Here is a 230,686-nt window from a genome sequence, read left to right on the forward strand (position 1 = left end):
CCGTCTTGGTGCTCCAGCTCGTGCAGTGGGTCGACGGCGCGGACCAGTAGCTCCGGGCCCGTGCGTGATTTCGGTAGCGGCCGCTACCGAAATCACGCACGAGGGGCAGCGGCCAGGAAGGGCTCGACCACCGACAGCACCTCGTGGCTCGCGGCGATCGTGGTGGCGTGGTCGAATCCGCGCAGGACCGCGAGCCGCGCGCCGGGAATCGTCCGCGTCAGCGCCCGCGTGTCCGGCACCCGAAGGAGATCCTCCGATCCGACGAACGCCAGGGTCGGCACCCGCAGCGCCGCCAGTGCCTCGTCGGCGATGCCCGGTTCCTGCTCGGACCTGCGGAAATAGGCGGCCAAGGCCCGGTCGTCGTTCGCGCGGAACGCCGCGCGGGTCGCGGCGTCGACCGGCCACTGCCGGTGCGCGGACCAGGCGTCGAGGAACGCCTCCATGCCGTCGCGTTCGAGAACGTCGACACAGCCGGGGAAGAACAACCGGTCGAACGCCCCGGCCTGCGGGCGGGCACTGCCACCGCCCACGATCAACGACCGCACCCGGTCCTCGGCTGCGACCGCGAGCGACAGCACCGACCGTGCCCCGAACGAATAGCCCATGACGTGAGCCCGCTCGACGCCGGCGTCGTCCAGCACCGCGAGCAGGTCGCCGACGACGAGATTCATTGCGTAACAATCGGGATCGGTGGGCTTGTCGCTGCGGCCGTGTCCGCGCAGATCCGGCAGGAGCAGCCGGTATCGCGGACGCAGCGCCGCCATGTACCCGAAGCCCCGCCAGATCGCCGACGACAGGGCGCTCCCGTGCGCGAGCAGCAGCGCGGGAGCGTCCGCCGGACCCACCGCCGCGTACGCGACGGCGGTGCCGTCGACAGGATTGATCGCTCGACTCATCCTCCGAGTGTGACCGATCGGGTCACGCCGATCTCCGCGAGGAACCGTTCGTCGTGCGACACCACCACGAGCGCACCTTCGAACGCCAGCAGCGCCTGCGTGAGATGTCCGAGACTCGGCAGATCGAGGTTGTTCGTCGGCTCGTCGAGCATCAGCAACCGCGGTGCCGGATCGGCCGCGAGGAGGATCGCCAGCGCCGCCCGCAAACGCTCGCCTCCCGACAACGCCCCGACGGGCCGGTCGGCGTCGGCGCCGCGGAACAGGAAGCGCGCCAGGCGCGCCCGGATGTCCTGCGGGGTGCGATGGGGTGCGCGCAGCGCCGCGTTCTGCGCGACGGACAGGTCGTCGTCGAACACGTCGAGCCGCTGCGGAAGCAACGCGAACGGTACCCGGGGCCCGGCGTCCGCGATGCGATGCAGCAGCGTCGTCTTCCCGGAACCGTTCGGCCCCAGCAGCGCGATGCGTTCGGGCCCGACGATCTCGAGCGGCTCGTCGAGAACCCGCTGGCCCGGGTGTACCACGGTGGCCGGGAGGTCCACCCGGATCTCCCGATCGTCCCGCACCGCCTCCTGGGCGCGGGTGAGCTGCTCCCGGGCCTGCTCGAGATTGCCCTCGTGCTCGCGACGCAGGCGACCCGCGGACTCCTGCGCCGCACGCTTGCGGGCCCCCATGATGATCTTGGGTTCCCGCTTGTTCTCGAACATCTTGCGCCCGTAGCGTTCTCGGCGATCCAGGATGATGTGCGCGGCGGACAGCTCACGGGCCTGCCGGCGCACGTCGTTGCGGGCGTCGCGGACCGCCGCCTGCGCGGCCTCCTGTTCCGCCGCGACGATCCGCTCGTACTCGCTGTAATTGCCGCCGAACAGCCGCAGAGCACCGTCGCGCAACTCGGCGATCGCATCCACCGATTCGAGCAGGTCGCGGTCGTGGGACACCACGACGAGAGTTCCGGTGAACTGCCGCAACGCCTCGTACAACCTGCCCCGCGCGGCGGTGTCGAGGTTGTTGGTCGGCTCGTCGAGCAACAGCACCTGCGGATCGTCGAGCAGTCGCGCCGTGAGCGCGAGCAGAACCGTCTCACCGCCCGACAGGGTTCCGACGGTGCGATCGAAGTCGTTCCGGTCCTGCAGGATCCGGTCGAGACCGAGCCTGTGCACGGTCGCGATCGCGCGTTCCTCGATGTCCCAGCGATCGCCGACGGTATCGAAATCCGCGGCGGTTCCGTCGCCGGATTCGATGCGTCGCAGCGCGGCCCGGACCTCGCCGATCCCCAGGACCGTCTCGACCCGCAGATCCGGGTCCAGGGTGATGTCCTGCGGGAGGTAACCGACGCGCCCGCGTGTCGTGACCGACCCGCGCGTGGCCTTACGGTTTCCCGAAACGATCTGCAGCAGAGTCGTTTTGCCGGACCCGTTCCGTCCGACGAGACCGGTGCGGCCGAGCGGGAACGTCGCGTCGAGCCCGTCGAACACGGGATCGCCGTCGGGATGCTCGTAGTGCAGGTCGGAAAGAGAAATGCCGATTGGAGAGGTCATGGTGACTCCTGGAGGTAGCGACGGATCGCACGAGGAACGTGCGGGGTGCGAAACCTCTACAGGAGCAAGAGCCTTCTCCGATCGGCGACAACGTGACGTGACTACGGTATGCACACGGTTCGGAACGCGCAACCGGTTTTTCGCGACACGCTACGAAGGAGTGCAGTGGGACCGACATCGCAGGTTCGGCCGATCGACGCCACCTATGTTCTCGAAGCCGATCACGGTCATCACCTCGACACCCTCCTCTTCTGGGTTTTCGACTCGGGGACCGGGACGCCCCCGACCGCCGCGGAGATCACCGAACACTTCCGGCGACGTGCGCGGTTCTGGGCGCCGATGAACCGTCGCATCGTGGGCGTTCCCGGATACCTGGACCACGCGTACTGGGTGGCCGACGACCGGCCGGTGGAGGACCGGGTCGTCCACGATCGGCGGACAGGACTCGACTGGCCGGTGCTGATCCGGGTACTCGAACAGCTCGCCGCAACCCCGCTCGACGTCCGCGCCACGGCCTGGCGAATCGACGTGTTCCACGACGTCCGGAACGTCCCTGGCACGACCACGCCCGGGACCGTCGTGGTGTTGCGCGGGAACCATTCACTGATCACGGGGCCGATCTTGAATCCCTTGTCGGAGGCGCTGTTCGGCGACGGGACCGAGTCGGTGCACTTCCCGGGGCTGGGTCCGGTCGTCCCTCGCGTGAACCGTGCGCTCGCCGCGGCGCGTGGGATCGCCCGTGCTCCGCGCGCGACGGTGCACTATCTGCGGACGATGGGTGCCGCGCTGCGCGATGCCCGGACCGCTGCCCAGGGTTCTGCTCCACCGGCGAGCCTCACCCGGACCGTGCTGAACTCCGAACCCGGCGACCGGCGCACGCTGCTCGTGCTGCGTCTCGGTCGCGCCGGGTCGCTCCCGGAGGGGTTCACGGTCACCGCGCTCGCGCTGACGGCGATGTCGGTTGCGCTCGAGCGGTATCTCACCGACGTCGCCGGACAGTGCCCGCCGGACCTGACGGCGTTCGTGACGATCGCGTTCGCCGAGGAGGTGCAGGCAGTCGGTGTCAACAGCATCGACTGGGCGGATGTCGCGTTGCGCCCCGACATCGACTCGATCCGGGAACGCGCCGCGGCGGTGCTGGCGTCGCTGGTCGAACGCAGAGAAGCCGCGTCCGTGCGGCACCTGACCGACACGAACGCGATTCCGTCGTTCCTGCTCCCCGTGGAACTGGCCGCGCACCGGCGTCGCGTCGATGCCCGTCCCGGTCCGTGCATGCACACGATGCTGACCAGCATCCGGATCGGCGGCGACGGTCCGTGGGCGCTGGCCGGCCGGCCGATGCTGTTCGGAACCCTCTGCCCGCCGTTGACCTCGGAAGCCACCGTCACCCACGGGCTGATCGGTCTCGGCGACGACCTGACCCTGACGGTGCTGACGTCCCCGGAGATCATCCGGGATCCACAGCGCTGTGCCGCGCACCTCGAGACCGCCTTCGAGGAGGTGGCTGCCGCACTCCGTCCCGGGGCGTGAGCGGCCGGTCCCGACGGCGGGCGCCGACATCCGCCCCGCGATTCGGAATCCGCCCGTGCTGTTACCTGCGCCGATTCCGATTCGGCGCGTGGTTTCCGTTACGTGCACCCGGTACGCCGTGTGGCGACGGGCACGGACGATCGAACTGGGGCATGATCGGGCGGGTGCGCACTCTTCGACGACGAATGGTCCTGCCGGTGGTGCTGACGGTGGGTGCGCTCGTGGTGGCCGGTTGCTCCACCGGACCCGATCAGCCGGAGACCGTCGCCCAGCAGTTCGCGGAGGCACTCGAGGCGGGAGACGTGCAGGCCGCGGCAGCGCTGACCACCGATCCCGCAGCCGCAGCCGCGACCATCGACGGGTTGTTCGACGGACTCGGCTCCGACTCGCCCGACGTCACGCTCGCTGATACCGGGGACGAGGACACCTTCGAACTCGACGTGGCGTGGCGGTTGGGACCCGACCCGGCCGAAGACGAGGCCGGGGAGACCGACGCCGGGGAGACTTCGGCGACGCCGGCCGCCCCGGAGCCCGCACCGAGCGCGGGCGAGTGGTCCTATCGCACGTCGGGGTCCGCGGTCGACGGCGACGCCGGCTGGCGCATCCGCTGGGATCCCGCCGTGCTCGCGCCCGGGCTGACCGCGGACACGTCCCTGCGGTACCTCCGGGCCGAGGGCACACCCGCGTCGGTGCTGGACCGCAACGGGCAGCCGCTGATGGAACAGCGGGTCGTCACCTTGGTGAACCTCGACCCGACCGCCGACCCCGCTGCGGTCGCGCCGGTGCTGGCGACGGTCGTGCCGACGATCACGGCGGAATCACTGGCGGCGGATCTCGCGGAGGCCGGGGGCGGACCGGTGACGGCGGTGACCTTGCGCGACGAGGACCTGGCCCGGGTCGAAGCACAGCTCGCAGCGTTGCCCGGGGTGTCGCTGGCCCCGCAGACACGGCTGCTGACCGTCGACCGGGCACTGGCGTCGCCGGTGTGGTCGGGTCTGGCCGAGATGTGGCAGGACGGGCAGGACGCGGCCGCGGGCTGGGTCGTGCAGTCGGTGGATGCGGACGGGTCGGCGCAGCGGGTGACCGGGGTCGACGGAACGGACGCGCCGGACATCCGCACGACGATCGATCTCGGCTTGCAGGCGCGCGCGGAGGCTGCGGTCGCCGCGGTGCCGCAGCCGGCCGTCGTCGTGGCTGTGGAACCGTCGACCGGAGCGGTGCGCGCGGTCGCGCAGAACGCCGCTGCGGACGCGGAAGGCCCGGTCGCGCTGACCGGTCTCTACCCACCGGGGTCGACGTTCAAAACGGTGACGACGTCCGCGGCGTTACAGGCGGGGGCGGCGGCGCCGGACACGGTGCTGCCGTGCCCGGGTGTCGCGACGATCGAGGATCGCACGATACCGAACGACGACAGTTTCGATCTCGGGTCGGTGCCCCTGCACACGGCGTTCGCGCGTTCCTGCAACACGACGATGGCCCAGTTGGCGGTGAATCTGCCGCCGGATGCGCTGACCGACGCCGCGGCCCGGTTCGGACTCGGCATCGACTATGTGACACCGGGGTTGGTGACCGTGACCGGAAGCGTCCCGGTCGCGGATTCGACGGCGCAGCGCGTCGAGTCGGCGATCGGCCAGGGCGCGGTGACCGCGTCGCCGTTCGGGATGGCGATGGTTGCGGCGTCGATCGTGCGCGGGTCGACCCCGCTTCCGATGATCGTGCAGGACGAGCCGGCGACCGCGGATCGGACCGTGGACGCCGCGCCTGCACCGGTAACCGCGGCGTTACGAACTATGATGCGCGAGACCGTGACCGACGGGACCGCAACCGTTTTGAACGACATTCCGGAACTGATCGGCAAAACGGGGACCGCAGAGTACGGTGGCACGAACGAGGCGCACGGATGGTTCATCGGAGCGCAGAACGATCTCGCGTTCGCGGTTTTCGTTGCGGGAGCAGGGAGTTCGGCTCCTGCGCTGGACGTGGCCGGGCGCATGCTCAGGAGGTGATTCGGACCTCGTAGTCCAACTGTGACAGCATCGTAGGCAAGCTGTGCTTGAGGCTCAAGTGACTGAAGTGAAGGTTGATCTTTATGGGTTCTCGGGAACGGCGACGAGTGCGAGTGGTCGCCCTCATCTCCGCGATCGTGATCTGTGTGACGGCCGGCATCGTGGCGTTCACGATCGCCGACTCACGCAGCGATGTGGAGCGCCTCGTCGACGATTTCGTAGCCGAATTGAACGAACGTGACGCCGAGGGCGCCGCAGCTCTGACGTCCTACCCGAACGCGGCGTCCGCGACGCTGACCCAGATGTTCGACGGACTGTCCGACGGCACGGTCGAGTACGAGATCACCCAGCTGGTCGAGCTTTCCGGCGAGTCCGGTTACTTCACGCTCGAGGGGAACTGGAACTTCGGACCGGACAAGGACTGGTCCTATCAGGTCGACGGTTCCGTCAAGAAGCTCGCCGTCGGCTGGCGCGTGTCGTGGAGCCCCGACGTCGTCGTACCCGATCTCGGCGGCGGACGCACCGTGCACCACGTACGCACCGACGCGGCACCCCCGAAGATCTTCGATCGCAACGGGCAGTTGCTGATGGCCGAGCAGACGATCAACACGGTCGTGCTCGATCCCGCGAAGATGCCCGATCCGGTGCTGACGACCACGATGCTCGGTGACGTCCTCGAGCCGGTCGCACCGGTCATCACGGCCGAGTCGATGCAACAGCGCCTCGCGGAACAGCCCGGTGAGCGGATCGCCGCCGTCAAGCTGCGCGACCAGGACTACCAGTTCCTCGAGGACGACATCGTTTCCATTCCCGGCGTCGAAGTGGTGAAGACCCCGACGCTCATCAGCGCCGATCGCCGGATCTCGAGCCCGCTGCTCGACTCGTTGCGCAGCGCGTGGCAGCTCGAGCGCGACCGCACCGCCGGCTGGGCCGTGACCCTCGAGGATCCGCAGGCCGGCCCCATCCAGGTCGCCGGATTCCAGGGTCCGCCACCGCCGGATCTCGTCTCGACCCTCGACTCGCACGTGCAGCTCGCCGCGAAGGAGGCCGTCGTCAGCGTCGGAACACCCGCCGCGATCGTCGCGATCCAGCCGTCCACCGGCGGCATCCTCGCAGTCGACGTGAACAACCAGGCGATGGAACTCGGGGCCGTCGCGACCCGCGGGCTGTACCCGGCGGGGTCGGCGATGGACCCGGTCCGTGTCGCGGCGGGTATGGCGCTGGGGAAGGACCCGTCGCAGGTCAGCACCGCCGAACTCGGCGACGTCGCACGCAGCCTCGGTCTCGGTCTCGACTACTCCGTGCCCGGTTTCGAATTCGAGACCGCGCAGTTCGGGCAGAACCGCAGCGGCGTCGTGCAGTTCACGGGTTCCCCGTCCGACAGCGAAGCACTGCTCAGCCCGCTGGGGGCCGCGATGCTCGCGGCGTCGGTCGCGCGCGGCGATGCGGCGATGCCGATGATCGTGCAGGGGCAGCCGGCGACCGTCGCGGACCCGGCCGAGCCGCTGCCGGCCGAGACGATCGACGCCTTGCGCGCGATGATGGTCGACAACGTCCAGAACGGACCGGCGTCGTTCCTCAAGGGACATGCGGGCCTGACGGGCATCGCGGGGGACAACGGCGACGACCGCTGGTTCTACGGGGTGAGCGGCGACATGGCGTTCGCGGTGTTCGTCGCGAACGCCGACGGCGGCGACCGCGCGATCAAGATGGCCGACATGTTCCTGCGCGAACTCGGGAAGCCCACCGAGGCGTTCTGACCGGAAACGGCCCCAGCGTTCGCGGGTGAAAGCGGACCCCGGTACGTTTGTCCGTCGTGACCCTCTTCGACCTGCTGCTGCTCGTCGTTGCGGGCTTCTTCGCCGGGCTCATCGGCTTCGTCACCGGACTCGCCTCGATCGTGTCCTATCCCGCGCTCCTCGCGGTCGGCCTGTCGCCGGTCGCGGCGAACGTCACCAACACGGTCGCGATGGTCGGTGTCGGAGTCGGCGCGTTGTCGAACTCGGCGCGCGAGGTCGTCGACACCGGACCGCGGGTGTGGCGATGGACCGCCTACGCGGCGATCGGCGGCGTGGTCGGTGCGGTCGTGCTGCTCGCGGCGCCGGAAGGGTCGTTCGAGGCGATCGTCCCGTATCTGGTGGCGCTCGCCGCGCTCGCGTTGCTGTTCCAGCCCCGGATCCGCGCGTTCGCCGGGGGCCGCGACCTGCCGCGCACGTTCTCGACGGCGGTGTTCCTCGTCGCCGTGTACGGCGGATACTTCGGTGCCGGCGCCGGCGTGATCTTCCTGGCGCTCATCCTCGTGTGTTCGTCGGAGACGATCTGGCGGGCGAGCATCCTCAAGAGTTACCTGCTCGGCGTCGCGAACCTGGTCGCTGCGATCGGCTTCGCCGCGTTCGGTCCGGTGCACTGGCCCGCGGCCGTCGCGATGGCGATCGGGACCGTCGCGGGCGGCTGGTGCGGCCCGCCGGTCGTCAAGCGCATCCCGCCGGGCGTGCTGCGGGTCGGTGTGGCGATCGCCGGTTTCGGGCTGGCCGCGTGGCTCGCCCTGCGGTAGCCGCGGGGCAGGGCCGCAAGGCGGGGCTGGGTTCAGTGCACGCCCTGCATCATCTTGCGGATCCACGGCGAGATCGCCATCAGCACGATGCCCACACCGATCGACGCCCCGCCGATCCACAGGTAGTAGGGCACCTCGTTGTTCTCGTCGTAGTACTTGGCGAGGGTGCCGGCCATCGCCGTGCCCAGGGCCACCGACAGGAAGAACAACGCCACCATCTGGGTGTGGAAGTTCTGCGGAGCCAGCTTCGTCGACAGCGACAGGCCCACCGGGGACAGGAACAGTTCGGCGAACGTGAACAGCAGCAGGATGCCCGCCAGGCCGAGCAGCGGCGCGCTGTTCGGCCCGCCACCGGACATCGGGATGAAGCACAGGAACGCGATGCCCATGATGATCGTGCCGATCGAGAACTTCATCGGCGACGAGGGCTGCCGCGGTCCGAGCTTCGTCCACGCGGCGGCGAACACACCCGCGAAGATGATGATGAACACCGGGTTGATGGACTGCACCCAGGACGGTGGGAAGTCCCAGCCGAACAGGTTCCGGTCCAGCCGCGTGTCCGAGTACACCGCGACCATCGTGAACTGCTGCTGGAACAGCGACCAGAACGCGGCGCTCGCCAGGAACATCGGGATGAACGAGATGACGCGTTTGCGCTCGACCGGTGTGATCGCCCGGCTCGACAGGATGATCACGAAATAGACGACCGCCGCGACGATCGTCAGTGTCACGACGATGTCCGACATGTTGTCGCTGGTGATCAGGCCGGTCAGCGAGGCCACGGCGATGATCACCACCGCGAGGGCCGCGATGGCCGCGACGCGCATGCGCAGCGTGTCCGGGAGCGGATGCGGAGGCGTCGCGCCGATGCCGGCGAGCCGCTTGCGGCCGATCGAGTACTGGATCAGGCCGATGGCCATGCCGATCGCGGCGAGCCCGAAGCCGTAGTGGAAGCCCATGTTGGTCTGCACCCAGCCGGTGAGCAGCGGACCGACGAGGGCACCGAGGTTGATGCCCATGTAGAAGATCGAGAAGCCCGCGTCGCGGCGTTCGTCGTGTTCGTCGTAGAGGTCGCCGACCAGCGACGTCGCGTTCGCCTTGAGGCCGCCGCTGCCGACCGCGACGAGCACGAGACCCACCCCGACCCCGGCGAGCCCGGGGATGAGCGCCAGCGCGATGTGGCCGCACATGATCATCACGGCGCTGTAGAACAGGGTTCGTTCGGAGCCGAGCAGCCGGTCGGCGATCCAGGCGCCGAGGATCGTCGACAGGTAGACGGTGCCGCCGTAGGCGCCGACGATCGACGTCGCGGCCGCCTTGCTGATCCCCAGCCCGCCCTCTTCGGCCGAGTAGTACAGGTAGTAGATCAGGATTCCCTGCATGCCGTAGAAGGAGAAGCGTTCCCACATCTCGACACCGAACAGGTTGGCCAGCGCGAGCGGCTGGCCGAAGAACCGGTGGTCCGACTGCGAATCCGGACGTGCCGCGGTGTCACTCATGAAAGTCACTTTCCCACCGGGCACACACCCGCGGGGATATTTCGAGGGTCAGCGCGTCGGCGTCACCGGGTCGCGACGTCGCGGCGACGGTCCCACACGCGGGCGATCACACGCCAGCCGACCAGGAACAACCCGAGGAAGATGGTCGCGACCACGATGAACGCGGTCGCCGTGCCCTGCCCGGTCACCGCGCGCAGCAGCATGCCGACGACGAGGGTGCACAGCCACACGAGGATCCCGGTCGGGACGGCGGCGCGGGCGTCGAACTTGTCGCGGTAGAGCCCCGCGGTCGCGAACCAGCCGACGGTCAATCCGGCGAGGAACGGCCACGCGGTGGTCGCGATACCCGGAATGTCGAGGGTTTCGTCGTGGCTCGAGCGCCCGAGAGCGGCGAAGACGACTACGAGGACGATATCGATCACCAGCGCCGGCGCGTACTTTCTCACGGGTTCAAGGGTAGGTCGGCGGTGCGGATGCGCATCCGTCGGCCCCGGACGGGAACGAGCGCCCTCCGGGGACGGAGGGCGCTCGTTCGGGAGAGGTGGGTCAGGCCTGGAGAGCCGCCTCGATCTCGAGGTTGATGGTGATCTTGTCGCCGACGACGGCGCCGCCACCCTCGAGCGGCATGTCGATGCTGATGCCGAAGTCCTTGCGGTTGATGACGGTGGTGGCTTCGAAGCCGGCGACCGGGCCGTTGCCCATGCCCGGGTTGACGCCGTTGAACTCGAGTTCGAGCTCGACGGGCTTGGTGACGCCGCGGAGGGTGAACTCTCCGTCGACGACGTAGCCCTTGCCGGTGCTGCGGATGCCGGTGGAGGTGAATGTCGCGGTGGGGAACTTCTCGGCCTCGAAGAAGTCGGCGGACTTCAGGTGCGCGTCGCGGTCACTGTTCCGGGTGTCGATCGAGTCGACGGCGATCTCGGCGGACACGGCGGCGGTGCCGTCCTCGGCGACGGCCACGGCGCCGGAGAAGTTCGTGAAGTTACCGCGAACCTTGCTGACCACGAGGTGGCGGACGGTGAAGCCGACGGTCGAGTGGACGGGGTCGATGGCCCAGGTGCCGGCGGTCAGGCCCGGGAACGTCGCGGTGGTGGCGGTGGTCATGGCAACTCCTCGTACTGATTAAAGATTCAACTTCCGATGTGTTCCACCATGGCACCGGATGGTTGATTGCGCAACTATTGTGTGATGCGGATCACTATCGAACGCGGTCGGGATCGTGGCCGGGATCGACCTCGGCCGAGGGAGGGGAAGCGCGCCGGCGCGTGAGCAGCGACCGGTCCTGGTGCTCCCGTTCCAGATCCAGCTCGGCGTCGTCGATGCGATGCGACCGATACAGCACCGCGATCACGATCCAGCCCACGACCGCGACGATCACGAAGCTGACCACGCGGTACACGAAGACCGCCGCCAGCGACTGCGACGCACTCATCCCCGCCGCCGTCAGCGTCGCGATCAACGTGCCGTCGACGAAACCGAGCCCGCCCGGCGCCAGCGGCACACTCGCCACCGCCTTGGCCGCGGTGAACGCGATCAGCAACCCCGGCAGCGACGGATCCCCACCGACCGTCCAGCACGCGAGACCCAGGCACGCGACGTCGAACACCCGGTGCACGCCGGACCAGCCCAGCGCCGTCAGGGCATCCCGCCGGCTCAGGTCCACCGACTCGAGCTGGCCCAGGATCCGCTCGAACGACTCGACACCGGTCTCGGCGGGCTTCTTCGTCAGCCGGTTGACGCGGTGGATCACCCACAGACCCAGCGCCTCGATCGACGACGGATTCCTCGCGACGTGACGCAACCCGAAGAAGAGGGCGAACACCCCCGCGACGGCCAGCACCAGCGTGACCGGGCTGACCCGCGACCCGACCGCCAGCGCCCCGGCCACCCCCACCGCGGCGAGGGTCGCCGTCGCGATCACCCCGGACACCGCCAGCTGCCAGGACGCGACGACCGGCGTCGCACCCCAGCGGCGCGTCTCCTTGTACGTGAAGGCCGTGGAGAACACCGGCCCAGCGGGCAAGGTCACCGACATCGCCGTGCTCGCGTAGACCACCGACGCCGACCGGAAGTGCCCGACGGTGACCCCGCCGGCACGAAGCAGGCGTTGCTGGACACCGGCGAAGCCGCTCAGCGCCGCGGCCTGGGCCGCGATACACGCCGCGAACCAGCCCCAGTGCAACTCCGTCAGGGCCCGCCAGGAATCGCTCAGCGACGGCCACAGGTAGACACCTTCGACGGTCAGCAGCACCACGAGTGCGACGCCGAGCAGCCATTTCACCCATGCGAAGGCGCCCCGACGCGGCGCTGCGCCGGGACGGGGTGGTTCATCGCGAGGCGGCGCCACGCGGATCAGCGTAGCCAACGCCCCGATGCGACCGGCCTCACTTCACTCGGGATATTTGATCGGCGAGGCCAGGTGGGTCAGCCGTCGGCGACCCCGCAGCTGCACCTCGTCGCCCAGCTCCCACTGCGCGCGCTCCTCGTCGTCGGCGAAGTACAACGCGCTCGACGACGCCAGCACCCGGCTCGGACGCATCTTCGCGAGCTCGGTCAGGCGCGACGCCTCGTTCACCGGATCACCGATCACCGTGTACTCGAACCGCTCGGCCGCGCCGATGTTGCCGGCCACCGCGAGCCCCGCCGACACCCCGATACCGATGTCGAGGCCGGTGATCTCGTCGAGCGCGAACCGCAGTTCCCGTGCCGCGGCCAGCGCCGCGGTGGGTGCATCCGGGCGGTCCAGCGGTGCCCCGAAGATCGCCAGCGCCGCATCACCCATGAACTTGTTGACGAACCCGTGATGCCGGTCGACGACGTCGACCACGACCCGGAAGAACTCGTTGAGCAGGTCCACGACCTCGTTCGGCGGCCGTTCCGCGGCGGTCGCCGTGGAGCCGACCATGTCGACGAACAGCACCGCCACGTACCGGGTCTCGCCGCCCAGTTCGGTGCCGTACTGCAGCGCGCGGCGCGCGACGTCCTCGCCGACGTGCTGACCGAACAGTTCACGCAGCCGCCGCCGCTCGTCGGACTCGGCCATCATCCGGTTGAAGCCGACCTGCAGGCGACCCATCTCGCTGCCGTCGAACACCTCGACCTGCACACCGGTCGCGCCGCGCTGCACCCGCTCGATCGCCCAGCGCAGCTGTTTGACCGGATCGGAGATCTGCGCCGAGGTGAGCATCGACAGGACCAGCGCCAGCCCGATCGCCATGATCGACAGCGCGAGAATCGCCCACGACAGCGAATCGGACGAGAATTCCATGTCCGACGTGAGCTGCGTGACGCACAACAGCACGATGCCGGCCACCGGCATCAGGGTGCCCAGCCCCCACGTCATCGCCAGCCGGGTGCCGACCCCCGGCGCCATGGTCCGGTCGAACCGGCCCTCGCTGAGTGCCTGGGCCGCCACCGGCCGCAGGATCCGCTCGCCGAGCATGTAGGTGAAGCCGAAGGTGCTCGTCGCGGCCATCGCCACGGTGATCGCCACCGCCGCGGCCAACGACGGCATCTCCTCCGCGGTGAGGAACACGAACAACACGCCGCCGAGAATCCACAGCCCGAGATGCACGATGGCCTGCCGCAGCGGTGCGTGCAGCGCCGCCATCTGTTCCGATCGCGTCGGCGGGCCCCCGCGCAACTGCCACCGGACCACCGACCGCAGCATCACCGCCGCGGCCGTGAGACTGACGACACCGGCGAACGCGAGGTACACGGCGAACACCGCGAAGTTGCGGACCCGGTCCGCGATGATGTTCTCCGATTCCGAGATCGGGATGCCGTAGCGGACGAACGCGAAGACCAGCAGGGCGCCGAACAGGTTGGACGCACCCATCGAGACCATATAGAGGGGCCAGCGACTACGCAGAGTCGTCGCGACAGCCCGATATGACCTCAACACGACTTCAAATCAAACCACTGTAACGACCGTCACAGCACGGCGTGGTCCATAAAACGCGTCACCGAACCCTACGATCTCCCCGATCGACACGAATCGGGGGAACGTCGGCAATGGGAGGAACCGCACGAGGACGGCACGATGCCGATCCGGATGCGCCGCTGTGGCGAGCTTCGCAGGTGTTCCGCCTCGTCACCCTCGCCTACGCGGTCAGCTCCCACATCTCGACCGTCCCGCACTACACCCGGCCCGGCCTGGGCTGGTTCTTCATCGCCCTCCTCGCGGCGTGGTCGGTGCTCTCGGCGGTCCTGCTGTCGCGCGGAACGCAACGGTGGAAGGTCGTCGCACTCGACCAGATCGTCGCGATCGCCCTCATGGGTGCGACCCGGCTGGTCGCCGACCACGACTGGTACAGCAACCACCAGACGATGCCGACCACACTGTGGGTCGCCAACGCGGTGCTGTCCGCCGCGGTGCTCGGCGGCCCGGTCGCCGGGACGTGCTCGGCCCTCGTGATGGCCACCGTCAGCGCCGTCGTGCGCGACCAGATCAACCTCGACCTGTGGCGGGACGCGACCGCCCCCGTGCTCGTCGCCGTCGGCGTCGCGATGGGCTTCGCGACCGTGACCGCGCGCCACGCCCACCGGCAGCTCGCACAGGCGGTGCGGATGGCCGCCGCCACCGAGGAACGCGACCGGCTCGCCCGGCAGGTGCACGACGGGGTGCTGCAGGTGCTGGCCCTCGTCCAGCGGCGCGGGAACGAACTCGGGGGACCGGCAGCCGAGCTGGCCCGTCTGGCCGGCGAGCAGGAAGCCGCGTTGCGGATGCTCATCTCCGAACAGGGCACCCGGGTCGACCGCGGCGAGGAACAGGTGGATCTGCGCGCGCTGCTGCGCGCCCGGGCCGGAACGAACGTGACGGTCGCCGCCCCGGCCGATCCCGTCCTGCTCGAGCGGGGTCGCGCCACCGAACTCGCCGCCGCCGCGGCCACGGCCCTGGACAACACCGCGCTGCACGCCGGTCCCGGTGCCAAGGCCTACGTCCTGCTCGAGGACCTCGGCGACGAGGTGATCCTCAGCATCCGAGACGACGGCAGCGGCATCCCCGACGGGCGGCTCGCCGAGGCGGAGGCGCAGGGCCGGATGGGCGTGTCCAAGTCGATCGTCGGGCGCGCCGAATGGCTGGGCGGTGTCGCGGTCCTCGACAGCGCTCCCGGCGAGGGCACCGAATGGGAGATCCGAGTACCGCGGGAGGCGCCCCGTGCGTGACCACACTTCGGAACCCGTCACGGTGATGGTCGTCGACGACCACCCCATCTGGCGCGACGCCGTCTCCCGCGACCTCGACGCCGCCGGCTTCCGCGTCGTCGCCGCTGCCGACAGCGTCGGGTCGGCGGGACGGCGCGCGGCGGCGGTGCGCCCGGACGTCGTGCTCATGGACATGTCACTGCCCGACGGCAGCGGCACCGACGCGACCGTCGCAGTTCTGCGTGCCTCCCCGGGGACCCGGGTGCTGGTGCTGTCCGCGTCGTCCGAACGCGACGACGTGCTCGGCGCGGTGAAGGCCGGTGCGTCGGGGTATCTCGTCAAGAGCGCGTCGGCGGCCGAACTGGTGGAGGCGGTCGCGGCCACCGCGGCCGGTCAGGCGGTGTTCACGCCCGGCCTGGCCGGCCTCGTGCTCGGCGAATACCGGCGGATGTCGGCGACCGTGGACCGGCGCTCGCCCGCACCGCCGACGCTCACCGATCGGGAGACCGAGGTGCTCCGGTTCGTCGCGAAAGGACTGTCCGCCAAGCAGATCGCCGCGAAGCTCACCCTCAGCCATCGGACGGTGGAGAACCACGTCCAGGCGACCTTACGGAAGCTGCAGCTCGCCAATCGGGTCGAACTGACCCGCTACGCCATCGAGCAGGGTCTGGAATAGGTCACGGCGACCGGTTCCGCAGCCAGGCGCGGACCGCGTCGTCGGTCGCGAGTTCCGCCGCGCGGTCGAACGCCGCGCGGGCGTCGGCGGTCCGGCCCGCGCGCGCGAGCAGGTCGGCGCGCACCGCGTGGAACGGCTGATACGAGGTTGCGGCGGGGTGATCGCGGGCGACCGCGTCGAGTACGTCGAGGCCCGCCTCCGGGCCGTCGACGCGGCCGGCGATCGCGGCGCGTGCGACCCGCGACCCCAGGGTCGGCGCCGTGTGCACCAGCGCCCGCGAAAGTGTATCGAGCGCAGGCCAATCCGTGACCCCCGTGTGTCGGCGGGCGGCATGGACCGCCTGCATCGCGGCTTCGAGCTGGAAACGCCCGATGCGCCCGCCGGCCGAGGCCCGGCGGAGCATGCGCTCGCCCCGTTCCGCGAGTTCCGCGTCCCACGACGCCGGGTCCTGCTCGTCGAGCGGGACGAAGTCGGCGCCGGTCGCGCCGGCCCGGCTCAGCGACAGCGCGATCAGGGACGCCAGCCCCCAGGCTTCCGGTTCGTCGACGGACTCCGCGAGAACAGTTGCCAGATAAAGCGATTCGGACGCCATCGGGGTCACCCCGGGGCCGCGGGCGATCGTGAAACATCCGTAGACCGCTTCGAGGACCGCGGGAAGCCGCTCGGGCATCACGGTGCGGTCCGGGACGACGAACGGGATCCGGGCGTCGCGGATGCGCCGCTTCGCGCGGACGAGCCGCCCCGCCATCGCGGACGACGAGACCGCGAACACCGAAGCAACCTGTGCCGCATCGAAACCCAGCACCGCCTGCAGCATCAGCGGGGTACGCGCGGACTCGGCGATCGCAGGATGCGCGCACACGAACAACAGCGCCAGCCGCCGGTCCGGGATCGCATCCGGGTCGACCTCGTCGAGCGTCGCCACCGAGCCGACATTGTCGGGCACCTGCTCGAGCGGAGCCGCGGTGCGGTGCGCGGCGGACTTCCACACGTCACGCTGCCGGTTCCGGGCGACGGTGAGCAGCCAGCCGTCCGGATTCGCGGGAACACCCCGCTCCGGCCAGATCACCAGCGCCTGCTCGAATGCCGCCGCCACGGCGTCCTCGGCGAGCGCGAGGTCGCCGGAGTTCGACGCGAGCAGCGCAACCAACCGGGCGCGTGAGGCGCGTGCCGCATGCTCGGCCGCGGCCCACGCCCCGGACCGTCTCATCGGTTCGGTGTCCAGACACCCTCGACCGTGTGGGTCGCGCCCGGCCGGACCTCGACCGCACCCCAGTGGATCGGCGGCGCCTGCCGCGCCCACTCGATCGCCGCATCGAGGTCCGGCACGTCGATGACGACGGTTCCGCCCAGCTGCTCCTTCGTATCGGCGAACGGCCCGTCCTGCACGCGAAGTTCGCCGTCGACCATCCTGAGGGTGGTCGTCAGCTCGGAGGGGGCGAGAACCTCCGCGCCGATCAGGACGCCGGCCTGCTCCAACGCGGCTGTGTAGGCGGCGAACGCCTCCCGGCCGGCAGCGATCGTCTCCTCACCGATCGACTCGCCGGTCTCCTCCGAGTAGTGCATCAGAATCGTGTATCGCACGGGAATCGCCTCTTCTCTCATCGCTCCGACTCGATCCTGCCGAGTCGTCCGTCCGCGCACTGCGGCTCGGTGAATTTCGACGGGCGCGGATGTGGCCCGCCACAGTGATGACGATCGAAGCTGCTGCGGATCGACAGGTATCGGCTCCGGCCACGCGACGAGGCGCGATCTTCCACCTACTGTGGTGGCCATGGACTCGCGGGATCTGCGCGTTTCGGACGCGGAACGGGAACACGTCGGTCAATTGCTGCAGCGGGCGGTCGGTCAGGGCATGCTCTCGCTCGGTGAGTTCACCGAACGGATGGACACCGTGCTGGCGGCCAAGACCCGTGCCGACGTCAACCAGGTTCTCATCGACCTGCCGGGCATCCAGCTGCGTCCCGAATACCTTCGGCAGATGCAGGCGCAGTACGCGCCGGCGCAACCCCCGATGACGGCGCAACCCCCGATGACGGCGCCGCCGGTTGCGGGTGCGCCGGTTGCGGGTGCGCCGGTGATCCGCGGCCGCATGTCGAACATCGCACGCAAGGGTCGCTGGGAGGTGCCGCCGACGCTGCAGATCGACACGCGGATGTCGACCGTGGTCCTCGACTTCACCGAAGCGGTGATGCAGACCCAGGTCGTGAACATTCAGGTGAACGACTACCTGGGTTCCATCACGCTCGTCGTCCCGCCGGAAGCGACCGCGGACGTCAACGGCATCGACCCGGTCGCGTCGAGCACGAACTCGAAGGTACGGTCCGGTCCGCCGTTCGGGCCGCTGCACCTCGTGGTCACCGGCCGGCTGCGTTTCAGCGCACTGACGGTCCGGCACCCTCTCGGCACCGCACTGCGCCAGTTCCTGCGCTGATCGCGCGGTTGCCAGTTCCTGCGCTGATCGCGCGGTGCCAGTTCCTGCGCTGATCACGCAGTTCCCGGTCCGAGCTACGTCCGGCGCTGGCGGGCGATCAACTCGCTGACGCTGATTCCACCCGCGTTGTCCTCGTCACCGTGCCGGCCCGTCGTCGGACCGGACCGCTCCGGGTCCGGGTCGCGGTACCGGCCGAGCCGCGGATCCTGCTCCCGCGGTGCCGGAACCTGATCCGGCGCCGGGCGCGGGGGACGCGGTTGTTCGACGCCGGGCGCGGTACGCCGCAACTGGGACAGCCAGTTCTCGATGGCCTGAGGGTCGCGAGCCCGGCCCGCTTCCGGGCGCGGGGCCGGAGCCGGACGGGTGGGCGGCTGCGGCGGGACCTGCGGACGGACGAAGGGATGCGGCAACGGCGGCGGCACGGTCCCGCGCTGACGTCGCGGCAACGGCGGGATCGCGGTCGGGGACTGCGGGTCCTGCGCGGGCCCGGAACCCTGGGCGTCACGACGCGGCAGCGGCGGGGCGAACGTGGCCGTCACCGGCGGCAGCGCCGTGGCAGGCTGCGGCGACGCGGTCGTCGGCGGCAACGGGGGCACCGCGGTCGGCGACTGCGGATCCCCTGCGGGACGCGCATCCGGCGCGGCACGAGGCGGCAGCGGCGGCTGCCGGTCGGCCCCGGTCCGCTGGGGGAGCGGCTCTGCGACAGGCCGCTGCGGAAGCGGCTCGGCGGCAGCCCGCTGCGGCAGCGGTGCTGCCGGACGGGGCTGCGGAGGCATCGGGGGAGTGGGACGCATCGGTCGTTCCGCCGGTGCCTGCGCGCTGCGTTGCACGGGAGCGCTGTCGCGGCGTACCGGCTGCGACACCTGCGGCGGTGCCGCTGGTGCCTGCTGCGGCGGTGCGGCCTGCGGGTTGCGCACGAGGCCGGTGCTGTCGTTCCGAACCGGCGGGGCCGGCCGCGGTGCTGCTTGTGGCTGCTGCGGTGGTGCCGCCTGTCCGCGCTGCGGCGGTGCCGCCTGTCCGCGCTGCGGCGGTGCCGCCTGTCCGCGCTGCAGCGGTGCGGACTGCTGGTTGGGCTGCGGCTGGTTGGGCTGCGGCGGCCTGACGAGTCCGTGCGCGGCCGGGGGTTGGCCGGCGTTGCGCGAGTCCGGGCGCCGCTCGGGAGCGGGCACGGGCACGCGTCCGGCACGGGACGGGGAGGGGCGGCGCGGCGCGGGCGGGAACTCCCGGGCGCGGCGCTGTTCGGCGGACGAGCGGGGCGCCGCGATCTTGGGCAGCGGCTGGGTCATGTCCGACGGGCCGATGCCGGGAACCATCGGCGGGAGGCGATGTGCCCCGGTCGCGGCGACGGTGGCCGGTCCGAACATGCCGACGGTGATGAGCTCGGGCACGTCCTCGGGCATCAGTTCGTCCGCGAGGATGGGTTCGGCGAGACCGATCCTCTCCTGGATGCGCTTCATCCACGCGGGTGCCCACCAGCAGTCGTCGCCGAGGAGCTTCATGGTGGCGGGGACGAGGAACATGCGGATGACGGTCGCGTCGAGGATCAGCGCGGCGATCATGCCGAACGCGATGTACTTCATCATCACCAGTTCGGAGAATCCGAACGCGCCGGTGACGACGATGAGGATCAGCGCGGCGGCGGTGATGATGCGGCCGGTGTGCGCGGTGCCGATGCGGATCGACTCGGTGGTGCTCGCGCCCTGGGATCGGGCCTCGACCATCCGGGAGAGCAGGAACACCTCGTAGTCGGTGGACAGGCCGTAGATGATCGCGATGATCAGCACGAGCACGGGCGACATGATCGGGCCGGGCGTGAAGTTGAGCGGCCCGGAGCCGTTTCCGTCGATGAAGATCCAGGTGAGGATGCCGAGGGTGGCGCCGAGGCCGAGCGCGCTCATCAGCGCGGCCTTGACCGGCAGCACCAGCGAACCGAACGCCAGGAACATCAGCAGGGTGGTCAGCAGGACGACCACCGTCACCATCAGCGGCAGGGTGTCGAGCAGCGCCGCGATCGAGTCCTGCTCGATCGCCGGGGTGCCGCCGACGAGTACCTCGACACCGTCGGGCCACGACGCCGAATGCAGGTAGTCGATCGTGTCGGCCGAGGCGTTGCGGTCGACCAGCCCGGCCTTGATGACGCGGACACCGTCCTTGGCGGGACCTTCGATGGAGAACTTCTCCACCAGGCCGGGTGCGGCGCTCGCGGTCTTGATGATCTCGTTGAGGTCGCCGCCCTCGGCGCCGCGGATGACGATGCGCACCGGCTCGGCACGCTGCCCGGGGAACAGGTCGTCGAACTTCTCCTGCGCGACGCGCGTGGGGTGGTCCGGCGGGAGATAGGTCTCGTTGATGCCACCGAACTTGATGCCGGTCAGCGGCATGATGAGCAGCAGCAGCCCGACGACGGTGGGGATCGTGACCTTGAGCGGATTGCGCATCACCCAGCGGGTGAGGCGGCCGATGAGACTGTTCTCGATCTGCTCGTTCGACTGGATCTGACCGAACCGCTTCATGCCGAACTTGTCGATGCGCTTGCCGAGGATGCTCAGGATCGCCGGAAGCAGGGTGATCGACGTCAGCGCCGCGAGGGAGACCGCGGCGATCGCGCCGTAGGCGACGGACTTGAGGAACGCCTGCGGGAACAGCAGCAGACCGCCGAGGCTGGTGACGACCATGGTCGCGGAGAACACGACGGTGCGGCCTGCCGTGACGACCGTGCGCCGGACCGCCGCGGCGGTCTCGTATCCCTCGGCGAGTTCCTCCCGGAACCGGGACACCATGAACAGCCCGTAGTCGATCGCCAGCCCCAGGCCGATGAGGGACACGACGGGTGCGACGAACGAGTTGACCTCGGCGAAGTTGGTGATGAACCGGACGATGCCGTTCGCGGCGACGATCGTGAGGCCACCGGTGATCAGTGGCAGCGACGCGGCGACGACGCCACCGAAGACGAAGAACAACAGGATGCCGACGGCGGGGATCGCGAGGATCTCCATGCGGTGGATGTCGTTGGCCATCGTGTCGTTGAGGGCACCGGCGATCGGCTGCAGACCGGCCAGTTGCACCTCGACGCCGTCGATCGCGAACTCGTCCTTGATCACCCGGAAGTTGTTCGTCAACGCGGTGTCGTCGTCACCGGCGATCGCGATCGACGCGACCGCGTGCTGTCGTGACTCGTCGGCGAGTGCCGGCAGGGCGGGCGCCCCGTTCGTCGGCCAGTAGGCACCGTTGATCTTGAGGATCTCGTCGGGATGGTTCTCGACCAGGTTGTTGAGATTCTCCTTGACCTTCGTGGCCAGGGTGGGATCGTCGACGGTCTTGCCCTCGGGTGCGGTGTACAGGACCAGGACGTCGCCGGCGGTGTCGCGACCGAAGGTGCCGTCCGCGAGCCGTGCGGCCTGCGACGACTGCGAGCCGGGATCATCCCAGCCGCTCTGGCTGAGATGGTCGTTCAGGCTCAGCCCGTATCCGGCCAGCCCCAGCAAGGCGGCGACCATCACCGCGATCACCGTGAAACGGGCGCGGAAGACGAGCTCTCCCCAGCGGTCGAACACGTGAAGTCTCCTATTCGGCGACGCTCTTGCGTCCGACGAGCAAGGCGGAAAGCGGTCGGAACGGCTGCAGCCAGGCACCCTCGTCGGGGAGCATGTCCAGGCTGACCCGCGGAAGCGGCTCACGGAACACGCCGGGGATGTCCTCGAGATCGACGAAGTCGAGGATCTCGGACGTCACCGCCCAGCTGGCATGTTCGCGGAATCCGAGTACCTGTACCGCGATGCCGGCGTTCGCGAGTTCCTCGAGGGGTTCCCGGAAGGCCTGACCGTCCGCGGAAGCCACCATCACACCGGCGAGGCCCTCGCTGCGCCGCAGCTCGATGTGGTGCAGCATATCGGAGTCGACGTCGCTGTCCTCGTCGATCTTGGGCTTGGCGAACACGGCGAAGCCGACGTTGCGCAGCGCCTCGACCCACGGCCGGACGACGTCGGCGCTGCCCGGCGCGATGTTCGTGAACACCGTCGCCTCGGGTTCGAGGGTCGTGGAGGAGGACCGGGAGAGTTCGGCGGTGCGGGCGAGCAGCCAGCGGCCGAGGGCGTCGAACCGGGGGCGGTAGGCCGCGGTGGGCCGGCCGCCGAGAATCGCCCCGAGCCCCATGTCGAGGTTCGGCGCATCCCACACGAGCAGCACACGCCGGTGTGGGTTGCCGGCCGCACCCGTCACCGAATCGGACGTCGCGGACATATCTTCGTCGAGGCTCATGCTCCGATCTTCCCCCAGATCAGCTCGGTGATGGCGCTGCCCACCTGGTGAGCCTTGTCCTCGAACTTGGTGACGGGCCGTTCGTGGCTGATCGGCGAGTCCCAGTCGAGGGGGGTGAGAAGGGGCTCGGCGTTTCCGGCCTCTTCGATGGCAACGGCGTATTCGGCGTGGTCGGTGGCCACGTGCAGCACCCCGCCGGGCTTCAGGCGGCTCGCGATCAGCGCGAACGTCGGGGCCTGCAGCAGGCGGCGCTTGTGGTGGCGGGCCTTGGGCCACGGGTCCGGGAAGAACACCCGCACGCCGGTGAGCGACTCCGGCGCCACCATGTGCTCGAGCACCTCGACGGCGTCGCCGCGCAGGATGCGGAGGTTGTGCACCGGCCGGTCGGTGTCGTAGGTGCGTTCGATGCGCTGCAGCGTCTGGGCGATGCCCGGCTTGTAGACCTCGATCGCGATCAGGTTGACGTGGGGCTCGTCCTGGGCCATCGCGACCGCGGCGGTCCCGGTACCGGAGCCGATCTCCAGGACGGTGGGTGCGCTGCGGCCGAACCAGCCGTCGATGTCGAGCAGTTCGTCGCCGACGTCACGGCCGAGCTCGGGCCACCGACGGTCCCAGCATTCCTGCTGCGGGTCGGTCAGCGAGCCCCGGCGGGACCGGAAACTCGTCACCCGCGGGTAGAGGCGGTTTCCTCGCGTCGGGCGCTGTTCCGGCGTCTCGGTCGTGTGCTGATCGGCTTCGTTCACGGCACCCATTGTCGCGTATCTCGGGAGTGCGTGACAGGAGGGACTGGTGTGACCACAGGGTTTTCTCAGGACCGCTGCCGCGCGCCGCCTCCTCTGCGACAATCCGTCCACTGTTGCCGGGGGCATTCGGGGGGATGTTTCTGATGGGGAATTCGGACGACGCGTGGCGCGAGCTCGCCCACCGCGTCGAACGGCTCGACGCGGAGGCGGGACGTGCCCTGCATGCGGCTCTGCGCACGCGTGATCGTCCGCCGAGCGTGCAGATCGTCGAGCGCGCCGGCAGCGGCGCCGAGACACTCGCCGTCCCCGAGGCGCCGGAGGAATACACGGTCGAACACCTCGAGACGGACGTGCCCGGCCGAGCCGATCCGATCGTCGACGGCGACGTCGTGATTCTCGTGACAGCCGTCCGCCGCCCGCCGCACGCGATCCACCCGGCGGACCGAGCGCTGATCGACCGGGTCGAGGCCGGGCGCGTGATCGTGGTCCTCACCGGCACCGACCCTGCCGACGACGCGGCGATCGGAGCGGTTGCCGAACGACTGCGCACGCCGGTGCTCCCGTTCTCCGACACCGACGCCCTCGCAGGTGCGATCGCGGCGCGGCTGCACCGGGCGCGTCGTCGCCGCGACGACGTCCTGGCCGCGACGGTCGCGGGGCTCGCCGCGACTCCGCCGGCCCGGGACGCGATCGAGGACGCACTCGATGTGCTCGCCCCGGGGCGAGCGCCGTGACGGAGCCGGCCGTCGACGACGTGCTGCGCCGCTGGAATCCCGAGGGCTGGGCGCGCCTGCACGGCGATCCGCCCGCGCCGCGGGTCCGGGTCGCAGCGGTTCCCGGCTCGGGGGAGGACGAGCTCGTCGCGGAACTCGGTGAGCTCCGTGCGGCGTCCGGGGGAGGAGACGTCGAGTTCGTGCGCGAGGGATCCGCCCCGGTCGTGCTCATGGTGCTCGAGGCGACCGCGTTCGTCGGTCGCACCGAACTGGACGTGCTCGAGGCCGCCGCCCAGGGGGCCACACGCGTGGTGTGCGCACTGACCGGTATCGACCACTGCCCGGGGTGGCGGCGTGTTCTCGACACCGATGTCGCGCTGCTCCGGCGGCACGCCGGCCGGTTCGACGGGACGATCGTGCCGGTCGCCACGACTGCCGCGGCTCGCGCCCGGGAGCTGGGAGGCGACGCCGGGCACGTGCTGCGGCTCGAATCGGGCCTCGTCGACCTGCTCGAGATGCTGCGGGCTGCCGTGGCCGCGCCCACCACGACCGTCGCTCGGTCCGCGGAGATCGCCCGGACCCGCACGATGATCACCGAGACCATCGAAGACCTGCGCGCGGACGACGGCGCAGCGCTGCGCGCCGAACGCACCCGGCTCGTGCAGCAGGCGGCAGCTCCCGCGGATCCGGGCGGTCGCGGCCGCAGTGCCCTGCAGCGGGCCCGGCTCGAACTTCTGCAGGAGGTCGCCGCGGGCGTGCGGGCCACCGCCGCCGCGGTGCGCGAGGCCGTGGACGCCGACCCGACGCGCGCCCCGGAGCTGCTCGACGCGGCGGTGGGAACCCTGAATGCCCGGGTGTCGGCCGTCGTCGTCGCCCGGCTGGGGGAGAGCGACGCCGTGCCGGGCGCATCGGACACCGTGCCGCGGAGGACCGCCGCGCCGATGTCGCCGACCACCGGGACGATCGAGGACCGGCTCACCGTGGTGCTCGGCGCCTCCGCAGGGGCCGGGCTGGGCCGGTTGGCGGCCCTGCCGTTCGACGCCCTGCCTGCCGGGCACCTGGCGGCGGTGCCCGTCACCGTCGCCGGGGGCGTGGGCGCGGCGTGGTGGCTCGTCCGGGCCCGCCGACGACTCGCCGCCCGGGACCGCGCGCGCCGCTGGGTGACCGACGAGCTCACCGAGATCCGCGCCGACCTGGACGCCTGGGTGCTCGCCAGGATCGTCGACGCCGAGGCCCGGGCCGCCGCGACCACCGCGGCGGAGCACGCCGCCCGGGTGTCGGCCCTGCACGACCGGGTCACCGCGATCGACGAGGAGCTGCGCCGGCATCTCGGGGAACGCAATGCCCGCATCGAGGCGTGCCGGCGGGATCTGGCGGTGCTGGACCGTCCGACACCGGCCCGTCCGGGGAACCGCGGGTGATGTCGGCGCGTCCAATCCAGTGAGAACCCGGAAACATGTAGATGCGACCGTTCGAGGAGGCACACAGGTGGAGACCTACCCGATTCCCGATTCGCTGCCCGAGCCCGAGGGTTTCGCCTCGGGCGCGTCGTTCGACCCGGTTTCCGCCGCCGCGCTGGCCGACGCCGCCGACCCGTCCGTGGACCTCGACGGCGACGGCACGTTCGACACGGTCACGTGGTCGTCGCCGTCTGCGCTGGTCGTCGCCACGGACCTCGACGCCGACGGCAGCACCGACCGGCTCACCGCGATCGCCGACGACGGCGAGTTCGGGGTGTGGGAGTTCCATCGCGAGCCCGACGGCACACCGCGCTGGCTGCGTGTGGACGCCGGAAGGCTGGGCGTCGAGTGAGATGAATCGCTCGGCCGGACTACGACGGTTTCGGTAGGATGCGCCCTCTGAATCGTTTCTGTGACATTTCCGACCGGACCCGATTCCCCCCGATCGGAAGTCCGGCGTTAACCTCTATGAATAGGACTTCCGGCGCTCGTTTCCTCCGTTCGGCCACGGTGGTAAGCGGGTGGTACCCCTGCCGAGAGGGGAATCTCGGGTCCGCCACTGGTTTCTGCGTACATTTGTGCAGGTCGGAGGCTGGATCCGGTTCCGGGCACACCCCAGGAGAGTTTGATGACCTCAGCGACCATTCCCGGTCTCAACGGAACCGACGACAAGCCCCCGACCCAGCACGCCGAGTTGCTTGCCTGGGTCCAGGAGATTGCCGAGCTCACCGAGCCGGATCGCGTTGTCTGGGCCGACGGTTCCGACGAGGAATGGGATCGGCTGACCACCCAGCTGGTGGAGGCCGGGACGTTCACGCGCCTGAACGACGAGAAGAAGCCGAACTCGTTCCTCGCCAGCTCCGATCCGTCGGACGTCGCGCGCGTCGAGTCCCGCACCTTCATCTGCTCGAAGAACGAGATCGACGCCGGTCCGACGAACAACTGGGTCGACCCGGACGAGATGCGCGCCACCATGACCGAGCTGTACCGCGGCAGCATGCGCGGTCGCACGCTCTACGTCGTGCCGTTCTGCATGGGTCCCCTCGGCGCCGAGGACCCGAAGCTCGGTGTGGAGCTCACCGACTCCGAGTACGTGGTCGTGTCGATGCGCATCATGACCCGCATGGGTACCGCCGCCCTCGAGAAGCTGGGCACGGACCGCCCGTTCGTGAAGGCTCTGCACTCGGTCGGCGCGCCGCTCGAACCCGGCCAGAAGGATGTGCCGTGGCCGTGCAGCGACACCAAGTACATCACCCACTTCCCCGAGGACCGCGAGATCTGGAGCTTCGGCTCCGGCTACGGCGGCAACGCTCTGCTCGGCAAGAAGTGCTACTCGCTTCGTATCGCGTCGGCGATGGCCCACGACGAGGGCTGGCTCGCCGAGCACATGCTGATCCTCAAGCTGATCTCGCCCGAGGACAAGGCCTACTACATCGCGGCGGCGTTCCCGTCGGCGTGTGGCAAGACCAACCTCGCGATGATCCAGCCGACCATCCCGGGCTGGCGTGCCGAGACCCTCGGCGACGACATCGCGTGGATGCGTTTCGGTGAGGACGGCCGCCTGTACGCCGTGAACCCCGAGTTCGGCTTCTTCGGCGTCGCACCGGGCACCAGCGCGGATTCGAACCCGAACGCGATGGCGACCATCGAGGCCGGCAACACCATCTACACCAACGTCGCGAAGACCGACGACGGCGACATCTGGTGGGAGGGCATCGGCGGCGAGAAGCCGGCGCACCTGACCGACTGGCTGGGCAACGACTGGACCCCCGAGTCCGGCACCAACGCCGCGCACCCGAACTCGCGGTACTGCACCCCGATGTCGCAGTGCCCGATCCTCGCGCCCGAGTGGGACGACCCGCAGGGTGTGCCGATCTCCGCGATCCTGTTCGGTGGCCGCCGCAAGACGACGGTTCCGCTGGTCAGCGAGTCCTTCGACTGGCAGCACGGCACCTTCCTCGGTGCGACGCTGTCGTCCGAGCAGACCGCCGCGGCCGAGGGCAAGGTCGGCAACGTCCGTCGCGACCCGATGGCGATGCTGCCGTTCCTCGGCTACAACGCCGGCGACTACCTCGCCCACTGGATCACGCTCGGCAAGAACGCCGACTCGGCGAAGCTGCCGAAGATCTTCTACGTGAACTGGTTCCGTCGCGGCGAGGACGGCCGCTTCCTGTGGCCGGGCTTCGGCGAGAACTCGCGCGTGCTGAAGTGGATCGTCGACCGCATCGAGCACAAGGCCGACGCGCAGACCACCCCGATCGGGTACGTCCCGACCGCCGCCGACCTCACGCTCGACGGCCTGGACGTCGATCCCGCCGACGTCGACGAGGCCCTGAAGGTCGACGTCGACGAGTGGAAGGCCGAGATCGAGGGCATCGCCGAGTGGTTCGAGTTCCTCGGCGAGAAGGTGCCCTCGGGCATCCGCGACGAGTTCGAGGCACTCAAGCAGCGCCTCGGCTGACATCGCACGTCTACGGAAGGCCGCCCCGATTCGCCGGGGCGGCCTTCCGCGTTTCCGGCACCTACCTGCGGCAGCGGGAATCACGGCGTTCTGACCTGCGTAGACTTTTGCTCACGGTGATTCGAACTCCCCAGGTGAAGCGGACCCGGGACCGGATGGTGCAATAGGTGCATCGCACACGACAGCCGGTCGCTCGACGGCCGGGAGGAGGACCAGCTATGAGCGGGATCTACAACAATGTCACCGAGTTGGTGGGGCGCACCCCCATCGTCAAGCTCAACCGGCTGACCGACGGTCTCGGCGCGACCGTCGCGGCCAAGCTCGAGTTCTACAACCCGGCCAACAGCGTCAAGGACCGGATCGGTGTCGCGATCATCGACGCCGCCGAGAAGTCCGGTGAGCTGAAGCCCGGCGGCACGATCGTCGAGGGCACCAGCGGCAACACCGGCATCGCCCTCGCGATGGTCGGCGCCGCTCGCGGCTACAAGGTCATCCTGACGATGCCGGAGACGATGTCGACCGAGCGTCGCGTCATGCTCCGCGCCTACGGCGCCGAGATCGTCCTCACCCCGGGCGCCGAGGGCATGAAGGGCGCGGTCGCGAAGGCCGAGGAGATCGTGGCGAACACCGAGAACGCGATTCTCGCACGCCAGTTCGGCAACCCGGCCAACCCGGAGATCCACGAGCGCACCACCGGTGAAGAGGTCTGGGAGGACACCGCCGGCGAGATCGACATCTTCGTCGCGGGTATCGGCACCGGCGGCACCCTCACCGGTGTCGGCCGCAACCTCAGGGCCCGCAAGCCCGGCGTGCAGATCATCGGCGTCGAGCCCGCGGACTCCCCGATCCTGACCGGCGGCGAGCCCGGCCCCCACAAGATCCAGGGCCTCGGTGCGAACTTCGTGCCCGAGATCCTCGACCGCGAGATCTACGACGAGATCATCGACGTCAAGTTCGACGACGCGATCGACGTCGCGCGTCGTCTCGGCACCGACGAGGGCATCCTCGGCGGCATCTCCGCCGGTGCGAACGTGTGGGCGGCACTCGAGGTCGCGAAGCGTCCCGAGAACGCCGGCAAGCTGATCGTCGTGGTCGTTCCCGACTTCGGCGAGCGCTACATCTCGACCCCGCTGTTCGAGCACATCCGGGACTGAGTGCACGGTGAACCTGCTGCGAACTCTCCGGGAGGATCTCGGCGCTGCGCGTGGGCACGACCCGGCCGCGCGCAGTGACGTCGAGAACGCGATCGTCTACTCGGGACTGCACGCGATCTGGTCGCATCGGCTCGCGCACCGGATGTGGGGCAAACCCGCGCTGCGCGGTCCGGCCCGGATGCTCGCGCAGTTCACCCGATTCCTCACCGGAATCGAGATCCACCCCGGTGCCACCATCGGCCGTCGGTTCTTCATCGACCACGGCATGGGTGTCGTGATCGGCGAGACCGCCGAGATCGGTGACGACGTGATGCTCTATCACGGCGTCACCCTCGGCGGTCGGTCGATGGCGAAGGAGAAGCGCCACCCCACGATCGGCAATCGCGTCACGATCGGTGCCGGCGCGAAGGTGCTCGGCCCGATCACCATCGGCGACGACAGCGCGGTCGGGGCGAACGCCGTTGTCACCCGGGACGTTCCGCCGGACTCGATCGCGACGGGCATTCCCGCGACGATCCGGTCCCGGACGCAGAAGCAACACGAACCGCTGGTCGATCCGACGAGCTACATCGATCCCGCGATGTACATCTGAGCCGCCTTCGGCCGCTCCCTTCCTCGGGTGACGGGAATCGGTATCCGGTCCGACCGGATGTCGATTCCCATCACCCGATTTTGCGACTCATTCCAGAAAAGTGCGTCATAGTGGTGACGTGCCCTCTACGCCGGAGTACGTAGAGCAACTACGTACCGCAGCGCTACGCGTGACCCGACCCCGGGTCGCGGTGCTCGACGCGGTGCACGAGAACCCCCACGCCGATACCGACACGATCTTCGTGAAGGTGCGCACCGTGCTGCCCGACGTGTCCCGTCAGGCCGTCTACGACGTGCTGCACGCGCTGACCGAGGCGGGTCTGATCCGCCGGATCCAGCCTGCCGGTTCGGTCGCCCGTTACGAATCGCGGGTCGGCGACAACCATCACCATCTCGTGTGCCGCTCGTGTGGCGCCATCACCGACGTCGACTGCGCCGTCGGCGCCGCCCCGTGCCTGACCGCTTCGGACTCGAACGGCTATCTCGTCGACGAGGCCGAGGTCGTCTACTGGGGTCTGTGCCCCGACTGTTCTCCTCCGCCGACTTCACGGCCACGACCGTGAGCAAGGTTCGCGTCACCCACATCTGGAAGGAAGGGCCAAGTGTCCGAAAGCGAAAATCCGGTCATCGAATCGCCGACGCCCAAGGCGCACCGTCCGCTCACCAACCGGGACTGGTGGCCGGATCAGATAGATCTCAGTGTCCTGCAACATAATTCGGAGCGCACCTCGCCTCTGGGTGTCGACTTCGACTACCCGACCGAATTCGCGAAACTCGACCTCGACGCTCTGAAGCGCGACCTCGTCGAGGTGATGACCACCTCCCAGGACTGGTGGCCCGCGGACTTCGGTCACTACGGTCCGCTGTTCATCCGCATGAGCTGGCATGCGGCGGGCACCTACCGCATCGCCGACGGCCGTGGCGGTGGCGGTCAGGGCGCGCAGCGGTTCGCGCCGCTCAACAGCTGGCCGGACAACGCGAGCCTCGACAAGGCCCGCCGGCTCCTGTGGCCGATCAAGAAGAAGTACGGAAACAGCATCTCGTGGGCCGACCTGATCATCTACGCGGGCAACGTCGCCTACGAGTCGATGGGCTTCCCCACGTTCGGTTTCGCGTTCGGCCGCGAGGACATCTTCGAACCCGAGGAGGTCTTCTGGGGGCCGGAGGACACCTGGCTCGGGGACGCACGCTACGCCGGCGAGCGCGAACTGCAAGGCCCGCTGGGTGCCGTGCAGATGGGCCTGATCTATGTGAATCCGGAAGGCCCCAACGGCAATCCGGATCCGATCGAGGCGGCCCGCGACATCCGTGAGACGTTCGGCAGGATGGCGATGAACGACGTCGAGACCGCGGCGCTCATCGTCGGCGGTCACACCGTCGGAAAGACCCACGGTGCCGCTCCGGCCGATCACGTCGGACCGGAACCCGAGGCCGCACCGCTCGAGCAGCAGGGTCTGGGTTGGAAGAACACCCACGGCACCGGGGTCGGCGCCGACGCGATCACCAGTGGTCTCGAAGGCATCTGGACCCCCACACCGACGAAGTGGGACAACAGCTTCCTCGAGACGCTGTACGGCTTCGAGTGGGAGAAGACCAAGAGCCCGGCCGGGGCCTGGCAGTGGGTGCCGAAGGACGGTACCGGCGCCGACCTCGTCCCGGACGCCCACGATCCGTCGAAGCGGCACGCCCCGACGATGCTCACCACCGACCTGTCGCTGCGCTTCGATCCGATCTACGGGCCGATCACCCGCCGGTGGCTCGACCATCCGGAGGAACTCAACGAGGAGTTCGCCAAGGCCTGGTACAAGCTGCTGCACCGTGACATGGGACCGGTCTCGCGGTATCTCGGTCCGTGGGTTCCGGAACCGCAGCTGTGGCAGGACCCGGTCCCGCCCGTCGACCACGAACTGGTCGGTGCGGACGACGTCGCCGCGCTCGAGCAGAAGGTCCTCGAGTCGGGACTGACGATTCCGCAGCTGGTCGCGACCGCGTGGGCGTCGGCGTCGAGCTTCCGCGGCACCGACAAGCGTGGCGGTGCGAACGGGGCACGCATCCGGCTCGCCCCGCAGAAGGACTGGGAGGTCAACGAACCCGCGCAGCTCGCCGAGGTGCTCGCGAAGCTCGAATCGATCCGTCAGGACTTCGAGAGCGGCGGCAAGAAGATCTCGCTCGCCGACCTCATCGTGCTCGCGGGTGGTGCGGCGATCAAGAAGGCCGCGAAGAACGCGGGTCTCGACCTCGAGGTGCCGTTCACTCCGGGCCGGACGGACGCGACGCAGGAGCTGACGGACGTCGACTCGTTCGCGGTCCTCGAGCCGCCCGCCGACGGGTTCCGCAACTACCTGCCCGCCGGGGAGAAGCGCCAGCCGGAGAAGCTGTTCGTCGAGCGTGCCAATCTGCTGTCGCTGACCGCATCGGAGCTGACGGTGCTCGTCGGCGGGCTGCGGGCGCTGAACGCCAATCACGGCGGCACCGCCCACGGCGTGCTCACCGACCGGCCGGAGGCGTTGACCAACGACTTCTTCGTCAACCTGCTCGACATGGGCACGGAATGGAAGACGTCCGAGTCGACGGAGAACGTCTACGAGGGCCGCGACCGCGCGTCGGGTGAGCTGAAGTGGACGGCCACCGCCGTCGATCTGGTCTTCGGCGCCAACTCGGTGCTGCGGGGCCTGGCGGAGGTCTACGGCGCCGACGACGCGCAGACCAAGTTCGCCGAGGACTTCGTCGCCGCGTGGACGAAGGTGATGAACCTCGACCGGTTCGAGATCAAGAAGAAGTAGACCGGCACGAGTGGGCACCCCGGCCAGGGCCGGGGTGCCCCACTCGTTGTGCGTGTCAGCCCTGGTAGCCGGGCGGGTAGAGCACGGACTTGAGCTCGCAGAACGCCTCGATGCCCTCGGGGCCGTTCTCGCGGCCGATGCCGGAGTTCTTGTAGCCGCCGAACGGCGAGCCCGGGTCGAAGGCGTACCAGTTGATGCCGTAGGTGCCGGTGCGGACCTGCGCGGCGACCTCGAGTCCCTTCTCGATGTCGGTGGTGTACACCGAACCGGCCAGGCCGTAGTCCGAGTCGTTGGCGATCTTGATCGCCTCGTCGACCGAGTCGTACGGGAGGATGGACAGCACCGGACCGAAGATCTCCTCGCGGGCGATCGTCATCGAGTTGTCGACGTCCGCGAACACGGTCGGCTCGACGTAGTAGCCGGTCTCGATGCCGGCCGGGCGGCCGCCGCCGAGCACCAGGCGGGCGCCTTCCTTCTTGCCCTGCTCGATGTACCCCTCGACGCGGTCGCGCTGCTTCGCCGAGATCAGCGGGCCCAGCTGCGCGGCCGGATCGTCGGGCAGGCCGACGGGGAAGAATGCGGCGGTCGCGACGACCTTCTCGACGACCTCGTCGTAGCGCGAGCGCGGCGCCAGGATGCGGGTCTGGCCGACGCACGCCTGCCCGGTGTTCATCAGGCCGGACATCACGAGCATCGCGATCGTCGAATCGAGATCGGCGTCCTCGAGCACGATCGCGGCGGACTTGCCGCCGAGTTCGAGCGAACAGCGCTTGAGGTTCTGCGCGGCGATCGCACCGATGTGCTTGCCGACCGCGGTGGACCCGGTGAACGTGACCTTGTCGATGTCGGGGTGCGAGACCAGGTACTCACCGGTCTCGGCGCCGCCCTGCACGATCGACAGCACACCCTCGGGCAGGCCGGCTTCGGCGAAGATCTCGGCGACCATGTTGATCGTCAACGGCGCCTCGGGCGCCGGCTTGAGCACGACCGAGCAGCCCGCGAGCAGCGCCGGACCCAGCTTGTTCGCCGCCAGGAACAGCGGCACGTTCCACGCGACGACCGCGGCGACCACACCGACGGGCTCGCGGGTGACGCGGGTGCGGCCGAACGAACCGGACCGCTCGTCGACCCACGGGAACGTCTCGGCGGCGCTCGCGTAGTAGTTCAGCGTGCCCAGCGCCGAGGTCATCTGCATCATCTGCACCGACGCCGGGGGCTGGCCCATCTCGGCGGTGAGCTTCGCGGTGATCTCCGCGGAGCGCTCCTCGATCAGTTTGGCGGCCTTGGCGATCACCTGCGCGCGTTCGGCGGGCGAGGTGCGGGGCCACGGCCCGTCGTCGAACGCGGTGCGCGCCGCCGCGATCGCGGCGTCGATGTCCTTCGGCCCGGCGACGGGGACCGAGCCGACGCGTTCCTCCGTCGCGGGGGAGAACACCTCGAGCTTCTCGTCCGTCGACGGTGCGACCCACCGGCCGCCGATGAAGAGCTTGTCGTAGTCGGTCATGTTCCTCTTCCTCGTAACTTGTTCTGCGAACTCACGTCAGGGCTTGCCAGTAGGTGCCGTCGAGCATTGCCTCGAGGGTCGCGCGGTGCAGGATCATCGAGTCCGTGTCGTCGGGTTGCTCGGCCTGCCCGAAGTGGACGGCGCGAGTCTGGATGCGCAGCATGATGATCGCGTGCTGCAGCGCGGCGTAGCAGGTGTAGAAGTCCAGGTGCTGCGGGGTGTGCCCGGTGCGGGCGGTGTACGCGGCGGCGAGGTCGTCGCGGCGCAGGAAGCCGGGCAGCCCGGGCAGGTTCGCCGCCGCGGCGATGTCCTCGAAGAACCTGTGCAGGAACGTCATCCACGCCAGGTCCATCTCGCGGGCACCGATGGTGGCGAGTTCCCAGTCGAGGACGGCGACGGGCTCGAAGTCGTCGAACAGGATGTTGCCGATGCGGGCGTCGCCCCAGCACACCACGGCCGGGGACGGATCGTCCGGCACGTGTTCGTCGAGCCACGCGAAGGCACGTTCGATGAGCGGCGAGCGCGGCCCGGTCCGTGTGGTCCACTCGTAGTAGGCGCGCTGCCGGTCGATGTGGGCGCGCACCGCCGCGGTCGCGTCGGGTGGGGTGTCGAGATCGGCGATGCCGGGATCGACTGCGTCGAGCGGTAATTCGTGGATACGGGCGAGAATGCCGACCGCGGCGTCCTGCATCGCGGCTCGCTGCGCGTCGTCGGCTTCGGTGACCCACGAACCGAAGTTGTAGGGCATGACGTCCGGTGGGACGACACCGTCGATGCGGGACATGACGAAGAACGGGGCGCCGAGCGGACCGGCGTCGGGTTCGGACCACAGGACCGCCGGAACCGGCACGTCGGTGTGCTCGGCGACGGCGCGCATGATCCGGAACTGGGAGTCGAGGTCGTAGGTGGGGAACACGGGCACGGCGGTCGCCGCGGGCGCGATGCGCGCCACGAGCCGGTGGGTGCGGCCGTCCCAGGTCGCGTCGAACAGCAGGGTTTCGCTGGACATCCCGGTCGCGTCGGGGGAGTGCACGTTGTCCACCCGGGGATCCGGAACCCGTTCGGCGAGCCACCGCTGCAGGTCGGCGCGGATCTGTTCGGGGTCGCGACGGGAATCGTGGGGGCGGGCGACTTCGGCGTGGTGTGCGGTGTCCTCCGGATCGATGATCACCCGCGACTCCTCCCGTGTTCTCGTGCTGTGACCTCGAACACTAGAACACGTTTCATCTTTACGGAAGGGAGCTCCCGGTATCGGGGATCAGCCCGGATGCTGCTCGAACCACTCGAGCATCATCTGCCAGGCCTCGGCCGCGGCGGCCGGGTCGTACCGCGGCCCGGTGTCGTTGAAGAACGCGTGGTCGGCGCCGGCGAACGTCACCACCTCGTGCGTGAGCCCGGCCCGCTCGAGCGCCGCGGTCGCGGCATCGCGGGTCGCGTCGACCCGCTGGTCCTTCTCCGCGTAGATCGCCAGCACCGCCGCCCGCGACCCGGAGAAGTCCGCTCCCTCGGGCAGCGGCCCGTAGAACGGGACCGCGTTGGCCAGGCGCGGTTCGCCGGAGGCGAGCAGCAGCCAGGTCATGCCCCCGCCGAAACAGAAGCCGACCGCCTCGATCGGCAGGCCGGGGAGCCGTCGGGACAGTTCGTCGACCCCCTCCTTCATGTCCGCGGTGAACCGCTCCGTCGGCACGTTGCTCAGCGCCGCGGTCGCCGCGGCCGGATCGGCGAACGACGCCGTGCCACCCTCCTCGGACAGCAGGTCGATCGCCAGCGCCGAATAGCCGGCACCGGCGAAGCGCCCGGCGACCGAGCGGATGTGATCGTTGAGTCCCTTGTTCTCGTGAATCACCAGGACGCCGCCGCGCGGGTCGGTGGCGCCGGCCCAGGCACCCTGCAGGGTGCGGCCGTCCGGGCCCGGGAAGGTGACCTCCTCGGTCGGGACGGCCTCGGCGGCCCCCGGTGGCGGTGATGCCGGAGTCTCGGGCGCGGGGCTCGCCGGCGTCGGCTCGTCCTCCCGCGCGCACGCGGCGAGCAGCGACGACGCGGCGGCCAGACCGATGCCGAGCAGGCCCAGCCGGCGCAGTGCCTCTCGGCGCGTGAGCAGGCCGTCGGCGTGATCGACGGCGATCTCCTCGGCGATGTAACGCTGGAACGGTGTCATCTCTGCCCCCGCCCGGGTTGCGACCTTCCGAGAAGTATTTCGCATCCGGACGGCGGTCAGGGCTCGATTGCGAGCACTCCGGCACCGGTGAGTGTGCCGAGTGGGCCGAGTTCGGCCGGCACGATCCGCAGATCCCGGAGGAAGGACAATCGGCCGTAGCGCGCGGCCGCCGCCAGCATCGGACGCCACAGCGGCGGTCCGGCCTGCGCGAATCCGCCCCCGACGACCACCAGGCCGACGTCGGTCAGGGCCGCCGCCGACGCGAGGATCTGGCCGAGCGCGGTACCCGCCCGTTCGAGTGCCGTGGCCGCCGTCCGGTTCCCGGCGGCTGCGTCCGCGCACAACGCCATCGCGTCGTCGCCGGCCCAGCCGTGGCTGCGCGCCCAGCGCACGGTCGCCGGGCCGCTCGCGACGGTCTCGATGCAGCCGGTCGCGCCGCACGCGCACTGGTCGACGCCGTATGCCGAGGTCATGTGCCCGATGTGGCCCGCATTGCCGGAACGGCCCGGGGCGATCCGGCCGTTCAGCACGAGGCCGCCGCCGATGCCGGTCGACAGGACCACGCTCAGCAGATCCGCGGTGCCGCGGCCCGCGCCGTGCCGGTGCTCGGCGAGCGCGGCGGCCGCGCCGTCCCCGACGAGCCGGATCCGCGCGGCCGGGAACAGCGTCTGCACCGCGTCGACCAGCGCGAACCCGGTCGCCCATTCGGCGATGTTGACGGGTGCGACCGTGCCTGCGGTGGTGTCGATCGGGCCTGCGCTCGCGATCCCGACAGTCGTGATCGCCCGGTCGCCCGCGGCGTGCCGCAGCAACGTGGCCGCGGCGTCCCACACGCCCGTCGTAGGGGTGGGGACGCTCAGCGGAGCGAGCGGGATGCCGTTGTCGCCGACGGTGGATGCTGCGAGTTTGGTGCCGCCGACGTCGAAAGCGAGTGCGGTCATGGCGCATGACAGTAGCGCGTGGAGCTCGCGCGGGCGGACCGTAGATCTCCGCCTCAGGTGCGGCGCAACACCAGCACGAGGTTGCTGACCAGGAACTCCCGGACCACCGGGACCTTCACGAGCCACCACGCCCAGCGCGGGTGGTAGCGGGGGAACGCGGCGAGCAGCTCGCCGTCGCGGGTGTTGCGGGCCCAGCGCAGTCCGTCCGCGCAGCCCACGTCGAACAGCGAGACGCCGTAGCGGTTCTTCGGGTCGCGGCCGTGTTTGCGGGCGTACCGCCGGGCCGCGTATTCGCCGCCGAAGGCGTGCCACGGCCCGGTCTCGTGGCCGCCGAACGGTCCCCACCACAGCGTGTAGGACAGCACCATCAGGCCGCCGGGCTTGGTCACGCGGAGCATTTCGTCGGCCATCACCCAGGGCCGGGGGACGTGCTCGGCGACGTTCGACGAGAAGCACACGTCCACCGAACCGGTCCGCACCGGCAACGCCAGCCCGGATCCGCGGATCGAGCCGCCCACCTGCAGGCCGGCGGCGTGCATCTCCGCCGGATCCGGCTCGATCGGCACGTACCGGGCGCCGACGCCGTCGAACGCCTCGGCGAAGTAGCCGGGTCCGCCGCCGACGTCGACGACGGTGGTGCCGGTCAGGTCGCGGCCGGTCAGGCCGGTGTAGAGGTCGCCGATCAGGTCGACGGTGTCGCGGGCGACCCCGCCGTAGAACACCTCGGGAGCGGTCTGTTCGTACCGGAAGCTCCCGAGCAGGCCGACGGAGCGGCGCAGCGTCGCGCGGCGGGCGAAACGCCCGGCGACGCGGGGCGGGCGAGTGTCGGACACGAGAGGCCAGCTTAATGGGAGCGCAGACGGCCCCGATCACCCCCTGCGGGCGACGAACTCGTTCGCACCGCGTATAAATACATCTTGTGTCTAAGTTGCATTCAGCGGCGGAGCAGGCCTACCGCGAGGTGAAGGAGCGGATCTTGTCCGGCACCCTGCCCGGCGGCGAACTGATCAGCGAAGGCGAGATCGCCGCCGAGATGGGGACCAGCCGGACCCCGGTCCGCGAGGCGTTCCTGCGTCTCGAGACCGAGGGCTGGATGCGGCTGTATCCGAAACGCGGCGCGCTCGTCGTGCCCGTCGCCGACGGCGAAGCCGAACACGTGGTCGCCGCGCGACTGCTCCTCGAAGCGGACGCCGTCCGCGTGGTGGTCGCCGGCCCCGAAAATGCGCGCGCCGAACTGGTCCGCGCTCTGCGCGCCAACCTCGGGGCCCAGCACGATGCCGCGGACTCCGGCGACGTCGCCGCGTTCAGCGGGCTGGACGCGGATTTCCACGGCCTGATCGTCCGGGCCGGGGGAAATCCGCTGCTCGTCGACTTCTACCTGGGACTGCGCGAACGGCAGCGGCGCATGACCGCGCGCTCGCTGATCCGCGATCCCCTGCAACTGAACTCGATCATCGACGAGCACACACGGCTCGCCGACTTCGTCGACGCGGGCGACGCCGAGGGCTTCGCCACCGCCGACGACATCCACATGCGCCGCGTCCACGGACTGCCGCGCGCCACCGGAGGAGATGCACGATGAGCGTCGAGACGGCCACCGTCACCGAAGTCCCGGCGCCCATCCGGCGACGGATCGCGCCCTGGGCGCTGGTCGCGGCCGCCATGTTCGCGGTCGCGTGGGGCGGCAACGAATTCACGCCGCTGCTGGTGATGTACCGGCTCGACCACGGATACTCGCCCGTCGTCGTCGACGTCTTCCTGTTCGCGTACGTGCTCGGCATCGTGCCCGCGCTGCTGCTCGGTGGACCGCTCTCGGACCGGCTCGGCCGCCGCCCGCTCATGCTGCCCGCACCGTTCGTCGCGGCCGCGGGCTCGATCGTGCTCGCGTTCGGCGCGGACAGCGCGCCGCTGCTCGTCGTCGGCCGCATCCTCAGCGGCATCGCGCTCGGGCTGGGCATGGCCGTCGGCGGCAGCTGGGTCAAGGAACTGTCCCAGCAGCCGTGGGACGCGCGGGCCGGTGCCGGCGCGGGCGCCCGCCGCGCGGCGATGAGCCTGACCGCCGGGTTCGCGCTCGGCGCCGGTGTCGCCGGAGTGCTCGCCCAGTGGGCGCCGTGGCCGAGCGGCCTCGCCTACGCCACGCACCTCGTGATCACGCTCGGCGCCGGTCTCGCGGTCGCGACGGCTCCCGAAACCCGTGCCGCCACCCCGGTCGACGAACGGCGGCCGCTGGTCGAGGACCTGAAGATCCCGGCCGCCGCGCACCGGCGGTTCCGGACGGTGATCGCCCCGGTCGCGCCGTGGGTGTTCGGGGCCGCGAGCTGCGCCTACGCGGTGATGCCGGCGCTGATGACGGAGCATTCCGGCGGAAAACCGGTCGCCTTCTCGGCGTTGCTGTGCGTCGTCGCGCTCGGATGCGGTTTCGGGATCCAGGCGCTGGGCCGGCGCATCGACACCCCGCGCAGCGCCCGCGCGCTCGTCGTCGCGCTGATCGTCCTGGTCGCCGGGATGGTGGCCGGCGCGGTCGCTGCGGACCGGCTGACCGTGCCCTTCGCGCTCGCGGGAGCCGCGGTCCTGGGCTGCGGCTACGGACTGGCACTGGTGTCGGGCCTGCAGGAGATCCAGCGCATCGCCGGTCCCGACGACCTCGCCGGGCTGACCGCGGTGTTCTACTCGCTGACCTACCTCGGTTTCGCGGTGCCCGCGGTCCTCGCGGTCGTCGTGCAGACCGTGCCCGGCGTCGGCTATCCGGTGCTGTTCCTGGCGGGTGCGGCCGTCGCCGCGGCTACCCTGATCCTGGTGCTCGGCAACAGCCGCACGGACCTGCCCGGCAACGGCAGCGAACCCGAGCCGTCGGACTCGGCTGCGACCGCGGCCTGACGGTACCCGGCAGTAACCCCCGCCGGTTCCGGAGCGATCCCACCGTTAGTGTGTTCCCCGATACAGTCGCAGCACGCATGTTCGCCCGGGTCGCGGGCGAACCGGAATCCGAGGGGGGTCGCCACGTGCGGGAGGTTCTGCTGCTCTGCTGGCGTGACAGCGGGCACCCGCAGGGAGGTGGCAGTGAGCGCTACCTCGAACAGGTCGGCGCCCAGCTCGCGGCCCGCGGCGTCGCCGTCACGTTCCGCACCGCCGCCTACCCGGGCGCCCCGAAACGCGAAGTCGTCGACGGCATCACCATCAGCCGCGGCGGCGGCCGCCTCACCGTCTATCCGCGGGCGCTCGCGGCGATCGCCGCCGGTCGCCTCGGCTTCGGTCCGCTGCGGGGCCTGCGCCCCGACGCGGTGATCGACACCCAGAACGGCATCCCCTTCTTCGCCGGGCTCGTCGCCGGCGCACCATCCACGGTGCTGGTGCACCACTGTCACCGCGAACAGTGGCCGGTCGCGGGACGGGTGATGGCCCGCATCGGCTGGTGGATCGAATCGACCCTCTCGCCGCGCGTGCACCGCCGCGACCAGTACCTGACCGTGTCGCTGCCGTCCGCCGACGAACTGCGTGCCCTCGGGGTCGAGCACGACCGCATCGCCGTCGTGCGCAACGGCATCGACCCGATCCCCGACACCGTCGAACCCGGCGACGACCACACCCGCACCGCCCACCCGAGCGTGTGCGTGCTGTCCCGGCTGGTGCCGCACAAGCAGATCGAGGACGCCCTCGCCGCGGTCGCCGCGCTGCGCGGCGATGTGCCCGGCCTGCACCTGGATGTGATCGGCGGCGGCTGGTGGGAACAGAACCTGCGTGACGCCGCCGCCGACCTCGGCATCACCGACGCCGTCACCTTCCACGGGCACGTCTCCGAGGAGCGCAAGCACGAACTGCTCGCCCGTGCCTGGGTGCACGTGATGCCGTCCCGCAAGGAGGGGTGGGGGCTCGCCGTCGTCGAAGCCGCCCAGCACGGCGTGCCGACGATCGGCTACCGCAGTTCGAAGGGCCTGACCGACTCGGTGATCGACGGGGTCACCGGTCTGCTCGTCGATTCCGCGACCGAACTCACCGAGGCGGTCGCCGAACTGCTCGGCGACGCCGACCGTCGCCGCGACCTCGGTCGCAAGGCCCGCGTCCGCGCCGGCGAATTCTCTTGGGCGGCAACCGGCGAGGGGGTGCTCGACGTGCTCACCGCGACCGCGGAAGGTCGCCGGGTCTCAGGACTGTTCCCGCGCAGCGCCGGTCTGCCGACGCATCCGGATCGCGAGCGCGCCGGCAGCGCCGCCGACCGGTAGCAGCGCCCACAGCACGTGCGCGGCGACCGCCGCGCCCCGATCGCCGGGCTGCGCGCTCGCACCGGGCACCCGGTACAGGCTCAGGTCGGGGTCGTCGTGGACGAGTTCCAGCGCGTCCAGGGTGCGCTGCGATGCGCCGAGCTCTCCCGGCGTGCCGTGTTCGACGAGCACCCAGCCGACGCCGAGGGCGGCCAGCTCGTCCGGGTGCGCACCGGCCAGCAGCAATGCTTCGACGTCGGCGGCGCGGCGGCCCTCCCCGGCGACCGTGCCGCCCGCGACGACGAGCTGCCCGGTCTGCAGCACGTCCGCGCGCAGCATCCGCGGCGCCGGATCCAGCACGGCCGCACGGCCACTGAACCCGAACCGCCGGAACATTCCCGCCGGGAGCACCGCGACGTCCCCCTCGTCGGCGGTCACGATCCCGGCGACCTGCTGCCACCCTGCCGGGTACTGCACGGGCTGCACCCGGCCGCCGACACCCCACACCAGATCGGGGGTGGCAACCAGCACGACGAGAACCGCCACGGTCGCCCACACCGTGTCGCGGCCACCGAACCGGTCCCGCAGCCACCCGACACCCGCACCGGCGGCCAACACGTACAGCGGCAACGCCAGCGCCACCCACTTCTGGGTGTCGCGCAGCAGGCCGGCACCGGGCACGTGCAGCATCGACCACTCACCGGCCTGCAGCCCCACCGGAGTCGCCGCGAGCGCCGGGGCCAGCACCGCGACCGCGGCGAGCAGCCCCAGCGTCACCGTGACCGGCTCCCGGCGCCGCCACAGCGCCGGCAGCCCGCACGCGACCACCAGCAACAGTGCCGCGGTCCCGACGAACGCCCACGGGGTCGTCCGGGAACCGGGCACCGCGTCCGCGTTCCAGATCCCGCCCAGACCCGCGAGGGACCCGAGCGTGCCGAGCCACGGTTCGGCGCGCGCCGCGAACGCCGCGACCCCGGCGGGGTCGGCGCCGGACCCGCCACCCGAGACCGCCGTCGCGACCAGCCACGGCGCCGACGCGACGACGCTCAGCGCCGCCCCGCCCGCGATCCGCGGCCCGCGCGCGGGGGTGCCACCCGGCGCCGCGAGCACGGCCAGCGCCGTGATCGCCGCGAGAACCGCCCCGGTCGGGGTCAGACCCGCCGCCGCGAGCCACGCCCCGAGAACCCACCACCCCCAGCGCAGTCCGCCACGCACCGCGACGGTCGCGCACACGACCCAGGGCAGCGCCGCGTACCCCACCAGCAGGCTCCAGTGGCCCTGCAGCAGCCGTTCGGCGACGTACGGGTTCCACACCGCCACCGTCGCCGCCACCAGTTGCGCGGGCAGGCCGGCCGCCCGGTCCGGCAGCACCGTCACCACCAGCCGTGCCGCGCCCCAGCCCGCCGCCCACAGCGCCGCCACGAGCAGTGCCGTCACCGCGATCCCGCCGTCGACGACGACGGTCACGGCCGCGAGCAGCGCGTCCTGCGGCACCGCGCGGGCCGCGGCGTCGGTGATGCCCAGGGCCGAATCCGTCGGGAACGAACGCGGCGTGCTCACCGCGTCGCGCAGCAACAGATAGCCGGGGGAGAACAGCAGCGGGCCGAGCACCGCGACCGCCAGCGCGAGGCTGTAGACGACCGGCACGACGGAACGCAACGACACCGGCCTGACCATGCGCGCAGAATACGGGCCGGTGCAGGTGTAAGGATGGGCGGATGCCGCGACCTCAGACGCCGCGTCCCGCGCCCACCGGATCCGCCGTCGCCGGAATGACGATGGTGACCGCCGGTGCGATGACCGCCAGCCTGGCGTCCTACCTGCTGCACCTGCCCGCGAGCCGCTGGCTGGGCCCGGCCGGCTACGGCGAATTCGCCAGCCTGCTCGCCGCCCAGCTCGTCCTCGCGGTGCCCGCGCTCGCCCTGCAGACGGTGGTCGCGCGGGAAACCGTGCACGGCAGCGGCATCGACGAACTGCGTCACCTCGGCTACCGGTGCGCCGCGCTCGCGGCGGGCCTCGCGGCCGTGCTGGTGCCGGTGGTCGCGTGGGCGCTCGACACGAGTGTGGCAGGGGCGTTCGGGTCCCTCGTGACCGCACCCCTGCTGGTTCTCCTCGCCGCCGAACAGGGCCTGCTGCAGGGACGCGGCCGGTTCGCGGCGCTCAGCGTCGTCCTGGCCGCGGCGGGCATCGCGAAGGTCGCGCCCGCGGTCGCGGTGCTCGCCGCCGGGGGCGGTCCGGGGGCGGCGCTGCTGGCCGGGGCGGTGGGCACCGGGATCGTCGCCGCCGGGGCCGCGGTGATCGTGGGTCGTGGTGGCACCGAGCCGATCCCGGACGCCCCGCGCGCCCCCGGGATCACCTCGGTCCTGCGCGCCTCCCAGGTGCAGCTCGCGCTGATCGCGATGACCTCGCTGGATCTGCTGCTCGCCCGCATGGTGCTCGACGCCGACGCCGCCGGTCTGTACGCGCTGGGCGCGGTCGCGACGAAGGTCGCGTTCTGGCTGCCGCAGGCCGTCGGTGTGGTGCTGTATCCGCAGATGGCCAACCCGACCCGGTCCGGGGAGGCGGTCCGGTCCGCATTGACGGTGATCGTCGGGATCGGGGCGGTGGTCGTCGCGGGCGCCGCGCTGTGTGCCCCGCTCGTGCCGCTGCTCGTCGGCGACGCCTACGCCCCGGTGCAGTCGCTGCTGTGGGTGTTCGCGCTGCAGGGCGCGTGCCTCGCCGTCCTGCAGGCCGGTCTGCTGTCGGCGATCGCGAGCGAACGCACCCGTCTGGCGGGAGTCGCGTGGCTCGGCTTGGTCGTCGAGGCGGTGCTCATGACCACCGTGGCGTCCACGGTGCAGCAGTTCGTCGCCGTGGCGGTCGGGGTCGCGGCGGTCACCGCCGCGGTGGTCGCGGTGCTCGCCGTGCGCGCGGCCGGACCCGCCGTCCGGAGGAAGTCCTGAACACCTCGGCTGCGGCCCAACTGAAGAACTCGCGCGCCGGAACGGCAGCCGCCCACGTGAATTCCGCATGCGCCTGTCCGTTCGCCGCGCGGCCGATTCGACGCTGATACGCGCGAACGCCCGGCCGGGAATCCCGGCCGGGCGTTCGCGTGAGCTCTCGACGGTTACTGCTCCGACGGCGGCTTGCGCAGATCCGTCTTCGGGATCTCCTGCGTCGCGTCGGTGGTCCAGTCCCGCTGCGGCGGGTTCTGTCCCGCGTCGGTGCGCGGGATGACCTGGGTGTCGTCGTTGGTCAGGTCCCGCTGGGTCGGAGCGGCGTGCGCCGGGCCGGACGGGGTGGTCGTGGCCGGGCCGGCCGGAGCCGGGCCGCCGGCAGCGGCGGCCGGGGTGCCGCCCTTGCCGCCGCGCACACCGAGCACGATGCCCGCGATCAGCGAGATGGCACCGAGGATGCCGAGGATGATCGGGACGGTGCGGCCGAACGTCGACAGCTGGTCCTGGCCGTCCTTGGCCTGTCCGACCTGGTACTCGATGGTGTCCTGGTCGAACGGCAGCGTGACCTTCAGGACCGTCACCTCGGGCTTGTCGGCCGCACGGGCGTAGTACTGGTACTGCTGCTCCTGGCCCTTGATGACGACGCCGGTGATCGGATCGACCCACAGGTCACGGACGTTGGTGTACCAGCGGACCATCGTGACCGGCGCATCGCCGCCCTCGACGCCCCACGTGGAGGCCGGCAGGCTCAGCTTGTACGACGGGTTCGACGGATCGGCCTTCGACAGGTCGACCGGATCGATCGTGTGCTGGAAGTGGTAGACCTTGACGCCGCTGATCTCTTCCTCGCCCTTGTACTCGATCTCGTAGTTCTCACGGGCGTTCAGATCGAAATAGGGGTAGTTCTTCTGCTCCACGTCGAACGGGAACTTGTACTGCAGGCCGTCACGGTTGTCGATCTCCGTGGGCGGCGCGGTCGCCGAGGTCTGGATGGTGCTCACACGATCCGGGTACTCCTCCGCCGAGACCGGCATCGAGGTGACACGGTCGACGGTCACCCGGTCCACGGTCGCGGACACCAGGCCGGTGTCTCCCTGCATGTCCAGGCGACGCACCGTCTGGCCGGCCTGCAGCGTCATGATGTCGGCGTTCGAGGGGTCCTCGACCGTGACGAAGCGCTGCGCGACGATCGGGACGTTCGTGTCGACCTGCGCCTTACCGGAGAGCAGCGCCCTGGAATTGAGGATGTCGCCGGTACCCTCGGCCACAGTGGTGACCTCGAGATCGAGCGGCGTCTTCTTCAGCTTGCCCACTGTGTAGGTCGGCACCAGCAGCGCGATCGCCAAGAGGAACGTCCCCAGGCCCACCAACACCAGCGCAAGTTTCCGGCCCGAGCCCGATCGCTCAGCCATGCTGTCTCTCCTCACTCAACGGTTGTCATCGAGTACCCCCACCGGCAGCAGGGCTGCACGGATCGTCTGGTGTACGACAATGCGGACACCACGTGAGCCCAGACACTAACAGCCGACAGTGGTTGTGCGTACGTTCGGATCGCGGAAGAACCCGGACTTCCGGGACAGTACGCATCCCGGGCACACTGGTCGGCGATGACCAATCGACCCGATGCCGGTGCCTCACCTCGTGGCGTGACCGGCTTCCTGCCGGCCCTCGAGGGCATGCGCGGCTTCGCCGCCGTGGGTGTTCTCATCACCCATGTGGCGTTCCAGACCGGTGCCGTGCACGATCCGGTGATCGGCCGGGTGTGGGGCCGGTTCGATCTCGCGGTCGCCCTGTTCTTCGCGTTGTCCGGTTTCCTGCTGTGGCGGCCGCACGCCGCGGCGGCCCGCGGATACGGTGTCGCGCAGCCGACTGGCCGTTATCTCGCCTCCCGGGCCGTGCGCATCCTGCCGGCCTACTGGACCGTCGTGTGCCTGGTACTGCTGTTGCTGCCGGGGGCGGGCGGCGGCTGGCGGGTGTGGGTGGCGAACCTGACGCTGGTGCAGGTGTTCGTGCCGCTGACGCTCACCGAGGGCCTCACCCAGATGTGGAGCCTGTCCGTCGAGGTCGCGTTCTATCTGGTGCTGCCGCTGCTGGCGCTGGCGTTGTGCCGGCTGCGCGGGGACGCCGCGCGGTTCCGCATCCCGGTGATCCTCGCGGCATGCGCGCTGAGCTTGGTGTGGGTGTGGCTGCCGGTGGCCACCCCCGAGCACATCCATCACGACAACTGGCTTCCCGGTTACCTGCCGTGGTTCGGGGCCGGCATGCTGCTTGCCGAACTGGCCACCGTCGGCGGGACGTGGATGCATCGTCTCGCGGCGCGGCGCGCGCTGATGGCGGCGATCGCGATCGGCGCGTTCGCGCTCGCGACCACCCCGCTGGGCGGGCCGGAAGGACTCACGGACCTCGAGCCGTGGCAGTACAACGGAAAGATCCTGCTCGGCGCCGTGATGAGCGCGGCGCTGCTCGCCCCGTTGACCCTCGCGCCGCGCAGCGACCACCGCATCCTGGCGTCGCCCGCCGCGCTGGCCGTCGGCCGCTGGTCGTACGGCATCTTCATCTGGCATCTCGCGGTGCTGTCGATCGTGTTCCCGGTGTTCGGCATCCTGCCGTTCCACGGCCACTTCTGGTTCGTGCTCGCGGTCACCGTCGTCCTGAGCATCGCGGTCGCGTCCGTGAGCTACGCGCTCGTCGAGGAACCCGTCCGCCGCGAATTCCACCGCAGGACGCGGGCGAAGCGCGGCGACAGCGGCACGGTGGCCAGGCCCAGCGCGACCAGCCCGACGGCCGCCGCGAACTGAATCAGGAACGAGTGGCCGACGTAACCGCCCGGCGCCCGCCACGGGCCCGTCGACAGCATCGCCATCGCGATCATCGTCGCCGCACCGGTCGTCCCCACCAGGATCCGTGAGGCGGCGGTTTCGCCCCGGCGCGCGATGATCACGCCGATCGCCACGGCACCGGCCACCGCGACACCCGCCCCGACCGCACCCGCCGCCACCGTCGCGACCGCGACGACCCCGGCGAGTCCGACGAGGGTGCTGCCCCACGGCCTCGGAGCGGGACCGGGCAGTTCCTGCTCGCGGCGCCGCCGCGGCCACCATGCCGCCGCGAACAGCGGGATCAGCAGCAGCAGTCCACCGAAGATCCCGGCGCGGTACCAGCGGTCCGTCGCGAACGCGAGGGTGACGGTGCCGCCGGTTCCGGCCGGCACGATCCAGCCCTGCTGCCAGCCGTCCACCACGACCGGGGTCAGCTCGCTGCCGTCCGGTGCGGCCGCGACCCAGCCGACGTTGGTGCTTTCCGGCACCACCACGATCCGTTCGGTGCCGGCGACCGGGACGTCGAGTTCGCGAAGATCCTCGGTCCACGTGCCGGTGGCGAGTTCGACCGGTGCGGGCACGGGCGGCAGCGCCCCCGGGACGGGCAGGTCCACGCTCGACACGACGAACGCGGCGCCCGGGGTGATGTCGAGGTGCACCCGGCCCGCGGGCAGCGCGACCGTGCCGGTGTCGCACAGGGTCGCGGGGATCTCCTCCCCGGAGGCGAGGGCGGCGACCGTCGTCGTCACCGACGTGCGGTAGGAGCGGCCCGCGACGGTCACGACCGGGCCGCTGTCGCAGCCGACGGTGACGGTCCGGTCGGCGGCTGGGTCCTGCGCCCCCAGCGGGCCGTCCTGCCCGAGGACGGTGATCTCGGCGAGGCCGGGCGGGGTGAGCTTCGCGAACCCGAGGATCGTGCGGTCCAGGACGTCGGGCCAGGCGACGAGACTGACCACGATCCGGTCCGTGACGTGCGGTTCCAGATCCACCCGGGCCGAGCGGACGTCGTCTCCGAGGTCGATGTCGCGCACCTGCGGTCCGTTGCCGAGGTTGACCGCGATCCGGGTCGGTGCCACCGGTAGCGCACCGAGGCTCGCGGCCACGTCGAGTCCGGTCACGAGTTCCGGCGACGGCAGTTGCAGGGTCAGGGTCGGGCGTGGTGCGCCGGGTTCGAGGGCGGATTCCGGCGCGGTCCAGGAGGTGCGCGGATCCCCGTCGGTCGCGGCGAACGCGGAGCCGGACAGGTCTGCGACGTCGGCGGGACCGGTCGCGGTGACCCGATCCGGCTGCGCGGCGAGCGCCTCCACCGCGGGACCGGGACGCGTCCGCACCCGCACCTGCGGCGCGACCTCGGTTTCCGCCGGCACCGACAGCGAACGGGTGAACGTGTTCGGTTCCTCCGGGGCCGTCGCCAGCCCGCGGGCGCACCGCACCCGGTCGGGGGTGTCGACGCAGCTGCCGCGGCCCGGGAACTCCTGGCTCAGCTGCCAGCCGAGCACGTCCGCGCCGTCCGGGACCGGCGGCAGTACGATGCGCCGGCGGATGTCGATGGGCCGTGGGTTCTCGCGGTCGGTGAAGTCGTCCACCGCGACCTCGGTGATGCCGAACTGGCTCCCGGCGGTGCCGTCCTCGGTGTGGGTGGCGGTGATGCGGATCCACGTCGTGGTCCCCAGCGGCAACGCGATCGTCTGTTCGCGGCCGGGTTTCTCGACCCGGACGGCGGTGGTGCCGCGGTCGGTTTCCAGCTCCAGCCACTTGACGGGCGAGCCGAGCACGCCCGGGCTCGTCGTCAGGTGCAGCATGCCGGCCTCGATCGGGGTGTCGAGGTCGAGCTGCAGCCACTGTCCGACCGCGGATTCGAGGCCGTTGCTGTGCCAGCCGGTGGTGGGGTCACCGTCGACGACGGCGGCCGGTCCGCTGCCCGGTGAGGTGCCACCGAGCTGCGTGGCGTCGGACGCGGCGCTGGAGACCCCGATGCGCGCGCCCTCCCATTCGGCGCGGACGAGGTCGGTGTCGGCGACCGGATAGTCCGGCACCAGGTTGTGGGTGCGTCGGGGATCGTCGGCTGCCCGGATCGTCGACGAGTGGTAGTCCACCTGCCCGTAGTCCGTTTCGCGGTCGGTGGGCGTGTCGGTGACGACCACCCCGTCGACGGGCAGCCCGGCGCGCTGCGCGTCCGCGGCCAGCAGCAGCGGGCCGGGCAGCGGCGGTTCGCCGCCGGCGAGTTGCAGCGGCGATTCGGGGCCGCCCTGGACCCGCGGAACCGACGCGGCGTCGACGACATACGGGCCGACGGGCGAAGAGCCCGGCACATCGACGCGGTAGATCTCGATCGCCGGATAGGCGGGCTGCAGATCCGCGTCCGCGACGAAGTCCTCGCCGAGTTCGCGGCGGATGTCCGGGCCGAACTCGGCGACCCGCACCAGGCCGGGGGAGCCGTCGAGGGCGCGGTGGACCAGTGCGCTGCGCGCGGCCGGGGACGTGTCGGGATCCAGATCGTTGCGGACGACCACGTAGCCGATGCCCTGGCCGCGCAGCGTGGCGGCGAGCCCGTCGGAGGGCCGGCCGTCGGCGATGAGCCGCTGCACCGAGTCGAGGGCGCGGATCGCGCCGGGCGGCACCAGCGGCACCGCGTCGCGGGACACCCACGGTGATTCGGCCAGGGCCTGGATCGGTTCGTCGCGGGTCAGACCCCAGATCTGGCTGCCGAACGGGGCGCCCGGCACGATCAGGGCGCGTTCGCCGCGGTCGGAGGTGTTCTCGCCGAGCCACGCCGCGGTCTCGTGCCAGTAGCCGGGGACCTCGTCGTAGGCGCCGCGCGGCGCGAGCTTGCCGGTCCACGCCAGGGAGGTCGCGAGGGTCGCGGCGACCAGGATCAGGGTGGTGAACGCGACCATCGGGTCCCGTTCGGGATGCGCGAAGGCGACGCGGGCGCGTCCCCACGGCACCGACCCGGGCAGCGGCACCCGCCGCAGCAGGTGGGCCAGGCCCAGGACCAGCGGCAGCCGCACCAGCGGTTCGAGTTTGTGGACGTTGCGCAGCGCCGCCCCGCCGGAGTCGAGGAACAGGCGCACCTGCTCGGCGAACGGGGAACCGAGCTCACCGACATAACCCGCGCCGAGCCCGGCCACCCCGACGAACAGAATCAGCGTCAGCCGGCCGCGTGCCGGCATCGAGCGCATCGCCAGACCGGCCATGCCCGCGGCGGCGAGGAGACCGGTCACGAGGACCGCGGCCGGCTGCGTCACGAGCACCGCCCCGGCGATGCGTTCGGGGGAGACGAACGGTGTCCAGCTGTCGGTGCCGCGCAGGATCTCCGCCAGCGACGCCCACTCGGTGGTGACACCGGACGATTCGATGTAGTCGAGGAAGGGCGGACTGACCCTGCCGAGCAGCAGCAGCGGCACCATCCACCACAGCACCGCGAGAATGCAGCACGGGATCCACCGGATCGTGAAGTGCCACCACGCCCGCCCGGGCCGGTGCGCGAGCCACCACAGGCCGGCGACGAGGCAGGCCGCGGCGGTCGCGACCGCGTTGATCGCACCCATCAGCGCCACCGCGACCGCGGACTGCGCGGCCAGTTGCAGGGCCGAACGCCCGGAATCGCCGCGCGCGTACCGGACCACGGGCAGCAGCACCCACGGCGCCAGCATCATCGGCAGGGTTTCCGACGAGATCGACCCGAGGGTCGTCAGGACCCGCGGGGACAGCGCGAACACCACGGCGGCGAGAACCCGGGAACTGCGGCTGCCGATGCCCAGTGCTTCGGCGAGCCGCACGATGCCCCAGAATCCGGCGATCAGCAGCAGTGCCCACCAGATCCGCTGGGTGATCCACGGAGGCACGTGCAGGATCTGCCCGGCCGCGAAGAACGTGCCGTGCGGGAAGAAGTAGCCGTACGCCTGGTTCTGGACCTGCCCGAGCGGGGCGATGCTGCTCCACTGGTGGGATGCGCGGGCCAGGAACCCCAGCGGATTCTGCGTCAGGTCGTACTTGGTGTCGGCCACGATGAGGCCGGGGACCTGCGCGAACGCAAGTACGAACGCCACCGCGGCGGCCGCGTACAACCACCGACGTGACAAGGGTTCGGCGGACGGCCCCGGATCGTGCGGGGCCGTCACGCCGGAGGAAGTGCGTGAACTCGCAGCGTTGCCGGCGCCGTCAGCGGCTGCCGTACTCAACCTGGTTCAGGAGGGAGGAATCGGCGTTGCCGCTGCGGTCGATCTCCGGGCGGGTGTTGTCCTGCACCGCGGCGGTCACACCGAATACCGCTGCAGCACCGAGAACGGCGCCGATCACAGCGCTGCCCAGGCCGGGTCCAAGGAACTTCGCCATGCCCATCTCCCCATCGTCAAAACGTCGGCGCGGGACGTCCCCGCGCCGTTTCGCACCGCGTCAAGGTATCACCCGTGTCACACGGTGTGCCCCCACTGTGTGTCTCTGTCCGTGTGCCACGACGGTGTGCCCGGAATCAGAGGCCGAGCGTGCCGAGCAGTGTCCGCAGCTTCGCGGTCGTCTCGTCGAGTTCGGCGTCGGGGTCGGAATCGGCGACGATCCCGCCGCCCGCCCACGCGAGGGCACGCAGCCCGTCGGAGCTGATCTCCGCGCAGCGGATCGCGACCAGCCAGTCGCCGTCCCCGGCGGCGTCGCACCAGCCGACGGCACCGCCGTAGAAGCGGCGATCGCCCTCGACGGCCCGGATCGTGGCGAGCGCCGCCTCGGTGGGGGTGCCCGCGACCGCGGGTGTCGGATGCAGCACCGTCGCGAGGGTCAGGGCGTCGGTGGCCGGGTCGCGCAGTGTCCCGGTGATCGGGGTCGCCAGATGCCACACGTCGGGGGTGCTCGTCAGCACCGGGGTCTCGCGGATATCCAGCTCGGTGCACAGCGGACCGAGACGGTCGCGGATCCACGCGGTGACGTAGGCGTGCTCGGCGAGGTTCTTCGCGGACGCGAGGAGGTCGCGACCGGCCGCCTCGTCATCGGCGGGGTCGGCGCAGCGCGCGGCGGTCCCGGCGAGCGGCCGGCACGTGACGGTGCTGCCGCGCCGGCTCACCAGAACTTCCGGGGTCGCGCCGACGAGGGTGTGCCCCCAGTAGCGTTCGCCGGCGGCACTGAGGTCCACGGCGTAGGTCGCGGCCGTCGGGTGCCGGGCGACCATGCGCGCGGCGACGGCGAGGGCGTCGAGCGGCTCGTCCGCGTCGAGGGCGACCGACCGTGCGGCGACGACCTTGCCGAACTCGCCGAGTTCGAGCCGTTCGATCAGTGTCCGCACCCGCGCGACGTGGATGCGCGGGGGCGGGTTCTGCGCGGCGACCCGCACCGGCGGCAGTGCGTCGAGGTCGTCGGGTGGGGTCCACGGCCCGTCGGTGACGGTGCTCTCCTCGGGCTGCATCAGCGCCGGCGGGCGCTCCGGGTCGAAGGGCAGGGCCCCGACGATCAGATCGGCCTCGTCGCGTCGCAGCGCCCGTGACGCCTCGGCGGCGGTGTCGTACAGGCGTCTGATTCCGGTGGTGCGGAGGGTGCGCTCCGGGCGCGAGAGAAGGAAGCCGTCCATGATCGCTCGACGATATCGCCCGGCGGCGACGGCGGTGCGCCTAGCGTCCCGGCGGCACGATCAGCACCGGCCGGTGGCTGTGGCGCAGCACGTGGTCGGCGACGGAGGACTGCAGCAGGGACCGCAGCCCGGTGGTGCCGCGGGTTCCGGTGACGATGATGTCGACGTCGAGTTCGTCGGCGGCCTCGATGATCGAGGTCCACACCGCGTTGACGATCTCGACGGTGCGGCCCTCCGCCTGCAGGCCCGCCGCGCGCGCCAGTTCGAGGCCTTCGGAGTTGGTGACCTTGGCGTCGGTGAGCGCCACGTCCTCGCTGTCCTCGTCGGGAACCCATTCGGGTTGCATCACCCCGGAGAGCCCGGACATCCGTGCGGCCTGGCGCACCATGGGTTCCCACGCGGTGACGACGACGGCGCGGCAGGACTCGAGGAAGCGGCCCGCGTATTCGACGGCGCGCTTGGAGTTTTCGGAACCGTCGTAGGCAATGAGGATCAGATCTGCGGGCATCGCACACCCCTTGGGTCGAAACCGGCTGCTCGGGGTGCACATTACCGTTCCCGGCGGGCTGTGGGAGCCGACTGTGCGATGGTCGGCTACCGTCGATGTCCATGCGTATCCGTCACAGTCTCGTCGCCGTGCTCGCCGCCGCGACCGCGGTCGCCGGCTGCGGCGGGAACGACTCGCCGGACGTCTCGTCGACCGCCGCAACCGAGTCCGTGTCCGCGACATCGGCGGCTCCCACGACCACGACCACGACGACCGAGCCCGTGGCGGCACCGGCACCCGCACCGGTGTGCGGCGACGATCTGCTCGCGTCGCTGTCGTTGCGGCAGAAGCTCGCGCAGCTGCTCAACGTCGGGGTGACCGGCACCGACGACGCGCTGGCGATCGTGCAGTCCGAGCAGATCGGCGGCATCTTCATCGGCAGCTGGACCGACGTGTCGATGCTGTCGAACCGGGAGATCCCCGCGGTCGCCGCACAGAGCCCCCTGCCGCTGATGGTGACGATCGACGAGGAGGGCGGCCGCGTCTCGCGGGTCGGTGAGCTGCTCGGGGAGGATCCGTCGGCGCGGGTCACGGCGCAGACGATGAGCGTCGAGGAAACCTACGCGATGGCGCTCGAGCGCGGCCGCGAACTGCGGGAGCTGGGCATCACCGTGGATTTCGCGCCGGATGTCGACGTGACCGACCGGGCCGACGACGACGTGATCGGCGACCGTTCCTACTCCGACGATCCGCAGGTCGTCGTGCAGTACGCCGACGCGTACGCGCGGGGGTTGCGCGATGCGGGAATTCTCCCGGTGCTCAAGCACTTTCCGGGTCACGGCTCGGCGTCGGGTGATTCGCACACGGGCGCGGTGGTCGCCCCGCCGCTCGCTCAGCTGCAGCGGATCGACCTCGTGCCCTATCGCGAACTCGTCACGTCCGGGGTCGCCGTGATGATCGGCCATCTCGACGTGCCGGGGCTGACCGACGGGCGGCCGGCGAGCATCAGCCCCGCGGCGGTGCGGTTGCTGCGCGACGGTGCCGGGTACGGGGCACCGCCGTTCGACGGGGTGATCTTCACCGACGATCTGTCCGGGATGCGCGCGATCACCGACAGTTACGGCATCGCCGAGGCCGTGGAGGCGGCGTTGATCGCCGGTGTCGACCAGGCGTTGTGGCTGACCACCGATCAGGTGCCCGAGGTTCTCGATCGTCTCGAGCAGTCCGTGCGGTCGGGCGCGTTGCCGGCCGCGCAGGTGGACGACGCGGTGCGCACGGTCGCGCGGGCCAAGGGTGCGCTCGACTGCTGATTTTCCGGGATTCCGAAATCCGGAGAACCCACCCGCGCTCCTTACCCTAGGGTAAGGAGCGAGACCCGAGCAGTATGGAGGAGACATGGCCGGCGGTACCAAGCGACTGCCTCGCGCGGTGCGGGAACAGCAGATGCTCGATGCCGCCGTGGAGGTGTTCTCCGAGAAGGGTTTCCACGAGACGTCGATGGACGCGATCGCGGCGCGCGCCTCGATCTCGAAGCCGATGCTGTATCTGTACTACGGCTCGAAGGACGAACTGTTTGCCGCGTGCATCGGCCGGGAGGGGCAGCGATTCGTCGAAGCCCTGGCACCGGCGGGCGATCCCAACCTGCCGCCGCGCGCGCAACTGCGGGTCGCGCTCGAGTCGTTCCTCGGATTCGTCGACGAACATCGGCACTCGTGGATGGTGCTCTACCGTCAGGCCCTCGCCCAGCAGGCCTTCGCGAACCAGGTGCGCAGCAGCCGCGACCGGCTCATCGAACTGACCGCGCACCTGCTCGAATCGAGCACGCGCGACCCGGAACCGGACATGGACTTCACCATCATGGCGGTCGCACTGGTCGGCGCGGGTGAGGCGGTCGCCGACCGCATCGCCGGCGGCGAGATCGACGTCGCCAAGGCCGCCGATCTGCTCGAGAACCTCGCGTGGCGTGGCCTCGCCGGCCGCCGACGCACCGATACGCCCGGCTGACCCCCGAATACGGATCGGGTGGACCGGGACGCCCCCATCGCGCCCCGGACCACCCGAAGTCGTTGTGCCGTCCCGTCTCAGCGCAGCGTGGCGCTCAGATGCGGGTACTGCTTCTCCGGATGCCGCAGGGACAGATCCCAGCCGTCCGCGACCTGCTGCGCGTACAGGTTCACCGTCGCCGGCAGCAGCACCGGCTTCCCGAACCGCACCGAGTACGTGACCTTGTCCGGGACGCGTCCCTCGACGGCCCGCAGCGCCGCTGCGGCACTCCACATGCCGTGCGCGATGGTGCGCGGGAAGCCGAATGCCTTGGCGCCCAAGGTCGAGACGTGGATCGGATTGCGGTCGCCGGAGACGGCCGCGTAGCGGTCGATCGTCTTGCGGTCGACCCGCAGGGTCGACGTCGGCACGGGCGGGATCACCTGGGGTTCCGGTTCCGGCTTCGGGGCGCCGGACAGCGACGTGCGCTGCTGGTGCAGGAACGTCGAGGTCTGCCGCCAGACCGGTTCACGGCCCACGGAGATCTCGGTGACGACGTCCACGAGCATGCCCTTGCGGTGCTCGCGCAGGTCTTCCGCGTGTACCCGGATGTCCAGCGGCTCGGTGACCGAGATCGGCCGGAACTGTTCGATCACGTTCTCCGCGTGCACCGATCCCATGGCGGCGAACGGAAAGCCTTTGGACACCATCAGTTTCATCACGACGGGGAACGCGAGCGTGAACGGGTAGGTCATCGGCAGGGTGTCGCCGAAGCGCAGACCGCACACCTTCGCGTACTCGGCGAGGTTGTCCTGATCGACGCGTACGCCGCGCAGCAGGAGCGTGTCGTCCGGCAGCGACGTGCCGGACGCGCCGATCACCGGCAGCGCCGAGACCACGGCGCGGGAGTAGACGTCGAGGATCGACGGCACCGAGTCGAGTTCGATGACGGCCATCTACGCCCCCAGCATGGACTGGCCGCACACGCGCACGACCTGGCCGGTGACAGCGCTCGACGCCGGGTTCGCGAACCACGCGACGGTCTCGGCGACGTCGACGGTCTCGCCGCCCTGATTCAGCGAGCTGATCAGGCGGCCGCCCTCGCGGGTCGCGAGCGGGATCGCGGCGGTCATCGCGGTCTCGATGAAGCCGGGTGCGACGGCGTTGATGGTGATGTTCTTCTCGGCCAGCACGGGCGCGGTGGCCTGCACGAGGCCGATGACGCCGGCCTTGGATGCGCCGTAGTTGGTCTGGCCGCGGTTGCCGGCGATGCCGGCGATCGACGACACGTCGATCACGCGGCCGCCGTCCTTCAGTGCGCCCTTCGCGACGAGTACGTCGGTGATCTTCTGCGGGGCGATGAGGTTGACCGCCATCACGGAGTTCCAGCGGCCTTCGTCCATGTTGGCGAGCAGCTTGTCGCGGGTGATGCCGGCGTTGTGCACGATGATGTCGGCGCCGCCGTGGCGTTCGAGCAGGTGCGCGGCGAGTTTGTCGCCGGCGTCGGCGGCGGTGACGTCGAGAGCGAGCGACGTGCCGCCGACCTTGTTGGCGGTCTGCGACAGCGCGTCGCCCGCTGCGGGGACGTCCGCGGCGACGACGGTCGCGCCGTCGCGGGCGAGGACCTCGGCGATGGTCGCGCCGATACCGCGGGCCGCGCCGGTCACGACCGCGACTTTCCCGGCGAGCGGCCTGTCCCACGACTCGGGTGCGGTGGCCTCGCCGTCGCCGATGCGCACGACCTGGCCGTCGACGAACGCGGACTTGGCCGAGAGCAGGAACCGCAGGGTGGATTCGACACCGGACAGTCCGGCGGGCGCCTGCGGCGAGACGTACACGAGCTGGACGGTCGCGCCGCGACGCAGTTCCTTGCCGACGCTGCGGGTGAAGCCCTCGAGGGCGCGCTGGGCGATGCGCTCGTCGACCGAGCCGGTTTCCTCCGGCGTGGTGCCGAGGACGACGACGCGGCCGCTCGGGCCCAGGCCCTTGATGGCGGGCTGGAAGAACGTGAACAACTGCTCGAGCCCGGCGGCGTCGGTGATGCCGGTCGCGTCGAACACGAGGGCACCGAAGTTCTTCTCGGAGGGCTCGGCGAAGACGTAGTCGCTCAGCAGGGCGCGGATCGGCTCGACGAGGCGGCCGTTGCCGCCGAGCAGCACCGGACCGGCGAGCGGGGGCTCACCCGGCTGGTAGCGGCGGAGCTTCTCCGGCTGGGGCAATCCGAACTGCTTGGCGAGGAAAGCACCGGGTGCGGAGGTGATGAACTGGGCGTAGAGCTTGGGTGCGCCCTTGGTTTCGGCCACGATTCCACCTTCTCTGGTTCGGAGGTCATGCGGTGTCGACAATAACTTACTCGTGAGTAAGAATAGTATCCAGAGTTCGCATCCATCAGAACACCGGGAGACGACACGTGACCACAAAAGCCCGTTCCAGCTCTTCGCGCTCGTCGCGCCGCGTTGCGATCCTCGGCGGAAACCGCATCCCGTTCGCCCGGTCCGACCGCAAGTACGCCCGCGCCTCGAACCAGGACATGTTCACCGCGACCCTCGACGGTCTGGTCAGCCGCTTCAACCTGCAGGGTGAGCAGCTCGGCGCCGTCGTCGGCGGCGCGGTCCTCAAACACAGCCGTGACTTCAACCTGATCCGCGAATGCGTGCTCGGCAGCCCGCTGAGCCCCTACACACCCGCGTGGGACCTGCAGCAGGCCTGCGGCACCGGCCTGCAGTCGATCATCGCCGTCGGCGACGCCATCGCCGCGGGCCGGATCGAGTCGGGCATCGGCGGCGGCGTCGACACCACCTCCGACGCGCCCATCGGTGTCGACAACGACCTGCGCGAGTTCCTGCTGTCGCTCAACCGCGCGCGTTCGACCGGTGACCGCCTCAAGCTGCTCGGCCACGTGCGCCCGTCGATGCTGGGCATCGAGATCCCCCGCAACGGCGAACCCCGCACCGGCCTGTCGATGGGCGAACACGCCGCGATCACCGCCAAGGGATTCGGCATCGCCCGCGCCGACCAGGACGAACTCGCCGCCGCGAGCCACCGCAACATGGCCGCCGCCTACGACCGCGGGTTCTTCGACGACCTCGTCACCCCGTTCCTCGGCCTGACCCGCGACGACAACCTCCGCCCCGATTCGTCGGTCGAGAAGCTGTCGACGCTGAAGCCGGTGTTCGGCACGAAACTCGGCGACGCCACCATGACGGCCGGCAACTCCACTCCGCTGACCGACGGCGCATCCGCGGCCCTGCTGTCCAGCGAGGAGTGGGCGGCCGCCCGCAGCCTGCCCGTCCTCGCGTATCTCGTGGACTCCGAGACCGCCGCGGTCGACTACGTCCACGGCGGCGACGGTCTGCTGATGGCCCCGACCTACGCGATCCCGCGCCTGCTCAAGCGCAACGGCCTGACCCTGCAGGACTTCGACTTCTACGAGATCCACGAGGCGTTCGCGTCCGTCGTGCTCGCGACGCTGCAGGCCTTCGAGTCGGAGGAGTACTGCAAGGGCCGGCTCGGCCTCGACGCACCGCTCGGCTCGATCGACCGCAGCAAGCTCAACGTCAACGGATCGTCCCTGGCGGCCGGGCATCCGTTCGCCGCGACCGGTGGCCGGATCGTCGCGTCGCTCGCCAAGATACTGCACGAGAAGAAGGCCGAAACCGGCAAGCCCGCACGCGGCCTGATCTCCATCTGCGCGGCCGGGGGACAGGGCGTCACCGCGATCCTCGAGGCCTGAGAAGACCGCACGAAAAAAATTCCGGAAGGTATGTAACGTCCCGGGGAGAGGGTCGATAGACCTATCGACCCCGCATTGCTGCCTGACCCCCGACCTGGTGGCAACGCGGGGTCTTTCTCGTTTCCGGTGCCCTTGCGCCGGGCTCGGATCGGAGTGCGCCGGGACCGGCATTTACGCTTGGTGGAAAGGCGCACCCGGTCGTGGGGTGCCCAGTCGGAAGGACACGGGTGAGTGGTAACAACGGGGCGGACGACCGCGCGAACATGAGCGGTGCCGTTCCCCCCAACGAGGCGGAAGCGCAGAGGAAGCCCGAAACGGCCGCCGCGGCCGCACCGGACCACACGGCAGGAACCGCCGCCGACGCGAAACCCGATGTCGTTGCCGAGCCGACCACCCCGGCACCCACCGAACGGTTCGTCTCGATGGCTCCGCTCCCGACCCCGTCGAAGGTCGCCCCGGCACCCGAACCGTCCGCAGCTCGGAACGGAGCGGACGCCCCCGTCGAAGAGGCCCTTATCGAGGAGGGCGCTGCCGAGGAGGGCGCTGCCGAGGAGGGCGCTGCCGAGGTCGCCGACGCGGCACCCGAGCGGGAAGCCGGGGACCGGGCGCCGGAGACACCGGCGGCCGCGTACGAGCCCGTCGCCCCGGACACGTCCGCCACCGAGAGCGCGCCCGCCGCGCCGGAAACCCCGCCGGCTCCCGAGACCCCGCAGACTCGGCTCAAGCCTTGGGAAATCCCGACCGCCGCCATTCCGGCTGCGCCGAAGAAGCCCGCGCCCTTCGCGTTCACCAAGCCCGTGTTCACCGAGCCTGCGGCCCCGGTCGAGCCTGCGGCACCGACCGCCGCGACCTCCCTGAAGGACGCCGGAATCGATCCGCCGGCCGCGGACCGCACCCCGGACGAACCGCCGACCGCGCCGCAGGCCGGTCTGCAGCCGGAACCGGCCGCAGAAGCACCGGCCGAGCAGGCACTCGCCGCAGCACCCCTCGAGCAGGCAACCGCTGCAGCGCTCGTCGAGCAGGACACCACCGAGGTGCCGGCCGAGCAGACGCCCACCGCGGCACTCGCCGAGCAGGCGCCCACCGAGGCGCCGGCCGAGCAGGTACCCGACACAGCACCTGCCGAGCAGGCACTCGCCGTCGACGACTCGGCGCCGACCGTCGCGATCGACATGTCCGCGATCAGGAACACGCCGCCCGCCCAGCCGGCTGCGTCCGCAGCCGAGCCCCCGACGGAAAGGACGCCGGAAGGCACCGCCTCCGCCGAATCCGACGAGGGCCGTGCGGCGGGAGAATCCGCCGACGACGCGGCGACCGAGGTCGTTCCGGTCGTCGCCGGCGGACCGGTCCCGCCGTCGTCTCCGCCCCCGACACCGCCGGACGGCACCGGCGGATCCCCCTCGCCTGCGGGACCGCCGTGGCGGAAGATCGCGATCGTGGCCGGCGGTGTCGCCGCTGCTCTCGCGGTTCTCTACGGTGTCGATCTCGCAACGTCGTCGGGCAAGGTCCCGCGCGGCGTGACGGTCGCGGGGATCGAGATCGGCGGCGAATCGGTCGACGACGCCGAGGCACTGCTGCGCGACGAACTCGGCCGACGCCTCGAAAACCCCGTGCCCGTCACCGCCGGCGACACCACCGCCGAGGTCGTTCCCGCCCGGGCCGGACTCGAGGTCGACTGGGAGCACACGCTCGATCGCATCGGATCGCAGCCGCTCAATCCGTTCACCCGGCTGGCGTCGCTGTTCGGCACCGACGAGATCGGCGTTGTCTCCGTCCGCGACGACGCGGCACTCACGGACGCTCTCGAAGGAGTGCGTTCGAGCGCCGAACGCGCCCCGCGGGAGGGCACCGTCGTCTTCGAGGGGGCGACCCCGGTCGCGGTGTCTCCGCAACCCGGCCAGAATCTCGATCCCCAGGTCGCGGCGGACGTGTTCGCCGAGAAGTGGGCGTTCGGCGACGTCGCGTTGCCGGTGACCACGCTGGACGTGACCGTCACACCCGAAGCGGTGGACCGGGCACTCACCGAGATCGCGATACCCGCGGTGGCGTCGGACGTGAAGGTCCAGGGTCGCGACAACACGGTCGCGACCTTGCCCCGCGACCGGATCGGCACGATCCTGTCGTTCGTGCCGGACGGCGAGGGCGGCCTGATCCCCGAATACCACTCCGAGGTCGTGGTCGATTTCCTGCGTCCGCAGCTCGCGGAGACCGAGGTCGAACCGAAGGACGCCCGCATCGTCATCGAGGGCGGCGGACCGACGATCGTGCCCGCGGTGAAGGGCGAACTGGTCGACTGGACGAAGACTCTCGAACCGCTGCCCCAGCTGCTGGCCGCGCCGGGCGACCGGACCACCCCGGCCGTGTACGCACCCGTGGATCCCGCGCTCACGACCGAGGCCGCCGAGAAGCTCGGCATCCGCGAGGTCGTCGGCGAATTCACCACCGGTGGCTTCTCCTACGCCTCGGGCGTGAACATCCGCCTTGCCGCTTCCGAGATCGACGGTGCACTCGTCAAGCCGGGAGAAACGTTCTCGCTCAACGGATATACCGGTCCGCGCGGGGCGGCGCAGGGCTACGTCGAGTCCGGCATCATCGAGGCCGGCCGGCCCGGCACGGCCGTCGGCGGCGGCATCAGCCAGCTCGCGACAACCCTCTACAACGCAACGTATTTCGCCGGCATGGAGGACGTCGCCCACACCGAGCACAGCTACTACATCTCGCGGTACCCGGCGGCGCGTGAGGCCACCGTGTTCGAGGGCGCGATCGACCTCCAGTTCCGGAACCCGTTCGACACCGGCGTGCTGATCCAGACCATCGGCACGAGTTCGGACATCACGGTCCGGCTCTGGGGCACGAAGACGGTGGACGTGCAGTCGTTCACCGGGGACCGGACGGCGTTCACGTCACCGAACAAGATCACCCTTCCGGCGGGCGACGCGTGCATTCCGTCGAGCGGCGCGCAGGGCTTCACGGTCAGCGACACCCGCGTGATCACGGATGCGAAGACGGGAGCGCAGCTTTCCCGCACGACGCGCACCGTCAAGTACGACCCGGTTCCGATCGTCGAGTGCATCGAACCGGAGGAAGAGCGCGAGCCCGCTCCGGGACCGGAACGCAACCCCGCCGGCGCGCCCGGGAGCACACCGGAATCCGGTTCGTCGCCGACGACGAGCGGCCGGCCGCAGCCCGGTGCGCAGCCGACGACGAGCAGCGCTCCGGAACCGGAATCCGAGACGGACGAGCCTGCAGTGCCCGACGCATCGGCCGACGAGGAGTAACACGGTCGCGCCGTTCGGGTCCCGATGAGCGGGACATCGGCAGGGCAGGAGTGATGTCGTTCATAGCATCGCCGCTGTGAACACACTGACCGGCACCGAATCCGAACTGCGCGACCTGCTCGAGAGTCAGCGACGGGAGTTCCGTTCGCAGAGAACGAGTTCCGCCGAGGCTCGCCGGGCGCGGATCGAGTCGGTGATCGAGATGGTCGTGGCCCGCCACGACGAGATCGTCGACGCGATCGACGCCGATTTCGGCGGGCGCCACCCGGGATACTCGACCGTCAACGACATCCTCGGATCGCTGACCGCGCTGAAATACGCGCGAGATCACGTGGAGACGTGGATGCAGCCCGAGCAGCGGACGGTGTTCTCCCCGTACGACCAGCTCGGAGCCACCGCCGAGGTGCAGTACCAGCCCAAGGGCTCGGTCGCGATCATCGGCACCTGGAACGCCCCGCTCTTCACGCTCCTGAGTCCGCTCGCCGGCGTGCTGGCAGCGGGCAACCGCGCCGTGCTCAAGCCGTCCGAGATCGTGCCGCGCACCGCGGAGGTGCTGGCGGCGGCGGCCGCGGAGTTCCTCGATCCCCGTGACGTCGCCGTCGTGACCGGTGGACCGGAGATCGCGCAGGCCCTCACCGCCCTGCCGTTCGATCACATCGTGTTCACCGGCAGCGCGGCCGCGGGACGATCGGTGATGGCGAACGCCGCGCTCAACCTCGTGCCGGTCACGCTCGAACTCGGCGGAAAATCCCCGGTGATCGTCGGGCGTTCGGCCGATACGGACACCGCGGCCTTCCGCATCGCGGTGGGCAAGGCGACCAACAGCGGTCAGCTCTGCGTCAACGCCGACACCGTGTACGTCCCGGCGGAACAGCTCGAATCGTTCGTCGTCGCAATCGGCCGGACCTACGGCGAACTGCTGCCCACGATCGCAGGAAACGTCGACGTCACCGCGATCGTCTCCGATCGGCACGCCGCCCGCATCGACGGATACATCAGCGAGGCACAGCAACTCGGAGCACGCGTGGAGGTCGTTCCGTCCGAGCCGATCACCACCGATGAACGTCGGCGCCCGCTGCGTCTGGTGATCGACCCCCCGGCATCGGCGGCGATCTCCCGGGAGGAGATCTTCGGCCCCGCCATGGTGATCCGCACGTACGACGACCTCGCGGATGTTCTCGACGAGATCAATTCCGGTCCGAAACCGCTGGCGCTCTACTACTTCGGGCACGACGAGGACGAGCAGCGCGCGGTCGTCGAGGGCACGACCTCCGGTGGCGTCACGATCAACGAGGTCATGATGCATGCGGGCATGCTCGACGCACCGTTCGGTGGCATCGGGGAGTCGGGGATGGGCCACTACAACGGCCGCGAGGGCTTCCTCGAATTCAGCCACGCCCGAACCGTGTTCGTCGCTCCGGACTACGACCCGCGTCGCGAATGGGGCATGCTGCCGCCCTACGCCGAGGAATATCGCGCCGCAATGTCGGCGCAGGTGAGCAAGTGATCCCGGTGGCTGAACACCACCACATCGGAACCACCACACGAACTTTCGGAGCGATACTGTGAAGACACGTGGCGCGATCATCCGCCGGGCACCCGGTACCTACGAGGTCGCCGATCTCGAACTCGACGAACCGCGGCGCGGTGAACTGACGGTGAAGATGGTCGCTGCGGGCCTGTGCCATTCCGACGACCACATCGCCGTCGGCGACCACGCGGTGGGCAGCTACCCGATCTGCGGCGGACACGAGGGCGCCGGAATCGTCGTTCAGGTCGGCCCCGAGACGCACGGCTGGAGCGAGGGCGACCACGTCGTGTTCTCGTTCCTGGCCGCCTGCGGCCGATGCCGATGGTGCGCAAAGGGACTGCAGAACCTGTGCGACCGCGGCGCCGCCATCATGACCGGGACTCGCCCCGACGACCCCTCGAGCTTCCGCATGAGCCTGGACGGGGTGCCCGTCGCCCAGACGTGCGGATTGTCGACGTTCAGCGAATACACCACCGTCAGCGTCGATTCGGCAGTCAAGGTCGACAAGGACCTGCCGCTCGACAAGCTGTGCCTGCTGGGCTGCGGAGTCGGCACCGGGTGGGGAGCAGCGGTGAACTCCGCCGAGATCTACCCCGGCCAGACGGTCATCGTCCAGGGCATCGGCGGGATCGGCATCAACGCCGTCCAGGGCGCGGCCCACGCCGGCGCGGCCCGGATCATCGCCGTCGATCCCGTGCCGTTCAAGCGGGAGAGCGCGCTGCGGTTCGGAGCCACCCACGCGGTCGCGGACATGGCGGAGGCCACCGAGATCGCGCGTTCGTACACCAACGGACAGGGCGCGGACGCCGCGATCGTGACCGTGGGCGTCACGACCGGTGAGCACATCGCGGCGGCGTTCTCGGCGATCCGCAAGGCAGGAATCTGCGTGGTCACCGGTCTCGGCAAGATGACCGACGTCGGAATCCCGATCAGCCCGATGGAACTGGTGCTCTACCAGAAGCGGCTTCAGGGTTCGCTTTTCGGCGCATCCACACCAACCGCCGACATCCCGTGGATGATCGACCTGTACACGTCCGGGAAGCTGAAGCTCGACGAGCTGATCACCACCACCTACAAGCTCGACGACATCGCCCAGGGCTTCGCCGACATGCACGCGGGCCGAAACCTGCGCGGGGTCGTCGTCTTCTGACACCCCGTGTGCCTTTGTGGCGGTTCCGGGCGCCAGTTGTGCACACCGGCGCGGAGCGCAGCAGTGGCCCCCACCGGGAATCCGGTGGGGGCCACAGCGTGTCAACCCTCCGGGCTCGTCTGCCCGGGCGGCTCGATCAGAACGCCGCTTCGTCGAGCTCCATGATGTCGGTGTCGACGTTGGCGATGATGCTGCGCGCCGCGGTCAGCTCGGGCAGCACGTTCTTGGCGAAGAACGACGCGATCCCGACCTTGCCTTCGTAGAACGGAACGTCCTTCTCGTCGGCGCCGGCATCGAGCGCGGCGAGCGCGATCTCGGCCTGCTTCAGGAGCAGCCAGCCGATGAGCAGGTCGCCGAACGCGAGCAGGTAGCGCACCGAGCCGAGTCCGACCTTGTAGAGCTCGGTCGGCTGCTCCTGGGCGCCCATGAGGAAACCGGTGAGGGTCGCGGTCATGGCCTGCACGTCCTCGAGCGCGGTGGCCAGCAGGGCGCGCTCGGGCTTGAGGCGCTCGTCGGCCGAATCCGAGTCGATGAACTGCTTGATCTGGCCGGCGACGTGCGCCAGGGCGACACCGCGGTCGCGGGCGATCTTGCGGAAGAAGAAGTCCTGCGCCTGGATGGCGGTGGTGCCCTCGTACAGCGAGTCGATCTTCGAGTCGCGGATGTACTGCTCGATCGGGTAGTCCTGCAGGAAGCCCGAGCCACCGAGGGTCTGCAGCGAATCGGTCAGGTACAGGTAGGCGCGCTCCGAACCGCAACCCTTGACGATCGGCAGCAGCAGGTCGTTGATGCGGTGCGCGAGGTCGGCGTCGGCGCCGGAGACCTGCTCGGCGACCACGGCGTCCTGGTGAGCGGCGGTGTACAGGTACACGGCGCGCAGACCCTCGGCGTAGGCCTTCTGCATCGCCAGCGAGCGGCGGACGTCGGGGTGGTGGGTGATCGTCACGCGCGGCGCGGTCTTGTCCGCCATCTGCGTGATGTCGGCGCCCTGCACGCGCTCCTTGGCGTAGTCGAGGGCGTTGAGGTAGCCGGTGGACAGCGTGGCGATGGCCTTGGTGCCGACCATCATGCGGGCGTGTTCGATGACGTCGAACATCTGGGCGATGCCGTCGTGGACCTCGCCGACGAGCCAGCCCTTGGCGGGGACGCCGTGGCCGCCGAAGGTGACCTCACAGGTCGCGGAGGCCTTCAGGCCCATCTTGTGCTCGACGTTGGTGACGAACACGCCGTTGCGCTCGCCGAGCTCGTTCTTCTCGAAGTCGAAGTGGAACTTCGGGACGAAGAACAGCGACAGGCCCTTGGTGCCCGGCTTGCCGCCCTCGGGGCGGGCCAGGACCAGGTGGAAGATGTTCTCGAACAGGTCGTCGGAGTCGGCGGAGGTGATGAACCGCTTGACGCCCTCGATGTGCCAGGAGCCGTCGTCCTGCTTGATCGCCTTGGTGCGGCCGGCGCCGACGTCGGAGCCCGCGTCGGGCTCGGTCAGAACCATGGTGGAACCCCAGCCGCGCTCGACGCACGTGGCCGCCCACTTCTTCTGCTCGTCGGTGCCGTTCTCGAAGAGGACACCGGCGAAGGCGGGGCCCGCGGCGTACATGAAGGCGGCCGGCTGGGCGCCGAGCATCATCTCGTTGGAGGCCCACAGCAGCGCGCGCGGCGCGTCGGTGCCGCCGATCTCCTCGGGGATACCCATGGACCAGTAACCCGCGTCCCACCAGGCCCGGAACGCCTTCTTGAAGCCTTCGGGGAGGGAGACGGAGTGGGTCTCGGGGTCGAACACAGGGGGGTTGCGATCGGTGTCGGCGAAGGCTTCGGCGGCCGGACCCTCGGCGAGGGCCTTGACCTCTGCCAGGATGCCTCGGGCGGTGTCCTCGTCGAGATCGCCGAACTTGCCGGCCTCGAGGAGCGTCTGGATCTTCAGGACCTCGAACAGATTGAACTCGAGGTCGCGGAGGTTGCTCTTGTAATGGCCCATCTGTGTCTCCCAGTGCGGTGCGGTCGAGCTGCGGTGTCAAGTACCGCCCAAGTTATTACTCGTCGGTAACATCCCTATGTTACTCGCCAGGCAACTAACTGCCAAGGGCGGATTTCCGCGCGACGACAAGGGCATCGACAGCAGTTCCGGAATCAGTTTCCCGGGCCCTCCTTTCGGCGACGACAATTTCCAGCCGGCCGTCGATCTCGTCCACTATATCCGTTGGGGTGTAGAGGATTTCGGGGTTCCGAGGGCCTCCGGTTCCGAGTGTGGGATTAGTCGAATCGTGGCCCAGAAATATGAGGATTCCATCAGGTTTCAGGGAATTGATCGCATTGTCGATCAGGCTCGCGCGCTGTGGTGCGGGGAGGTGGAGGAATACCGAGAGAATCAGGTCATATTCACCGTCGAAAGCGTCCTGGGTCACATCCGCCTGGATATAGCGCAGGCGATCACGGCTGCGCTTGGGCGCCTGAGCGGCGATCCGCCGGGCCTTCTCGAGCGCGACACCGGAGAAGTCGACACCGTCGACCTCCCACCCGCGCGTAGCGAGCCACAACGAGTGCCGGCCCTCGCCGCACGCCAGATCCAGCGCTCGTCCTTGTGGCAGCGCCGCGGTGAACTCGACGACGACGGGATTCGGCGGAGCACCCCACACCATGTCCGCCGCCGCGTACCGTTCGTCCCAATCCTGTGCGTCCATGCATTTCTCCTATGCCACGCGGTACCCGGGTGCAAGCCGGTTACGTGCTCGACGGTGTAGATGCAGGTGGTGAACGACGGCAAGTCCGGTTCGCCGCGTTTTCGGGACCGACCGGTTTCCTTCTTTCGGTAAAACAGGTATGCCCGCGGGTATAACGACCGTCGCCTCCCCGCAGCCCGGGCGGCATCGTGTGAGGGGCCTCACCAGCTCGACGAAGGTTCACTCGATGCACTACCCGCACCGCTCGCCGATGCTCCCTGCAGACGGTTCCCACCCGACGATGCACTGGTCCACCGTTCACGTCGACGCCCGTGCGGAGATGTGCGGGGTCCTCGGGCGGGGAACACCGGTGGTCTTCCTCCCCGAATGCGGGTCGACGCCCTGGACGTACCGGCATGCGCTGGCGACGCTCGCCCGCAGCGCTCGCGTGTATGCCCCGGCGATACCGGGGTTCGCGGCAGCGCCCGGCAGCCCCCTCGAGGAGCGGATGCTGGCGGACTGCTCGAGCTGGCTCGGCCGGTTCCTCGAGGCGGCCGGACTCGGTCCCGTGACCCTCGTCGGGTACTCGTTCGGCGGGGCGCTGGCGATCCGGGCCGCCCACGATCATCCGGATCGCGTGACGCGACTCGTCCTGGTGAACCCCGTCGGCGGCACGAGGCTCGATGGCGTGTCCGACGACGGCGATCGCGACGGAGCCGGACGCCTCGACCGGACGGCCCGAGGCCGGGAGCCGACCGCTGAGCTGACCCGGCTCGCGGAGCGACGCCTGCCGGTCTCACTGCTGTGGAGCCGCGGAGACCGTCGGGTGCCGCGGGCGAGCCTCGAATCTCTGCGCCGACTGCTGGGGAGTCCGCCGGTGTTCACCGTCCCGGGCGGACACGAATGGCTGCTCTCGGACCCGGAATACTTCGGCAACGCGATGCGCACCGTCCTGGGCGGGTTCCCTGTCGAGGTCGCGGCATGACCGCCCCTGTCTCCGGTCGCGGGCGCATGACCACGCGAGGCGGGAAACTCGTCATCTGGAAATGCCGGGACTGCGCCGTGCTGCTCCCGCCCCTGACCGTCTCCTGCCACTCGTGTGGCCACGGCGACCTCGAGCCGGTCGACTCGGCCGGCGTGGGAGTGATCGTGTCGTGCCGGACCGCCGACCGCGCACCCGACCCCGTGTGCGACGCGCCGTGCCCGTCGGTGATCGCCATCGTCGAACTCGACGAGGGCCCGTGGGTCTATTCGTGGATCGACGGTGCGCTTCCGGTGTCGCCCGATCGGCCGGTGAGGGTGTATTTCCGGTGCACCCAACCGGGGGAGAGATTCCCGGTCTTCGAACCGTGTCGTTCCGCTTCTGCCCGACCCGGAAACATCGCCGCATAAGGGCCATACGGTGGGTGGCGGTGGTGCGGTCGGCCCACGCCGCCCGATCGCGTGATGACGCGTACCGCAACGGATCCCATGCCTCCGGGACCGAGACGCACAGGGCATCACTTCGTGCTGTCGGTTCCGGACGGGTCGCGGTGTCGACGTCGCCCCCGCACCCGGAGCGCCCTGGAGGGTTGAAAACTCTTCGGCAGCAGCGCCATACGTGACTTCGAGTGGCCCGGACGGAGCGGTGTTCCGCTCCGGCCGGGCCTCGCCGGGACGTGCAATAGGGCGCCGCGGTACGAGCTCCGAGTCCGCCTGCCGATCGGGTGAACATAGACTCGCTCGAGTGGCGCGGGTGCGTGCCGGTGTGACGGCGCGCGTCAATCACTTTCGCTCTGTACGCGTTTGGTTGAGGATGCATAGTATGCTCGGCGTGTTTCCCGCCGTGATGGAAGCGTAGAGCATCCGATCCCCGCGTTACAGAGATGTGACCTACGTCATATACTTATCCTCCAGCGAGGGCTGAGTCGGTCGCGGATAGACCGGTGTTCTATACGGTTTCGTCACCAACCGGTCGGTACGACGACACGCGAAACCCATTCGAAACCTCGAAAATAGGTATATACCCGGGTAATTCTGACGTTGCCCGTTCCCGTCGTTACCGAGACGCTATGTACGTCTCGATTGACGGAAGCTGTCACTGCGCTCCGTAAGCGGCGATGTACATCGCCCCGGTCGAGATCACCACCAATCATCTCGACCGACCGAGGGAACAATCATGGGCAAGCATCGGGTGCAAAGTGTTTCTACCGCAGGACGTTTGATCGCAATTGCTGCAGGAGCGGCTGCTCTCGCAACAATGAGCGGGATTCTTTCTCCGGGTATGGCAAGTGCGCACGCCGCGTCCGAGGCATCCAACGGATGCGCCTGGGAGTGGCCGGTCAATGGACCGGTGTCGCAGGGGTTCCACGGTGGCCACGACGGCACCGACTTCGCCGTCGGGGTCGGTACGGTGCTGCACGCGCCGACCTCGGGGAGGATCTCGGTGGCCGGCCCGAACGATCCCGGTGGATACGGAACCTACATTCAACTGGAAGCCGACACCGGTGAGCAGATCCAGATGGGCCACCTTTCCCAGACGTGGGTCGGCGTGGGGGTTCACGTCGCCGCCGGTCAGGCGATCGGTGCAACGGGTAACACGGGTAGCTCGACAGGACCACATCTGCACCTGCGCATTCATCGTGGTGGGCCGGTCGACCCCGTGAGCTTCCTGCGGTCCGTCGGTGCGTGCGGCGCGGGTTCGAACGACATCCGAGCCTGATCCGTTCCGAGCATCGCGGTGGGCAACGCCCCCGGCATGTCGGAGGCGTTGCCCACCCGCACGTTCCCGACCGCGTTGCTTCCGAATCGTCACGCCCGTAATACATGTGGCCGAGCAGAAAGACAGAAGATGATTCGCACGTCCTCGAGAGCGGTAGGCGCGGCACTCCTGGGTTTGGGTGTCGCCGCAGGTGTTGCCGTCGCAACCCCCGCAGTGTCCTCGGCATCGCCGACAGTGTCCTCGGCATCGCCGACAGTGTCCTCGGCAACGCCCACAGTGCCCCCGGCCGCGGAATCGTGCGTCGGCACATGGGACGTCGTCGTCGGCGGCCTGACCAACAACACCTCGGTGGGGTTCCTCAACGAGGACCAGCGCGTCGGGTACAACTCGTTCGATACCCGGTCCGGTGTGAGAGAACTCGATCGGCTCGTCCGTGCTCATGCTCGGGCATGTCCTGCCGACTTCATCCACGCCGTGGGTTACTCGGGTGGTGCAGCCGTCGTACATCAGTGGGCAACCGAGAACGGGAAGGAGTTCCGCGGCAAAGCCGGCATCGTCCTGATCGGCGACCCCAAGCATCCGGGCGGAACGGGTGGCGTCGGGGGATTTGCGGCCACCGATATGAGGTGGGTGCCGACGCTCGGTGGTGCGAACGACGACTACGGTGGGTTGCCCGCGCTCCGGGTATGCAACGTGCAGCTCAACGGTGGTGACCACATCTGCAACAGCGGTGTCGGCTGGGGCGGATATCTCAGTGGTGTGCACGGCGACTACGACTTCGATGTGAACTCCTACCCCGTCGATGCCGATGGCGTGGTGCTTCGATAGCGGATCCCCGGAAGGTTGCCGGTGGCCTCTCGATCGCTGTCGGATCGGCCGGGCACGCCGAACCCCCGCCACCCGATGCACCGGATGCCGGCACGACCCGTGACTGCCGGCCCGAAAGCGGCAGGCACGAGGACGGGCCGGACACCCGGTGACCCGAACGACCGCTGGAGCGGCACCGTCGAGACCCACACCGAGGACGCGTGACGCCTCAGCGGTGCAGAGTCGTGTGCATCAGCAGCACGTTGTAGTTCTGATGCACGGTGGTCAGGAAGTACAGATCCGGACCCGACGACCACGGATGGATGTACGCGCCGTACGCGCTCGGAAGCTCGCGGGTGTCGACGATGACCTCCGGCGGGCTCCACGGACCCGTCACCGACGAGGCGCGGCGCATCACTACGGAATTGTGCGCGTCGGTGGTGAGCATCAGGAACTGACCGAGATAGTCGTTCCACTGCACGGACAGCTCGGCGACCCCGTCGCCCATGAGCGGCCGCGCCGCGTTCACGTCGCGCACCCACGCGCCGCCGTCCCAGTACTCGTAGGCGCCGAGATCGCGGATCTGCGCCTCGGGGACGCGCGCCAGGTGCACGAGACCGCCGCGACCCGGAGGAGTGCCGTACTGGTAGACGAAGCCGTCGCGCTTCAAGAACGCGCTCATCTGGAAGTTGCGGTTGCCGCCCTCGCTGGGACGTACCGTCTCCGGCGCCGGAGCCCAGTTCTCGCCGTTGTCGTTCGAGAAGATCAGCCCGGAGTAGTTCGTCTCCCAGGTTCCCGCCGGTCCCCAGTTCTTCACCGACATCGCGCTGAGGTACTGGGTGTCACCGACCGCGATACCCGCCGTCGGAATCCGGCTGATCTCGACGAACGGGATCTTCGGGCTCGGAATCAGCTCCTTGGCCTGGCCGAACGCGTCCGTCACGGCACTGCTGAAGTCCATGCCGTTGGACAGGTCGCGGTCGTTGCTGCGGAACAGCACGTTGCTGCGCCACGCCCACAGGCTGCCCGAGAGCAGGTTGGGCAGGCCGAGGCCTGCGGTGTCACCGAACGCCGTGAGGATCTCGCCGCGGCCGTTGTCCCACATGATGCCGAGGTCGGTACCGAGGACGTTGAGGTCCTGCGTCCGGTTCTGGCTGAGGATGCCGGTCTGTTGCGCGACCGCCCGGGCCCGTCCGCCGAGCTGTGGCACGCCGTTCACGCCGTTCAGGCCCGGGATCGGATTGATCGCATTGGGGTTGGCGGACGCGAGCGCCGCCCCCAGTGTCAGTGTCAGCGCGGTGACCGTAGCGGTCGTCACGCAGTATCGAACCAAACTTCGCATTTTTCCCCCGAACAGATGCACAGCGCCGGACGCTAGCAGCTGCCGCGCCGAGAGTGTGAGCCAATCCCGGAACTTGTCGATCTTGTGATCCGGGCCGCAGCCGATCGGGGTCGCACGCCCCTGCGATTCGAGGTGGGAAGCGCCTACCACAAGGACCGTGACCCCGGGCACAATTTCGCTACGCGTTACCGTATTGAGGTTGTCGTGCACTGACACGCAGTGCCCGAAGAAGAGGAGTTCGCCTGATGGGTGCACAGATTGCCGGTCCCGCCCCGCTGCGGAACACCGCATTGCTCGGGCTGGGCGTGCACCGCCCCGAGCGAGTCGTCACCAACGCGGAGATCTGCGAGCTGATCGACTCGAGCGACGAGTGGATCCAGTCGCGTTCCGGCATCAAGTCGCGGCGTTTCGCCAAGGCTCACCCCGAAGAATCGGTCACCGATATGGCGGTGTCCGCCGGCGCCAAGGCCCTCGAGGCCGCGCGCATGGCGGGGGCCCAGATCGACACCGTCATCGTGGCGTGCTCGACCTATCCGCTGCAGACCCCGCAGTGCGCGGCGATCGTCGCGGACCGTCTCGGCACCGGCGGGGCCGGCGCCCTCGACATCGCCGCCGGCTGCGCCGGTTTCTGCTACGCCCTCGGCGTCGCCTCGGACCTGGTCCGGGCCGGTTCCGCCGAGCACGTGCTGGTGATCGGTGTCGAGCGCATGAGCGACGCCACCGAGCCCACCGACCGCACCGTGCGCTTCATCTTCGGTGACGGTGCCGGCGCCGTGGTCGTCGGAGCATCCGACGAGGTCGGCATCGGACCGACCGTGTGGGGTTCGGACGGCAAGCAGGGCAACGCGATCCGCCAGGAGCCGGACTGGGTCGACTTCGCCCAGAACCCGGACCAGAAGCGCCCGTGGATCATCATGGAGGGCACCGCCGTGTTCCGCTGGGCCGCGTTCGAGATGAGCAAGTTCGCGCGGCAGATCGCCGACAAGGCCGGGGTCGCGCTCACCGACCTCGACGCGTTCGTCCCGCACCAGGCGAACCTGCGCATCAACGACGTCATCGTCAAGCAGCTCGAGCTTCCGGACACCGTCGCGGTCGCGGACGACATCATCGAGACCGGCAACACCTCCGCCGCGTCGATCCCGCTCGCGATGGAGAAGATGCTGCGGACCGGTCAGGTCGAGGAAGGTGACACCGCGCTGCTCCTCGCGTTCGGTGCCGGCCTGTCCTACGCGGGCCAGGTCGTGAAGATGCCGCGTCTGGCTCAGTAGGTGTCCCAGGCCGACCGGCCGTCGCTGCGGCGATGGCTGTGGATCGTCGGCCTCGCGGTCCTGATCGTCGTCGCCTTCGTCGCGCTCGCTCCCGGTGGGCGCGACGAATCCGACGCGGTCACGGCCGAGGGGCTCACCTCGGTGCCACGCTCGTGGACCCCGACGCCCACGGGACCGGTCACCTCCACCTGGCGGCCCAGCGGGAGTCCGTCGGCGACGCCGACGTGGCGTCCCTCCGCGACCCCGACCGCCGCGGCCCCGTCTGCGGCAGCTCCGGGACCCGCGGTCTCGCCGGCTCTGGCGACGCTCGCGACCCTGCCGGTCAAGGGGCGTGCCCCGAAGACCGGCTACGACCGGGAGCTGTTCGGAAGCGCGTGGACGGACGACGTGACCGTCCAGTTCGGGCGCAACGGCTGCGACACCCGCAACGACATCCTCAAGCGCGACCTGATCGACCTCTCGCTGGTGCCCGCGACCCGTGACTGCACGGTCCGGACCGGCACGCTGAACGACCCGTACACCGGCCGGACGATCTTCTTCCAGCGCGGTGCCGAGACGTCGGCGGCGGTGCAGATCGATCACATCGTCGCGCTGTCGGATGCGTGGCAGAAGGGCGCCCAGCAGCTCGACGAGCAGACCCGCCGCAATCTCGCGAACGACCCGCGCAACCTGCAGGCCGTCGACGGCCCGACCAACCAGGGCAAGGGGGACTCGGACGCCGCGTCGTGGCTGCCGCCGAACCGGGCGTACCGGTGCACCTACGTGTCCCGTCAGATCGAGGTGAAGGCCGCGTACGGGCTGTGGGTCACCCCGGAGGAACGCGACGCGATGACCAGGGTCCTGTCCGAGTGCTGACGTCGGTGTGCCTTTCCGGCGGTCCCCACCGCCGGAAAGGCACACCGGCGCTACAGCGCACCGGCGATGTCGTCCTCGGACAGCAGCACGGCGCTCGCGGCGGGCCCCAGCGGCACGAAGCTGTCACGGCTGGTGACCCGCCGGACCTCGCCCTCGTATCCGGCGTCGGCCAACGCGGTAACCACCCCCTCGGACACCCCGCCGCTGCGGCGGGTCTCGTCGACGACCAGCACCCGCGAAAACCGTTCGGCATGCTCGACGAGCGCCGCGACGGGCAGCGGGGCGATCCATTGCAGATCCAGAACCGTGACGTCGAGCCCGCGCGCGGCGGCCCGATGCGCGGCGCGCAGGCACATGCGGACCCCGTTCCCGAACGTCACCAGCAGTGCGTCGGTGCCGTCGCCGTAGGTCTGCACCTCGCCGGGCTGCACCGCCGCCGGATCGGGGACCTGCGCCCACAGGCCGTCGCCGTCCTCGTAGAGATCCCGCTGGTGATACAGCGCGATCGGTTCGACGAACACGCACACCCGCCCGGTGCTGCGGGCCAACTCGACGCACGTGCGCAGCAGCGCCCCGGCGTGGGCGGGGCGGCTCGGCACCGCGACCGTCAGCCCCGGGATGTCGCGCAGCACGGTGAGGGAGTTGTCGTTGTGGAAGTGCCCGCCGAAGCCCCGCTGATAGGCCAGGCCGGCGATGCGCACCACCATCGGGTTCTGGTAACTGCCGTCGGAGAAGAACTTCAGCGTCGCCGCTTCCCCGCGCAGTTGGTCCTCGGCGTTGTGCAGATAGGCGAGGTACTGGATCTCCGGGATGGGCAGCAGCCCGGCGACCGCGAATCCGAGGGCGGTGCCGAGAATCGTCTGCTCGTCGAGCAGGGTGTCGAACACGCGCAGCGGGCCGAATCGTTTTGCCAGCCCGCGGGTCACCCCGTAGACACCGCCCTTGACGGCCACGTCCTCCCCGAACACGCACACCTGCGGCATCTGCTCGAGGAGGTCGCCCAGGGTGCGGCCGACGGCCTGCGCCAGAGTGAGCGGCTCCTGAGGTACCGGACCCGGATCGTCCGGGATCCGGGGGTGGCCGTGCGTGTGGAGCGGCCGCACGACCTCTGCGACCGACGTCATCCTCGGTGGCGTTCCGAGGTCGGCGAGCACATCGCCGACGGACCGACGCGACCGCTCGTACCGCTCGAGGATCTGTTCGGGGGAGAGGATCCCGCGGCCGACGAGTTCGCGTGCGGTGCCGAGCAACGGGTCGCGCGCGTAGTCACCGGTGATCTCCGCCGGGCTGCGATAGGCCGACTCGGCATCCGATCCGGCATGCCCGAGATAGCGGACCGCTTTCAGGTGCAGGATCGCCGGCACGCGCGAGGTGCGAACGGACACAAGCATTTCCGACGCTGCGGTGAGCGCGTCGACCGGATCGGCCCCGTCCACCATCCGGTATCCGACACGCGGATACGACGCGAGTGTCCGCTCCACCCACCCGACCGGACTGCGCACGCTGATACCGAATCCGTTGTCCTCGCAGACGAACAGGATCGGCAACGGCAACCCGCGATGAGCCAGGTACGCGGCGGTGTTGAGCGCACCCACCGCCGTGGAGTGATTCACCGACGCATCCCCGAAACTGCACAACACCACCGAATCCGCGGGCCACGGACAGTCGATGCCCAGACGCGGCATCCGCGCCAGCGCCAGGGCGAGCCCGACCGCGCGCGGCAGATGCGAGGCGATCGTCGACGTCTGCGGCAGCACGTTCAGGGCCGCGTTCCCGAACACCTTGTGGCGGCCACCGGAGATGGGATCCAGCGTCGACGCGGCGCAACCGGCCAGCACGTCCCGGATCGGGGTGCTGCCGGGCACCAGTGACGATCGGGCCGCGTAGAACCCGCCCGAGCGGTAGTGCAGCAGCGCCGGATCCGTCACGCGCGCGGCCAGACCCAGTGCCGCGTTCGACTCGTGCCCGGCCGAACCGATCGTGTAGAAACCCTCCCCGCGCCGCTGCAGGTCGCGGGCCGCGAAATCGAGGTGCCGCGACTGGGCCTGGGCGTCGAAGTAGTGCAGCAGCAATTCGTCGCTCACCCGGCGGTCGGGACGATGCTCGACCGCCGGCGCCAGCGACCGCACGGTTTCGGTGAAGTACTCGTCGAGCGGTTCTGCAGGCATGTCTCCGTCGTACGCCCTCGCGTCGCGCGGCGGACCGTTTTCCGATTACCCGGTGCCGTGGCGGCGGCGCGGGGTCAACGTCGGCGCAGATCGATCGGCTGGCCGTCCGACGGGAACGGGAGCGACGTGAAGTTCATGGGTGCGACGTAGTCGGCGGGCACGTGCCAGTGATACCCGAGCAGTAGGTGGTGCAGGACCGTCTTGACCTCCGCGCTCGAGAAGTACATGCCCAGGCAACGGTGTACGCCGCCGCCGAACGGCGACCACGCGTACTTGTGGACGCGATCCTCGCGGCGCTCGGGGGAGAACCGCCCGGGATCGAATCGCTCGGGATCGGGCCACAATTCGGGCATGTGGTGGGTGTAGTGCAGTCCGACGTTGAGCAGCGTTCCGCGGGGAATGTAGTGACCGAGGATCTCGGTGTCCGCGACCGCGCGCCGCACGATCCCGGGCACCGGGGTGACCAGGCGCTGGCATTCCTTGATCACCAGATCCAGGCTCGTGAGCTCCTCGAGCTGGTCCAGGGTGGGGGTGGTGGTGCCGAGTGCTTCGGATTCCTCGCGGCACACCTGCTGCCACTCCGGGAACTGCCCGAGATACTGCATCGCGGTCGACAGGGTGATGGTCGAGGTGTCGTGCGCGGCCATCATCAGGAAGATCATGTGGTTGACCACGTCGTCGTCCGTGAAGCGTTGCCCGTCCTCGGATTCGACATGGCACAGCGCGGTGAACAGGTCGTCGCCGTTGCCGGCCCGGCGCGCGGGCAGATACCGACGGAAGAACTCCTCGAGGCGTCGGCGCCCGACGACGCCACGTCGCCAGCGCGTGCCGGGCAGCGGGTAGCGCACGATCGCGGTCGCGGCTTGTACGCATCCGATGAACGCCTTGTTGACCTCGGCCATCTCCTGGTGCGACGAGCCTTCGGCCCCGCCCATGAAGATGGATGTCGCGAGCCCGAGCGTGAGTTCCTTCAACGCGGGGTAGGCGCGGAAATCGGTTTGCGGAGACCAGTTTTCGAGCGCCGTCTCGACGGCGGGATGCAGGGATCGGGTGTATCCGGCCAGCCGGTCGCGGGTGAACGCCTGCTGCATGATGCGCCGGTGCGCGGTGTGTTCGTCGCCGTCGAGCAGCATCAGGCCGCGGTCGAAGAACGGACCGATGAGCACCCGCCAGCCCGGCCCGTTGGCCAGGGCGCGGTCGCGGTTCTGCAGGGCGGCGCCGCACGCATCGGGGCCGAGCAGCACCACCCACGGGTTCCCTGCGAACCGGAACCACGAGACCGGCCCGTATCGGCGGTAGCGGCGGTCGTTCGTCCCGATCGGGTCGCGCATGTAGTCCAGGCTGTAGCCGACGTACGGCAGGCCGCCGTCCCCGGGGACCGCGGTGAGCCCCGGAGGTGGATCGGCAAGCACCTTCGTCACGTGGATCTCCCTCGCGGAGGCGGATCTGACAGGACTCGATGTCACTTCACTGTAGCGTGATCGGCATGCCCGGAACCGGAGAATCGACGACGAGCCGGCCCGCCCGCAGATATCGCGGCCGAAGCGCCGCCGAACGTGCCGCCGAACGCCGCGAACGACTGCTCGAGGCGGGCCTGACCGTCTTCGGCGGTGAAGTGGACCCCAAGGCGACGATGACCGCCATCTGCCAGGAGGCCGGGCTCACCGAACGGTACTTCTACGAGAGTTTCACCGGCCGCGACGAGCTGCTCGTCTGCGTCGTCGAGCGGATCGCCGACGAAATCCGCGACCGCGCTCTCGCCGCCCTCGCCGAGACCGAGCACAGTCCCGAGGAACGGGCGCGAGCCGCGATCGCGGCGTTCGTCGCCGTGCTCACCGACGATCCGCGCAAGGGGCGCATCGCCGTCGTCGAATCCGCCGCGACAGAACCGCTGCGGACCCGGCGCCGCGAGTTGCTGCTGCAGTTCGCGCATCTCGTCGCGCTGGAGTCGCGGGAACTGTGGGGCGAGAGCGCGTTGCAGCCGCCGTACGACGAAGTCTCCGCGCTGCTGTTCGTCGGGGGCCTCGCCGAGGTGATGACGGCATGGCTGCGCGGCGAGGTCGACGTGACCCCCGAGCAGATCGTCGACGCCGCGACCCGCCACTACCTGGTCACGGCGCACCGATGACCGCTACGTCGACGGCGCCTGGTTGATCTGCAGCCGTGCGCCGAGAGGATCGGCGATCGTGGCCATGCGACCGAACGGCGTGTCCTCGGCCGCGCGTTCGACGGTGCCGCCGAGCCGGGTCACGGCCTCCGATGTCGCGTCGGCGTCCTCGACACCGATGTAGAGCTGCCAGAACGACGGCACACCCTCGGGGAGAAAGCCGGACGCGTCCATGATCCCGGCAATGTCGTCGCCGCCGATCTTGCCGGTCGAGTACCGGAAGTCGCCCGAGTCGCTCATCGGCTGGACGTCCCAGCCGAACACGTCCCGGTAGAAGTCGAGGGACGCGGCATAGTTGCGCGACATCGTTTCGAACCACACCGGCGCGCCGGGTTCGCTGTCGAACCCGAACCCGTGGTGCTGATCGGCCTGCCACACACCGATCACGGCGCCGGCGGCGTCGGCGAGGATCGCCATGGTGCCCTGGTCGCCGACCTTCATCGCGGGCATCAGAACCTGGCCGCCCGACTCGGCGGCCTTCCGTGCGGTGGCGTCGGCGTCGTCGGAATCGAGGTAGACCGTCCACACGTCGCCGTACGGGTTGCCCGGCTGCTGCGGACCGAGACCGGCGATCGGCGCGCCGCGGTGACTGAAGATGGTGTACCCGCCGTACTGCGGGTCCTCGTTGGTGTCGGCCTGCCAGCCGAAGAGTTCGGTGTAGAACGCGATGGCCCGTTTCGTGTCGGAACTGGTGAGATCGATCCAACCGGGTGTGCCTGTGCGGGACTGATGTTCGGCCATGACGGCCTCCTGTCTTCCTGTGGGAGCGGAGTCGTGCGAGTGGATCCGAGCGGTCGCGAACGAGGCTACGCGCGGGGTCCGACAAGTTCCGGTGAAGCGCAGATCGCACCTGGGCATGGAGGTGAGCCCGATCACGTGGCATGCTGTCGCGCATGGTAGACGTCGAACGTCCGAAACTGGAGGGGACCGTCGCGGTGGGGCGGGGGCGGCGGATCGGGTTCGCCGAGTTCGGTTCCGCGCAGGGACGCACGGTGTTCTGGCTGCACGGCACACCCGGCGCGCGCCGGCAGATCCCGGTCGAGGCCAGGGCTTTCGCCGAACACGCCAACGTCCGGCTGATCGGCATCGACCGGCCGGGAATCGGTTCGTCCACGCCGCACCGCTACGAGAACGTCCTCGCATTCACCGAGGACCTGAAGACCGTCGCCGACACCCTCGGGGTGGATCGGATGGCGGTCGTCGGGCTGTCCGGGGGTGGCCCGTACACGCTGGCCGCGGCGTACGCGATGCCCGATCGGGTCGTCGCCGCGGGCGTGCTCGGCGGGGTCGCGCCCGTCGTCGGCCCGGATGCCATCGACGGCGGGCTGATGAAGTTGGGCACGTTCGTGGCACCGCTGCTCGAGGTCGGTGGGGTGCCCGCGGGGGTCGTACTGAGTTCGCTGATCCGGCTGGTCCGCCCGCTCGGATCGCCGATCATCGACCTGTACGGCCGGGTGTCACCGGAAGCGGACCGCCGCCTGCTGGCCCGCCCCGAGTTCAAGGCGATGTTCCTCGACGACCTGCTCAACGGCAGCCGCAAGCAGATGGCCGCGCCGTTCGCGGATGTCGTGGTCTTCGCCCGCGACTGGGGTTTCCGGGTGTCCGACGTCAAGACGCCGGTGCGCTGGTGGCACGGCGACACCGACCACATCATCCCGTTCGAACACGGCCTGCACATGGTCGATCTGCTGCCCGACGCCCAGTTCCACCACCTGCCCGGGGAGAGCCACCTCGGCGGACTCGGGGTTTCGGAGGAGATCCTGCGGTCGCTGCTGGACATCTGGGACGCCGCCGCCCCGGACGACGGGACGCAACAGGACCCGGTCAGCCGGTCGTGAGGGCGCGGTCGAGCAGGTTCAACGCGACCTTCAGGTCGGCGGCGTCGACCTGCCCGGGCGCCGACGCCTTGCCGACCATCCCGAACGTCGCGGCCGAACCGAACACCTGACCGGCCAGCCGGGAGACGACGCCGAGCCCGCCCATCGCCATCGTGACGATGGGCCGGTCGGCGTGTTCCTCGTGCATCGTGCGGGTCGCGTCGAGCAGGGTCACCACGTCGGCGGCGCCGCGCGGCATCACCGCGATCTTGCAGATGTCGGCGCCCAGATCCTGCATCGCGACCAGCCGCGCGACGATCTCGTCCTTCGCGGGGGTGCCGTCGAAATCGTGGTTCGACGCGACCACCGCGACCTTCCGTGCGTGCGCCGCGGCCACGATCCGGTGGACGGCTGCCCGGTCGCGGCGGTATTCGACGTCGACCAGGTCGACGGCCCCGGATTCGGCGAGCGCGACGTTCGCGTCGGCGTACGCGTCGTCGGTCAGGTCGGCCTCGCCGCCTTCGTGCCGGGTGCGGCACGTGGCGAGCAGGGGGATCCCGCTGAGGTGCCCGGCGAGGACGCGGGCCTGCTCGACGACGCTCGCGGTGTCGGTGAGGGTGTCGAAGAAGTCCGTGCGCCATTCGACGATGTCGACGTCGACGCCGGTCAGCGCCTCGACCTGGGTACGCAGTTCGCCGGGGGTGCGACCGGTGATCGGCACGATGATCTTGGGTGTGCCCTCGCCGATCGTGACGTTCTTGACCCGGACCGGCGTGATCGCCCTGCCACCCACTGCTGACTCCCGTCGTCGACTCCGGCACCCATTCGATCAGAAGCCCGCCGGCGCCCGATGCCCGGCGCCCGATGCCCGAGCGAATGTACCGCTCGTCTCCTTCAACCGACCGAACGATACATTCGCTCGGAAAAACGGATCCGTGCCCGCCCGCACGGCAGAAATCACGATCCGCCGCGGAGTCGCTTGCTGTACGCCTCGTACAGTTCGGTCCAGCCGAGGTCGAGAGCGTCGCGCCCGACGATCGGCCCGGGGGAGCGGTGCTCCATCACCTCCTGCAGCACGTCGAGACACATGTGCCAGCCCGCGGCGAGCTCGGCCGAGGTGTCCGGCCCGGTGACGGTGTGCTGCAACGTCAGCGTGCATCCGCCGGGGCGGGGTGTGATCTCCCAGCGCAACCAGTCCTCATCCCACCGGTGTTCGAGCACGTGCGGGGTGCCCGCGGCGACGACGGTGCCGTCGAACTCGGTGGCTTCGTCGCCGTCGACGACGATCAGCGTCGCCGGCCCCACGGTGCCGAGATGCCGTTCCGGCCGGTACGGCGCCCACTGCACGACCTGCGCCGGATCGGTCAGGGCCACCCACACCACGTCCGGGAACTGCGGGAAGTCACGGCTGAACACGAGGGTCCACTGGTCGCCCGCATCGATCACCTCGGCGGACTGGAGGGGGCTCGGCCGGTAGTCGCGAATCGCCATCGGACGGTGCTCCTCGTCGCCGGAAGACGTTGTCGGTGAAGAAAACCGCGTGTCCGATTCTACCCGTCCGGCGAGGTCGGCCGTGTGGACTCGCTGCGCCGATCGATGTATTCGCAATATCCGGAGCCGGCGACCCGCCGGCCCCGCCAGCGGCCGTCGAACCGGATCCCGCCGACGTATCCGGCGCCGAGCCCGTACGCCCAGTCGCCGTCGGCGTGTCCGTCGACGTGCCCGACGCCGGGAATGTCCCAGCGGAACTCGCCCGGCAGCAGCATGCGCCGCCCGTCCGGGGTGCGAACCTCGCGTGCGGTGTCGATGCGCAGCCGGACACCCACCCGCACCGTCTCCACCGTCCCGGTCGCGCTGCGCAGGAACGCGGTCCGCAGCACCGGCACATCCCCCGGGCCGAGCACCGAGGTGAGCAGCAGCTGCGTGTCGTCGTCGACGCTCAGGACCTGGTAGACGAACGTGCGCACCGGCAGCCGCGCGGGGACCGCGACACCGTGCGCGTACTCGAGCGCGGCCAGACCCGTGACCGTCCGGGTGCCGTCGGGGTCGGTGAGGGTGCCCTCGTAACGGCACAGCCGGCTCGAATGCCGGTACAACCCGGGGATCGCGAAGAAGGTCGTGATCACCCCGGTCGGGTGCAGCAGCAGATCCACCGCGACCGCATCGGCCGGCCACGTGCGCTGCACCCGGACATCCGAGGCGGACACGGTCATCGACAGGTGCTCTCCGAACGACGCCGTGCCCGGCCGCAGGTCGCAGTCCCGGCGGATCGACAGCGGCGTGAATCCGGATTCGGTGGTCGCCGCGGTCGTGGACACCAGCGTCACCGAGTCACCGCCTCGATCCGGCGCGGCCGGCTGATCGAACACCACCGGCCCGGGCCGACCGGCGATGCCCATCACGCTCAGGAACCGGTGCGGGGCGGGCAGGTCGCCGATCATCACCCCGTGGTGCGCCCACCGTCCCCGCCCCACGACGGGCAGCGGCCCGCCCTCCGGTGCTCCCACGTGCTGGCCGCTGCGGCTGACCAGTGCCACCGCGCGGGCCACCGCCTCCGACGGGCCGCTCACTCGAACCACGATCGCACCGGCGGCTTCACCCACATGATCTTCTCGTCCGGGTGGGCTCGCGCGGCCGCCGGATGATCCGGATGGTTGCGCGCCCACTCGGTCTTCTCGTCGAGCAGTGCGGCCACGTAGTTCCAGGTCTCCATCGTGCGTGGGGGATGCGCGCCCGCCTCCCGCGCCAGCCGACGGCGGTAGTCGTCGGTCATCGCGAGCAACTCGGCGCCGGTGATGCCACGATCCCACGCGAAACGGGCGAGGATCACCGACTTCTCGCGGCGATTCTTCGCGGCCTGGTCGGTGTGCGCGAAATCGGGAGTGTCCATCCCTTCTCCTTCCGATCGGGGCACCGGTGTCCATCATCGGTCATCGTTGACAACGACGGGGCGACGGCTCACGCTCGAGGGAGCCACCTCCGGTCCGGAAGGACGAGCGATGCCGGCACAGACGCGCGACATTCCGCAGGGAACGCCGAGAGACGTTGCAGCGCAGGCGAAGAAGGAACCCAGGACGCCGGAGTTCGATCCCACGCTCGGAATCGTCGTCGAAGCCGAGGTGCGCGGCACGCCCCCGCACCGCATCGTGGCGCTCGGGGATTCGCTGCTGCAGGGCTTCCAGAGCGGCGCGGTGTTCCACACCGACCTCTCGGTTCCGGCGATCATCGCGTACGAACTCGGAGCGCTGCGCGCGTTCCGCTTCCCGCGCTACGGGGGACCGGGCGGGCTGCCACTGAACATCGAACTGATGTTGCGCCGCCTCGAGGACCGGTTCGGCTCGTCGCTGCAACCGTGGGAGGTGCCGCTCGCGCTGTTCGACGTGCGCTCGTTCATGGACGAGGTAGAGGACTACTGGGAACGAGGCCCCGGCGCGACCGCCCCGGTCGTTGCGGCCTACCAGCACAATCTGTCCTGCTTCGGCTGGGATCTGCGCGACGCGCTGAGCCGCACCGCCCGGATCTGCGCGGACGCGATCGAGACACCCGGCGACGATTTCCTGAACCAGGTGGTGCAGAACAACGGCGACCGCGCGGCGCTGCACGTGTATCCGCACTGGGCGCCGCCGCAATGGGAGATGACCCTGTTCGACGCGGCGGCCGCACTCGGCGACGACCACGACGGCACGACGGAGAGCGGCATCGAAACCCTCGTGGTGTTCCTCGGTTCCAACAACGCGCTCGGCACCGTCACCGACCTGCGGGTGGAGTGGAGCGGACCGGACTTCCGCGACCTCGCGAAGAAGGGGCCGTACACGATCTGGCGTCCCGAACATTTCGACGCGGAGTTCGCCGAGGTGGTGGCGCAGGTCGAACGCATCTCCGCGCGCCACGTCGTCTGGTGCACGATTCCGCACGTCACGATCGCGCCGATCGCGCGGGGCCTGGGCTCGAAGGTCGAGCACGGCTCGCGGTACTTCCCGTACTACACGCGGCCGTGGATCGACGAGCGGCGATTCGACGCCACGCGGGATCCGAACATCACCGGCGCGCAGGCCGCCGTCGTCGACGCGGCGATCGACCTCTACAACACCACCATCACGCGGGTCGTCGCCGAGGCCCGCGCGGGAACGTCCGGCCCGCCGCGGGACTGGTATCTGCTCGACGTGTGCGGCCTGCTCGAGCGGCTCGCGTTGCGCCGCTACATCGACGACGTGCAGGCCCGCCCGGCGTGGTGGACGCCCTATCCCTTGCCCGCGGCCCTGGCCGCGCTCGATCCGGTGCCCGATTCGCGGTTCCTCACCGCGGACGGTCGCGGGGGACGCGCCACCGGCGGGTTCTTCTCCCTCGACGGAGTGCATCCGACGACGGTCGGCTACGGGATCCTCGCGCAGGAGATCATGACGATCATGGCGCAGGCCGGCGTCGAGTTCCGTCACCCCAGCGGGGAGTTGCGAACCGGGCCGATCACCGTCGACTGGGAACGGCTCATCCGCCGCGACACTCTGATCCGGACACCACCGCAGAACATCGATTCGACGTTGTCGATTCTGGGGTGGGCCGACGAGGTCGCCGACCTGGCCGGCCGCGCCCTGGGCATCAGGTTGTGACGCCGGTCCGGCGCGGGATCAGGACCCCGTGCCCGTACCACCGGCAGATCTCGAGGGCTGCGGTGAGCGTGAACGGGTCGATGTCCTCGAGATCGCGTCGGAGTTCCTCGGTGGCCTGCTGAATCCGGTACCGGATCGTGTTGCGGTGCAGGTTCATCCGCGCTGCCGTGGTCGCGGGGCTGCGATTGCAGGACAGGTGCACCCGCAGGGTTTCGCGCAGTTCGGCGGCGCGATCGGTGTCTTCGGCGAGCGGGCCCAGCATGCCGGCGACGAAAGTGCGCATCTCCGTGAGATCCCCGGCGAGCATCGCGACCGGCGCGATCTCCGCGTACCACACCAGCGCCGGTGCCTCCGGCACCGCGGTGCTCGTCAGTGCCTTGACGGCGGCCGCCTGCCGATGCCCGGCACGGAATCCCTCGATACCGCTCCCCGGGAGTCCGACCGCAACGCGCAACGGCACGTCGGCCGCCTCGATCGCGGCCCGCAGACGCTCGATCACGTCGACGACATCACCATGCAGGGCGAGCCACGCGTTCATCGCGAGCGGTTCGGTATGCACCGCGAGCGTGGCCGCGCCCGGAGCGACCTCGGTGAGCAGTTGCTGGACCGCCGTTGCGACATCGGGGAAGGGCGATCGTTTCGATTCCGGAATCCACAGCGCCATCGCCAGGTGCATGCCGTCGAGCGGATACTCGAGTGCGCCGGCCTGTTCGGCGTCGGTCACCGCGCCGGTCAGTATCTGGCTGATCCAGTACTGGGTCAGACCACTGCGGCTGGCGATCCACCGTTCCCGCTCCTCCTCGTAGGCGAGGGTGACGCGCTCGGAGAGGTGGTCGATGAAGGCGGCGGTCTTGCTGACCGCGGCCCGCAACGCGACCCGGTTGTCGGCCGGGGCGGCATCGTCGGCCACGTCCATGCACATGCTGGTGAAGCGCGCCTGACCGATCCGGTAGGCGCGCAGCAGGTGCGCAAGCGACCCGCCCCGGCGGGCCAGTTCCCGTGCCAGCGCGAGTGCCTCGGGGGGAGGGTCGACCGCCGACGGATCGGTGCCCTCGAGCAGGGCTGTCATCAGCACCGTGGTGTTCTCGGCGATGCTGGCCAGCAGCAGAGCGCGGTCTCGCTCGGTGCTCGCTATCTCGGGGATCTCGGCGCCGGTGAGTTCCGCAGTTTCGGCGACGAAGGCATCACGGCGCGCCACGACGGCGTCGGCGATGTACCGGGCCGCCTCCTGCTGTTCCTGGTCGGTCCAGTCGACGAACACCGACGCCATCGGGTGGCCTCCCCAATCTCGAATCGCGTGGCGCACCGCGATCGGCGCGGGTGTCGAATCTACCCGCTGGGTGTGCCGGGCCCGCTCCGAACCGCCGCCCCGGCACGGGTCAGGTCAGATTCACGACGTGCGCGTGCGAAGCGACGGCGTCCTGCAGCTTCTTCCGGGAAAGGGTGCGTGGGCCGCACGCGCATCCGGCGGGGATGGCATCGTCCTCGAACTGTGTCGCCTCCAGGGTGTCGACGAATTCCGAATCGAGCTTGTCGCCGTGGTGGCCGGTGGCTTCCCGATCGCGGGAACCGCGCCCACCCGGGCCACTGGCCGAGACCACCACCGGTCCTTCGGTCGTCTTGTAGACCGCGGCGACGGTGTGGCTGGCCGGACATCGCACCTTCAGCACCGCTTGTTCTGTGCGCGAGGGTCCGAGTTCCTTCACGGCCGCGAGGGCCTTCCGGCGGCGTTCGGGGGGTGGGGTTTCGGCGATGTTCATGTTCCTATTCCACCCCACCGGCCGCCGCGATCCCACCGGTTCGGCATAACCGATCTTGAACCGGCATCAAACGATTCCGTCGGTGAGGTGGTTCGGTGTCCCGAAGCGGTGCGCGGTGATCGAGACCGACTGTTCCCTCAGGAACGGCAGCATTTCGAGCCGGCCGGACTCGGTGACCCGATTGTGGTACACCGCAGTTCCGGGACGCCCGTACAGGTTTTCGGCGAGCGCGCGGGTGTCGCCGCCGATCAGCCGGATGCGGTCCGGGGCAGGCCTGCCGATCCGGTTCAGCCACGCCGCATCCGTCTCGATCGCCAAAGATGTCACGAAAGTCCCTATCACGCGGGTTGTTTGGCGAGACAGCGGCGCCGTGGTGGACACGTCGACGGATGCGCCGCACCGGGCGGCGGCACCGAGCACCCGCAGCAACTCGACCGCGGTCCCGCGCGCGCCGAGCCGGACGTGCACCCGCACCGGGCGGTACCGGAACAGATTCCGTTCGGCGGTCAATGCACTCACGTCGCGGGCGAGGGAGAACTCGGTGCGCCACACGCGGGCGTCGCTCGCGAACGACCGGCGCAGGAACTCGCGCTCGGCTTCCGACAGCCCGGCCGCGTCGAGAAGAAGCGCCGGGACGCCGTCCACGGTCTCGTCGACAGGGCTGTGCGGCGCCGGTTCCCACGACCCGAAACCGACGAGATAGTTCGGGCCCCCGGCCTTGAACCCGGCCCCGACCGACGACCGTTTCCAGCCGCCGAACGGCTGCCGACGCACGATCGCGCCCGTGATGCCGCGGTTGACGTACAGGTTCCCGGCCTCGACCCGGTCCAGCCACAGCGCGATCTCCTCGGAGTCGAGACTGTGCAGCCCCGCCGTCAGCCCGAAGTCCACCCGGTTCTGGAGCGCGATCGCCTCGTCGAGGTCGCGGGCCGTCATGATGCTCAGCACCGGCCCGAAGAACTCGACGAGATGGGCGCGAGAACCCGGCCGCACACCGATTCGGACACCGGGGCTCCACAACTGCCCCGACTCGTCGAGGCGCTGCGGGGCGACGAGCCACGATTCCCCCGGACCCAGGGTGGTGAGCGCGTCGAGCAACTTGCCGCGGGCCGGCTCGACGAGCGGCCCCATCCGGCTGCGCGGATCGTCGGCGCGGCCCACAGGCAGCGACGTCACCGCGTCGACGAGCTGATTGCGGAACCGGCGCGACGACGCGACCGACCCGACGAGGATCACCAACGACGCCGCCGAGCACTTCTGCCCCGCGTGCCCGAACGCCGACTGCACGACATCGCGCACCGCGAGATCCAGATCGGCGCTCGGTGTCACCACGATCGCGTTCTTGCCGCTGGTCTCGGCGAGCAACGGCAGATCGGGCCGGAACGACCGGAACAGCTCCGCCGTCTCGTAGGCGCCGGTGAGCACCACCCGGTCCACGCGCGGATCCGCGATCAACTGCCGCCCCAGATCATGGTCGGCGAGCCGCACGAGATGAAGCACGTCGCGGGGCACCCCCGCCGCCCACATCGCCTCGGCCAGCACCGCGCCGCAGCGGGCGGTCAGCGCCGCCGGTTTGAGCACCACCGCCGATCCCGCGGCCAGCGCCGCCAGCGTCGATCCGGCAGGGATCGCGACCGGGAAGTTCCACGGCGGCGTCACCACGGTCAGGGCGGACGGCACGAACCGGGCGCCGTCGACGGCGTCGAGGTCGCGGGTCCGATCGGCGTACCAGCGGGCGAAGTCGATCGCCTCGGACACCTCCGGGTCGGCCTGGTCGACAGTCTTACCGGCCTCGGACACCATCACCTCGACGAGCTCGCCGCGCCGGCATTCGAGCTCGTACGCGACCCGTTCCAGAACCTCCGCGCGGTCGCTGCCCGCGCGGAGGCCCCACTCGCGGCCGTGCGCGGTGGCGGTCGCCAGCAGGTCGTCGAGCTGGTCGGCCGTGCGGATCGTGTGTGCCGCGACCGCGGCGGCACCCAGCCGGGAGCCGGCCGCACGCCCGAGGATCTGCCGGGCCCACGTGCGGTTCGCGGGCAGCGACGGATCGGTGTCGGGCGTGTTCGCGAACTCCGGGCCGGGCGGCTCGAGCGGACCCACCAGCCGGTTCTGGGTGCGGTTCGGAGGGGGGACGGAACCGTCCACGTCCGCCAGGGACGCCAGGAACCGCTGCTTCTCGCGTTCGAACAACGACTCGTCCTCGTGCAGCGCGAAAACCGCCGACATGAAGTTGTCCTGGCCCGCGCCCTCCTCGAGCCGCCGCACCAGATACGCGATCGCCACGTCGAACTCGTCCGGATGCACCACCGGCGTGTACAGCAGGATCCCGCCGACGTGGCGGCGCACCACCTCGGCCTGGCTGTGCGCCATCCCGAGCAACATCTCGAACTCGACGCCGTCACGGACCCCGCGTTGCCCGGCGAGCAGCCACGCGTGCGCGACGTCGAACAGGTTGTGACCGGCGACGCCGATCCGCACGTTGGCGATGCGGTCGGGCTCGAACGCGTAGTCCAGCAGACGCTTGTAGTGCGTATCCGTCTCCTGCTTCGAACCCCAGGTCGCGAGCGGCCAGCCGTGCAGCGACGCCTCGACACGTTCCATCGGAAGATTCGCGCCCTTGACGACCCGCACCTTGATCGGCGCCCCGCCCCGCGTCCGCCGCGCCGCGGACCAGTCCTGCAACCGGATCATCGCCGCCAGCGAATCCGGCAGATAGGCCTGCAGGACGATGCCCGCCTCCAGGTGCGCGAACTCCGGCCGGTCCAGGATCTTCATGAACACCGCGATCGTCAGGTCCAGGTCGCGGTACTCCTCCATGTCCAGATTGATGAACTTCGGGGAAGGGGAGGTCGCGGCCAGGTGGTACAGCGGCACCAGTCGCTCGACCACGTCGTCGACCGCCTCGTCGAACGCCCACGGTGAATGCGGCGCGACCGCCGCCGACACCTTGATCGACACGTAGTCCACGTCGTCGCGGGCCAGCAGCGCGCGGGTGCCGGCGAGCCGGCGGTCGGCCTCGCGTTCCCCGAGCACCGCCTCCCCGAGCAGATTCAGGTTCAGCCGCACCCCGTCGCGACGCAGCCGCGCGATCGCGCGCCCGAGCCGCGCGTCGCTCGCATCGACCACGAGATGCCCGACCATCGCGCGCAGCGCCCGCCGCGCCGCGGGCACCACCACGTGCGGCAGGGCGGGACCGAGCGTGCCGCCGGCCCGGATCGCGGCGCGCAGGTGCGCGGGCAGGAAGGCCGGAAGGTCCCGGGACAGGTGCGCGAGATTGCGCGCGGCGACCCGCGGATCCTCGGGCCGGATCACCCCGTCGATGAACGCGACCGTGAACTCGAGGCCGTGCGGGTCCTTCAGGACCGCGGCGAGCTGTTCGGCGCCGCGGTCCGGCGGGACCGTCGCGGCCTCGGCGATCCACCGTCGCACCAGGGCGACGGTCTCGTCGGCGAGCGAGCCACTGTGGATTCGGGGCTCGTGCGTGCTGTCGGTCATGGCAAACCTCCCGCGTCCAGCACCATTGTGGCCGCAACCGCGCGAGGCGGGCGGTGTTGCGCTCATGTCCCACACCCTCGTGTCACACAACACCGGGCCGAATCGTCACACCTCCACGAGGACGAATCCGATTCGAGAAGGTGATGGTCATGCGAGTCTTCGTGGCAGGTGGATCCGGGGTGCTCGGGCAACGGCTGGTGCCGCAGCTCGTGGCGCGAGGTCATCAGGTGACGGCGACGACGACCGGCCCCGGCAAACTCGGTCTGCTCGGGCAGCTCGGTGCCGATGCGGTCGTGATGGACGGACTGGACGCGGACTCGGTGGCGGCGGCGGTGGCCTCCGCCCGGCCCGATGCGATCGTCCACCAGATGACCGCGATCTCCGCGGCGCACTCGGGCAAACCCGATATGAAGCACTTCGACCGGTGGTTCGCGACGACCATCCGGTTGCGGACCGAAGGCACCGATCACCTGCTGGCCGCGGCCGAGGCGAACGGCATGCCGCACGTCGTCGCACAGAGCTATGCGAGCTGGAACGGCATCCGCACGGGCGGATGGGTGAAGACGGAAGAGGATCCGCTGGATCCGGAGGAGGGGACGAAGGCGCGCCCGGGCGCCGATGCGATCCGCTACGTCGAGGACCGGGTCCTCGAGGCGGGCGGGGCGGCACTGCGGTACGGCGGGCTCTACGGTCCCGGCGCGAGCGACGATCAGGTCGAACTCGTCCGCAAACGGCAGTTCCCGCTCGTCGGCGGCGGCACCGGATACAGCTCGTGGGTGCACCTCGACGACGCGGCGAGTGCGACCGTGCTGGCGGTCGAACAGCACGCGAAGGGCATCTACAACATCGTCGACGACGAACCCGCCCCGGCGGGGGAGTGGCTGCCGTATCTGGCCGCCTGCGCGGGCGCGAAACCCCCGATGCGGGTACCGCGATGGCTCGCCCGGCTGCTGGCGGGCGATGTGGCGGTGACGATGATGACCGAGGGGCGCGGGTTCTCCAACGCCAAGGCCAAGCGGGAACTCGGCTGGGAGTTGCGGTATCCGTCGTGGCGTCAGGGTTTCCGGGACGGTCTGTTCTGAGCGGAGTCCGTCCTGGAGAAACAGGTATGCCCTGCGGGTATTTCGGCCGTCGCCGCATCGCGCGGAAAACGACATGGTGGGACGTGTCCCCACCCGTTCGATCGAAGGTCCCCATGCCTCTCCGACACGGATCGCCGGTCACCCGTACCGATGGTCACCCCGCAACGATGTCCTGGTCCACTGTTCACGTCGATGCCCGGGCGGAGGTGTGCGGCGTCCTCGGCCGGGGAGCACCGGTGGTCTTCGTGCCCGGATATGGATTGACGCCCTGGATCTACCGGCATGCCCTGGCCGGGCTGGCCCGCACCGTACGGGTCTTTGCCCCGGCGATTCCTGCCTTCGCGGCAGTGCCGGGCAAATCCCTCGATGAGCGGACCGTGGCGGAAGGCGCGGCCTGGCTCGGTCGGTTCCTCGATGCTGCCGGACTCGGTTCGGTGACCCTGGTCGGGCACTCGTTCGGCGGGGCACTTGCGATCCGCGCCGCCGCTGTTCTTCCGGATCGGGTGGCCCGGCTCGTTCTCGTGAACCCGGTGGACGGAGGACCGTGGCCGGACGTCGGTGGAGCGGTGACCCCGCTCGGCGACGGATCACCGCGGGAGCGGGGGACGGCACTGGAGGAGGCGTTGGTGCGACGGATGCTCGCTTCGGTCGATACGCCGCGCCGCACCGTCACCACGGACGGTGATCCGGCACCCGAATTGCGCACCGACTCCATCCCGCGGGGCCTGGACCTCGACGAATCTCTGGATCGGCTGGCGCAACAGCGTCTGCCGACAGCGCTCGTGTGGAGCCACGACGATCAGCTGGTCCCGCGGGCGAGTGTCGAATCGCTCCGCGCGTGCCTGGGCGGAACGTCGGTGTTCACCGTCGCAGGCGGGCACGGGTGGCCGATCGCCGACCCGGAATGTTTCGGTCACACGATGCAAACCGTCCTGGACCGTCTCCCCCTCGAGGTCGTCGTCTCGTGAGCGGCTAATCGGCGATCGGGAGGGGACTGCGCAGCGCCTCCAGCGACGCGATCTGCTCGGGCGACCACGGCCGCGCCGCGGAGCGGCCGTCCCCGACCTGCACGAGCGTCACCGACATATCCGCCGCGAGTGACCCGCCCTGCTCGATTCCTGCCCGCAGCGTCACCGAGGTGGTGCCGATCCGCGTCGCTTCGATGTCCAACTGCGCTTCCTCGGTGAACAGTTCGCGCGAAAAGTTGCTGTTCACGTTGACGACGACGATGTCCGTGACCGGATCGAAGCCGTCGAGCGTGTCGGCCAGCACGCGGTTCCACGCACCCGTCGCTGCTTCGAGCGCGCAGTAGTGCGGCACGTGCCGGCGGATATGCTCGGACGCGTCCGCGGGGGCGTGATTGTGCAGGGTGACGGTGACGCGAGGCATGTTCACGGACACTACCGAGCGTCGTGGAGCCCGGCCCGGGCAGGTCAGGACGGGCGCACGGTCAGTACCTGCGAGGCGGTGCCGATCGGCCCGTGGACGTCGTGGATGACGCTGCTCGTCAGCCCGAGACCGGTCGGCCCGAACGAGACGGTGGTGTCGAACCCGAGCCACTCGCCGCGCGGCTCGGCGAAGAAATGTGCGGTCAGGTCGATGTTGGGGAACGCGATGTCCTTCGGATGGGCGCGCACGGTCATGCCGTTGGCGATGTCGAGGAGGCCTGCCGCCCCGGCGACCGCGCTGATGTCCTCACCGGCGACCAGGGGGAGCGGGGTGCGTACCCAGTACGACGCCCGGCCCGGCTCGACCTGCCGACGGCGCACCTGCGCGGACTCGATGAATCCGCCGGGCCACACCGACGTCGGATCCCACTCCTCCATCTCCTCGGGCGGGGCGATCCGCGCGAGCGACGTTCCTTCGAGTTCGGCGGTCGGGCGGGTCTGCATCAGCCAGGCGCGCAGGCGCACGGCGGCACGGCCTCCGTGTGCGAGGACTGCCTCGACGAGTTCGATGGTGCGTCCGGGACGCAGGACGGCGACCTGCACCTCGACCTCGTCGATGGGGAGCGTGCCCAGGATGTCGTAGGAGAGCCGGCCGATGGCCAGCCCGTCGTCCCGGCGGGCGTCGCGGTCGAGTTCGACGGCGTGCGCCATCAGCCCGAGGGCCGGTGCGATGTGCTGTTCGTTCGTTTCCCACGCGCCGCCGACGTGATGCGTGGCCCGGAAGGTGGTCGGCCCGGTTCGTTCGAAATAGCTCATCGGCAACTCCTCGTGCGTTTGCTCCATGCAATCACGCGCGCCGCGCTGACGCGCCGGTGTGCCTTTCTGGCGGCTCCCACCGCCACTTCTGCACACCGGCGCATCAGCGCCGCGGAGAGCTGAACTCCTTCAGGTAGGGAGGGTTTCGAGGGCGGCGACGACCTCGGCGGTCGAGGACGCCTCGGGCAGGGTCACTTCGAGCCGGGCGGGCCGATACTCGTCGGCGTGCACCGCCAGCAGGTACCGGCCGGGATAGGGCGTGCCGACGGTGAAGCTGCCGTCGGGTCCGGACAGGATCGCGATCTCCGGCATCGGCCCCGGACCCGTCACCACGACGATGCGGGCGAACGGGACCGGGGTGTTTCCGCAGCGGACGATGCCTCGAATCACGCCTTCCACGCCTTCAATCGGTCGAAGACCGGGCCGGTGATACGGACACCGGAGTTCACCGGCACTCCCGGTGAGACGCCGTTGGTATGGATCCGGAAGGCGTGCCGTTGGCCGTTCACGAGGCGATACACGGCGCTGCCGCTCTGACCGCCGAACGTGTCGACCTCGTAGAAGATCCGTTGTGCAGCAACCGAAGACAGCCTCCGCGAGTGATACCACTGCGTGCCGGTCGGCTTGTCGCCCGGATAACCGGTGATGTTGGCGATCGACGACAGGAGGGTGTTGTCGTCGTAGACGCCGAATCCCAGCCAGCCGGTTCGGTCGCCGAGATTCGTGGGAAGGATGAGTGCCCCGATGTCCCAGTTCGAGTCGCCGTTCTGCGTCCAGCCCTGCACCGACCGCAGGCTACTTCCGCTCGCCCGGACGGAACCGAACGGCAGCGACGAGCCGTTGCGGCCGGGCATCACCGTCACCGAACGCACCCAGCCGGAACCGGGCCCGCTGCCCTGCGCGAACACGCAGTGCCCGGCGGTGATGACGGTGTGCGGACCGATGAAGAAACCGGTGCCGCTCGCAAACGAGCCGTTGGACAGCTCGATGAGCAGGTACGAGTGGACACGCCACGGGTAGACGGTCGTGTCACCGATCTGGACGCGATCGTCGGGGAAGATGACGGATTCGAGTGCGGGCTGTCCTGCCGGCGCGGGACCCCACGTGGCTTCGGCCGCGTCCGGCGGATTCATCCGCAGCAGTTCCTGCAGGTCGGTTCCGGGGGCGTCGGGGGTTCCGGAGTAGCCGGCGAGCTGCTCCGCACCCGACCCTGCGAGGTCGGCGAGCGCACCGGCCGGCCCCGCGGACGGCGGGGACTGCACGAGGTCGGATTCGGGGATGGTGAGCGATACGGGTGAGGTTTCCGCCGACGGGTCGGAGGTGGTGACGGCACCATTGTGGGCGGCGGGAAGGGTTGCGGTCATCGTGGTCTTCCTGACTGTCGGTACCGCGACGAACTGCGGTACTGCCGGGTGGGGGACAGTTCGAGGATGGGATCGGACGAGCGCGGGCACACGCGTAGCCGACTACGCGAATTCGCGCCGATCACGGCCACGGTCGCGGGTACTCACACCCCGTCTTTCCGAGCGAACGGTACATTCAGTCGATCGAAGGAGACGAGCGGTACATTCGCTCGGAGGCGATCGTTCGGAGGCGGTAGCGTTCCCTGGTACCCGCACGACTCCGATCGAAAGGGTTCGTCATGCCTCGTATCGCCACCGCCGAAAAGGTCGATCGTGATGCGCTACTGGAATTCCTGCGCCCGCGACACCGGGCGGTCCTGGCCACGGTCCGCTCGGACGGCACTCCGCAGATGTCACCGGTGACCTGCGGGGTCGACGCAGACGGCCACATCGTGGTGTCCACCTACCCGGCGCGGGCCAAGGCCCGCAATGCGCGGCGGAATCCGCACGTGATGCTCTGCGTCCTGTCCGACGACTGGAACGACGCGTACGTGCAGGTGAACGGACGCGCGGAGGTTCTGGACATGCCGGAGGCGCTCGACGGCCTCGTCGAGTACTACCGCTGCATCGCGGGTGAGCATCCCGACTGGGACGAGTACCGCGAAGCCATGGTCAGGCAGAACAAGACCCTGATCCGGGTCCGTATCGAAAGCTGGGGTCCGATCGCGACCGGTGGATTCCCGCCGGGGCTCTGACCTGGCGGAACACTCCGAGGCTTGACGACGTACAACCATTTGGTTGTATATTGGTTCTCGTGAGCGGAGACGACGAGGACCGGGCAGATGCCCTGTTCCACGCGCTGTCCGACCGAACCCGGCGCGACATCCTGCGCCGTGTGCTGGCCGGGGAGCACTCGGTTTCCGCGCTCGCGGCGAACTACGACATGAGCTTCGCCGCTGTCCAGAAGCACGTCGCGGTATTGGAGAAGGCCGGCCTGCTGACGAAGCGCCGCAGCGGCCGGGAGCAGTTGGCCAGTGGCGACGTGGCGGCGGTGCGGTCGGTGGCGTCCATGCTCACCGAACTCGAGCAGGTGTGGCGCGGTCGCATCGCACGTATCGACGAACTCATCGCAACCGACTCGACCGAGGAGAGCTGACGACATGCCTGTCACCGACGTCCGACACGACATCGACAACCGAACACTGACCATCACAGCCGATTTCGCCGCCCCGGTCGCGCGCATCTGGCAGGTCTACGCCGACCCACGCCAGCTGGAGAAGGTGTGGGGTCCGCCGACCTACCCGGCGACCGTGGTCGACCACGATCTCCGGCCGGGCGGCCGTGTCACCTACTTCATGACGGGACCCGAAGGCGACAAGCACGCCGGGTACTGGGAGATCAAGACGGTCGACGAACCGACGAGCTTCAGTTTCGTCGACGGTTTCGCCGATCTCGACTTCAACCCGAATCCGGAACTGCCGGTCTCCGAGAACGTCTACACCTTCGCCGAACACGAAGGTGGCACGCGGGCAACGTATGTGGCCACGTATGCCTCCGCCGAGGCGCTCCAGACGGTGCTCGACATGGGTGTGGTCGAGGGTGCCTCGTCGGCGATCAATCAGATCGACGAGCTGATCGTCTCCTGACCTCGCGCGACGGTCGGCTCGCCCGCATTTCGGGGCGAGCCGACCGTCGCGTGGGCACTCGTAGCCTGCGCAGCGAGTGTGTCGGTCTTCGCCTTCCGAACCGGTAGCATCGTCGCGCTCACGTCGAAATGTCTTGTGTGCCTTCCAGTGTCTTCCGGAACAGTTCGAGGACGAGTTCCATGTTGGGACCCCAGGCGGGTGCGAACCCGGCGGGAAGCACGTCGTGGGTCCAGGTGACTGTGCAGCGCCCGTCGGGGAGCGGGGACACCTGAACCGACGCGTTGTCGTGTTCCGGTGGCGCGGTGCCGCCGACGATCGCGTAGACCAGCCGTCGGCCGGCGTCGTCCACCGTGATCTCGCGTTCCCGCATCACCGTTCCGTCGACGAACGTCACGGTCCTGACTCCGGGTTCGCTCAGGACGCTGTCGCGTACGAAACCGGGCGCCATCCGGATCGGTCCGTCGATGAAGTCGCCGAGAACCTGCCAGGCGCGGTCCGCATCGGCTGCGATCGTGATCTCTCTGGTTACCGAAGCCATGTCGATGGCCTCCTCTCCTGTCACCGGGCCACGGCGCAGGGGTTGTCGGTGTCGATTCCGATGCTTGCCTCGCGTCGGCTAACCGGTATAAGGACTACGCTAGTTACATAACCTGTCAACGTCAATAGATGGTTAGGATGGGGTCATGGTGGAACCTCGCCCGGACAACGATCCCGTCGGAACCGCGCCCGGACGGCTCCGCTGGATCGAAGAGTTCGTCAACACGCGCCGGGCCGATCGGGACGACATCGCCACCCCCGCACAGCTCGTGGACTGGTTCCATGCACACGACCTGGCGCATGACGCCGCGTCCGCCACTGCACGGCAACGGGATCGAGCCGCACACATCCGGGAGGGGTTGCGGGCTCTGATCGCCGGCAACAACGCCGAGCCGGTCGCCAGCCCCCGACCGGACGGTCTGGACCCGGACGCCACGGCGAGGATCGCCGCACTCGCGCCGTCCCTGCCGATGACACTCGACGTCACCGTTGCACCGCCACAGCTGATTCCGGCCTCGCGCGACCCGATCGACGCTGCCCTGACCCGGCTGCTGATCGCGGTCGCCGAGGCGGTCGCGGACGACACCTGGAGCCGCCTCAAGGCCTGCCGGGAACCGAGTTGCCGCTGGGCCTACTACGACCACTCCCGGAACCGGCGCCGCACGTGGTGCTCGATGGAACTGTGCGGCAACCGCGCAAAAGCCCGCACCCACCACCGCCGTTCGACGCTCGAATCCGGTAACGCCGTGCCGAAGTAGATCTTGACGCGGCGTCGGACCGGGCGTTTCACTGAGAAGGCTCGTCTTCGATCACCCGACGGTGTTCTGGGAGGATGACCTATGCGCGGCACAGATTCGGTGGTTCCGAAACCTCGGCGCGGAGCAACCCGTCGTCGCCGAACCGTCTCGCTACTGGCACTGGTCGGAGCGTGCGTTCTCTCCTTGTCTGCGACCGGGACGGCCGTCGGCGACCCGGCGACGGACACCGGGTTCTCCCCACCGTTCTCCGGAGCGCCCGGCTACGAATACCTGGCGCCTCCGCAGATGACCGATCCGTCGCAGCTCAACCAGTCGCTCGGTCAGCAGGCTGCGGAAGAGATCGCCGCCCGCATCGGGTTGGGGCCGGAGGACGCTCTCACCGAACAGCAGTATCAGGACCTCACCACCGGAGGCGGAGTCGGCGGCAGCAGCGACGCCGCCGCGGTGATCAACGCGTGCGCCGAGATCCTCACCAATACGAACGGCCGGCCCCTCTTCTCGGATGTCGACGGCGTTTCCACACCGTCGGTCCTCGGAAGCTACGGGCTCTACGTGAACCCCGCCGGGTTGCTGGAGAGTCCGGCCAACGCGGACGCACCTACGCGGCAGGTGAATTCGCTGATCGCCCCGGGCGGTTTCGTGGGTACGTGGCTGCGGAACAACGGCGCAACGGATACCCTGGTGGCGCTCTACCGGTCGGCGTACACGGTTCAGGCGGTCTACGGCTTTGCGGCACAACAGATATCCGGGACGGCGCAGCTGGTGACCAACACCAAGGAGGGCGTGACCTCGGAGGTGGGCATGTCGATGGCGCCGCCGCTGTGGATCGTGAACTTCGCCCTGCTCTACATCCTGAAGCCGTCGTTGGCGGCGGCGATGCCCGCCTACTGGGCTCCCATCCCCCCGGAGGTCGCCGACGCCGTGAAGGCCAGCCCGACCGGGCAGGTTCCCTTCAAGGACTATGCGTCCTACTTCGAGTGATCGGCTTCCCGGCCAGGCTCGTTGCTGATGCGAGGGTGAGGGAGCGACGCATGTTCGACGAAGAAGAGTTTCAGCGGGCATTGGCGCGACCGCGACTTGCCGGTCCCGTACCGGATTTCCTCGATTCCAATCGAGGCGTGCCGATCCGCGCGATCCCCGAGCCGGAACTGCAGGCCACCACTCGTGAGTGGTTCACGATGTTCGAGAAGAAGCTCGACTACCTGAGCGAGCGCCACGGCACGGATCTGTCGTGGGTGATGACGTGGGCCAAGAAGTACTGGTGGAGCTTCCTGGTCCGCGACATGAGTATCAACGACGAGCTGTATGCCCAGGACCTCCGCTACGTCGACCCCACGACGTTCGGGCGCACGATCGTCGGTATCGACGAGTTCGTGAGGTACAACTTCGCGTTCTTCGACGCCATCCCGGACTGGCGCTACGACCCGTTGCCCGATCAGGTATACGTCGACGTCCAGCCCGACGGCACGGTCCGCACGGTCATCCGGTACATCGGAAGCGGCCACTTCTCGGGTGCGCTCCGCCTGTACCCCTACGACGACTCGGCACCGGTGATCTACGGCGACGGACGGTTCATCCAGGCGCCCGCCGTCGATCGATACCACTTCGGCCCCGACGGGTTGATGAGCGAGGGGGAGACGCTCTTCGACTTCCTGGATGCCGTCCAGCGAGCGGGCATTCTTCCGCGGGACGACAGCTTGCCGTTCCGTGCGCTCATGGCCGCGTCGAAGCTTTCGGTGCTGGCTCGCCGGGTCGGGGAGAAGTTGCGCCGTCGGTGAAGGTCACCGATTCCGGGCTTCCAGCCGGTGGAGAAGTCCGTGAAGGTGGCCGTCGGTTGCCATTCGGCGGTCGAGGACGGGGTTGACCAGTCCGCGTAGCCACGAGTACTGCCGCCAGCCCGCCGGGGCAACGGTCATCGGTGCCCGCCGGCGGATGCCGTCCACGATCGTCCGGGCGGCCCGCTCGGCGGTGATGCGCCGGTTGAGGGGCCACGGAAGGAGGTTGTCGATTTCGCGGCCGAGCTCGTCGGCGTCGAGCATGTCGTGGGTCATCGCGGTGTCCACGACGCCGAAATAGGCGATACCCGCGGAGGCCCCGTGGGCCGCGAGCTCGACGCGGAGAGCGCGGCCGAGTTGCTCCACCGCGGACTTGCTGATCATGTACGGGGAGCCGCCCGCCCCGGGAGCGAAGGCAGCACAGGACGATACGACCACCACGTGACCGGAACGGTCGACGATGTGATCGAGCGCGGGCCGGACGGTGTTGTACACCCCGGTGAGGTTGATGCCGATGACCCGGTCGAACTCGTCGTCCCGCATCGTCCGGAGGGTGGCCGGGACGGGGGTGACGCCGGCGTTCGCGACCACCACGTCGAGTCCGCCGAAGTAGCCGGTGGTGTCCGCGACGACAGCGGACATGGCCCGACGGTCCCGGACGTCGGCGGTCAGTGCGAGTGCCCGGTCTCCGAGGGCCGTCGCGGCGGATTCGATTGCGTCGCGGTCGATGTCGACGAGCGCCACGCGCGCTCCGCAGCGGACGAGGCGCTCGGCGACCGCACGGCCGATTCCCTGTGCCGAACCGGTGACGAGCACGGTCTTTCCGGTGACGTCCATCTCGCGGCCGGGTGCGGGCGGTCATCGGAGGACCTCGATGTCGAAGGGGGCCATGTCGAATTTCCGGACACGGCGGGCGTATTCGAAGCTCCACCCCGGGTACAGGCCGGCGTTCCTGCCGTCCGCGGTGTGGTAGTAACTGGTGTCGCATCCGCCGGTGAGCCACACGGTGCCGTCGCTGCGCCGGTTCATCTCGTCGACGAACGCGCTCTGAGCGCTGTCGCGAACCTCGATCCGGGACACCCGGTTACGTCGCATCGTGGTGAGGGCGTCGACGATGTAGCGCACCTGTGCCTCGATCATGAAGATCGCCGACTGGTTCCCGACCGCACCGAAGGCGCCGAGGGTGTTGAAGAAGTTCGGGAATCCTGCGAGGGACATGCCGAGATAGCTCGCCGGGTTCTTGCGGTACAGGTCGGCGTAGGTGTGCCCGCCATGCCCGCGGATCCGTTCGTATACCGCTGGTGGAACATCGAATCCGGTTGCATAGACGATGGTGTCCACGGGATGCTCGGTGCCGTCGCGGGTGACGACGGAGTGTGGCCGGATCTCCGCGATCCCGGTGGTGACGACGTCGACGTTCGGTCGGGTCAGCGCCGGGAACCAGTCGTCGGAGAAGATGGCGCGTTTGCAACCGATCATGTAGTCCGGGGTGAGCTTCCTGCGCAGCTCGGGATCGCGTACCTGACGGCGCAACTGATATCGGCCCAGGAGTTCGTAGGGATAGCGGAACTTGTTGTTCACGAATCCGACCAGGCCGAAGCCTTCGATCATCGAGTAGTACGCGGCGCGCATCGCCTTGCCGACGACGGGCACCCGCCGGATGAGCCGGCGCTCGAATTCGGTCGTCACGCGGTCCATGCGGGGGATGATCCACGGCGCCGATCGCTGGAGGACCAGCAGTCGCTCGGCCTTGGGCTGCAACTCGGGAACGAACTGGACCGCAGACGCTCCGGTCCCGATGACGGCGATGCGGTCGCCGGTGGGGTCGTAGTCGTGATTCCAGTGCAGGGAGTGGAACGCGCTCCCCGCGAACGTGTCTCGCCCGGGGATGTCCGGGTACCGTGCCTCGCCGTACACGCCGGCGGCGGTGATCAGTACGTGGGTGGTCGCCTCGCCCGCGCTGGTGTGGAGGATCCAGCGGCCGGTGTCTTCGTCCCAGTCGGCTCCGAGCAGCTCGACCTCGTACCGGATGTGCCGCTCGACGTCGTGGTGCGCGGCGACCGTCCGGAGGTAGTCGAGGATCTCCGGCTGCCTGCCGTACATCCGGGACCAGTCGGGGTTCGGGGCGAACGAGTAGCTGTACAGGTGGGAAGGCACGTCGCACGCACAACCCGGGTAGGTGTTGTCGCGCCAGGTGCCTCCCAGATCCGCGGCCCGTTCGAAGATCACGAAATCGTGGACCCCGGCCTCGCGGAGTTTCGCGGCCAGCGCGATGCCGCCGAAACCGGCACCGATGACGACGATCGAATGGTCGGCATCGGTCGAAGAGGTGCTGTTCATTCGCCCGTCCTCGTGTCGGTGTGGCGCGGGTGCCTGCTCGTCGCGGCGCGAGCCGTGGACGGCGCCGTTCCGGCACGCAGGGCGGCCCCCATACCGCGGACGATCATCATCGGATCGGATGCTTCCAGGCTTGTCGGCACGGCGTCAAGAGGGATCGGCGCGACGGACTGGCTGATGAAAATCCTTGCCGCGCACGGACGCACCTGGCTCACGATCGGCGTGGACGGCGGTGGAAACGACCCGGAACTCCGGGCGATCCACGACGAGGTGGACAACCGAGCCGCCGAACGGGTCCCCGAAGCCATCGGATTCACCGGTTCCGGGGACGCGCGCGACACCGCGCCGGCGACCGTTCGTGCCTACGGCGGGATGGTGAAGTCGGCGATCCGGGAGTAGGTGGACCGCAAGGCACTCAGCCAGGACCAGGTGCGTGACCTGCTGTGCGAGACGTTGATCGTGCTCGGCGAACGGATCGTGCGGTAGCACCGGCCGAGTGCCCGGGTGTTCACCACCCGGTGTCGTAGCCGGGTTCGCTGTGCAGGTCGAAGTTGCTGTACCCCCCGTCCACGTCGAGTCCGCTCTGGGTTTCGAAGCCGACTTCACCGCTGACACCGATGCCGGGGATCCCGCCGTCCACCGGGCTTGCGGAGAAGTCGACTCCGAACTCGACACCCGCCTGAACTCCGCCGTATCCGGAAGCGGATGCGTCGACGGATTCGATCTCGGCATCCATGGTGCCGGCCTCGGCGTCGGTGGTGACGTCGATGTCGTCGTAGGTGCCGTACACGTCGAACCGGCCGCCGGCCGCGACCTGGCCACCACCGCCGACGCTGACCTGAGGTACGCCACCCGGTGCGCTGATCGACACCTCGACGCCGCCACCCACCGCGAGGCCGGTGTCCACGTCGACACCGCCGCCGACCACGTCGATGGACAGGTCGACCGATTGGTTCGGGTCGTTGATCATGCCGCTGACGTCGATGCCGAGACCGGACGCGGTGCCTGTCGGGTCCTGGGTCGTCGAGGGGGCGGTCGATTCCGGGGCCAGACCCGCGTCGACGGCGGAGGGTGCACCGCCCGGGTAGGTCGAGGTCGCGGTGTCGGTGGTTGCTGCGGTCGGGTCGGTGCCCGGTGCGGGAGTGGTCATCTCGATTCCTTCTTTACGTTCCGGGTGAGAGCGGCCGAGTGGGTCGCTCCGAAGGTTCGAGACGCGGAGAGGGCGAAATGTTCCCGGAGTCGCCGGACGAATTCGGAGCGGAGGCTCGAGGGTCTCTGTGGGAAGCGAAATATCAACCCGCAGAGAAGTTTCGGAACCCAGGGAACATTGCCGGGGCGACCGCGCTCTCATCCGTGAAGAGCGCAGACCGGTCACCTCTTCGTCAATGAACACACACTGTGAGGAGAACTCGGATGAAGAAACTGATCGCATCGCTGGCCGTCGCGGTGAGCGCCACCGCCATCGTGGCAGGAGCCGCCGGCACCGCTTCGGCGGAAACGCGAATTCCGCTGAAGACCGGACTGAACAGTGAATGGGATTGCCTGGAGTGGATCTTCGATAACGCCAACCCCCACGCCATGTACGAGTGCCAGGACGGCTACGGAGGGTGGGCGGTCATCTGGCTGGCGGAGTAAGCGCCGGGACTGTGACCCGGTAGAGCGGTGGACCCGATAAGGGGTTGACAGTGGACTCCGGCATCCGACGGGTTGCGCGGGGCGCGCGTTCCGGACCCGACCGGGTGCTGGAGTCCACACAGTCTCGGCTGATCGGCCCGGGCAATCGGTACAAACCCTTCCACCACAGGTGCAACGTGTTCTAGATTCGTGGTCGGAGCCCGACGAAACGGACTCGGACGGTTGCAGGAGGGGATTCGGGATGCAGTTCAACCTTGCGGATGTATTCGAGACGGTCGCCGCCGCGGTGCCGGATCGCATCGCGCTCACCTACGAAGACCTGAACCTCACGTATGCGCAACTGGAAGCCGAATCCAACCGCACGGGACAGCTCTTCGCCCGCGCCGGAATTTCCCAGGGCGATCATGTGGCGCTGTTCCTCAAGAACAGCGTCGAACACGTCACGAGCATCCTCGGCCTCATCAAGATCCGAGCCGTGCCGATCAACGTCAACTACCGGTACACCCCCGCGGAACTCGAGTACATCTTCACCAATTCGGATTCGGCGGCGGTCGTCGTCGAGCTTCCGGAACATCAGCGGGTGCTCGCGTCCCTGCTCGACAGTTGTCCGCTGATCCGGTCGGTCTTCGTGGTGGGCGAGACCGAGGACGAGCTGCGGGAGGCTGCCGAGCGCCGGTCCGTCGCCGTGACCTCCTTCGCCGACGCATACGATCTGCCGGCCGAGGCCGAGTTCCCGACGCGCTCGGGAGACGACCTGTACCTGCTCTACACGGGTGGCACGACGGGATACCCGAAGGGTGTCATGTGGCGGCACGACGACTTCTTCCGCAAGCCGCTCTCCGGAGGCAACCCGTACGGCACCGAACCGCGGAAGGATCTCGCCGAGGTGGCGGCGGGAGCGAAGGAGTTCCCCGGCCTCGCGTTCCTCATTGCAGCACCCCTCATGCACGGTGCCGCCCTGTACTCGCTGTTCACGTTCTTCACGCTCGGTGCCCGGGTCGTGCTGAGGCGGGATTTCGACGCGAAGAAGGTCGTCGAGTCCATCGAGAAGGACAAGGTGCAGGTGATTCTCATCGTCGGGGACGGTATGGGATTGCCGTTGGTCGACGAGATGGAACGCAGGAAGGGCGAGGTCGACTACAGTTCGCTGTTCTCGATCACCTCGGGCGGCGCGATCTGGTCGACGAGTGTGCGCGACCGGATGCTCGCCGTGAAGCCGGATTTGTTGTTGCGCGACAACTTCGGTGCCTCGGAATCCGGCAACGACGGCGCGTTCGACGTCGACGAGGCCGGAAATCTGCGGATGCCGCCGTCGCCCAACATGATTCTCGTCGACGAGCGCCTCGAGCAGATTCCGCCGGGTTCGGACGACGTCGGATACATCGCGCGGATCGGCAACGTACCCCTCGGCTACTACAAGGACGAGGAGAAGACCGCCAGGACGTTCCCGACCCGCGCCGACGGTACCCGCCTGTCGGTCCTCGGCGACATGGGTCGCGTGGAGGCCGACGGCACCATCGTCTTCCTCGGGCGTGGCTCGCAGTGCATCAACACCGGTGGCGAGAAGGTCTTCGCCGAGGAGGTCGAGGCCGCACTGCATGCGCACCCGGCCGTCGCGGACGCCCTCGTCGTGCCCGTGCCGGACGAGCGTATGGGGCAGGCCGTCGCCGCGGTCATCGCCACCTACCCGGACACGGGCGAGTTGACGCTGGAAGAGGTGCAGGAGCACTGCCGCAAGTCGTTGGCGGGCTACAAGATCCCGCGTTCGATCGTCGTCGTCGACGAGGTGAAGAGGACGCCGGCCGGCAAGGCGGACTACCGGTGGGCGACCGCTCAGGCAGCCCGGTAGGGACGCCGCCGGGCGTCGTCACCGGTCGTGCGGTTCGTGGTCCCAGTACGTCCAGTACTGCATGGAACCGGGAGCGGTGCCCAGGTCGATGTATGCGCGTCGTCTCCAGACGACGCGCATCCACACACGACCTCCGTCGGTGGTGTCCACCGGTCGCCAGGCGAACCAACGGTGCGCGGGGCCGTAGGTGCGAACGGTCATGCCAGGCCTCGCACGGTTCGTTCCGCGATCTCGTTCGCGTCGGTCACTAATCTGTCGGTCGTGTGCGTCGGGCCCGGCCTGGTATGCAATGTTTCTCCTGAATCGACACTGAGATCTCGGCGCGGACACCCGCAGTGCATGTTTCCGCTGCCACGTGATCGACCGGAATGTCCGGCTCGTTACGCATAAACTTGGAGAAACTGCAGGTCACAGACAACTCGGCTGTGGGCGGGCTTCAGTCGTCGCGTCCGACGCCGCGAGCGGGTGCGCTCATGTCTCCCGTCTCCGGCGTGCCGGGGGCGAGTCCGTAGCGCAGGTACACGGTGCCCTTCCCGCTCGCGACCGGCGGTTCGAGGAGGGTGAGGTTCGTGGGCACCGCGCCCCCGTCGAACACCTTCTTCCCGACGCCGAGCACGATCGGGTGCACCCACAGGTCGAGCCGGTCGAAGAGTTTCTCGCGCAGGAGTGTCTGCACCAGGTTGAGACTCCCGACGACCTTGGTGTGCCCGTGCCGGTCGCGGATCTCGCGCACCGCGGCCGCCAGATCCGGGCCGAGTTGCGTGGACCCGGCCCACGAGAGGTCGGGTTTGCCGCGGGAGGCCACGTACTTGGGGACGCTGTTGAAGAGAGTGGCGATGCCGCCGTCCTCGCCGCCCTCCTGATGTGGCCAGTAGGCGGCGAAGATGTCGTAGGTCCGCCGGCCGAGCAGGAGAGCGTCCGTGTCCTCGTACGCGGCACCGACCTGCGCACCGGTGACCTCGTCGATCAGGGGCGCCTGCCAGCCGCCGAACGGGAACCCCTCCGGGTCCTCGTCGGGGCCGCCGGGTGCCTGCCCGACGAGGTCGAGGGTTGCGAACAGTTCGATGTCGATGAGTCCCATTCCGTACTCCCGTAGGTTGGTTGTCTCGGCAAGAGGGGTAGACCTTCGGGCCTCGGCAGAATCATCGCTGCGCTCGCCGTAGGTCATCGGCTCACGCAGGCACCTCACTGCACGACGATCGTTACTTCCGCCGGCGTTGCTCGGCGACGTCGTCGAGGAACCCGAGGATCTTTTCGGCCGCCGAGTCCAGAGCGCTGTTGGTCTTCTTCTTGGCGGCGCTTTCGATGGCCTTGCCGCCGATGTCACCGACGATGTCGGGCAGGCCCTTCGGTTCGGTCTGGGAGATCTCGAGCCGGTTCACGGCCTCGGCGAAGCGCAGGTAGGTGTCGACGCTGGCGACCACGATGCGGGCGTCGATGGTCACGAGCTCGATGCCGACGAGCGAGACTCGTACGAACGCGTCGATGACGAGGCCCTTGTCCAGAATGGTGTCGATGACCTCCGCCAGGCCGGACGAGTTCGGGCGGGCCATCGTCCCGCCACCTCCATTACCGCCGGGTTGGATCGATGTCATGGCGGTCACTCCTCATGGTGCGGTGCGCGCAGGTGCGTAAAGACGTTGTGGAGCAACGCCTTACATCCCGGCCATTGGTTGGAGGCTTCCGGCGCCCCTGGCTCACCCTTCCATCATGCTCCTTCGAAGACCCGCCTCGATGACAATCCTCGACACGGCCGTCGGAATCATCGCAATGCTTGTCCCGAGGGCATCCCGAACGGCCGGAAGGCCACGGCGCCCCAGTCCCGCCACGGCGGGCACGGTGGGGGAGTGCGGCCGTTCAGGAAGCGGATCGTCGCGTCCTCGAATGCTGCCGATGCGGGCAGGTTCGGGTGGGCGACGCGCGCCGGGCACCCGTTTCGTTCGACATCCAGTCGGTGGTCCGTCATCAAGGGCAGATCGGCGGCCGAAGGCAGGCTCATGGCACGTACATTCTGCGGAAGTCGCTGAGCAAGAATCGATTCCGCTGTTCCCGCCGTACCGAGCAGGTCCCGCGCGGCGGGGGAGTCCGGGTCGAAGTGGAAGTCGATCAGGCCGGCGGACGATGCCGCGACCCGCAGCAGGTCGCCCAGGACGCGGCCGGGTTCGTCCACGTGCGGTGGAGGGTAACCGGTCGGGGTGCTCGAAAAGGCGCCGACCAGCAGCAACGCGTCGACGTCGACCCGGCCGGTGGCGGCGGCTTCCCACACCACCCAGACGGCGTGCGAGTGCGCGGCGACCACAAGTGGGCGAGGCAACGCGGATGCCTGCTCGACGAACAGATCGACCTGCTCCCGGAACGGCCTCTCGGTGTCGGTGGGTCCGTAGGGGGCGCCGGTGCGGATCGGGCAGGTCGCGTCCTCCTGTGGTTGCCCGTTACCCGGTCCGGCATACGAGAAGTAGTACACCTGCTCGCAGCGGTAGCCGAGGCGGTGCACGTCCGTCGCGTGGATCACGCTCCGTCCCGACGCCGAGTTGATTCCGGCCACGATCAACAGCGAACCCGGTTGTGGCGGACCGGGTTCCGGTTCGTCGTACCCGCGGGTTGCGACGAACGCGATCGACACGGCGGTGAGCACCGCGACGAGCGCGGTCAGGGCTGCTCGCGGTCGTCGCAATGCCGGGCGGTCCATCATCGCGATCGTCAGCCCGGTCGCGACGGCCGAGACCGGCACGAGCGGCACGGTCAGGCCCGGGATCCGATCGGCCACGGCACCCAGCGCCAGGACCACCGCACAGTACGGCAGCATCACCTCGACCCGCAGCCCACGCCGCCAGGTCAGTGCGACGGCCTCGCGCAACCGGGGCCGGCCCTGCCACGGCACCGCGCCGAGAGTGAATACCAGCGCCCCGACCAGGGCGACTGCGGGCCAGAACAACCGCGAGTACAGGACCGCGTAGGCGACGGCATCGGCGAACGCCGCCACCAGCACCGGCCCGAACGCAACCGCGTAGAACAGGGCGGCGAATCGCAGGCGGCGGGCGTCGAGGCCGCCCAGCAGCCACGCCATGAGCACCATCCGGACCGCGGTCACGCCGGCGAGCAACGCCAGGAACACCGGCCACGACGACGCCCGCGACAGCAGGAGCCGCAGGTCGGTGAACTGATCCAGCGGCGGCAGCGCCACGAGGTGGATCAGGCCGGGCCAGGTCGGGATCGCGCCCGTCGCGGCGAGCAGCACGACGAACGCCGCCGTCGCCGCGAGCGGCCACCAGCGCGTCCACCGTCCCTTCCGGTGCGAGCCGGATCGCGGACCGGCTCCGGTCAGGGGGTCTTCGTCCGTCTGTCCACTTCCTTCTCGACGGCGACGGCGAGGTCGTGGACGACCCTGGAGTGCCATTGCTTGTGTGCCTCGAGATCTGCGGCGAGTGCGTGACAGTCCGGGCATTCCTGCGCCGGGCTGGTGTGCTGGGTGTGCTCCATGGCGATGCACCTCCTGGAAAGGATCCGCCTCCACCGTGGCACGAATACGGAAGGTAATCCACGGGGGCACGCAGTGCAGCCAGCGGATACCGTGGCGTGGGTGCAGACGGTAGGGGTCGACCTCGCGGCGGAACCGGCGAAGACGGCGGTCGCCACCCTCGCTTGGGAGGACGGCACCGCGACGGTCCGGGAGTTGCGGCTCGGCGCGACCGACCGGGAGGTCATGAACGCGGTGACGGCGGCGGACCGGAGCGGCATCGACGCGCCGTTCGGATGGCCGGACGCGTTCGTCGACTTCGTCGCCGCACACCACCGCCTCGAGTACTCGCGCGAACGCGCCCTGAGCAGCCGCTCCGGACGCCTCCCGTTGGTCCGGCGGTTGACCGACCGCATCGTGCATGCCGAGACGGGGATCGTCCCGCTGAGCGTGTCCGCAGACCTCATCGCGCATGTTGCGCTCCGGTGCGCGGGACTGCTCGCCGAACTCGAGGCGGTCGGGGTCGATGTCGACCGCGTCGACGGAGCCGTGGTCGAGGTGTATCCCGCCGCGGCGTTACGGGGCTGGGACCTGCCGTTCAAGGGTTACAAGAGTACGAAGAACCGCGAGGTGCGGGCCGCGTCCGTGGCTGCACTGGAACAGGCCCTTCCGGAACTGGATCTCGGTGGCTTCCGGGACCTCTGCATCACCTCGGACGACGCGTTCGATGCGGTCGTCGCGGGCCTTGCCGCACGGGCCGCAGCGCTCGGGAGAACCACCCGACCCGATGCGACGCAGCGAGCTGTCGCCGTCCGGGAAGGCTGGATCCATGTGCCGCTGTGCGGAATCCGTGAGTTGCTCTGAGATCAGGTGTAGCGGGGATCAGGTGTAGCGGGCGAGGACGAAGTCGGTCAGCCCCCTACGGATCGCGTCGAGGGCATGTTTCTGGCCGCGCCGAAGAACGAAACCGGGGACGGGCACCTTCGGATCCAGTGACATGGTGACCTGCACGCGGGTGCCGTGTTCGCTCGGTTCCAGTGCGTACATCCCGTCCTGGCTGCGCTGCATCGTGCTGTCGACCAGGGTCCAGGACGTCGATCGTTCGGTCCAGTCGTGTTCGATCGTCTGGGTGTCGGAGAACCCGAACAGCGACAACGTCATCCGTATCCGGCGGGGACGGCCCTCAGGGTCCCGGGTGAGGACCTCGACGTTCTTGTGGGCCGACGACCATTCGGGAATGTGTTCGACATCCTCGAGCGCGCGCATCACCTGTTCTGGCGCGGCGTCGATGTCGAATCGGTCGGAGACGGTGACCGCCATGCTGGGTACTCCTCACCGGTGTCGGATTGTGGAGTCCGCGTACCCCGTCGAGGGGTGGGCCAATCGTCGGTCAGTAGGTACGGCGCAGCCGCATCCGGATCGGCCGCCCGTCCGGGTCGACGATCAACCGGTAGACCAGGGAGGCGGCAACCTGTTGCCACTGCGGCGGCACATCGATGTGGTGGCGGCGCAGCCGACCCGCCGGCCTCGTACCCGCCGACGGTGCCTTGTGCCAACGGTCCAGGGCATCGACGCTGGTTCGGACGACGTCGAAGAACTCGTCCAGATCGACCAGATCGGAGTCGTCACCGTCCTTCCTGGCGAGATGCTCCCGGGCCAGCTCGAGACGCAGATCGCGAGCGAATCGACGGGCGCCGTCACCGAGTCCCGCCGGGTCGACGGGCGCGCGCGTGTCCCGCACGGTGTCCAGCACGGCGGCAGTCAGTTCCGAATCATGGGTCCAGGAACGCCGGTTGAAATTGTCGCTGCCGACCGCCGCCCACGTGTCGTCGACGATGCACACCTTCGAGTGCACGTACACGGGGATGCCCCGGTCGTTCTCGAGGTCGAGGACCAGCACGCGATCGCCACCCGCGTCACGGATGGTCTCGAGCGCCGACGAGTGCCCCAACAGCGCGGACGGGATGGTGATGGGGCTGTCCTCGTCGAGGAACTTGGGGACGACCGCCACCAGGCGCAGTCCCGGTTCGCGGCGCAGTGCCTCGGCGAACACACGCGCCACATCCACCGACCACAGGTACTGATCCTCCACGTACACCAGACTTCGGGCCCGGTGCAGCACCTTCGCGTAGGCCTGGGCCGCGCTCCGCTCCCCGTCCCTTGCGAACGGATACGCAGGCCGGCGACGCGGATAGGTTCGCAACAACTGCACCGAACAGGTTCCGCACGGAGCGGGTGGTGCAGCGGGAGGAGGCAGTTCGGACGGGGAGCGGGTGACGCCTCGCAGAATGTCGGGCAGAGCGTGCCACGGCAATCGGGACAACGCGGCGGGGTCTTCCCAGCGCTCACGGAAGACGTCCTCGACGTCGCGGACGGCGGGGCCGTGGATTTGCAACTGCGCATCGTGCCATGCCGGGGTCTCGCCGTACTCGGGTGGGAACGGTCGGCTCATCGGATCGCCGAAGTGGTCGGCGTCGTCGCGTCGTGCCCGCGCGAGGTCGATACCGCCGACGAACGCGACGTCCGGCGTGTCCGGGTCGGCGTAGCGCACCACGACGAATTTCTGGTGATGACTGCCGAAGACGGGAACTCGCTGGTCGAGGATCACCTCCCCACCGGCCGCCTCGAGAATCTTCGCGAGCTTGCGGTTGCGGCGGCCGGGATAGCCCAGCGTCTCGATGTGGGAGCGCCACATCATGCCCTTGACGATCGCACCGCGACGCGCGGCGGCGGCGAATGCGCCGGCCACCGTCACGCCGTCGACGAGCTGTTGATCGGGGTCGCCGCGCCAATCCGTGAACAGCACCAGGTCATTCGGTCCGGCGCGGTGCAGGGCGTCCGCCAGCGCCGCGAAGTACACCTTGCCGTGGATCAGCGGAGTGACGTCGTTGCCGTCGGTCCATTGTCGAATCCTGGTGTCGCTGTTGCCCCGTTCCTCGCCGCTGAGAAGCCAGGGATGGCCCGGATCGAAGTGCTCGCGGCGTCCCGTCAGTGCGAGGCTGGATCGGTCGAACACCGACGAAACGCGGCGCGCGAGTACGCCGAGTCGATGCAACTCGGTCCCTACCATTGCTCGAATCAGGTTCCGGGGCATCCGAGTATCTTCCCACGACCCCGGCAGACGAGTGTGGTTCGCGCGTCTCGCAGTCGGGTCGACCTCGGCGTTTCCTACCCCGCCACATCACACCGAGGCAAGGACGTACGAGAGGACGAATCCGGCGGCAGTGCTCAATGCGACCGTCGGGCCGCCTTTTTCGTAGGCCTCGGGCATGAGGGTGTCCGCCAGGGACGCGAGCACCGCACCGGCGGCGAAGGCGAGCGGCAACGAGATCGTCTCGGGTGCACTCGAGGCGAGCGGTCCGGCGCCCACGACGACGGCCAGAGTGAGCAGCACGGCGCAGATCACCCACGTGCCGAGGATGAAGGTCTGGGATCGGCCCTGCGCGCGCATGGACGCGCTCCCGACCAGTGCTTCGGGGCGGCTCCGCTGACGGAGGCGGTGGAGGGTGCCTTCTCCGTCGCGGCGTCGAGGTCGAGCTTCTCGCTGCCTTGCGACTGGCGGTGTCTGCCTCGGCCAGCCGGTCCAGTTGCCGGTTGAGGAGGGTGAAGACGATCGCGCCGACCGCGAGTCCGAGCGCGGCGCGCCAGATGCCGCCCTTCTCGTACGACTCTTCGAACAGTTCGAAGGTCAACGCGGTGATCAGTGCGCCTGCGGCGAACGCCAGCATGGCGGCGAGTGCACGCTTGGGGATGGTGAACCGTCCGCCGACCAGCGCGCCGAGGACCAGGGCGCTCGAGGCGATCACTCCGAAGATCAACGACTCGATGATGACGCCACCTCTTCCCTCATACCTCGGTAGCCGAGGAGACCACTCCGACGAGTCCCGAGTACCCCGTTTCGGAGGCACCGCCCACCTGTAGCCGGGAAACGGATCCGCTCGGCCGCCAGTCGTACACTGCGACGATCGAGCAGGAGGATGACTGGTGGCCAAGCGGATACCCGCGAATTCGGACTCGCCTCGTAAGGCAGGATGGTGGCCATGCAGACTGCACCCTTGACCTTCGAGTCCTCCGTCGTCGTTTCCGCAACACCGGACGAGGTGTACGCCCTCGTCTCCGATGTCACCCGCACGGGGGAGTGGTCTCCCGTCTGCGCGGAGTGCTGGTGGGACGAAGGTCAGGGTCCCGAGGTCGGTGCCTTCTTCACCGGGCGGAACGTGACTCCCGAACGTACCTGGGAGACACGGTCGGAGGTGGTCGTCGCATCCCCGGGTCGTGAGTTCGCGTGGTCGGTCGGTCCCGGTTTCGTGCGCTGGAGCTATCTGATGAAGCCCGCGGACGCCGGCACGGAGCTGACGGAGACCTGGGAGTTCACCGAGGCCGGGCTGAAGTTCTTCCACGAGCGGTTCGGCGCCGATGCGCCCCGCGAGATCGCCGGACGGGAACAGGCCGCCCGCAGCGGTATTCCCGCGACATTGGACGCGATCAAGCGCATCATCGAGGGCTGACGCCGGGCGCTTTCGTCTTTCCTGTTTCCACGAGCGGATACCCCGGAAGGGCGGAGTTCGCGGATCAGTGCACCGAGAGCGACGATCGGACCCGGCCCACCATCGAATACGCGGCGATCATCAGCAATCCGACGTAGACGTCGTTCTCGAACCAGCCGAACACGGTCTGCTTTTCCGCGGTGAACGTGGTCGGGTAGTAGAAGACGCTGATCGCCAGCAGCACGACGAGGTAGGCGAGCACGCCGATCCGGGCCCAGGCTTCCTGTCGGCGCGCGAGCCACACCGAGCCGAATCCGACGGCGTAGAACAGCCAGGCGGCAGGTGTCGTCACGGTGAAGGTCGGGTCTTCGATGCCCGCGGCCGCTGCGTACACGGTGTGGACCGCGGACAGTGTGAACGCAGTGGCGAGCACCCACGGGACGGCGTTGGTGGTCGCGGTGGCGGGGGATGTGGTGGTGGCGGTTGCCATGGACGGCTCCTCGTGTCGGGCGGCTCTTGTGGTCGCCGTGTGCATCGACACTCGGTCGAACGGCCGGCGGGTGACAGCCACAGCGGCGAAGTGTGGGGGCAGTGTGGGGGTGACGTGGATGGGAGTCGGACGCTGCGCCGCGCAGGCTGAATGCGTACCGATCACAACCACTTCGGAGGTTCACATGACCGCCATCAGCCCTGCTTCCCCGTCTCTCCCCGATGTCAACGAAATGTTCGTCATCCACCGCGTCTTCCGGCGTGAGTTCACCGCGCTGCCGAAGCTGATCCGGGCCGTTGCCGAGGGCGACACCACACGCGCTCGGCTGGTCGCGGAGCACCTCACACTGCTTCTCGACGGGCTGCACATGCATCACACCGGCGAGGACGCGGTGCTGTGGCCGCTGCTCCAGGTGCGTGCCGCTCCGTCGACGGCACTCGTCGAGACGATGCAGCACCAGCACGGGATCGTCGAGAGTCGCACCGAGGGGGTCCGGGCGCAGAATGCGGCCTGGGCACAGGCGCCGACACCGATCGGCGGCGAGCAGCTCGCGCGGACGGTCGAAGGCCTGGCGGCCGCGCTGTTCGAGCACCTCGAGCTCGAGGAACGGGAGATCCTGCCGCTCGTGTCGTGCCACATCACCGTCGAGGAGTGGCAGAGCCTCGGAGACCACGGTCGTGACGCGATGTCTCCCCGGCAACTCCCGCTGATGTTCGGCGCCATCCTCGAAGAGGCCGACGACGACGAGCGGGCCCGGATGCTGGGACAGTTCCCGATCCCGGTGCGTCTGTTCCTGCGCACCGTCGGTGCCCGCCTGTACCGGCGCTACATCACGCGCGTGCGCGCCGCGTGAGTTCGTCTGCCAGGTCGGCGAGCTCGGGCGCTGTCGCGGTGCGGCCGGCATCCCAGGCTTCCTGGAAGGCGGCCTCGCCGAGGAGGCTGCGCGCGGTGGCCAGGTCCTGCGCCGCGAGCTCACGGGACACCGGGAACCGAGGGTCTATCGCGTCGGTCACCGACAGGGACGCCGACGCAGCGAAGAGCATGGCGGCGGCCCGCGGTTCGCCCAGCTGCACGGCCACTCCGGCCAGGGCGGGCAGCGCATAGCTCAGCGTCCAGCTCATCCGCGAATCCAGCGACCGGGTAGTGGACTCCGCGAGCAGCGCAGCCGTGCCGGCGGTGTCACCTCGGAGAGCGGTGACCGTGGCCCGGCGATTCAGGCTGGTAGCGAGGGTGAAGTCGTTGCCGATGCTTCGCCCGATCTCGAGCGCACGGCCGAGCACCCGGTCTGCCTCGTCGAGATCTCCGCGAACCAGCGCGAGCTGTCCGAACGCGACCAGCGTGTGCGCCTCCTCCCACCGCAACCCGGCTCCCGACGCGCCCACCAGCGCTTCGTCGAGCAGGTCGCGGGCCCGGTCGAGGTCACCGGCGAAGATCGCGGCGTGCCCGGCCAGGATCGCCGCCTCGACTGCCAGGGGGGCGTCGCCGACACGGCGTGCCAGCGGCACCGCAGTCCAGGCCACCTCCCGCATGCCGGCGATGTCGCCGGTGGCGAACAGCAGACCCAGCCGGCCGACCAGAGCTCGGGCGCGGACCGCGTCGGATCCCTGCACCCTCGCCCGGTCCAGCCACTCGAGCCCTTCACGGGCATGGCCCCGCAGGGCGAGGTAGATCCACACGGTGGCCGCCAGCTCTGCGGCATCGTCGCTGTGGCCCAGCTCGAGCAGGCGCAGGAAGGCCGAGCGCAGATTGGCGTGGTCTGCCTCCAGGCGATCGAGCTCGGTGCACAGGCCCGGACCGCGCAGCCGCGGTCCCGCGTCGAGGGCGAAGGACCGATACCACCGGGCATGACGATCAGCGGCAGCCGCCGACCCTCCGGCGGCGACGAGTCGCTGTCCGGCGTACTGGCGGACCGGCTCGAGCAGCCGGAAGCGTGGTTCGTCCTCGGGCGGCGTGCTGAGAGAGATCGGGCTGGGGGCGACCAGCGAGTGGGCGACGAGCACGGTGAGCGGGGCGAGCACGTCGTCGAGGCCGGTCACCGCGGCAGCGGCGTCGAGGGTGAAGCCGCCGGAGAAGACCGCGAGCTGCTCGAACACCGCAGCGTCGGTGTCGTCGACGAGGTCGAGACTCCAGTCGAGCGTGGCCGTCATCGTGCGCTGGCGTTCGGCGAGATCACGGGGACCGGGGGGTACCTCGTGGACTTCGAGGCGAGCGAGCAGCGCCGCCGGTGGCAGCAGGCGGGCGCCCGCCGCGGCGAGCTCGAGTGCCAAGGGCAGCCCGTCGAGGTGACGACAGATGGCAGCCACGACGGGAGCGTTCTGTGTGTCCAGCGTCGGATCGACTCCCGCCGCGGAGGCGCGGTCCAGGAAGAGCCGGACCGCTTCGGAAGCCAGGACATCGTCGTACCGGTCGCTCGCGGGGAGAGGTAGGGGGCCGAGACCGACCTCGTGTTCGGCCCGGACGCGCAACGCCGCACGACTCGTCACCAGCAGCATGAGCCCCGGGCACCGGGTCAGCAGATCGGCCACGTCGGGGCCCGCGTCGAGGAGGTGCTCGAAGTTGTCCAGGAAAACCAGCGCACGACGACCCGCGAACGCGGCGACCAGCCGTTCGGTGACTCCGCCCGCGCCGCGCTCGGGCAGGTCGACCGCGGCGGCGAGTTGCGGCAGGACCTGTGCCGGATCGCGGACCGGTGCCAGGTCCACGGCGACGGTGACGTCGTACGAAGGAGCCAACTGCTCCAGCACCGCGAACGCCACGCGGGTCTTGCCGACGCCGCCCGGCCCGGTGACCGTGACCAGGCGCCTGCCCGACGACACCAGTGCAGCGATGCGTTCGATGTCCCCGTCCCGGCCGATCAGGTCGGTGGCCGGCGCGGCCACCGACCAGGTGCCTGTGCGGCGCGGCGCGGGACGCGCGGAAGCGGGAATCGCAGCGCTGAGACGGTCGCGGTCGGCGTCGTCGAGGTCGAGCGCGGCGGCCAGTGCCCGGACCGTGTGCGGGTAGGGACGCTGCCGCTCCCCACGCTCGAGCGCGCTCACGGCCTTGACCGAGAGACCGGCTCGTTCGGCGAGCTCCTCCTGGGTCAGGCTGCGGGACTTGCGCAGACGCTGCAGGACGGCACCGAAGCTGTTGTCGTTCGCCTGCGTCACAGCAGGGACGGTAGCCGACCGGCGGCACCATCACACGCTTCAGGGAAGAAGTGGGGCGTGGGAGAAATGCATTTCGAAGTCGGTGCTCAGGTGGGGAGAGGTGTTCACCGATGGCGGTTCGTGCTGGGCTGCACGCGGATTGGGTTGGTGACCGGTCGGCGATCACACTCGGGTCGCATCGACCGTTCTCCGACCCGACGCCGTGCGACCCCCCGAGGAAACGCGACGCGGACTCACGTTCGTGCCCAAGGAGATTCGTGACGCACGACCGGTGCTCGACCGTGGAGGCACATGTATGAGCGGATCCGCTTGGCCGTCGGTCACACGCTGTGACGATCGAACCAGCGAATGGTTGGCGATCGAGCGGATACCCGAGAAGGGAGCACTCCGGCGGATGAGGAGTGGATGGAGGGGTGTTCACCTATTCCGTCTTGCCCCGGCCCGAACACGGGTTCGCGAAGCTGACCAGTCGGTAATCACAACGAGCCACACCCGCCGATCACGCGGATCCGAACGCTGTCGTCGCAGTCCGGTCGGTCGAGAGCTCATGAGCCGGCGGACGCGCAGGAACGGCACTCCCAGTAGATCGGTCGCCATCTCCTGGACCTACTCCGGTGGTGTTGCGGGAGACTTGCAGACGCTCGACACCTCGGCGCGCAACTGTGCCCACTATCCTCTGCGGTGTTTGGCGCGAGCAGCAAACTCGTCCAGGACGCGGACCACGTCTTTGGCTTGCCAAATCCGGTTCCGCCGGCCATCGGTGATCTGGGCGAGTATCTCCGCGTCTACCAACCGATCGATCGCGATCTGCGCGTTGGCGCCGGTGACCTCGAGGGTCGAAGCGACAAGCTTGCTGTCCACGACCGGTTGACGAAGAAGGAGGTCGACCAGTCGGTGCGCCGCTGAGTCTCGCCGCGCCTTTACGCGGGTGCGCCAGTCGGCACGAACCGATTCCAGGTCTCGGACGAGGTGACGACCATTGGCGATCGCAGCAGATGACGCGTCCACGATCGAACGCACGATCGGCTCGACGTTACCCGAGCGGTACTCGCCGAGCGCCTCGAAATACTCTGCAGTGTTGTGGAGTAGACCCGCGGAGACCGGAACGGTAACGCTGCGCGTGAGCCGTCCACCGCGAAGCATTGCCTGAATCAGTGCGCGACCGACACGCCCGTTCCCGTCAATGAAGGGGTGGATGGTTTCGAACTGCGCATGCGCGATCGCGATCTGCGCCATTACCGGCAGATCGACCCGATTGGAGAAGACGATCAAGTCGTCGATCAGTCCCGAAATATGGTCATGGTGCGGGGGCACGAACTGTGCGGTGTGTGGCCCGAGACTCCGCCCGCCGATCCACACCTGTTCCCGTCGCCATCGACCGGCGATGTTCGGATCGTCGTGCTCGAGCAGTGCCCGATGCATCCGCAAGACCGCCTGGGTGTCGATGGAATCGGACAACTCCAACGCGGCTTGCGTCGCTCTGACGTTTCCGACTATCAGACGGGCATTGCGGGAAGCATGCTCGCCGAGTTCAGCCAGCGCGATCTGCCGCGCTCCGCTCGTGAGATTTTCGATTTCCGAACTAGACGCACTCTCGGTGCGGAGCAGGATGGATGCGAACGGAGCGGTGATGTGACCGACCTCGACGTCGAAACGGGTGAGTTCCGTCGCTGCTTCCTCTGCAAGCGCCTGCAACTCGTCGTTCAGTGAGATCGATTGGTGCGCAATGAAAGCTGGCACTGCCGCACGGTAGGGGCCCGAGGTGAGGTGGCGCTCGCGTCGGGCCCCGTAGTTGCCCACCGAGCTGACCCACGGACGTTGCTCGTAGGCAACGGGGGGCCACGATGGACCGTCGTCAACCGATGGCACCCGGATACCATACCATTGGTTAGTATATTAACCAATGGTATGAGTTCGGCGGACGCGCGGTTTGCGATGCAACCGTCGGGCGTGCCGGCCTGGGTTCTGGGCCGATACCGACCGTCCGCTCCCGGCTCGGCCCGGTGATGCGTCTCCCGGTCTATGACGCCGGCGGGTTCACGCAAGGGCACCGGAGGACTCTCCCGCGGTGCGGGGCGCCGGGGGAAACGATCCCGAAGCCGCCAGTTGATCGCCGATCGCGCCTACAACAACGTCCGCAACGACACGTTCGCGCTTCCGGTCTGGAAGCTCGGGTACACCACGATCTACGACCTGCACCCGAACCGGTGTGGCATGCATCCCGGACCCGAAGGCACGCACACCTTCTGGATCGACGGGGTCCTGTACGCGGACAGCCTCCCGGAAGGACTGTACGACCTCGACCCGATCGCCATCGACGTGTCGAAAGACGACCGTGAGCGGGTCGAGCGCCGGCACCAGGCGCGGCAGGCGTACGCGTACATTCCGCACGACGCGCGCCACCCCGATGAATCACGCAGCTATCGCGGGCCCGCTGCCCAGCCTGGGCGGCTCCGCTGCCCGAACAACCCGAAGTCGATGAGGGCGCCGCAGAGCGTCCCGACGACCTCGTGCACTCGCGGCGAGGAATGCGGGTGCGGACACACGATCACCTTGTACGACTCGGACTACCCGGATATGCGGATGCAGTTCCAGCACGGCACCCTTGCGTGTGAGATGTCGTATCACCGCAGGGTCGGGATCGAGAGTGTGTTCGCCGATCTGAAGCAGAACCGGCTGCATGTGCATCGCGGGTACTTCCGCGGTTTCGGGATCGGCCGGTACACGGTGCTTGTCGGCTTCACATTTGCTGCGCTGACGTGCTCGAGCTGCACGACTGGTTCTGCAAGCGTGTGCGTCTCGATCCGCGGGGCCGGTTCCTCGGTGAGCCGGAACCGGTGCGCGCAATCGGTAGGCGTCGTCTCGCAACGCGATCGCGCGAAGAGTCCCCGGTGAGGATCCGATCCGGCAGATAGCGACCCCTGCCCCGGTAGCGAAATCCACGGGTTCCGCGGTTCGACTTCGGCCACCTGGTGAAATTGCCATCGCGTCGACGCCGCGAGAGCACGACTCGGCTCAGTCTGTAGGGGAATCGCGTCATGGTGGAGCCGATGACGGGAATCGAACCCGCGTATTCAGCTTGGGAAGCTGATGTTCTACCATTGAACTACATCGGCACGCTGGGCTTTTGCCGATTTTCACCGGCTCGTCCCTAGCTCGTCGCACACTGTATCAGACTCCCCGCGACCTCTGTCACCATGTCTGCGACGTGTGTCGCCGGCCGCTCACATGAGGGCGCGGCCGGTCCGGATCCGCCACCGCATGTCGGCCAGGAGCAGCCGGTAGGGGGCTTCGCGGACGGGAACGGGGAGGCGTTTGTTGACCTTGCCGATCGCGCGCATGACCCGGTCGAAGCGACGCTGGTCGCGCGGGCTCCACGCCAGACGCATCTGGTCGCGGAACAGCGGCGGGAGGAACCCGGCGGTGAAGAACAGATTCATCCGGCCGAACAGCCGCGACGCCGGCCCGGGCACGAATTCGAGCTTCGTGATGGACAGCAGGTGCTCGCGGATCCTGTCGTCGATGTGGACCTTCTTCAGGCCCTCGTTCCAGTACTCCTCGAACGCCTCGCGGTCGACCGGCCACATGTCCGGCTTGACCTGCAGGGTGGTGCCGAACCGGGCGCCGTTTTGGTAGAAGTAGTCGACGTGCTCGTCGGCGATCGGCCCGTACAGCGCCCGGTGGACGTCCTCGAATCCGCGGTAGATGCACGACGCGACCCACAGCTGCAGTTCCGGATCGAATGCGTTGTACTTCACCGGGCTCTCGGCGGTGGAGCGGACCTGCCGATGCGAGCGATTCACGGCGTCGCGGAACAACTTTCGTTCCTCCTCGGTGCCGCGCGCGGCGACCGCGAGGTAGCCGAGGGTGGTGCGGGTGCGCTTGAACGGGTGATCGAAGAGACGTCCCGATTCGACGCGGCTCTCGAACACGCCGTAGCCGACGCCGGGCCACGACAACTGCATGATGATGTTCGCGGCTCCGGCGGCGAGGCCGATGCCGTCCATCGTGTCGTCGAGTCCTGCCGGTTTCTCCGTCGTCGTCACGCTCCACCCTCCATCCGAACAGTATCTGGGTACGAATGTACGCAGATATATGACGCTCGTAAAGCGGCGGGGCTGACAAGATGGCCGCATGGCAACAGGACGGCTCTACGGGGGACGCGGCGGCGAGGAACGGCAGGCGGATCGCCGCGCCCAGCTCATCGAGGCAGGTCTCGACCTGCTCGGCGCACCCGACGGAGAACCCACCCTGTCGGTGCGCGGCGTGTGCAAGCGCTCCGGCCTGGCCTCGCGCTACTTCTACGAGAGCTTCGCCGACCGCGACGCGCTGACCGGTGCCGTGTACGACCACGTCGTGCAGCAGATCGCGCAGAGCACCCTCGCGGCGGTGGCCGCCGCGCCCCGCGACGAACGCGGCATCGTGCACGCGGCCGTCGCGAACATCGTCCGCGAGATCGCTGCGGATCCCCGCCTGGGACGCGTGCTGTTCTCCGTCAGCCAGGCCGACCCGCAGCTCGCGCGGCGCCGCCTCGAATCCGCGCGCATGTTCGCCGGGCTGGTGACGATGCAGGCCGAGGACTTCTACCAGGCGAAACTCAGCCCCACCCTCGACCTCGCCGCGCACTTCGTCGTCGGCGGGCTGGCGCAGGCGCTCACGTCCTGGCTCGACGGCACGGTCCCGCTCGAGGAGGACGAGGTCGTCGAGGCGTGCACCGAACTGCTGCTCACGGCATCGACGATGATGCGGTGATCCGGGCGGCGGCCGCGCACGCCCCGACCGCGACCACCGTCGCGCCCGCGAACATCGCCGCGAACCCCCACGCGGTGGCCGCGGATGCTGCGAACACCACCGTCCCCGCGCACAGCCACACCGATTGCGCCGCAGCATCATTGACCTGCATCGCCGCCGAGTTCGTGCCCGTCTGCTCCGGCGGCGAGTAGTCGAGCAACAGCACCGACGTCGACGCGAACACCATCCCGATCCCGAGGCTCGTTACCGACCAGCCGGCCAGCGCGATCGCGGGCCACACCTCCGACCAGAGCACGCTGGTCGATGCGCCGATCCCGACCGCGAGCGCCGCCGTTCCCCACCGCACACGCACCGCCGCATCCGACAGCGCCGACACGTGCGCCGCGATCCACGACCCGGCGAACCACGCGAGCGCCGACACAGTCAGGAACATCCCGGCATGCGCGGGCGTGAATCCGTGGAACTGCACCAACGCCAGCGGCACATACACCTCGGCACCGAAGAACGCCGCGCCCGTCAGCGAGCGCGCAGACAGCACGGCGGGCAGGCCCGCGGCGAAACGCCACGTCCCGGCGGGCACCAGCCGCGGAACGGACCAGCACACAGCCGCGACCGCCGCGGCCAGCAGCAGCGGCCACCCCGCGACCTCCCGTTGCCCGGCGACCCCGACGGCGAGCACCGCGATCGCCGCGACCGCCGCCCACCGCAGCGACGGCGCGGTACGGGCCGGATCGTCCGACGGTGACGCCCGCCGCAACTCGGGGGCCAGCGCGACCACGGCGACGACGGCGGGCAGCGGCGCGAGCGCGAACACCCACCGCCACCCGACGGCGTCGGCCAGCGCACCGGCCACGGGCGGTCCGATCAGGGCCGGCAGCACCCACGCGCTGGTAAGGACCGTGAACACCCGCGCCCGGAACTCCTCGGGATAGGCGACGGCGACCAGCACGTACAGCGCGACCCCGGCGAGCCCGGACCCGAATCCCTGCACGGCCCGGCCCGCGAGGAACACGGCGATATCGGGGGCTGCGGCCACCTCGATCAGGCCGGCCGAGAACACCGCCACCCCGGTGTAGAGGGCGGGTCCGGGGCCTGACCGGTCGATCCACACCCCGGCGACGCAGATCGCGAACACCGACATCGCGATCGGGGCGGCGAACGCCAGCGCATACGAGGTGAGCGCCCCGAACTCGTGGCCGACGACGGGCATGACCGTCGCGACGGCGAACGATTCGAACGCGAACAGCGCAGACAGGAAGAACAGCCCGACCGTCGTCGTGCGGAACCGGCCCGACCACAGTGGGGGCGCGGAGACGACCGTCATGCCGTCACCTCGTCCACGCCTCGCCCGAGCGAACGGTAAATTCCGTCTGTTGAAGGAGTCGGGTGTACCGCTCGCTCGGGAAGCCGGGGGTGTTCGAAACGCGAACCGAACTCGCGCCGGGCAATCGGGTGCATGGCCGCCTCCGTTCGTCGGGTGTGGTCCCAGCGAACAACCTCCAGCCGACTCGAGGTCAAGAGGCACATTGTTAACCTCTACGCGTGCTGCTCTCCGATCGTGACATCCGCGCCCAGCTCGCCTCCGGGCATCTGGGCATCGACCCCTTCGACCCGGAGATGGTGCAGCCATCGAGTGTGGACGTCCGCCTCGACAGCCTGTTCCGCGTCTTCAACAACACGCGCTACACGCACATCGACCCTGCTCAGCGCCAGGACGAGCTGACCTCTCTCGTGCAGGCCCCGCCCGGCGAACCGTTCGTGCTCCACCCGGGCGAGTTCGTGCTCGGCTCGACGATGGAACGCTGCACGCTGCCCGACGACCTCGCCGGTCGTCTCGAGGGCAAGTCGTCGCTCGGACGCCTCGGACTGCTCACGCACTCGACCGCCGGATTCATCGACCCGGGTTTCGACGGGCACATCACCCTCGAGCTGTCGAACGTCGCGAACCTGCCGATCACGCTGTGGCCGGGCATGAAGATCGGCCAGTTGTGCCTGTTCCGCCTGACCAGCCCCGCCGAGCATCCGTACGGCAGCGCGAAGGTCGGGTCCAAATATCAGGGGCAGCGCGGGCCGACCCCGTCGAAGGCGTACCTGAACTTCGCGCACAACCACCCGGACGCTCGCCCGAGCTGACGCTTCCCACTACCCGTGCCGCGCGGCGCGGCCTGCTCGACGATGAGGACACCCTCCCGTCGCGGAGTGCACGCATGCATGCGCACGACGACGTCCACATACTCAGCACGATCATCCGACCCGATCGTGACGGTTGACGTTCGACGCGATCCGATCGCCCGTCCGGCCGAGCTCACTGCGCCGTGATCCCCGCAGATTCGGGTAGTCCGCTACTCGTGTGCACCGCGGTCCCCGCTCGTACGTTCGGATACGTCACACGATCCGACGACGAGGGGAGCACCCCGATGACAGAGATCGAACAACGCAGTCCACGTTCACCGGACACGGTGCGGGTGTACCTGCCGCACCACGCCGCACACGACCTCGACGCGGTCGCGAAGATCTCCCGGCAGGTGCTCGATCGACTCGGTTGCCCTGGCTGCACATCCGGGTTCGACATCCGGTTCATCGAGTTGCGGGACTTCGCGGTGGACCCCGACAGTCTCGACGTCCGGGAGATCCCCGGTGCACCGAGATACTGACGGCTCCGTCCTCGGCGTCGGCATGGTCTACTGCCCGGCGCTCGGACCGGTCTTCGAGGCCGGCCCGGACGTCGTGGCCGTCGCCGAACTCGAGCCGCAAACACTCTGGCGCACAGTCTGTTCCGAAGGCAAATGGCGTTATCGTGTCGACGGGTGGGCGCTCGACGCCGTGGCAGTGCTGCCGCAACGCAAGCTCGTCCACGGGGTAGGGCAGCCGCTCGCCGGAAGCATCGACGATCCGCTGGACTACCGGACCCCGTTGCGTGGCGTCGTCGATCTGCTCGACCCGCCGTGGGTCAGCGAACACCTCAGCTTCGTGCGTACCGCCGGTGCCTCGGGGATCGAGCACGCCGGATTTCTGTTGCCGCCGGCGCAGACCCCGGAGCAGGTTGCCGTCGCCGCGGAGAACATCGACGACTACCGGCGGGTGGTGGGCAGGCCCGTCGCGTTCGAAACCGGAGTCGACTACCGGGCACCACGCGAGGACGAACTCGACGACGGCGTCTTCTTCCGGGACGTCGCCGCACGCTCCGGCAGCGGGATCGTGCTGGACCTGCACAACCTGTGGTGCAACGAGGTCAACGGTCGCGGTGCGGTGCGCGACGTCCTGTCCCGCATCCCGCTCGACCGGGTGTGGGAGGTGCACGTCGCCGGCGGCGACGACCTGGACGGATACCGGCTCGACGCCCACAGCGGCGCGGTGCCGGGCGAACTGCTCGACCTCACCGCCGACGTCGTGCCGCGCCTGCCGAATCTGCGGGCATTGACGTTCGAGATCATGCCGTCCCACGTGCCCCGGCTCGGACTCGACGGCGTGCATGCCCAGCTGGAACGGTTGTGGCAGATCTGGGATCTGCGACCGGATGCCGCACCGGAACCGTTTCCGACCGCGATCGCGACCCGCGCTTCCGCCGCCGAGCGCGCGACGGTGCACCGGGCGGAACGGAACCTGGTCGCGGCACTGCGCGGTGCGGGACCGGCGGAACCGGGTGTGCGCCTGTACCGCAGGCTCGTCGACGAACAGCGCCGCGCGCATCTCGCCCAGGCGCTGCGCTACACGACGACGGCGCTGCTCACCACGCTCGGCGCGGCGGCCACGGAAGCGGTGATCGCCGAACACCTGTCGGCACATCCGCCCGAGATGACACCCGGGGTCGAGGGATACCGGTTCGCGATGTACCTGGCCTCGCGCCCCGGCCTGATCGACGCGGTGCCGCACCTGCGGCAGGTTCTCGAGTTCGAGACCGCCCTGTTGCGCGCGGCGCTGTTCGGGACGTCCACGGTGGTCGAGTGGGACGTCGACCCGGCCGGGGTCCTCGACGCTCTCGACGAGGGACGCGCCCCGGGCGTTCTCGAACCGCAGTCGTACTCGGTGTCCGTGGAGATCTGACGGCGGCCGGATTCGCGTAGTGCACTACTCGTGACCGCAGCCCCGTACCGGGCGACGCTGAAGACGATCCGAATCCATTTCTCGCCCGAAGGTGATGCCATGACGATCATCTCCAACACCAGGGTCCACGGCTCCGGCGACAACGCCGCGGCCTATCTCACCGAACGCGAACACCAGCGCCGCGCCGCGGCCCGGCGCATCGTCGACCGGTCCGATGTACGGGTCGGCAACGAGCAGGTACTCGGGGAACCCGGCGGGATCGCCCGCGCCGACGACCCCGCGCGCATCGCGAAGCGTCTCGACCGGGTGAGCCGCTACTACCTCGGCGGCGATCCCGCCGATGCGCCGGCGGGTGCCGATCCTGCCGCGTTGGTCGAATCTGCGCTCGAACGCGCCCCCGCGATCCTGGGATCCGGGACCGAGGACGTGGAGTCGATGCTCGAAAAGATCATCAACACATCGGATTTCGTGGGGGTGCGCTATCTCGACGAGGGGGTGGCGGCCGCGCGCGCGATCGGCCGCGTCCACATCCTCGGCGCGGACGGATCACGGCTCGGCTTCGGCACCGGCTTCCTGGTCTCCCCGCACCTGCTGCTCACCAATCATCACGTGCTGCCCGACGCGGTCATCGCGGCGGCGAGCGCCGTCGAGTTCGACTTCCAGGACGGCATCGCCGGCCGCCCCCTGACTCCCCGATCGGTGCCGCTGGATCCGGGCCGGTTCTTCGTCGCCGACCGGGAACGGGATTTCGCGCTCGTCGCGGTCGACGCGCCGCCGGATGTCCTCGCGCAGTACGGCTTCAACCGCCTGACCGAGGCTCAGGGCACGGTGGTCATCGGCGAGTTCGTGACCATCGTGCAGCATCCGCGCGGCGAGAAGAAGCAAATTGCGTTGCGGGAGAACAAGATCGTCGACATCCCCGAGATGTTCGTGCACTACTCCGCGGATACCGAACCCGGATCCTCCGGTTCTCCGGTGTTCAACGACCAGTGGGAGGTCGTCGCGTTGCACCACGCGAGTGTGCGGGCACCGCAGCAGACCCAGTTCGGTGGATTCCTCAACGAGGGCGTGCGGATCAGCCGGATCCTGCAGTTCCTCCGCGACCGTGATCTGCCGCCCGAGCAGCGGGCGCTGGTCGAGGAGCTGACCACCGCCGAACGTCCGGAGCTGCTCACCGATCGGCCGGTCCCGCAGTCACGCCCCGGCGCCGCGGAAACGTCGGACGGCGCTGTGACAGTGCAGATTCCGCGCGACCGGACAGTGGAGATCACTGTGCGGGTCGGCGCGACCGCAGCGGACGCGACGATTCCACCGTCCATAACCGAGGCCATCTCCATCGATCCCGACTACAGCCGGCGCGACGGATACGACCCCGGCTTCCTCGGCACGGCGCTACCGCCTCCGGTCGTGACCGGTGACACGGTCTCGGTGGCATCCGATGAGCTTCGCTACCACCACTTCAGCGTCGTCATGCACCGGCAGCGCCGGTTGGCTCTCTTCACCGCGGTCAACATCGACGGCGGACTCGCGCAGAAACCGCGACGGGACAGCGACCGGTGGATCCGCGATCCGCGTCTTCCCGCCGACGAACAGACGGGTGAGGAGGTCTATCGCGACAATCCGCTCGACCGTGGTCATCTCGTGCGTCGCCTCGATCCGGCGTGGGGTCCGCTTGCGAAGGCCGCGAACGACGACACCTTCCATTTCACCAACTGCACCCCGCAGCATCACGATTTCAACGCGGGCAGCACGCTGTGGCTCGGGCTCGAGGACTACGTGCTCGGCAACGCCGACAATCGGGATTTGAAGGTGAGCGTGGTGACGGGGCCGATCCTCGCGGACGACGATCCGCTGTATCGGGGTGTCGCCCTGCCCCGCCAGTACTGGAAGGTGGTGGCGATGACGAAGTCCGACGGTACGTTGTCCGCCACCGGATATCTGCTCAGCCAGGCCGCGCTGCTCGACGAGTTCCTCGCGGGCCCGGAGGAGTTCTCGTTCGGTGCCTACCGCACCTTCCAGGTTCCGGTGCGGCGTATCGCTTCGATGACCGGTCTGGGCCTGGACGCCTACGTCGCCGGTGACCCTCTCGAGCGCATCGAGGCGGGTGTCTCGGCCCGCGAACTGCTGCGACCCCAGGATCTGATCTTGTGACACCGATCCGGGAGTGCGGTCTGTGACCGACCGGCCGATCATTGCCCCGTCGCTCCGCTGCGTCGGAGCAATGGTTGGCCCGGATCCGGTTATCGGGGACAATATCGGTCATGTGGTGGTGGATCGCCATAGGCGTCGCGGTGTGGGTGATAGTGGCGGTGGCCGCCGCGCTGATCATCGGGCGCATTCTCCGCCGTGCCGACGTGGAGGAGCAGATCGTCGAGATTCAGCGCAGTCAGCGGGACGGCTCACATACGGAATTGAGCTGACACGCCGAAATCGTTTGTACTAGCGAGTAACGATCTTTATCGCTACTGTCCACTGCGGTCGTCCTCCAACCCCCCTGCGTGGGCGGCCGCGCAGGCTGGTCATCCCCCCCATCACCGGTCTGCAGAGACCCCGCCGACCCCCCACCACTGTCGGCGGGGTTTCGCCTTTCCGGCGCGCGTAACGACCGTTCGGGTCGATATCCTCGCGACATGACGACGGGACCGCGGATCACCATCACGTACTGCACGCAGTGTCAATGGCTGCTGCGTGCCGGATGGATGGCTCAGGAACTCCTGAACACCTTCGGTTGCGATCTCGGTGAGGTAGCACTGATTCCCGGCACGGGTGGAATTTTCCAGGTGACCGCGGACACGCAGCTCGTGTGGGATCGCAAACGGGACGGGGGCTTTCCCGACATCGTCACCCTGAAGCAGCGGGTGCGTGACGTCGTCGATCCCGATCGTGATCTCGGGCACGGGGACCGGCCGACGCGCGCCTAGAGCCTCCCGGCTGTTCCGCCCCGAGACCGTTAGCGTGGGTACGCACCATCCATCAGGTGGGCCGTTCAGGGAGACCGCGAATCGCGGTGCGGCCACCGACATGCACAGGGAAGCAAGGGGAGGACATACCCATGACCATGTTCGCGAAGAGTGCTGCCGTGACAGCGCTGGGAGCCGCGACAATTGCGGTGCTCGCACCCGCCACAGCGACCGCAGCGGGCGCACCCGACGTCTCGGTGACCGCGCAGCCCGGCGCGGTGCGGGTCGATTTCGATTTCCGTGGCGTCGACGTCGCGCTCGGCGTCACTTGCATCACCTACGTCGTCGCCCAGCAGGGCACTCTGGACGCGGCGGAGCCGTCGGGACGCCGTGACGCCCAACCGGCAGGCTCGAGTTTCTCGATCCCGAACACCAGCACCTCGGCTGCCACGTACGTCGGTGAGAACGGTCCGGTTTCGGCGGGTCCGCGGGCCATCACGTCCGGGACCTACGACGTCTTCTGGGGTTGCCAGGACGCCGAGGGCAAAAGGTGGGAGAACATCTTCGGCCCGTCGGGACGGCCGTTCGTCTCCCCGATCACCGTGACGGTGCCCGGCGAATCTGCCGCGACCTCGCAGTCGCAGAGCAGTCCGGCCTCGGGAGGCGCAGCACCGGCCGTGCCGCCGGCACCTGCTGCTCCGCAGGCGCCGGCCGGCCCGGTGGCACTGGTGACGGAGGGTCTGCAGGCGCTGTCCACCCTCGTCGGGATCGCCTGATCCCCGGTACCGCGCCGATCCCGGCCACGTAACATTCGGCGAACGTCGCCCGACGTAGCGTTGGCATGGTTTGTCCGGATCGGTGCGGGAGAGGTCCCCAGTGTCAGAAGGAAGCATCCGCGACGCACAGTTGCGTCGTGAACTCGGTGTTCCCCCATCGTTCGACCTGCCGGGGCACCTCCGGGATCTCGCTCGCGTTGCCCTGCCCGCGTTCCTGATCGCAGCGGTCGGCGCCGCGCTCGTCTTCGTCGTGCGCGACAGCGGACCGGGCGTCTACGAGTCCCGGGTCGTGGCGGAGATCCGCAGCACCTCCCCGCTGTACGGCGGCGACGCGAACCTCGGGCAGCTCACCGCGCCCTACGTCGCACTGTCCTCGGACTCCGAGGTGGTCGCGCTCATCGGGGAGGCGATGGGTGAGGGCTGGGATGCGGCGACCGTCGAGGGCCACATCGAGGTTTCGCCCGGTCCGTCGCCCACACTGCTGATCGTGAACGCCACTGCGGACTCCCAGGCCGAGGCCGACGAGCTCACCGGAATCGTCGTGACCTCGCTCGGCCGGGTGCAGTCCGGGCGGAACCGGGCCGCCGTCGACGCGAGCGTGGCCGGGCTCGACACGACCATCGCGGACCGGCGTGCCGAACTCGCGAGCCTCGACCCGGAGTCCCCGGCGTATGCGGCGTTGCAGGGTGAGATCGACGCGCGAATCGACGAGCAGCGTCAGCTCCGCGCCAGCTTCGGAAGTACCCAGCTGCAACTGCTGGCGTCGCCGAACAGCAGCGGCGAGAAGGTGTCACCGAAGCCGGCCGCCGAGGCGATGGTCGCGTTCCTTGCGTTGTTCCTCGCCGCCGCCGAGGCCCTGGTGGCGCTGAGCGGTCGCCGCGGCACCGCCAACAGCCCGGAATGGGCGCGGCGGCTGTCCCGCCGCTACCGGACCGCACTGCAGATCGAACACACCGACGCGCTCGGCCTGCCGCTGGACACCATCGTCATGGTGAATCAGCGTGCCTCCCTGGGTGAGTCGATCCTGATCCTCGCGGGCGCCGGAGTGCAGTCGGACCCGCGGAGCTTCACCGGTGCCGCCGCGGACCGGATCACGCGGGCCGCGTTGACCGACCGCTGGTGGCAGTCGGTCCCGACCGACGAACTGGCGCTCGCGGTGGTCGTGGTCGCAGCCGCCGAGAGCGAGCGCGCAGCCGTCGAGGACGCAGTGCGCGCCCTGGCCGAGATCGAGGTGCCCACCCGACTCGTGCTGCTCGCGGCGGGACCGCGCGGAAGCCTGTTCGGTGCACTGGGTTCACTGCGCGCCCCAGGTTCTCTCCGCTCCTCAGGTGCTCGGCGTGCCACAGACACGTCCGTCGCCCCGACCCCGGTTCCGACGCCGACCCCGACCCCGGTTCCGACGCCGACTCCGACCCCGACCCCGGCGGAACCGGCGGCACGGAACGTCCCGGCTTCCCCCGTGGTGCCGGCCGCACCGGGTTGGGCAGAGAGCCGTCCGCCGAGCACGCCCGCGAGCGTCGAACAGGTCTGGCGCACGTCCCGACCTCCCGAGACCTGGAGGGCCCCTGCGCCCCACGGTCAGCAGGTTCCGATGCCGTACCCGGGTCAGGGCAACGGACACCCTACACAGCAGGACAGGGCCGAACTCGGTGCACAGATCGTGCACGACGATCCGCGCGGACCGGGTACGCCCCCGGACTCGTGGGGCCGCTGACGGTTACGACACGACCGGGGGTGGCGTCGTGGGCTCCGAGTCGAGGATGTCGGAAACCCCGGTGCATGCGGTTGCGGCCGATTGCACCACAGCCAGAGACGGTTTCGCGGTGAAGTTGTACTCGAGCAAACCGAAGTTCTGTTCGCGGTCGGACAGGTTGGTGCCGTGGTTGCGCAGCGTGTACACGAACACCTTGTCGACGTACCCGAGTCGGCGTGCCTCCGCGATGCCGTCGCGGATGATGTCCGCCTGCCGTTGTGCGCTCACCGCGTCGCTCGCCCGGCCCGTCGGTGCGCCGAATTCGGTCGCCCAGATCTCGGTGGCCGAGTCGCCGTACTGCACCATCGTGTCCCGCATGAACCGCATGCGGTAGAAGGTGTTCCAACTCTGGGTGCTCGCGTCGGACGGTAGCGCCGGCCAGCTGTAGGGGTGGACGGACAGTGCGTCGAAATACTGTTGTGCTCCACGCTGATAGAGCTGCTGCACATAGGTGGTGGGCGCGATGTTCGTGCCGTCGTCGACCGCCGGTGCGAGGCCTCCGTTGAGGATCATCGCGCCGGGCTGCACCGAACGGATGGCCTGCGCTGCGGCGGACAGCAACTGCACGTAGGCATCCGGGTTCGGGGCGGGCCGGAAGAAGTTCACCAGATTCGGTTCGTTCCAGATCTCCCACGTGGCGATCCTGCCGTTGTAGCGTTCCGCGGCCTGCTTCGCGAAGGTCGCGAAAGCCGCCGGATCCGCGGGCCGGCCGTGCGAATCGGAGGTGCCGGCCACCCGGGCCCAGGCCGGGGTGTAGGTGACGATGCCGAGCAGATTCAGTCCGCGGGCACGGGCCCGGTCGACAAGCCGATCGATCGCAGACCAGTTATGTTGTCCTCGGGTGGCTTCCACGACGGACCAGTCGATGTCGAATCTCAGCCAGCGGATTCCCGTGTTCCACATGGCGTCGAGTTCCCGGGTGAGGTCGGCATCCGAGAGACCCAGCATGGGTGCGCCACCGGAAATGCCGAGGTCGGAGGTGGTGCAGCCGGTCGGTGGAGGCGGTACGGGCGGAGCGCACGCGACGGTGGCGGCGAGGGATCCGGCGACGAGCACCGGCACTGCGGATCGGAACAGGCGTGAATGTCGCACGGCGATACCTTCTTCCGGTCACGTCCGGTGTCCGGACGTCTGGCGGTACCCGGGCGTGCGCAGGCACGAGCCGCGGCCTGTAACCTACGAGCGTCCCGGACCGATACCCCGGCGAGGGCATCGGTGACAACGGTTACCACCCGTCACAGTGGTAACAGCAGTAACAGAGCCATCGGGAAGAATGTATCGACATGAGGGGCCGTGCGGCCGGTATTTGCCGACGATTTTCGTACGCGGCTGTCGGCAGACGCGAACCGGCGGCAGTGCAGCGACCCTCGTCGGGATGATTCGATGACGTTCGCGATCCACGACGAGTCCACGATCGAGACGATCCTGGACGACTGGCACGACCTGACCACGCGCATCCCGCACCGGGTGGCGACCCGTCCGTCCTACGCATTGACGTGGTTCCGCGCCCTCGGCCGCGGACGCCTCGCGGTGTGCGCTGTCCGCCGCCACGGACGTCTCGTCGCGGTGGCACCGCTGCACAGCCGGAGCCGTCTCGGTGTCCGTGCGTACCGGGTTCTCGGGCACGGTCTCGCGACCATCGGTGGGGTGCTCGCCGAGGACGACGACGCGCTGAACGAATTGGTCGAGGCCCTCGCCACCCGGCGGATTCCGCTGCAACTGACACATCTGGAATCGACGGACCCCCTCATCGTGGCCCTCCGCAGATCGAACTGCTGGCACGTCGACGCATACATCGACGATCACTGCCTGACCATCGATCTCGAACCCGGACAGACTGCGGCTGCGTTGCGCGGAAAGAAAACCCTCAAGGCGCTCCGGCGCATCGAACGATCGCTGGAGAAGGCCGGCACCCCGGCGTCCGTCGAGGTCGTCACGGAACCGGCGGATCTTGCCCGGCGATGGCCGGACATCGCCGGCGTCGCCGCCCGCGCCGACGCCGACAGCGGCCGCGTCGACTTCTGTGCCCCGCCGATCGCAGCGTTCACCCGGCCGTTCCTGGAGGCCGAAGCGCGCGCCGGGTCGCTGCTCGTCGCGGGCCTGATCGTCGGCGACCGCTGGGTCGCGCACGAGATCATGTTCCGCACCGGCAGCACCGCGGAGATGTGGATGGCCCGGTTCGATCCCGGCGTTGCGCACCTCCGACCCGGACACCTGCTGCATCGGTGGCTCGCCGATCATCACGACGATCTGGGCATCACCCGATTCGACTACCTGCTCGGAACCTCGGAATTCAAATCCCGTTGGGCCAACGGGGGATACGACGCGGTCACGGTCACCGCCACCCCGCGGGGCCGGCCGTTGCACCGGTGGACGCTCGACGTCGCCGACCGCGCCGCCGACCGGATCCGCCCGCTTCGATCCGTAATCGAAATACACTGACCGCCAACGGCTTCAGATGCACCCCGGGCTCGATGCGGCGCGCTGCACCACGTCCATCGCGGGTTTCGGATCGAGATCGTGATCGACGATGCCGAAGTTCTGCTCGCGGTCGGCGGCATCGGTCCCGCGATCGACGAGACTGTAGACGAACAGTTTGTCGACGAACGGCAGCCGGCGCTGCTCGTTGATGCCGTCGCCCAGGATCTCGGCCTGCTCGTCGGGGGACACGCTGTCCTCGCCCGAACCGGTCGGCGCCCCGAACTCGGTGGCCCAGATCCGGGTGTCCCCGTCGTCGTGATCCGCCATGACGGCGTGCAGGTTCCGCATGCGGTAGTAGGCGTTCCAGCGCCGCGTTCCCGCGTCGGAGGGCAGTGCCGGATAGCTGTACGGATGCATGCCCACGGCATCGAAGTCGTCTTCGACGCCCAGGCCGTACAGCTTGTCGAGGAACGTTGTGGGGCTGATGTCGGTACCGTCGTCGGTGGCGGGGGACAACCCGCCGGTGACGATCACCGCCTCCGGTGCTGCGGCCCGGATCGTGGCCGCCGCGGCGGAGAGAAGCTTCGCGTATTGTTCGACATCCGGTGCGGGCGTGAAGAACTGCGTCAGGTTCGGCTCGTTCCAGATCTCCCAGTGGCGCACCGTACCCGCGTACCGGGCCGCGGCATCACCGGCGAATCTGCCGAACTCGGCGGGATCGGAGGGACGGCCGTGCGAGTCGTCCCCCGCCTCGTCGACGCGTGCCCACGCGGGGGTGTTGGTGATCAGACCGAGCACCTGCAATCCGCGTTCGGTGGCCGCGGCCACGACCCGATCGACACCGTTCCAATCGCTCCGGCCGCGTTCCGGTTCGATCGTCGACCAGTCCACGTCGAAGCGGATCCAGCGGGCGCCGGACGCCTCGACGAGGTCGAGATACCGCTCGAGACGGTCGGCGGGCATCGCGTCGAGGCCGGACCCGGTGGCGATCCCGAGACTGTCGGCGGTGACCGTCGGGTCGCACGGCAGCGGGTCCGGGGAGCAGGCCGTCGCGGTGAGCACCACCGTGGTCAGCGCGGCGATCGTCCCGGCGACGGCGCGGCGGGGGAACGACTCAGGCACGCAGCAACTCCTCGAGCATCCGGGGGACGGTGGTCGTGCGGTCGTGGTTGTCCTCGACGCGGCGGCGGGCGGTCTCCGTGACCGACCGGCGCAGGCCGTCGTCGGTGAGTATCCGGTGGAGTGCCGCGTTGAGCGCATCCGGATCACCGGGTGGAACCAGAAGTCCCGCACCGCCTCCCAGCAGTACCGACGTGCCACCGTGATCGGTGCCGACCATCGGCACGCCCACGCTCATCGCCTCGAGCGCCACCAGCGGGCCCGCTTCGGGGGAGGTGCTGGCGGACACGGCGACGTCCCAGGTACGCAGCGTCGGAAGGGGTTCGACGCGGCCGAGGAAGGCGACGCGGCCGTCGAGGTCGGGTTCGCTTGCACGCCTGCGAAGTTCCTCGGCGTACGGTTCGTCGCCGGGAAAGGGTTCACCGGCGATCTCGAGTCGGACCCCCGGCATGCGGGACACCGCGTCGAGGAGCACCCGATGTCCCTTCCACGGGGTGAGCGCACCCATCATGCCGATCACCGGGGGCGCCGCGACGTCCGGGGAGACCCTGAAGTCGGGAACCTCGACACCGAGATGCGCGACCGTCACGGGGATTCCCAGCTCTCGGGGCGGCCGGGCCGTCGGCTCCGAAACCGCGACGGCGCGGGCGATTCCGCGGCGCGACAACCGCACGATCCCTCGTTGCTCGGCACTCGACAGGGTGTCGTGCACGAGCCACACCGCGCCGGGTATCCGCGCGAGCGCGACGGCGGGCAACGCGAACATCGAGTTCACGATCACCGTGTCCTCGCGTCCGCGCAGTGCCGCCCGGAGGATCCGGCCGGTACGCAGCCAGTCGGCAGCGATCCGGGCGACCGCCGCGGCCTTGGCGAGCCCGCGTTCGCCCTGCGGTCCGAGCCGGGGGATGGGCAGGATGTCGACCTCGGCCGGCAGTCGCGACCGCAGCGGCCCGTCGGGGCAGGCGACGGCGACCGGGCGAACCTCGTCGAGGGCGCACCGCACCAGTTGCAGCATGACCAGTTCGGCCCCGGACACCTGGGCGGTGTGGGTGACGAAGACGACGCGGCGCCGCGTGGAAGGGGGTCGGTAATTCACGTGTGCTACCTGGACTTCAGGAGATGGACGAGCCGGATTCTTCCGGCAACGGGCAGGAATTGCATGCCCGCGAGGACGAGTGAGGGTGCGACCGCGGCGGTCACGATCCACGGGATGTGGAAGCGGTCGGTCAGCAGCGTCGCCCACACGGTCACCGCGAAGCCGAGGATCGCGACACCGACGACCGCACCGGCCGGGAACAGCCGATGGACCGGGACCGTGCGGGCGACGACGATCCAGATGGCGGTCAGCAGAACCAGATCGGTGACGAGTGTTGCGATCGACGCCCCGAAGTACGACCACCGCGGGATCATGACCAGATTGAGCGCGATGTTCGCGGCCAGGCCGGCGAGCGCGACCCACGGATAGACGCGGTGGCGGGACGTGGAGACGAGCACCATCAATCCGAGTTCGGTGAGCATGGACAGGGCGCTGCCGAGCACGAGGAACCGGCCGGCGTCGGCGGCTTCGGCGAAACGCGAACCGTAGAGCAGATCCATCAATGCCGGTGCGACCGGCCAGAACGCGGCGACGGCGACCGCACCGAGCACGGTCAGGAGGATCGCCGCCTCGCGGGTGCGGCCGCGGAATCGCTCGGTGTCCCCGGGCCACGTCGCGACGAGCAGGGTGGTGACGGGACCGACGACGGTCGAGGCGACGATCCCGAGGAGGTCGGCGAACTTGTAGCCTACGGTGTAGAGCCCCACGGCGTCGAACGAGTCCATGCGGCCGATCATCAGCACGTCGATCTTCGACAGGATCGTGATGAGCGCGAAGCCGATGCTCAACGGCACGGCCTCGGCGAGCATCTCGCGCCATCGCCACAACTGGGCGCGGGCCGCGGGTACAGGACCGGCGATACCGTTTCGCACGCCGCGGATCTTGACGACGATCGCGACGATCTCGTTGATCACCGCCGGCACGACGAGCACCAGCAGCACGGGGGCGAACAGTACGGCGGCGACGGTGCAGACGAGCTGCACGAGCTGGCCGAGTGTCTCGGCGACCGCGACGTACGCCATCCGTAATCGGCTCTGGTACATCACCGTCAGTGCGTGACTGGGTGTCGCGACCACGACGACGAGACCGGCGATCACGGTCGCCCACACCACATCCGACGGATAACCCATCACCAGCACGTAGGCGATCGCCAGCAGGTGACCGAGCATGCCCAGCGCGGCGCGCAGCGCGATGAACGCCGTCGTCACGTAGGACACTTCCCACGGGTTGCACTCGACGAGCTTCGCGAGGACCACGCGGCCGACACCGAGATCGGTGACGACCGACAGCAGGCCGAGCAGACCGAAGACGAACGAGAACTTGCCGAAGTCGTCGGGTGACAGCGCGCGGGCGACGATCATCGATCCGGTCCAGCCCATCGCGGCGACCGCGACGCGGCTGCCCAGCATCGTGATCGTGTTGCGGCGGGCGTCGCGCGCGTCGAGTTCGGGGGTCTGCGGTTCGTGGATCGTGTCCTCGCGAATCTTCGCGGCGATCCGCTGCAGCACGACCGTCTCGGCGGCGACGTCGCCGTGGACACTGCCCTGGCCGGTCCCGTAGCTGGGGCTGCCCAGCGCGGACCACGATGCGGTGTCCCAGAGCCGGGCGTGCCGTCCGGCACTCGACCGGGTGGCGAAGGACGGCGCGACCGCCGACTCTGTCGCGAAGCTCTGCGCGACCGCCGACTCTGTCGCGAAGCTCTGCGCGACCCCGGGCTCGCCGAGGTCGTCCGGTCGTGTGTGCCTGCCCATCGCTACCTCAGATCCGCAGCCCGGCGTGGCGGTAGGCGTCGAGGGTCAGCTCCGCGGTGCGGTCCCAGGTCGAGGCCGCGGCGGTGATGACCGCCCGACTGCGCAGCGCGTGGCGGGTATCGCGATCGAGGAGCACCTCGCGCAGGCCCCGGACCCACGCGTCCTCGGTGTGTTCGGTGACCAGCACCGCGCCGTCGCGTGCAGCCTGCGGCAACCCGCCGACGGCACTCGCGACGACAGCGCCTCCGCACGCCATCGCCTCGAGCGGTGGTAACCCGAACCCCTCGTACGTGGAGGCATAGGTGACGGCGGTCGCCGCCGCGTACAGCGCGGGCAGGTCGGTGGTGGCGACGTAGCCGAGACCGTGAGCGCCGGCGGGCTTGCCGGGCCCGGTCGATCCGGAACCGGCGAGCACGAAGGGCACGTCGAGCCGCCGGCACGCGGCGGCGACCAGCGCGACGTCTTTGCGGGGTTCGACGGTGCCGACCTGCAGCACGAACCGCTCGGGCAGCCCGAACCGCGCGCGGACCTCGGCGACCTCCGCGGCACCGGGCGGGACCGCCCAGGGCGCGGGCGCGAGGGGAGTGACGCGGGCTTCGCGTCCGCAGTGGGCGCGCAGCCGGTCCGCGGTGAACTCGGAGACGGCGACGAGGACGTCGGCGCGACGCATCGCCCGGCGCAGCAGACGCCGCTCCCCGACGGCGCGTCCGCGGCCGAACGCCCACGGCACGTCGAAGACGGACAGGTCGTGGAACGTCGACACGGTCGGGCCGCGCTGGGCGAGCGGAAGATCGACGTCGAGCGCGTGGAACAAATCGACGTCGCGCAGCGGGACCAGACCCCAGGCGACACGCTGCGCCCCGTCGCACACCGGGCGTTCGACGGGCGTGACCTGCCGGGGCAGCTCGGCGCGGGCATCGCTCTGCACCACCGCCCGCAGGCCGGCCGCCCCGAGCTTCGGGGCGAGCGCGTTCAAGAGCTCGCGAGCGTAGGTCTGGACCCCGCTGCCGCCGGGGCGCAGCGCGAGGGCCCCGAATCCGATCCGGGTTCCGTTCGAGGCGAGAGTTGTTGTGTGAGAGCGCATCCGACGATTCCTAGAAGTAGCCAGAAGTAGACGTCCAGCGGGAAGATTTCGAAATAGGTCGACACGGTCGACGCCACCGCGGCAGCGATCACCGACGCGCTGACGCCCAGTGCCAGCGCCGAGTCCTGGCCGCGCAGCAGTCGCGAGGCCCGCAGCGTCGACACGGCCGCGGACGCCAGCAGCAGACCGAAGATCCACAGCCCGATCGGCCCGAGTTCGACCATGAGCTTCATGTAGTAGTTGTCCGGCTGGTACGGGATCCGGCCGAGCGCGATCGCCGCGTCGAGCGACAGCGTCGAATACAGCGGATCGGCGAGTTCGGCGGCCTTGTCCGCGGCGGCCCCGGTGGCACCCAGACCCTGCCCGAAGGGATGCACGAACAAGGACGAGACGGTGTCGGCCCAGCCGTCCCCGCGCTCACCCAGGCTCGACGACGAGAACAACGCGGACGTCACCGAACCCGGCACGAACAGCAGCGCGACCGGAAGCGCGACGGCACCGGCACCGAAGAGCACCAACAACACTCGGTGGCGATGAATCGCCAGCCACAGCAACGCCGCCGCCAACCCGATGTAGGAGGCGCGCACGATCGTCACACCCATGCCGAGCAACATCACCGGCGTCGCCCACAGGAACAGGGAGTTGCGCAGCCGCCGCGGATCCGCGAGCGCGACCGCGCCGCCCACGATGAGGCCGATCATCACGAACAGCCCCAACGCGAACGGTCCGGTGAACGTGCCGAAGCTGCGCAGGATGCCCCCGGTCGTGCGGATGTGCTCGTCGTACGAGTAGCCGAGCGCGACCAGCCGGTCCGCCCCGACGACCTGCTGCGCGAGGCCGACGACCGCGCCGACCGCCGCCGTGCCCATCAGGATCGTGACGAGCCGGTCGCGGTCGCGGGCGTCGAAGGGTGCGCGCCACAGGATGATCGGGATGATCAGGTAGAAGTAGGTGACCTTCAGCGCGGTGACGGCGGCCGGACCGGACACGAGCAGTGCCGACAGTGTTCCGATCGCCACCCACACGACCGCGGCAGGCCACCACGGCATCGACGGCGGCATCGTCCGGTCGCGGTTCGGGGTGACGAACGTGGCGAGCAGCGTCAGGACGAGCACACCCTCCTTCCATCCCGTCAGGGACGGTCCACCGGGCAGGATCGTCAGCAGGCCGTGCAGCGGCGTCAACGCGGCGACGAGCAACAGCCCGTTTTGCGGCCGCCGGTACAGCAGCGCGAACAGCACCGCCGCGGCGGGAATCCCGACGGCGAGCAGACCGATCACCGGAGTGCCTCCGCGGTGCGTCCGGTGTCCGCGGTGCGTTCGGTGTCCACGGGGATCCCGAAGCGGCGCAGCACCGTCTCGGTGGTCACCGTCCGGATCCGCTCGCGCAGGTCGCGGTGGAGCGCGGGATGGTCGCCGAACCCGACGGCGTGGATCTCCGGATCGCCGCCGCGCCGCCGCAGCCGCCGCAGGCCCTCCTCGCCGCGCTGGCCGACGAACCACGCGTGGTCCTCGGCGGACAGGATCACAGTGGTCGGAACCCCCGCCTTGCGCAGCGCCTCGAGCAGCACCTCCGGGACCTGCGTGACGCCGAACCGGCCGAGCAGCCGCCACATCGGGTACGGCAGGTGCCGCTGCAGCAGCGCCTTGATCCGCGCCCGCGCCGACGCGTCGCCACCGGCCCCGTCGCCCGCGGGCATCCCCGGAGCCAGCTGTTCGCGCAGCGACCGCCGCCGATACACCGACCACAGGATCAGGTCGGTGAGGATCACCGCGCGCGGCCGCACCCGCAACGCGACGGCCGCGGAATACCAGGCGCCGGAACACAACCCGGTCATCACCAGATCGCGCGGGTCGGCGACCGCCGCGCCGGCGGCGTCGCGGGCGTCCCGGTCCGAGTCGTCGGAGTACAGGGCCACGGGATGGTCGGGGTCGACGACGCCGGTGTTGCCCGTGCCGCGCCGGTCGTACCGCACCGACGACACCCCGTCCGCGGCGAGCGACCGCGCGATCTCGACCCACAACCTGCCCGGCCCGACGCGATGCTCGTACGCGGTCGCGTGGAACAGGAGGGTGGGATGCGTCGACCCGTCTCCACCGGTAGCGTGCGTGCGGATCGCGAAGAGTCCGTTCGGCCCCAGTTCCTCGAGGGTCTCGACGACAGGGCGGCCGTCGGGGGCCGACGCGACCTGCGCCCGGTCGCGCACCTTCAGCCGGACCTCGGTGTCGGCGGCGGGGGCACCCGCGGCGATCCAATCCGCGATCTCACGGATGTGCCCGGTGGGCAGCGCGACATGGAAGCTGGCCGGGGTGGTGAACGCCTCGTGGTCGACGAGGGTGACCTCGTCACCGTCGAGGGCGCCGGCGAGCGAGCGCACGGCCGGAGTGTCGGCCACGGCGGTACGAACCGCCAGCAGCGTGCGGACGCCGGCGAGGCGCGCCGGGTCGATCTTCAGCGCGCCGAGCGCGGACACGGCGGCCGGGTCGAGAACACCACCGAGGATCGACACTCGCGGATCGGACGGATCGTCCGCGCCGATGCTCAACGTGTACTGGGCACGCTGCTCACGCAGGTAGCTGCGGCCGGACAGGATCGGGTCCCACAGCACCATCGAGTCGATCGCCTCCGTCGCAGTTGCTGCGGCGGCGATCAACGCCCCGGACCGCAACCCGACGAGGCATATCGACGAGGCACCGGTGGCACGGGCCGACCCGACCGCTTCGACGACACTGCGCAGCCACCCCGTGACCGCGTCCGGGTCGTCCTGTGCACCCGCCGAGTCACCGGCTCCGGCGTAGTCGAACCGTACCGCGAGCAGACCGCGGTCGGCGAGGGACTCGGCGAGGGCCTTGATGCCGCGGTAGGTGTCGACGTGTTCCTTCCCGAGCGGTGGGCACAGCACCACCGCGGCACGTGCCCGGCCCGAGTCCGGAACGTGGACGGTCCCCAGCAGAGGCAGATCGTCCGGACCGAACCAGGTCGGATATTGCACGCCCATGGTGATTCTCCAAGTCCTCCGAGGGTGATTCTGGGGGTGAAATCTCCATGCCCGATCGCGGCGTCGGGTCGAATCCTGTTGATCTCACGATGTATTCGATCGGGCCCGGGACCTCCGGCGTTACCGGATCGGGGTTGTCTCGGCCTAAGGTAACCGGCCGTGGCCGTGTCGTCGGCCCCGAAGGGATGTCGTCGGCTCCGAAGGGATTTGCCATGCCTGGAGTTCTGGTACACGAATGGATCGAGCGCGACGGCGGTTCGGAGAAGGTTCTGGACGAGTTCGTTCGCTGCTTCCCCGACGCGGACGTGCTGTGCCTGTGGGACAACGCCGACCGATACCCGGGCCGCACCGTCGTCGAGAGCGCGCTCGCGCGCACCCCGCTGCGGCGGAGCAAGGCCCTGGCGCTGCCGGCCATGCCGTTCGTGTGGCGCGGCCGTCCGGGCGACTACGACTTCGCCCTGGTCAGCTCGCACTGTTTCGCGCACCACGTCTCGTTCCGCACGCCGCCCGCCGAATTCCGCAAGTACGTCTACGTTCACACGCCGGCGCGCTACCTGTGGACCCCGGAACTCGACGAACGTGGCACGTCGCCCGCGGCGCGGCTGGCATCGCCGGTCCTGCGTGGGATCGATCGACGCCGTGCCCGTGAAGGTGCGCGTTTCGCGGCGAACAGCGACTTCGTGCGCCGCCGGATCGAGAAGGCGTGGGACGTGGACGCGCGGGTCGTGTTCCCGCCGGTGGACACGCGGCGGATCACCGCCGTCGCGGATTGGCGTACGGAACTCGACGACGAGGAATCGGCGCTGGTGGCGAGCTTGCCGGACTCGTTCGTCCTCGGAGCGTCCCGGTTCGTTCCGTACAAGCGACTGGATTGGGTGATCCGTGCCGCGGAGCGGGCCGGGCTGCCCGCGGTGATCGCCGGATCGGGGCCGGAGGAAGCACGGCTGCGCGAGCTCGCCGAATCGGCGCGGGTTCCGGTACGGGTGCTGCGCCGTCCGTCGGATGCGTTGCTGTACACCCTGTATCAACGGGCGCTCGTGTACGTCTTCCCGGCGATCGAAGACTTCGGGATCATGCCGGTCGAGGCCCGCGCCGCCGGCGCCCGGGTGATCGTGAACAGCCTCGGGGGTGCGTCGGAGTGGTTGACCGAGGGAGTCGACGGCCTGTGCTTCCGCGAGGACCGCTGGGAGGCGGTTGCCGACTGCATTCTGGAGATCGATCGGGTTCCGCGCCCGTCGGCAGGTTCGACCGCGGACCTCTCGTCGGAACGGTTCCGCGCCGAAATCGTTGCATGGGTCGGAAACTGACGGCGAACACCCGCCGAATCATCGGTGACGTGGGTCACGATTGCCGATGTTTTTGCACCTTGATTGCACACAGTTGGTGGGGTAGCTTCGTCCCATTGGTGATGGGGTGAGTCCGGGGGTGCGGATTTGTGCAGGTTCTCCTCTTCTGGTGGATCGCACGCACGCCGATGGGCCTGGGGGATGGCAGCCGGGGTATCGGGAGCGTCCGGTTCGAGTGTTGATGCTCGCGCTCGGATGATCCCGGTACCCTTGGCGAGCAAGGAATTTCGACACCACCTTTAGTTTTCTACCGGTCGTTCCGCATCTCCGACGCCCGGTACCGAGGGATCTCGATTCTCTATCGCGTCGTAGTTCGACGTCTGCTCCGGCGTGTCCTCGTTCGAATCGGCGGTCGAAAATGCGGGGTGTCAAGGGTGATTCGAGGGTGAATTCACCCGGGGCGCGTGGGGAGCGGATGGGCGTCCTGCGTGGGAATAGGGGGTGAAAACCGGGGTGATCGGCAGCGAGAGCGTGTGATCTCCTGCACTGTAAGGTTTTTCGTGCACCTCAGCATGCAAGCATTCGTGCCGCGGTGGCTCGGAAGAGCTACCGCCCGCCGCACCGAGGGTGCGGCAACTGTTCTGTTCGATCGCGTCGGGGGCCTGAAGGGGAGTGCGTGGGGGAATAACCGAAGATGGACGTTACGAATGACGCCGGTCCCGGTGAACTGACGGATCCGATCGCGATCCGACCGACCGCGGAGGCATCGGACCCCGGCTGGCGAAGCAACCGGCGCCAGTGGAAGGTGGCCTACGCGAGATGGCTGCGACTGTCCGACGTCGGCGTCGTCATCGCGGTGGTCGCACTGGCGCAATGGATTCGATTCGGGAACTCGGATTTTCGGACGTCGTTCACGGCGTCCGAAGTCCTCGACGAGACCATCCTGTCCGTCGCGGTTGCAGCGATCTGGCTTCTCGCCCTGTCGTTCCACCGCACCCGCGACCAGAACGTGACCGGTAGTGGCCTCGAGGAGTACCGCCTCGTCACCTACGCCACGATGCAGTTCTTCGGTGGTCTCGCAATCCTCGCGCTTCTCGTCGAACTCGACCTTGTACGTGCCTATCTCGCGGTCGCCCTGCCTGTGGGCTTGTTCGGACTGCTGGCCTCCCGTTGGTGGTGGCGGCAGCACCTCGAGCGGCTGCGCGAGCGCGGCCGGTTCCAGAGTTCGGTCCTGGTGGTCGGTTGCGAGCGCGCCGCGCAGGCCATGGTGGAGTCCTTCGACCGTGACGCCGACGCCGGCTACCGCGTCGTCGGTGTGTGCACTCCCGGTTACTCCGGAGAGCACGGCCAGACGGTCACCATCGGGGGCCGCGAGATCCCGCTGCTCGGCGACGAAACCGAAGTTCTCCGCGCGGTCAAACTCACCGGCGCGGACACCGTCGCGGTCGCGGCGAGCGGCCAGTGGGGCAGCGCCGATCTCGGCGACCTCGCGTGGGAACTCGAGCCCTACGGCGTCGACCTTGCGGTCGCGCCGGCGGTGATGGACGTCGCCGCGCCGCGTCTGGCGATCAAGCCTGTCGGCGGTCTTCCCCTGATGCACGTCGAGGAACCGCAGTTCCGTGGTTCCAACCGGGCTGCGAAGACGGTGTTCGACCTCGTGTCCGCGACGATCGCGCTCCTCGTGTTCTCACCGGTCATGCTGGCCGTGGCGGTGGCGATCAAACTCGGCGACGGCGGTCCCGTCTTCTACCGTCAGCAGCGGGTGGGCCTGAACGGAGAGATGTTCGGGATGTGGAAGTTCCGTTCGATGGTGGTCGGCGCGGACCGGCTGCAGGACGAGATCCGCGCGGACGTCGGCCAGGACGACGCGACCTTCTTCAAGTCCTCGGCCGATCCCCGGATCACCCGTGTCGGACGCTTCATCCGCCGTACCAGCCTCGACGAGCTGCCGCAGCTGTTCAACGTCCTCCGGCGCGAGATGAGCATGGTCGGTCCCCGCCCACTGACACCCGGCGAGGGCGGTGACGTGCCGGGCTTCGTCGAACGCCGGATGCTCGTCCGCCCCGGCATCACCGGGTTGTGGCAGGTCTCGGGACGATCCGACCTGTCCGAGACCGACCGGATCCGGCTCGATCTGTTCTACGTGTCGAACTGGTCGATGGTGCAGGATCTGCTGATCGTGGGGAAGACCGTCAAGGCGGTCCTCGCGAGCGACGGCGCGTACTGACCGGCGCCGCAGCCCCCTCCCGTGCGCGATTTCGGTAGCGGCCGCTACCAAAATCGCGCACGGGGCGGGAGGGGCGGCGTCCGTCAGAAGCTCAGCCGGGGACGTTCGTCCGGAACGGGGAGCCCGGTCGTCTCCCAGATGCGAGTCGAGTCGTAGTGGTGGTCGTGCCCGGCCAGATCGATGTTGCGTTCGGACAGTCCGAGTTCGGGTGCGCGTGCGACGGCCTCGTCGAAAGTCAGGCTCGCCTCCGGTAGGGGGAACGCACCGCCGGCCGCGAGTTCGGCCGCGATCTCCCGCACCGGCCGCGGCTCGGGATACGCCGCGTGCAGCACGGTGCCGCCGGGCCGGAGCGGCGGTGCCTGCCGCGCGAGTGCCGCGAGCAGTCGGCCGAGGTCGCCGACGCCGATGAGCGAGAGCACCGACCGGCCCTCGTCGACCCACGCACCGAGACGGGCGAGGATGTACGCCAGGCCGGGGGCGAACCAGCGGTCGCCGGGTCCGTACACGAAACCGACCCGGACCACCGTCCCCCCGTAGTCGAGCACGGCCTTCTCGGCAGCGAGCCGGCTGATACTGAGAACGGATACCGGGTTCGGGTCCAGAGTGCCCTCGACGATCCCGCGGTGCGGTCCGGATCCGTACACGCCGACCGTGCTGACGTAGATCAGCGGCACGCGGCGCTCGCGGGCGGCGGCGACCAGGTGCTCGGTGCCGATCCGGTTGACCGCGTCGGCCTGTTCGGGGTCGCCACCGGTATAGGAGACGGCGTGCACGACCACATCCGCGCTGGTCAACGCGCCCGGCAGGCTCGCCGGATCGGTGAGATCCGCCGCGACGACACGCGGAGCCGACTCGGCAACCGCGTCCGGCCGCCGTGCCACTGCGGTAAAGTCTGCCCCCGCACTGGTCAGGGCCTCGAGTACTGCGCTCCCGATGAATCCGGTCGCGCCGAAGAGTACGATTCGCGGCGCAGGCGGTACCGATCCGGGGGGGTCGGATCGGGCTATGGTGTTCTGTGACCGGTCGGAAGCGGGGTTGTCAGCAAATTCCGTCACTATTCATCTCACTTGTCGGTTAGGGGCAGAGCGAACGTGGTCAGGCAGGCTCGGGCGAAGGCAACCAGACAACAGATCCTGATGGGCGCGGCAAAGGCTTTCGAACAGAAAGGCTTCGAAGGATCGACGCTGGGCACAATCGTCGAGATCGCCGGCACCACCAAGGGCGCCCTCTACTTCCACTTCAAGTCGAAAGAAGAGTTGGCGCAGGCCATCATCGGAGAACAGCACCGCATCTCCATCGCCTCCGTCGACGCGATCGCTGCAACCGGTAGTTCCGCCCTCGAGCAGATGGTCATGCTCAGCTACGAATTCGGGCATCAGATGGTGCACGACCCCATCGTGCGAGCCGGTATCCGGCTGACCCTGGAACTGAGTGCGGTCGCCGGACCGGCAGAGCCGTATCTCGGTTGGATCAGAGCGTACGAGGGACTTTCCGACCGAGCCCGCGCCGAAGGTGACCTTCTCGACACCATCGAGCCCGACGTTCTCGCACGTTTCGGAATCGGTGCGTTCACCGGAGTGCAGCTGGTCTCGAACGTCCTGACCGGGCGGGAGGACCTCGAGCAGCGACTGGACGAGATGTGGTCGCTGATGCTGCCGGGCCTCATGCCGGCCGACCGGCACTGGAAGATCGCAACCATCCGCAACGCACGGTGGTCCGCAGCCGCGTCGTGACGACGATCGTGCCGTCACCGGAAACCGTCCGATAGGAGGCGCACCCGGCCGCTGGCGATGTGCTGTCCCCACTGCTCGACCGAAATGCGAACTGTGTAAGGGTCATCCGGATCGGGCTCGGCGGACACCGTGGCGTTCGCGTCGTTCTCGGCGAATCGGTGGTACGTGACCTCGACGGACTCGATGTCCGCGTGCGGCAGGGCGAGCGCCGCGCGAGCCCCCTGCCGGAAAGCTTCGAGAACGAGCATGCCCGGAATGTGGTCGCTCGGGTGGTCGAAGAGGATGGGATGCTCGTCGTCCACGCGCAGTGTCCACCGGTTCGGGCCGTGCTCCGTTCCGAGGACCACGTCCTCCGAACGGAACTGCCCGACCATCTTGCCGGACATCGGCTCGGGACGGACCGGCGTGCCGATTGCTCGGGGACCCGAACCACCCCAACGAAGTTGGGCGTACGCAGCGGGAGTGAATACACTCGCGGTGCCGAAACCGCGCCCGATTTCGTTGTCGCCGATGCGGCAGACGTAGGTGACCGAGAAGCGCGCGAGCATGTTGCCCCGGTAGAAGTGGTCGCCGACCTGCGCCTCGATCGTCACTTCGGCCGGCCGGTCGTCGATCGACAGAGCGTGTGGTGTGGCGTCCACGCGCAGGGTGTGCATCACGAACGGGTGACCGAGGGGCACTCGATACCTGGTGTGCGCCAGGTAGATCGTCGCTTGGCGCAGGGTTTCGACCATCAGCATCGTGTCGTAGCGACCGTTGTGCGACCGATAGAAGCTGTGCGATCGTGGCCATTGCGCACCGAGGGTGAAGTGATCGACCGTGTCCGTGGCTACGCAGTCGGTGAGGAAGACTTCCGCGACCGACCGGCGGTGCACGAAGCGGCGCGGCACAGTCGACTCGAATCCCAGAACGGGACGTGCCTCGCCCGCATGCGTACCCCCGGCCATCGTCTGGGCCTCCCTTGTTGTCCTGTGAACGAATCTTCGAAGCCGCTCGGCGGCGACTATAGAACAGCCCGCCGAACAGGGGCGTTACGGCTCGCCGACACTTGTGGTGTCCGAAAAGCCCGAAAGATGCCGAAAAAATGTCACATGATGGTAAAAAACCGTTTGACCGGTTTTGTGCTACGGTAGTCCCAGTCGGGGACAGGGTGGCGGGATCCCTCGGCCGGATCGATCAACGATCCGGCCGAGTCGGTCTCGCCGCTCCCGGGCTGTGCCGACCGGGCTTGCGAGGGGTAACCCCGGTCGTCACAGACCGGGGTTCGTCGAACGGGCCCCGGCGACAACGAAAGTGAATGCAACGGAGGTCGAAGTGACATCTGGTCGAATGAGAACCGCGGTCGTCTCCGCGGTCGTCCTCGCGGCCATCACCGCGGCAGCGGCTCCCGCTCATGCGGCCGAGGAGTCTCCTCGGGTGCCGTCCACCGGATCGAGTGTCATTGGGCCCCAGGAGATCTTCGACTGGGTGGTTGCATTCGTGCTGAGTGCGCTCGGCGTCGTGTGAGCACGGCGGTGCCGGAAGACGGGAAAGCCCCGCCGGCAAAAGGGGAGGAGCCGGGCGGGGCTGTGCAGTAACTCCATGTTGTCGGGGAGGACATACGGAGACGCACCCGTCACCTTGCGGCGACGTCCGACAGTTTAGCGGACTCCGACCGGAGGTGCCCGTCGGTGTCACGAACAGGTCCGTAGAACGTGCTGCGGGCCTCCTTTCGCGTGCGTGCACGTGGAAGACCCGACCCTCGGGTCCGGATGCACGCCACCGATCGGAAGTCGTGTCGTGCATCCGGACCCGCTCGTCATGCGGTCCGGACCCGGTCGGCGGAATCCTCGAGCCCGAGACGCTCGGCGAGCCACCGGCGAAGCCCCGGACCGTAGTCGGGGTTGCCCAACGCCGAGTCGACGGACGCCCGCAGGTATCCGCCCGGATTGCCGAGGTCGTGCCGTGTCCCGCGATGGACGACGACGTGGACGGGGTGCCCCTCGTCGATGAGCAGGGCGATGGCGTCGGTGAGCTGGAGTTCACCACCCGCGCCGGGTTCGATGCGGCGAAGAGCATCGAAGACGGCGCGGTCCAGCAGATACCGGCCGGCCGCAGCGAGAGTGGACGGAGCGTCGGCAAGCGCGGGCTTCTCCACCATTCCGAGCACCCGCAGAACATCCGGTTCGGCCACGCCCGGAACCTCTTCGACGTGGAAGACTCCGTACGAACCGACCTGACTCTTCGGAACGTCGATCGCGCACAGCACGCTACCTCCGCGTTCCGCCCGCACCCGGGACATCAGATCGAGAATTCCGCAGGGCTGCACCAGATCGTCGGGTAACAGGACGGCAATGGCATCCTCGTCGTCGTCGAGGGCCTGTTCGGCGCAGCCGACGGCGTGTCCGAGCCCGAGGGGTCGTTCCTGGACCACCGGCTCCACATCGATGAGATTCGGTGCACGCCGGACTTTTTCGAGAAGATGTGACTTTCCGCTCTCCTCCAGTCTGCTCTCGAGTGCGAGATCGTCGACGAAGTGGGACACCACACCGTCCTTGCCGGGAGCGGTGACGATGACGAGCCGGCTCGCGCCGGATCCTGCTGCCTCGGACGCGACGAGCTCGATTCCCGGTGTATCCACCACGGGCAGGAGCTCTTTCGGCACCGTCTTGGTGGCGGGCAGGAAACGAGTGCCCATCCCGGCGGCGGGGACGACGGCGGTCCTGAAGGTGTTGTGGACGTGGGTGTAGTTACTCCCCATGGCATTACCTCATAACTGAACTCGCAGGAACGAGCGACGAACGCCCGATGCCCGGCGCGCTGCGCCGAGCACGAAGTGCACGTCCTCGTGCGGTGATTGGAAAACTCCGGCAGAAGCGACGATCGAACCGGCGATCGTAGGGAGGCATGGAGTCGAATCGGAGTATAGAGAGTCCGGGGCGGTCGCGCGACCTCCGCGTGTCGGGGTCGGTCCTCGACGGCTTCTGTCCGACAGTCACATTCATCTCTCGCCAGATCGGACCACCCGATCCCGGTCCGGTGGAGTAGCCGGCCTCCGGTCCCTTCGACGGGGCCTCCTGCCGGCGCTGCCGTCGTCCACGAAGGTCCGGCCCGGCGGGACGATTTTCGGTCGCGCCGCGGAGAGTGCAGTCGAACTGGTCGAATGTCCAAATCAAGAAGTGTCGTTCGAAATCCATTCCTCCCGTGTGATCTATCTCATAAGCGGCATTCTCCGCCGACGAAAACTACTGGTCGGTAAGCGAACTGCGCAACTGTCCGTCGTCGGCTGACCAGGGCCGACGGCCCCACGCCGCCACCGACTCGCAAATTGGAATCTGCTGCGCAACAAAACGTGAAACGCCGGTCGTGTCGCAAGAGGATGCAATCTGCACACAAATAGTTGAGACTCACTACCTGCGTAAGGCAATTGGTGCCGGTCGTCGATTTCGTGCAATTCCTGGGGAGGAACAGTTGCGCGGAGTCCGGCGGTCGCGCGAGTTGCGTGGGCTCGTGCCCAACCGGCGACGGCTTACCGGTACGGGGAGGACACAAATCAATGACAGTGGTAGAACAACCGCCCGAAGGGCGGACCGGACTGGCTCTCGAGCCTGTCCGGTCGGGCCCTCGTGGCGTGGCGCAGCCGCCGACTCACGCCGCCGGCGCGAGCACGCGACGGGCCTGGCAGCGGATCTATGTACGAAGGCTGATCGTCACCGACAGCCTCGTCGTCGTGCTGGCGGTCACGCTGGCGCACGTCGTTCGCTTCGGTCAGAGCGACATGCTCGTGAATGCGACTGCAGCCGAATGGAATTACGTCGTCATTTCGATCTGCCTCGCAGCGCTGTGGCTCGCGTTCCTCGCTGCGTTCCGGACCCGCTCGCGTCGGGTGATCGGTTCCGGATACGACGAATACCAGCGGATTCTCTCGGCCACGTTCCGGATGTTCGGGCTGGTGGCCATCATCGCGCTCGTGTTCCGGCTCGAGCTCGCTCGTGGATATCTGGCGATCGCGTTCCCGACCGGCCTCGCCGGGCTTCTCGTCGGACGTTGGTTGTGGCGGAAGGTGGTCGCCGCCAAGCGCAATCGGGGTGAGTTCCGGACCTCGGTCCTCGTCGTGGGCGGCGCGCGTTCGGTGCGGTTGATGGTCGAGACGTTCGAACGCAACTCGACGGACGGGTACCACGTCGCCGGTGTCTGCGTGCCCCGGTACTCGGGAATCGCCGGCGATCACATGGAGGTCGCGGGCAAGCAAATTCCCGTCTATGGGGACGAGCACTCGATCGTGGACGCGCTCCGAGCGTCCGGTTCCGACACCGTCGCGGTCGCCGCGACCGAGACACTGGGCCCGGACGGCATTCGCGACCTGCTGTGGGAGATGGATCCGCACGACGCCGACCTGGTGGTCGCCACCGGAGTCGTGGATGTCTCGGCGCCTCGGCTGGAGATGCGCCCGGTCGCCGGACTACCGCTCATCCACGTCGAGAAGCCCAGCTACCACGGTGCGAAGCGCAGCGGAAAGCGCGCGTTCGATCTGGTCTTCGCGTCGACCGCGTTGCTCGTGCTGGCCCCGGTGTTCGCGCTCGTCGCGCTGGCCGTGAAGCTGGACAGCAAGGGACCGGTCTTCTATCGCTCGGAGCGGATCGGGCTCGACGGAAAACCGTTCGGAATGATCAAGTTCCGGTCGATGGTGACCGGAGCCGACCGGCAGGTCGCGGCGTTGATGAAGAACAACGAGGGCGCGGGCCTGCTGTTCAAGATGCGTGAGGACCCGCGGGTCACCCGGGTCGGAAAATTCCTCCGGCGCTACAGCATCGACGAGCTGCCGCAGTTCATCAATGTCGTTCGACGCGAGATGAGTGTCGTGGGTCCGCGTCCGCCCTTGCGGCGAGAGGTCGAGAACTACGACGGTCGCGTCCAGCGCCGGCTTCTCGTGCGGCCGGGCGTCACCGGGTTGTGGCAGGTCAGCGGACGCTCCGACCTGTCGTGGGACGAGTCCGTGCGTCTGGATCTGTCCTACGTCGAGAACTGGTCGATGGTGAGCGATGTCCTGATCATCGCGCGGACCGTCAAGGCGGTCGTCGCGAGCGACGGCGCGTACTAGCCCACCGCATCCCTCGAGAACGAAACAGAAAGAGTCGGGTATCTGCCATGACTTGTCGTATCGCCGTGTTCGGAACCGGCTATCTGGGTGCCACTCACGCCGCGTGCATGGCCGAATTGGGCCACCAGGTACTGGGTGTCGACGTCGACGCCGGTAAGCTCGCGAAGCTCGAAGCCGGTCAGGTTCCGTTCTACGAACCCGGCCTCGAGGAGGTCCTCGCGCGCAACATCGCGGCCGGGCGGCTTCGGTTCACCTCGTCGTACGCCGAGGCCGCGGAGTTCGCCGACGTGCACTTCATCGGTGTCGGAACACCCCAGAAGAAGGGGGAATTCGCGGCCGATCTGACCTATGTCGATTCGGTGATCGAACAGCTGGCGCCGTTGCTCACCGAGCCGGCCGTCATCTTCGGGAAGTCCACGGTGCCGGTCGGCACCGCCGAACGACTGCGAGCGCGGGCACGTCAGCTCGCTCCGGCCGGCGACGATGTCGATCTCGCATGGAACCCGGAGTTCCTGCGGGAAGGCTATGCGGTACAGGACACTCTGCATCCGGACCGCGTGGTCCTGGGCGTCGGCGCTGCGCGTCCCGGGAGGGCGCTCGAGGTCGCCAAGGAGGTGTACGCGCAGCTCCTGGACGAGGACGTCCCGTTCATCGTTACCGACCTGGCGACGGCAGAGCTGGTCAAGACTTCGGCGAATGCGTTTCTGGCGACGAAGATCTCGTTCATCAACGCGATGGCGGAGGTGTGCGAGGCGTCCGGTGCCGACGTCACCGTCCTCGCCGACGCGATCGGGCACGATGCCCGGATCGGGCGCCGATTCCTCAATGCGGGAATCGGTTTCGGTGGAGGATGTCTCCCGAAGGACATTCGAGCCTTCATGGCCCGAGCCGGTGAGCTCGGAGCCGACCAGGCCCTCACGTTCCTGCGCGAGGTCGACAACATCAACATGCGACGCCGCGGTCGCATGGTGGAACTCGCCCGGGAAGCGGCGGGAGGCTCGCTGCTCGGCGCACGGATCTCGGTGCTCGGCGCCGCGTTCAAGCCGGATTCCGACGACGTACGGGATTCGCCCGCCCTCAATGTCGCCGGGCAGATCCAGCTGCAGGGCGCTGCCGTCACCGTGTTCGACCCGCAGGCGATGGACAACTCGCGACGCTTGTTCCCGACCCTGAACTACGCGACGAGCACGCTGGAGGCGTGTGCCGGCGCGGACGTGGTGCTGGTTCTCACGGAGTGGAGGGAGTTCCGTGAGCTGAACCCCGACGTGGTCGCGTCCGTGGTGCGCCGAAAGGTCGTTCTGGACGGCCGCAACTGCCTCGACGTCGACAGGTGGCGTCGTGCGGGCTGGCAGTACCGCGGACTCGGCCGGGCCGTCTCGGAAGCCGTCGTCGGCTGACCGTCACCGCGATCCGAAGGAAGGAAGTCCCGTGCGTCTGAGCCGTCGGCAGGCCATCTCCGGTACAGCGCTGACCGCTGCTGTAGCCGCGATCGCGACTGTCCCGACGTGTTCTCGTACATTCCGGGACGGCGACGCCGCCGTCGTGCGCCCGCTGCCGGTCGAACCGGACGACCTCGCCGAACTCGGTATCGCCGGGGACGGAGAGACCGACGACACCGATGCCATCAACGAGGCGCTGCACTCGACGAGTTCGCTGGTCCTTCCCGCGGGGCGGTTCCGGGTGGCGGGGACCGTCGTGGTGCCTGCCGGGCGGCAACTTGCCGGAAGCTGGTCGTTCGCCTACACCGGGGTGCCGCAGGAGGGAACCCGTCTCATCGCCACCGGGGACGGACGCACCGATCCCGTGGTGCGGCTCCGGGAGGGTGCCGGCCTGCTGTCCCTCGCGGTCCGCGGGACCGAACACGAACCCCGGCACGAGGGCGTCGTGCTGGAGGGCAGGAACCTCGTCCGCGACGTCAACATCCTGCACTGCCGTACCGGGATCGACTGCGGCTATTCCGGGGTCAACCGGATCGAGTGCTGCAACGTCCACGACAACGCGGAATACGGGATCGCCAGGTGCGTCGATTCGATCGTCTCGCTCAACTACGTCAACGTGAACGGCACCGGCGGAATCCACCTGCCGCCGGGAGCGAACGACAACATCGTCACGCAGAACAAGGTGGAGTGGAATCTGGGCTACGGCATCCACGCGGAAGGTGCCAAGCACAACATTCTGTCCGGCAACAACATCGATCGGAACGGCCGATCCGGGATCCGGCTGTCCGGTTGCGAGCGGACGGTCGTGACCGCGAACGTTCTGCGGCGCAACGGCGCACGCTCGGAGGGGATCGCCGGCGACGACACGCACATCCACTCCACCGGCGGCACCGCAACATTGGTTCTGGGCAACGTGACACACTCGGGCCCGAACGACGACGGCCAGGGATACGACTCTCCCGCTGCGTGCCTCGTCGCGGATCCGGAATCGACCGGCATCGTCGTCGGCAACGACCTGACCGGTCACACCGGTCCGGGCGGCGACGGCACACAGGCCTCCGGCTCCGGTGTGCAACTGGCGGCGAACCTGGGGAAGTCGACACGTGCCGGATTCGTGAGCGGTGCCGGTTCCGGCCCGCGCAAGGTGACTCTGGCCGCGGGACAGGAAGCGGCGGAGACGTTCACGAACCTCCCGTTGGACAAGTTCGCCATGGGTCGCGTGCACTCGGTGTCCTTGCTGGCGCGAAATCCGCAGGACGGATCCCGGGGTGCCGCAACGGCCGTTGTGCTCGTCGCGCGGGAGAAGGGCGATGCGGTCGTCATCACGGACGGTGTGGAGAACACGGTCGGTGACTGCTTCGGCGACCGTGCCGGCGCCATCGCTGTGGCGTTCCGGACCGACGCCGCCGGTGCCGAGCTGACCGTGGTACTCACGAACACCGGGCCGGACGAGATGCAGCTCCACATCGGCGTCGGTTCGTGAGTGGCGGCGACATGGACCGGATCCGGAACGACAGCGACGAACGGAAGGCAGCCGCAATGACCACGACGATCGGTCGTCGCGACGACCTCCGGCGCGGTGCGGCCCCGCGCTCACGCGAGGCCGCAGCCCCATTCGTGTCGCTCCATCGTGCGCGTGTCGGCGGCGCGGCCGACGCCGGCGTGCCGACGAACCTCGCCTATCTGCTGTTCGTGACGCTGGCGGCCTTCGCCGTCTACGCGGTACCCCTGTCCTTCGTCGGCCAGTTCCGCCCGACGGCATTGATGGGCCTCGCGGTGGGCTGTGTCGTCGTGGCGACCGTGCTGACGATGGCTGTCGGGGCGGAGCTGTTCGTCGTCTTCTGGCTCGCACTCGCGTTCTTCCAGAACTTCGCGGTCGGCATGTTCGTGCCCGGGCACATCGACCTCGTGCCGGTCTACATCAGCGAGAGCAAGACGGTCGCGATCGTCACTGCCATCGCGCTGATGTTCCCCACCGCGATGACGAACCTGAAGACCTACCGGCGGCCTGTGATCTGGTACGGCCTCTTCGCGCTGGTGGTGGTCGCGCACGTGACGTCCCTCGGCGGTGCCACCCTGCCGTATCTGCGGAACTTTCTCATTCCGCTCGCCACGGTGCTGCTGATCGTGGCGATGACCGCGCAGTGGAGCGACGAACGCCGATCCGCTCTGCTCGGTGCCGTCGTTCGGTACAGCACCGCGGTGCTGGCGATCGGAACGCTCGCGGAGACCCTCGTCGGATCGACCGTCTGGCGGTCGATCGTCAATGTGGACAAGAACGGCGCACTCAACTCGCTGTCGTCGGTGACGTCGTTCCTCGGCCTGCAGTTCGACCGCACCGGCGGGTTCGTCGTCGAGCCGACGAATGCCGGATACATCGCGGCCGCGGTCGTCATCATCGCCACGCTCGTCGCGATCCAGGGACCCCGGTCCGTACGAGCCGGCATGTACGTGTGCATCGCCCTGTGCGTGTGGGTCCTGATTTCGAGCGGGGCCAAGAGCGGGTTCCTCATGCTTCTGATCGCATCGATCAGCGGCATCGCGTACGCGCGGTCCAAGCGCGTGTGGGGCGGTCTGCTCGCCGGATGGTCGATCTCCGTGCTCCTCGTCCTGGCCTACGTCGCGGCAGCGAAGGGACCCGGTAAGGCGTTGTCCGTCTTCGCCGACCCGCTCGGCATCATCGGCGGCGACAGCACTACCTACCACCTCGCCGGATTCGTCGCGGGCATGAAGCACGCGCTGACCGAATTCGCCGGCGCGGGTGTCGGTAACGGGGGAAACTTCGCGCGGATCGCCGGCGCACCGGTCTCCAGGTGGATCCTCACCGGTGGCGAAAGCAGTTGGGGCGTACTCGCTTACCAGACCGGGATCCTCGGGATCGCGCTGTTCGCCGCGACAGTGGCGAGTCTGTGCAAGTACTTGGGCAAGCGTTCGGCGGTGCTGCTCTCGGCATGGACGAGCGCGGCGATGTTCGCCGAGGCGCTCTTCGGACCTCAGACCGCGGGGCTCGTCGTCGTCGCCGCCGCGCTGTTCATGACAGCGGACGCCGCCCGTCCCGGCGACGGCGCGGCACCCGCGGATACCCACCACGACCGTCGCACGACCGAAACGGGGACGAACAATGACTGATTCACCGGAAGTTCGTATCGATCTGCTCGGGATCAGGCTGCATCCGATGAACGCCGCCGAGGTCGCGGATCTGATCGGATCGGCGAGCCGGGCGGGTGAGCCGCTGTGGATCGCCAACTACAACCTCCATGCGCTGTATCTGCATCTCAAGGACTCTCGGTTCCGCGAGGCGTATCGGAAGGCCGGCGTCTTCCTGGTGGACGGCTGGCCGATCCTGCAGCTGGCACGGATCGCCTCACGACGGAAACTCGGGGGTGACCGCCGCGTCGGCAGCTCCGACTGGCTCGACGTCCTGCTGGAGTCGGGGGAGCGCCGCACCATCGTGTCGATCGGTGCGTCACCGGAATCCGCCCGGTTCGCCGCCGAACGGGTCGAGGCGAACCACCCGAACGTGGTGTGGATGGGATTCGACGGATACCGGCTCGAGCCGCAGAGCTCGATGGCGACGGGACTGACCTGGCAGGAGGCGGTCCGCAAGGCCGACGTCGTGCTGGTCGGCCGCGGTATGCCCACCCAGGAGTACTGGATCGCCGAGAACATCGGAAACGACGAGTTCGCCGGCAAGGTCGTCGCGAACGTCGGCGGATGCATCGACTACCTTTCCGGGGCACAGGATCTCGCGCCGCGCTGGACGGGACGCTGCGGAGTGGAATGGCTGTACCGGCTCGCGCGATCACCGCGACGCCTCGCGTTCCGCTATCTCGTCGAACCCGTGCTTCTGATGGTCCTCGTCGTGAACGTGCTCGCGACGGGCGAACGGCATCGCGTGGCCGGAGGAGAGAAGGAGAAGTCGTGAACATGCCTGTCTCGGTGGTGATACCGACCATCGGCCGGGAGTCCGTCGTCCGCGCCGTGGAGAGCGCTCTCGCGCAGACCGCGCCCGTCACCGTCACGGTGGTCGTCGACGACCCGTCGGCGTTGGACACCGTCACGGAACGGGTCGGCGCCAGGGGTGTCACGGTGATCGGAACTCCCGGGCGCATCGGCGGATCGGCCGCGCGCAATCTCGGCGCCGATGCCTCTCGGGGCGAGTACATCGCCTACCTGGACGACGATGACTGGTGGGAGCCGGAGAAGATCGAGAAGCAGTTGACGGCAGCACGGAGCCGCGCCGCCGGAGGCCGCGTACTCGTCGCCACCGGTATGTATTTCCACCGTGCCGGTTCGGTCACCGAAATTCCGTCGCGCCCGTACGAGGGGCGAGGTGACGTCGCGTCGTATCTGGTGAGCCGGCCTCGCCTTCGGTTCGGCACCCACGCGCTCCAGACGAGCGGTCTGCTGATCTCCCGGGAACTGCACGAGCGCGTGCGATGGGACGACTCGCTGCCCAAGCATCAGGACTGGGACTACATCGCCCGCGCGATGCAGATACCCGGATGCGAATTCGTCTGGGTACCGGAAGCGCTCGTCCATGTCCAGCAGGACAGTCGCGGGTCGATCTCGAAGAAGGCCGACCACCGTGCCTCGCTCCGCTGGCTCGACGTGCACGGTCCCGGAATGTCCGGTCGTGCCCGGGCCGACTTCGCGTGCACCCACGTACTGCGTGCTGCGCTGGCCGAACGATCACTCCGCGGTGTGGGCCGCAGCCTGTCCGTGATCGCACGATCCGGCGCGCCGCACGGCGCAGCCGTGATCGTGGGTCTGTCCGGTGTGCGCTGAACGGCATCCGACGAGATGAACACTGTCGACGCGGAGGCAGCGAACCCCGCCACGAAGATGCGCAGAATCCGTGATCGCTTGCGGGACGGCGCTGCCTCCAACGGAATCTGGGCCTCGTTGCAGCAGGTGTGCAACCTGCTGTTCGTCGGATTGCTGAGTGTGATCCTGGCCCGGACACTGCCGGTCGAGGACTTCGGCGTCTACAGCTACGCCATGTCCCTGGCCGGTCTCGGCATCGCGATCGGACTCGCGGGCCTGTACGGCCTGGCGATCAAGAGGTACAGCGAAAGCCGGGAGCCCGGAACCGTCACGTGCTCGATCATCATCGTGCGCGAGGCCACGGTGGCGTTCTATTTCGTTGCCCTGCTGGGCTTCATGGGCAGCACCGCAACGAGTGTCGACGAGTTCCTTCTCGTCGCGCTGGCGGCGGTGGCGGTGTTCGGCCGTGTGCTCGATGCGCCCGAACTCTGGTACCAGGCCCGGCTGAACGCACGGAAACCGGCCCTCGCCAAGATCATCGTGGCAGCAGTCTTCTTCGCCGCGAAATGTACTGCGCTGTGGCTCGGATCCGGTGTCACCGTGATCGTGGCACTGTACGTGGCCGAACTGTTCGCCGGCAGCGTCGCCGTTCTGGTCTGCTATCGCCGGGATGTGACCAGCGGGCGAGCGTTCGCAGTGCCCGGTGCCCGCGACGTGGTGGACCTGTGGAAGCGGTCCTCTCCGCTGCTGATCTCCGGTATCGCCCAGCAGGTGAACCTGCGGGCGTCCCTGATCGTCGTCCAGATCCTCGTCGGCGCCACCGGTGTGGCGATGTTCGCGGTGTCGCAGCGTGTGATGGACGTGTGCCTGGCCCTGCCCATGGCCTATATGACCGCGACCTTCCCGGCCCTGCTCGAAGCGCGCCGGAAGGATCGTGACAGTGGTGGCGGTTCCGCATACCGGGACAGGCTGCAGCGCTCGTTCGACGGCGCGCTGTGGGCGGGCATCGCCATCGCCGTGCTCCTGTACATCCTCGCGGACGTCGTCGTCGTGATCGCGTTCGGCGCCGAGTACGAGGATGCGGCGGCATTGCTGAGGATCCAGGCGCTGGCTGTGCCGTTCATGTTCATGTCCTCGGTGCTGAGTAAGTGGATCATCGCGGAGGGGAACCTCTGGATCTCGGTGGGGAGGCACTGGCTCGGGGCGGTGGCGACCGTCGCGTTGTGCCTGCTGCTCGTTCCGAAGTGGGGGGCCGTCGGTGCTGCCTGGGCGAGTACCGCGTCCTACGTGATGTCCGTGTACCTGTTCACCTTCCTGTCCCGATCGACCTGGCCGGTGGCGGTCCAGATGTCCCGCGCCTGGGTGGCACCGGTCAGCCGCGTCCTCGCCCGTGCCGGTTCGCAGAGAGTGGAGTCTTGAAATGTTCGATCGATCGGTGACCGTGTTCCGCTCGCTCCGGCGTACCGTTGCGCAGCGCTTCTTTCTCGCGGTGGCACTGGCGGACTTCTTCGGACGACGCGCCTTCGCGCGCGAGATCGTGGCGGTCTACGCCGGGATGCGCAAGCACCACAGCGCACGTCGCTCCGGTCGCGAGGTCTACTACGTCCGACGGCACATTCACATGCTCGAGAAGGGCATCTCGATGATTCCGCGGCGGGAGACCTTCGCGGCCGGATACATCGAGGATCTCGTCGCCGCGGTGGAAGCGTGCACGGCGGCCGATCTGCTCGACACCGTGACCTGCGCGTGGGTGGCGGACACGCTCGACGCGTACTTCGCCGCGACGGAGGAGAGTCCGTCACCCGAGATCCGCCGCGCACGCGAGACGTACAAGCAACTGAACGTGGTCCCGCGCTCCCGGAACTACGCCGGCCCCGTGCCGGTCCTGGATGCCGAACGCGCCGGTTCCGAGCGGCTGCCGTCCTACGACGAACTGCTCTCGCTCGCACATGCCCGCCAGTCGGTGCGATGGTTCGACTCGGAGACCGTGGATCGTTCCCTCGTCGATCGGGCGATCACCCTGGGCATGCAGGCGCCGTCCGCGTGCAACCGCCTGCCCTACCGATTCGTCGTGGTGGACGACCGCGACACGGTCCGCAGGATCGCGGAGATTCCCGGCGGTACAGCCGGATACGCACAGAATCTCGTCGGGCTGGTGGTCGTGGTCGGTGACCTGTCGGCGTACGCCCACACCCGGGACCGTCACCTGATCTACGTCGACTCCGCGCTGGCGTCCATGGGCTTCCTCATGGCGATGCAGGCGCAGGGTGTCTCGACCTGCTGCATCAACTGGCCGGACTCGGCGGATGCGGACGCGCGCATCGCACGGATCCTGGGCCTGCAGCGCTACGAGCGGACCGTGATGCTGATCGCCTACGGCCGCGCCCTCCCGAACACCGTTGTACCCGGTTCCGGCAAGCGGGACCTGGACTCGATCCGACAGTACGTGGGCAACGTCGAAGGAGATCCGCGATGAACAAGCGACGCAAGAACATCCTGATCACGGGCGGCAATTTCACCAATCAGGGTGCCTACCTGATGCTCTGCGCCGCCGCCGAGCAGATTCGGTCGAGGTGGGGTGCCCAGCCCGTCATCGCGATGCAGACGGGATCCGAACGTGCGAAGCGATGGGTGGGGCTCGATTCACTGCTCGAGTTCCCCAAGCTGCGAATTCGCGTGTGGGGAGGAAACCCCGAACGCCTGAGCGGACTGCGGCACCGGATGCCGTTCGTGGTCGGGTCGGAAATCGACGCGGTGTTCGACGTGTCCGGTTTCGTGTTCAGCGACGAGTGGGCCCACCTCGATCTGCGGCGCCGGGCCGACGATCTGATCCGATGGTCCGACCGAGGTGTCCCGGTCGTACTGCTGCCGCAGGCGTTCGGCCCGCTCGAGCAGGTGACCGAGCCCGTCGCCGACCTGTTGGATTCCTGCGAACTCGTCTACGCGCGGGACCCGGACTCCGCCCGGTTCCTGAAGGGAGCCGCTCGATCCCGGTCTGCCTACGAGAAGATCGCGGTGGCAACGGACTTCACGACCGCGCTCGCACCGGAGGAGCCGCGTGGTCTCTCGCATCTGCGCGGGATGGTGCCGATCGTTCCCAACTGGAACATCGCGAAACGGGCGGCTGCGCGCGGTGGCTCGAAGGACGACTACATGCGCAATCTCCAGGAGATCGTCCGGGTGCTTCGTGCGCACGACTACGAGGTGTACGGGCTGTGCCACGAAGGCGGCGGTGACGCCGACCTGCTGCACACGCTCGCCGGGACGTGCGGAGGGATGCCGGTGATCGAGGGCTTGGACGGCCGGCAGTCGAAATGGCTTCTGGGGCAGGCACCGTTCATCGTCTCCGGACGTTTCCACGCCCTTGTCAGTGCTTTGAGCCAAGGAGTCCCCGGGCTCGTCCACGGGTGGAGCCACAAGTACAAGTGGCTCTCGGAGGAATACGATGTCTCCGGGCTGGTGATGGATCCGTACGAGAACCCGAACTCGGTCGACACCTTCCTGAGCCGGCGGCTCGAGGAGATCCAGCGCATCAGGGAATCTGTGTCGGAGCTCGCAATCGTGAAAAAGGCGGAGACCGAACAGATGTGGGACGATATCGAAAAGCGCATCGAACTCTGAGTGCGGCGGAGGGCAGACCGTCCGCGCTCTGCGACCGGCCGTGGACGCACCCGGCCGGGCGCGCCGAGTGTGCCCCGTCTCTTGCCGAGGCCGGGGCACACTCGGATCGCGCCGGCTCCTACCCGCAGTCCGGTACCGACACGGTCACCGCCGGATCGTCGACGAGGGGCTGCACGGGGACTCTCGCCTCGCCCGCGACGGCCGGTTCGGTCAGCTCGTAGACGACCTCGGACGTCGCGCCCTGCAGGACGGGAACCTGGACGACGAAAACGGGATGTCCCAGTTCGCTTCCGGTGAAAGCGAACGTCGGCCTGCCGTCGACGGTGACCCTGTTCAGCCGGGCACCGTGGGTCGCCAGCAACGACAGATCGGTCAGGTTGGTACCGACAGGTGCGCCGATCGGATTGTCGAACATCCCTGCTACATAGGTGGTGTACTCGCCGGCCGGCAGAGCGTTCGTCAGCCGAACGGTGACCGTCGACGTGCGGGTCTCCCCGTCACAGGTGCCGGCGGTGTAGTAGATCTCCCGTTCCAGGTAGTAGTCGAGCTTGTTGCCACCCAGGTTGTTCACCACGACACCGGCATACGGCGCCGGATCGTCGGGCACGGTGTGGCCGAGTGCGGTAGCCGCCAGCACGTCCTGTTCGGCACCGTGCGAACTCCACACGGCGAGTCTGCCTTCACCGGCTGCGCGACCGAGAGCCTGGAGCAGTGCTCGCGGCCGGGCGATGTCACCGGTGAGCTTCTGGACGACCTTTCCGGCGACGGTCTCGAGGTACTCCTTGCGGGCCTTCTGATCGTCGCCGAATCGCGCGTATGCGGTGGATCCGGTGAGTTCGACGACGTTTTCGGCGGTGATCTTCTCGCCGTCCGGCATCGTGACGGCGCCGACGACCTCGAGGACGTAACTCAAGGCGACGGGGTCGGTCGCGATCACTCCGTCGACGAGCTCTCCCGATTCCTGCTGCCAGATCGACTGCCAGATCCGGGCTGCGTAGGGAAAATGCGAGCTGACGTTGCTGTTTCGGAAGTCCTGCGTCGGCCGGCTCTGCCCGTAGAGCCGCGTGAAGTCCGGGCCGAGGTCGATCGGTGCATAGTCCGGGCGAAGCTCGCGGTTGCTCGCCACGTCGTCGACGCGGACGCGGCCGTCCTCGGTGCGGACGATCGCGAATCCTCCCAGCAGGCCGCCCGACCCGCGCGCTTCGACATTGGTTTGAAAACCCAGGAAATAGCTGCGGGGCCCCTCGGCGCCGAGCATCGCGGGTGCGATCCGCGCCGCGACGGCGGTGTTCTCCAGGAGGCCCCTCAGTTGCGCGGTCTGCTCCTGCAGCTGGGTGCGGGCGCGATCGACGGCCCCCACATAGGTGCCGTCGACGCTCCGGGCCTGCGCATCGAGGTTCGTCATCGCCTCGGATGTCGCCTCCAGGATCGGCGCGGCAGCTCCGAGAGCAGTGAAATCGATTCGGGCGCCGTCCAGAAAGAGACGATCGGGGGAGACGGCGGAGCCCGCGTCGACGACCGGTCGCAGTACCTCGGATGTGAGGCCCGTCACGACCTCCGACATCTGCGCGGTCGCCGAAAGCGGACTTCCGAGCCACGGCACGGCGGCGGCGATCCGCCACGGTGGCGAATGCGTGGCATCCCGGGCGCGCTGTGCGTACCGGTTCGCGTCCTCCGCCGTAAGAATCGCTGTTTCCGAATCACCGGACAGAAGAGCGTCTTTGGACCGGACAGCGAAATCTCGCGCCTGCTCCAGGCTCGATTTGGCCTGCAGTGCCTCGTATCCCAGCCATGCTGCCGTACCGGCGACGAGGCAAACGGCTGCGCCACACGAGATTCGGACCGCGGCGCGCCGTCGGCGGTATCGCGTGATCTCCTCGTCGGTGCGTTTGCGTCTGACCTTGCGCCGCTGTCGCCCGGGTGAATGTGACCCATCGGTAATATCGCTCATGCGAACACAACCCCTTCAGAATTCTCGTCGCAGACCATAACCGAGTTTCGAATCGCCGGTCGTTCAAGTGGTGTCGATGGCCAACGATAAGTACACTTGCGAACCATCGGTCGTCGACGTTGTTGGGAGGCTTCGTCGCGATCTCGGTCGGGGAGGTCTCTTCGTGTTCCACTCGTCCGTGGTTTGTCGTTGTCGGGCGATGTGAGGGGAGGACAGTGCGTCGTACTCTGCTGTCTTCGGTCCAGCGCGGTCTCTGGTACGCCCAGGAACTGCAGCCGGAGGTGCCCTTCACGATCGCCCAATATGTCGAACTGAGAGGCGATCTCGATACACGGCTGATCCGCACGGCGTGTGAGCAGGCCGCGCGGGACGTCGAGTCCGGCTTTCTCTTCCTCGAGAGAATCGGAAACCACACGTATCAGACGGTCCGGCCGGACGTCCCGGATTCGGTCGGCTACGTCGATCTCCGCGAATCCGAGGATCCGGAGAGCGCAGCGCACCGGTGGATGACCCGGACGTACTCCCGTCGTCTGGATCCGTTGCGCGACAGGCTCATCGGAACAACACTGTTGCAGTTGGCCGACGAGAGGTTCTTCCTGTCGAGCTACGCCCACCACATCGCACTCGACGGGCACGGCGCCATGGTGATGCTCGAGCGCAGCGCCGAGCTGTACACGGCCTGGGTCGACGGTGCCGAGGCACCACCTTTCCGCGGCCTCACCGTCGCCCGGTTGCGCGAGATGGATGCCGCGTACGAGGTTTCGGATCGGCGCCTGCGGGACCGGGTGCACTGGATGCAGCGACTCGCCGATCTGCCCGATCCGCTGTCGCTTGCGGACGGGTCGTCTCGGCCGGAAGGATCGGCGCCGCCACGGATGCCGTGCCGGCACACCGGAGCACTGCTCGAGCCCGCCACGGCCCGGGCCGTCGCCGCCCTTGCACACGAGGTGAACTCGACGGATGTGCCCGTCGTCGTTTCCGCCTTCGCCGCCTATCTGGCGAGAACCACCGGAACGTCGGATGTGGTACTGAGCCTTCCGGTCTCGGCGCGGACCACCGCGTCGCTGCGCCGGTCCGGTGGAACGCTGTCCAACGTCGTGCCGCTGCGGCTGCAGGTCGATCCCGGCCTGACACCCACCGAGCTGATCCGGCGGGTGCAGGTGGAGCTGACGGGAGCCCTGCGGCACCAGCGTTACCGGTACGAGGACATGCTCGCGGACCTGCGAGAGCTCGGCCGGGAGCACGGAGATACCCGCAGCGCGTTCGGCCCGGTCGTCAACCTGATGATGTTCCACCCGCAGATCACTTTCGGTGAGATCGTCGGCGACTTCCACGTACAGTCCACCGGGCCGATCGAGGATCTGTCCGTCAATGTGTATCCGGGCGTCGCCGGCCGCACCGTCCGGGTGGATTTCGAAGCCGATCCCGCGCTCTACAGCGAGGAATCACTCGCTCGGCACCACCGGTTGTTCCTCGATCACCTGGCCCGGTTCGTCGCGAATCCCGATCGCGCACTGGGCGACCTACCGTTCGGGGATGCGGCGGACCTGGCCGGGCTGGTTCCCGGGCACGGCCCCGAGGCAGCGGCACCGGAACTGCTGCCGGATCTGCTCACAGCCCATGCCGACAGCGACGCGATCGCGGTGCGCGATGCCACGTCGTCCCTGACCTATCGCGAGCTCGATGCCCGTTCGAACGACCTGGCGCGACGGCTCGTCGCAGCCGGAGCCGGACCCGAAGACAGGGTCGCGGTGATCCTGCACCGCTCGGTGGAGTCGGTGGTGGCACTGTGGGCCGTTGCGAAGACCGGCGCGGCCTATACGCCGATCGACCCGGATCTGCCCGGGGCGCGCCTGAACGAACTGCTGCGTTCCGCCGAGATCGTGGTCGCCGGGCCGGACGTCGTGCTGCCCGCGCACGTCACCCTCGTAGCGCCGTCCACCGGACGCGCCGCTCCCTTCACTCCGGCGGACCGGCTCCGCGACCTGCACCTCGACCATCCCGCCTGGGTCATCCACACGTCCGGGTCCACCGGTGTGCCGAAGGCGGTCGCCGTCACCCACAGGGGAGTGGCCTCGCTCGTCGCGACCCTGCGCGAGAAGTATTGCGCCGATCGCGAATCGCGCGTGCTCCACCTGGCCGCGCCCACGGTCGACGCGTCACTGCAGGAACTGCTGCTCGCCTTCGACGCGGGCGCGACCGTGGTGATCTGCCCGGCCGACGCGGTCGCCGGTCCCGCGCTCGCAGATCTGCTCCGACGGGAGGCGATCACCCACGCGATCACGGCCCCCGCGATCCTGGCCGCCACCCCGGAAGCGGACCTGCCCCACCTCCGGGTCGTCGACTCGGGCGGCGAGGCCCTGTCTGCGGCGGTCGCCGACCGCTGGTCGCCCGGCCGGATCCTGCTCAACGCCTACGGGCCCACGGAGACCACGGTGCTGGCGACGGTCAGTGACCCGCTGCGACCCGGTTCCGGAGTGCCGATCGGGCGTCCGATCGCCGGCACGGCTGCCTACGTGCTCGACACCAGGCTCCACCCCGTCCCTGCCGGTGTGGTGGGCGAACTGTATGTCGCGGGACCGGGGGTCGCCCGAGGTTATCTGGATGCTCCGGCTCGCACCGCCGAGCGGTTCGTCGCGGGACCGCAGGGGGAGCGGGTCTACCGCACCGGCGACCTCGTGCGCTGGACCCGGGACCCCGACACCGGCGAACGACGCCTCGACTTCCTCGGACGCGCCGATCGCCAGGTGCAGATCCGCGGTCGGCGGATCGAACCCGGCGAGATCGAAGCGGTGCTCACCTCGTTCGCCGAGATCACCGCGGCAGTGGTCGTCGTGCACGGTGATCGCCTCGCCGCGTACGTCGTTCCTGCCGAATCGGCGGTCGTCGACGTGGCCGAGGTGACGGCACGGCTCGCCCGGCGGCTGCCTGCCCACCTCAGGCCGGCGACGACGACGGTCCTCGAGGCGTTGCCGCTGACGCCCGGCGGCAAGATCGACCGGCGTGCGCTGCCCGCCCCCACCATCGAACCCGCGATCGGACATCGACCCCCGGCCGGACCGAACGAGACGCTCGTCGCCCGGTTGTTCACCGAGATCACCGGGGTCGAGGGCGTGGGGGCCGACACCGACTTCTTCGTCGTCGGCGGACATTCGCTCACCGCAACACAACTCGCTGCGGACCTGGCTTCCGCGCTGGGGCGCGACGTGCGGTTGCGGGACGTCTTCGACCATCCGACCGTCGCTCGTCTCGCTGCGGCCGCCGCCGAGCGACCGCGCGCGGTCGATCCGGATGTCCGGTCCGAGGAACCGGGGCCGGCGCCGCTCGCACCCGCCCAGTACCGGTTGTGGCTGCAGGCCCGCGCACACGGTGACACCGGCGCGTACCACCTGCCGTTCGTTCTGCATCTCGACGGGGATCTGGACGTCCCGGCCCTGCAGGTCGCGCTGACCGATGTGGTGATCCGCCACCGGGTGCTGCGCACCGTCCTGCCGCTGTCGTCGGCTGGGCCCGTGCAGCGGGTCCTGCCGATCGCCGAGGCGCTTGCCGCCTTCCGCATCGTTCCGGTCCAGGCGGCTCCGGACCACGTGGAGGCGCTGGTCCGGCAGTGGACCGCGGCGCCGTTCGACCTGGCCGGCGACGTGCCGCTGCGCATGCGGTTGCTGCGAACGGGTCCGGACCGGCACGTGCTCGTCGTCGTCGCGCACCACGTCGCGGTGGACGGTGCATCGTTCCTTCCCCTGACGGTGGATCTCGCCACCGCGTATTCCGCGCGGCGCTGCGGTGACGCCCCGCCGTGGGCCCCGTTGCCGCTGCACTACCACGACCACGCGCGCCGGCACCGGGACCGGCTCGGAGACCCCGCCGACCCGGCCGCTCTCGCATATCGCGAACTCGAGTACTGGAAAGACGCTCTGGCCGGGCTCGATTCCGCGCCTTCGGTGCCCACCGACCGTCCCCGTACCGGAACGCCCGGAGCTCCGGCCTCCGTCGAGTTCACCGTGCCCGCCCGCCGGGTCGCCGCGCTCCGGACGCTCGCGGCCCGGTACGACGCGACGACCTTCATGGCCGTGCACGCCGCCGTCGCCGTGTGGTTGTCCGCGTGGACGGGGGAGCGAGAAGTCGTCGTCGGTACCGGTGTCGCCGGCCGCGATCATCCCGACCTCGCCGGTCTGGTCGGGATGTTCGTCGGTACCGTCGCCCTGCGCGTCACCGTCGACCCCGAGGCGCCCTTCACCGCCCTGCTCGCCGATGTCCGTGCCACCGACGTCGAGGCATTCACCCACGCGAACGTGCCGTTCGATCAGGTCGTCGAGAGTGTCGGGTTCGGTCCGCTCGGGGTGATGCTGAGCTACGACAGTCTGCCGCACACCGACCCGGTGCTTCCCGGACTCGACGTGAGAGTGCAGGAATTCCCCTCCGTACGAGCACGTTTCGATATCGAACTCGACGTCCGCGAAACCGGCGACGGTGCGCTCGCCGGGCGTCTCGTGTACGACAGCGCCTTGTTCGAACCGGACACGGTCACGCGATGGGTGCAGCGACTGGGCACCGTGATCGGTGCAGTGGCCGCCGAGCCCACGGAGGCCGTCGGCGACATCGACCTCGGTGCCGTACCGGTCGTGCTCGCACCGGCCGGTCCCGTCGCAACCCTGGCGCAACTGCTCGGCGACAACCCGGCGCGGGTGGCAGCTCCCGGTGGAGTACCGGTCGAAATCCGTTCCGCGGCACGACCGCTGGCATGGGAACTGCTCGGCCGGGGAATCGGGCCGGAGGACCGTGTGGCGGTGCTGCTGCCCCGCTCGATCGAGTCGGTGCTCGCGATCGCCGCGATCGCGCTGACGGGTGCCGCGTTCGTACCCGTAGACCCGGGCCAGCCCGCCCCGCGGATCGCCGAACTCCTCGCCGCTTCCGGCGTCCGGCACGCGATCAGCGACCCGGGCACCCCGGTCCCGGCGGGGATCGAATCGATCCCGTTCGTCACGCACGGATGCATGCGCGAGATCACCGACGCGGACCGGACACGCCCCGTGCATCCCGACCACGCCGCCTACCTGGTGTACACCTCGGGGTCCACGGGTCGGCCGAAAGGCGTCGTGATCACCCACCGCGGACTGGCGCCGCTGGCACGGTCGCTGGTCGAGCGGTTCCGGCCGGCGCCGGACGCACGGGTGCTGCACTTCGCGGCCCCCGCATTCGACGCCTCGGTGCTCGAGTACCTTCTCGCGCTCGCCTCCGGCGGAACCCTCGTGGTCGCACCGGACGACGTGTTCGGTGGTGACGAACTCCTGGAACTGCTTCGGGCAGAGCGGATCACGCACTGGTTCACGACACCGTCCGTGCCGGCCCGCCTCGACCCGGCCGGTCTCGACGACCTGCGGGTCCTCGCCGTCGGCGGCGAAGCGTGGCAGGCGGAGACCGCGGCGCGGTGGGCACCGGGCCGCACCGTGTTGAACGTCTACGGACCGACCGAGACCACTGTGCTGGCCACCGCCAGCACGCCGCTGACGCCCGGTGAACCGCTGAACCTCGGGACCGGGCTCGAAGGCGTCACCCCGATCGTGCTGGACCGGCGTCTGCGGCCCGTCCCGATCGGTGTCACCGGCGAGCTGTACCTGGTCGGGGCGGGCCTGGCCCGCGGCTATCTCGATGCGCCCGCCCTGACGGCGGAACGGTTCACGGCCGATCCCTTCGGCGGCGGACGCATGTATCGCACCGGTGACCTCGTCCGCTGGTCCCCACACGGTGCCCCGGGACCGGTGCTGGAGTTCGTCGGGCGCGCCGACCAGCAGATCAAGATCCGCGGATTCCGCATCGAACCCGGCGAGATCGACGCAGTCCTGGCCGCGCATCCGCAGATCACCACGGCCGTCACGATCGCACACGAGGGACGGCTCGCCGCATTCGTGACGGGGTCCGGCGACGTCGACCCGGAGGCGATCCGGAAGTACGTCGCGGCACGGCTGCCGCGGCACATGGTGCCGACCACGGTCACCGTCCTCGACGCGATGCCGCTGACCTCGACCGGCAAGATCGACCGCGCGGCTCTGCCGGTCGCGGACATCGCGGTCACCTCCGACGGCGACGGATACCGCACGGTCACCGAGCATCTCGTCGCGACGGTCGTCGCGGACGTGCTCGACGTGCCGACCGTCGCACCGGGCGACGACTTCTTCGCGCTCGGCGGGAACTCGCTGATCGCGACCCAGTTGGCGGCGCGGCTCGCCGGCATCGTCGGACGGCGCATCGGAGTACGGGAAATTCTGGAGAACCCGGTCGTCGCGGACCTCGCCGAGGCGATCACGAACACCGCAGCAGAACAGCGCGTCCCGCTGGTCAACGAGATCGACGACGCCCCACAACCACTCGCCCCCGCACAGCAACGCATGTGGCTGGTCAACCGTGTCGACACCGCAGCCGGTGCCGGCGGCGACCACATAGCGTTCGTCGCCGAACTCGACGGCGACGTCGACCTCGGTGCCCTGCAGGCCGCCGTCGCCGATGTCGTCGACCGGCACGCGACCCTGCGGACCGTCCATCCCGACGGACCGGACGGCCCGCGCATGCACGTGCTGCCCGAGATCCCGGTCGACCTCGCTCCCGTGGAGGCGGCAGACCCGGACCACGAGATCGCCGACTTCGCGCGGCGCCCCTTCGACCTGACGGCCGAACCGCCTGTTCGTATCCGCCTGTACCGCACCGGCACCCGGGATCGCCTGGTCGTGGTGCTGCACCACATCGCCGGCGACGGGCTGTCCCTGCGACCGCTGGGACGCGACGCCGTCGCCGCCTACACGGCACGCCGCGCGGGAGTCGCCCCCGGCTGGACACCCCTACCGGTGACCTACGCCGACTACGCGCGCTGGCAGCACCGGACGCTGGGCGCACCGACGGACCCGGACGGCCTCGGCGCACGACAACTCGCCTACTGGGCGCGAACCCTCGGCGGTGTCCCGCCCCTGCTCCCACTGCCCACCGACCGCCCTCGGATCGGTGCCGACACCGGTGCCGGCCACATCGAATTCGACGTCCCCCTCGAATTGCATTCCGCGGTGGCGAAACTCGCTCGCGCCCACGATGTCACGCCCTTCATGATCGTGCACGCGGCCCTGGCACTGCTGCTGGCGTCACTCGCCGCCACCGACGACGTCGTCGTCGGCACCCCTGTCTCCGGCCGCACCGACGCGGCGCTCGACGACGTCGTCGGCATGTTCGTGAACACGGTCCCACTGCGGCTGACCGTCGATCCACGGGAGACGTTCGCCGGGTTGCTGACCGAGGTGCGCCGCGTCGATCTGGAGGCATTCGCCCACGCCGACGTCCCGTTCGATCGCATCGTCGACACGGTCGGCCACTCCGCGACCGGCCACCATCCCCTGATCCAGGTGATCCTCGCCTACGAGTCCTTCGACACCGGCACCCGCACCGTTCCGGGCCTCGCGACCGTGCGCGAGATCCTCCCCGACACCGCACGGGTGGACGTGGAGATCACCCTGCGCGAGACGTCGTCCGAGACCGGGGCTCCCGCGGGGTTGAACGGCACGCTCACCTACGCGTCCGGCCTGTTCGACGCCGGTACCGTCACGGCGTGGGCGGCGTGGTTGGTGTGCATCCTCGAGATCGTGACGGCGGACCCGACGACGGCCGTCGGAGCGGTCGATCCGCGAGGTCCGGTCGCCGAACCGGAGAGCGAACGGGCTCCGCGTCCGGACGGCCGGTCGCTGCCCGAACTCTTCCTCCGCCGTGCCGCCGCGACACCGGAGGCGGTCGCGGTCGTGGACGAGGGCGCCGCACTGACCTACGCCCGACTGCGGGCGCGATCCGGTGCACTGGCTGCGCTGCTCGCCGAGCGCGGCATCGGACCGGAGGACGTGGTCGCGGTCGCCCTGCCCCGAACCGTCGACCTGGTCGTCGCGATCGTCGCGGTCGCCCGGTGCGGGGCGGTGTACCTGCCGATCGACGTCACCCATCCCGACGCCCGGCTGCGCGCACTGCTGGACGATGCCCGTCCCGAATTGGTGGTGTGCGACAGTGATTTCCGCGCGGCCGGAGGCATTCCGACGCTCGACCCGTCCGCCGCCCTCGTGCAGGACGGCGACCACGACGCATCCGCGGATCCGGACCACGGCGCCTACCTGATCTACACCTCCGGGTCCACCGGCGCCCCCAAGGGAGTGCTCGTCACCCACCGCAGCGTGCTGAGCGTGTTCGCTGCGACGATCTCCCGCTTCGGATTCGGCGAGTCGGACGTGTGGACGATGTTCCACTCACCGGCCTTCGACTTCTCCGTGTGGGAGATGTGGGGCGCTTTGATCACCGGCGGACGTCTCGTCGTGGTCGACCACCTCACCGCCCGGGATCCCGCGGTGTTCGCGGCCCTGCTCGAGCGGCACGGGGTCACCGTGCTCAACCAGACACCGACGGCTTTCGTTCAGCTGAGCGCGGCCACCGCGCCTCCGGAATCGCTGCGCGTGGTCGTCTTCGGTGGGGAGCCGCTCGACCCCGAGCTGCCCCGATCCTGGCAACAGCAGCGGCCCGAACTCGTGATGGTGAACATGTACGGCATCACCGAAACCGCCGTCCACGTCACGTGCGGTCCGGCCGTGACGCCGGGTGTCGGTGCACCGCTGCCCGGGGTCGGGATGCACCTGCTCGACGCCGCCCTGCGCCCGGTACTTCCCGGCAGCACCGGCGAGATCTACATCGCCGGTGACCAGCTCGCTCGCGGTTATCGCGGGCGTCCGGGAGCGACCGCAGCCAGGTTCGTCGCCGCCCCCGGCGGCGCGCGCCGCTACCGGACCGGCGACGTGGCCCGCCGGACCGGGGACGTCGTGTACCACCTCGGACGCGCCGACCAGCAGATCACGCTGCGCGGCTACCGCATCGAACCCGGTGAGATCGAAGCGGCCCTGCTGCGCTGCCCGGGCGTCACGGCGGCCGCGGTGATCCTGCGCGACGATCGGCTCGTCGCCTATCTGGTCGGCGGATCCGCTGCCGATGCGCTGCGCGAGGTCCGCCGCACCCTGCCCGAGTACCTGGTTCCGTCCGCCGCGGTCGTGCTGGACGCGCTGCCGCTCACCGGAAACGGGAAGCTGGATCGCGCGGCCCTGCCGGAACCCGGTGTCTCCTCCTCCTGCGGCCGGGCGGTGCGCGGACCGGTCGAGGAACTCGTGGCATGGGTGATCCGGGAACTGCTGCGCGACACCGGATCCGAGGTCGTTCCGGCCGCCGACGACAACTTCTTCCACCTCGGCGGCAACTCCCTGCTCGCGAGCCGTCTCGCCGGGCGCCTCAGCGGCATTGCCGACGCCGACGTCACCGTCCGCGACGTCTTCGACGACCCGACCGTCGCGGGTCTCGCCGAGCGCGTCGCCGAGCGTGCCGGCCGGGGACGCACACGGATCCCCATGACTGCGGGTGGTGACGCTCCGGCGCCTCTCTCACCGGCGCAGCGGAGGCTGTGGTTCGTCAACCGGTTCGATCCTGCTTCGGCGGCGTACAACCTGCCGTTCGTGTTGCACCTCGACGGGCCGCTCGACGTGGACGCGTTGGCCGCCGCGGTGTCCGACGTCCTCGATCGGCACCGCACGCTGCGCACGGTCCATCCCGAGGCCGACCGGCAGATTCTGTCGCCGGTGCCGCGTCCGCCCTTCGAGACGATCGCCGCCCCGGGCGGGGAATCGGAGCGGCTGATACACGAACTCTGCTCTGCCGGATTCGACCTCACCGTCGACCTGCCGGTGCGGATGCGGCTGCTGCGCCTCGCGGCCGAGCGGCACGTGCTCGTCGTCGTCGTCCACCACATCGCCGCCGACGAATGGTCGCTCACGCCGCTGCTGCGCGATCTCGTCACCGCCTACACCGCGCGCGACGACGGTCACCACCCGCGGTTCGAGCCGCTGCCCCTGCAGTACACCGATTTCGCGCGATGGCAGCACGCGATCGCCGACGGCGAGGTCGAGCACTGGCTACGGGTCCTGGCCGATCTGCCCGACGAGGTCACCCTGCCCGGCGACCGTCCGCGCCCCGCCCATGCGAGCGGCCGTGCCGCCGTTCACCGGCTGCTCCTGGACGGGGACCTGAGCGGGCAGCTGGTCCGGCTGGGACGCGACCACGACGCCACCGTGTTCATGGTGGTGCACGCGGCCCTCGCGACGTTGCTGGTCCGGCACGGTGCCGGTCGCGACATCCCGATCGGCACCGTCGTCGCGGGGCGGTCGGATCCGCGGCTCGACGACGTCGTCGGGATGTTCGCGGGCACCCTCGTGCTGCGCACCCGGGTCGAGCCCGGGGTGCGGTTCGCGGATCTGCTTGCCCAGGTCCGTGCCGTCGATGTCGACGCCTACACCCACCCGGACGCGCCGTTCGAGACACTCGTCGAGCGGCTCGATCCGCCGCGCACGGCGGCACGTCACCCGCTGTTCCAGGTGGCGCTGTCGCACCGCCGCCCGGCCGTCGCGGATGTCGTCCTGCCCGGTGTCGCCGTGACGGTCGCGCCGGGTCCGGACGACCACGCGAAGTTCGACGTGCAGCTCACGGTCACGGAGAACGCGAGCGGTATCGAGCTGGAATTCGCCTGCGCAGCAGACTGTTACGACGACGATACGGTCGCGACGTTCGCGGAGCGCTTCGACACGATCCTGCGTGCGGTCGTCGCGGATCCGGAGGCGCGGATCGACGACATCGACCTGCTCTCCGCCGGGGAACGCGCCGCGTCGGCCCCGGCGGTGGGACCGTCTGCGCCGCAGCCGCACTCGCTGTGGCAGTTGTTCGCCGCCGGTGCCGCGCGCGCGGGCGCCGGCGGCGCGGTGCGCGACGGGTCGCGGGAGCTGACCTACCCCCAGCTGCTCGACCGAGCCGAAGATCTCGCGGCCCGGCTCCGGGCAGCCGGAGCCCGAACCGGGGACGTCGTCGTGTGCGCCCTGCCCAGGTCGCTCGAAACGGTCGTCGCGACATGGGGCATCGCCCGCCTCGGTGCCGCGCCGATGTTCGTCGATCCGGCACAACCCACCGGACGGCTCGCCGCGATGCTCGACGGCGTGATGTACGGGGTTGCAGCGCAGAAGGACTCGTTGCCGTCATCGGTGCAGTGGCTCGGCGTCCACGAGACCGGCGCGGTCGCCGCCGAACCCGCCGAGGTTCCGGAGCCGCACCCGGACGCGCCCGCCTACCTCGTGTTCACCTCGGGTACCACCGGAAATCCGAAGGGGGTCACGATCGGCCACCGCGCGGTCGCGGCACTCGTCGCGGACCTCACCGAGCGTTTCGCGGCGGGACCGGGCGATCGCGTGTTGCAGGTCGCCGCACCGAGTTTCGATGCCGCAGTGCTCGAACTGCTCGTTGCGGGCACGGCCGGTGCGACGCTGGTGGTGGCCGGCCCGGACAGCTACGGCGGCGCGGGTCTCGGCGATCTGCTCGCCCGCGAACGCATCACGCATGCGTGCCTCACGCCGTCCGTGCTCGCGAGCCTGCCCGCCCGTGACCTCCCGGATCTTCGGGTGCTCATGCTCGGCGGCGAGACGGTCCCCGCCGAAGCGGTCGCCCGGTGGGGTACCGGCCGTGCGCTCTACAACGGCTACGGTCCCGCCGAGGCCACGGTCTTCGCGACCTGTTCGGCGCCGCTGACGCCCGGGGACACACCGGTGATCGGTCACCCCGTGCGCGGAGTCGCGGCCGTGGTGCTGGACGACCGGCTGCGGCCGGTGCCCGTCGGAGTGGTGGGTGAGCTGTATCTGTCGGGGGAGCGGCTCGCCCAGGGCTATCGCGGGGCACCGGGGCGGACCGCGGAGCGTTTCGTCGCGACCGACCACGGTCGGATGTACCGCACGGGCGACCGGGCACGGTGGCGCCGCGACGGCACCCTCGAGTACCGCGGTCGCAGCGACGGCCAGGTCAAGCTGCGGGGTGTCCGCATCGAACCCGGCGAGGTGGATGCCGCGCTGCGTCGCCTCGCGGGGGTCGAACAGGCCGCGACCGTGGTGCGCGACGGGGCGCTCGTGTCGTACGTCGTACCGGCGGACGTCGACGCCGGGCAGGCCAGGTCCCGGTTGTCTCGGACGTTGCCCGGTCACCTGATTCCGTCCGTCGTCGTCACCCTCGACGCGCTGCCGCTCACATCGCACGGCAAACTCGACGTGGCCGCGCTGCCGGCATCGGCCCGCCGCGGTGGCTCCGCGCCGCGGACCGGAACCGAATCCCTCGTGGCCCGTGTCTGCGCCGACGTCCTCGGGGGCAGCGCGCCGGTGGGACGTGACGACGACTTCTTTGCCGTCGGCGGGAACTCGCTGCTGGCCACGGTCCTGGTGGGACGGCTGCGTGAGGAGACCGGCATCGCCGTGCCGCTGCGCACCGTGTTCGACCATCCCACCGTCGAGGCGCTCGCCGCGGCGATCGATGCGGGAGGGTTCGACGTCGCCGCCGGACCGGTCGCGGTGGCGCCCCGGCCGTCGCTCATCCCGTTGAGCCGCGCCCAAGGACGCCTGTGGGGACTCGGCCGCCTCGACCCGGGGGCGTACCGGCTACGGGCCGAGATCCGGCTCGGCGGCCCGCTCGACCCGGTCGCTCTCGACGCCGCGATCGGCGACGTGCTGGACCGGCACGAGATCCTCCGGACCCGATACCTCGTGGCCGGCACGGACGTGCATCAGGAGGTACACGAACGTCCCTCGGTGGTCGTGCGATCCCGCGATTCCGGCCGCGCGCCGACGACCGCGGGCCGATCCGACACCCCGATCCGGGTGGAGCTCGAACGGCTCGGCGACGACCTGCACGTCCTGCATCTCGACGTCGACCATTCCCTGGCGGACGGAGCGTCGCTGCGACCGCTGCTCGGGGATCTGGCAGAGGCCTATCTCGCCCGCACCGCCGGGCACGCGCCCCGGTGGCTACCGCTGCCGTTGCAGTACGCCGACTACGCGCTCTGGGAGCACGCGCGCGGAATTCCCGCCGCGGACGTCGACCACTGGCAGCGGGCCCTCGACGGACTGACCGTTACCGAACTCCCCACCGACCACACCGGCGGCGAGCCGGTCGCGGGGACGATCGAATTCGCCGTTCCGGCCCCCGTCCGCGACGCGGTCGCGTCGCTCGCCCGCACGACGGGCGCCACCGAGTTCATGGTCGTGCACGCCGCGCTGTCGGTGCTGCTGGCCCGCGTCGGTGCCCAGCACGACGTCGCGGTCGCCGCCGTCGTGTCGACCCGCCGCTGGGCGCAACTCGACGACCTCGTCGGACCGTTCGTCGAGACCCTGATCCTGCGCACCGCAGTGGCTCCCGACCGGTCGTTCACCGAACTCGTCGAAGCGGTCCGTGCCTTCGACGTCGCGGCCCTCGATCACGCGACGGTGCCCTACGAGCAACTCGCCGGAATGCTCACGGGACCGCCGCCGCAGGTGGCGCTGGCGATGCAGGACTTCGATCCCGGCCACGCGCAGCTCGGGGATCTCACCATCGCAGCGCGCGAAATCGTGGACGACACACCGAAATTCGACCTCCAGTTCACCTTCGCCCCGAGCGGTGACGGATACCTCGCGGCGCTGCGGTTCGATCGATCCCGGTTCGCCGCCGCCACGGCCCGGACGCTGGCCCGGCGGTTCACCGCCGTGCTCGCCGGGCTCGTGGACGATCCGCACGCATCTGTCGGCGACGTACCGTTCGACGTCGCCGCCCCGTCACTGACCGGTGGCGCGCCGGTTGCGCCGCGACTCCTCGCCGACCTCCTGCGCGCGGCGGCCGCGGCCCACCCCGCACGAGAGGCCGTGCGCGGAGACGGAATCGCGCTCACGTACCGGGAATTGGACGCCGCGTCCGATGCGCTCGCCGCCGAATGGTGTGCCGCGGGAATCGGTCCCGGCAGCGTCGTCACGCTCGGCGAGACACGCAGTGCCGACCGTATCCGCGCCCTGTGGGCGGCGACCAAGACCGGCGCGGCCTTCACGGGATCCGCGGCCGCCACCACCTGCCCGCCGAACGTCGCGTACATCGTGGCGACGTCGGGTTCGACGGGCGCCCCCAAACTGGTCGCCGTCACCCACGTGGGACTCGCACCGCTGGCGGCCGAGGTCGCGGCTCGCTACCGCGTCGGCCCCGGCGACCGGGTGCTGCAGGGATACCACCCGGCGTTCGACGCGGCGCTGCTCGAGGTGCTGCTCGCGCACACCACCGGCGCCACCCTCGTCGTGGCACCGTCGGACGTGTACGCCGGGCAGGACCTGCACCGGCTGTTGCGCGAGGAAAGCATCACCCATTACCTGTCGACGCCGACGGTGCTGGGCACCCTCGATCCGGCCGGTTTGTCCGACCTGCGGGTCGTTGCATCCGGCGGTGAAGCCCTTCCCGCCCGGCTCGCCGAACGCTGGGCCGCGGGCCGGCTGATGCTCGACGCGTACGGGCCGACCGAGTCGACGATCGTCGCGACCCTCACGGAAATCGACGGTCACGGGGCGGCCGGGATCGGCGAGCCGATTCCCGGCACGACCGCACACGTCCTGGACGCGCGCCTGCGCCCGGTGCCCGATGGCGCGGTCGGTGAGCTCTATCTCGCGGGCGCCGGGCTGGCGCTCGGCTACCTCGACGCCCCGGCTCTCACCGCGGAACGGTTCGTCGCGGCGGCCGGCGGGCAACGGATGTACCGCACCGGGGACCGCGTGCACCGCCGCGCCGACGGAACCCTCGCGTATCTCGGCCGGACCGACCGGCAGCTGAAGATCCGTGGGGTCCGTATCGAACCCGGCGAGCTCGAGTCTGCGCTGCTCGGCGTGGACGGCGTCCGGCAGGCTGCCGTCGTCGCGGTCGACGATGCGCTCGTCGCGTTCGCCGCCACCGGCGTCACCGCCGACGAGGTCACCGCCGCGATCGCGGAAATCGTTCCGCCGCACCGTATGCCGTCACGAGTGCGGGTGGTGCCGCAGCTGCCCGTCACCCCCAACGGCAAACTCGATCTCGACGCGTTGGCCGGGCTCGACACGGCAGCAGTCGAGGTCACGGAACCCGAATCGACCGCCGCCGAGAAGTTGGTCGTCACGATCACCGAGGACGTGCTCGGCATCCGTCCGGCCGCGCACCGCGGATTCATCGCCGCCGGAGGCGATTCCCTCGGCGCGGTCGTTCTCGCCGCCCGCCTGTCGGACGCGTTCGGGACCGAGGTGCCGACGCGGGCGGTCCTCGAGGCGCCGTCCCTCGCCGCGCTCGCCGCCCACGTCACCACCGGACCGGTGCCGCCGCCGCTGCGGCGCGCCGACACGACCGGCCCGCTGCCGATCGCCCCCGCCCAGCGACGCCTGTGGCTGCTGTCGCGTACCGAACCCGACGCGCGCTACATCGTCCCGGTGGTCCTGCGCGTGACCGGCGACCTCGACGTCGATGCCCTCGCTACGGCCGTGCGCGATCTGTGCGACCGTCACGAGATCCTGCGCACCGCCTACCCCGACGGCAATTTCGCACTCGTGGACTATCCTGTCCTCGAACATGTTTCGACATCGGACCCGGATCGGGCCGTCACCGACACGCTCACCGCGCCGTTCGACCTCGATACCGAACCGCCGCTGCGCATCCGCCTGCTCGACGTCGCCCGGGACCATCGCATCCTTGTCGCTGCGGTCCATCACATCGCATTCGACGGTGCCTCCGTCGGGCCCCTGCTCGCCGACCTGCAGACCGCCTACCGGGCTCGCGTGGGCGGAACGCCGCCGACCTGGCAACCGCTGCCGGTGACCTACCGCGACTATGCACGTTGGCAGCACGAGTTCCTCGGAGACCACACCGAACCCGGCTCGGCGGCGCACCGTCAGCTCGACTACTGGGCGACGACCCTGGCAGGGGTACCGGACACGCCGCTCCCGCTGCCCACCGACCGTCCCCGCCCGGCCAGGCCGACGTTCGAGGGGGATGCGACCGCAGTACACCTCGATGCGGAGTTCCACACCCGGTTGCGCACCGTCGCCCGCGCCCACGACGTGACCACCTTCATGCTGCTCCACGCGGTCCTCGCGGCGCTGCTCGCCCGCCGCAGCGGTCGATCGGACATCGTCGTCGGCACGACGGTCGCGGGACGCAGCGATCCGCGGCTGTCCGCACTCGTCGGCATGTTCGTCGGCACCGTCGCGCTGCGCACCCCCGTCGACCCGGCCGCCACCGTCACCGACCTGCTGCGCAGGGTGCGTGCCGCCGACCTCGGTGCGCTCGCCCACGCCGAGGTCCCGTTCGAGCAGGTCGTCGAGCGGCTGGCCCCGCACCGCGACAGCGCACACCATCCGCTGTTCCAGGTGATGCTCACCCATCGCCCCGGTGGAGCCGAGAACCCCGTGCCCCAGCTGCCCGGCATGCACATTCGCGACACCGAGCTGGGAACCCCACCGGCACTGTTCGACCTGTCCTGGGAGATCGTCGAGGACCACACCGGCGACGAGGCGCACGGACTCGACCTGCGCGTCGTCTACGCCACCGACCTCTTCGACGCCACGACCGTCGAGACCCTCCTCGCGGAGTACGTGGCGCTGCTGGACGCGGCGCTGGCCACCCCCGGCCGACCCGTCGGCGACCTCGCCGTCCCCGACGTCGAGCCGATCGGCGCGGCCGAGGTGACCCCGAGAACCCTGCGGGAGATCCTGGCCGGTACGGCCGTCGCCCATCCTCGAGCGATCGCCGTGCAGGCCGGATCGGTCGCATGGACCTACGCCGAACTCGACGCGCGCGCCGGGAGGATCGCATCCGAACTGGTGGCGCGCGGGGTCGGCCGCGGCGACCTCGTCGCCGTCGCGGTGCCGCGCGGTGCGTACTGGCCGCTCGCCGTCTGGGCCGTCACGCGGGCCGGGGCGGCCTGGGTGTCGGTCGACGTCCACCAGCCGCCCGCGCGGAGCGAGGCGATCCTCGCCGATTCGGGTGCGACCGTCGGCCTGACCGTGCCGCACGCCGCCCCGGCCGGCCGGTTGGGCCGCGAGGCGGTGGAATGGATCGACATGACCGGCTCGTACGCCGGGTCCCCGCCGCCGGAACCGCAGCAGACGGTCGACGACCTCGCGTACGTCATCTACACCTCGGGCACCACCGGCACTCCGAAGGGTGTGACGGTGCCGCATCGCGGAATCACCGCGCTCGTCGACGTCCACCGCCGACGGCTCGGGATCTTCCCCGGCGACCGCGTATTGCAGGCGGCGTCGACCACATTCGATGCCGCTGTTCTGGAACTGCTCGGCGCGCACGCGCACGGCGGCACGCTGGTGATCGCCGACGACGAATCGTTCGCCGGTCCCGCACTGCAGCGCCTCCTGATCGAATCGCGCGTCGATCACTTCTGCCTCACGCCGACCGTGCTCGCCACCCTCGACCCGGACACGCTGCCACCCGCCACGGTGATGGCGGGCGGCGAGACCCTGCATCCGGCGCTCGCCCGGCGCTGGTCGCGGCACCGCCTCTTCAACGGGTACGGGCCGACCGAGCTGACCGTCATGGTCTCGTGTGCCGGGCCGCTGACCGATACCCCGGCGAAACCGGCTGTCGGCCTTCCCGTTCCGGGGACGACCGGTTACGTTCTCGACGCGCGGCTGCACCCGGTTTCGCGCGGAACGGTGGGGGAGCTGTACGTCACCGGCGCCGGGCTCGCCCGCGGATACCACCGTCGGACCGGCCTCACCGCAACGCGATTCGTCGCCGATCCCTTCGGTAAACCCGGCGGCCGGATGTACCGCACCGGAGACTTGGTGCGGGTCGGCGCCACCGGCGAGTTCGAACACGTCGGACGGGTCGACGACCAGGTGCAGATCCACGGTATCCGGACCGAACCCGCCGAGGTCGACGCGGTGCTGCTCGCCGCCGAGGACGTCGACGCCGCGGTCACCGTCGCGGTGCCCGCGGCGGACGGAAACATCTGTCTCGCCTCGTATGTCCAGGGCCGTCCCGATCCGGACCGTCTGCGCCGCCGGCTCGCCACGCACCTGCCGCGTCATCTGCGACCGGCCACCGTCACCGTCGTCGACGCACTGCCCCTGCAGCCGTCCGGCAAGGTCGACCGCGCGGCACTACCGGCACCGGACCCCTCGTGGTCCGCCGCGAACCACGTTCCACCGAGCGGACCGACCGCGCGCACCGTCGCCGCCGTCTACGCGCAGCACCTCGGCATCCCGGTCGGTGCGGTATCGGCCGACCGCGGATTCTTCGATCTCGGTGGCAGTTCGCTCGGCACCGTCGCGGTCGCGGGGGAGTTGTCCGAGGCGCTCGGGCGCACCGTTCCGGTCGGCTGGTTGTTCGACGCCCGGTCTGTCGACGAGCTCGCCCGCCGGATCGATTGCGACGCCACCGCGACCGCGAATCCGGACCCCCTTGCGGTGCTGGTGCCTCTCGGGGCGGGTGACCCGGACGTGCGGCCCCTGTTCTGCGTGCATCCGATCAGCGGATTGGCCTGGTGCTACGCCGGTTTGGCTGCGCATCTGGACGGTGTACCCGTGTACGGGCTGCAGGCGGTCGGACTCGATCCGATCCCCGGCTCGATCTCGGAGTTGGCCGCGCACTACGTCGACCGGATCCGCGCCGTGCAACCCGACGGTCCCTATCATCTCCTCGGATGGTCCGCCGGCGGCACGATCACGCACGAGATCGCGGTGCAGCTGCGCGCGGCGGGACACCGCGTCGCACTGCTCGCGCTGCTCGACACGTTCCCGGCGGAGTTGGTGCCGGACGTGCCCGAGCCTGCCTACGGTGAATCCGAGATCGACACCACCGGATTGCCGGACGCTCTCGTCGCCCGGGTTCGCGAGCGTGCGGACACCGCCGCGGTGACCGTCGAAACCGCCCTGCGCCAGCATGTTCCGGGCGTCCACGACGGCGAGATCCATCTCTTCACGGCCGAATCCGAGCACCGCGGGCCGGCCGCGCTCGCCGCGGCGTGGAACCGCCACGCAACCGATGGTGTGGTGGAACATCCACTGCCGTTCGCACATTCGGATCTGACGACGCCGGACGCGCTTCGCCGGATCGCGCCCGCGCTGATGCAGCACGGGCAGTTTCACAGTAATTGCCACCAATTCACGCCCGCCGGGCGTAGTAGCAGTGTCATCGGAACGAGGGAGACACCCTGATGGAAGTACACGACTACCTGCGAATTCTGCAGGCACGATGGAAGATCATCGCCGTGACGACGGTCGTGGTGTTGCTCGGCGCACTCGGCGCCTCGCTCCTCGCGACACCGCAGTACCAGGCATCGACGCGGCTGTTCGTGTCGACCTCGTCCGGCGCGTCGGTCAGCGAGATCTACCAGGGCAACCGGTTTTCGCAGGAACGCGTCGCCTCGTACACCAAGCTGCTCACCGGCACGACCGTGGCGGGACGGACGCTCGACGCTCTCGGGATCACCGATCTGACTCCGGCCGGGCTCGCGGCCAAGGTCAAGGCGTCGTCGGCGCCGGACACCGTGCTCATCGACACCACGCTCACGGACACGTCCCCGGAGCGCGCCCGCGATCTGGCGAACGCCCTGTCCGACGAATTCGTCATGATGGCACGTGAACTGGAGACCCCGGAGAACGGGGGCGCGCCCGCGGCACGCGTCGTCGTCGAGCAGTACGCGACCACCCCGGCCGCTGCGGTGTCCCCGAACACGAAACGCAATCTGGTGCTCGGGCTTCTGGTCGGTCTTCTGCTCGGCATCGGTGCCGCCGTCCTGCGTGACCGTCTCGACAACACGGTCAAGGATCGCAAGACGGCCGAGGACATCGCCGGTGCCGGCCTGGTCGGGACGATCCCGCTCGACAAGGAGCGTCAGAACGAGGCGGCGATCGTCTTCCGGGACGCGAATTCCGGTAGCGCCGAGGCATATCGCGAGCTGCGCACCAATCTTCAGTTCCTCGACGTGGACAACCCGCCCCGTGTTCTCGTCGTCACCAGCGCCCTCCCGGCCGAAGGCAAGACCACCACGGCCATCAACACCGCCCTGGTGCTCGCCGAGGCGGGGCATTCGGTGGTGCTGGTGGAGGGCGATCTGCGCCGGCCGCGGGTCTCGAAGTACCTCGGTGTGCTCGGCGATGCCGGGTTCAGCACCGTATTGTCCGGCCGGGCCGGGCTCGACGATGTGCTGCAGCCGACTCGGTTCGAGAATCTGACGGTGCTCGCCGCGGGGACGCTGCCTCCCAACCCGAGCGAACTCCTCGGATCCGCAACCGCGAAGCATGTCATCGCGGAACTCCGCGCACGATTCGACTACGTGATCATCGACGCGTCGCCGCTATTGCCGGTGACCGACGCGGTCGTGCTCAGTGCCGCCGCGGACGGCGCACTCGTCATCGCACGACACGGCAAGACCACGCGCGAACAGATGGTCCGCGCCGTCGGCAACCTCGATAGTGCCGGTGTGCGGGTGCTCGGCACCATCATCACGATGACCCCGTCGAAGGGGCCCGGCGCCTACGAATACCGGTACTTCTACGAGTCCGACGATTCCGGCAAGGCGACGACCCCAGCCACGGTCGTGGCGGCCCCGCGCGTCGAGTCGGAGGCGGCACCGGTCCCCAACCCGGTCCCCGCCTACACGGTGGCGCCGAGTTATCCGGAGGTGGTGCTTCCCCGGGCAGGGGAGCGGCCGGTGGTGCAGGCGCGGATGCGGCCGCTCAACGGAAGCTCAGTCGCGGATCCGGGTCAGCAGGGGCAGTAGAAGATCTGCGATCTCGCTTCCGACCGTGGCGAAGGTCTCTTCGTCGCAGCCGATCGGATCGGTGATGTCGTCGAGCCCGGGTGCCGTCGCGTGCACCCGGGCCGCCGACAGTTCTGCGACGGTCGAGGCGCCACTGGCCTGCTGCAGCCGGGCTGCCTCGCGAAGGGTGAACGTGACGCGCATCATCCGCGGGGCCGCGGTGATCACCGCCGAGCGATGGGCTTCGGACATGGTCAGGACGAGGTCGGCGTCCTCCGCGATGGCCGGGGTCAACCGGCGGGCGGTGAATCCGTGCGGGTCGCCGCCGAGTTGCTGCAGCACCAGCGCGGCCGTCGATTCCATACCGTGACCGACCAGGGCGCGGGTGCCGGCGCTGTGCGCGGTGAGATCCGGTCGCCCGGCCTCGGCGGCGAACGCCGTGGTCAGAAGCTCGGCCGTGGGCGATCGGCAGATGTTTCCCGTGCATACGAAGAGGACCCGCATCGCCTGATCCTATGCACCGCCCGGCCCGCCGCGCGGAGCCGTACCACAGCGGTGGAATCGAGTCCCCTCAATTGCCCGTATGCCGTATCGAGACCGTTGGGTAACATCGGGGCGTCTTGGGGCGCCGGGGGTGAGCACTGGAGCGGCGCCGGAATTGCAGAAGGCGGCTGATGAGTTCGGTACTCGGGGTGACCGTTGGGGAGAGCGCCGTCCGGATCGTGCGTCCGATCGACCGGACCACGCCCTCGGCGGGATTTCAGTTCCAGGTGGTGGACACAGGTCGCGACGACCCCGCCCGTCTCGCCGCACAGACCTTGGGCGTGTTGTTCCAGACGGGGGTGGCGGGGGAGCCGATCGACGCTCTCGGTGTGGTGTACCGCGACGCGGCGCAGGCGGACCGGATCCGCAAGGCCATGGCGGAACAGGGTCTCGACAGGTTCGACCTGGTCTCCGAGTCCGAGGCGGCGCTGGCGTATCTGCGTGCCAGCGGTGAGCTCTGCACCGACACGGCGGTGTTCTACGACCTGGGTGATTCGGGCCTCACCGTGACCGTCGTCGACCTTCCGTCCGGCGAGGTCCTCGCGGGACGCACCGACACCGTCGGGGGACGGGTGTTCGACGCTGCGATCCGCGAACACCAGCTCGGCACGAACGGGGTGTGGCTGCCCGACGATCCGGCGACCGTCACCGAGTTCGACGCGCAGTGCCGCGAGGCGAAGGAACAGCTGTCCGCGAGCGACGCGGTCGCGGTGCCGGGCGCTGCCGGGCTCATTCTCATGTCGCGGGACACGTTCGACCCGCTGATCGCGCAGTGTGTCGAGTCGTCCGCGCGGTTCGTCCGCGACATCGTCGAGCGTGCCGGCCGGGATCCGGAGGCGATCGTGCTGCTCGGTGGCGGCGCGCACATCCCCCTCGTCCAGGAGGTCCTGCGGTCCTGGCTGCGGCTGCCGCTGGTGGTGCCGCACGAGCCGGAGCTGGTCCTCGCGAAGGGCGGCGCTCTCCTTGCCGGTCGGCCGAAGGACTCGATACCGGGCATGACCACGCGCATCGTCCCGCCGCCGGCGGCGACCGAGCGCATCGCGCGCCCGGCCGGGGCACCGGCCGGTGTCAGCGGATTCGCAGCCACGGACCAGCGCACCGATCAGCGCACCGATCGGATCGCCCGTCCCAAGGAGAAGCCCGCGAACGCCGCGGACGCGGACGAATCGCGGTCCTGGCTGGGGATGCTCACAGCCCGCGGACCCCGGGTCAGCGGCAAGCAGATCAGCGGCGCGGGCCTCGCGGGAACCGCTCTGATGGTGGTGGCCCTGATCGGTGTCGCGCTCGGAGCCGGTAACAGCGTCTTCGGTTCGGATCCGGTCGACGAGTCCGCTCCCGCGGAGACGGTGGTGACGACGCCGCCGTCGTCGAAGCCGTCACCGAGGCCCGCCGTGGCGCCGGCACCGGTCACCACGACCACCGAAGAGCCGGAACCCGAACCGACCACGCAGCGGCAGGTGCCGGTAGCCCCCGAGACGCCGCCGCCCCCGCCGATGATCCCGGGGCTGAACATCCCGGTCCCCGTCCTGCCGACGGTGGAGCTGCCGCGGCTCGAGCTGCCCAGGCTCGAGCTGCCCGCACGGTGATGTCCGGGCAGTGATCAGCGGGCGTGCCGCCCGCGGGTCGGTTCCCGACGGGGTCGTTCGACGACGGGCGCAGCCCCGCCACCCGATCCGACGGGCCGGGCGAGCAGCGCCGCGATCGCGGTGGTCAGCGGCACCGACAGGGTCAGGGCGATGCCGCCCACGCAGGCCCGCACGATTTCGATGGCGACCGCGTCGCCGGTGAGGACGTCGGAGATCGATCGTCCGGCGATGCTGAAGAACAGCAGCAGCGGCAGCGCACCGCCGGCGTACGCGAGCACCAGCGTGTAGACGGTGCTCGCGATGTGGTCGCGACCGACCCGCATCGCGGAGGTGAACACCTCGCGGCGGCTCGCGGACGGGTCGATCGCCGCGAGTTCGAACGCCGACGACGCCTGCGTGATCGTGACGTCGTTGAGGACACCGAGCGATCCGATGATGAATCCGGCGAGCAGCAGACCCGTGATGCTCACGTGCTCGAGGTACAACTGCACGTCGGTGTTCTGTTCCTCCGACAGGCCCGTCAGATTGGTCAGCCGGATCGCCAGATAGGACAGCAGCGCCGCGAGGCCCATCGACGCCAGGGTGCCCAGCAGCGCCGAACTCGTACGCAGGTTCACTCCGTGCGCGAGGTACAACACGGCGTAGAGGATGAGCGACCCGCCGACGAGCGCGACCGGCACGGCCGGTTTTCCGTCGAGTAGTGCCGGCAGCATGAAACCGACGAGTACGCCGAACGCGACGAGCAGGCCGAGCAGGGCCCTCAGCCCCCGCCACCGTGCGACCACGACGATCACGACGGCGAACGCGACGATGATCAGGGTGATGGGCAGTCCGCGGGCGTAGTCGTAGAAGGAGTACTGGGTTGCGCCCGACGGATCGGTCTGCCGGACCAGCCGGATCTTCTCCCCGGCGTGCAACTCCGGTTGTCCCGGGCCCGGGGCGATCTCGAGCAGGGTCCGGGTGCCCTCGTTGGGACCCGATTCGATGGCGATCACGCTGCGGACACATTGGTAGGCGTCGGTCGCGGGCGGCACCGGGTTGCCGGTGAACACGCGGCCGGAGGAGGTGCTCCCGCACGAGCCGGTGTCCTGGGTGACGACAGTGCCCGCCTCGGTGACCACGGCGCCGCCGCCCGATGTCTGGAAGGGCGCGGGAATGTCGATGGACCTGCTGCTGGGCCACAGGGCGGCCGTGCCCAGCAGAACGACGATGCCGATGGCTGTCAGCAGTCCGACGACCACCCGGGCCGCAGTAGGGCCGAGCGGGACCGGACCGTCGTGCCCGTGCCCGTGCCCGTGCCCGTGTCCGTGACTCACCGGGACAGGCTAGCCACCCTCTGCGGGATGTCCGGACGGGGGCACGGCCGTCCAGGCTCCATTGAGGATTCATTTGTGCTCTGCGCACAAGTTGATGCGTCAAGATCGTGCCACAGGCACGAAAAAATAGGCCCGGAACGAGCCTTCTGTGTGGCTTACCCAGAAAATCTGTGGTTCAATCGTGACCGCGAGTGAGTTTCCCGCCGAGATTCACGGGCCGTGGCGACTGAGCGTTCGATGTGCTCGGGGCCGGAGGAGAAAGAGTTGGGCTGGTGGTGGCGGGGAGCAGGGGGGGTGTCCCCGCCACCTTCACCTGACCTCGCACAGGGGGGATGGCGTCGGTCAGGGAGCCCGGCACGGTCGCGCCGTGCCATGGACAAACTTACTTCCTATGTCCGTGTTCGGGAAAGTCTTCTGAGGTGTGTCTCGCCTCACCGCTTGGTCCGATTGTCCGATTCGGGACCTGTTAGGGACCTTCTACCTGCGGAAATGCGTCCGCAGGGCTCGAAAAATACATTCCACAACGATCGGCGTGTCGTGCGTCTCGGGCGTGTCACGGCGGGCTTCGGTGTCCGGAAATTCGGAGCGAACCCCACCGCGGATGCCGGGTGCGGCCCGGCCCGACGCGCGGACCGAGCCGGTGACCTGCGTGAACGCTACTGCTTGTAGCTCGACAGGAAGTTGCCGAACCGTTCGATGGCGACGGCGAGGTCGCGGGCCCATGGCAGCGTGACGATCCGAAGGTGATCGTGGTTCGGCCAGTTGAAGCCGGTGCCCTGGACCATGAGGATCTTCTCCTGCAGCAGCAGATCCTGCACGAGCTTCTCGTCGTCGTGGATCTCGTACACCTCCGGATCCAGCCGCGGGAAGGCGTACAGGGCGCCGCGCGGCTTCACGCAGCTGACGCCCGGAATCGCGTTGAGCCGTTCCCACGCGACATCGCGCTGTTCGAGCAGCCTGCCGCCGGGCAGGATCAGGTCCTCGATGCTCTGGTAACCGCCGAGCGCGACCTGGATCGCATGCTGCGCCGGGACGTTCGGGCACAGGCGCGTCGAGGCGAGGAGATCGACGCCCTCGAGGAAGCCGGCAGCGTGTTCCTTCGGGCCCGTGATGGTCATCCAACCGGAGCGGTAGCCGGCGACCCGGTACGCCTTCGACAGGCCGTTGTAGGTCAGGCAGAGCAGGTCGGGTGCCAGCGTCGCGAGCGAGATGTGCTTCGCGTCGTCGTAGAGGATCTTGTCGTAGATCTCGTCGGCGAGCAGCAGCAGCTGATGCTTGCGGGCCAGCTCGACCAGCTGCGTCAGGACCTCGAGGGAGTACACCGCGCCCGTGGGATTGTTCGGGTTGATGACCAGCAGGGCCTTGGTGCGATCGGTGATCTTCGACTCGATATCGGAGATGTCCGGATTCCAGTCGTTGGACTCATCGCACAGATAGTGCACGGGAGTGCCACCGGCGAGAGAGGTCATCGCAGTCCACAGCGGATAGTCCGGTGCGGGGATGAGGACCTCGTCGCCGTCGTCCAGCAGCGCCTGCATCGTGATGGTGATGAGCTCGGAGACGCCGTTGCCCAGGTAGACGTCGTTGATGTCGAGCTTGGGGAAGCCCGGCACCAGTTCGTAGCGTGTGACGATCGCGCGGCGCGCCGACGCGATGCCCTTGGACTCCGAGTAGCCCTGGGCGTGCGGGAGAGCAGCGATCATGTCCTGCACGATCGTCTCGGGCGCCTCGAATCCGAACGGGGCGGGATTGCCGATGTTCAGCTTCAGGATGCGGTGACCTTCCGCCTCCAGTCGCGCGGCGTGGGCGTGCACCGGCCCGCGGATCTCGTACAGCACGTTCTGCAGCTTCGAGGACTGCTCGAGCGGGCGGGTGATGCGGTGGTGAAGGTGGCCTTGCTCTCCGATAGTCACGGCGTCCATGGTGCCACCGGCGCGCAACTCCATTTCAACCGGATTTTCCGAAACCTCCGACGCGTCTGCCGCGACGATCGTCACAATCAGTGCGATGATGGCCACTTGACCGCGGCGTCGGGGTGACGTCCGGGTGTGGATGTAGAGGGAGTCAGCGGAAATGGCGCAGGGAACTGTGAAGTGGTTCAACGCGGAGAAGGGGTTCGGGTTCATCGAACAGGACGGTGGGGGGCCGGACGTCTTCGTCCACTACTCCGAGATCCAGGGCACCGGGTTCAAGACTCTCGATGAGGGTGCCCGCGTCGAGTTCGAGATCGGTCAGGGTCAGAAGGGTCCGCAGGCGCAGGGCGTCCGCGCCATCTGAATTCGCGTTCCCCGTTCACAACGGTGGTGCCCAGGTATTGTGACCCGGCACCACCGTTGTGCTGTTTGTGGCCTCTGTCACGGACCACCGAGGGCCCAACCTCCGTGCATTACTCTTCGAGGCGATGGGGGCTGTGTTCGGGGGCGAGGACAGCCGGCGCGTAGCAATGCGGCTGGAAGTATGTGGTGGAATTGGGTGTGTCCGGGGGGTCGGCAATGCCGATGGACGACGAGATCGGTTCGCGATGGAGGGACCCGAAACGCCATCTCTGGCTGTTCGGACTGGCCGTTCCGCTGAGCCCGTTCATGGCATGGGTTCTCGTGCGCTACCTGCACCTCGGTGTCTTCTGGGCGGCCGGGGCGATCGTCATCGCCGTGATCGCGCCGCTCGTCGATCGGTTCGTCGACCAGGACCGGACCAATCCGCCCGAGGCGGTCATGAAGTCCCTCGAGCGCGACAAGTACTACCGCCGGTGCACGTACCTGTACCTGCCGCTGCAGTACGCGGGACTGGTCTTCGGCTGCTGGACCTGGGTGAACTGCCCGATGGGGCCGTTCGAGAAGTTCGCGATGGCCGCGACGCTCGGCGTCGTCGGCGGGGTGGGTATCAACGCAGCCCACGAACTCGGACACAAACGGACGACGCTCGAACGACGCCTCGCGAAAGTCGCGCTCGCCCAGTCCTTCTACGGGCACTTCTACGTCGAGCACAACCACGGTCACCATCTGCGGGTGGCGACGCCCGACGACCCTGCGACCGCTCGTTTCGGAGAGAGCTACTGGCGCTTCCTGCCGCGGACCGTGAGCGGCAGCCTGCGCTCGGCCTGGAGCTACGAGAGCGCGCGGCTGCGTCGCCGCGGACGGTCGCCGTGGAATCCGGTTCGCAACAACATCCTCAACGCGTGGGCGATGAGTGTCGTGCTGTACGTGGCCCTCGTCGCGGCCTTCGGCTGGCAGATCGCACCGTGGCTCGTCGTGCAGGCCGTGATGGCCGTGATGTTCCTCGAGGCCGTGAACTATCTCGAGCACTACGGTCTGCTGCGGGAGAAGCGGCCCGACGGCCGTTACGTGCGGGTCGCCGCGCCTCACAGCTGGAACAGCGACCACGTGTGCAGCAACCTGTTCCTCTACAACCTGCAGCGACACAGCGACCATCATGCGAACCCGATGCGCCGCTATCAGACGTTGCGCAGCATGCCGGAGGCGCCGCAGCTGCCCGCCGGGTACGCGGTGCTCGTCCTCGTCTCGCTCGTGCCGCCCCTGTGGCGCCGCGTCATGGATCGTCGCGTGCTCGAGCACTACGGCTACGACCTGACGCGAATCAACATCGAGCCGCGCAAAGAAGCCGAAATCCTTGCGCGTTACCCCTCCGTTACGTAATCCTGATCACACGGATGCGGTGCGTCCGTCCGTGTCGGGGCGGGTTGCGGGGGTTGTCGGACGTGAAGACTCTTCGGAAGGGCGGTGCCGGTAGCGCGGCGCTTCGTCGGGCGTGGCTTTCCGGAGTGGTGCTCGCCGGTGTCGTGCTCGCGACGCTCGTCCATGTTCCCGCCGGGGCTGCGCCGGGATCCGTGGTGGAACCGGGTGGCGGCCTCGCGGTCGTCGAGCGGATCGAGAAGGTCGGGGACCGGCGCTGGGATGTGTTCGTGCACTCCCCGGCGATGGACCGCACCATCACCCTGAATGTGATCCGTCCCGCCGATCCGAGCGTGCCGCGGCCGACGCTGTACCTGTTCAACGGGGCCGGCGGCGGCGAGGACGCGATGACCTGGCTCAATCAGACCGACATCCTCGACTTCACCGCGGACAAGAACGTCAACGTCGTCATCCCTGCCGAGGGCATGATCAGCTACTACACCGACTGGTTGCGCGACGATCCCGCATCCGGCACGAACAAGTGGGGCACGTTCCTCACCCGGGAGTTGCCTCCTGTGCTGGACCGCACGCTCGGAGCCTCGGGCGTCAACGCGATCGCGGGCCTGTCCATGGCCGCAACCTCCGTGCTCGATCTGGCGATACAGGCACCAGGCTTGTATCGGGCGGTCGCGTCGTACAGCGGGTGCGCACAGACCAGCGACCCCCTCGGTCAGGCATACGTCCGGTCCGTCGTCGAGGTGGCCGGCGCGAAGGACGCCACGGACATGTGGGGGCCCTACGACGGCCCGGGGTGGGAGGCACACGACCCCTACCTCAACGCCGAGAAGCTGCGAGGTCTGTCTCTGTACATTTCCAACGGCAGCGGGCTCCCCGGCCCCCACGACAGTCTGTTCCTGCCCCGGTCCCCGCAGGCACCGTGGCTGATCGAGCAGATCGTGTGGGGTGGTCTCCTCGAGGCGGCCACCAACGTCTGCACGCACCGGCTCGCCGACCGCCTGCGGGAACTGGACATCCCCGCGACCGTCCGGTTCCGTGATGTCGGGACGCACTCGTGGGGTTACTGGCAGGACGAGTTGCACGAGTCGTGGCCGCAGCTGGCGGCGGCAATGGGTGCCGACGGATAGCAAGATCGAAAATCTGCATTCGCTCGCATACTCCTCGACGAGATGGGGCAGTGCATTTGTTCCCGGCGCGGGCCCTGTCGGTTCCCCGGACGTCGGTTCCGTTATGCACCACGGAATTACATCACTTCGAATTGCTTACGCGCTGCCGGCGGAATGAAATTCGACCGTTCGAACGACGCGGTAGGTGCTCGTTACGTGGAATAACGGAAAACGCTGTGCTGCGTCCTGCGCACGGTGGAATCCCGATGCAATGTGTGTAACGGGACACACTTTGCCGTGTTAAGTAACGGATTTCAACTTGATAACGATCCGGATTCTGTACGCTCCGTGAGTTCAAGAATTCGAGTGCCAGGAGGGTTCGTGGCACTGCCCACGCACGCATCCGCGGAAGATGCGATCGCCGTATCCCACCGGGGTGCCGTCGCGCGTCGACTGTGGGTGGCGACGTACGTGAAGCGGTTGGTCATCACCGACACGTTGATCGTGGCGGTGGCGGTCCTGGCGGCGCAGTGGGTCCGATTCGGGACTTTCGATGTGCAGGTCCAGTCCAAGGCCGTCAGTTTCGTCGGTTACGGCCTCGTGACCGTTGTTCTGATTGCCCTGTGGTTGTCCGTCCTGGCGATCTTCCGCACCCGATCCCCGCGCGTGGTGGGAAGCGGCGACGAGGAGTACCGCCGGATCATCTCGTCGACGTTCTGGATGTTCGGCGTCATCGCCATCGTGGCGCTGCTCGCGGGGCTCGATCTGGCCCGCCTCTATCTCGCAATCGCTCTCCCGACGGGATTGGGGGGCCTGCTTCTCGGCCGCTGGCTCTGGCGCAGGCGCGTGACGCGTTGGCGCGAACGCGGTCAGTTGCAGACCGCGGTGCTGGTCGTCGGTGGCGAGCGGTCCATCCGTGACCTGATCGAATCCTTCTCGAGGGGGACCGCGGACGGATACCACGTGGTGGGGGCCTGCATCCCCGGTTCCGACGGCCGTAGAGGCGGAACGATCCGCTCGGCCGGCACCGAGGTCCCCGTGCTCGGCAGCGAAATCGACGTGGTCGCCGCGCTGGAGCAGACCGGTGCCGACACCGTCGTGATCACCGACACCGAGAGGGTGGGCCATCGCGGTATTCGGGATCTGCTGTGGGAATTGGAGGATTCCGAGATCGACCTCGTGGTCGCTCCGGGAATCATCGATGTTTCCGGGCCCCGCCTCGAAATGCGCCCGGTCGCCGGTCTCCCGCTCATCCATGTGGAGAAACCCCAATATCACGGTGCCAAGAGCTTCGCGAAGACCGCATTCGATGTGGTGTTTTCCGCTCTCGTGCTGCTCGTCGCGAGTCCGCTGATGATTGCGGTGGCGATCGCGATCAAACTCACCAGCAAAGGCCCGGTCTTCTACAAATCCGTACGCATCGGTCTCGACGGACAACCGTTCATGATGTTGAAATTCCGGTCCATGGTGGACGGTGCCGACCGAAATGTAGCGGCGCTGATGGACAGGAACGAAGGCGCCGGGGTCCTGTTCAAGCTGCGAGAAGATCCACGCGTCACGCCCGTGGGCCGAATGTTGCGCCGGTACAGCATCGACGAACTGCCGCAGTTCATCAATGTGCTGCGCAGGGAGATGAGCGTGGTCGGCCCACGTCCGCCCTTACGGCGCGAGGTGGCGGAATACGACGGAACGGTGCGTCGTCGATTGCTCGTCAAGCCCGGGATGACCGGGCTGTGGCAGGTGAGCGGACGGTCGGACCTGTCGTGGGAGGAGTCGGTGCGGCTCGACCTGTCGTATGTGGAGAACTGGTCGATGGTTGGGGACCTGCTCATCGTCGTCAAGACCGTCCGGGCCGTTGTCGCCGGGGCAGGCGCGTACTGATCTCCGATGCACACTTCCCTGATCGACGCTGTCGTCTTCGCCTGCTACGAACCCCCGACCGAACTCCTGGATCGAGTCGCCACGGTGGCGCGTCTCGTGGGCCGGGTCTACGTCGTGGACGACGGGAGCCGCACCCTCGATCCGTCCTTCTACCGGTGCCTGGATGCGTGCCCGAACGTCACGGTGATGATGAAGCAGGAGAATCGTGGAATCGCGCACAGCCTGAACCTGGGATTCTCTGCGGCTCTGGCGGCGGGCGCGCGGTTCGTGATGACGCTGGATCAGGACACCGTGGTCGACGAGGCCCTGTTCGATGCCATGAACTCTGCGGTCGACGAGCTGGAGAGGACACGACCGCATGCCTGGGGTGCCGTCGGTCCCGGGGTGGTCAGTGGCATGCGGTACCACCGTGACTCCCCCGAGAGACTGCGGCCGACACCCGAGGTCATCCAGTCCGCCGCGGTCTTCAACTCGGAGGGGTTGCGTTCGGTCGGATTGACGGACGAATCGCTCGTGATCGATTCGGTCGACACGGATCTGTGCCTGCGGCTGCGTGCCCACGGGTATCAGGTGTTCGCGGACGATCGAGTGCAGATCGCGCATCCGATCGGCAGCGGAGGATCCGTCCGCATCCTCGGTCGCCGGGTCTCGGTGACCCACCACAGCCCCCTGCGGCGGTACTACATCACCAGGAATCGCCTCGTGATGTTCCGCCGGTACGGCCGGCGGGAAGGGCGATGGTTCCTCGTCACGCTGCGTCGGCTCGTGATCGCGACCATCCTGGCGTTGACGATCGAAGATGCGCGCGGGGCGAAGTTCCGTGCGGTGGGCGCCGGCATACGGGACTTCCTTCTCGGCCACAGCGGTCCGGCTCCGAGCCCTCTCCGCTCGTCGATCGATGCCGAGGTCGTCGACGGCATCGCAGTGGTGCTGGTGACCCACAACGGGATGCAGTTCCTCGAGCAGCAGCTCGCCTCGATTGCGGGTCAGTCGACGACACCGGATGCGATCTACCTCGTGGACGATCGCTCGTCCGACGGATCGAGCGACTTCGTCGTCGACTACTTCGCTACCCACGGACCGATCCCGGTGGTGGTCGTCCGCGCTCCCGAGATCCGCACGAGCGATCTGTACACACGGATCGCCGCGAACTTCGAAGCAGGCTTGCGGGCCGCGTCGAAATACCGGTACATCGCGCTGTCCGATCAGGACGACGTCTGGGAAGCCGATCGATTGGCGATGCAGCGCGACCGTCTGGCGTCGGGCCGTGTTCTCCTCACGGTCGGTGACGGGATGCTGATCGATCAGGGCGGCGTGCTCACCGGAGCGAAGCTGCGTGATCGCTTTCCGGTGCCGGCCGCGTGGCGCGAGGCGACATCTGCCGAGCGGATGCGACTGCTGCTGCGTCACCCGATGGCCACCGGGGCCGCGATGATGATCGACTCGCGCCTCGTGCAGTGTGCGACGCCCGTGCCGGCCGGATGGCTGCACGATCGGTGGCTCTCTCTCGTCGGCGCAGCGATCGATTCGATCGACGTCGACGACCGTGTGGTTGTGCGATACCGGATTTCGCCCTCGCAGGTCGTGGGGACGCGGGGACAGGTCGACAAGTCCGGTTGGGAGTACCTGACCGACGGCGGGTCGCGGCCCTCGCTCGCGGTCCGCAAGATCGGCCACTTGTCGGGGCGGTTGCGCGCTCTCGCCGACAGTGAACAGATCCGCGCCGAACTGTCGGTCCAGCGGGTGCTGCGCAGCTATCTGGGGAACCGCGGACGGGAGGCCGCATGACCACCACGTCATTCGGGGGAGCAGCCGCTCCGATAGAGTCGGACGACGCGCAGGGTGGTGGGGGCCATGCCCAGTGGGACGTTCAAGTCCTGGTCGCGGCAGAAAACACCGATGCAGGAGGCGCTTGCCGTTGTCGATAGTCAGTGAATTGGTCGACTCACGCGAGTTGGTGCTCAACCTCGTTCGCCGCGAGGTGAAGGGCAAGTACAAGGCGACGGCGCTCGGTCAGCTGTGGTCGTTGGCGAATCCGCTCACGGCGATGGTCATCTATACGGTGGTGTTCGCCTTCATCATCCGCATCCAGCCGGAACCCGGTGATCCGAGTGGCGTCGACGTCTTCGCTGTGTGGCTGCTGTGCGCGCTGCTTCCGTGGACGTTCTTCACCAACGTCGCCAACGGCGGGATGATCGCGTTCGTCGGCAACGAGAACCTGGTCAAGAAGGTCTACTTCCCCCGCATCGCACTCGTGGTATCGAACTCGATCGCATGGCTCTATACGTGGGCGATCGAAATGCTGGTACTGCTGGTCGTTCTGCTCATCATCGGCGCGAATCCGTTGCCATGGATCCCTGTTGTTCTGGTCGCCATGGTGTTCATGTGGTTGTTCACCACCGGAATTTCGATGATGCTCTCGATCGCGAACGTCTACTTCCGCGACACGCACCACATCATGACGGTCGTACTGCAGTTGATGTTCTATCTGACGCCGATCGTCTACCCCGTTTCGCTCGTCGCCGAACAGTCCGACCGGATCGGTCCGCTCTTCGGGTCGGTCACCGTACTGGACCTGTATCAGCTCAATCCGATCGGGCACTTCGTCGAGGTGTTCCGCAACCTGCTCTACGACAACCGGTGGCCCGACCTCTCGACCAGCATGGCGTGTGTGGCCTGGGGGGTAGGCACTTTCGCGGTGGGGTATTGGATCTTCAAGCGGCACGAAAAGGGATTGGCGGAGGCGCTATGAGCACGCCGGCGGTAGTGGTCGACGACGTTTCCAAGAAGTTCAGGATCTATCACGAGCGCAACCAGTCACTCAAGAGTGCGGTGATGCGGCGGCGACTGTCCGTGCACGAAGACTTCTGGGCGTTGAAGAACGTATCCCTCGAGGTCCCGGCGTCCTCCACATTTGCATTGGTGGGGGACAACGGCTCCGGCAAGTCGACGCTGCTCAAGTGTCTCGCGAAGATCCTGTATCCGAACTCCGGCAAGATCACTGCGCACGGCCGGATGGCGGCTCTGCTGGAGGTGGGATCGGGGTTCCATCCGGAGCTTTCCGGACGAGAGAACATCTATCTCAACGCCTCGATCCTCGGTATGACCCGGAAGGAAGTCGAGCGCAAGTTCGACGAGATCGTCGCGTTCTCGGGCGTCGAGGAGTTCATCGACCAGCCTGTCAAGAACTACTCGTCCGGTATGTATGTGCGCCTCGGCTTTTCCGTCGCCATCAACGTCGACCCGGAGGTGCTCCTCGTCGACGAGGTGCTCGCCGTCGGTGACGCCGCGTTCCAGGAGAAGTGCGCGGAGAAGTTCGCGCAGTTCCGTCGCGAGGGTCGGACCGTTGTCGTCGTGTCCCATTCACTCGGTCAGCTGCGGAACATGTCGGATCACGCTGCGTGGCTCGAACACGGGCAGCTCAAGGAGGTCGGGCCGGCCGACGTAGTGATCGAGAAGTATCACGATTCCACCCGCGGTGATCTGCATGTCGATGCGGATGGCAACGTCCATTGGGGTTCGGGCGAGGCCAGAGTGGAAGCGGTGGAAGTGTTGGATCCCTCGGGCGACCCACTCTCGGGACCGATTTCGACCGGATCGGAAGTGACGATCCGGATGCACTACAGAGCATCGGAGCCGATCGCGGATCCGATGTTCAGTTTGTCGCTGGAAACCAAGGACGGCATCGTCCTCTGGGAGAAGAGCACCAGGGGGCAGAAGCATGTTGTCGACAAGATCGATGGCCCCGGAACTGCGGACTTCACCGTGCCGGCACTCCCACTTGCGGCTGGAGAGTTCGTCCTGAATGCCTCTATTGGGGATACGGCAACGCAGCACGTTTTCGATCATGCACGGGCTGTCGCTGCAATCCAGGTGGCAAGGAGAGAAGAAGCTTCCGGAGTCGAAGGAGGATGCCTCGATTTCGGAGGACGATGGACAATCCCTGGCAGGGTGCGTACATCGCCAGAACTCGTCACGGACCGGCGATCCAATTCTTAGACGACATCAGTCGCGCCAAGGCGCGACATTCGTAGATCGGTGCGACAGGATGTCGCGGTCCAGACCATGGAATTAGAGAACCAGCGTGCCGGGCGCAAGCACTTCACCGGTGAAGGGAATCTAGAGCTAATGGAACAGGTAGCGGTGCCAGCAGAAAACGTCACAGTCGTTGTTCCTGTGTACGGAGACTGGGCGTCCCTCGACAAGTGCATCGCGTCCCTGCAGCGACATCTCGATCCCCGACACGATGTCCTGCTCGTCAACGACTGTGGCCCCGAAGTCGATTCGATCGAATCCAACATCAAGCAGTCGATTGCAGGTTGGTCCAACTTCAGCTATCACCGTAACGCGACGAACCTGGGGTTCGTGCGCACCTGCAACCGGGCGGTGTTCGAACTTGACCTCACCGACAACGACATCCTCCTTCTCAATAGCGACACAGAGGTAACTGAGGGTTTTGTCGAGGAGATGCTTTCGGTGCTCTACATGTCGGAAAAGCACGGAATAGTGTGTCCCCGCAGTAACAATGCCACCATCGCTTCGGTGCCCGTCAAGTTCATGGATCAGGGGCAGGTGGATCGCGAGATCGAGTACTCGCTGGAAACCTACTCGCGGATTCGATCTCATCTTCCGCGATACTCGGTGGTTCCAGTTACGCCCGGCTTCTGCATCCTGATCAAACGCAATCTGATCAGAAACTTTGGACTCTTCGACGAGGTATACGGACTGGGGTACAGCGAGGAAAACGACTTCTGTCTTCGGATCAACAAGTTCGGCTACTCATCTGTGATGGCAAATCACGCAATCGTGTGGCATTTGGAGAGTCGTAGCTTCACTTCCCGCAAGAAGGCCGAACTGCAGAAGAGGAACGAGGGGATAATGCTCAAGCGTTACCCCTACTACTTGGGCCACGTCGAGAAATACCTGAAATCGTATATCGATCCGGTGGACTGGTTTGCTGATGTTATTGGGCGGAGTGGCAAGATCAAAGTGCTGATCAATCTCCACCACTTGCCGACGTTGTTCAATGGAACGTCGAAGAATGCATTGAACTTCCTCACCTACCTGGACTCTGCGCGTAGCAGGTTCGAAAATGTGGAATTCAAGGTAGTCGCAAACGACGACGCGATAGATTTTCATGACCTGCGTTCATTTGGATTCCCAGTGATGCGACTCGATCAAATTGACGAACTCTTTCACATCGGCTACTGCCCCAGTCAGATATTCCACCGCGAATCGCTGCTGGCGATGAACCGCTATTGTTTGAAAATTGCCTTCTCGCACCTCGACATCATCGCGCTGCGAAGCAACGCGCTACTCGCTCACGACTACCGCGTCCGAGATGTGGTCGAGGATTCTCTGATTGCAGCGGACAAGATCATCTGCATCAGCCAATTTACGATGGACGACACTCTCGCCTACTTCGGGGATTCGTACGACGAGACTGCGAAGAAGATGGTCGTTGTCCATCAAGGCTTCCAAGTATCCCCCATATTCGACGGAAGCGAGATCTCTGCGCTGGACGATGAAATCGAACAAATCGTGTGTCGAGGTGGGTATATTCTCGCATTCGGAAACGACTTCGATCATAAATTGATGCACGAAGTAATCCCCGAGCTCGCAAAGTGCAACGAAGAGGTTCTCGTACTGGGGCCCCGTGAACTCACGGGCGCCGAGGATCATCCGAATTTGCATCTGGTACCGGGCGGTGGCTTGTCCGACCGGGCGGTCGATGGATTGATCGAAAACAGCGCGCTGATCTTCTTTCCGTCGGCGTACGAGGGATTTGGTCTTCCCATTGCCGAGGCAGCGAAACACCGACGGCCGCTGGTGTTGGGCGACACAGAGGTCGCGAGAGAGATCGGTCGACTCTACGATTCCGCCATTTCGATCAGCTACTTCAAGCTGCTCAATGAAATCCCGTCAGTCGTGAAGTCGGCTCTTTCGACAGATCAAACGGAACTGGATTCCAGCGGTCGCACGATGGACGACTACAGTCGGGAAGTTGCCGACCTTCTGGTTGCGGTGACCAAAGAAGAGGTCGACTGTGCCCACCTTCGCGCGCGCTGGCGGCGCTTCACTAGACTTCCCGATCCCGTGTATTACGGTGGGTCCATCAGGGTGCAACTGACGACGTACCTCAGGCGCCGAAATCCATCGATGTACCTTGCCTTGCGGACCGCGTATCGACGTCTTCGACCCAAGAGTTGAGCCTACATATTGGGCCCCCGCCCCGTCTCCCAAAGTCGATGGCGGGTAGGACGGGGATAGTAGGCAACGGGATAACGAAGGTTGGATTTTGCTTGTCCGGCCGGCGGCACTAATTTTCGGCGGTTGCAGATGTTGAAGGTGCAGGATTTTGGAAAACGTAACGTTGTCGATATTTCCGCTGAGTCGATCGATTCATTCGATGGAACGCTGATATTCACGGGTGATGACAATATCGTCCGAATCGGACCTAAATGTCTCAGCAACGAGAACTTGAGGTTCGAGTTGGGTTCATGCAGTGTGATCGAAACTGAGGGGCAAACCGCGCTGAACGACATGTTCGTTTACGGTCTCAGGCGAGCCCATCTGACGATAGGCTCCGGTAGCGGCTTCAACGGCGCAACCAGGATGCTGATGCATGAACCGGGGAGAATTCAGATCGGGAGGGGAGCTCTCTTCGCCGGGCAGATCGACGTTTCCATTAGTGATATGCATTCAATAATCGACATTGAGACCAAAGAGCGAATCAACCCGCCTGCGAATATTGTCCTCGGTGATCGAGTTTGGGTGGGTCAACGCAGTATGATTCTCAAGGGGGCGCAGGTCGGCGAGGGCTCGATAATTGGTGCTATGTCGGCCGTTTCCGGTCAAATCCCGGCGAATTCTGTCAGCGCCGGGGTGCCTGCACGGCCGCTCCGTTCAGGGGTGACTTGGCGTTTCGATCTCGTTCCGTGGCCTGGTCATACAGAATCGGATCAGGTGGATCCGTCAACGGGTGCTCCATATTTTCAGCAGGCTCGGGGCCTCGGTCGTATTGCTCGTAAGACCCGTTCGGCTCTGGGACGCTTGGAGAGGGCCGGCCGCGTCCTCAGACATGGTTAATCTCTTCTTGGATCGCGCTTGTCGATGAGATCCTTGAGGAGGGCTTCGTACTCGCGCGCGTAGTTCGATCCATCGAAGGACAAGGCAGCGTACCGATTGCGCTGTGACATCGCGAAGAGGTCGGTTTCCGAGGACGTGGCGGCGCGCGCGATGGCGGCTGAAACCGCCGCTCCATTTCGGGCTTCGAACAACCAGCCGTTGGTGCCGTCCTCCACGACCTCGGAGACCCCGAACACATCCGCGGCAAGTACGGGGAGACCGAAGGCCATCGCCTCGAGGATGGATCGAGGTAGCGATTCGGTGTCCGACGCGCTCACAAGGATGTCGGAAATCATGAACCATTTGTAGGTGTCAGGGTCCACATCGACCAACCGTACTGCGTGTCCAAGGTTCAAGTCGTCGATTGCCTTCCGCACGGCGAGACCGTAAGGCGTTGGCTGGAAGCCAACGATGATCAGCTTGGAGTGTGGGCTCTTGTCGAGGATCGATGCGAAGGCGTGCAACAGTGCAAACTGGGACTTTCGCTCCTGAACGATTCCCATGCACAGCAGGATTCGATCGGAATCAGTGAAACCCAGTTCGCTGCGGAGCTCCTCGCGGTCGTGCGTGTCTTGATACGTCGCGATTGCCTCGAGGTCGATGCCGTACCGGACCGTTCTGGTTCGGGCGGTTGGTTCCGCTTCCTCGAACATCTTGCGCGTCGCATCCGCGACGAAGACGTTGAGATCCGCCCCCCTGAGCGCGCTGCGTGCTCGATCACCGATCTCCGTGGGGAGCTGGCGACCCCAATAGGCTTCGTTGAAGACGTCGATGTCGAACGACTCGTGGATTGCCCAAACGACAGGTATTCGGCACGATAGTGCGGCGTCGACTCCTATGAATGTCGCCAGCGTGTTCGCCAGCACGGCGTCACACCGCCATGTCGCCAGTATACTGCAGAGTTCGGTGACCCGATCGACGTACAATTTCGGCTCGAGCGGCATCGGTGATCCGAGATGGACTGGGATACCGGCTGATTCGAGCTCGGCGCGAAGCACCCCGTCTCGGGGTGATATTACGAGGAACTCCATGGTGGCGTTGGTGGCCAGCCGGAGGAGTAGTTCCTGGATGTACAGTTCACCCCCTCCGAGATCCAGAGAGTGCACAAACACAGCGATTCGGGGGCGCGAGTCGATGGGGGAACGCGGTGGAACTCGACGCGCCAGGGTAGGTTCGGGAAGGCTCTGCAGAGGAGCCGATTCTTCGATTCCTACTGTTATCGGCCCGGACATCCAGACGTTGCCACTCGAGCCGGTTGCGCGAATCCGAAGGGGCAGTGCGGGGGGCAACGCTCGTCCTCGGATCGGTACGACTCCGGAGTAGCCGGCGCCGATGTCGAATGTCAGGCCAGTCTGTTCGGCGGCAAGAATATCGGGTCGCGGTTCTCCCCGGCGCAACCGGCTCGGTGGTTCGTCGTCCAGAATCAATTCGACGGTGTCTGCGGCCTCGCCGTCCACGATGGCCCACCCGGTGACGTGAAGGACATTGCCCGTGACGGTATCGCCGTGTCGAGGATGGTCGAGCCCTCCCATGGTCGTGCCGTGCTTGGTCGATCCGGTTCGGGTCACTCGAAGAGTTCGCTGTCCCAACGATTTCTTGTGCTCGTCGTCGAATGCTACGACTTCGAGGATCTTGCCTGACCATGACGGTTCGACGGTGAGTGCGATGGACCATCCGCTATGTAGGAATTCTTGGAAGACTGCGAAGACATCCGGCCGGTCGAGCGTCGGAGTAGCCTGACCGATGGGTCGTCCGTCGAGCTGGACCTCGACAACAACATCGCCGGTGCCCCGCACGGTGGCGGCCCACCCGTGAACAGTGAATCTCCCAGGTCGGAGGGATATTTCGGGCCCCGCAATATCCCAGGATCCCAGGACGGGACTAAGAAGACCAAACCTGCGGAAAGGTCGGCTCAGCCGGGCGCTCGCGGTGATGACGTGACGACGGGCATCACCTGACAGCCTATGTACAGAAGACCGGCTCATGCGGGTACGGTAGCCCACCCGTATGAAGCGACGGATTCGTGGCTAACCCGATCTCTGCCCAGGTGTGCCCGGACATCTGCTAGAGGCCGAGCGATCGCGCCAACACAGGCCACGAATCGTGGAAGTCGTCGTTCCAGTAACCCCACGAATGGGTTCCGCTGTTGCGGAAGCTGTAGGTCGCCGGGATATCCAGTTCGGTCAGACGATCTGCGAGACGGTGCGTGCAGTAGTTGGTGACCGCCTCGATCGAACCACCCGCGTAGACCTGACGGAACAACGTCGCTGCGCTGCCGTCGATGTGGGGACCGTCGAGGGTTTCGTACCTGCCGGGGAGCCCGTTGCCCGTGGAGATGAACAGCTCTGTGCCGCGGAGTTTTTCGGCGTGCATATACGGATCGTTTGCCGCCCATTCCGGATCGTTTGCGGGACCGTACATATTGGCGGGATCGCCCTGGCCGTACTCGTCCATCGACAGGGTCACGATCGCGTAGCCGAGCGGGTCGCTGATGTTGGCGCAGCCGCTGTAGAGGGCGACACCCTTGTAGAGTCCCGGCTTCGCGATCGCGAGCTGCAGCGCGGCCGTGCCCACACGCGACATGCCGGCGATCGCGTTGATCCCGTTGGTGCCCAAGGCAGCATCGACGATCGGGGGAAGCTCCTCCGTCATGAACGTGCGCCACTTGTTCACCCCGAGATTGGGGTCGGGATTCTTCCAGTCCGTCCAGTAGGCGTTCTCGCCGCCGATGGGGGAGACGATGTTGACGTTCTCGTCGGCGAGGAACTCCTCGACGTCGGTCTTCTCGCTGCGGGTGGCGCCGTCCAGGAAGTAAAGGGTGGGACGGGCGACGCTGGTGTCCGCGGGCCGCTGCACGTGCACCGGGACCACGCGCTGCATCGACGCCGAATAGACCTCGAGGACGAGGTGCCGGTCGTCGATGTCGGTGACCGATTCGAGTGTCGAATCATCAGCGGAGGTCGAGGAGGCCACGTCGGTTCCGGTCTCGCCGACGGGATCCGCGACCGCCGCGGTGTGGCCGGCGAGTGCGACGCCGACGGTGAGCAGCGAGGACAGTGCGGCCGCGCGGACCTTGGGTGACAGGGTTCGTCGATTCATTCTTCGTCCATCGTTCTCAGAGGTGGGCATTTCGGCCGGTTGCTGCTCGAGCGTCGATCTGCGAGATCATCGCCTTCTCGTACGCCGCGCACACACCGTCCCAGGTGTAGTGGCTCGCCTGACGTTCGCGACTGCGCCGACCGAGGTCCGACTGGAGCTCGGGATCCGACATGACCGCTGCGAGTTCCGTTGCGATGGCGTCGCCGTCCGGTCGAACGAATCGGGCGGAGTCGGCGAGTACCTCCCGGTTGAACGCCGTGTCGCGCGCCACGATCGGCGCGCCGCACGCCATTGCCTGCACCAGGGCGGGATTGGTGCCGCCCACGCTGTGTCCGTGGAAGTAGACGCCGGCGTGTTGCCACAGGGCGAACAGCTTGTCGTCGTCGCTGACGTGCCCGAGCCAGTGGATGCGGTCCGAGGAACGGGACAGCCGATCCGCCTCGGCGTCGAGTTCGTCGCCGTACCCTGACGATCCGACGATCACGACATCCCAGTCGCGACTGAGTTTCTCTGCCGCAGCGAAGAATTCGCGCACCGAATTTTCGGGCACGAAGCGGGCCACCATGAGGGCGTACGACCGCGACGGCAGTCCGTCCACGGGTGCCAGTTGCGGGGGAACGGCGCCGCCGTAGGGGATGAAGATTCCGTCCCGCTTCCATTCACGCTGCCAGCGGCGGGCGATCTCGTGGGAGTCGTAGATCAGACAGTCGGCGAACCGAGCGGTGAGATGAGCACCGCCCTTGAACACCGTCTTGGCCGAGGTGCTCCACTTGTCGCGTTCCCATTCGATGCCGTCGACGTTGAGGACGGTGGGAATCCCGCGAGCCTTGAGCAGCGGCAGCCAATAACCGTTGGCCACGTTCATGATCAGTGCGACGTCCGGTCGTCGCCGCGTGGCATGAGCGGCCGAGGTCAACCCGTAGGACAGGGTGCTCAGTGCCTTGGACTCGACGCCGGCGGTCGTGACCGTCTTGACGCGCCGATCGCGCCCCGGATCGTCGACCACGGTGGTGCCGGTGCGTCCGTACACGGTCACGTCCCATCCGCGATCCACGAGATAGGGGGAGAGCTTGCGCACGAGGGTCTCGAAACCGCCGTAGTAGCTGGGATAGCCGCGCGTGCCGAGGATTGCGACCGAACGTCCTTCTTCGGTCATCAAGTGGTCACGCATTGCACACCGGGACGTCGACGGTCACGGTCGGGGTGTCGACCAGAGGCTGTATCGGCGTCTGCGCGACGCCGGGTGCGCTCGGCTCGGTCATTTCGAACACGACCTCCACGGTCTCGCCCCGAGGGACGGCTGTGCGGATATGGAAAACCGGATGCCCCACTTCGGTTCCGCGGAGCGGGAACGCCGAATTGCCGTCGACGGTGACCTTGTCGAGCCGGGCACCTTGTGTGGCGACCAGGCTGACCATCGGGAGGTTGGATCCCATGGGGACCTTCTCGGTTCGGGTCTCCATGATCCCGGCGACGTAGCGCGGATAGCCGACCACTTCTTCGGGCGCGTCGTTGTGCAGACGGACCGTGACGGTCGACTTGCGGGTGTCACCCGTGCAGGTCTCCGCCCGGTACTCGATCTCGCGGCGCAGGTAGTAGTCCATCTTGTTGCCGGCGTGGTTGTTGATCACGACTTCGGCGTAGGGCGCCGGGGTGTCCGCAACCGTGTGGCCGATGGCGCTGTCGGCGAGAACCTCCTGCTCCTCGGGGCGGTCGCTCCAAACCGCGATGCGGTTCTCGCTCACCGCCCGCGACAGCGCGTCCATCAGCGCTTTGGGCGACTCGATGGAACCGGTCATCTTCGCGACGACCGCGGCGGCGATGTCCTGGAGGTACTGCTTGCGGGCGTTGTTGTCGTCGGCGAAGCGCAGGTAGTTGGAAGAGAGCGTGACGTCGACGATGTTGCCGGCATCGATCACGTCCCCGTTGGGCAGCGTGACGGGCCCGATCGCTTCGAGGACGTAGCTCAAGGCGATCGGATCGGTGGCGATGGCACCGTCGACGCGCTGACCGGACTGCTGTTCCCACAGGGATTGCCAGATCCGGCCGGTGTACGGGAAGTGGGAGCTGAAGTTGCTGTTGCGGATGTCGGTGGTGACGGAGTCGGAGAACGCGTACGTGGCCGCGAAATCGGGACCGAGATCCAGGGGTTCGAAGCTCTCCCAGTAGGGGACGTCGTTGTTCGATGCGAGGGTGTCGATCCCGACCACGCCGTTCTCGGCCTTGACGACGCCGAAGCCGCCGACCAGGCCGCCGGTACCGCGTGCTTCGGCGGGCGTCTGGAAGGCCATGAAGTAGTTGCGGGGTCCGTCGGCTCCGAGCATCGCAGGCAGAACCTGGGCGACGTCGGCACCTTCGTCGAGCGCATCGGCGAGTCGGGCGGTCAGATCCCGAACCTGGACCCGGGCGTTGTCGACCGGAGACAAGCCGGCCTCGGGGATCCGTGCCGCCTGCTCGGCGAGCGGGCGCGTCGCGATCGCCGCGTCGGCGAGGATCGGCTCCGCGTCGCGCAGCAGGGCGACGTCGATCCGACCGCCGGGGGCGACCAGCGTGTCGAGGGAGAATGCGCTGCCGGCCTCGACGGTCGGTTTTGCGACATTTGCGGTGAGCCCCTGGGTCACCTTCGCGATCTGGTGCACGGTCTCGAACGGCGCGCCGACGCGAGGGATGAGGCGGAGGACTCGCCAGGGAACCGATTCGGAGGAGTCGACTGCGCTCGCTGCCGACGACTCTGCGGCGTCCACGGCGTCGCCGGCGGCACCCATGTCTCCGCCGAGTGCGGCGTCGACGGCGGATTCGGCGCTGGCCTTCGCGTCCTGCAGGCCGTCGTACACCCTCCAGGTGGAGAAGCCGAACCACAGGATCACTGCAGCCCCGACAACCCCGCCGGCCACGAGCAGTGGGCGTCGCAGGTTCCTTCCCTCCCGGAGGGCGCCTGCGCCGGTCGGCTCAGTGCTGGGCCGATCATCCATGAAATGCAACTCCTAGGCTTCCGTCTCCGCCGATCGGTAACCGGATGTCGAACACATGCGACCGCTCCCCGAGTGCAGTCATGTATACGAAAGGTAACGATTCTTTCCCCGCTAGGATAAGTCTTTGTACGTACGCAGTGGCGTACGGGGATCACCGAGTGTCGAAAAGGGGTCGGGCGTGCCGAAGTCGGGCGACGGCGAATCAACATCATTGTCGCCGTTTCCGCTGGCACCCTCGCAGCGGGGACTCTTCGTCGCTCAGCAGATTTCTCCCGATGTTCCGTACACAATTGCCCAGTACGTGGACGTTCGCGGCCCTCTGAAATTCGATGTGCTCGTCGCTGCGGCGGACCGGGCGTCCCGTGAGTTGCTGTCGCCCGGGTTGCTGATCCTCGACCGGGACGGCGAGCCCTACCAGGTCGTGGATCCGACCATCGAGGACGCGCTTCGGTATCGGGACTTCCGGGAAGACAACGATCCGGTAAAGGCGGCCCGGGACTACATGGTCGAGCGGTATAGCCGACCGATCGATCTGTACCGGGATCGGCTGATCGCCACCGAGCTGCTCCACATCGCCGAAGACCGCTACTTCTGGCTGAGCGTGGCCCACCACCTCGTGCTCGACGGCCACGGCGCGATGACGCTGATGAATCGAGTGGCCGAGCTGTACACGCACGCGATTCAGGGCACCGAGGCGCCGCCGTCGAAAGCCGTCGACCTGCGGAAACTGTACGCAATGGAGGACGCGTACCGGACCACTGCCCGATTCGAGGACGATCGGGCCTATTGGGCGGAGCGAGTCGCGGACCTGCCCCGGCCGGCGCGCCTGACCGACCGATCCGGACCCCCGCGCATGCCGTCCCGCCTCGTGCGGCACGAAATGAGTCCGGACCTGTTGGGGTACGTGGACGCGGCAGCGGCGGACTGGGGCACCACCGCCGTGCCCATCGTGCTCGCCGCGTTCGCGGCGTTCCTTGCCCGCATGACCGGACAGAGCGACATCGTGCTGGGCCTGCCTGTCGCGGTTCGCACCACGGCCGCCGCGAAGCGGTCCGGTGGAACTCTCGCCAACGTGGTGCCGCTACGAATGCGGGTCGAACCCACTGCCACCCCGCAGGACCTCGTCCGGACGATCCAGGCCGAGATCACCGGGGCGCTGCGGCACCAGCGGTACCGATACGAAGACATGTACCGCGAAATGTCCGGACTCACCGCCGGCAGCGCCGGTTTCGGACCCCTCGTCAATATCATGCTCTTCCACCGGGAAATTGTGCTCGGCGAAGTGACCGGCGAATACAACGTCCTCAGCACCGGACCGGTCGAAGATTTGTCCGTTTCGATCTACCCCGGAATTCATCCGAACAGACTACGAATCGACTTCGAAGCAAATCCCGCGCGTTACGAACCGGACGAACTGGATCGCCACCACGAACGTTTCCTGCGATATTTGGAGACATTCGTCACTGCAGGGCCGACCGTCGCGATCGGCGACTACCAAATTCTCACCGCAGCCGAGCACGCCGTCGTCTCCCGGATCGCCACACCGGCAGCGGGCGTCGAGCAAACCCTGATCGACGTGCTGGACGACTACGACACCGACGACCGCACGAACCGACCGCGCACCGCCGACGGGTACGACCTCGAGGAACGTTCCCGGCAGATCGCCGCGAACCTCGTCGAGCGCGGGTTCGGTGCTGAAGATCGGGTTGCGGTGGTCCTGCGGCCCTCGAACGAGCGGATCGCGGCGACGTGGGGTGTGATCCGCAGCGGCGCCACCCTCGTCCCGATCGACCCGGAACTTCCCGAACCGGTTCGTGCCCTCTTCTTCGCGGACGCCGGCGTGGTCGCCGCGATCGCCTCCGATCCGCTCCTCGTCCCGGCCGGAGTGCTCCGGATCGACGTGGACGAAACCCGCGATGCCGACACGCCGCCGGACCCGGAGCGTCGGCACGCGGTCCGTTTCGACCATGCGGCCTGTGTCGGCTACGTATCCACGCCGTTCGGGGCCCCCGCAAGTCTGGTGCTCACTCAGCTCGGCGCCTCCAACCTGATCCGGAGCATCGAGGTCGCGAACAGTCCCGACGACGGCGCGCGGCAGCACGTGCGCCGCGATCCGGCTCTGATCGACGAGGTTCTCAGTCGCCTCGATCCGTCCGATGCTGTGGAGTGGTCCGGTCTGCCGGACAGTCCCGTCTCGGCGATCCTGCTGGACACGCGGCTCAGGCCGGTACCGCTCGACTCGATGGGTGAGATCTATCTGGTGGCGTCGGCGTGGACCCGGGGCTTCGAAGGACGGGCCGGCTGGACGGCAGCGACATTCGTTGCGAACCCCGCGGGTCCTCCCGGCAGCCGGATGTACCGCCAGGGCAGGTTCGGCTACTGGGATCACGAACATCGGCTCCGCCCGGTCGAGCCCGAGGACGCGGCATCAACGGCCTCGGCCGAACGCCGACGCGCGCTCGACGGTGTCGAAACCCCTGCGCCGCTGCAGGTCGAGCGCACATCCGCGTCCGGCTCGACCCGGACATTCGGCACGACCACAGCCCACGTACCGGCGGAGATTCATCGTGCGCTCCTCGTACTCGCTCGGCAGGAGCGCGCCTCGACGTTCGTTCTCGTGCACGCAGCGCTCGCGGTGCTGTTGTCGCGACTCGGGCAGGATGACGACGTCGTCATCGGAGCACCGATCGAATCCGGAACCGGCAGCAACGTGATCCCACTTCGGACCGTGGTCGAATCGGCGCATCGGTTCGGTGAGTTGGTGCGGGCGGCAAAGGATTTCGACTCCCAGGCATTTCGAGCCCCGGACGTTCCCTACGACGAGCTCGCGGATCTCCTGGGTGGACGGCATCTCCAGGTCGGGCTGATATCGGGCATCGGTGACGAGTCCCCGTCGGCGGACCTCGACCTGATCGTCGCGTTCCGTGAAATGTCGTCGGGTGCCGAGGCTGCGGGGATCGACATCGAAATCCGCTTCGTTCGAGAGCTTTTCGGTGAATCCCTCGCAGCGTCGATCGCGCGGCAGCTCGGGGGCATTCTCGAATCCGTCGCTGTGAATCCGACGATCGAGGTCCGGGACATCCCGCTGGAATCCGGTGCGCCCCTCGAAGGGGACGCTCCGGACGCCCCCAGAACGTTGGCTCGGATCCTCGCCGAGACGGCGGCGCGTCATCCCGAACGGCCGGCGGTGGCCGATACCCACGCGACCTTGACCTACCGGGAGCTGGACGAGCGATCGAACCGGCTGGCGCAGGAGCTCGTTGCGGCCGGTGTCACCCGCGGGGATGTGGTCGCGCTGATGATGCCACGCTCGGTCGGCCTCGTGACGGCCATCTGGGCTGTCGCGAAGACCGGTGCCGCCTACCTGCCGCTGGATCCGAACCAGCCGCACCACCGCGTCGACGACGAAATTCGCGGAGCGGGTGCCGGTGTCGCGATCTGCGAGAACTCGCCTCCCGCGGGCGTGGGCTCGTGGGTCCACTGGGTCACGGCGGACTCGCTCAGCGGTTCCGCGGAGCCGGTGAATGCGCAGATTTCGGTCGACGACGCGGCCTATGTCATCTACACGTCGGGTTCCACCGGGAAACCCAAGGGCGTCGTCGTCACCCACCGGGGCCTCGGGCCCCTCGCGACCTGGGCTGTGAATGCCTATCGAGTGACTCCGAATTCCCGTGTGCTGCAAAGCTACAACCCGGCATTCGACGCGGCGCAGCTGGAGATGCTGCTTGCTTTCGCTTCCGGTGCCTGCCTCGTCATCGCGCCGCACGACACGTTCGCCGGTGAGGACCTGCAGCGGTTCCTCATCAACCAGCGGGTGTCGCATTTCCTGTCCACCCCCGCGGTTCTCGCGTCCCTCGATCCCGCGCGATCCGACGGCCTGCGTGTCGTCGCCGTGGGCGGTGAGGCTCTGCCGTCCGAGCTCGCAGCGCAGTGGTCGTCGCACCCTGAGGTGCCCGACCGTTCGATGATCAACGCCTACGGACCGACGGAGTCGACCATCGTGGCGACGGCCGAGGAAGTCGGTGAGCAGGTCGCGATCGGCGGGCCGATCCCCGGCACGACCGCTCTCGTTCTCGACAACCGCCTGCGGTCCGTTCCGCTCGGCGGGATCGGTGAGCTGTACCTCGCGGGCGAGGGTCTTGCCCGCGGCTACCTGGGGGCGCAGCGTCTCACCGCGGAACGGTTCGTCGCGAACCCGGTGGCGCCCGGACGCATGTATCGGACGGGCGACCTGGTGTACCGCCGACCGGACGGACGCCTGGACTTCATCGCGCGAATCGACCATCAGGTGAAGCTGCGGGGATTGCGCATCGAGCTCGGTGAGATCGAGGCGGTACTGCACAGCCTCGACGACGTGGCCGCGGCTGCGGTTGCGGTGCGTTCCGGTCAGCTCGTCGGCTATGTCGTCCCGAACGGCGACGTGTCGTCCTCGACGTTGCGGGCCGAGATGAGCGATGTGCTGCCGGGCTATATGGTGCCGACGCAGTTCGTCGTGATGGAGGCGCTGCCGCTCAATGCGTCCGGCAAGCTGGATCGGAAGGCGTTGCCGGAGCCGGTGTTCGAGGCGCAGGCGTTCCGCGCGCCGGTGACGTCGGTGCAGCGGGCGGTGGCGTCGGTTTTCTCCGAGGTGCTGGGCGTGGAGCGGGTCGGTCTGGACGACGACTTCTTTGCTCTGGGTGGTAATTCGTTGTCGGCGACGCAGGTGGTCGCGCGGCTGGGCGCGGCGTTGGATGCATCGGTTCCGGTGCGGGTGTTGTTCGAGGCGTCGTCGGTGGAGGGATTGGCGGCACGGGCATCGGAGCATGTCGGCTCCGGCGGTCGGGTGGCGTTGGTGGCGCGGGAGCGTCCGGAGCATGTTCCGTTGTCGTATGCGCAGCAGCGGATGTGGTTCCTGAACCGTTTGGATCCGGGGTCGGCGGTGAACAACATTCCGTTGGCGCTGCGGTTGACGGGTGCGTTGGATGTGGCGGCGTTGGCCGCGGCGGTCGGGGATGTGTTGGCGCGGCACGAGTCGTTGCGGACGGTGTATCCGGAGCTCGACGGTGTCGGGTGGCAGCAGGTTCTCCGGGTGGAGGACGTGCCGGTGGATCTGGTGCCGGTCGATGTCGCGTCGGCGGATGTGGTGCCGGCGGTGTCGGAGGTGATCTCGGCGGGGTTCGATGTGGCGGTCGAGGTGCCGGTGCGGGCGCGGTTGTTCCGGATCTCGGATGCGGTGGACGAGTTCGTGTTGGCGTTCGTGGTGCACCACATCGCCGGTGACGGTGTGTCGATGGGGCCCTTGGCGCGGGATGTGATGGTGGCGTACGAGTCTCGGTGCCGGGGTGAGGCGCCGGGGTGGGTGCCGCTCGAGGTCCAGTATGCGGATTTCGCGTTGTGGCAGCGGGAGGTTCTGGGGTCGGAGGATGATCCGGAGTCGGTGATCTCCCGTCAGCTCGGGTACTGGACGCGGCAGCTCGCCGGGCTTCCGGAGCAGCTCGATCTCCCGGCCGATCGGGTCCGTCCGCAGGTGGCGTCCCATCGCGGGGCGAACCTGACGGTGGAGGTTCCTGCGGACCTGCACGAGGCGTTGGCCGTTCTGTCCGGCGAGCACGATGCCACGGTGTTCATGGTGATGCATGCAGCGCTCGCGGTGTTGCTGGCGCGGTTGTCCGGCACCGGCGACATCGCGGTGGGGACACCGGTTGCCGGTCGTGGTGAGCGCGCGCTCGACGACATCGTCGGGATGTTCGTCAACACACTGGTGCTGCGGACGCAGGTCGATCCGGGGCAGTCCTTCGCGGAGTTGCTCGGGCAGACGCGTTCGGTGGACGTCGCGGCGTTCGGTCACGCCGATGTGCCGTTCGAGCGGCTGGTCGAGGTGCTCAATCCGGTTCGGTCGCAGGCGCGGCATCCGCTGTTCCAGGTGGCATTGTTCTTCCAGAACTTCGCCCCGACCGCGTTCGAGTTGCCCGGCCTGACCATCGGCGCGGTCGAGCCGAACTTCTCGGTGGCGAAGTTCGATCTGCAGCTCACGGTCGCGGAACGTCCTGGTAGCGATACCGAGTTCGGTGGAATGACAGTGGATTTCGCCTATGCCACCGATCTGTTCGACGACAGCACGATCGCCGGGTTCGCGCAACGGTATCTGCGGGTGCTGCGGGCATTCGTCGCGGATACGACGATGTCGATCGGTGATGTGGTCTTGCTCGACGACGCCGAACGGGATCGGCTCGTCGTCGAGGTCAACGACACCGATCATCGGGTCGAGGACGAGTTGCTGTTGCAGCGCTATCGGCAGCAGGTGGCGCTCACGCCGGATGCGGTCGCGGTGAGTTTCGAGGGTGACCGGCTCACCTATGCCGAGTTCGATTCTCGGGTGTCGGCATTGGCGCGGCATCTGATCTCGATCGGTGTGGGTCCGGAATCTCGTGTGGCGCTGGCGATCCGGCGGAGTCTGGATCTGGTGGTCGCGATCTATGCGGTGCTCGAGGCGGGTGGCGCCTACGTTCCGGTGGATCCGGACCATCCACTCGAGCGCACCGGATACGTGCTGGATTCGGCTCGGCCCGTTGCGGTTCTGTCGACTTCGCGAGACGGCTTCGCCGGCGGGGGAGCGGCCCCCGTGGTGTTCGTCGACAAGGTGGATCTGTCGTCCTGCTCCGATCGGCCGGTTACCGATGCCGATCGGGTGTCGCCGCTGCGGCCGGAGAACACGGCGTACGTGATCTACACGTCCGGGTCCACCGGTCGGCCCAAGGGTGTCGCGGTTCCGCATCGTGCGATCGCGAATCAGATGGCGTGGATGCGGGATCGCTACGCACCCACCGCATCGGATGTCTATCTGCAGAAGACCGCGACGACCTTCGACGTGTCGTTGTGGGGCTTCTTCATGCCGTTGCAGGTCGGTGCGCATCTGGTGGTCGCCACGCCGGACGGTCACCGGGACCCCGGGTATGTGGCCCGGACGGTGGCGCGGGAGCGAGTGACGCTCACCGATTTCGTGCCGTCGATGTTGACGGTGTTCGCCGAGCAGGCTGCATCCGAGGATCTGATCACGCTGCGTGATGTGTTCGTCATCGGTGAGGCATTGCCACCGGAGACGGTGCGTGCGTGGACGCGCCTGTCGTCGGCGCCGCTGCACAATCTGTACGGGCCGACCGAGGCGGCGGTGAGCATCACCTATCGCCGGGTCGTCGCGGGTGATGCGATGGGGCGGACGGTCCCGATCGGTCTTCCGCAGTGGAATTCGCGAGTGGTCGTCCTCGATGCCCGGCTTCGTCCGGTGCCGGTGGGTGTCGCGGGGGAGTTGTATCTGGCCGGTGTCCAGTTGGCGCGTGGCTATCACGGCCGGGTGGACCTGACGGCGGAGCGGTTCGTGGCCGATCCGTTCGGTTCGGGTGGCCGGATGTACCGCACGGGTGACCTCGTGCGGTGGAGCGCGTCCGGTGAGCTGGAATACCTGGGGCGCACCGATTTCCAGGTGAAGTTCCGTGGTCAGCGGATCGAGCTGGGCGAGATCGAGTCGGCTCTGCTCGGCGTCGCCGGTGTCACGCAGGCGGTGGCGGTGGTACGCGGCGGTGATCTGGGTGAGCATCTCGTCGGGTACGTCGTTCCTGCTGCGGGTATGGATCTCGATGCGGTGGGCGTGCGTGACGCCGTTCGCGGGGTCTTGCCGTCGTACATGGTGCCCTCGCAGGTGGTGCTGCTCGAGGCGCTGCCGCTCAATGCGTCGGGGAAGCTGGATCGGAAGGCATTGCCGGAGCCGGTGTTCGAGGCGCGCGAGTTCCGGGCTCCGGTCAGCCCGGTCGAGCAAGTGGTGGCGGCGGTGTTCGCCGAGGTCCTCGGTGCCGAGCGGGTGGGTCTGGACGACGACTTCTTCACGCTCGGTGGCACGTCTCTCGTCGCCACCAAGGTCGTGTCGAGGCTTCGCGCCGAGTTCGATGCGCCGGTACCGCTGCAGTGGCTTTTCCAGGAGTCGACGGTCGAAGGGCTCGCTCGCCTGGTGGACCAGGGTGCTGTAGCCGGGACCGGGAATGCCCTCGATCCGGTGATAACGCTGCGCAGCCAGGGCCCGGGGACCCCGTTGTTCTGTGTGCACCCCATCGTCGGATTGTCTTGGTGCTACTCGGGTCTGGCTCAGCATCTGGACACGGAGATCCACGGTCTCCAGTCACCGGGCATCGCCGAACCGGACTTCGCGCCCGCTTCGCTCGACGATCTGGCCGAGCGTTACGTCGACGAACTCCGGAGGGTGCAACCGCACGGCCCGTATCGTCTGCTCGGCTGGTCGCTCGGTGGCGTGATCGCCCATGCAATGGCGGTTCGACTCCAGGCCGCGGGCGAGTCGGTCGAACTGCTCGCGATGCTCGACAGTTTCGCCGGTGGTGGTTCGTCCGAACGTGCCGAGGTGTCCCTGAGTGATGTGCTCGCCGGCTTCGGTTTTGCCGACGGCGCACCGCAGGACATCCCGGGTCTGGTCACGACGGTCGCCGAACTGACGGGGAGTCCTGTCGAACGCGCCGAACAGTTGGTGCGCCGACTGCTTGCCTCGGCCGAACACAACCTGACGCTGCAGAAACATCACCGCCCCGGAGTGTTCGACGGCGACATTCTGTATTTCACCGCGGGGGCCGACGGTCGGCAGGGAGTTACAGGCTGGACCGACACCACCACGGGCGAAGTCCACGATCACGTATTGCCCGTGACCCATTGGGAGATGACCTCGCCCGAGGCGCTCGCGACGGTGGGACCGGTCGTACGCCGAGCGCTGGATGCGCTGTCCGAGAGGGTCTGCACAAGTTCCGGCCTGTGATCGGCGGTGCGATCGGCGCACTCTGCCGACGCTCGAAAGGTTCTCCGGCTGCCGGACGCTGAGGATCCCTGAATGTCGAATGGCCCCCTCCTGAATCGGAGGGGGCCATTCGATGTCGAGAGATTACCTGCGGCCAGGCGGCTTGATGCCACCCTTGATCTGCAGGCCGCCCGGCTTCGCCTTCGGCGGCGGCGGGACGTCCGCGGCCGGCTTGGCGGGAGCTGGGGTCTCCTCGGCGGCGGGAGCCTCGGCGACCTCGGGCTCGGCGGCCTGGGGCGCTTCCGCCGCAGGTGCCGGAGCAGCCGCAGCGGCAGGTGCCGCTGCCTTCTTGGCGCCCGGAGCCTTGAACCCACTCTTCATCTGAAGTCCGCCCGGCTTCGCCTTCGGCGGTTCCGTCACGGTGGGGGCCGCTGCGGCCGGAGCCTCAGCAGCGGGAGCCTCAGCAGCGGGAGCCCCAGCAGCGGGAGCCCCAGCAGCGGGAGCTTCGGCAGCCGGTGCCGGAGCACTCGGAGCGGCAGGTGCCGCAGCCTTCCTGGCGCCCGGAGCCTTGAACCCGCTCTTCATCTGAAGTCCGCCCGGCTTCGCCTTCGGCGGTTCCACCGCGGCGGGAGCCTCGGCAACCGGAACCTCGGCGGCAGGTGCCGCTGCGGCCGGAGCGGCCGGTGCAGCCGGAGCCGCGGCGTTCTTGGCGCCGGGAGCCTTCAGGCCGCCCTTCATCGCCAGTCCGCCGGGCTTGGCCTTCGGTGCGGCCGGGGTCGCCGGAGCCTCGGCGGCCGGTGCTTCCGCCGCCGGTGCGGCAGCGGCCGGAGCCGCGGCCTTCTTGGCGCCGGGAGCCTTCAGGCCACCCTTCATCGCCAGCCCGCCCGGCTTGGCAGCAGGCGCTGCCGGAGCCGCAGGTGCCTCGGCTGTCGGAGCAGCAGGGGCCTCGGCCTTCGCGCCGGGAGCCTTGAGGCCGCCCTTCATCTGCAGACCACCGGGCTTGCCACCCGGAGCCTTCAGACCGCCCTTCATCTGCAGGCCGCCACCCTTCGGGGCTGCGGCGGCTGCCGGAGCAGCCGCGACGGCGGCTGCCTCGACCTCGGCGACACGTTCGGCCTCGAGTTCCTCGGCCTCGACCTCGGCGGTGACCGGGGTCTCCGGCTTCTCGGCCTGCACGACCTCGAGGTTCGCGCTGAGCCGGCTGGGCTCGAGCCGCGAGATCGACGACAGCATCAGCTGCGCGACGTCGACAACCTCGACACCTTCACCCTGGCCCTGTTCCTGGCGAGCGGTGACACCGTCGGTGAGCATCACTCGGCAGAACGGGCAGCCCGTCGCGATCTTCGACGGCGCGGTCGTCAGTGCCTCGTCGACGCGGTCGATGTTGATGCGCTTACCGATGCGCTCTTCCATCCACATGCGGGCACCACCGGCACCACAGCACATGGAGCGTTCGCCGTGACGCGGCATCTCGCGCAGCGTGGCACCGGAGGCTTCCATCAGCTCACGCGGCGCGTTGTACACCTTGTTGTGGCGACCGAGGAAGCACGGGTCGTGGTAGGTGACGTCCTCGCCCAGACGCGCGACCGGCACCAGCTTCTTCTGCCGCACCAGGCGGTTGAGCAGCTGGGTGTGGTGAACGACCTCGTAGTGGCCGCCGACCTCCGGGTACTCGTTGTTCAGCGCGTTGAAGCAGTGCGCACAGGTCACGACGATCTTGCGCTTGGACTTCTCGGTGCCCTCGAACACCGAGTCGATGACCGCGATGTTCTGCTGCGCCAGCTGCTGGAACAAGAACTCGTTGCCGGCGCGGCGAGCCGAGTCACCGGTGCAGGTCTCCTCGGCGCCGAGCACCATGAACTTGGTGCCGGCGGTGGCGAGGAGTTCGGCGACGGCCTTGGTGGTCTTCTTCGCCCGGTCCTCGTAGGCACCGGCGCAACCGACCCAGAACAGGTACTCGTAGCCGTCGAAGCTGTCCGCGTCCTGACCGAAGACCGGGATGTCGAAGTCCATCTCAGAGATCCAGTTCAGGCGGTCCTTGGAGTTCTGGCCCCACGGATTGCCCTTGTTCTCGAGGTTCTTGAACAGACCCGCGAGCTCGGACGGGAAGTCCGATTCGATCAGCACCTGGTAGCGGCGCATGTCGATGATGTGGTCGACGTGTTCGATATCGACCGGGCACTGCTCGACGCACGCACCGCAGTTCGTGCACGACCACAGCGTTTCGGTGTCGATGACCGGCGCGAGCTCGCCCGCTTCGACGAGTTCGGCGGTTTCACCGACGAGCTTGCGGTCGGCTTCGGCGCGGGCGGCCGCTGGGATTGCGGCGATCTTCTCCTCCAGCACGTTGCCTTCGCCGTCGACCAGGCCGACCTCGTCGCCGCCGAGGTCCTTGCGGCCACCGGCCAGCAGGTAGGGGGCCTTGGCGTAGCCGTGGTCGCGCAGCGACATCACCAGCAGCTTCGGAGACAGCGGCTTACCGGTGTTCCAGGCGGGGCACTGGGACTGGCAGCGACCGCACTCGGTGCAGGTCGAGAAGTCCAGCCAGCCCTTCCAGGAGAAGTCCTCGATGCGGCCGGCGCCGAAGGTGTCCTTGTCCGGGTCGGCGTCTTCCATGTCCACGGGCTTGCCGCCGGACATCATCGGCTTGAGGGCGCCGAGCGCGACGCCGCCGTCGTCCTCACGCTTGAAGTAGATGTTGAAGAACGCGGCGAACCGGTGCCAGGCCACACCCCAGTTGATGTTGCGGCCCACGACGTACAGCCAGATCATGCCGGACATCAGCTTGACGAACGCGAAGATCGACACCATCACGGCGCTCGCCGGAAGCAGCTTCGCGAGGTTCATCGTGAAGAAGTCGGTCCACGGATTCGCGTGGCCGTAGGTGGCGATCTTGCCGGCCTTCACGAAGATCATGCCGAGGCCCTCGATGAGGACGACGGTCTCGACGAAGTAGGCGGCCTTGAAGTCGGAGCCGCCGAAACGCGACAACCGGCCAGGCTGACGCGGGTGGTTCAGCTGACGGATGATGATCAGCGTGACGATGCCGATCACCGTGCCGAGACCGAGGATCTCGTCGATGAAGTGGTAGACGGCGGTGCCACCGATGAGCGGCCAGTGGAACTCGGGGTTGAAGGTCTGTCCGTATGCCTCGAACCAGACGATGGCGCCGAGCAGGAAGCCCACCATCACCAGCCAGTGGGCCCAGCCGACCGTGCGGAACTTGTTCATTCGCGTGTGCGCGAGGAACTCGACGATCATCTGCTTGAAGCGCGGGAAGAACGGACGCCACCGATCCGGGGCCGGTTGGCCGATCCGGACGGTGTTGACCATCTTCAGTGCGCCGCCGATGAACGAGTACCAACACACGAGGCTCAGCAGCACGCCGATCGTGCCCAACGTGATCGTCAGGGCATTCATACGTGGCCTTTCGTGTCGGGGGCGGCTCCGGGCCGCCTGGTATCAGCCCCAGCATCGTAGCGCGTCACAAGTTACCCGCCGGTAACTTCTCTGATTCTGGTTACTCGTCGGTAACTTGTGACGGAACTGCCGAGGTTCTCTGCCACAAGGTAGAGGTCGCACCGTCCGTCCCAACTGCTCAGGATGACCTAAGTCCCTCTCGGGTCTCGAATCGGCGACCGTCACACGGCTTTTCGCGCACATTTGTGGCACCACCCGGTAACGAAGTCGGGTGTGATTTCGGATATGATCAGCAACAGCCTGCACGCTGGGGTTTCTCGCTATGGGGAGTGAAACTTTGCGGTGCAAAGCTGATCCATCCAGGGGGGCGTCCGTCGGGGGCGTGCGCCACATGTCACAGAACGGGAACAAATGAAGCTCAGGAAGCTTGCAGCGGTGGCCACCATGACCATCGCGGCGATGGGGATCACGGCGGGTACCTCGTACGCGGCGCCCGCCGAAGCTGCGCAGGACGAAATCAACTACGAGGCGAAGGTCGAGGGCGATTCCGTCGTCACCGTCATCGATGCGGGTGCCTTCAAGGTCTCGGGTGACGGCGAGAGCGTCGAGCTCCAGGACGCCGACGGCAACGCCGTGCTGAGCCTGCCGCTCGCCATCCAGCTCGGCGACCTCCAGCTCCCGCTGGAGCGGGAGATCAGCGAGGACGGCAAGACCCTCACGCTGACCCCGGTCACCGATCCGTCCAAGGCCACCCCGGTTGCGCCGGAGGACAAGGTCGCTCCCAGCCTGACGCCGGTCAGCCTCAAGCTGCAGGACGTCGCGTCGCCGGACGAGAACATGAAGGCCCAGAACAACTTCTCCTCCCAGCTGGGTATCGCGACGGCCGTCGGCGGCTTGCTCGGCACCATCGTCGGCGCTGTCGTCGGTACGTTCGTGATGCCCGCCGTGGGTACTGTCGCGGGCGCGGGTATCGGTGGCGTCATCGGCACGATCGTGGTCGGCGGTCCGACTCTGGCCATTGCAGGCATCGGTCTGATCCAGACCCTGCTGGCACCGCCGGGAACCACGCCTTACGCGTGAGACCAGCAATAACGGGTTCGGCCCGGCACCTCTCGGTGCCGGGCCGAACCCGTTTCGCATGGATTCCGTCAGCCGAGTGAGCCGGCGTACGAGACGATCTTGGCCGCGTAGATGACGATATCGATGATTACGCCCAGCACTGGTGGTACCTCAGTTTCGTTGGTGACAGGAAGTACGGATCGTAACGATTTCCGGCGGCGCGAAGGTGGCCGACGTCTCGCTCGGCGTGTATCGCCCGCCCGGTCGGGACAGGCGGACCCCGGTATCCTGATCCCCGGTTCGCAAGGGGGAATCGCCCACACAGGGCTGTCGGATTCGAACCGAAGAAAGCAAAGGAACAAGAACTTGAAGTTTGGGAAGACGACTGTCGCCACCGCGGCACTTGCCGCTGCACTCACGATGACGGCCTGCGGCTCGGACGAGAGCGACGACAAGGGGGCGGCCACCTCGACGACCACCACCACCGCCGCTGCCACCACCGAGGCTGCCGCGTATCCGCCGGTCCCGACGGCCGCCGAGCTCAACGCGTCCCTGGCGATGGCCTTCGACGAGACGGTGCCGCTCGAGCAGAAGATTCCGCTCGTTCAGGGCGCCGAGCAGGACCCGGAGCTCATCAACCAGGTGGCGGCCGCAGCGAAGGCGAACGACGCGGTCATCACCGTCGTCGACGTGGTCGACGGCGGCGACGGCACCGCAACCGCCGGTATCGACATGATCATCGGCGGCAACCCGAACCCGGGCACCGTCGTCTTCGTCGCCGAGGACGGCGTGTGGAAGCTGTCGAAGGACAATGCCTGCGGTTTCGTCTCCCTCGCGCAGCTGACCTCGCCGGTCTGCTCCTGAGCGCTCCCGCTCGGTACCCGAGAACCGAAAAGGCCGCCTCCCGTCCGGGAGGCGGCCTTTTCGATGTGTGGACCTGTTACCAGGTGCGGACCTTCAGGCCCGGGTTCTCGGCGAGAATCGCGGAGATCGGGGTCGCGTACAGCTCGGGGCTCTCGCCCAGGATGCCGCTGACGACGCCGGCGATCTCGCACATCTGGTACTGGCCGACGTTCGACGCGCTGGAGATGCCCAGGGCGAGGGTGCCGGTCACCAGGGTGCCGCCGCTGTCGCCCTGCAGGGCGCACAGGTTGGTGGAGAAGCCGCCGTCGAGCACCCGGTGGCCGATCTCGACGGTCTGGTTCGAGGCCGTCACGACACCGCAGCTGTACCCGGTGCGGACACCGGACTTGCACACGGGCGCGCCGACGACGGGCTCGGCGGTGCCGGTGACGGCGAGCGGTGCCGCGAGCGGAACGCGCACGCCGTTGTTCTCGAACCGGCCGCGAGCCTCGGCGGTCGGGCGGATCAGTGCGTAGTCGCGGTGGTCGAGGCTGGTCTTCTCGAACGTGCCGATCTTCTGGCCGAGTCCGTCACCGATGGCCTGGAAGACCTCGGACGCGTACTGCCCGCCCGCCTGGGCGCGGTTCGGGTCGCAGTGACCTGCGGTGATGTTCACCGGGCTGCCGGAGCCGTCGACACCGTTGAATCCGAGCGAGCAGCGCAGGCCGGTGCCGGCACCGAACGCGGCGTAGGCGTCGCCGCCGAACAGCGCATCGGCCGAGGCCAGCCCGGCGATCGGCTCGAGCTTCAGCAGTTCCGGTTCCAGGGTGGCCGGGGCGAGCAGCACACGCGTGCCCTGGAGGGCGTCGGGGAGCTGCAGGCCGGCGACATCGGAGGCGCGCACCACGACGTCGTTGTGCACGAGGTCGATGGCGATGCCGCGCACCAGATCGGCGACCGCGGGCGGCTGGGTGTCGAGCCAGTCGTTCAGTTGCTTCGACAGGCTTTCCAGCTCGTTTTCGCTGCGCTCGACCGGCTGAACGGTGAATCCCTCGTCCTCGGCGGCGTCGCGCGCGGCGTCGTGCTCGTCGCCGTCGGCCAGGCCGACCGTCGGGGTGCCCTGCTCGTCGAGCCAGACACCGGCGAACACGTCCGCGAACTTCTCACGGGCGGTCGCCGCGAACTGCGCGAGCTCCTGACTGCGGTCGGCATCGGCGATGAACCGCTCGGGGCTGATGCCGAGGTCGCGCGCAAGCGCGTCGACCAGCTCGATGGGCAGGTCGGCGGGCTTGTCGGCCGGTTCGGCCTGCGCCGAGGCAATGGTGGGGCCGAGCAGCAACAGTGCTGCCGAACCGATCACCGCTGCCCGACGTGCGAAGGAGCGTCGCATGAATGCCTTCCTCATAGGTCCTGCTCGTGTGCAGGTTCGGCGACTACAGGGATCTTGCTGTCTACACGGTCTGGTCTGGCTCTATGCAAAGCCGCCGTCCCGAACGCGGGGCGGCGGTCGATGCGTCAGATCATATGGGGTGAAGCGGGCTGGAGGGCGGCGGGTCAGGCAGGTTCGCTCGCGGTTCGAACCCGCGTGCCCGTCGCGTTCTCGATGTCGCGAATCGGAATGCCCAGGCTGGACGTGCCGCCGTTCGGGGCGAGCACCAGGTTCGCCTCCACGCAGTCGGGGGCCCCGGCGCTGTTCGAACCGCTGATGACGCCGAGCGCGAGGGTGCCGGTGACGATCGCACCGCCGCTGTCACCGGAGAGGGTGCACACCGTTGTCGCGAAGCCGCGGATCGTGGTGCTGTCCCCGTCGGGGTAGACCAGCTGGGTCTCGATGCGGTCGGCAGAGACGATTCCGCACGTGAAGTACGACGACTGGCCGGACTTGCACACCGGGGCCCCGACGACCGGAACCGCTGTGCCGGTGACCGTCAGCGTCGAACCGTTGCCGCCGCGCACCACCGGCCGGTTCAGCCCGGCGTCGACACCGGCCTCGTTGAAGCCGATGATCCCGTAGTCGAGGGGGCTGTCGGTACCGACCGACGAACGGGTGAACGCCCCGATACGGGTGCTCTCGTCGATGTTCTCGCGGTTCGGCAGGTACACCGCGGAACCACCCTGCGGGCGGGCGACCGCGTCGCAGTGGCCGGCGGTGACGTTCACCGCGTCACCGTTGGAATCGACCGCGTTGAACCCGAACGAGCAGATGCCGATGCGATCGAGCGGCGTGGAACGCACGTCGCCGTCCGCGGTGATGTAGGTGTCGCCACCGAGCGGCGCCGGATCGTTCGGCGGCAGGCCCGGCGTCAGCTGCACCTGCACGTTCGCGATGAGCGACGGGAGATTCAGTGCACGGCCGATCGGGGTGTTCACGACGTCGACGACGAGCTGGTTGTTGAGCACGTCGATCGAGGTGGACTGCACGACACCGGCCACGTCGCGCGGCAGGGCCGCGACCCAGCGGTTCAGTTCGGCGAGCGCCGACTCGAGACCGTCTGCGGACACCGGCGCGACCGTCGCGGTGTAGCCGTCGCTCTCGGCTTTGCGGGCCGCATCGGAGTTCGTGACCGCGACGACCGGCTCGCCGTCGCGGTTGATCCACGCGCCCGCGAAGTCCGCGGGACGCTCGGACCGGAAACCACGGGCGTACTCGCCGAGTTCCTGCGCCCGGGCCGACCGCTCGAGGTACTCCTCGGGAGACATCTGCAGATCGCGCTGGACCGCCTCGATCAACTCGGCCGGAAGCTCGTCCGCGGGGTCCGCCTGAGCGGTCGCAGTGAACGGACCGACCAGCAGCAGCGCCGACGCGGCAGCGACAGCCAGCCGGCGAGCAGTGGTACGTGCAGCGGCGCGCGACGCCGGCGAGAGACGCATGAAAGCCCTTCGTTGTGATCGATGTGCGGTTACGACGATCGGAAACAGCCTACGGGAGCGGTTCGGTTAGGAATCGTTCCCGGGGGGAGTTGAGGGAGAACCCGGACCCGAACCCGGCGATCCCCCTGGCTCGCTCTGAGTAGTGGTCGGTGTCGGGGTCTGCCTCGTGGTGGTCGGGGTCGGGGTGTCCCGGTCCCGGCTCCGCGTGGGCTTCTCCTCGGTGGTCTGCCAACCCGGGGCCGGTCTGGTGGTCGTGGTCTGCGGCACCGTGGTGGTGGTGACCGCTTCCGCCTGACGCGAGGTCGTGGTCTCCGCCGGTTCCGCCGTGGCCGTCGAGTCGTCGACCGGGGCCACCACGGGTGCGGCCGGCTCGGTGGTCGTGCTCTCCGCTTCGGAGGACGTCGGCGGCGCACTCGTGGTGGTCGTCGTGGTGCTGGTCTTCGCCGGCGTGGGACGCGGCGACTGCAGTTCCGGAATGGTCGCGGTCACACGTTGGTCGGCCACCGATGTATTGGTCTCGGCGGCCGAGTCACGCTGCGTCAGCACGAGCACACCCACCACGGCCAGCAGCACGACCGCCGCGGCGCAGATGGCCAGCAGGATCGGCGAGGGACGCCGTGCGGTCGAGTCCTCGTCCGGCGCGATCGTCGCCACGTCGCCCGCGCGGGCCGTCGACGCGGTGGTCCGATCGGTCTTCGGAGGCTGCGCGGTCGGCATCGCGCGGTGCGGCTCGCGGGGCGCGACCTTCGGGATCACCGTGGTGGCGTCGGGATCGACGAGCCGCGGAGCGGACCCGTTGCCCTGCGGAGTCTGCTTGCGCGGCAGACTCGTGCGGGTCGTCGGGATGATCTGCGTCGAGCCGAGGTATTCGACGGAACCGGCCGCGGCCGCGAGCGCGGCGCCGCGCACCATCGTCTGGTGCGGATCCGGCGCGAGCGCGCACCTCGTTCCCAGCCCGGCCTTGACGGACTGCGCGACGAGCTGTGCTGCGGCGGTGTCCACGTTCTCGTCGGTGGTGACGACGACGGCATCGAGGTTCGCCATCTGCCATCCGAAGCCGGCCAGTGCCGTCGACAGCTGCTTCGTGACGGGCGGTGCGTCGGCGATCCCGAACCGGACGGGCTTGCCCGCGGCGATACCGGCACGGACCAGCGTGACAGTCGAACCGTGGTCGTCGATGTGATAGACCGCGACGAGACGGCCGGTCTGACGCGACACCTGGGATTCGAACCAGGCCGCGGCGGCCTCGGCGTCGGACACGAGCGACACGTGCCGCAGGCCGACGTAGTCGAGGGCGTTGCGCAGCACCGCGATGGTCGAGGGTGCCCAGTCCGTCGGATGGGTCGCGACGACGGTGTACTCGCGGTCGCCGATCAGCGGCGCGGCATCGGCCAGCAGGCATTCCATCGCGGTCGCCACCAGGTCCTCGGCGCGGGACAGCGATCCGTCCGCGGCGCGGATGCCGGCCTGGTTGCCGACGTGTTCCAGGAAGTGGGTGAAGGAACTGGCCCCTTGATCGAGAACCGGGTCGATCTCGCCGAGGGTCGCGGTACCGTCCTGGTGCAGGTGCACTGCACTGCGACGTTCGATCGGTGCGGGACCCGGCTGACCGGGGACGGCGGAGGTCACGGCAACCGATGAAACGGTGGTGCCCACGCGCAGGCCGACGCCTACGGACATGCCGAAGTTCCCCCCTTCTTCTCACTGCTACTACTCGTACTAATGCGACCGTCGCCCCCGTGCCCCATCGCCCGGAGCATGGAGATCAGCTCCGAGCGGGAACCGGCACCGAGCCGGCGCCGGATCCTGGCCACATGATGTTCGACGGTCTTGCCGGAAATGTACAGCCGTGCACCGACCTCGCGATAGGTCAGGCCGGAAACCACGAGGTCGGCGACCTGTGCTTCGCGGTCGGACAACGGTCCGGTCGTCGGCGACACCGTGTCGGCGGACGTCGCGGCGGGATCGGCGGTCGTCCTCGCCGGATGCCGTAACGCGCGCGCCACCTGCAGCAATCCGGTCGCGGCGGCGGTGTCGCCGGCCCGCAGCGCGGCTTCCCCGGCCAGCCGTGCGCCGTCCCAGGGCAGTCCGATCGCCGCGAGCGATTCGGCGGCGGTCCGCACCCGGGTGGGGTCGACGTCGTTCTGCAGAAGCCGCAGCCATGCCTGCCCGGCCCGCGCCAGCGCGGCGGCGTACGCGGTGGACTCGGCGGCGACCGCCAGGGCGCGGGCGTGCGGCAGCAGTTCGTCCGGCCGCTCCGCCGCGATCGCCGCCTGCACCCCGTACCAGTGCAGCGCCGCACCCCACAACGGGGGCTCGCCGAGCGCGGTGAGCAGATCCCGGGCCTGCGCGACCAGGTGTGAGATGCGCGGTGCGTCGCCGACCCGGACGGCGGCCAGCCACAGTTCGCCGAGGGGAAGCAGGCTCAGCAGGTCGACGGAGTACTCCGCGACGACGCCCTGCGCGGCCTCCCATTCGGCGTGCAGGCGCCCGGAGTCGCCGCTGCGCCGGGCGGCACCGACCCGTAGGCCGTGCAGGAACAGCCGGTCGCGCTGGAGAACCGCGCGGCCGGACAGGTCGTCGGCCGCGGCGGACGCTGCGGACAGGTCGCCGCCGAGCAGAGCTGCCCACGCCGCCAGCAGTTCGTGCCGGACCGTGAGCGTGGTGTGCCGGGCCAGCACGTTCGTCGCGTGCGTCAGCTCGCCGGAGTGCAGGCACAGCAGCGCCGTGATCGCCTCCACGGTGTCCGGTTGCACGACGGTGCGGGCCGTCCCGCGCATCGACAGCGCGCGGGTGAGTGCGTTCATCGCGACCCGTCCGTCACCGCCGATCGATTCGCGCAGGCCCTCGGCGAGCAGTCGCGCGGCGGCCGCCGAGGACGTGGGCGCGACGGCGGCAGAGGTCTCGAGCATGCGCATCGCGGCCTCGGGACGGCCGGCGGCGAGCAGCACCGCCGCCCCGATCGGCGCATCGGCCCCGGCCCGGTCCGGGCCGAGCCACTCGTACAGGTCCGCGCTGCGGCCGAGCATGCCGTCACCGGCCGCGACGGTCGCGGCGATCCGGACGGCAGTGGCCAGATCTGCCGGGGAGAGTGAGCCGGCGCGTTCCAGAATCTCGTCGGTCAGGGCGGCGGCGGTTGACCGGTCGCCGGTCGCAGCGGCGACTTCGGCGCGCCGCAGTGCCAGGTCCGCCGCGTCGGCACCGGCGCGCACCGCCGCGGCGTACAGGTCGGATGCCTCCGCCGGATTCGACGAATCGGCTTGGGCTGCAAGGTAATCGGCGAGCCGAGGGTCGGTAAGTCCGGCTGCTGCGAGACGCGACGCGACCGGGACGGTCAGCAGGTCGCGGTCGACGCGGCACGACAGCAGTCCCTGGGCGACGGTCCGGAATCCGTGCGGGCCCAGCGACGCGGCGGGAACACCTGAGGCGGCCGGGACCAGTTCGTCGCCACCGGTCGTGAGGAGGCCGCTCGCGTGTGCGGCGTCGGCCAGGTCGTGGGCGAGATCGGCATCTATGCCGAGCGCGGCGGTGAGTTCGGCAGGATCGGGGGCTCCGCCCAACTCGACCAGCGCCAGCGCGCCGGCGAGACCGGGATTGCCGGCGAGCCGGGTGCGCACCCGGTCCACGGCAGCGGATCGCGGATCCGCGCCCTCCCGCACTGCGGCGAACGCCGCGTCCGCGAGGTCGCGCGCGCCGCCGGTGAAGGACAGGACCGCGCGTACGAGCGTCGGATCGGAGATCCCGAAGGCCGTTGCCCGGTGCAATGCTTCCTCAATGGTGAGCGGCCGCAGCGCAACGGTGCACGCGTGCGCGGCACCCGTGCTCATCAGCTGCAGCATCTCCGCGCGGTGGGGCCGCGGCTCCGTGGCGACGACGATGCCGTGATCCCCGTGGATCATCCGATCGGCCAGGTTCCGGATCTCGTCTGCGGGCAGGCGATGCGCGTCGTCGACGACCACGATGTGCGGAAGCGTTTGCCGGATCTCGTTGAGCAGCTTCGTTTTCCCGGTGTGGGCGCCGCCGACGACCAGTAGTCGCGGCGGATCGGCGGTCAGCGCGTGCACCACAGCGCGGGGGAGTGTCGGCGAACTCATCCGCGCTGTCAGTTTCCGCCGCCGAGCAGGCCGCCGACCGCGTTCCCGGTGCCTTCGACGACCCCGCCGAGACCGTTGCCGACGCCCTCGACCACTCCGCCGAGACCGTTGCCGACGCCCTCGACGGCCCCGCCGACGCCGTTGCCGATGCCTTCGGCGGCCTGGCCGACACCGGCACCGCTCGGCTGCGAGGGTGCGGCCGGGGGTTGCGCCGGGGGCTGTGTCGTCGTGGGTGCCGGGGCGGGCGGCTGTTGCGCGGGTTGCTGTGTGGCGGGTTGCTGCGTGGCGGGTTGCTCGGGTGCCGGTTCGCCGGGGGCCGCGGGCGCGGGCGAGCCCGGAGCCTGCGGACCGCCGGGGGCCGCGGTTGCGGGCTGGACCTGCACGGTCGAGCCGGGCGTTGCCGGGGTCGCGGCGGTCGCGGCGGGGTGGGTTCTTTCCGCGGGTGCACTAACCGGCGTGGTGGTCGGCTGGTCCGGCGTGGTGGGCGCGCCGGTCGCGACCTCGGTCGGCGCGGACTCGGCGCCGGCCTCGCCGGTGCTTGCCGTCAGCGTGCCGACCGCGAGTCCGCCGCCGGTGATGACCACGATCGCGGCGGCGGCCGCGCCGATCAGCGCGAACCTGCGTGCCTTGGATCGCAGCGGTTGGACGGGCTCCCGTGGCGTGACCGCCGGGCGGGTGAACGCGGCGGGCGGGACCACCACGGACAGTTCTGTCGTGGACGCGTCGTCGGCCGGGCGGATCGGCTCCGGTGTGGCGGCAGCCGGGTCCGCGAGCCTGTGCGCCGCGTCGAGCGCCGCACCGGTCGCCGCGGTGTCGGCGGGCTGGGGTGCGACCGTGACCGGCAGGCCGAGTTCGAACGAAATCGATTCGGCGACAAGGGGTATGGAGGATCCGCCACCGACGAGCAGAACGCGGCTCACATCGGACGGGTCGATGTCGGCGCCGCGCAGCGCCTCGGAGATCAGCGGCAGCGAATCTCGCACCGGACCCCGCGCGAGTTCCTCGACCTCGTCACGTACCAGCCGCACATCGCGTCGGACACCCGGCAGATCGACCGCGACGACGGCGTCGGTATCCGCCGACAACTCCTCCTTCGCCGCGCGGCACCGGGCCCGCAGCTCGGTGAGCGCCTCCACGGTGGCCGGCTCGAACGGGTCGAGGTCGACGTCGCCGACGGCATCGAGCACATGGGTGGTCACGAGGTGATCGAGCACGTCGCCGCTCACCTCGTCGGTCGACAGCGGGCGGCCCAGCACCTCGGGTTCGGCGCCGGTGCGGAGCACCGCGACGTCGAGGGTGTGCGCACCCAGGTCGTAGACCACGACGACCTCGTCGCCGAGCGGACCGTGCGCCGACCGGAGCCAGTGCACCGCAGCCACCGGTTCGGGCATCAGCGTCGCCCAGTGCAGACCCGCGCGGTCGAGTGCCCCGCGCAGCGCGTCGACGGTGTGCTCGGGCCACGTGGCCGGGTAGGTCACCGTCGCAGCCCCGTGCGGCGGAGACGCGTGGAGCAGGCAGGACACCGCGGTCGCGGTGAGGTCCTCGCCGGTGACCGAGGTGCCGTCCTCGGACAGGATGCCGACGGGGTCTCCGACTCTGTGCACGAAGTCGGTGAAGACCCGCGTGCCCGTCTCGTGGCCCAGTTCGGCGGTGCCGTCGTCGTGCAGGCGCACGACGGTGGGGCGGCGCAGGACCGTCGGATCGTCCGGTCGTTCGGGCACGATGGCGGCAGCCACCGCGTTCGCCCATCCGATCGTGACGCCCAGTCCTGCTGTCATCGGTCGCTCCTGACGAAATTCGTGGCGGGACGGCTCCGCCGGGTCGACC

169 protein-coding genes, 1 tRNA gene and 2 pseudogenes are annotated in these 230,686 nt (G+C 68.7%); 88 read left to right on the top strand and 84 right to left on the bottom strand.

Annotation, left to right across the window (positions count from 1 at the left end):
* Positions 1-92: 92 nt before the first annotated feature.
* Both ACWDUD_RS03380 and ACWDUD_RS03385 read right to left on the bottom strand, forming a co-directional pair.
* On the bottom strand, positions 93-896 hold the full coding sequence (locus ACWDUD_RS03380; RefSeq protein WP_450108319.1) for an alpha/beta fold hydrolase: 804 nt from the start codon (positions 894-896) through the stop codon (positions 93-95).
* A complete protein-coding gene (locus tag ACWDUD_RS03385) occupies positions 893-2,431 on the bottom strand; it encodes an ABC-F family ATP-binding cassette domain-containing protein (RefSeq protein ID WP_450108320.1) in 1,539 nt (512 codons plus the stop codon). Before ACWDUD_RS03385 ends, ACWDUD_RS03380 begins: the two co-directional genes overlap by 4 nt.
* Before the next feature lie 165 nt (positions 2,432-2,596).
* On the opposite strand from ACWDUD_RS03385, the gene ACWDUD_RS03390 reads away from it, so the two are divergent.
* The 4 genes from ACWDUD_RS03390 (at position 2,597) to ACWDUD_RS03405 (ending at position 8,521) form a co-directional block, all read left to right on the top strand.
* Positions 2,597-3,961, top strand: a complete 1,365-nt coding sequence (locus ACWDUD_RS03390; RefSeq protein WP_450108321.1) for a WS/DGAT domain-containing protein — start codon at positions 2,597-2,599, stop codon at positions 3,959-3,961.
* A gap of 152 nt (positions 3,962-4,113) precedes the next feature.
* Positions 4,114-5,967 carry a penicillin-binding transpeptidase domain-containing protein gene (locus tag ACWDUD_RS03395; protein WP_450108322.1) on the top strand — a complete coding sequence of 618 codons (1,854 nt, stop codon included), beginning with the start codon at positions 4,114-4,116 and terminating at the stop codon, positions 5,965-5,967.
* Between the two features lie 83 nt (positions 5,968-6,050).
* Positions 6,051-7,727: an NTF2-like N-terminal transpeptidase domain-containing protein gene (locus ACWDUD_RS03400; protein WP_197253490.1), complete on the top strand. Its 1,677-nt coding sequence runs from the start codon at positions 6,051-6,053 to the stop codon at positions 7,725-7,727.
* A 56-nt stretch (positions 7,728-7,783) separates the two neighbouring features.
* Positions 7,784-8,521, top strand: coding sequence for a sulfite exporter TauE/SafE family protein (locus ACWDUD_RS03405; protein ID WP_450108323.1), 738 nt, complete (start codon positions 7,784-7,786; stop codon positions 8,519-8,521).
* 32 nt (positions 8,522-8,553) lie between these two features.
* Here the strand turns inward: ACWDUD_RS03405 and ACWDUD_RS03410 are convergent, their stop codons facing one another.
* The 5 genes from ACWDUD_RS03410 to ACWDUD_RS03430 all read right to left on the bottom strand — a co-directional run bounded on the left by ACWDUD_RS03410 (position 8,554) and on the right by ACWDUD_RS03430 (position 13,867).
* Positions 8,554-10,020, bottom strand: a complete 1,467-nt coding sequence (locus ACWDUD_RS03410) for a peptide MFS transporter (RefSeq protein WP_197253486.1) — start codon at positions 10,018-10,020, stop codon at positions 8,554-8,556.
* Positions 10,021-10,082: 62 nt separating this feature from the next.
* Positions 10,083-10,466: a DUF3054 domain-containing protein gene (locus ACWDUD_RS03415; RefSeq protein ID WP_248675489.1), complete on the bottom strand. Its 384-nt coding sequence runs from the start codon at positions 10,464-10,466 to the stop codon at positions 10,083-10,085.
* A 100-nt stretch (positions 10,467-10,566) separates the two neighbouring features.
* Complete coding sequence (locus ACWDUD_RS03420; RefSeq protein ID WP_197253482.1) at positions 10,567-11,124, bottom strand: YceI family protein; 558 nt, start codon at positions 11,122-11,124, stop codon at positions 10,567-10,569.
* Positions 11,125-11,218: 94 nt separating this feature from the next.
* Entirely contained in the window at positions 11,219-12,367 is a 1,149-nt protein-coding gene (locus ACWDUD_RS03425; RefSeq protein WP_450108324.1) for a lysylphosphatidylglycerol synthase transmembrane domain-containing protein, read from the bottom strand.
* Between the two features lie 42 nt (positions 12,368-12,409).
* The gene (locus tag ACWDUD_RS03430; protein ID WP_197253480.1) at positions 12,410-13,867 is read right to left on the bottom strand and encodes an adenylate/guanylate cyclase domain-containing protein; all 1,458 of its coding nucleotides are present in this window, start codon (positions 13,865-13,867) and stop codon (positions 12,410-12,412) included.
* Positions 13,868-14,034: 167 nt separating this feature from the next.
* On the opposite strand from ACWDUD_RS03430, the gene macS reads away from it, so the two are divergent.
* A complete protein-coding gene (gene macS / locus ACWDUD_RS03435) occupies positions 14,035-15,189 on the top strand; it encodes a MacS family sensor histidine kinase (RefSeq protein ID WP_248675488.1) in 1,155 nt (384 codons plus the stop codon).
* Between the two features lie 25 nt (positions 15,190-15,214).
* Positions 15,215-15,844: a response regulator gene (locus ACWDUD_RS03440; protein ID WP_197253538.1), complete on the top strand. Its 630-nt coding sequence runs from the start codon at positions 15,215-15,217 to the stop codon at positions 15,842-15,844.
* A gap of 1 nt (position 15,845) precedes the next feature.
* On the opposite strand, the gene ACWDUD_RS03445 is transcribed toward ACWDUD_RS03440, so the two are convergent.
* Positions 15,846-17,054, bottom strand: coding sequence for an RNA polymerase sigma factor (locus ACWDUD_RS03445; protein ID WP_450108325.1), 1,209 nt, complete (start codon positions 17,052-17,054; stop codon positions 15,846-15,848).
* Positions 17,051-17,428 (bottom strand): YciI family protein, encoded by a 378-nt coding sequence (locus ACWDUD_RS03450; protein WP_197253474.1) that lies wholly within the window; start codon positions 17,426-17,428, stop codon positions 17,051-17,053. Before ACWDUD_RS03450 ends, ACWDUD_RS03445 begins: the two co-directional genes overlap by 4 nt.
* Positions 17,429-17,618: 190 nt before the next feature.
* Between ACWDUD_RS03450 and ACWDUD_RS03455 the strand changes: the two genes are divergently transcribed.
* Positions 17,619-18,278: a DUF1707 SHOCT-like domain-containing protein gene (locus tag ACWDUD_RS03455; protein WP_450108326.1), complete on the top strand. Its 660-nt coding sequence runs from the start codon at positions 17,619-17,621 to the stop codon at positions 18,276-18,278.
* Between the two features lie 74 nt (positions 18,279-18,352).
* On the opposite strand, the gene ACWDUD_RS03460 is transcribed toward ACWDUD_RS03455, so the two are convergent.
* The 3 genes from ACWDUD_RS03460 to trmB are packed head-to-tail and all read right to left on the bottom strand — an operon-like array spanning position 18,353 to position 23,278.
* Positions 18,353-21,832 (bottom strand): MMPL family transporter, encoded by a 3,480-nt coding sequence (locus ACWDUD_RS03460; protein WP_450108327.1) that lies wholly within the window; start codon positions 21,830-21,832, stop codon positions 18,353-18,355.
* A 10-nt stretch (positions 21,833-21,842) separates the two neighbouring features.
* On the bottom strand, positions 21,843-22,517 hold the full coding sequence (locus tag ACWDUD_RS03465) for an NYN domain-containing protein (protein WP_450108442.1): 675 nt from the start codon (positions 22,515-22,517) through the stop codon (positions 21,843-21,845).
* Between the two features lie 14 nt (positions 22,518-22,531).
* Positions 22,532-23,278: a tRNA (guanosine(46)-N7)-methyltransferase TrmB gene (gene trmB, locus ACWDUD_RS03470; RefSeq protein ID WP_450108328.1), complete on the bottom strand. Its 747-nt coding sequence runs from the start codon at positions 23,276-23,278 to the stop codon at positions 22,532-22,534.
* Between the two features lie 143 nt (positions 23,279-23,421).
* Here trmB and ACWDUD_RS03475 point away from each other — a divergent pair, with 143 nt between their 5' ends.
* From ACWDUD_RS03475 to katG, 8 genes are all read left to right on the top strand, one after another.
* Positions 23,422-24,012 (top strand): hypothetical protein, encoded by a 591-nt coding sequence (locus ACWDUD_RS03475; RefSeq protein ID WP_450108329.1) that lies wholly within the window; start codon positions 23,422-23,424, stop codon positions 24,010-24,012.
* The gene (locus ACWDUD_RS03480; protein ID WP_450108330.1) at positions 24,009-25,412 is read left to right on the top strand and encodes a hypothetical protein; all 1,404 of its coding nucleotides are present in this window, start codon (positions 24,009-24,011) and stop codon (positions 25,410-25,412) included. The genes ACWDUD_RS03475 and ACWDUD_RS03480 overlap by 4 nt, the downstream gene beginning before the upstream one ends.
* Positions 25,413-25,479: 67 nt before the next feature.
* Positions 25,480-25,803 carry a DUF6802 family protein gene (locus ACWDUD_RS03485; RefSeq protein WP_197253460.1) on the top strand — a complete coding sequence of 108 codons (324 nt, stop codon included), beginning with the start codon at positions 25,480-25,482 and terminating at the stop codon, positions 25,801-25,803.
* Between the two features lie 276 nt (positions 25,804-26,079).
* On the top strand, positions 26,080-27,912 hold the full coding sequence (locus ACWDUD_RS03490) for a phosphoenolpyruvate carboxykinase (GTP) (RefSeq protein WP_197253458.1): 1,833 nt from the start codon (positions 26,080-26,082) through the stop codon (positions 27,910-27,912).
* A 218-nt stretch (positions 27,913-28,130) separates the two neighbouring features.
* On the top strand, positions 28,131-29,066 hold the full coding sequence (gene cysK, locus ACWDUD_RS03495) for a cysteine synthase A (RefSeq protein WP_450108331.1): 936 nt from the start codon (positions 28,131-28,133) through the stop codon (positions 29,064-29,066).
* A 7-nt stretch (positions 29,067-29,073) separates the two neighbouring features.
* Positions 29,074-29,658 carry a serine O-acetyltransferase EpsC gene (gene epsC / locus ACWDUD_RS03500; protein WP_450108332.1) on the top strand — a complete coding sequence of 195 codons (585 nt, stop codon included), beginning with the start codon at positions 29,074-29,076 and terminating at the stop codon, positions 29,656-29,658.
* Between the two features lie 118 nt (positions 29,659-29,776).
* On the top strand, positions 29,777-30,220 hold the full coding sequence (locus tag ACWDUD_RS03505) for a Fur family transcriptional regulator (RefSeq protein WP_248675479.1): 444 nt from the start codon (positions 29,777-29,779) through the stop codon (positions 30,218-30,220).
* 39 nt (positions 30,221-30,259) lie between these two features.
* The gene (gene katG, locus ACWDUD_RS03510) at positions 30,260-32,440 is read left to right on the top strand and encodes a catalase/peroxidase HPI (protein ID WP_450108333.1); all 2,181 of its coding nucleotides are present in this window, start codon (positions 30,260-30,262) and stop codon (positions 32,438-32,440) included.
* 55 nt (positions 32,441-32,495) lie between these two features.
* Here katG and ACWDUD_RS03515 read toward each other — a convergent pair whose 3' ends face one another.
* The 5 genes from ACWDUD_RS03515 to ACWDUD_RS03535 form a co-directional block, all read right to left on the bottom strand.
* Entirely contained in the window at positions 32,496-33,944 is a 1,449-nt protein-coding gene (locus tag ACWDUD_RS03515; protein ID WP_197253449.1) for an aldehyde dehydrogenase, read from the bottom strand.
* A gap of 31 nt (positions 33,945-33,975) precedes the next feature.
* Positions 33,976-35,115 (bottom strand): phosphotransferase family protein, encoded by a 1,140-nt coding sequence (locus ACWDUD_RS03520; protein WP_450108334.1) that lies wholly within the window; start codon positions 35,113-35,115, stop codon positions 33,976-33,978.
* Positions 35,116-35,202: 87 nt separating this feature from the next.
* Positions 35,203-36,102 carry a dienelactone hydrolase family protein gene (locus tag ACWDUD_RS03525; protein WP_197253444.1) on the bottom strand — a complete coding sequence of 300 codons (900 nt, stop codon included), beginning with the start codon at positions 36,100-36,102 and terminating at the stop codon, positions 35,203-35,205.
* A 56-nt stretch (positions 36,103-36,158) separates the two neighbouring features.
* The gene (locus tag ACWDUD_RS03530; protein ID WP_197253443.1) at positions 36,159-37,043 is read right to left on the bottom strand and encodes an ROK family protein; all 885 of its coding nucleotides are present in this window, start codon (positions 37,041-37,043) and stop codon (positions 36,159-36,161) included.
* 53 nt (positions 37,044-37,096) lie between these two features.
* Positions 37,097-37,876 carry a class I SAM-dependent methyltransferase gene (locus ACWDUD_RS03535; RefSeq protein WP_197253441.1) on the bottom strand — a complete coding sequence of 260 codons (780 nt, stop codon included), beginning with the start codon at positions 37,874-37,876 and terminating at the stop codon, positions 37,097-37,099.
* Positions 37,877-37,962: 86 nt separating this feature from the next.
* Here ACWDUD_RS03535 and ACWDUD_RS03540 point away from each other — a divergent pair, with 86 nt between their 5' ends.
* From ACWDUD_RS03540 to ACWDUD_RS03550, 3 genes are all read left to right on the top strand, one after another.
* Positions 37,963-38,625 (top strand): GntR family transcriptional regulator, encoded by a 663-nt coding sequence (locus tag ACWDUD_RS03540; RefSeq protein ID WP_248675477.1) that lies wholly within the window; start codon positions 37,963-37,965, stop codon positions 38,623-38,625.
* Positions 38,622-39,920, top strand: a complete 1,299-nt coding sequence (locus ACWDUD_RS03545) for an MFS transporter (RefSeq protein ID WP_450108335.1) — start codon at positions 38,622-38,624, stop codon at positions 39,918-39,920. Before ACWDUD_RS03540 ends, ACWDUD_RS03545 begins: the two co-directional genes overlap by 4 nt.
* Before the next feature lie 125 nt (positions 39,921-40,045).
* On the top strand, positions 40,046-41,263 hold the full coding sequence (locus ACWDUD_RS03550; RefSeq protein WP_197253536.1) for a glycosyltransferase family 4 protein: 1,218 nt from the start codon (positions 40,046-40,048) through the stop codon (positions 41,261-41,263).
* Here ACWDUD_RS03550 and ACWDUD_RS03555 read toward each other — a convergent pair.
* Entirely contained in the window at positions 41,186-42,919 is a 1,734-nt protein-coding gene (locus ACWDUD_RS03555; protein WP_450108336.1) for a hypothetical protein, read from the bottom strand. The two genes, ACWDUD_RS03550 and ACWDUD_RS03555, sit on opposite strands and share 78 nt — an antisense overlap.
* Positions 42,920-42,960: 41 nt before the next feature.
* On the opposite strand from ACWDUD_RS03555, the gene ACWDUD_RS03560 reads away from it, so the two are divergent.
* Complete coding sequence (locus tag ACWDUD_RS03560; protein WP_450108337.1) at positions 42,961-44,184, top strand: polysaccharide biosynthesis protein; 1,224 nt, start codon at positions 42,961-42,963, stop codon at positions 44,182-44,184.
* A gap of 164 nt (positions 44,185-44,348) precedes the next feature.
* Here ACWDUD_RS03560 and ACWDUD_RS03565 read toward each other — a convergent pair whose 3' ends face one another.
* A complete protein-coding gene (locus tag ACWDUD_RS03565; protein ID WP_248673676.1) occupies positions 44,349-45,590 on the bottom strand; it encodes a DUF3068 domain-containing protein in 1,242 nt (413 codons plus the stop codon).
* A 264-nt stretch (positions 45,591-45,854) separates the two neighbouring features.
* On the opposite strand from ACWDUD_RS03565, the pseudogene ACWDUD_RS03570 reads away from it, so the two are divergent.
* Positions 45,855-46,784, top strand: a pseudogene (locus ACWDUD_RS03570) (acyltransferase family protein); the annotation flags it as partial.
* Positions 46,785-46,855: 71 nt separating this feature from the next.
* On the opposite strand, the gene ACWDUD_RS03575 reads toward ACWDUD_RS03570, so the two are convergent.
* The 4 genes from ACWDUD_RS03575 to ACWDUD_RS03590 all read right to left on the bottom strand — a co-directional run bounded on the left by ACWDUD_RS03575 (position 46,856) and on the right by ACWDUD_RS03590 (position 53,062).
* Entirely contained in the window at positions 46,856-51,121 is a 4,266-nt protein-coding gene (locus ACWDUD_RS03575; RefSeq protein WP_450108338.1) for an alpha-(1->3)-arabinofuranosyltransferase domain-containing protein, read from the bottom strand.
* Positions 51,122-51,161: 40 nt separating this feature from the next.
* Positions 51,162-51,335 (bottom strand): DUF2613 domain-containing protein, encoded by a 174-nt coding sequence (locus tag ACWDUD_RS03580; RefSeq protein WP_072812050.1) that lies wholly within the window; start codon positions 51,333-51,335, stop codon positions 51,162-51,164.
* A gap of 136 nt (positions 51,336-51,471) precedes the next feature.
* Positions 51,472-52,554: an isochorismate synthase gene (locus ACWDUD_RS03585; RefSeq protein WP_197253984.1), complete on the bottom strand. Its 1,083-nt coding sequence runs from the start codon at positions 52,552-52,554 to the stop codon at positions 51,472-51,474.
* Positions 52,555-52,594: 40 nt separating this feature from the next.
* On the bottom strand, positions 52,595-53,062 hold the full coding sequence (locus ACWDUD_RS03590) for a universal stress protein (RefSeq protein ID WP_197253982.1): 468 nt from the start codon (positions 53,060-53,062) through the stop codon (positions 52,595-52,597).
* A 101-nt stretch (positions 53,063-53,163) separates the two neighbouring features.
* On the opposite strand from ACWDUD_RS03590, the gene ACWDUD_RS03595 reads away from it, so the two are divergent.
* Complete coding sequence (locus tag ACWDUD_RS03595; protein ID WP_450108339.1) at positions 53,164-54,351, top strand: glycoside hydrolase family 3 N-terminal domain-containing protein; 1,188 nt, start codon at positions 53,164-53,166, stop codon at positions 54,349-54,351.
* 85 nt (positions 54,352-54,436) lie between these two features.
* Entirely contained in the window at positions 54,437-55,045 is a 609-nt protein-coding gene (locus tag ACWDUD_RS03600) for a TetR/AcrR family transcriptional regulator (RefSeq protein WP_197253978.1), read from the top strand.
* A 77-nt stretch (positions 55,046-55,122) separates the two neighbouring features.
* Here the strand turns inward: ACWDUD_RS03600 and ACWDUD_RS03605 are convergent, their stop codons facing one another.
* Positions 55,123-55,980, bottom strand: coding sequence for a MaoC/PaaZ C-terminal domain-containing protein (locus tag ACWDUD_RS03605; protein WP_450108340.1), 858 nt, complete (start codon positions 55,978-55,980; stop codon positions 55,123-55,125).
* Positions 55,981-57,327 (bottom strand): 3-oxoacyl-ACP reductase, encoded by a 1,347-nt coding sequence (locus tag ACWDUD_RS03610; protein ID WP_450108341.1) that lies wholly within the window; start codon positions 57,325-57,327, stop codon positions 55,981-55,983.
* Between the two features lie 107 nt (positions 57,328-57,434).
* On the opposite strand from ACWDUD_RS03610, the gene ACWDUD_RS03615 reads away from it, so the two are divergent.
* From ACWDUD_RS03615 to ACWDUD_RS03630, 4 genes are all read left to right on the top strand, one after another.
* Positions 57,435-58,757, top strand: coding sequence for an acetyl-CoA C-acetyltransferase (locus tag ACWDUD_RS03615; protein ID WP_450108342.1), 1,323 nt, complete (start codon positions 57,435-57,437; stop codon positions 58,755-58,757).
* Positions 58,758-59,929: 1,172 nt separating this feature from the next.
* Entirely contained in the window at positions 59,930-62,035 is a 2,106-nt protein-coding gene (locus tag ACWDUD_RS03620) for a VanW family protein (RefSeq protein ID WP_248673783.1), read from the top strand.
* Positions 62,036-62,111: 76 nt separating this feature from the next.
* Positions 62,112-63,542, top strand: a complete 1,431-nt coding sequence (locus tag ACWDUD_RS03625; protein ID WP_374068802.1) for an aldehyde dehydrogenase family protein — start codon at positions 62,112-62,114, stop codon at positions 63,540-63,542.
* A 58-nt stretch (positions 63,543-63,600) separates the two neighbouring features.
* A complete protein-coding gene (locus ACWDUD_RS03630; protein WP_450108343.1) occupies positions 63,601-64,716 on the top strand; it encodes an NDMA-dependent alcohol dehydrogenase in 1,116 nt (371 codons plus the stop codon).
* Between the two features lie 136 nt (positions 64,717-64,852).
* Here the strand turns inward: ACWDUD_RS03630 and ACWDUD_RS03635 are convergent, their stop codons facing one another.
* The gene (locus tag ACWDUD_RS03635; RefSeq protein WP_450108344.1) at positions 64,853-66,688 is read right to left on the bottom strand and encodes an acyl-CoA dehydrogenase; all 1,836 of its coding nucleotides are present in this window, start codon (positions 66,686-66,688) and stop codon (positions 64,853-64,855) included.
* A 94-nt stretch (positions 66,689-66,782) separates the two neighbouring features.
* Positions 66,783-67,391, bottom strand: a complete 609-nt coding sequence (locus ACWDUD_RS03640; RefSeq protein WP_450108345.1) for a class I SAM-dependent methyltransferase — start codon at positions 67,389-67,391, stop codon at positions 66,783-66,785.
* A gap of 226 nt (positions 67,392-67,617) precedes the next feature.
* On the opposite strand from ACWDUD_RS03640, the gene ACWDUD_RS03645 reads away from it, so the two are divergent.
* From ACWDUD_RS03645 to ACWDUD_RS03660, 4 genes are all read left to right on the top strand, one after another.
* On the top strand, positions 67,618-68,355 hold the full coding sequence (locus ACWDUD_RS03645) for an alpha/beta fold hydrolase (protein WP_450108346.1): 738 nt from the start codon (positions 67,618-67,620) through the stop codon (positions 68,353-68,355).
* A complete protein-coding gene (locus ACWDUD_RS03650) occupies positions 68,352-68,762 on the top strand; it encodes a Zn-ribbon domain-containing OB-fold protein (RefSeq protein WP_450108347.1) in 411 nt (136 codons plus the stop codon). Before ACWDUD_RS03645 ends, ACWDUD_RS03650 begins: the two co-directional genes overlap by 4 nt.
* A 766-nt stretch (positions 68,763-69,528) precedes the next feature.
* Positions 69,529-70,071 carry a M23 family metallopeptidase gene (locus ACWDUD_RS03655; protein WP_450108348.1) on the top strand — a complete coding sequence of 181 codons (543 nt, stop codon included), beginning with the start codon at positions 69,529-69,531 and terminating at the stop codon, positions 70,069-70,071.
* Between the two features lie 255 nt (positions 70,072-70,326).
* On the top strand, positions 70,327-70,899 hold the full coding sequence (locus ACWDUD_RS03660; RefSeq protein ID WP_450108349.1) for a cutinase family protein: 573 nt from the start codon (positions 70,327-70,329) through the stop codon (positions 70,897-70,899).
* A 208-nt stretch (positions 70,900-71,107) separates the two neighbouring features.
* Here the strand turns inward: ACWDUD_RS03660 and ACWDUD_RS03665 are convergent, their stop codons facing one another.
* Positions 71,108-72,220 (bottom strand): DUF4185 domain-containing protein, encoded by a 1,113-nt coding sequence (locus ACWDUD_RS03665; RefSeq protein WP_450108350.1) that lies wholly within the window; start codon positions 72,218-72,220, stop codon positions 71,108-71,110.
* Positions 72,221-72,465: 245 nt separating this feature from the next.
* Between ACWDUD_RS03665 and ACWDUD_RS03670 the strand changes: the two genes are divergently transcribed.
* Together ACWDUD_RS03670 and ACWDUD_RS03675 are read left to right on the top strand one after the other, a co-directional pair.
* Positions 72,466-73,488 (top strand): beta-ketoacyl-ACP synthase III, encoded by a 1,023-nt coding sequence (locus ACWDUD_RS03670; protein ID WP_197256395.1) that lies wholly within the window; start codon positions 72,466-72,468, stop codon positions 73,486-73,488.
* Between the two features lie 24 nt (positions 73,489-73,512).
* Positions 73,513-74,340, top strand: a pseudogene (locus tag ACWDUD_RS03675) (HNH endonuclease family protein); the annotation flags it as partial.
* Positions 74,341-74,393: 53 nt separating this feature from the next.
* Here ACWDUD_RS03675 and ACWDUD_RS03680 read toward each other — a convergent pair.
* Both ACWDUD_RS03680 and ACWDUD_RS03685 read right to left on the bottom strand, forming a co-directional pair.
* Positions 74,394-76,511 (bottom strand): thiamine pyrophosphate-dependent enzyme, encoded by a 2,118-nt coding sequence (locus ACWDUD_RS03680; protein WP_450108351.1) that lies wholly within the window; start codon positions 76,509-76,511, stop codon positions 74,394-74,396.
* Between the two features lie 74 nt (positions 76,512-76,585).
* Positions 76,586-77,932, bottom strand: a complete 1,347-nt coding sequence (locus tag ACWDUD_RS03685; protein ID WP_450108352.1) for a cytochrome P450 — start codon at positions 77,930-77,932, stop codon at positions 76,586-76,588.
* 65 nt (positions 77,933-77,997) lie between these two features.
* Here ACWDUD_RS03685 and ACWDUD_RS03690 point away from each other — a divergent pair, with 65 nt between their 5' ends.
* Positions 77,998-78,639: a TetR/AcrR family transcriptional regulator gene (locus tag ACWDUD_RS03690; protein ID WP_450108353.1), complete on the top strand. Its 642-nt coding sequence runs from the start codon at positions 77,998-78,000 to the stop codon at positions 78,637-78,639.
* 3 nt (positions 78,640-78,642) lie between these two features.
* On the opposite strand, the gene ACWDUD_RS03695 is transcribed toward ACWDUD_RS03690, so the two are convergent.
* On the bottom strand, positions 78,643-79,419 hold the full coding sequence (locus tag ACWDUD_RS03695; protein WP_450108354.1) for a VOC family protein: 777 nt from the start codon (positions 79,417-79,419) through the stop codon (positions 78,643-78,645).
* A 152-nt stretch (positions 79,420-79,571) separates the two neighbouring features.
* On the opposite strand from ACWDUD_RS03695, the gene ACWDUD_RS03700 reads away from it, so the two are divergent.
* Entirely contained in the window at positions 79,572-80,516 is a 945-nt protein-coding gene (locus ACWDUD_RS03700) for an alpha/beta fold hydrolase (RefSeq protein ID WP_450108355.1), read from the top strand.
* Here ACWDUD_RS03700 and aroD read toward each other — a convergent pair.
* The 4 genes from aroD to ACWDUD_RS03720 all read right to left on the bottom strand — a co-directional run bounded on the left by aroD (position 80,503) and on the right by ACWDUD_RS03720 (position 83,385).
* Positions 80,503-81,288, bottom strand: coding sequence for a type I 3-dehydroquinate dehydratase (gene aroD / locus ACWDUD_RS03705; protein WP_450108356.1), 786 nt, complete (start codon positions 81,286-81,288; stop codon positions 80,503-80,505). The two genes, ACWDUD_RS03700 and aroD, sit on opposite strands and share 14 nt — an antisense overlap.
* A 164-nt stretch (positions 81,289-81,452) precedes the next feature.
* The gene (locus ACWDUD_RS03710; RefSeq protein ID WP_197256408.1) at positions 81,453-81,986 is read right to left on the bottom strand and encodes an SRPBCC family protein; all 534 of its coding nucleotides are present in this window, start codon (positions 81,984-81,986) and stop codon (positions 81,453-81,455) included.
* A 59-nt stretch (positions 81,987-82,045) separates the two neighbouring features.
* Positions 82,046-83,065, bottom strand: a complete 1,020-nt coding sequence (locus ACWDUD_RS03715; protein ID WP_450108357.1) for a DUF6670 family protein — start codon at positions 83,063-83,065, stop codon at positions 82,046-82,048.
* Positions 83,062-83,385 carry a hypothetical protein gene (locus tag ACWDUD_RS03720; RefSeq protein WP_197256413.1) on the bottom strand — a complete coding sequence of 108 codons (324 nt, stop codon included), beginning with the start codon at positions 83,383-83,385 and terminating at the stop codon, positions 83,062-83,064. Before ACWDUD_RS03720 ends, ACWDUD_RS03715 begins: the two co-directional genes overlap by 4 nt.
* A gap of 109 nt (positions 83,386-83,494) precedes the next feature.
* Between ACWDUD_RS03720 and ACWDUD_RS03725 the strand changes: the two genes are divergently transcribed.
* The gene (locus ACWDUD_RS03725; protein WP_450108358.1) at positions 83,495-85,102 is read left to right on the top strand and encodes a hypothetical protein; all 1,608 of its coding nucleotides are present in this window, start codon (positions 83,495-83,497) and stop codon (positions 85,100-85,102) included.
* Here ACWDUD_RS03725 and ACWDUD_RS03730 read toward each other — a convergent pair.
* The 3 genes from ACWDUD_RS03730 to ACWDUD_RS03740 all read right to left on the bottom strand — a co-directional run bounded on the left by ACWDUD_RS03730 (position 85,092) and on the right by ACWDUD_RS03740 (position 90,357).
* Positions 85,092-86,372, bottom strand: a complete 1,281-nt coding sequence (locus ACWDUD_RS03730) for a PucR family transcriptional regulator (RefSeq protein ID WP_197256416.1) — start codon at positions 86,370-86,372, stop codon at positions 85,092-85,094. The genes ACWDUD_RS03725 and ACWDUD_RS03730 overlap by 11 nt on opposite strands.
* Before the next feature lie 109 nt (positions 86,373-86,481).
* The gene (locus tag ACWDUD_RS03735; RefSeq protein WP_197256418.1) at positions 86,482-86,862 is read right to left on the bottom strand and encodes a hypothetical protein; all 381 of its coding nucleotides are present in this window, start codon (positions 86,860-86,862) and stop codon (positions 86,482-86,484) included.
* A gap of 66 nt (positions 86,863-86,928) precedes the next feature.
* Complete coding sequence (locus ACWDUD_RS03740) at positions 86,929-90,357, bottom strand: proline dehydrogenase family protein (protein WP_450108359.1); 3,429 nt, start codon at positions 90,355-90,357, stop codon at positions 86,929-86,931.
* A 149-nt stretch (positions 90,358-90,506) separates the two neighbouring features.
* Here ACWDUD_RS03740 and ACWDUD_RS03745 point away from each other — a divergent pair, with 149 nt between their 5' ends.
* Positions 90,507-91,439 (top strand): NAD-dependent epimerase/dehydratase family protein, encoded by a 933-nt coding sequence (locus tag ACWDUD_RS03745; RefSeq protein ID WP_450108360.1) that lies wholly within the window; start codon positions 90,507-90,509, stop codon positions 91,437-91,439.
* 167 nt (positions 91,440-91,606) lie between these two features.
* Positions 91,607-92,407: an alpha/beta fold hydrolase gene (locus ACWDUD_RS03750; protein ID WP_450108361.1), complete on the top strand. Its 801-nt coding sequence runs from the start codon at positions 91,607-91,609 to the stop codon at positions 92,405-92,407.
* A 4-nt stretch (positions 92,408-92,411) separates the two neighbouring features.
* On the opposite strand, the gene ACWDUD_RS03755 is transcribed toward ACWDUD_RS03750, so the two are convergent.
* The 4 genes from ACWDUD_RS03755 to ACWDUD_RS03770 form a co-directional block, all read right to left on the bottom strand.
* Complete coding sequence (locus ACWDUD_RS03755; RefSeq protein ID WP_197256424.1) at positions 92,412-92,828, bottom strand: acyl-CoA thioesterase family protein; 417 nt, start codon at positions 92,826-92,828, stop codon at positions 92,412-92,414.
* A gap of 44 nt (positions 92,829-92,872) precedes the next feature.
* Positions 92,873-93,643 carry a thioesterase family protein gene (locus tag ACWDUD_RS03760; RefSeq protein ID WP_197256426.1) on the bottom strand — a complete coding sequence of 257 codons (771 nt, stop codon included), beginning with the start codon at positions 93,641-93,643 and terminating at the stop codon, positions 92,873-92,875.
* A 129-nt stretch (positions 93,644-93,772) separates the two neighbouring features.
* Positions 93,773-94,033, bottom strand: a complete 261-nt coding sequence (locus tag ACWDUD_RS03765) for a peptidase associated/transthyretin-like domain-containing protein (RefSeq protein WP_197256428.1) — start codon at positions 94,031-94,033, stop codon at positions 93,773-93,775.
* On the bottom strand, positions 94,030-95,007 hold the full coding sequence (locus tag ACWDUD_RS03770; protein WP_450108362.1) for a trypsin-like serine peptidase: 978 nt from the start codon (positions 95,005-95,007) through the stop codon (positions 94,030-94,032). Before ACWDUD_RS03770 ends, ACWDUD_RS03765 begins: the two co-directional genes overlap by 4 nt.
* Positions 95,008-95,285: 278 nt before the next feature.
* Between ACWDUD_RS03770 and ACWDUD_RS03775 the strand changes: the two genes are divergently transcribed.
* Genes ACWDUD_RS03775 through ACWDUD_RS03785 form a run of 3 tightly spaced genes read left to right on the top strand, consistent with a single transcriptional unit; the run spans position 95,286 to position 96,632 of the window.
* Positions 95,286-95,741 (top strand): PPOX class F420-dependent oxidoreductase, encoded by a 456-nt coding sequence (locus ACWDUD_RS03775; RefSeq protein ID WP_450108363.1) that lies wholly within the window; start codon positions 95,286-95,288, stop codon positions 95,739-95,741.
* 59 nt (positions 95,742-95,800) lie between these two features.
* On the top strand, positions 95,801-96,142 hold the full coding sequence (locus ACWDUD_RS03780; protein ID WP_197256434.1) for an ArsR/SmtB family transcription factor: 342 nt from the start codon (positions 95,801-95,803) through the stop codon (positions 96,140-96,142).
* Between the two features lie 4 nt (positions 96,143-96,146).
* Positions 96,147-96,632, top strand: a complete 486-nt coding sequence (locus tag ACWDUD_RS03785) for an SRPBCC family protein (protein WP_197256436.1) — start codon at positions 96,147-96,149, stop codon at positions 96,630-96,632.
* A gap of 118 nt (positions 96,633-96,750) precedes the next feature.
* On the opposite strand, the gene ACWDUD_RS03790 is transcribed toward ACWDUD_RS03785, so the two are convergent.
* Entirely contained in the window at positions 96,751-97,170 is a 420-nt protein-coding gene (locus tag ACWDUD_RS03790) for an SRPBCC family protein (protein WP_450108364.1), read from the bottom strand.
* Positions 97,171-97,315: 145 nt separating this feature from the next.
* Here ACWDUD_RS03790 and ACWDUD_RS03795 point away from each other — a divergent pair, with 145 nt between their 5' ends.
* The 3 genes from ACWDUD_RS03795 to ACWDUD_RS03805 all read left to right on the top strand — a co-directional run bounded on the left by ACWDUD_RS03795 (position 97,316) and on the right by ACWDUD_RS03805 (position 99,705).
* Positions 97,316-97,927 (top strand): CGNR zinc finger domain-containing protein, encoded by a 612-nt coding sequence (locus ACWDUD_RS03795; RefSeq protein WP_450108365.1) that lies wholly within the window; start codon positions 97,316-97,318, stop codon positions 97,925-97,927.
* An 81-nt stretch (positions 97,928-98,008) separates the two neighbouring features.
* Positions 98,009-98,908: a hypothetical protein gene (locus ACWDUD_RS03800; RefSeq protein WP_450108366.1), complete on the top strand. Its 900-nt coding sequence runs from the start codon at positions 98,009-98,011 to the stop codon at positions 98,906-98,908.
* A gap of 50 nt (positions 98,909-98,958) precedes the next feature.
* Positions 98,959-99,705: a nuclear transport factor 2 family protein gene (locus ACWDUD_RS03805; RefSeq protein ID WP_450108367.1), complete on the top strand. Its 747-nt coding sequence runs from the start codon at positions 98,959-98,961 to the stop codon at positions 99,703-99,705.
* Positions 99,706-99,708: 3 nt separating this feature from the next.
* Here the strand turns inward: ACWDUD_RS03805 and ACWDUD_RS03810 are convergent, their stop codons facing one another.
* Both ACWDUD_RS03810 and ACWDUD_RS03815 read right to left on the bottom strand, forming a co-directional pair.
* On the bottom strand, positions 99,709-100,539 hold the full coding sequence (locus ACWDUD_RS03810) for a short-chain dehydrogenase/reductase (RefSeq protein WP_450108368.1): 831 nt from the start codon (positions 100,537-100,539) through the stop codon (positions 99,709-99,711).
* Between the two features lie 21 nt (positions 100,540-100,560).
* Positions 100,561-102,042 (bottom strand): flavin-containing monooxygenase, encoded by a 1,482-nt coding sequence (locus ACWDUD_RS03815; RefSeq protein ID WP_450108369.1) that lies wholly within the window; start codon positions 102,040-102,042, stop codon positions 100,561-100,563.
* Positions 102,043-102,216: 174 nt separating this feature from the next.
* Here ACWDUD_RS03815 and ACWDUD_RS03820 point away from each other — a divergent pair, with 174 nt between their 5' ends.
* Positions 102,217-102,438, top strand: a complete 222-nt coding sequence (locus ACWDUD_RS03820) for a hypothetical protein (RefSeq protein ID WP_450108370.1) — start codon at positions 102,217-102,219, stop codon at positions 102,436-102,438.
* A gap of 109 nt (positions 102,439-102,547) precedes the next feature.
* Here the strand turns inward: ACWDUD_RS03820 and ACWDUD_RS03825 are convergent, their stop codons facing one another.
* Positions 102,548-103,189: a hypothetical protein gene (locus ACWDUD_RS03825; protein WP_450108371.1), complete on the bottom strand. Its 642-nt coding sequence runs from the start codon at positions 103,187-103,189 to the stop codon at positions 102,548-102,550.
* 263 nt (positions 103,190-103,452) lie between these two features.
* On the opposite strand from ACWDUD_RS03825, the gene ACWDUD_RS03830 reads away from it, so the two are divergent.
* Complete coding sequence (locus ACWDUD_RS03830; RefSeq protein WP_450108372.1) at positions 103,453-103,674, top strand: hypothetical protein; 222 nt, start codon at positions 103,453-103,455, stop codon at positions 103,672-103,674.
* Between the two features lie 241 nt (positions 103,675-103,915).
* Positions 103,916-105,523 carry an AMP-binding protein gene (locus ACWDUD_RS03835; protein WP_450108373.1) on the top strand — a complete coding sequence of 536 codons (1,608 nt, stop codon included), beginning with the start codon at positions 103,916-103,918 and terminating at the stop codon, positions 105,521-105,523.
* An 18-nt stretch (positions 105,524-105,541) separates the two neighbouring features.
* Here the strand turns inward: ACWDUD_RS03835 and ACWDUD_RS03840 are convergent, their stop codons facing one another.
* The 5 genes from ACWDUD_RS03840 to ACWDUD_RS03860 form a co-directional block, all read right to left on the bottom strand.
* Positions 105,542-105,724 (bottom strand): hypothetical protein, encoded by a 183-nt coding sequence (locus ACWDUD_RS03840; RefSeq protein WP_197256452.1) that lies wholly within the window; start codon positions 105,722-105,724, stop codon positions 105,542-105,544.
* Positions 105,725-105,959: 235 nt separating this feature from the next.
* A complete protein-coding gene (locus ACWDUD_RS03845; RefSeq protein WP_248673703.1) occupies positions 105,960-106,604 on the bottom strand; it encodes a dihydrofolate reductase family protein in 645 nt (214 codons plus the stop codon).
* Between the two features lie 121 nt (positions 106,605-106,725).
* Positions 106,726-107,118, bottom strand: a complete 393-nt coding sequence (gvpJ, locus tag ACWDUD_RS03850) for a gas vesicle protein GvpJ (RefSeq protein ID WP_231611528.1) — start codon at positions 107,116-107,118, stop codon at positions 106,726-106,728.
* A gap of 167 nt (positions 107,119-107,285) precedes the next feature.
* Complete coding sequence (locus tag ACWDUD_RS03855; protein ID WP_450108443.1) at positions 107,286-108,848, bottom strand: hypothetical protein; 1,563 nt, start codon at positions 108,846-108,848, stop codon at positions 107,286-107,288.
* Entirely contained in the window at positions 108,845-109,003 is a 159-nt protein-coding gene (locus ACWDUD_RS03860; protein ID WP_450108374.1) for a hypothetical protein, read from the bottom strand. The genes ACWDUD_RS03855 and ACWDUD_RS03860 overlap by 4 nt, the downstream gene beginning before the upstream one ends.
* A 100-nt stretch (positions 109,004-109,103) precedes the next feature.
* On the opposite strand from ACWDUD_RS03860, the gene ACWDUD_RS03865 reads away from it, so the two are divergent.
* Positions 109,104-109,844, top strand: a complete 741-nt coding sequence (locus ACWDUD_RS03865; RefSeq protein ID WP_450108375.1) for a DUF429 domain-containing protein — start codon at positions 109,104-109,106, stop codon at positions 109,842-109,844.
* Positions 109,845-109,862: 18 nt separating this feature from the next.
* Here the strand turns inward: ACWDUD_RS03865 and ACWDUD_RS03870 are convergent, their stop codons facing one another.
* The 3 genes from ACWDUD_RS03870 to ACWDUD_RS03880 all read right to left on the bottom strand — a co-directional run bounded on the left by ACWDUD_RS03870 (position 109,863) and on the right by ACWDUD_RS03880 (position 112,431).
* Entirely contained in the window at positions 109,863-110,300 is a 438-nt protein-coding gene (locus ACWDUD_RS03870) for an SRPBCC family protein (protein WP_197256461.1), read from the bottom strand.
* A gap of 70 nt (positions 110,301-110,370) precedes the next feature.
* Entirely contained in the window at positions 110,371-112,050 is a 1,680-nt protein-coding gene (locus ACWDUD_RS03875; RefSeq protein ID WP_450108376.1) for a phospholipase D family protein, read from the bottom strand.
* Between the two features lie 111 nt (positions 112,051-112,161).
* Positions 112,162-112,431, bottom strand: a complete 270-nt coding sequence (locus ACWDUD_RS03880) for a ZIP family metal transporter (RefSeq protein WP_231611529.1) — start codon at positions 112,429-112,431, stop codon at positions 112,162-112,164.
* Positions 112,432-113,011: 580 nt separating this feature from the next.
* Between ACWDUD_RS03880 and ACWDUD_RS03885 the strand changes: the two genes are divergently transcribed.
* Positions 113,012-113,488 carry an SRPBCC family protein gene (locus tag ACWDUD_RS03885; RefSeq protein ID WP_197256465.1) on the top strand — a complete coding sequence of 159 codons (477 nt, stop codon included), beginning with the start codon at positions 113,012-113,014 and terminating at the stop codon, positions 113,486-113,488.
* 64 nt (positions 113,489-113,552) lie between these two features.
* Here the strand turns inward: ACWDUD_RS03885 and ACWDUD_RS03890 are convergent, their stop codons facing one another.
* Positions 113,553-113,957, bottom strand: coding sequence for a hypothetical protein (locus ACWDUD_RS03890; RefSeq protein ID WP_197256467.1), 405 nt, complete (start codon positions 113,955-113,957; stop codon positions 113,553-113,555).
* 184 nt (positions 113,958-114,141) lie between these two features.
* Between ACWDUD_RS03890 and ACWDUD_RS03895 the strand changes: the two genes are divergently transcribed.
* Complete coding sequence (locus ACWDUD_RS03895) at positions 114,142-114,810, top strand: hemerythrin domain-containing protein (RefSeq protein WP_450108377.1); 669 nt, start codon at positions 114,142-114,144, stop codon at positions 114,808-114,810.
* Here the strand turns inward: ACWDUD_RS03895 and ACWDUD_RS03900 are convergent.
* Both ACWDUD_RS03900 and ACWDUD_RS03905 read right to left on the bottom strand, forming a co-directional pair.
* The gene (locus ACWDUD_RS03900) at positions 114,788-117,106 is read right to left on the bottom strand and encodes an ATP-binding protein (RefSeq protein ID WP_450108378.1); all 2,319 of its coding nucleotides are present in this window, start codon (positions 117,104-117,106) and stop codon (positions 114,788-114,790) included. The two genes, ACWDUD_RS03895 and ACWDUD_RS03900, sit on opposite strands and share 23 nt — an antisense overlap.
* Before the next feature lie 669 nt (positions 117,107-117,775).
* Positions 117,776-118,975 carry a Fic family protein gene (locus ACWDUD_RS03905; RefSeq protein WP_450108379.1) on the bottom strand — a complete coding sequence of 400 codons (1,200 nt, stop codon included), beginning with the start codon at positions 118,973-118,975 and terminating at the stop codon, positions 117,776-117,778.
* Between the two features lie 237 nt (positions 118,976-119,212).
* Here ACWDUD_RS03905 and ACWDUD_RS03910 point away from each other — a divergent pair, with 237 nt between their 5' ends.
* Positions 119,213-120,001, top strand: a complete 789-nt coding sequence (locus tag ACWDUD_RS03910) for a hypothetical protein (protein WP_450108380.1) — start codon at positions 119,213-119,215, stop codon at positions 119,999-120,001.
* Positions 120,002-120,148: 147 nt separating this feature from the next.
* On the opposite strand, the gene ACWDUD_RS03915 is transcribed toward ACWDUD_RS03910, so the two are convergent.
* Positions 120,149-120,222: transfer RNA gene (locus ACWDUD_RS03915), tRNA-Gly, on the bottom strand.
* 108 nt (positions 120,223-120,330) lie between these two features.
* Positions 120,331-121,152: an oxygenase MpaB family protein gene (locus ACWDUD_RS03920; RefSeq protein ID WP_450108381.1), complete on the bottom strand. Its 822-nt coding sequence runs from the start codon at positions 121,150-121,152 to the stop codon at positions 120,331-120,333.
* An 88-nt stretch (positions 121,153-121,240) separates the two neighbouring features.
* On the opposite strand from ACWDUD_RS03920, the gene ACWDUD_RS03925 reads away from it, so the two are divergent.
* Positions 121,241-121,858: a TetR/AcrR family transcriptional regulator gene (locus ACWDUD_RS03925; RefSeq protein ID WP_248676298.1), complete on the top strand. Its 618-nt coding sequence runs from the start codon at positions 121,241-121,243 to the stop codon at positions 121,856-121,858.
* On the opposite strand, the gene ACWDUD_RS03930 is transcribed toward ACWDUD_RS03925, so the two are convergent.
* Positions 121,833-123,182: an MFS transporter gene (locus tag ACWDUD_RS03930; protein ID WP_197256476.1), complete on the bottom strand. Its 1,350-nt coding sequence runs from the start codon at positions 123,180-123,182 to the stop codon at positions 121,833-121,835. The genes ACWDUD_RS03925 and ACWDUD_RS03930 overlap by 26 nt on opposite strands.
* A gap of 218 nt (positions 123,183-123,400) precedes the next feature.
* Between ACWDUD_RS03930 and dcd the strand changes: the two genes are divergently transcribed.
* The 8 genes from dcd to ACWDUD_RS03970 all read left to right on the top strand — a co-directional run bounded on the left by dcd (position 123,401) and on the right by ACWDUD_RS03970 (position 131,292).
* Positions 123,401-123,991 (top strand): dCTP deaminase, encoded by a 591-nt coding sequence (dcd, locus tag ACWDUD_RS03935; protein WP_197256478.1) that lies wholly within the window; start codon positions 123,401-123,403, stop codon positions 123,989-123,991.
* Positions 123,992-124,275: 284 nt separating this feature from the next.
* Entirely contained in the window at positions 124,276-124,512 is a 237-nt protein-coding gene (locus ACWDUD_RS03940) for a hypothetical protein (protein WP_197256480.1), read from the top strand.
* Positions 124,496-125,902 carry a DUF692 domain-containing protein gene (locus tag ACWDUD_RS03945; protein ID WP_450108382.1) on the top strand — a complete coding sequence of 469 codons (1,407 nt, stop codon included), beginning with the start codon at positions 124,496-124,498 and terminating at the stop codon, positions 125,900-125,902. Before ACWDUD_RS03940 ends, ACWDUD_RS03945 begins: the two co-directional genes overlap by 17 nt.
* A gap of 99 nt (positions 125,903-126,001) precedes the next feature.
* Complete coding sequence (locus ACWDUD_RS03950) at positions 126,002-128,053, top strand: DNA/RNA non-specific endonuclease (RefSeq protein WP_450108383.1); 2,052 nt, start codon at positions 126,002-126,004, stop codon at positions 128,051-128,053.
* Positions 128,054-128,163: 110 nt separating this feature from the next.
* Positions 128,164-128,322 (top strand): hypothetical protein, encoded by a 159-nt coding sequence (locus ACWDUD_RS03955; protein ID WP_450108384.1) that lies wholly within the window; start codon positions 128,164-128,166, stop codon positions 128,320-128,322.
* 210 nt (positions 128,323-128,532) lie between these two features.
* Entirely contained in the window at positions 128,533-128,823 is a 291-nt protein-coding gene (locus ACWDUD_RS03960; RefSeq protein WP_197256485.1) for a SelT/SelW/SelH family protein, read from the top strand.
* A gap of 131 nt (positions 128,824-128,954) precedes the next feature.
* Positions 128,955-129,578: a hypothetical protein gene (locus tag ACWDUD_RS03965; RefSeq protein WP_450108385.1), complete on the top strand. Its 624-nt coding sequence runs from the start codon at positions 128,955-128,957 to the stop codon at positions 129,576-129,578.
* 100 nt (positions 129,579-129,678) lie between these two features.
* Positions 129,679-131,292, top strand: coding sequence for a hypothetical protein (locus ACWDUD_RS03970; RefSeq protein WP_450108386.1), 1,614 nt, complete (start codon positions 129,679-129,681; stop codon positions 131,290-131,292).
* Between the two features lie 3 nt (positions 131,293-131,295).
* Here ACWDUD_RS03970 and ACWDUD_RS03975 read toward each other — a convergent pair whose 3' ends face one another.
* The gene (locus ACWDUD_RS03975; protein ID WP_450108387.1) at positions 131,296-132,423 is read right to left on the bottom strand and encodes a cellulase family glycosylhydrolase; all 1,128 of its coding nucleotides are present in this window, start codon (positions 132,421-132,423) and stop codon (positions 131,296-131,298) included.
* Between the two features lie 291 nt (positions 132,424-132,714).
* Here ACWDUD_RS03975 and ACWDUD_RS03980 point away from each other — a divergent pair, with 291 nt between their 5' ends.
* The gene (locus ACWDUD_RS03980) at positions 132,715-133,773 is read left to right on the top strand and encodes a GNAT family N-acetyltransferase (protein WP_450108388.1); all 1,059 of its coding nucleotides are present in this window, start codon (positions 132,715-132,717) and stop codon (positions 133,771-133,773) included.
* A gap of 12 nt (positions 133,774-133,785) precedes the next feature.
* Here the strand turns inward: ACWDUD_RS03980 and ACWDUD_RS03985 are convergent, their stop codons facing one another.
* From ACWDUD_RS03985 to ACWDUD_RS04010, 6 genes are read right to left on the bottom strand one after another with little or no spacing between them, the layout of a single operon-like run.
* Positions 133,786-134,874: a cellulase family glycosylhydrolase gene (locus ACWDUD_RS03985; RefSeq protein WP_450108389.1), complete on the bottom strand. Its 1,089-nt coding sequence runs from the start codon at positions 134,872-134,874 to the stop codon at positions 133,786-133,788.
* Positions 134,867-135,967, bottom strand: a complete 1,101-nt coding sequence (locus tag ACWDUD_RS03990) for a glycosyltransferase family 4 protein (protein WP_450108390.1) — start codon at positions 135,965-135,967, stop codon at positions 134,867-134,869. The genes ACWDUD_RS03985 and ACWDUD_RS03990 overlap by 8 nt, the downstream gene beginning before the upstream one ends.
* Before the next feature lie 5 nt (positions 135,968-135,972).
* Positions 135,973-137,718: a flippase gene (locus ACWDUD_RS03995; protein WP_450108391.1), complete on the bottom strand. Its 1,746-nt coding sequence runs from the start codon at positions 137,716-137,718 to the stop codon at positions 135,973-135,975.
* Positions 137,719-137,725: 7 nt separating this feature from the next.
* Complete coding sequence (locus tag ACWDUD_RS04000) at positions 137,726-138,802, bottom strand: glycosyltransferase family 4 protein (RefSeq protein WP_450108392.1); 1,077 nt, start codon at positions 138,800-138,802, stop codon at positions 137,726-137,728.
* The gene (locus tag ACWDUD_RS04005) at positions 138,691-140,082 is read right to left on the bottom strand and encodes an O-antigen ligase family protein (RefSeq protein ID WP_450108393.1); all 1,392 of its coding nucleotides are present in this window, start codon (positions 140,080-140,082) and stop codon (positions 138,691-138,693) included. Before ACWDUD_RS04005 ends, ACWDUD_RS04000 begins: the two co-directional genes overlap by 112 nt.
* Positions 140,079-141,800: an alpha/beta hydrolase gene (locus tag ACWDUD_RS04010; RefSeq protein WP_450108394.1), complete on the bottom strand. Its 1,722-nt coding sequence runs from the start codon at positions 141,798-141,800 to the stop codon at positions 140,079-140,081. The genes ACWDUD_RS04005 and ACWDUD_RS04010 overlap by 4 nt, the downstream gene beginning before the upstream one ends.
* A 212-nt stretch (positions 141,801-142,012) precedes the next feature.
* On the opposite strand from ACWDUD_RS04010, the gene ACWDUD_RS04015 reads away from it, so the two are divergent.
* Positions 142,013-143,107, top strand: coding sequence for a glycosyltransferase (locus ACWDUD_RS04015; protein ID WP_248674360.1), 1,095 nt, complete (start codon positions 142,013-142,015; stop codon positions 143,105-143,107).
* Positions 143,108-143,780: 673 nt separating this feature from the next.
* Positions 143,781-145,313 (top strand): sugar transferase, encoded by a 1,533-nt coding sequence (locus tag ACWDUD_RS04020; RefSeq protein WP_248674359.1) that lies wholly within the window; start codon positions 143,781-143,783, stop codon positions 145,311-145,313.
* Between the two features lie 83 nt (positions 145,314-145,396).
* Here ACWDUD_RS04020 and ACWDUD_RS04025 read toward each other — a convergent pair whose 3' ends face one another.
* Positions 145,397-146,368 carry an NAD-dependent epimerase/dehydratase family protein gene (locus ACWDUD_RS04025; protein WP_450108395.1) on the bottom strand — a complete coding sequence of 324 codons (972 nt, stop codon included), beginning with the start codon at positions 146,366-146,368 and terminating at the stop codon, positions 145,397-145,399.
* Positions 146,369-146,404: 36 nt separating this feature from the next.
* Here ACWDUD_RS04025 and ACWDUD_RS04030 point away from each other — a divergent pair, with 36 nt between their 5' ends.
* Positions 146,405-147,046, top strand: a complete 642-nt coding sequence (locus ACWDUD_RS04030; protein ID WP_248674358.1) for a ScbR family autoregulator-binding transcription factor — start codon at positions 146,405-146,407, stop codon at positions 147,044-147,046.
* 14 nt (positions 147,047-147,060) lie between these two features.
* Here ACWDUD_RS04030 and ACWDUD_RS04035 read toward each other — a convergent pair whose 3' ends face one another.
* Positions 147,061-147,993 carry a ScbA/BarX family gamma-butyrolactone biosynthesis protein gene (locus ACWDUD_RS04035; protein ID WP_248674357.1) on the bottom strand — a complete coding sequence of 311 codons (933 nt, stop codon included), beginning with the start codon at positions 147,991-147,993 and terminating at the stop codon, positions 147,061-147,063.
* Positions 147,994-148,375: 382 nt separating this feature from the next.
* Here ACWDUD_RS04035 and ACWDUD_RS04040 point away from each other — a divergent pair, with 382 nt between their 5' ends.
* Complete coding sequence (locus ACWDUD_RS04040; protein ID WP_248674356.1) at positions 148,376-148,552, top strand: hypothetical protein; 177 nt, start codon at positions 148,376-148,378, stop codon at positions 148,550-148,552.
* A 292-nt stretch (positions 148,553-148,844) separates the two neighbouring features.
* Here the strand turns inward: ACWDUD_RS04040 and ACWDUD_RS04045 are convergent, their stop codons facing one another.
* On the bottom strand, positions 148,845-149,786 hold the full coding sequence (locus ACWDUD_RS04045) for a UTP--glucose-1-phosphate uridylyltransferase (RefSeq protein ID WP_248674355.1): 942 nt from the start codon (positions 149,784-149,786) through the stop codon (positions 148,845-148,847).
* A gap of 795 nt (positions 149,787-150,581) precedes the next feature.
* On the opposite strand from ACWDUD_RS04045, the gene ACWDUD_RS04050 reads away from it, so the two are divergent.
* Genes ACWDUD_RS04050 through ACWDUD_RS04090 form a run of 9 tightly spaced genes read left to right on the top strand, consistent with a single transcriptional unit; the run spans position 150,582 to position 161,953 of the window.
* Complete coding sequence (locus ACWDUD_RS04050; protein ID WP_450108396.1) at positions 150,582-152,126, top strand: sugar transferase; 1,545 nt, start codon at positions 150,582-150,584, stop codon at positions 152,124-152,126.
* Between the two features lie 47 nt (positions 152,127-152,173).
* A complete protein-coding gene (locus ACWDUD_RS04055) occupies positions 152,174-153,523 on the top strand; it encodes a UDP-glucose dehydrogenase family protein (protein ID WP_450108397.1) in 1,350 nt (449 codons plus the stop codon).
* A gap of 31 nt (positions 153,524-153,554) precedes the next feature.
* Entirely contained in the window at positions 153,555-155,048 is a 1,494-nt protein-coding gene (locus tag ACWDUD_RS04060) for a right-handed parallel beta-helix repeat-containing protein (RefSeq protein WP_450108398.1), read from the top strand.
* A 56-nt stretch (positions 155,049-155,104) separates the two neighbouring features.
* Positions 155,105-156,694, top strand: coding sequence for a hypothetical protein (locus ACWDUD_RS04065; protein WP_450108399.1), 1,590 nt, complete (start codon positions 155,105-155,107; stop codon positions 156,692-156,694).
* Complete coding sequence (locus ACWDUD_RS04070; RefSeq protein WP_248674350.1) at positions 156,687-157,490, top strand: WecB/TagA/CpsF family glycosyltransferase; 804 nt, start codon at positions 156,687-156,689, stop codon at positions 157,488-157,490. The genes ACWDUD_RS04065 and ACWDUD_RS04070 overlap by 8 nt, the downstream gene beginning before the upstream one ends.
* 2 nt (positions 157,491-157,492) lie before the next feature.
* Positions 157,493-158,353: a glycosyltransferase family 2 protein gene (locus ACWDUD_RS04075; RefSeq protein WP_231611549.1), complete on the top strand. Its 861-nt coding sequence runs from the start codon at positions 157,493-157,495 to the stop codon at positions 158,351-158,353.
* 15 nt (positions 158,354-158,368) lie between these two features.
* A complete protein-coding gene (locus ACWDUD_RS04080; RefSeq protein WP_450108400.1) occupies positions 158,369-159,751 on the top strand; it encodes a flippase in 1,383 nt (460 codons plus the stop codon).
* Position 159,752: 1 nt separating this feature from the next.
* Complete coding sequence (locus ACWDUD_RS04085; RefSeq protein WP_450108401.1) at positions 159,753-160,808, top strand: nitroreductase family protein; 1,056 nt, start codon at positions 159,753-159,755, stop codon at positions 160,806-160,808.
* Positions 160,805-161,953, top strand: coding sequence for a polysaccharide pyruvyl transferase family protein (locus tag ACWDUD_RS04090; protein WP_450108402.1), 1,149 nt, complete (start codon positions 160,805-160,807; stop codon positions 161,951-161,953). Before ACWDUD_RS04085 ends, ACWDUD_RS04090 begins: the two co-directional genes overlap by 4 nt.
* A gap of 118 nt (positions 161,954-162,071) precedes the next feature.
* Here ACWDUD_RS04090 and ACWDUD_RS04095 read toward each other — a convergent pair whose 3' ends face one another.
* Positions 162,072-163,904: a DUF4012 domain-containing protein gene (locus tag ACWDUD_RS04095; RefSeq protein WP_450108403.1), complete on the bottom strand. Its 1,833-nt coding sequence runs from the start codon at positions 163,902-163,904 to the stop codon at positions 162,072-162,074.
* A gap of 215 nt (positions 163,905-164,119) precedes the next feature.
* Between ACWDUD_RS04095 and ACWDUD_RS04100 the strand changes: the two genes are divergently transcribed.
* Positions 164,120-182,974 carry an amino acid adenylation domain-containing protein gene (locus ACWDUD_RS04100; RefSeq protein ID WP_450108404.1) on the top strand — a complete coding sequence of 6,285 codons (18,855 nt, stop codon included), beginning with the start codon at positions 164,120-164,122 and terminating at the stop codon, positions 182,972-182,974.
* Positions 182,974-184,542: a polysaccharide biosynthesis tyrosine autokinase gene (locus ACWDUD_RS04105; protein ID WP_248674344.1), complete on the top strand. Its 1,569-nt coding sequence runs from the start codon at positions 182,974-182,976 to the stop codon at positions 184,540-184,542. The genes ACWDUD_RS04100 and ACWDUD_RS04105 overlap by 1 nt, the downstream gene beginning before the upstream one ends.
* Here ACWDUD_RS04105 and ACWDUD_RS04110 read toward each other — a convergent pair.
* Positions 184,510-185,025: an arsenate reductase/protein-tyrosine-phosphatase family protein gene (locus tag ACWDUD_RS04110; RefSeq protein ID WP_450108405.1), complete on the bottom strand. Its 516-nt coding sequence runs from the start codon at positions 185,023-185,025 to the stop codon at positions 184,510-184,512. The two genes, ACWDUD_RS04105 and ACWDUD_RS04110, sit on opposite strands and share 33 nt — an antisense overlap.
* A gap of 170 nt (positions 185,026-185,195) precedes the next feature.
* Here ACWDUD_RS04110 and ACWDUD_RS04115 point away from each other — a divergent pair, with 170 nt between their 5' ends.
* The gene (locus ACWDUD_RS04115) at positions 185,196-186,650 is read left to right on the top strand and encodes an Hsp70 family protein (RefSeq protein WP_450108406.1); all 1,455 of its coding nucleotides are present in this window, start codon (positions 185,196-185,198) and stop codon (positions 186,648-186,650) included.
* Between the two features lie 14 nt (positions 186,651-186,664).
* Here the strand turns inward: ACWDUD_RS04115 and ACWDUD_RS04120 are convergent, their stop codons facing one another.
* Together ACWDUD_RS04120 and ACWDUD_RS04125 are read right to left on the bottom strand one after the other, a co-directional pair.
* Positions 186,665-187,966, bottom strand: a complete 1,302-nt coding sequence (locus ACWDUD_RS04120) for a YibE/F family protein (protein WP_450108407.1) — start codon at positions 187,964-187,966, stop codon at positions 186,665-186,667.
* Between the two features lie 656 nt (positions 187,967-188,622).
* Positions 188,623-189,888, bottom strand: a complete 1,266-nt coding sequence (locus ACWDUD_RS04125; protein WP_248674340.1) for a pyridoxal phosphate-dependent aminotransferase — start codon at positions 189,886-189,888, stop codon at positions 188,623-188,625.
* Positions 189,889-190,039: 151 nt separating this feature from the next.
* Here ACWDUD_RS04125 and ACWDUD_RS04130 point away from each other — a divergent pair, with 151 nt between their 5' ends.
* The 9 genes from ACWDUD_RS04130 (at position 190,040) to ACWDUD_RS04170 (ending at position 201,692) form a co-directional block, all read left to right on the top strand.
* Entirely contained in the window at positions 190,040-190,243 is a 204-nt protein-coding gene (locus ACWDUD_RS04130; RefSeq protein ID WP_197255165.1) for a cold-shock protein, read from the top strand.
* Between the two features lie 215 nt (positions 190,244-190,458).
* Positions 190,459-191,622, top strand: a complete 1,164-nt coding sequence (locus ACWDUD_RS04135) for an alkane 1-monooxygenase (protein WP_450108408.1) — start codon at positions 190,459-190,461, stop codon at positions 191,620-191,622.
* A gap of 125 nt (positions 191,623-191,747) precedes the next feature.
* The gene (locus tag ACWDUD_RS04140) at positions 191,748-192,743 is read left to right on the top strand and encodes an alpha/beta hydrolase (RefSeq protein ID WP_450108444.1); all 996 of its coding nucleotides are present in this window, start codon (positions 191,748-191,750) and stop codon (positions 192,741-192,743) included.
* Between the two features lie 366 nt (positions 192,744-193,109).
* On the top strand, positions 193,110-194,603 hold the full coding sequence (locus ACWDUD_RS04145; protein WP_450108445.1) for a sugar transferase: 1,494 nt from the start codon (positions 193,110-193,112) through the stop codon (positions 194,601-194,603).
* A 6-nt stretch (positions 194,604-194,609) separates the two neighbouring features.
* A complete protein-coding gene (locus ACWDUD_RS04150; RefSeq protein ID WP_450108409.1) occupies positions 194,610-196,391 on the top strand; it encodes a glycosyltransferase in 1,782 nt (593 codons plus the stop codon).
* 148 nt (positions 196,392-196,539) lie between these two features.
* The gene (locus ACWDUD_RS04155) at positions 196,540-197,355 is read left to right on the top strand and encodes an ABC transporter permease (protein WP_450108410.1); all 816 of its coding nucleotides are present in this window, start codon (positions 196,540-196,542) and stop codon (positions 197,353-197,355) included.
* Positions 197,352-198,602: an ABC transporter ATP-binding protein gene (locus ACWDUD_RS04160; protein ID WP_450108411.1), complete on the top strand. Its 1,251-nt coding sequence runs from the start codon at positions 197,352-197,354 to the stop codon at positions 198,600-198,602. Before ACWDUD_RS04155 ends, ACWDUD_RS04160 begins: the two co-directional genes overlap by 4 nt.
* Before the next feature lie 66 nt (positions 198,603-198,668).
* Positions 198,669-200,813, top strand: a complete 2,145-nt coding sequence (locus ACWDUD_RS04165) for a glycosyltransferase (RefSeq protein ID WP_248674335.1) — start codon at positions 198,669-198,671, stop codon at positions 200,811-200,813.
* A 129-nt stretch (positions 200,814-200,942) separates the two neighbouring features.
* Entirely contained in the window at positions 200,943-201,692 is a 750-nt protein-coding gene (locus ACWDUD_RS04170) for an acyltransferase (protein ID WP_450108446.1), read from the top strand.
* Here ACWDUD_RS04170 and ACWDUD_RS04175 read toward each other — a convergent pair.
* From ACWDUD_RS04175 to ACWDUD_RS04190, 4 genes are all read right to left on the bottom strand, one after another.
* Positions 201,689-203,527: a glycosyltransferase family 4 protein gene (locus ACWDUD_RS04175; protein WP_450108412.1), complete on the bottom strand. Its 1,839-nt coding sequence runs from the start codon at positions 203,525-203,527 to the stop codon at positions 201,689-201,691. The genes ACWDUD_RS04170 and ACWDUD_RS04175 overlap by 4 nt on opposite strands.
* Before the next feature lie 268 nt (positions 203,528-203,795).
* The gene (locus tag ACWDUD_RS04180) at positions 203,796-204,830 is read right to left on the bottom strand and encodes an alpha/beta hydrolase (protein ID WP_450108413.1); all 1,035 of its coding nucleotides are present in this window, start codon (positions 204,828-204,830) and stop codon (positions 203,796-203,798) included.
* 16 nt (positions 204,831-204,846) lie between these two features.
* The gene (locus ACWDUD_RS04185; protein ID WP_450108414.1) at positions 204,847-206,001 is read right to left on the bottom strand and encodes a glycosyltransferase; all 1,155 of its coding nucleotides are present in this window, start codon (positions 205,999-206,001) and stop codon (positions 204,847-204,849) included.
* Positions 205,994-207,802, bottom strand: coding sequence for a DUF4012 domain-containing protein (locus tag ACWDUD_RS04190; RefSeq protein ID WP_450108415.1), 1,809 nt, complete (start codon positions 207,800-207,802; stop codon positions 205,994-205,996). Before ACWDUD_RS04190 ends, ACWDUD_RS04185 begins: the two co-directional genes overlap by 8 nt.
* A gap of 178 nt (positions 207,803-207,980) precedes the next feature.
* On the opposite strand from ACWDUD_RS04190, the gene ACWDUD_RS04195 reads away from it, so the two are divergent.
* Positions 207,981-216,593, top strand: coding sequence for an amino acid adenylation domain-containing protein (locus ACWDUD_RS04195; protein ID WP_450108416.1), 8,613 nt, complete (start codon positions 207,981-207,983; stop codon positions 216,591-216,593).
* 123 nt (positions 216,594-216,716) lie between these two features.
* On the opposite strand, the gene ACWDUD_RS04200 is transcribed toward ACWDUD_RS04195, so the two are convergent.
* Positions 216,717-219,992 (bottom strand): (Fe-S)-binding protein, encoded by a 3,276-nt coding sequence (locus ACWDUD_RS04200; RefSeq protein ID WP_450108417.1) that lies wholly within the window; start codon positions 219,990-219,992, stop codon positions 216,717-216,719.
* 411 nt (positions 219,993-220,403) lie between these two features.
* On the opposite strand from ACWDUD_RS04200, the gene ACWDUD_RS04205 reads away from it, so the two are divergent.
* Both ACWDUD_RS04205 and ACWDUD_RS04210 read left to right on the top strand, forming a co-directional pair.
* Positions 220,404-221,072 (top strand): ammonium transporter, encoded by a 669-nt coding sequence (locus ACWDUD_RS04205; RefSeq protein ID WP_450108418.1) that lies wholly within the window; start codon positions 220,404-220,406, stop codon positions 221,070-221,072.
* A gap of 345 nt (positions 221,073-221,417) precedes the next feature.
* Positions 221,418-221,915 carry a hypothetical protein gene (locus ACWDUD_RS04210; protein WP_450108419.1) on the top strand — a complete coding sequence of 166 codons (498 nt, stop codon included), beginning with the start codon at positions 221,418-221,420 and terminating at the stop codon, positions 221,913-221,915.
* A 76-nt stretch (positions 221,916-221,991) separates the two neighbouring features.
* On the opposite strand, the gene ACWDUD_RS04215 is transcribed toward ACWDUD_RS04210, so the two are convergent.
* The 5 genes from ACWDUD_RS04215 to ACWDUD_RS04235 all read right to left on the bottom strand — a co-directional run bounded on the left by ACWDUD_RS04215 (position 221,992) and on the right by ACWDUD_RS04235 (position 230,637).
* Positions 221,992-223,284 carry a S1 family peptidase gene (locus ACWDUD_RS04215; RefSeq protein ID WP_450108420.1) on the bottom strand — a complete coding sequence of 431 codons (1,293 nt, stop codon included), beginning with the start codon at positions 223,282-223,284 and terminating at the stop codon, positions 221,992-221,994.
* Positions 223,285-223,448: 164 nt separating this feature from the next.
* Complete coding sequence (locus tag ACWDUD_RS04220; protein ID WP_450108421.1) at positions 223,449-224,765, bottom strand: S1 family peptidase; 1,317 nt, start codon at positions 224,763-224,765, stop codon at positions 223,449-223,451.
* Between the two features lie 66 nt (positions 224,766-224,831).
* Entirely contained in the window at positions 224,832-226,445 is a 1,614-nt protein-coding gene (locus ACWDUD_RS04225) for an Hsp70 family protein (protein ID WP_197250663.1), read from the bottom strand.
* Positions 226,436-228,859, bottom strand: coding sequence for a LuxR C-terminal-related transcriptional regulator (locus tag ACWDUD_RS04230; RefSeq protein ID WP_450108422.1), 2,424 nt, complete (start codon positions 228,857-228,859; stop codon positions 226,436-226,438). Before ACWDUD_RS04230 ends, ACWDUD_RS04225 begins: the two co-directional genes overlap by 10 nt.
* Before the next feature lie 8 nt (positions 228,860-228,867).
* Positions 228,868-230,637, bottom strand: a complete 1,770-nt coding sequence (locus ACWDUD_RS04235) for an Hsp70 family protein (protein WP_450108423.1) — start codon at positions 230,635-230,637, stop codon at positions 228,868-228,870.
* Positions 230,638-230,686: the final 49 nt, after the last annotated feature.

The sequence above is a fragment of the Rhodococcus sp. NPDC003382 genome (assembly GCF_053589135.1).

Bases quoted from the DNA above. Each gene is read 5' to 3' on its own strand.
- ACWDUD_RS03380 (WP_450108319.1), bottom strand. From the start codon at position 896: ATGAGTCGAGCGATCAATCCTGTCGACGGCACCGCCGTCGCGTACGCG.
- ACWDUD_RS03385 (WP_450108320.1), bottom strand. From the start codon at position 2,431: ATGACCTCTCCAATCGGCATTTCTCTTTCCGACCTGCACTACGAGCAT.
- ACWDUD_RS03395 (WP_450108322.1), top strand. From the start codon at position 4,114: ATGATCGGGCGGGTGCGCACTCTTCGACGACGAATGGTCCTGCCGGTG.
- ACWDUD_RS03400 (WP_197253490.1), top strand. From the start codon at position 6,051: ATGGGTTCTCGGGAACGGCGACGAGTGCGAGTGGTCGCCCTCATCTCC.
- ACWDUD_RS03410 (WP_197253486.1), bottom strand. From the start codon at position 10,020: ATGAGTGACACCGCGGCACGTCCGGATTCGCAGTCGGACCACCGGTTC.
- ACWDUD_RS03420 (WP_197253482.1), bottom strand. From the start codon at position 11,124: ATGACCACCGCCACCACCGCGACGTTCCCGGGCCTGACCGCCGGCACC.
- ACWDUD_RS03430 (WP_197253480.1), bottom strand. From the start codon at position 13,867: ATGGTCTCGATGGGTGCGTCCAACCTGTTCGGCGCCCTGCTGGTCTTC.
- macS (WP_248675488.1), top strand. From the start codon at position 14,035: ATGGGAGGAACCGCACGAGGACGGCACGATGCCGATCCGGATGCGCCG.
- ACWDUD_RS03440 (WP_197253538.1), top strand. From the start codon at position 15,215: ATGGTCGTCGACGACCACCCCATCTGGCGCGACGCCGTCTCCCGCGAC.
- ACWDUD_RS03445 (WP_450108325.1), bottom strand. From the start codon at position 17,054: ATGAGACGGTCCGGGGCGTGGGCCGCGGCCGAGCATGCGGCACGCGCC.
- ACWDUD_RS03455 (WP_450108326.1), top strand. From the start codon at position 17,619: ATGGACTCGCGGGATCTGCGCGTTTCGGACGCGGAACGGGAACACGTC.
- ACWDUD_RS03465 (WP_450108442.1), bottom strand. From the start codon at position 22,517: ATGTCCGCGACGTCCGATTCGGTGACGGGTGCGGCCGGCAACCCACAC.
- ACWDUD_RS03475 (WP_450108329.1), top strand. From the start codon at position 23,422: ATGGGGAATTCGGACGACGCGTGGCGCGAGCTCGCCCACCGCGTCGAA.
- ACWDUD_RS03490 (WP_197253458.1), top strand. From the start codon at position 26,080: ATGACCTCAGCGACCATTCCCGGTCTCAACGGAACCGACGACAAGCCC.
- cysK (WP_450108331.1), top strand. From the start codon at position 28,131: ATGAGCGGGATCTACAACAATGTCACCGAGTTGGTGGGGCGCACCCCC.
- ACWDUD_RS03515 (WP_197253449.1), bottom strand. From the start codon at position 33,944: ATGACCGACTACGACAAGCTCTTCATCGGCGGCCGGTGGGTCGCACCG.
- ACWDUD_RS03525 (WP_197253444.1), bottom strand. From the start codon at position 36,102: ATGACACCGTTCCAGCGTTACATCGCCGAGGAGATCGCCGTCGATCAC.
- ACWDUD_RS03530 (WP_197253443.1), bottom strand. From the start codon at position 37,043: ATGACCGCACTCGCTTTCGACGTCGGCGGCACCAAACTCGCAGCATCC.
- ACWDUD_RS03545 (WP_450108335.1), top strand. From the start codon at position 38,622: ATGAGCGTCGAGACGGCCACCGTCACCGAAGTCCCGGCGCCCATCCGG.
- ACWDUD_RS03555 (WP_450108336.1), bottom strand. From the start codon at position 42,919: ATGGTCAGGCCGGTGTCGTTGCGTTCCGTCGTGCCGGTCGTCTACAGC.
- ACWDUD_RS03560 (WP_450108337.1), top strand. From the start codon at position 42,961: ATGCCGCGACCTCAGACGCCGCGTCCCGCGCCCACCGGATCCGCCGTC.
- ACWDUD_RS03565 (WP_248673676.1), bottom strand. From the start codon at position 45,590: ATGGCTGAGCGATCGGGCTCGGGCCGGAAACTTGCGCTGGTGTTGGTG.
- ACWDUD_RS03580 (WP_072812050.1), bottom strand. From the start codon at position 51,335: ATGGCGAAGTTCCTTGGACCCGGCCTGGGCAGCGCTGTGATCGGCGCC.
- ACWDUD_RS03585 (WP_197253984.1), bottom strand. From the start codon at position 52,554: ATGGACGGCTTCCTTCTCTCGCGCCCGGAGCGCACCCTCCGCACCACC.
- ACWDUD_RS03590 (WP_197253982.1), bottom strand. From the start codon at position 53,062: ATGCCCGCAGATCTGATCCTCATTGCCTACGACGGTTCCGAAAACTCC.
- ACWDUD_RS03595 (WP_450108339.1), top strand. From the start codon at position 53,164: ATGCGTATCCGTCACAGTCTCGTCGCCGTGCTCGCCGCCGCGACCGCG.
- ACWDUD_RS03600 (WP_197253978.1), top strand. From the start codon at position 54,437: ATGGCCGGCGGTACCAAGCGACTGCCTCGCGCGGTGCGGGAACAGCAG.
- ACWDUD_RS03605 (WP_450108340.1), bottom strand. From the start codon at position 55,980: ATGGCCGTCATCGAACTCGACTCGGTGCCGTCGATCCTCGACGTCTAC.
- ACWDUD_RS03620 (WP_248673783.1), top strand. From the start codon at position 59,930: ATGTCCGCGATCAGGAACACGCCGCCCGCCCAGCCGGCTGCGTCCGCA.
- ACWDUD_RS03635 (WP_450108344.1), bottom strand. From the start codon at position 66,688: ATGGGCCATTACAAGAGCAACCTCCGCGACCTCGAGTTCAATCTGTTC.
- ACWDUD_RS03640 (WP_450108345.1), bottom strand. From the start codon at position 67,391: ATGGACGCACAGGATTGGGACGAACGGTACGCGGCGGCGGACATGGTG.
- ACWDUD_RS03645 (WP_450108346.1), top strand. From the start codon at position 67,618: ATGCACTACCCGCACCGCTCGCCGATGCTCCCTGCAGACGGTTCCCAC.
- ACWDUD_RS03650 (WP_450108347.1), top strand. From the start codon at position 68,352: ATGACCGCCCCTGTCTCCGGTCGCGGGCGCATGACCACGCGAGGCGGG.
- ACWDUD_RS03655 (WP_450108348.1), top strand. From the start codon at position 69,529: ATGGGCAAGCATCGGGTGCAAAGTGTTTCTACCGCAGGACGTTTGATC.
- ACWDUD_RS03665 (WP_450108350.1), bottom strand. From the start codon at position 72,220: ATGCGAAGTTTGGTTCGATACTGCGTGACGACCGCTACGGTCACCGCG.
- ACWDUD_RS03670 (WP_197256395.1), top strand. From the start codon at position 72,466: ATGGGTGCACAGATTGCCGGTCCCGCCCCGCTGCGGAACACCGCATTG.
- ACWDUD_RS03680 (WP_450108351.1), bottom strand. From the start codon at position 76,511: ATGCCTGCAGAACCGCTCGACGAGTACTTCACCGAAACCGTGCGGTCG.
- ACWDUD_RS03690 (WP_450108353.1), top strand. From the start codon at position 77,998: ATGCCCGGAACCGGAGAATCGACGACGAGCCGGCCCGCCCGCAGATAT.
- ACWDUD_RS03695 (WP_450108354.1), bottom strand. From the start codon at position 79,419: ATGGCCGAACATCAGTCCCGCACAGGCACACCCGGTTGGATCGATCTC.
- ACWDUD_RS03700 (WP_450108355.1), top strand. From the start codon at position 79,572: ATGGTAGACGTCGAACGTCCGAAACTGGAGGGGACCGTCGCGGTGGGG.
- ACWDUD_RS03710 (WP_197256408.1), bottom strand. From the start codon at position 81,986: ATGGCGATTCGCGACTACCGGCCGAGCCCCCTCCAGTCCGCCGAGGTG.
- ACWDUD_RS03720 (WP_197256413.1), bottom strand. From the start codon at position 83,385: ATGGACACTCCCGATTTCGCGCACACCGACCAGGCCGCGAAGAATCGC.
- ACWDUD_RS03725 (WP_450108358.1), top strand. From the start codon at position 83,495: ATGCCGGCACAGACGCGCGACATTCCGCAGGGAACGCCGAGAGACGTT.
- ACWDUD_RS03730 (WP_197256416.1), bottom strand. From the start codon at position 86,372: ATGGCGTCGGTGTTCGTCGACTGGACCGACCAGGAACAGCAGGAGGCG.
- ACWDUD_RS03735 (WP_197256418.1), bottom strand. From the start codon at position 86,862: ATGAACATCGCCGAAACCCCACCCCCCGAACGCCGCCGGAAGGCCCTC.
- ACWDUD_RS03740 (WP_450108359.1), bottom strand. From the start codon at position 90,357: ATGACCGACAGCACGCACGAGCCCCGAATCCACAGTGGCTCGCTCGCC.
- ACWDUD_RS03745 (WP_450108360.1), top strand. From the start codon at position 90,507: ATGCGAGTCTTCGTGGCAGGTGGATCCGGGGTGCTCGGGCAACGGCTG.
- ACWDUD_RS03750 (WP_450108361.1), top strand. From the start codon at position 91,607: ATGTCCTGGTCCACTGTTCACGTCGATGCCCGGGCGGAGGTGTGCGGC.
- ACWDUD_RS03755 (WP_197256424.1), bottom strand. From the start codon at position 92,828: ATGCCTCGCGTCACCGTCACCCTGCACAATCACGCCCCCGCGGACGCG.
- ACWDUD_RS03760 (WP_197256426.1), bottom strand. From the start codon at position 93,643: ATGAGCTATTTCGAACGAACCGGGCCGACCACCTTCCGGGCCACGCAT.
- ACWDUD_RS03770 (WP_450108362.1), bottom strand. From the start codon at position 95,007: ATGACCGCAACCCTTCCCGCCGCCCACAATGGTGCCGTCACCACCTCC.
- ACWDUD_RS03775 (WP_450108363.1), top strand. From the start codon at position 95,286: ATGCCTCGTATCGCCACCGCCGAAAAGGTCGATCGTGATGCGCTACTG.
- ACWDUD_RS03785 (WP_197256436.1), top strand. From the start codon at position 96,147: ATGCCTGTCACCGACGTCCGACACGACATCGACAACCGAACACTGACC.
- ACWDUD_RS03790 (WP_450108364.1), bottom strand. From the start codon at position 97,170: ATGGCTTCGGTAACCAGAGAGATCACGATCGCAGCCGATGCGGACCGC.
- ACWDUD_RS03795 (WP_450108365.1), top strand. From the start codon at position 97,316: ATGGTGGAACCTCGCCCGGACAACGATCCCGTCGGAACCGCGCCCGGA.
- ACWDUD_RS03800 (WP_450108366.1), top strand. From the start codon at position 98,009: ATGCGCGGCACAGATTCGGTGGTTCCGAAACCTCGGCGCGGAGCAACC.
- ACWDUD_RS03805 (WP_450108367.1), top strand. From the start codon at position 98,959: ATGTTCGACGAAGAAGAGTTTCAGCGGGCATTGGCGCGACCGCGACTT.
- ACWDUD_RS03810 (WP_450108368.1), bottom strand. From the start codon at position 100,539: ATGGACGTCACCGGAAAGACCGTGCTCGTCACCGGTTCGGCACAGGGA.
- ACWDUD_RS03815 (WP_450108369.1), bottom strand. From the start codon at position 102,042: ATGAACAGCACCTCTTCGACCGATGCCGACCATTCGATCGTCGTCATC.
- ACWDUD_RS03820 (WP_450108370.1), top strand. From the start codon at position 102,217: ATGAAAATCCTTGCCGCGCACGGACGCACCTGGCTCACGATCGGCGTG.
- ACWDUD_RS03825 (WP_450108371.1), bottom strand. From the start codon at position 103,189: ATGACCACTCCCGCACCGGGCACCGACCCGACCGCAGCAACCACCGAC.
- ACWDUD_RS03830 (WP_450108372.1), top strand. From the start codon at position 103,453: ATGAAGAAACTGATCGCATCGCTGGCCGTCGCGGTGAGCGCCACCGCC.
- ACWDUD_RS03835 (WP_450108373.1), top strand. From the start codon at position 103,916: ATGCAGTTCAACCTTGCGGATGTATTCGAGACGGTCGCCGCCGCGGTG.
- ACWDUD_RS03840 (WP_197256452.1), bottom strand. From the start codon at position 105,724: ATGACCGTTCGCACCTACGGCCCCGCGCACCGTTGGTTCGCCTGGCGA.
- ACWDUD_RS03845 (WP_248673703.1), bottom strand. From the start codon at position 106,604: ATGGGACTCATCGACATCGAACTGTTCGCAACCCTCGACCTCGTCGGG.
- gvpJ (WP_231611528.1), bottom strand. From the start codon at position 107,118: ATGACATCGATCCAACCCGGCGGTAATGGAGGTGGCGGGACGATGGCC.
- ACWDUD_RS03860 (WP_450108374.1), bottom strand. From the start codon at position 109,003: ATGGAGCACACCCAGCACACCAGCCCGGCGCAGGAATGCCCGGACTGT.
- ACWDUD_RS03870 (WP_197256461.1), bottom strand. From the start codon at position 110,300: ATGGCGGTCACCGTCTCCGACCGATTCGACATCGACGCCGCGCCAGAA.
- ACWDUD_RS03875 (WP_450108376.1), bottom strand. From the start codon at position 112,050: ATGGTAGGGACCGAGTTGCATCGACTCGGCGTACTCGCGCGCCGCGTT.
- ACWDUD_RS03880 (WP_231611529.1), bottom strand. From the start codon at position 112,431: ATGCGCGCGCAGGGCCGATCCCAGACCTTCATCCTCGGCACGTGGGTG.
- ACWDUD_RS03885 (WP_197256465.1), top strand. From the start codon at position 113,012: ATGGTGGCCATGCAGACTGCACCCTTGACCTTCGAGTCCTCCGTCGTC.
- ACWDUD_RS03890 (WP_197256467.1), bottom strand. From the start codon at position 113,957: ATGGCAACCGCCACCACCACATCCCCCGCCACCGCGACCACCAACGCC.
- ACWDUD_RS03895 (WP_450108377.1), top strand. From the start codon at position 114,142: ATGACCGCCATCAGCCCTGCTTCCCCGTCTCTCCCCGATGTCAACGAA.
- ACWDUD_RS03925 (WP_248676298.1), top strand. From the start codon at position 121,241: ATGGCAACAGGACGGCTCTACGGGGGACGCGGCGGCGAGGAACGGCAG.
- ACWDUD_RS03930 (WP_197256476.1), bottom strand. From the start codon at position 123,182: ATGACGGTCGTCTCCGCGCCCCCACTGTGGTCGGGCCGGTTCCGCACG.
- ACWDUD_RS03940 (WP_197256480.1), top strand. From the start codon at position 124,276: ATGACAGAGATCGAACAACGCAGTCCACGTTCACCGGACACGGTGCGG.
- ACWDUD_RS03950 (WP_450108383.1), top strand. From the start codon at position 126,002: ATGACGATCATCTCCAACACCAGGGTCCACGGCTCCGGCGACAACGCC.
- ACWDUD_RS03955 (WP_450108384.1), top strand. From the start codon at position 128,164: ATGTGGTGGTGGATCGCCATAGGCGTCGCGGTGTGGGTGATAGTGGCG.
- ACWDUD_RS03960 (WP_197256485.1), top strand. From the start codon at position 128,533: ATGACGACGGGACCGCGGATCACCATCACGTACTGCACGCAGTGTCAA.
- ACWDUD_RS03965 (WP_450108385.1), top strand. From the start codon at position 128,955: ATGACCATGTTCGCGAAGAGTGCTGCCGTGACAGCGCTGGGAGCCGCG.
- ACWDUD_RS03980 (WP_450108388.1), top strand. From the start codon at position 132,715: ATGACGTTCGCGATCCACGACGAGTCCACGATCGAGACGATCCTGGAC.
- ACWDUD_RS03995 (WP_450108391.1), bottom strand. From the start codon at position 137,718: ATGGGCAGGCACACACGACCGGACGACCTCGGCGAGCCCGGGGTCGCG.
- ACWDUD_RS04000 (WP_450108392.1), bottom strand. From the start codon at position 138,802: ATGCGCTCTCACACAACAACTCTCGCCTCGAACGGAACCCGGATCGGA.
- ACWDUD_RS04010 (WP_450108394.1), bottom strand. From the start codon at position 141,800: ATGGGCGTGCAATATCCGACCTGGTTCGGTCCGGACGATCTGCCTCTG.
- ACWDUD_RS04015 (WP_248674360.1), top strand. From the start codon at position 142,013: ATGCCTGGAGTTCTGGTACACGAATGGATCGAGCGCGACGGCGGTTCG.
- ACWDUD_RS04020 (WP_248674359.1), top strand. From the start codon at position 143,781: ATGGACGTTACGAATGACGCCGGTCCCGGTGAACTGACGGATCCGATC.
- ACWDUD_RS04035 (WP_248674357.1), bottom strand. From the start codon at position 147,993: ATGGCCGGGGGTACGCATGCGGGCGAGGCACGTCCCGTTCTGGGATTC.
- ACWDUD_RS04040 (WP_248674356.1), top strand. From the start codon at position 148,376: ATGAGAACCGCGGTCGTCTCCGCGGTCGTCCTCGCGGCCATCACCGCG.
- ACWDUD_RS04045 (WP_248674355.1), bottom strand. From the start codon at position 149,786: ATGGGGAGTAACTACACCCACGTCCACAACACCTTCAGGACCGCCGTC.
- ACWDUD_RS04050 (WP_450108396.1), top strand. From the start codon at position 150,582: ATGACAGTGGTAGAACAACCGCCCGAAGGGCGGACCGGACTGGCTCTC.
- ACWDUD_RS04055 (WP_450108397.1), top strand. From the start codon at position 152,174: ATGACTTGTCGTATCGCCGTGTTCGGAACCGGCTATCTGGGTGCCACT.
- ACWDUD_RS04065 (WP_450108399.1), top strand. From the start codon at position 155,105: ATGACCACGACGATCGGTCGTCGCGACGACCTCCGGCGCGGTGCGGCC.
- ACWDUD_RS04070 (WP_248674350.1), top strand. From the start codon at position 156,687: ATGACTGATTCACCGGAAGTTCGTATCGATCTGCTCGGGATCAGGCTG.
- ACWDUD_RS04075 (WP_231611549.1), top strand. From the start codon at position 157,493: ATGCCTGTCTCGGTGGTGATACCGACCATCGGCCGGGAGTCCGTCGTC.
- ACWDUD_RS04080 (WP_450108400.1), top strand. From the start codon at position 158,369: ATGAACACTGTCGACGCGGAGGCAGCGAACCCCGCCACGAAGATGCGC.
- ACWDUD_RS04085 (WP_450108401.1), top strand. From the start codon at position 159,753: ATGTTCGATCGATCGGTGACCGTGTTCCGCTCGCTCCGGCGTACCGTT.
- ACWDUD_RS04090 (WP_450108402.1), top strand. From the start codon at position 160,805: ATGAACAAGCGACGCAAGAACATCCTGATCACGGGCGGCAATTTCACC.
- ACWDUD_RS04095 (WP_450108403.1), bottom strand. From the start codon at position 163,904: ATGAGCGATATTACCGATGGGTCACATTCACCCGGGCGACAGCGGCGC.
- ACWDUD_RS04105 (WP_248674344.1), top strand. From the start codon at position 182,974: ATGGAAGTACACGACTACCTGCGAATTCTGCAGGCACGATGGAAGATC.
- ACWDUD_RS04110 (WP_450108405.1), bottom strand. From the start codon at position 185,025: ATGCGGGTCCTCTTCGTATGCACGGGAAACATCTGCCGATCGCCCACG.
- ACWDUD_RS04115 (WP_450108406.1), top strand. From the start codon at position 185,196: ATGAGTTCGGTACTCGGGGTGACCGTTGGGGAGAGCGCCGTCCGGATC.
- ACWDUD_RS04125 (WP_248674340.1), bottom strand. From the start codon at position 189,888: ATGGACGCCGTGACTATCGGAGAGCAAGGCCACCTTCACCACCGCATC.
- ACWDUD_RS04130 (WP_197255165.1), top strand. From the start codon at position 190,040: ATGGCGCAGGGAACTGTGAAGTGGTTCAACGCGGAGAAGGGGTTCGGG.
- ACWDUD_RS04135 (WP_450108408.1), top strand. From the start codon at position 190,459: ATGCCGATGGACGACGAGATCGGTTCGCGATGGAGGGACCCGAAACGC.
- ACWDUD_RS04150 (WP_450108409.1), top strand. From the start codon at position 194,610: ATGCACACTTCCCTGATCGACGCTGTCGTCTTCGCCTGCTACGAACCC.
- ACWDUD_RS04160 (WP_450108411.1), top strand. From the start codon at position 197,352: ATGAGCACGCCGGCGGTAGTGGTCGACGACGTTTCCAAGAAGTTCAGG.
- ACWDUD_RS04165 (WP_248674335.1), top strand. From the start codon at position 198,669: ATGGAATTAGAGAACCAGCGTGCCGGGCGCAAGCACTTCACCGGTGAA.
- ACWDUD_RS04170 (WP_450108446.1), top strand. From the start codon at position 200,943: ATGTTGAAGGTGCAGGATTTTGGAAAACGTAACGTTGTCGATATTTCC.
- ACWDUD_RS04180 (WP_450108413.1), bottom strand. From the start codon at position 204,830: ATGAATCGACGAACCCTGTCACCCAAGGTCCGCGCGGCCGCACTGTCC.
- ACWDUD_RS04185 (WP_450108414.1), bottom strand. From the start codon at position 206,001: ATGCGTGACCACTTGATGACCGAAGAAGGACGTTCGGTCGCAATCCTC.
- ACWDUD_RS04190 (WP_450108415.1), bottom strand. From the start codon at position 207,802: ATGGATGATCGGCCCAGCACTGAGCCGACCGGCGCAGGCGCCCTCCGG.
- ACWDUD_RS04200 (WP_450108417.1), bottom strand. From the start codon at position 219,992: ATGAATGCCCTGACGATCACGTTGGGCACGATCGGCGTGCTGCTGAGC.
- ACWDUD_RS04205 (WP_450108418.1), top strand. From the start codon at position 220,404: ATGAAGCTCAGGAAGCTTGCAGCGGTGGCCACCATGACCATCGCGGCG.
- ACWDUD_RS04215 (WP_450108420.1), bottom strand. From the start codon at position 223,284: ATGCGACGCTCCTTCGCACGTCGGGCAGCGGTGATCGGTTCGGCAGCA.
- ACWDUD_RS04220 (WP_450108421.1), bottom strand. From the start codon at position 224,765: ATGCGTCTCTCGCCGGCGTCGCGCGCCGCTGCACGTACCACTGCTCGC.
- ACWDUD_RS04225 (WP_197250663.1), bottom strand. From the start codon at position 226,445: ATGTCCGTAGGCGTCGGCCTGCGCGTGGGCACCACCGTTTCATCGGTT.
- ACWDUD_RS04230 (WP_450108422.1), bottom strand. From the start codon at position 228,859: ATGAGTTCGCCGACACTCCCCCGCGCTGTGGTGCACGCGCTGACCGCC.
- ACWDUD_RS04235 (WP_450108423.1), bottom strand. From the start codon at position 230,637: ATGACAGCAGGACTGGGCGTCACGATCGGATGGGCGAACGCGGTGGCT.